Here is a 211,542-nt window from a genome sequence, read left to right on the forward strand (position 1 = left end):
ACTAAAAATAGAACCAGGAAAAAACCAAATGAGAAAGAAAAAAAAACCGTCCCAAAAACTTGTTTTGAGACGGCCTCATCCTTTTGTTGATAATTTAGTCGGGATGACAAGATTTGAACTTGCGACCCCTCGCCCCCCAGACGAGTACGCTACCAGACTGCGCCACATCCCGATCTTTGTGGATGCAAAAGTATATAAAGATTGAATCTTTCCAAAGATATTTTTTTCAAAATGAAATTTCTATGACAATAGTTTTACTCTATTTCATCTTCATTATTATTGATTGATTATATATTGTATATATGTATATGAAATGTAATTTTGTAATTCTAAAAAAAAAACTAAAAAATACACATATGTTTAAATCATTGAATATTCAGGAAAAGGGAAATGAGAATGTGGATCCAATTGATGGAGCTGAAAGAGTTAAGTGTCTAATTATTGGCTCTGGACCTGCTGGATATACTGCTGCAATTTATGCTGCTCGCGCAAACCTTAGTCCGGTTATGTACGAAGGCTTACAGCCAGGAGGACAGTTAACAACCACTACAGAAGTTGAAAATTACCCAGGGTATCCGGAAGGAGTTACCGGGCCTGTTATGATGGAAGACTTTAAAAAGCAAGCAGAGCGTTTTGGTACGGACGTTCGATTTGGCTATGCCACAAAAGTTGACTTTTCAGAAGAAATTCATAAAGTTTGGATCGATGGGAAAACGTTGATTGAAGCTGAGACCGTAATATTAGCCACAGGTGCTACTGCGAAATATTTGGGACTTGAAGATGAAAAAAAATATGCAGGAGGTGGTGTTTCAGCCTGTGCAACCTGTGATGGATTTTTCTATCGTGGAAAAGAAGTCGCTGTAGTTGGTGGCGGTGATACTGCTGCTGAAGAAGCTATATATTTGGCAGCACTGGCGAATAAAGTTTACTTGATTGTACGACGCGACGTTTTACGTGCCTCAAGGGTGATGGCTGAACGTGTAAAAAATGTTCCCAATATTGAAATTTTGTGGAAACATCAGACCAAAGGTTTATTTGGCGATGGAGTAGTGGAAGGAGCTACGCTTTGGAAGAATAAGGGGGAAGAAAATGAAGAGGAAGTTCAAATTAAAATTGACGGATTCTTTTTAGCAATTGGACACACGCCTAATTCTGATTTTGTAAAAGATTATTTAGAAACAGACGAAATAGGATATATTAAAACTGTTGTAGGTACTTCCAAAACAAATGTTCCCGGCGTTTTTGCTTGTGGAGATGTAATGGATTCAATTTATCGTCAGGCGATTACTGCTGCCGGTTCTGGTTGTAAAGCGGCAATGGATGCAGAAAGATATCTTTCTGAAAAACACTAATATTTTCAACTTTACTGATAAAAAAGAAAGCCACTCTGAATAATCAGAATGGCTTTCTTTTTTATGGTGTATTTTTTATTGTTTTATTGGGCCATGTCTGGAACTTCGGAATTTGCATAAGCTCCAGATTCCAAACGATCACGCACCTGTTTGAATGCTTCGATTGTCATTTTTACATCTTCCAGACTGTGCATTGCAGTAGGAATTAAACGTAAAATAATTTCTCCTTTAGGAATAACCGGGTAAACAACCACAGAACAGAAAATACCGAAATTCTCACGTAGGTCTACCACAACGTTGGTTGCTTCTCCAACTCCACCTTTCATATATACTGGAGTTACAGGAGAGTTTGTTCTTCCTAAATCAAAACCTGCTTCTTTAAGGCCAGACTGAAGGGCATTAACAATCGTCCACAGTTTTTCGCGCAATTCAGGTTTCGTTCTTAATAGCTCCAAACGCTTCATCGAGCCAACTACGATAGGCATTGGCAAAGACTTGGCAAAAGTTTGGGAGCGCATATTATAGCGAAGATAGTTACAGATGTCTGTTTCACAGGCAATGAATGCACCGATACCGGCCATTGCTTTTGCGAAAGTACAGAAGTGAAGGTCAACTTGATCCTGAACGCCAAAATGCTCAGGAGCACCAGCGCCAGTTGGACCCATCACACCAAAACCATGAGCATCATCAACCAACAAACGGAAATCAAATTCTTTTTTCAGGGCAACGATTTCATCCAATTTACCCAAATCACCAGACATTCCGAAAACACCTTCTGTAATAACCAAAACACCACCGCCTTGCTTTTCAGCTAATTTGGTAGCACGTCTAAGTTGAATCTTCAGGTTGTCAATGTCGTTATGAGGATAAACGTAACGTTTACCCATGTGTAAACGAACACCATCTAAAATACATGCGTGAGCTTCGCTGTCATAAACAATTACATCATGGCGGCCGCAAATAGCATCAATAATAGAAACCATTCCCTGGTAACCGAAGTTCAAAAGGAATGCATCAGGTTTTCCAACATAGTCCGCAAGTTGTCTTTCAAGTTCTTCATGGTTTGACGTTTGACCAGACATCATACGAGCACCCATTGGATAAGCAAGTCCCCAATCTGCAGCTGCTTTTGCATCAACTTCACGTACCTCAGGATGATTACCTAATCCAATATAGTTATTTAAACTCCAGGTTAGAACTTCCTTACCACGGAACATCATCCGGGCACTAATTTCTCCTTCGAGCTTAGGGAATGCAAAGTAGCCGTGTGCTCTTTCCATGTGTTTCCCTATGTCGCCTTTATCTTTACGAAATTTTTCAAAAATATCCACTTTGCGATGCTTTAAAATTAACAGTGCAAATGTAATTTTTTTTAAGAAGTCTACAAATTTGTTAAATTATATTAAACCGTGATGGACTAAGACATTTCTTGTGTAATTTGCCGGTCGGATTATTAAATGAAAAATGTATCTTTGCGCCATGCTTTTAAAAATGAAATATACAGGAATTATCGCCATGTTATTATTATTGTTGACTACTTCATGTAGTGACTACAATAAAATTATAAAAAGTACTGATTACGAATTCAAGTACAAGAAGGCGATAGAGTATTATGATGATGAGGAGTTTGTAAGGTCAGCAGGACTATTGAAGGAACTGGTAAATATTTACCGGGGAACCAGTAAAGCTGATGAAATTTATTATTACTATGCCAAGAGTCATTTTGGTATGAAGGATTATTTACTTGCTGGACATTGGTTCCGTTCATTGGTAAAAGAATTTCCAAAAAGTCAATACGTTGAAGAAAGTCAATTTATGATTGGCATCTGTTTTTACGAGGAATCACCAAAACCACGACTTGATCAGCAAGTTTCACAAAAAGCGATTGATGCATTTCAGTTATATATAAATCTTTATCCGAATAGTGATCGGGTTGAGGAAGCTAATCGTTTGATTATTGAATTACGCGATAAGTTAGTATATAAGTCGTTTTTAAGTGGAAAACTCTATTACGATCTTGAGAACTACAAAGCTGCTGTAATTGCATTGACAAATTCATTGAAGGATTTTCCGGATACCCGATATCGCGAAGACCTCATGTTTATGCTTCTTCGTGCTAAGTATTTGTTGGCAATCAAGAGTGTAGAAGAAAAAAAAGAGCAACGTTTAAGCGATGCTTTGGATGAATATTTTACCTTTGTCGATGAATTCCCTGAAAGTGAGTTTAGAAAAGATGCCGAAAAGTTTTACGAAACAACGGCTAAGTTGTTGAATTATAAAGAAGATACAAATTTATAACATATGGATTTTAAGAAGATCAAAGCTGAAAACACAACTATTCCACGTGATTTGACTGATTTGGAAGAGCAAACAGGAAATGTTTATGAAACTGTAATGATTTTAGCGAAACGCTCAAATCAAATTTCCTCAGAAATGAAAGAAGAGTTGAATCAAAAATTACAGGAATTTGCCTCATATTCAGATAACTTGGAAGAAGTTTTTGAGAATCGTGAGCAAATTGAGATCTCAAAATATTACGAGAGATTACCAAAACCAACTCTAATTGCTTACGAAGAGTTTAAGCAAAAGCAAATTTATCATCGTAATCCTGCAAAAGAAAACCGCAAGGGATTATAAAAAAATAAGCCTTTTATGAGGCTCGAAGGAAAACATATTATATTAGGTGTAACCGGAAGTATAGCTGCCTACAAGGCGGCTTATCTTTTAAGGGGGCTAGTCAAAGAAGGTGCCGATGTGCAAGTTGTAATGACTCCTGCTGCTAAAGAATTTATTACTCCGGTAACGATGTCTGCATTATCCGGGCGTCCGGTGATTTCTGAATTTTTTGCTGCCAATGATGGAACCTGGCATTCTCATGTTGATTTAGGGCAGTGGGCCGATTTAATGTTGGTAGCTCCAATCACTGCAGCGACAATTGCTAAAATGGCGACGGGTGTTTGTGATAATATGTTGATTACGACATATTTATCTGCAAAATGTCCGGTGATGATAGCTCCTGCAATGGATTTGGATATGTTTTGTCATCCTTCAACCTTGAAAAATATGGATACGCTCCGAACCTACGGTAATATTATTTTGGAACCGGGGGAAGGAGAGTTGGCCAGTGGGTTGCATGGAAAAGGGCGAATGCAGGAACCGGAGCAAATAGTTGAAGAGGTGATTGCCTTTTTCAACTCAAAAAAAAAACTGCTGAATAAAAAGGTTTTGGTTACTGCCGGACCTACCTACGAGAAAATTGATCCAGTACGATTTATAGGAAATTATTCTTCTGGCAAAATGGGTTTTGCCATTGCAGAAGAACTTGCTTCGCAAGGAGCTGACGTTGTTTTAGTGACAGGCCCTGTTCGTTTAATGACGAACCATCCTAATATTACAAGGGTAGACGTAGAATCGGCACTTGAAATGTTAAATGTATCGAAGGCTGAATTTCCCAACACGGATGCAGCAATAATGTGTGCAGCTGTGGCGGATTATCGACCAGCGACGCAAGCTGATCAAAAGATTAAGCGGGTAGAGAAAGATTTGTCTATACAGCTGGAGGCAACCGATGATATAGCTGCTTGTCTGGGGACAATGAAAAAAGAAGGTCAGTTATTGGTTGGCTTTGCGCTGGAAACTCAGAATGAGATGAATAATGCCGTTGCAAAACTCCAAAAGAAAAATCTTGATTTTATTGTACTAAATTCATTGCAGGACAAAGGCGCTGGATTTGGAGTTGATACCAATAAAATTACGATCCTTTCAAAAGACAATAAAGCTCAGAAATTTGAGTTAAAACAGAAGACAGAAGTTGCTGCCGATCTTGTTGGAAAGATTGTTGAAGAGTTCGCGAAAATGTAAAACTTCTGTATAATTTGATTATTTTTACTTCACAGGAAAGAATTCATTTTATGAAGAAGCTGAGCATAATCTCCTTATTTATAGTCACATTCGTTATTAGTGGTTTTTCGCAGGAATTGCGTTGTAATATCAGTATCTCCGCTCAAAAAATTCAAGGGGCAAACCGAAATATCTTTCGAACCATGCAGGCCGATTTGTATGAGTTCATGAATAATCGAAAGTGGACTAACCATGTTTATTCGATGGATGAACGGATTGAGTGTAACATATTTATCCGTTTAGACGAACAAATCTCTTCCGATGAATTTAGAGGAAGTATTCAGGTTCAGGTTAGACGTCCAGTATTTAATTCGTCTTTTGAAACTATTCTGTTGAATATTAAGGATAATGACTTTCAGGCCAGGTATATTGAGTATCAGACAATGGAGTTTAATGAAACTTCCAATCGTGATAACCTAACCAATATTATGGCCTATTATGCCTACATAATATTAGGAATTGATTACGATTCATTTTCGCCGGAAGGTGGAACTCAATTTTATCAAAAGGCTCAACAAATTGTGAATAATTCTCAAAATGCCAGGGAGAAGGGCTGGAAAGCCTATGAAAGTGAGCGTAATCGTTATTGGTTGGTTGAGAATCTGCTGAATAAGTCGTATGCACCATTTCGCAGTTGTATGTATCAGTATCATCGCCAGGGGATGGATGTGATGAGTACAAAGGTTGAAGAGGGCCGTTCTCAAATTGCAGAATCATTGAAATCGATTCAAAAAGTATTTAGAACCAGACCATCATTATATATTTTACAAGTATTTTTTGATGCAAAGACTGATGAGTTAGTCAATATCTTTTCAAAATCATATCCTGACGAGAAAAATCGTGTTTTAACCATTTTGAATGAGGTAGATCCTTCGAATGGAAGTAAGTACGAAAAGATTAGGGAGGCGGAAGCATTTTAATTAAAATAGACTTTTGTGCTGAAATCACTTCATATAAGAAATTATGCGCTTATCGACCAGTTGTCAATTGATTTTGAAACTGGTTTTAATATTCTGACCGGCGAAACCGGAGCTGGAAAATCGATTATATTAGGTGCATTGGGATTGATTCTCGGTCAGCGAGCTGATTTAAATTCGTTAAGGAGGAAAGAGAAGAAGTGTACTGTTGAAGGAATATTTTCAATTGCAGGTTATCAACTGGAACGATTTTTTCAGAAACATGATTTAGATTTTGATGAAATGACTATTCTTCGCAGGGAGATTGTACCCTCCGGAAAATCAAGAGCATTTATCAATGACACCCCTGTTACTTTGGATGTAATTCAACAATTGGCTTTGATGCTTATTGACATTCATTCGCAACATCAAAATCTGGAATTAAACAACCGGTCTTTTCAATTGAAATTGGTTGACCTGGTAGCTAAGAATACTGAAATCCTTAGAGAATATTCCAAATTATATAACGACTTTCAGCAAAATAAAATAAGTCTAAAAAACCTAAAGGAAGAAGCCGAGAAAGCAAAAGCTGATTTAGATTATTTCCAGTTTCAGTTTAATCAATTGGATGAAGCTAGATTGAATGTAGATGAACTGGAAAAGCTTGAGAGTGAGCAGGCAGCATTAGAACATGCCGAAGATATAAAACTTACTTTTGGGCAGCTTGCTGAAGAACTGGATGGTGGCGAATTGCCAATACTGTCAACCTTAAAAGAGCGATTGAATCAGCTATCTAAACTGACTGAATATCTCCCGGAGGCTAGAGAACTGCATGCCCGATTGGAGTCTTGTTATATAGAGTTGAAAGATATGTCTTCTGAAAGTGAAGCAATATCCGAGAAAACAGAACATGATCCTGGTCGAATTCAATTTGTTGCAGATAGGCTCGATTTGATATATTCACTTCAGCAAAAATTTAGGGTTTCTTCTGTTGGCGAATTGGTTCAGATTAAGGAAGAATTGGAAGGCAAGATTAATCAGGTAACATCTTTCGATGAAGAAATTGCGCGCTTAGAAAAGGTGATTGTTGATCTGGAAGCACAATTGAAAGAAAAGGCAGACATTCTAAATTCAAGAAGGAAATCAGTTGCCAAAAATATACAGGATAAAGTAGTTTCTATCCTGAATAAGTTAAATATGGCAAATGCTGAATTTTCCTTGCAATTTAATTCATTGGCTGATTTCGGATTATACGGGCGTGATGAAGTTCGCTTCTTATTTTCTGCTAACAAAAATTCAGTGGCGCAGGAAATTTCCAAAATAGCCTCAGGTGGCGAAATGTCTCGTTTAATGCTGGCATTGAAAACATTAATAAATGATAGTAAATCTTTGCCAACGATCATATTCGATGAAATAGATACTGGTATCTCAGGAGAAACTGCATTGAAAATGGGCGAAATATTGAAGGAATTATCTGAAAATATGCAAGTGATAAATATTACTCACCTGCCACAAATTGCAGGTAAGGGCGATCATCATTATCAGGTGTATAAATTCGACGAGAATAATGAAACGTATACTTCAATACGCAAATTAAATGATGAAGAGAGAGTTGAAGAACTTGCTCAAATGCTTAGTGGAGACCGTAAATCGGAAACTGCCAGGGGAACTGCCCGCGAGTTATTAGACTAATCGATTTTGATTATTTTCGTTCACTTTCTACTGTATATACAAAACTGTCTCCTCTGTAATATCCGTAGTTAAACTCAATCGGATTTTTATTTTCATCATAAACAAATCTTTTCCTGAATAAAACGGGTTCGTCCGGAGAAACGTTGAGCTTTTTGCATAGAAACGGCGTGGCTTTAATTGCACTTATTTCTTCGTAGGATAGCGTTGCTTTAACGTTATATTTCTCTTCTAGAATTTCGTACAGTGGTTTGCTGAAATCATCATTGCCCGATATTCCAATCGATGGATTAAAATAGGAGACGAAATAAACGAAGGGGAAATTTTCTTTACCACGCAATCGTTCCAGACTAAAAATTTTTGTGCCCGCCCCTAGTTCGAAAAAAGAAAGAACATCTCTTTCTGGTTCCACCCAGCTAATATGTAATTCAAAATTATGAACAGTCATTCCTAAAGCTTTCATTTCCTGGGAAAAACTCAACCAGTTTTTTGCTCTCCCAGAGATGCCTTTTGTTGCGACTTTGGTTCCAAAACCTTTTTTCCGGACAAGAAGTCCTTCATTAACCAATTTATTAAGTGAATGTCTTAAGGTGTTTCTGGATATTCCCATTTGTTTTGAAAGCTCAACTTCACTAGGCAAAAGTTTTCCGTTTTGGTATTCTTTCTCTGCGATTAATTCACGAAGGTATAATTCGGCTTGCGTGTGAAGTGGGGTAGTGCTTTTATGATCGATTTTAGGTTTCATGTGTGTTAAAGTCTAGAATTTTATTTGTTCCAATGCTAGAAGTACAAATATAGGTCAAAAGTATTTACATTGATTTGTTTGTATGAACAAATATAACCGTATAGACTATAAGGGAGTTTAAGGTGGAATTTTTCGTAAATTAATTTATGGAATAATTCTAAATTTCAAAATATTTATAATATGTATGAACATATATAGTAATTGTATGAACAAAAAATGATAAATTTGAATTTTATTAATGGGTTATATCTCGTTGGAACTAATTTAATCTAGTTTGTTTCGGTTGTTTACTAATTAAAAACCAAATTGTTATGCAAAAGCAAATCCTTTTAATTCTGATTTCTATTGTCTACTGTTCTGATGTTTTGGCTGGTCCGAATAACATTGCACCGAATGCAAAGGTGACTTCATCGACAATGTTAAATGAAAAATTTGCGTCAAAAAACATTGTGGATGGAATTATTGGTGTTGACGGAAAAGGAGAGTGGGCTTGTGAAGGAGTCTCTACAAGTTGGGGGTATATTCGATTTCCATGGGTACAGCTTGAGTGGGATAATACACAGGAAATAGATAAAATTGTGTTGTATGATCGTTCATCGAAGCAGGAACATATTGCTGGTGGTAAATTGCTATTTAGTGATGGAAGTATGCTATGGGTAAATCAAATACCTAATGATGGTACCGCAAGGGCCATTTCATTTGAACCTAAAAAAGTTGATTGGATTAAGTTCATTGTAACCGATGGAACCGGGAAGGATCTGGGTTTTTCCGAAATTGAGGTATTCCCGGCATTTAGCCAATACAAAGATTACGTTGCAACAGTTGATCCTTTTATCGAAACAAACCGGGGACGATACTTCTTTTTTGTGCCGGGAACACGGCCCTTTGGTATGGTTGGTACTGCGCCAATGACAAGAAATAAAAACCAGGGAGGAGGAGGTTACAATTACAATGAAACAGAAATCCTGGGCTTTCCTCAAATTCATACCTGGATGATTTCTGGAATTGAGGTAATGCCGGTAACTGGAACTGTTGATCCAACTTTAGGAGAACAAGCATGGAAATCAGCCTTTAGCCATGATGATGAAATTGCACAACCTGGATATCAGCGGGTGTTTTTGCGTGACCATAAAACCTGGGTGGAGTTGACATCTACTGAGCGTGTCACTTTTCATCGGTTTAAGTTTACAGAATCTATGAAGGCCAAGATTTTAATTAATCTGGGAGGGTATATTGGAAACTGTACCATGAAAGATGCGGAAGTAAAAAAAGTAAATGACTTTGAAATAGAAGGTACCTTTAATGCAACTGATCGTTTTTGGGGTGGACCAAAAGATGTCCAGATTTATTTCGTTGCACAATTCGATAAGCCTTTTGACTCGCTTGACGCGTGGCAAGGACAGAATAGATATGCAAAAATTGATGAGATCGCTGGTGATAGTGCCGGAATTGAAGCTTGTTATGATGTAAAGGCTGCTGATGAATTAAACTTAAAAATCGCAGTTTCATACACTAGTATTGATAATGCACGAAACAACCTACTTGCCGAATGTCCCGGTTGGGATTTTGATCAGGTTCGAAATGATTCTCGCAATATCTGGAATGATCAGTTGGGTAAAATCAAAGTAGAAGGTGGCACGGTTCAACAACAAATTAAGTTTTACACCGATCTCTGGCATGTGTTAATGGGACGCCAGAAAATTAATGATGTTAGCGGAGATTATCCTGATCGAACGCAGGGTAAAAGAGATGGTACATTTACGGATGCTGTGTTTAAAATTAAAACATTGCCTAAAGATGCGGATGGAAAGCTGAAGTTCAATATGTATAATACGGATGCATTGTGGTTAACCCAATGGAATTTAAACGTATTCTGGGGACTGGCCTGGCCCGAGTATTTAGATGAATTGTCGGCTTCAATGGTTCAATATGCAGAGAATGGATATTTACTTCCCAGAGGCCCATGTGGAGGGGGCTATTCCTATATTATGACCAGTTGCCCTGCAACTAATATAATTGTGAGTGCATACATGAAAGGGATGTTAACGAAAGTAGATGAAAAAACAGCATATAAGGTAATCAGGCAAAATCAGTTACCAGGTGGTATGTTAGGTGATAGTAAAGATATCGAGTTCTACACCGAAAATGGATTTTGGCCAGGGAATGCCGGTATTACTATTGAAGCTGTTTTTCAGGATTATGCTGCCTCTCAAATGGCGCAAAAAATGGGAAATAAGAAAGATTATCGATTTTTCAGCAAGCGCTCTGAAGGTTGGAAGAAGCTGTTCGATTCAGAACAAAAGTTACTCTTTCCAAAAGATCGGGATGGAAAATTTATGCATAAAGATCCATTGGCTGGTGCCGGTTGGGTGGAAGCAAATGCATGGCAGGCTACCTGGGCGGTATCTCATGATATTGAAGGTCTTGCCGCTTTAATGGGAGGTAATGACGTCCTCTCTGATAAATTGAACTATGCTTTTGAAATGGCTGAGCCGAGCGATTTTGTTTTTGCTTATAATGATGGATATGTAAGCTATGCAAATCAACCTGGATGTTCGAATGCTCATGTATTTAACTATGCAGCAAAGCCATGGTTAACACAATATTGGGTTCGAAAGGTAAATGAGCAGGCTTATGGTGGAATTACTCCTGATATTGGTTATGGTGGTCACGACGAAGATCAAGGACAGATGGGGGGTGTCAGTGGATTAATGTCTATTGGTTTGTTTAGTCTACAGGGAAATGTGAATCAAAATCCAGTTTATGAAATAACCAGCCCTGTTTTTGATAAGATCACTATTGAACTGGACAAGCGATATTATGATGGAGATTCATTTGTTATTCAGACGGAGAACAACTCTAAAGAGAATATGTATGTGCAGCAAGCCTATTTGAATGGCAATCCACTAAATACATTTTGGTTTAGCCACAAGGATTTTGCAAAAGGTGGAAATCTAAAATTAATTCTGGGAGATACCCCTAATAAGCAATGGGGAATTAAATAGAGGGTGATTGGTAACAGCAAAATAGTTTGAAATGAAATTACATAAATTAATAGCAGCAATATTTATTTTTGGTTTTATTGCCTGTCAGAATAAGCAGGTAAAGCAAGAAAAACAACTTTCGGTTGATCAGAGGTTGAATCAGCTATTTCAACGGGATTTTGGAGGAACAACAGGTGCCGATGGTACAATTTCAGTTTTAATGCCGGATGGCAGCTCTGTGTTCATGATGGGAGACAGTTTTTTAGGTGAGGTTATAGAGGGCAAGCGCGATTCAACGACAAAGATGATCAACAATACTTTTATTGTTGTCGATCCTGAAGTGAAAAGTTCTGAAACGTTATATCAGGGAGAATGTGATGATCCTGAGTCATTTGTAATACCCGAAAATGATCCGGGGCGTTTTTATTGGCCGGGACATGGTTTTGTTCAGGACAGTATTTTTCATTTTTTTATGTCTCGTTTTTGGATCAACGGAGCCGAAATGTGGGGTTTTAAATTTGTTAATACGGATTACTTTAAATATTCATGGCCCGATTTTGAATTGATTTCGGTTGAACCATTTGAGTATAGCTTAATAAATGGGGTGCATTGGGGACATGCCGTTCTGGATGATGGTGAGTATAAATATATCTATGGAAGCAAACCCGGAGAAGATAATATTTGCAATGCACATGTTTGCAGAACGAAGGTGTTAGCTCAAAAATCATTGGACCTTGAAAATGTTGAATTTTACGATGGTGAGCAATGGTCGAATGATCCTGAATCAACAAAGCCAATGTTGGGAACCAGCAGTAATATATCTGAGCAGTTTTCAGTTTTTAAGTATCAGGATAAATATGTTTTACTTTCTCAGCAGCGTGGAATAGGTGCTGGGGAGATATATACCTACATCGCAGATTCTCCTTTTGGTCCCTGGAGAAATAAGCAAATGGTGTATCGCACTACAGAAACTGAATCAGATAACGATATTATTACCTATAATGCAATGGCTCATCCACAATATATTGAAGATGGTAAGCTAGTTATTTGCTACAATGTCAATTCACTGAAAATTTCAAAGGTTTTTGAAGATGTAAATAATTACCGTCCAGTGTTTTTAAGAGTTGAATTAGCTCAGATAATGGGCGAGAAAAGTAAAGATTAGAACTTAGATAGATTAGAAAAAGAATATGGACACTAAAAGAAAAACAACACAGTTTTTAATGCCGGCTATAAAAGAAGGGGAATTACCTGAAGGTTATGATATTTATCCGAGCTATAAACTTGAACCGAATTTAATTTCAAACGATTTTAAAAAGCTTGCTGAGCGAATTAGAAATGAATCAAGAGTTATTGTGGATGGATACGTCGGTGTATTTTTTTATTCTTTCCGGGAGCAATTAGACAAGGCTTTAAATGAGTTGGGAGTGCAGGCAAATTGGATCAATATAGAAGAATCCTTTTTACCAGAGGACGAAATTGATCGCCGAATTTTGCCTTTCATGGGAGAGAAGGACTCAATATTTGGAACTCGGACAACGCTTAAACTAATTGATTTTTTCGATCGTGAAAAATTGTCCAAAATTAAGGCAGATGAAAAAGCAGATATAAATATCGTTTATGGTTCTGGTGCTGCGCTTTCAGCATGGGGTGGTTTCCTTATTTATATTGATCTTCCAAAGAATGAACTTCAATTTCGGGCAAGAGCTAAAAGCATTTGTAATCTGGGACTTAGTGAGCCTCTTGATATGAAGTTAATGTACAAACGATATTACTTTGTTGATTGGATTGTGTTAAACAGGCATAAAAAGGAAATTGTAGAGAACATTGATGCAATTGTTGATGGACAACATGTTGATGTTTTTAACTGGATGGATGGAGTTAAATTGCGAAAAGGGTTAAAATCAATGGGCAAAAACTTTTTTAGGGCTCGCCCATGGTTTGAACCCGGCGTTTGGGGTGGCCAGTGGATCAAAGAAAATATCAAGGGATTAAATTTGGAAGCTCAGAATTATGCCTGGTCATTTGAACTAATTACCCCGGAAAACGGGATTGTGTTCGAAAGCTCTAATTTGCTGCTAGAAGTGTCTTTCGACTTTTTAATGTATGAAAGTGGTGATGATGTAATGGGAGTTGACCGAGAGAAGTATGGAGACGAGTTCCCAATTCGATTTGATTTTCTTGATACTTTTGATGGTGGAAATTTATCTGTACAATGTCATCCACGGACAGAATATTGTAAATCACACTTTGGGGAAGATATTACACAGGAAGAAACTTACTATATACTTGATAGAAAAAATGATGCTTCGGTGTATCTTGGATTTCAGGAAGATATTGATCCTGCTAAATTTGAAACTGCACTTTGGAATAGTTTTAATACCAATACAGCGATTGATATTACGGAATTTGTTCAGGTTCATCCGGCTAAGAAACACGATTTGTTTCTAATTCCTCCAGGTACAATCCATGGTTCAGGAATTGATAATCTTGTCCTTGAAATTAGTACGACTCCCTATATTTTTACTTTCAAGATGTACGACTGGGTTCGTCCGGATTTAGATGGAAATCCTCGGCCATTGAACATTGACCATGGGATGAAAAATCTATATTTTGACAGGAAAGGAGAGAAAGCGAAGAAAGAGTTAATATCTCAACCTGTTTTAATGCAAACTGGAGCCGATTGGAAACAATATGAGTTGCCAACTCATGATAAACATACCTATCGGGTCCATCGGTATCATTTTAAATCTTCTGTGAAAATCCATACCAATGGAAAATTTCATGTTTTGAGCCTGGTCGAAGGAACCTCTATAAAAATTGAATCCGGAAATGGACAAAGCGAAATATTCCAGTATGCTGAAAGTTTCGTTGTACCGGCTGCTTCAAAGAGCTATACTTTGATAAATAATTCATCTGAAGAGGCAATGGTTGTTGTTGCTTTTATGAAATAGATACATCTCATATGAAAAAAAACTTTGCAATTGGCGTTGATGTTGGGGGAAGTCATATAAGTTCAGTATTGGTTGATATTGATCACGGCGTAATCCAACAAGAAAGTTTAGCTGTTGAAAAGGTGGATAATCAGGCATCAGCTCAAGCGATCATTGAAAATTGGGCGAAAGCCATTCGTAAAACCATGAATTCAGCTAGTGAATATAAACTTGCCGGTATTGGTTTTGCAATGCCAGGTCCTTTTGATTATCAAAATGGTATTTCATTGATAAAAGATGTGGCAAAGTATGATAATCTTTATGGCGTAAACGTTGGAAAGGAACTGAAAAAAATACTAACCCTGCCAGTTAGCATGCCTTTTCGTTATTTGAATGACGCAATTTCTTTTGCAGTAGGTGAGTGTTGGAATGGCCAGGCATCTACCTATAAAAATGTAATGGCTATCACGCTTGGAACAGGTTTTGGCTCCGCATTTTTGACCAATAGCATTCCGGTTGTAGAAGGAGATCGGGTTCCCGAAAAGGGCTATGTTTATCACATTCCCTATGAAGACAGTATTGCTGATGATTATTTTTCAACCCGTTGGTTTATTGCCGAATATAAAAAACAATCGGGGGAAACATGCTCTGGAGTGAAACAGCTGGCTGAGTTAGCTGCCAATGATTCAATTGCGAATAGCATATTTGAAAAGTTTGGCGAGAATTTAGCAAATTTTCTTATTCCGTTATTTGCGAAATTTCAGGTTGACTGTCTGGTTATTGGCGGTAATATTTCTGGCGCCTACTCTTTGTTTGGTAAAGAGTTTAATCGAATCTTAAAGGAGAAAAATATTCAGGTTGAAGTGGTAATCTCAGAATTAAAGGAATCGGCAGCTTTGGTCGGAAGTGCGCGACTTCTTGATGAAAATTTCTGGACAAAAGTGGAGTCATTGGTATCAAAAATTTAGTTTGCGTTTTTGCGATTTTCTGAGTTTGATATTTATAGAGTATTGTAAATATTTCTTAATGTCAGATAATTAAGCCTGTCATTTTCTTAAATTTGTACACTTCAACTTATTAAAATAAAAGCATGTACAATTTTGAGTTTAAAAATCCGGTGAAAATAATTTTTGGGAAAGGACAAATAAGTAAGTTGTCTAAAGCAATTCCCAGTGATAGAAAGATAATGCTTACCTACGGTGGAGGTAGTATTTTCAAAAATGGAGTTTATGATCAGGTTAAAAAAGCTACTGAAGGACTAAATATTGTTGAGTTTGGTGGAATAGAGCCAAATCCTCATTATGAAACCTTAATGAAAGCTGTAGAAATTATCAAAGCAGAAAAGATAGACTATTTATTGTCTGTAGGTGGAGGTTCTGTGCTAGATGGAACCAAATTTATTGCAGCAGCTGTTTTGTATGAAGGGGATGATCCTTGGGATATTTTGGCAAAAAGCGGAAAGGTTTTTGTGAAAAAAGCGCTACCAATTGGTGCGGTTTTAACGCTGCCTGCTACAGGATCAGAGATGAATGGAAATTCAGTAATCACCCGTGCTGAAACGCAGGAAAAGTTAGCTTTTGGTTCGCCTGCTGTAATGCCAAATTTTTCAGTTCTTGATCCGGAAGTTATTTTCTCATTGCCCGATCGTCAGTTGGCTAATGGTATTGTTGATGCGTTTGTGCATGTGATGGAGCAATATTTGACGTATCCGGTTAATTCTCCTATTCAGGATCGATTTGCGGAGGGTATTTTGCATACATTGATAGAAGAAGGTCCAAAAGTACTTGCTGATCGTACGGACTATGATGCAGCTGCAAATTTCATGTGGAGTGCAACCATGGCTTTAAATGGATTAATAGGGATGGGTGTGCCGCAAGACTGGGCAACACATATGATTGGACACGAACTTACCGCTTATCACGGAATTGATCATGCACAAACATTGGCGATTGTTTTGCCGGGAATGATGCATGTTCGCAGAAAAGAAAAGCAAGATAAAATTCTTCAATATGGCGAACGAATTTGGGGAATTAAAGAGGGGAGTGTTGATGAACGAATTGATCAAACTATCCAGAGCACGATCAAATTTTTTGAATCGGTTGGTATTAAAACAAAATTGCCAGATTATTCAGTTTCAGAAGAAACCATTGGTAAAATTACCAAGCGATTTGAAACTCGTGGTTCTAGACTGGGAGAAAAGCAGGATATTGGACCTGATTTGGTAAAAGAAATACTGGAAGACAGGTTATAAAATGAAAAAGCAACTAAGATTTTCTTAGTTGCTTTTTTCGAGTGAACCTGAAGGGACTCGAACCCCTAACCTCCTGATCCGTAGTCAGAATTTAGATATTTCTCAATAGTGCTTCAATATTTCTCAAGACCCTTTGTTTGTTGATAACTTAGTGAATACTAAAGTGTTCATAAATACACAAAATAAATCAATATTATTTAAATTTGTGTGTCAAATTGTGTTATATGTTTTAAATTTGATACACATGGGAGCAACGATATCTATTTTTCTAGACACACGAGAGGAAAAGTCAGATGGACTTTATCCGTTAAAAATAAGAGCTACCTACGATAGGAAAAGGCGTTATTTTGGTATTCCCAAAGAGAAGGTGAATACAAAACTTTCTGATTCCAAGCTGGAGCCTTATCGATATGACGGCAAAGGAAATTTCTCAATCAAGAAGGATCTGTATGAAAAGATCATGAGCCCAAAAGCCCGGATGACGTTCAAAGAGCTACAGATTGTTTTTAAAGGCATTGAACTGGACGCCCAAAAGAAAGCAGATAGCTTAACTCCATTTACTTTTGATGGTTTTAAAAACCAGCTGACAATTAGGCAAAGCAGACAAAATAAAGTGTTTTCTCAATTCGAGGAAATGATCCAACAATTGAAAGATGATGATAGAATTGGGACCGCTAATAGCTACACGGATGCTAAAAACTCTTTGAAAAAATTTGCTTCAGGTAAAGAGGTGCAATTTGAGTATTTCACGGTTGATCGATTATCTAAGTATCAAAGTTGGATGGAAAGGAAAGGCAACTCTGATACTACAACTGGCATGTATTTACGTGCCCTTCGTGCTTTATTTAATTCAGCTAAAAAAAACGGAATAACAAATCATTATCCATTTGGGGAGGGAGATAATAAATTTACCATTCCCAAAGGGGGAGGAAGAAAGATAGCGCTTGAACGGCAAGAACTAGAGGCAATCTTCAATTATTCCTTACCTGAAAAACATCCGTACAGCTTTTTCCTGGATTCATGGAAGTTGATGTATTTATTAGGTGGTCTTAATCCCATAGACTTATGCCTACTCAAAGAAAATAATATTCACAATGGATTTATATATTTCGTTCGTCAAAAAACGAAAAGAACTGCAAAAAGGAAAAAGGAAATCAATATCCCATATTCTGGAGCAGCAAAGGCAATAATAGAAAAGTGGAAATATGTAAATCCAGATGAACCGTTCATGTTGCCTGTTTTGAAGAAAGATATGACAGCTAGCCAGGTTAAGGAGCAAACCAAAAAATTTGTAAAATCCGTTAATACTGCGATGAAGCATATTGCACCCAAACTAGGTATCGAAAAAAGGATTACTACCTATGTGAGTCGCCACAGTATAGCCACCCAGCTTTTAAGGGCCGGGGCTCCGGTCAAAATGATAGGAGATCAGCTAGGACATCACGACACTAAAACAACCGAAGCCTATTTAGAAGGTTTTGAAGATGATCAAATAAAGGAAGTATACAAACAAGCCATAAAGTTCTAAGCTAATGCACACAGATGAAAAAAATAATCCAAATAAAATAGAACTTGAAGGTTCAGTTCTACACAAGTACCTCTATTCATGGGAAAGATCTTACTCGGAAGTTATTGATTTAAGATACATCCCCGACTACAATAATAAATTAATAGCTTTTGAAAACTTAGTAAAAGATGAAAAACTTGAGAGTAGTTATGATGAGATGTTTATAGTTTGGCATGAAATAGCCTATAATTGGTACTTTATTAATTGGGGAATCGAAACAGATAGAGGTAAAAAGAATAAAAAACTAAAAGAAGAATTAGAGCTTTTTAAAGAAATGCTTGACAGTGGTAAAAGGATTAAGCTTAATATGCTTGAATTTGAAACAAAAAATGGTCACATCAAATTTACAAGTGAGATTCTGTTAAGAAATTTTTTTTCTTTTTGTCAAAAAAATGAACTTTCAAAATTTATTAAAGCACTAGAATCAGTTACAGACGATGAGCCCGAAACATCTGCCAAATATAGGGCCGAATTCTTAAGAAATAGTTTGTGGCCTTTTTTCCTTTTTTTGAAAGATAAAACATTTTATAGAAATAGCTCAAATTCAGATGTATATCGTTTTATTTATAGGTTTTGTATTACAATTGGAATAGATTGGGGGTATATACAATTGACAAAAACAAATCCTCCAGAAGAATATCTTCGTAGGACGTTTCATAAGCTCGATTTATTTACTAGCTAACCTATTAGGTCGAAATAAGTGATATTTTTATAAAAAACGACCTAAAGTTAAATTGGCTTTTAAAGTGTGCCAGTGGTAGCTTTGTTGTTAAATACTAATCAAAATAATTGGTTATGCAACAAAATTATACAATAGATGAAGCGGCTGAATTCCTTCGAATACCGGTAGGTACATTGAGAAAGCACCGCCCTTCCATCGGAGGCAGTAAATTAGGCCGTCGATGGGTATTTACTAAGGAAGAGTTAACAAATTTCATGAAACTAAATCGATCCAAGCCCTTACAGGAGCTTCAACAATAACTAAATATACCGGCTTTTCAGGTCATGGGAATTATCTAACAACTATGGAAACTAAAATAATGACCAATGAAAAGCTTAAAAACTCACGATGTAATCGAGTCTCGGGATACTGGTGAATTAAACATTGTCCCGATCAGAACTCCTATTGAACCAGTACCATTTGGCGACATATTACGGTTTACCGGCAGTTATGCTGAATGTGAAAGGTATGTCCGGAAAGTATTAAAGAAGCGATATGCAAAAACAGCATGACAGGTTGGATTAGTATATATCGAGAAATTCAAGATCACTGGATCTGGCAAGATGAGAGGCATTTAAAATGGTGGCTCACAATACTGTTGAATGTCAATCATGAGGAGAAGAAATTTCCAGTTGGATGTGATCTTTTTACATGTAAGCCTGGGCAATCATTCAAATCTATAGAACAGTGGACAGCCATGTTTTCATGCTCTAAAAAGACAACAGTTAAGTTCTTTGAGCTACTTGAAAAAGAGAAGATGATAAAGCGTGAAATACTAGGGAGGGGAAACCGAAGGAAACACCTATTAACAGTACAAAACTGGGATAAATTTCAAAGGAAGGAAACCGAAAAGGAAACTGAAACAGTACCGAAAACTACACCGAAAGAGTACTCGAATATACCCCCTAACAATAATGATAATAATGGAAATAAGAATGATATTAAAATTATAGTCGAATATCTGAATAGTAAATCAGGGAAGAACTTCAAGCCTAGAACTAAAAAAACACAATCATTGATTCAGGCAAGGATTAACGAAGGATACTCAATTGACGATTTCAAGAGGGTAGTTGATAATAAATGCTCCCAATGGTTAAACAAAGAACATGACCAATACCTCAGGCCAGAAACTTTATTTGGACCAAAATTCGAGGGCTATTTTAATGAGAAGCAGATCAATGGAAATCATAAAACTCAATCAGATACTTTAGAAAACTGGAGAAAATGCACGAATTAAATCAAATATATGGGAAATTACCTCCTCAGGCAGTTGATGTTGAGGAAGCCGTTCTAGGAGCTTTAATGCTTGAGAGAGATGCTTTCGAGTTGGTTAATGGGATTATTTGCGAAGAATCTTTTTATAAAGATGAGCACCGGATTATATATCACTCAATCAAGCTACTCACAAATGAAAATAGCCCTATTGATTTGTTGATGGTGACTCAAAAGCTTAAGGATCTTGGTGAGTTAGATGCAGTAGGTGGACCTTTATATATCACGAAACTAACCGGTAGGGTTGCTTCAGCATCACACATAGAATTCCATGCCCGTATCATAGCGCAAAAATTCATGCAGCGAGAGCTTATCCGATTATCAACAGATGCAAATTCAAAAGCCTACGATGATACTATTGATGTCGATGATCTTATTTCAGAGATTAAACATAAAATAGATCAAATTGAGAATTTGTCCTCCATTGACACCGGATCCCTTCAGGACAAAGTGTTAATTGAAACCATCAAAGAAATTGAGAATGATTGCGCTTTGCAACAAAAAGGCCATTCTCCCGGAATATCTACAGGTTTTAGAACTCTAGATGATTTTATAGGTGGCTGGAGATCTGCAAACTTAATCATACTCGCTGCTCGTCCAGGTATCGGGAAAACTTCACTGGCTTTGTTTAGTGCGAAAATAGCAGCACTGAATAGTAAATGGGTCAACTTCTTTTCGTTCGAGATGAAAAAAACGGACCTTCAGAAAGCTATGATTTCAGGAGAATCAGGGGTTAGTAGAACAAAGATCCGTGATGGCTACCTAAATAATGATGACTGGACAAAAATTAACTCATCAATTGGACAAATTGAAAAACTCCCTATTATATGGAATGATAGAGCCGGGATGACGGTGAATCAAGTTAAAGGTATCATTAGAAAAAATAGAAAAGCTGGCAGGTGTGACCTTGTTGTCATTGATTACCTGCAGTTAATAGCCCCCACTGACAAAAAGGCCATAAGGGAGCAACAGGTTAGCGAGATAAGTAGGGTGCTTAAGGAAATCAGCCTCAATGAGAATATTCCAGTTATTTGCCTTTCTCAGCTTAACAGGGAGGCTGATGATGTTGAACCTAAACCTTCACATTTAAGAGAGTCTGGAGCCATTGAGCAGGATGCTGATGTTATCCTATTCCCATGGAGACCCGGATATAATGGTAAAAAGATGACATCAGGTGAATTGATCCCTGAAAGTGAAATCAAGTTGATAGTCGGAAAAAATAGACGTGGGAGACGTGGGAGCTTCATGATCTATTGTAATGATGAAATGACACAGTTTTCAGAGGAGAAATATGAGATTACTCAGACTGAGACGGGATATGATCCTGATCAACGAATTGAAGCAAGTAACGAACCATTTTAAAATACAGGTCATGGGAAAATTAGTAGACAATATGGAATTTGAAAAAGTTGAAATCACTCGAAAATTATTCAACCGGTGCTCTCTTAGGGAGCTCATGATTATTGAATCAATGATGGACCGGGGGGAATTTCGGAGAATAGCAATTAAAAAAGAAGAAAATGAACGAATCGGAATTCAGAAAGAAGCTCTTAACGATTTTGCTCCAAACGGGCGATTTAACGCAATCCCAGCTTAACGAAGCTATCAATAAGATCAGCTTTGTTTTGACCAGGTATCGGCAGATCAACAGTCTTGATATATGGTGGGGAAATAACGCGCTCAAAAAAGAGATCCTGTCAATCCTGAAGGATATGTCATCCAATATAACTAATGCCACTGAAAGGCAAATTACAGCTATATGGGAAGCCACTGAGGAAAAGAATGATAAGATAGTACTGGATGCTTTAATGGCTGCAGGTGTAGCTGTATCAGCGGGGAAACTCTATAAATACTTCAATCGTGTTCTCCCTTCAGAAATCGATCCACAAACAACAATTAAAATAGATGCTTCAATTATAAAGATGCTTGGAAAATCTCCCCGGAATGTTGAGGCTTTGGAGGTATTCAGAAAACGAAAGATTAAAGGACTTGAGTTGTCTGAAAGAGTTTGGAGAATTCAGGAAAAGCAGGTCCTTCCGTTAATTGAATCACAATTAGCTGTAGGAATTGAAGAAGGATCCTCAGCTGCAACGATCAGTAGAGATTTAAGGCAGTACCTCAATAATCCGGAATCATTATTTCGTAGGGTAAGAAATAAAAAAGGCTCACTAGTACTGAGTCAGGCCGCAAAGAATTATAACCCGGGACAGGGAGTCTATCGATCAGCGTATAAAAATGCTATCCGACTTTCAAGAGAAGAAGTGAATCAAGCTTTCAGGTTGGCAGATCATGAACGTTGGCAGAAACTTGACTTTATCAAGGGAATAGAGGTAGGCTTATCAGCTCAACACCCGGTTTATGATATCTGTGATCAAGCTGCAGGAATATATCCAAAAGATTTTCAATTCCCCGGCTGGCACCCTCAATGTTTATGTCATGCCACACCGGTACTGATGAAAAGAGAAGATTTCCGAAAACATCTAAAAGGAGAAAAGGTCGAGCTGGATCCGGTTAAAGAGCTGCCTCAAGGCTTTCAGGATTGGCTTAAAGGGAATGAAGAACGGATAAAAAGCTGGAAGGGCAAACCTTACTTCATTAAATACAATACGAAAATAGTTGAACAAATTATTAATTTCTAAAATATCAAAAATGGAAAAAATTTACATTAACGAACAAAAAATTGAGGAAATTCTAAAGAACTCAAAGCTTTCTCTTAAACCAATTGAGCGATTTTGCAAAGTGTTAAAGGAAGAGGGTATTGATCCGAACATTGAGCATCTTGAAGGATTCATCAAAGATGGTCCAGAATACATAAAAACTGAGCTTATAAAGGGAGCTAGAGAGGACATATCGAAAATGAAAATAAAGTCCGAGAAATTAAAAAAGGCCTTTCTTAATGAAGCTATTGCTATAGACAATCAAATGTATCATAACATCCATATCGAAATTACAGCTAGCTTAAGAAAATGTCACATTTGGATTGGGGATATTGACTTACATGGACAAAAACCGGTTCTAAATAAATCATATAAAGACCGGATAAATCAGCAATATACTGTAACGCTGGAATTAGCTGAGCAAAAGGAATTCTGGGAAGAACTTCAAAAGCTGAGTGAATCATACAACAGACTGGAAGTATTAGCTGAAAAGATGGGTATCGAGAGCTTAAACGAGCATTTTGACCCGAATTATTTTAGCTGGTTTAAAATTGAAACATCCGGGAAGTACACTCGATTACAACCCGATCCAAGTGGCTTTTTAAAATAAACTTTAATACAAATTATCATGAAATCATTAGTGCCAATACAACTCACAGAAATAAGGAGAAGACTTTCAGAATGTAGAGATACGGGAATGGATCTGGATCAAACTATTAATTATTTCGATTCCGATATGTCCGTTACTCCTTCGGAATTCAGTAAAGATGAACTGACAACTGAGGATTATAAAAAGATCATGAACGGGGAGGGATTAAAAGGTGCTCCTGGGGCAATCGATTTAGGAATATAGAATTAAGGGAAAGGTGTAGCCATGAAAAAAGTATCAGAATTAAACGCAAATGAAAAGAGGAATCTCTTAAAATGTTTTCAGCGAGGAATCATTTCTCCAAAAGAAATTGATGAGGATACTTTGGTGATTGAAAACGCTGAAGATTGGTTTGAAAGCATTGTTAGACAAATATCGGCTCGAAGAAATAACACTCAATGTGAAAAATTGATTGTGATTTATGATCCTCTGAGAGGTTATATTCAAGCTTGTGAGGATATAATCATGAATAACGTCAAGAAGAAACGAGCGAATCTTTTTGAAGGGGTTGCTCCTTTTAATGTGATCAACTTGGGGCCAGGAGAGGACCCAGAAAGTAAATCTCTGTAAACAACAGACAAAAAACAGGAGCAATGTCAAAATTCAAGAAAGGTGAATCCGGAAATCCGGGAGGGAGGCCAAAAGGATCTAAGAATAAAGCAACCGAAAACCTCAGGGATGTTATTTCAGGGGTTTTGAGTAAAGAGATGACACCTACAAAACTGAAAAATATTTTAACAAAACTGGAGCCAAAGGACAGGTTGAGCTATATGATTAAACTGGCTGACTTTGTACTTCCACGACTTAAACAAACAGATCTTAATCTTGAAATTGACAACCTTTCTGAAGAGCAATTGACGATTTTGATACAAAAGATTATAGGATAATCAAGGGGCTGATTAGTAGGGTTATAGTAGTTCTTGATACAAAAGAAATATTCTGAAAATTAAACAATAAGATAAAATTTGAATGAAAATGATTTTGCAATTGTTTAATAAACAGATAATTAGCTTTTTAATAAACACAATGTTAGCTATAAGACAATAACAAAACAAAAGGAGGAAAATAGATATGTCATCAATACATTTCGAATCAACTTACGATGATAGTAAACTTCTGGCAGGGATCCGGAGGTCAAATATGACTGTAGATCAATGGGCAAAGAACACCATGCGAAGGACTGCAGGAGTTGGTACTGCTTTCGGCAACATGAGTACCGGGATATTAGGATCTGCAGCTAAAATGGGAGTTGCCGGTGGAGTTATGGTTGCAGCTTTCAAGTTCAAACAGATAGCTCAGGAAGCTTACGATTTTGAGACAGCGTTTGGAATGGCCATGAGGGAAGTGCAGACTATCTCAGTAGCTGTTCAGGATGATATTGAGGGTATTTCCAAGAAGATCGTTGATCTTGCAGCAAACGGACCGGATGATGCTATCAAATTGGCTAAGGCTTATTACCAGATAGTATCTGCAGGTTACGATGGGGAGCAGGGATTAAAATTACTGGATATTGCCACTAAAGCAGCAACAGCCGGATTAACAGATACTACAACAGCCGCGGATGGTTTAACATCAATCATTAATGCATGGAAGCTGGAAGCTACTGAGGCTACAAAGGTGGCTGATGTGATGTTTAAAACCGTTGAGCGTGGTAAAACTACCTTTGGGGAATTGGCTTCAAATATTGCACAGGTAGCACCGCTGGCAGCAGCAAATGACATCTCCTATAATGAGATTTTTGCAGCTATTCAAACCCTGACCAAACAAGGTACATCAACAAGCGAAGCGATCACTCAGATCAGATCTTCCATTATTGGAATGAATGAAGCTTTAGGTGATGGCTGGCAAAAGACTATGACCTATCAGGAAGGACTTCAATCAGTAGTTGATATGGCTGGTGGCTCTCAGAATAAGCTCAAAGAATTATTGGGCCGTGTTGAAGGTGTAAATGCTGCTTTAGCTATCACTGGTAAAAATGCAAAGGGAGCTGCTGAAGATATGGAAGCCAACGCTACTGCATTAGGAGCTATGGAGACTGCCTATGGTCGAATGATGGAAGAGGCTGACAATAAGTGGGCAGTTGTCCATAATAAATGGAATAGGCAATTAAGAGAATTTGGAGTTTACCTGAAAGAAGCATCTACGGAGGTTGCAAATTTGCTTGATATACTCCTCACTGACAAGCAAGCAGATATTATTGATCCGGGAGCGCAAAAGATCGTTGATGGTGTGGTTAACAGCATCTCAAGTTTAACAGATAAGGATGCCAAACTAAGTGCTATTATTGGTAAGATAAATGAACTAAGGTCAAAACGGATTGATGAGTTAAATCCTACAATAACCGGATTAGAAGATCAACAGCCTGGATGGTTCAGAAGAAATGTAGAATCATTAAATGCTGGTTTAGGATTAGGATCTGCATTTACCCCCGGCAGGACAAAGCAGGCTGAACTAGGATTATACAATAACCAACTACAGATTACCAAGCAAGCCGAAGAAGAATTGTTAAAGCTCTACGGTGAAGTTTTCAAGGAAGCTGATAAGGCAAATGATAAAAAAAGAGAAACAGCTGAAGAGAAAGTTCGCACCCTGAAAGATATGATCAAGGAGTATGAGAATCTACAAAGTGAATTAGGAGCCGGGACTGTAGTTGATGATGTCAATATCCTTTCTGAAATGGAGGTAATTCGGAATGAGATCCGGGATTATTATGAAAAGATCCGGGAGATAAAAAAAGTTGATGCTCCTGAAGAACTAACAGCGATTAATCCTCAATTGGAATCTAATGAGATCGAGGACGTTCGTATTGAATCTGACAAAATCCTGAAGATTGATAAGCAACGTCGGCAGGTAGCACAAGAACAGGCTGATGCAATTAAAGAGCAAAATGATCGGCTAACCATGCAAGAAGTATTGTCAGAGGCAGCTCATGATATTTTCAGTGATACATCAGAAATTCTAGGAGCTTTAAGTTATGCCATTTCCGAGATCGATAGTGATTTAGGTGAGTCTGTTGGTAAGATGGCTGATTTAGCTTACAATGCTGCCAATCTAGCAGCAAATCTCTCTTCTGGAAATTTGGTAGGAGCTATAGCATCTGGAATAGGAATTCTTGGATCACTTTTCTCAGGTATGTCCGAATCAACAGAATCGCTTGCAGAGGCCCAACAAAGAGTAAATGAGAAAGCACTTGAACTTAACGACATCCTAAGAGAACAAATTAAACTATTGGTTGATGCTGGTCTAATTTCAATGAGTGAAGGTAGACAAAGAGATCTTACCACTTTGAAAGAAGAGTTGGAGCTAAATAAAAATGAGTTCGAAAAATACATTCATTTTATCCTTGTTGAAGGAGAACGGACTGGGGTATCTTTTAAAAAGATAATGGATACAGTCTATGGGAATGCGTGGGGAGCCCAGGAATTAAATGAAGCATTAAAGAATTTGGATTTACTTGGAGATAAGTTCCTTGAACTAACTGGGTATATTGGTTACAGCAACTATCCCTTATCAAACGCTTTTGCTTTCCCTTCTTTTGATGAAAATGAGTTCAATGAATCTGTCAATAAGCTTATTCAAACAGCTGCAGATTTAAGTGAATTACATGGTGCTGATTTAGGTTTTGATTCAAATGACATTGCAAATACGATAGTTGACGGGATTGAAGAGGGACTGAAACTGTCAGAAAGTGGACTTGGACAGTGGACTGATAAGTTCAAGTTGTTTTTATCTTCGGCAGGATATGAAGCATTGAAGGTTATACTTCAGGATCAATTCTTATCAGGATTTACCGAAAACTTCAAAAAAGCCATGAGTGATGGATCTCTTGAAGGTGACTTATACGGATCCGGAGGTCTCATCGATCAATTTAAGCAAGGTATAACTATCGCGAACGATTATTGGGCGAAGTTCAATGATGGGCTTGGTGAATTTTCCTTGGATCAATCTAGTCAATTAAGTCAATCTGGATTAGTTGGCTCGATTCGTAGGGACCTGACAGAAGAAACAGGTGGAGAACTTGCCGGGATTCTTCGTAAATCTTCTGATGATACCAGGCAAATTCGAGACTATACAGCTGATGCAGTGGCTCACATGGCAGCTATTGAAGCGAATACCCACAGGACAGCTGAAGGTGTAGAAAGCTCAGTTGTAGAGCTTCAAAATGCCGTGACAGAATTAAAATCTATTAATAGTAATACTTCACCATCACAAACGGGGAGGGATATGGGATTGTAAAAACCTAAAATCAATACAATGAAAAGAATCGAGAATTTAAGTAAAGAAGAAAAGATCCAGCTTTTAAAAGATCTGGCAGCCGGTAAGATCTCAGTAATTGACGGGGAAGTAATTAGAGAAGGAGTTGTTCTGATTGAGAAAGACGGGAAATACTACGTGAATGAATACCATGAAAGCAAGCATGGTGTAACTCATGATGAATTTTTAGAAAAATTTAGAGGTGAGACAGTTATAATTTTGCCTCACAACAGTAGATAAACCATTCAGGTCATGGAACCGGGGCAGATGTTAAAGTCTGCTCTTTTTATTAATCTGGTAGATAGATTGATTGGCAAAAGGGCGGGTGTTTACCTGCCCTTTAATTCTTTTAAAAGTTCTTCAATGTCCTCAATAGAATCAATGGCGTGCATTTCATCTCCAATGCGGACAGAACCGGTTATTTTGCGATCAGTGAACAATTCAGAGATTTCAACCTCAAGTGCATCAGCAATCTTTGAAAGTGTTTCTAACGTTGGATTCCCACTTATTTGTCTGGAAAGGGTTTCACGCGTAATATTTAGCTTTTTAGCTAAGCCTTGAACGGAAGTATTCTTCTTAGAACATAGCTCTTTAATTCGGAGTTTCATCTTTTTTATTTCAAAGGTAATCAATTTGATATTAAAATATCACATATGTTTATAAATATTCATTTTGATGTTAAAAATAAGTCATCAAAAATTTGATTTGTGTGATATTAAGATGTATGTTTGTCTTGAGTGAAATACATTTAAATATCACGTATTAATTTTAAAAATTTAGCTATGAAAGGAATAATTTATCAAGTAGACAGTGAGGATTTGAAAGAGGCCCTAAGGGATATATCAGAACAAGCCATTCTTGGAAGGTTCGAGGACAGGTTGGTTGGTGTGAATACCGTAGCCGATATCCATGGTATAAGCCGTGACACGGTTTTAAGACGGATGAATGACGGCTTTATTTATCCGATAAATGAACCTGGGAAACACTACAAATTTCCACTCTCAGAAGTTTTGAAAATGAATTTTAAAACGATGAGAAAGCAGCTTCAATTTGGGAAACCTAAAAATTACACCGATTAACCTCAAGTAATAACCGAATAAATCATGGAAGCAACAAAAAAAGAAACCATCAACGAGTTAATAGCTGGAATCTGGGAACAGAGTAAACATGCCCACGAGCAAGCTCAAAAAAGGTTGGATGCAGCTATTCGCATGAGTGAACAGATTGATCGTTGGGAGAGAACAAATAATCAATCTGCCATGGTAGTTAAAAACCACAGGTTGAAGGTCATTCACAAAGAAAGAAATATGATCCTGCCAAAGGGATTAACACCTCAATCAACACACCTTAGAATAGTCAGATAAACAAATTAATATCAACTAAATTTTTTTAATCATGGAAAAATCTAAAGTAAAAACAGCCACTGAAAAAATCAGCGATGGAACAATCAAAATTGAGAATGGGAAATTGATAGGTCTGGGACATGGTAATGACAGTATCAATATAAAGGCTCTGGATGATTTTCTTTTTAATTTCAGCAAAAATGAAGTAATCAGGACATTGAGCCATACGATTACCGGCATAGGTCGAACAATATCGTATTTGGCAATTGACCACTCGGAGTTACTTGACAGTCATGTTAACTTTATGCTCCCGGAAGAACATCATTTATACAAGCTTAATGAAATCCTTAACCTTTTTAACGAATAGAACCATGGAAAAAGTAATTATAAAAAGCAACGGGAGAGACATATCCTGTCAACTTACCAATGATGGACAATTAGTCATCGACAAACAAGATCCTATTGATCTTAAAGGTATGGTTTCTTTGCTGACTCTGTATGATTTCAATCAATACATTGAGTCTATAAATGAAATATTCTATTCATTATCACAACTAGGGGCAAAACTTATCGATACTCAAGATGAAAACCTTCTATGCTCTTTCCTAAGCCCAGACGATATATATGTGTTGAAAGCCCTGAAAGATTCCCTGAAAGAGATGAAGAATGAAGGTTAATCTCAAAATTTTAGGACTCAAAGTCGCAACCTTATATCCGGAGTTGGCGAATAAACTCACAGCTGAACCAAAGCTGGAAGATATTTCCCTGATTCCGGATATTCATAAAAATTACTTCGATAGTAAAGTTGATGTTGAAACAAGATATCAGTTTATTGCCGTAGTTTTGTTATTGTATGATCCCGACTCATTTGGAGGATGGACCAAGCTATTAAAGCGAGGGATTAGGCCGATAATAGCTTCAAGGTTTGGAATAGCCAACTGCAGCGTTTCACATGCGATTGAATCTGTGCGAAATTATTACAACGTTTACAAGGGTTTTAAGGACCAGGTCAATGAGAAGTACAAACAGGTCTTGAAACATTATAAATAACTGCAATATGGAATTATCTGAACACACACTAAGGCAAATGCTTTTGACCGCAGCCAAAATGGGAGCTCGGCAAGTTATAGATGAACTAGGCCTTAGCCCAAAACACTTCACTCAGAATCAGGCAGAAAGACGATATGGTAAGAAGAACATCGCTATGTGGCGAAGTGACAAAGATATCATTCCAGTTAAAATTGGGAACAGGATTTACTACGATAAATTAAGACTAGATCAGCTCTCCTCAATAAATAAATTAATTGAAAGGCATGGAGGGTGATTTAATCAAAATATCAGAATTACACAATAGGTTTCATATCCAAGAAAGATAAACGGATCCTATTTGATTATGTCCGGGAAGTTGTATTCCATGGAGTAGGGGAGCTGAATGATCAATTTATATCACACTTCTTAATGACTTCTCATCCGGATTATGGGAAACCTGATGAGAATGGTATCGTTACTATGATCTGTTGAATTTTTGGAGTCCATAAAAAAGGGGAAATGCAGAATTTGCAGAGCTATAAAAAAGGGAATCAATCCAGCATTGACTTTTAGATATATTTCACATAACTTTACTTTACAAAGTTTGACAGGAGTCTCTGGTCAGGGGTGGCGGAGACTATCACTTGATAGACCCTGCGCTCGCGGGGTTTCCTTTTGATCAATATATCTGATAATAAAAACGAATTTTATTAAACGGAACCAATAGATTATAAATAGTTTGAAAAACGTTTAGAATTTCGTAAACTTACATATTGAAAATTAACTAAGATTAGTTTTATTTTCAATTCTCAAAGTCACCCAAAATATGAAAAACATGGAAAATATTGCATTTGTTGGGGATGGTGGAATTATTTACCATATATATATTGATAAAATACTTTATTATTCAATTAATGATAGATCTGATAGTATTACATTTTGTTTTGCATCAAGCGAGATGTTAAATCTAAGGATATCGGAAAATAGAAAATCTATCGAGTTTTTAATGAAGGGTAAATAAAATATTTATCAGTTTTTAGAATAACCTAACAGATATCATAATTCTTTGATTGTTTGTAAAATTATTGTTATTAAATTGACTTTTTAAATATTAGTGTAATGTGCACATTATTAGATTGTTAGTTGTTTTGTTTTAAAATGTTAACATTATAAATTTGTCCATTTGTTTAAAATGGTATTATATTTGGTATCAAAATGAAGATTTTTGGCGTAAAAATACCTGAAGAGCCGACACTTGAAGAGATTGAACATTTGATAATAAAAATAAAAAAATTTCAAGGTAACGAATTGGAATTTAATGATATTGTCAAGTTGTGTAGCTTATTGGATATTGTTTTTGATCCGAAACTGAATAAAGGTGGATCATTGATGAAATTTAGGTCTATGGATTTAGTAAATGTTCCAGGATATACCCATGGTATTTTTAGTGTTCATGTCATTCATAAGGGTAAGTCAAAAAGAATGGTTTATAAAAGAAATTTTCCTGAAATACTAAAACATATAAATAAAGTCATACAAATAAAAAGATATAAAAGATGAAAAACCTAGAGTATTATAAAGGTCTTGATTACAAGATGATAATTGAAAAGCAGAGTTTTGAAGGGGAAACTTTTTTTGTTTGTTTCTCTGAAGAACTTGGCAGATACTCTTGTTTTGGACAGGGAGACAGTGTAGAAGAGGCTATTAAGAATTATCAAGTAGAAAAAGATTTTTTTATCGAAACACTGTGTGAGGAAGGATTAAAAGTTCCTGAACCAAGTAAAGAGCAAAGTGAGTTATTGAGTGGGGTATTTAACGTACGAACGGATCCAGCAACTCATACAAACTTGGCTCTTCAGGCTAAGAGAAATAATCTTTCTTTAAATCAGTATGTAAATAAACTTTTGCATGAGGGGAGTGCTTTAAGCTCAGTTACGGATATCCTAGTTCCAAAACTTCAAGAAATGACAAACATGATTGTTGCTCATGACTGTAGTGTAAAGGAGCAATTCAAAGAGTTTTGGTTAAATATTGGTCTCAAAAATATTAAATCTAAAATAAGTTCTGGCTGGAATGAGGAAATGGGAAATGAATTGGAATTTAGTGATATAGCGGCATAATTATGAGTAAATATAAAATGACACCTCAAGAATATCGTAAAATTCTTACAAAAGTTGAATTGGACGAAATAACTCTTGTGGAATTAAAGGCAAAATATTCTGAAGAATCTATTAAGGAGAATATTGGACTTAATATTAGAGAGACTTCAAAACATGAATTTAAGGATAGTAAATTGATGATATATATGCTTTTTACTTTCGTTGCAAAAAATAAAGATAGTGGGAAAGAGGTCATTCGCGTTAGTGTTAGATATAGAGTGGATTTTGATATTGATTTAGAATTTAAAGATGAAGTGAGTGTTGAATTTGTAAAGATATTGACGGATAATACTGTCAGCATTACGTTGTGGCCGTATTTTAGACAGGAATTACAAAGTGCAATGTCGAAAATGAATTTACCTCAGATCGTTCTGCCTTTTAAAAGAAAATAGAATCTATATTAATATTTAAAAAAGGGTGTTAAGGCACCCTTTTTTTATACATTAGTGTTTCAAGTTGTGTATCAAATAAAAAAGAGCTACAAATTTTGAATCTTTGTAACTCTTTGATTTACTGAGTGAACCTGAAGGGACTCGAACCCCTAACCTCCTGATCCGTAGTCAGGTGCTCTATCCAATTAAGCTACAGGTCCGTGATTGCTTTAAAGCGCTGCAAATATAATACTTTTCAGATATAATGATCAAGTAAAATGTGATTTTTTTCTTATCCGTATTTCTCCATTTTGTCGGCAATTGTTACATCTGCCTGAAATACAGTTTGAATCTTAATGTAAGTCATTAATTTTTCTGTGCCATTTTTTTCTAATTTTTCATGAACTTTCTTTATTAAAGCCATAATTTCATTAAATTCTCCTTCAATAACGGTTTCAAATGGGCACACTTTGTAGGGTAATCCGGAGGCGATTATTTCTTCAATGGCAAAATCTACCAGTTCGTAACTATTTCTACCTTCAGCTTGTGGTAAAACTTGTAGAGCTACATTTATTTTATTCTTCTTCATCCTGATCTTTCTTGTGATTTTCTATAAATGAGGTAATTTCTTCTGCTGTTAAAGCTTTTACGTTGGTAATGATTATATCATCATTTAAAAATCCACCATACTGATTGCATTCTTTAATAAATGAACTTAAAACATCGTGTAGATTTTGTTTTAATGGAAACAGAAATAAGCAGAGGGCAAATCCATTTTCAAAGTTTACTTCTTCCAGTTCCCCATCACATTTTTTTAAATAGAAAGCCAACTCACCTTTAACAATATTCTGCTGAGATTCTGAAAACTCTTCACTGAGATCATTCTTCATGACTGCAGCAAAATATCTAATTTTCTGATCTTTGCCTCCCAGTCCCGTCGAAATAAATACCTGCTGCTCGTCAAGCAAGGAACTTTGTAATAGCATCCTACTTTCCTGTAAGGCTAATACTGCCCAGGCACGCAGCTTTCCCCGTGCTTTCTTATGAAATGCTTCAATTGTTCGAAATGCTTCAACATCATCAACCCCGGCAAGCCAAACCAACAATTCCTTCTTCTCTTCTTTACTGGCATCTTTATTCGAAAGAATTTCTGAAGCAGTTTCTATAATATTGTCAGGTACATCTCCACTTCTGACTGCTTTGGCGGCATCAAAGTATTCCATTTGAAGTTCAACATCTATTTTTTCTTCTAAAATGCTAAAATTGTCAGGAAGCGAATCAATTGCCTTTTGAATTTTCTTTAAATTATTTTCATCCATCATAAATCGTTAATTCTACAAAGTTAAACGAATGATAAAACCCTCGATGGCTTTTCCTGTTTTTTTGGAAGTTTTTTTAAAAACTTAAATATCTTTGCTGCGTTATTTTTATTTAATTCAAATTAGCATAAAAGAAATCTTGTGTGAGGCTTTCTGAAATAAGAAATAATGAAACAGTCATCATAACCAAGGTGCTTGGGCACGGTTCGTTCAGAAAAAGGATTACTGAAATGGGATTTGTGAGGGGTAAAGAGGTGAAAGTAGTCAAAAATGCTCCATTCAAAGGTCCGATTGAATTTAAAATTCTGGATTATAATATTACTTTGCGACGTTCCGAGGCAACTTTAATAGAGGTTGTATCATTAAATGAAGCGAAATCAAAGGTTCATGCTAATTATGAAGGAGTCATTGATCAGGAAATATTAAAGCGCTCGGCTACTGAAAAAGGCAGGGAAATCAACATTGCTTTGGTAGGAAATCCCAATTGTGGTAAAACAACCTTATTTAATTTTTTATCTGGATCAAAAGAACATGTAGGAAATTATAGTGGAGTAACGATCGATGCAAAGAAAGCCAGTTTTAAAAAAAATGGCTATCGGTTTAATCTGATCGATTTACCCGGAACCTATTCATTAACGGCCTATTCGCCGGAAGAAATTTACGTTAGAAAATATATTTGGAAAGAGACACCAGACATTGTGATTAATGTGGTGGATTCTTCCAACTTAGAGCGAAACCTATTTTTAACCACTCAATTAATCGACATGGACATCAAAGTGATTTGTGCTTTGAATATGTACGATGAATTACTTAAGAATAGGGATCATTTTGATTACCAACGCTTGGGGAAAATGATTGGGATTCCAATTATACCAACCGTTAGCTCAAAGGGAAAAGGAATTGATGAATTATTGGAGAAGTCGATTGATGTATATGAAGATCGTGATCCAATAATGAGACATATTCACATCAATTATGGTGCGGAAATAGAGAAGTCAATATCCCGGATGCGTCCAATTATTAAAGAGAATCGTCCGATTATTGATAAAATATCGTCTCGTTTTCTCGCAATTAAATTGTTGGAAAAGGATAATGAGACTTTCTTCAATCTTTCAAAATATGCCAATTTTGATGAAATAAAGCGAATTACCACCGAAGAATGTCAACGAATTGAAAGTTTATACAACGAAGATAGTGAGACCATAATTACAGATGCGAAGTATGGTTTTATTGCTGGTGCATTGAAGGATACTTTTAAGCAAAATAGAAAGCCAGCTAAGTCTGATTCCGAGAGGATTGATCGATATTTGACACATCCACTTTTAGGAATGCCTATTTTTATGATCCTCATTTTTGGTGCATTTTATGCAACGTTTAAGTTGGGAAATTTTCCAATGGTTTGGATCGAAAACCTTGTTGCCTCGTTAAGTAGTTTTGTAGCGGGAATAATGCCTTCGGGAATGTTACGAGACTTATTGACGAATGGGATAATTGATGGCACCGGGAGTGTTCTGGTGTTTTTACCAAACATTCTTATTCTGTTCTTTTTTATCTCTCTGATGGAAGATTCCGGCTACATGGCAAGGGCTGCTTTCATTATGGATAAGGTGATGCACTTTTTTGGATTGCATGGTCGATCGTTTATTCCAATGGTAATGGGCTTTGGTTGCAATGTGCCTGCAATTATGGCTACACGGACTCTTCGCAGTCCTGGCGACCGTCTGCTTACGATGTTGATTATTCCTTTTATGTCCTGCAGTGCAAGATTGCCGGTATATGTTTTGTTTATATCTGCCTTTTTTCCGGACAACCCGGGCTTAGTGTTGGCAGGTATTTATTTTGCTGGAATTTTCCTGGCATTTATAACTGCTCAGATTTTCAATAAGACTATTTTTCGAAATAAGGAAACTCCATTTGTAATGGAATTGCCTCCTTATCGGGTCCCAACGTTAAAAAATATTATGGTTCACATGTGGGACAAAACCTATCAATATTTGAAGAAAATTGGAGGCGTGATTTTAATTGGTGTAATCATTATCTGGGCATTGGGATATTTCCCAAGAGAATCTGAACATTCGAAACAATTATCCGATCAAATTGAAATTCTTCAGGCGAATAATTCGGCAGATCAGGATTCGAAGATAAAACAACTTGAATTAGAAAAAGAGTCGGTAAGACTTCAAAATTCCTATTTGGGGCGTATTGGTGATTTTATAGCACCAGTAATGAAACCACTTGGGTTTGATTGGAAAATGAGTGTGAGTTTACTTGCCGGGCTTCCTGCAAAGGAAATTATTGTTAGTACTATGGGCGTTTTATACCAGGTTGATAATGATGATAGTGGGGCAGGACTCGCTCATAAATTAAAGCAAGAGACATATCTTCAAGGGAATGACAAAGGTAAACAGGTTATTTCAATTCCAGTGGCTTTGGCCTTTTTGGTTTTTGTATTGATTTATTTCCCTTGTATTGGAGTAATTGCGACCATTAAGAATGAATCAGGTAAACTATTTTGGGCCTTATTTGCTATGCTTTATACAACAGCATTGGCATGGGTACTTGCATTTTTAACTTTAACGGTGAGTAGCCAGTTTTTCTGATGAACAAATAATATAAGTTATCCATTCTATTTATATGATCCAGGAAATTCTTACATATATTATTGTTTTAGGAGCTTTTACAGCCGCCGGATATAAGATTTATCAAGCTTTACCAATTAATAAAAAGAAGGCTACAGACGGAAAATGCGGAAGTTGCACAACTGGGTGTGCTCTTAAAGATCTGAATGGTGCCCCTGAATGTCCTACAGAAGATCAGGTTAAATTTTATTTGTAAGTAAAATTATCCTTTCGTTATTTTCATTCTCCCATAATAAGACCAATATATAAATAGGAAAAGGATTGTGAATATTGCATTTGTTGCTGAAAATGCATTGCTATTTATCCAGATAGCTGGTAGAAATAGAATAATGATTTGTGAAAATGAGTAAACGAAAAGACCCGACCTTTTCCATTTTGATATTAAAATTACCCCATACAATGAGACTGCATAAAGTAATACAAAAAGCAGAAAATAAAATCTGCTGACGTTATTCATGCTCTTGATATTGGTAATACTTATAATGAATTCGCTGGTTTTAGCATAGAAAATAGTCCCTATACTATAACTGGCAATAGCAAGAATACTACCGATTATGCTCAGAATAATAGTCGCCGAAAGTAACAGTGGTTTATCTTGTAATCTCATACTCAATTTAATTAGTTTAAAGGTGCTTGTTTAAAGCTTGTTCAAAAATATCAGTTTTTTCTAATAAAAACTGCTTTTTAACACCTTTAAAAAATTGTACATTTGTGCTTTGATTTTAAAAATAAAAATTTCAAGATGAAGAGAGATCAACTTGTATTCGACATTATCGAAAAAGAACGCAAGCGCCAGTTGAGTGGCATTGAGCTAATTGCTTCTGAAAACTTTGTTAGCGAGCAAGTAATGCAAGCAATGGGTTCTGTAATGACCAACAAATACGCTGAAGGCTATCCGGGTAAAAGGTATTATGGAGGTTGTCAGTTTGTTGATATGACTGAGCAATTGGCTATCGATCGCATCAAAGAGCTGTTTGGTGCCGCTTATGCAAATGTGCAACCACATTCGGGAGCGCAGGCAAATGCAGCTGTTTTGAGTGTAATTTTAAACCCTGGTGATAAATTTCTAGGCTTGGATCTTTCTCACGGTGGCCACTTGTCTCATGGCTCTCCTGTAAATTCATCTGGGATTTTATATCAGCCAATTGCCTATCACGTATCAGAAGATACCGGACTGGTTGATTATGATGAGATGGAAGCATTGGCATTGGAACACAAACCAAAACTAATTATTGGTGGTGCTTCTGCTTATTCACGCGAATGGGATTATGCAAGAATGCGTGCCATCGCTGATAAAGTTGGTGCAATGTTTATGGTTGATATGGCTCACCCCGCAGGTTTAATTGCTGCAGGATTGCTTGAAAATCCAGTTAAATATGCACACATCGTTACTTCAACTACTCATAAAACACTTCGCGGACCTCGTGGTGGTATTATCTTAATGGGTGAAGATTTTGAGAATCCATTTGGATTTAAAACTCCTAAAGGTGTAACTAAGATGATGTCAGCAGTATTGGATTTTGCTGTATTCCCGGGACAACAAGGTGGACCACTTGAGCATGTGATTGCATCAAAAGCGATTGCATTTGGTGAAGCGTTGGATCCATCATACAAAACATATCAGGCACAGGTGCAAAAGAATGCGGCTGTAATGGCTCAGGCTTTTGTAGATAAAGGTTATAAGGTTATTTCAGGCGGTACTGATAATCATAGTATGTTAATTGACCTTCGCACTAAATTCCCTGAGTTGACTGGTAAAGTTGCTGAGAATACTCTAGTTCAGGCTGATATTACGATTAATAAGAACATGGTTCCATTTGATAGTCGTTCACCGTTTACAACTTCAGGTTTAAGAGTTGGTACTCCTGCCATTACTACTCGTGGTTTAAAAGAAGATCAAATGCCAGTTATTGTTGACTTGATTGACGAAGTACTTGCAAATGTGGAGAACGAAGCTGTAATTAGCAAGGTTCGCGGAAAAGTAAATGAATTGATGGAAGATTTGCCGTTATTTGCATGGTAAAACCTGTCTCTAAAATATAGAGAAAAGGCATCTTGTAAGATGCCTTTTCTTGTTTAATGCAAAAATTATGGAATGGTATTTCTATTTAGCACTTATCGGTGTTGGACTGGTTGCCGGTTTTATTAACACAGTAGCAGGAGGTGGTTCCATGCTTTCACTTCCATTATTGATGTTTTTGGGCTTGCCGGCAAATGTGGCAAACGGAACCAACAGGGTAGCCATTCTGCTACAAAATATAGTCGGTGCAAATACTTTCAGGCAAAAGAAAATTCTAAACCTTAAAACTGATTACCGGCTGACCGTTCCTGCAATTGTTGGAAGTATTTTTGGTGCTTTTATTGCCGTTGAGATTGATGAGCACCTTTTAAGGAAGATTATTGGTGGTTTAATGGTTGTAATGTTGCTGATCGTAGTATTAAAGCAAGAAGCATGGGTAAAAGACCAAGCAGGGAAAGTCCAGGCAAAACCAACGGTCTTGCAATACATTCTTTTCTTTTTTATCGGATTTTACGGTGGTTTTATTCAAATGGGAGTAGGATTCTTGCTCCTTGCCGGACTTGTTATGGGCTGTGGATTTGATTTGGTGAAAGCAAATGCGATAAAAATATTAATAGTTCTTTTTTACACCATATTTGCTCTGGCAATCTTTATTTATAACGATCAGGTGGACTGGATCTGCGGCTTACTGCTTGCAGCTGGAAATATGCTTGGCGCATGGTTGGGAGTGAATTTTACAGTGAAGGGTGGTGCCAGGTATGTTCGATATGTATTAATTCTGGCATTGATAATGGTGACAATAAAATTACTCGGTATAATTTAAAAAGCAGGAGCTCAAATGATAAACTCCTGCCTTTAAATGCTATTTATTTTATATTTTCTTCTACTTGATTAGTTTCAGGTTCCTCAGTTTCCTGAGGGTCAATCTGATTGAGGAAAACACGTGCAATTTTATTGATAGTTGATTCAATTTCTTCATTTTTTAAGTTTGTACACATACTAAGCACCAACTTTTGTTCCGGATAAACCATTAAAATTGAACTTCCGCCAGAAACAGAACCTAGCTGAATATATATTTTTCGGTCATACTCATCAGCAGTTACCCACCATCCAAATCCACGATTTGTTTTTATGTTAGTACTTAATCGATTCGGAGTGAAAAACAAACTAAGGCTTTCCTCATTGAAGAATCCTGGCTCAAGTATTGTTTGTCCTGCTTTATTTAAATCGTCAGATGTCGATAAGAATCCGATGGAGGGGGCTATACACCTTAAATCAGTTTTAGGAGCATTAACCAGACGAGCAATGTAATCCTGCGAGTAACAATCGCTTCTGTTCTCGATAATTAAAAATGGATTGTCTATAGTTGTTGATTTTAGCTGAAGTGTATCCAGTATAATTTCCTGCACCAATTTTTGATAGTATGTACCAGTTACTTGTTCCGCAAGCATTCCCAGTAGTCCAAAGCTATAATCAGATTTTTGAAAATAGGAGTTTGGTTTGTACACTAATGAATCATTCTCAAAATAACTTATATAGTCCTTAAGCGATTTTACTTCTTCGTTTTTTATCAATTGATCCGTTGCATTGTCATAAAAACCAGCTGAATTCACTCCTAAAAGATAAGGGCTGAAATCCCACTGTTTACGGGGATAATCCTTGATGTAATCATAAAATGAACCTTTTAAGTCAATTTTTCCTTGTTCCTGCAGTTTTGCAATGGTGAAAGCCGTGAACATTTGGGAGGTATTTCCAATTCGAAACTTTGTTTCTCTATTCACTGGAACTTTTAGCTCTTTGCTGGCGTAGCCAAAGCCTTGAGACCACACTAATTGGTTGTTGTGCGAAATAGAAATTGATGCCCCCGGAGAAAATGAGGTATACATATACGTTTTGATCAATTCAAAACTTTCCTTAATCGGTTTTTTGTAACTCTTATTCACAATGAGTTTCTTTTCATTTTTCCCTGACTGACACGAAGAAACTCCGATTAGTAACCCAGAAATAATTAGTAACTTAATAATCGAATAAAGTTTTTTCACCTCTATTGTCTTTTTCATTTTTAAAAAGATTTTGAGTAATAGTACTTGTAATATGGATAAAACTTGTTAATTTTTGAGGCTGAAAAATAATAAAATCAAATCAAAACCTGAACATGATCCAGCATAAACAGCTAATTACTTTGTTTTTGCTTTTTATCACTGGTTTGGCAGTTGGTCAAACAGATGATGAATTGATGTTTAAAGAGAAAGCACAAGAGTTTCTAAATCAAGTTTCTGACTCTTTTGAGCTTCCTTCTCCAAAAAGCGATGACGCTCAGAAATATTACTGGCCTTACCTAATGGCGAGACTCGAATTATTTGGAAATGACGATCAGATTGATGAAAAATACATAAAGATATTGAGCCAGGATTTGACAAATTATTATGGTTTGGTTGGATCAATTCGAGCTTTATATCGCTATCCAGACTGTTTTGTATTGCAGGAAAACATGCAAGTAATGGTCAAAAATGTATTTGAAGCTGTAGACGGAAGCAATGCATGGACCGGAGAGGGAACAGAAAGTCAGGTTTCAATGTATCGGACAAGCGGATTTTTATATGCTCAAAAGGCCTTGGCTTTTGGTAACTATTTTGGTGATTTAGCAGAACGATTAGCAGAAATGAAGACTTGGATACTTGACTGGTCTTCAAGAATCTATGAGGTTGGAAGTGGTGAGTTTAATTCCAGTAAATATGGCGTGTATAATTTATTAGGCTGGATTAATCTATACGATTATTCAGCAGATGAAGAAGTAAAGCTGGCTGCTCGTGCAGTCCTTGATTATTATGCTGCAGAAATGGCTCTTCATTACAGTTATGGGTTGGTTGGTGGAGCAGAATTAATGGGTACATCACCAGCAAGGCAAAAGGAAACTGCTCTTTATTTTTTAAACTGGCTTTGGTTTTCAACTGATTCTGAAGTTAATTTTTCTGGTAATAACTACATCCAATTACTATACGCTGCTACCAGTGCTTATCGACCACCAAAGGTATTAGTTGATTATGTCCGGCAAAAACCTGTAAATCCAGAGTGGTACTTAAATAGTAAGCCAGCATACTTGTTAGATCAGCCATCTTTTAATAAAGAGTATTATTATCGAACCAAGAACTACACTTTGGGTAGTTTAATAAGTACGTACGGTGGCTGGACTAAAATGGGCAGTGAGATTGTAAATTGGAAATTAATTGTGAATAATCAGGATACAATCTCGGAAGTTAGAGGAAATGGAGCTTTCTGGGGTAATTCTGATGGTCTTGGGAAAGATCCATGGACACAATGGGGGCAGTATGAAAATATATTAATTCAATTGACGAAGGTTCCAGTTACAGCCAAAGAATTGCATGAGGAAATTTCTAAAATGAGTGAAGGCTGGGATCGAAAATGGAAACGTGATTTCAAAAAGAGATTTCCTACCGATCGAACAAAGAATAGTCTTTTGAATAATCCAAAAAATCGAGAAATTGATAATATTTCTTATGTCTATTTCCCAAAGGATTTGAGAATAAAGGAAGAAAATGGTATATGGTTTATTGATTTCGGAGTTGTTTATATGTCGATTGTCGGAATTCCAGCCTATCAAAATACCAATTTAGCATCTAGTCGTAATCAGAATGTACTGTCAGTAAAAAATGATCCGGGGAAAGTATGTGGATTTGCTTTAGAATTGCATGATTCTGATGAATTTGAAAATTTTGAAGCCTATCAAAGTAAATTTATTCGGGAACACATAATGTATCTCGATCCAGAAACACAATTGCTTACATATGAGTCATTTGGAGGGGGGCATATAGAAATGTTATTTCAGGATGTTGGTTTCTTCCAGGAGCCAATAGTTAATTGGGGATATGGTATAGACGAACCAAAGGTTCTTCAACATTTAGCGCCATTTGAACAACCGCAATGGCCCGTGAAAGGGGGGACTGGAACGCTTCCTGTTTTTATAGCCGGGAATACTAGGTATAATTATGATGAGAGGTGGCCCGTTTTTTCCGGCCCGGTTATCAATCTTGATCATTCGATTTTGACAATTTCTTTTGGCGGAAATACATATCTGGTTGATTATTCAAATCAGGTTCCGGTATTTTCCGAAAACGAATAATTCCCAATCGGGAAAAACTTTATTAAATATGAATCGAAGGCTTGCTAAAATTCCGATAACTGTATTTTTTATCTCTGTAGGTGTTGTTTTCTTGTTTTCGTGTCAATCCGAGAAAAAACAAAAATCTCAAAGGCCAAATATCGTAATTATCCTGGCAGATGATATGGGTTACTCAGACATAGGCTGCTTTGGAGGAGAAATCGAAACTCCCAATATTGACCGAATGGCAGCTGAAGGCCTTCGTTTCACTCAGTTTTATAATGCTGCCCGCTGTTGTCCTACCCGGGCTTCTTTGTTGACCGGTTTGTATCCACATGAAGCAGGGATGGGAGGTATGGTTCATTCAGGTAGTAATTCAAAAGGACCTTATCAAGGTTATTTAAATGATGAATGTGTGACAATTGCTGAAGTACTAAAAGAAGCTGGTTATTATACTGCAGCTTCTGGTAAATGGCATGTTGGTGAGGAGCGTCCACATTGGCCTGTTGATCGTGGTTTTGATAACTACTTTGGATTAATTAGTGGCGCAGCCAATTATTTCGATATTAGCAAGACCAAAACGTCTAATGTGTCACGTCATTTTGCGATCGACAGTACTGAATATATTCCAAACTCGGATGATTTTTACATGACTAATGCCATAACGGAAAATGCGATAAAATATTTGAAAGTTGCTGAGGAAAAGGAACAACCATTTTTTATGTATTTAGCATATACTGCTCCTCACTGGCCGCTTCACGCCTTGCAGGAGGATATTGACCGGTTTCGGGGGAAGTTTATGAAAGGTTGGGATCAACTTCGAATTGAGCGCTATGACCGAATGGTGAAAATGGGAATCATTGAAAAAACTTGGGATGTGAGTGAGCGAGATCCGATGGTTAAAGCCTGGAATTCCCTAACCGAAGAAGAAAAAGATCGAATGGACTTATTGATGTCAATTTATGCAGCTCAGATATATAGGATGGATGTTGGAATAGGCAAAATATTTGATCAATTGGATGCGATGGGAGAAACCGATAATACACTTGTATTGTTTCTTTCTGATAATGGTGGATGTCATGAAGGAGGAATTTGGGGTGGTGATTTTTGGGGAAATTTTTGGGACGGAGATGCAAGACCTGGGTCAGGAGAATCTTATCATACTTATGGTCGATCTTGGGCAAATCTCAGCAACACGCCATTCCGGATGTTTAAGCATTGGGTTCATGAAGGAGGAATATCGACACCATTAATTGCCCACTGGCCTCTCGGTATATTTGATAGGGGAGGAATTACTTCTCAGCCGGGTCATATCATTGATATTATGGCTACTTGTTGTGATATTGCGAATGCAAATTACCCAAAAACATATAAGGGGAAAGTAATTAAAGCAATGCCTGGAAAAAGTTTGAGGCCTATTTTCGAAGGCGAAATAAGAGATCAGCATGATGCGATTTGTTGGGATCATGAGGGAAATAAGGCTATTCGGATGGGAGATTGGAAGCTAATCTCAAAGCACAAAGGAGAATGGGAACTATATAACCTTAACATTGACCGTACAGAGTTAAATAACCTTGTTGAAATTGAAAAAGATCGGGCAGAAGAATTGAAAAAATATTACTCTGAATGGGCAAACCGGATTGGTGTAAGAAAATAGAAAGATTGGTAGGAAAGTTTATGCAAAAAAAAAATCCCGCGAAAGCGAGATTTTTTCAGAGGTGATTTCTATTAGTTGTTTAAATCTTCAAATTCAACACTGGTGTAATCTTTGCCGGTCACTTCATCTTCTTTTTCGAATGTTTCAGTTTCTTCCGCCAACATTTCAGTGTCTTCTACAGGTTCATTGCTTTCAATAAAGTTTATCACTTCACTTAAGCCATCTGTGAACTTTTCAAAATCTTCTTTGTAAAGAAAGATCTTGTGTTTCTCAAAGTGGAACTTGCCATCCTGATCAAATTTCTTTTTACTTTCAGTGATCGTTAGGTAGTACTCATCCTTGCGGGTTGATTTTACATCAAAAAAATAGGTTCTTTTACCAGCCCTTACAGCTTTTGAATAAATCTCTTGCCTGAACTTGCTATCGACCTCATTCTTTTCATCATGTTTTTCAAAGCCATCCATCTTGCTCGTTTTTAGTTATTTCCATAGTTTCTTTTCCAAAAGTAAAAAAATATTTCGAAAAATATTAAAAAATGTTAATAAACACCTCTATGGTTTTGTTAAACTTATGTTCGTTTATCTTAACGACTTTGCCTTTATTTTAAAGGCCTTGTAAAAGTTAATTATTCAAATTATAGTATTTAAGCGCCTCTGGCATAATTTCCTGCAAAGCAGCAATTCTTTTAGAATCAACCGGATGAGTACTTAAGAATTCTGGTGGCTTAGATCCACCTTGTTGAGCCATTCTCTTCCAAAATTCAACAGCTTCGTTAGGGGCATAACCAGCCATTGCCATAAATATTAGTCCCATTTTATCTGCTTCATATTCATGAGTTCGTGAAAAGGGAAGCATTACACCAACTTGAGAACCAACTCCGTATGCAGTTGCGAATAGTGCCTGAGTTTCTTCTGGCTTGTCCTTAATTGCCTCTGATAGCGCCACTCCTCCAAGTTGAACAATTAATCCATGACTCATTCTTTCGTTACCATGTCTGGCAACTGCATGAGCAATTTCATGTCCCATAACAACAGCCATCCCTGCTTCATTTTGTGTAAGTGGTAATATGCCAGTATAGAAAACGACTTTTCCGCCAGGCATGCACCATGCATTGGGTACATCATTTTCCACCAAATTGAATTCCCATTTGAAGTTTTCAATGTAACTCTCAAATCCGTTGTTTTTTAAGTATAATTCAACAGCTGATGATACTTTACTTCCAACTTTTTTGAGCATGTTAAGTTGTTGCTGATTAGTTGATATCTTGTTTTCTTTCAGAAAATCATCGTAGCTAGTTAAACTCATTTTTACCATATCGGATTCGGGGAGTAGGTTTAGCTGATTTCTTCCAGTTAAGGGAACAGTACTGCAACTATTTAAAAAGGTTAAAGATCCCAAAAGGAGGATTGCAAATGCCAAATTTTTTATTGTCGGGGATTTCATAGGTATTTAATATAAAGTTGTAAAGTGAAATGTATTTTCAATTAATTGATCAATATACTTAGAACAGCTTTCAATTTTAATTGTTGTATGCTTGCCTCAATATTATGAGTGGAAAATTCACAGGCCGCCACAAATGTGTTCGGCAGTTTTATAATTCTTTCAATTTGGAAATGGTTTCAATTGGATTTTCTGATTGAAATACAAAGCTTCCGGCTACCAAAATATCGGCTCCTGCGTCAAATAGCTTTTTACCGGTTTCATAATTAACTCCGCCGTCTATTTCAATTTTGCAGTCTGATTTTTTAGCAGTTATCAATTCTTTGAGCTTGTGCACTTTGTTGTATGTGTTGTCAATAAAGGTTTGTCCGCCAAAGCCCGGATTAACAGACATTAATAATACCATATCAAGATCATTAATAATATCTTCTAGAAAGTGAATAGGTGAATGAGGATTTAAGCATACACTTGCTCTCATACCTTCATCCTTAATACTATGAATTGTTCGGTGTAAATGTTTGCATGCTTCTAAATGAACAGTTAATATGGATGCACCAGCTTTGGCGAATTCTTTAATGTATCGGTCCGGATCAATTATCATAAGATGAACGTCAAGTGGCTTCTGTGCAATTTTTGAAACTTGGGAAATTACAGGGATTCCAAATGAAATGTTAGGAACAAAAACTCCATCCATAACGTCGCAGTGTACATAATCTGCATCACTTTTATTAATCATTTCAATATCTGCTTTCAAATTTGTGAAATCTGCTGCTAATATTGAAGGGGCAATAAGTCTCTGATTACTCATATAAATAATTTTATCCCAAAAATATAGTTTTGGGGATTGAGTTCGAAGCGAAAATAGGATATTTTGTCTTTTATCTGCCTAAATAGGCTTTCAGTAGTCGATTGCGGTAATTATTTTTCAGCTTTTTAATTGATTTTTCTTTAATCTGGCGAACTCTTTCGCGAGTAAGACCAAAAACATCACCAATTTCTTCCAGTGTATGCTGTCTGTAGCCATTCAATCCAAAATAATATTTAATGATTTCAGATTCTCTTTCTCCTAGAGTTGAAAGCGTGCGCTCTATTTCCTTACGAAGTGAAGAATCAATTAAGCCATTGTCCGGGCTGGGAGATTCGTCATTCAGCAATACATCATACAAGCTATTACCATCTTCATCTTTCAACGGAGCATCCATAGATACATGATGGCTAGAAACCTTCATAGAATCTTCAACCATTTCAGTGGTCGTTTCCAATATTTTGGCAACTTCTTCCGGAGTGGGTTCCCGCTGGTATTCCTGCTCCAATTGAGAAAATGTGCGGTTGATTTTATTAATGGACCCTATTTTGTTTAAAGGAAGTCTTACAATTCGAGCTTGTTCAGCAAGCGCTTGTAAAATAGATTGCCGAATCCACCACACTGCATATGAAATAAATTTAAATCCTCGTGTTTCGTCAAATCTTTGAGCAGCTTTGATTAAACCTAAATTACCTTCATTAATTAAATCTGGTAAACTCAACCCTTGGTTTTGATATTGTTTGGAAACGGAAACTACGAAACGTAAATTAGCTTTAATAAGCTCTTCCAAGGCTTCACGATCACCTTTTTTTATACGTTTTGCAAGTTCAACCTCTTTGTCAGCACTTAATAAATCAACTTTGCCAATCTCATGAAGATACTTATCAAGTGATAATGTTTCCCGATTGGTAACCTGCTTTGTTATTTTTAGTTGTCTCATTGCTTAAATATTCCAAACTTAGCTTAATCCATTATACGCAAACAAACAAAAACTGATCTGGTTTTATCTTAATTCTTTGTGAAAATAGTTATAAATGTTTTGAATTTAGAAAAAGTATTTAGATTTTTCATGAACACTATCAAATTAATTGTAAACCATGCATTTTTCTTCATGAACAAACTAAAAAGGTAATTTATTGTTTATTTGTTTTGTAACAGTATTAGAAATGTTCTTATAAAAAAGAAATAATTTTGGGGATTATGGACATATTCGTTATTATTGCAAAATAATTCGTATTTGAACTCGAATCCATTTTTATTTCTTTATCCTATAACTTGTTTACTACACCAGATTTCCTGGGATTAATTAATTACCAAAAACTATGTATGATATTATCGAATTAAGCAGAAAGCTGGTTCCCGATCTTCGGGAAATTGCCAAAGAGCTTAAAATTAAAAAAGTTGAATCTTACAAAAAACAGGATTTGATTTATAAAATCTTGGATACCCAAGCAATTATTGCCTCAGAAAAGAAATCTGATCCATCAAAAGATAGAATTCAAAGACAAAAGCAAGATTCGAATAAACCTGTGGTTGAAAAGAAGAAATTTATTTCACCATTGGACCGTAAAGGATCTGATTCTGAGCAAAAAGATCGGAAAAGAAAACGGACCACTGTTGTAAAAGCAGGTGGTATTTTTGACAAAGCTCAGTCAAAAAACATAGGAGATAGAAAAGACGAAAAACCTCCTGTTAAGAAAATTGAATTAGAAAGTAAAAAGATTGATAAACCTGTTGAGGAAAAAAGGGTTAAAGTTGAAGTAAAACCAGCCCATCAAAATGTTCCTAAACAGGAAAAAGCTGCTCAAGCAACCCAACCAACTCAACCAACTCAACAATCCAATGTTGCGCACGATCATAAAAAAGATCAGCAGCCGAGGAAAGGGAAGTTCCAGAAATGGGATAATCAAGGTAAACATAAACAAGGAAACGGATCTGGAGAGAAACCTTATGAGTTTGAAGGAATCATTACAAATTCAGGTGTGTTGGAAATTATGCCTGATGGTTATGGGTTCTTAAGATCTTCGGATTATAATTATCTGAATTCACCTGACGATATTTATGTTTCTCAATCACAAATTAAACTGTTTGGATTGAAAACTGGTGATACAGTGGAAGGTACAATTCGACCTCCAAAAGAAGGTGAAAAATATTTTCCATTGATTAAAGTTCTTGAAATTAATGGACGTACACCAGATTATATCCGCGACCGTGTTCCTTTTGATCACTTGACTCCTTTATTTCCAAATGAGAAGTTTAATCTGACAGGAAAAGGACATGATAATATCTCAACGCGTGTTGTTGATTTGTTTGCGCCTATTGGGAAGGGACAACGTGGTTTAATTGTAGCCCAGCCTAAAACCGGTAAAACCATGTTGCTAAAGGAAATTGCAAATGCAATTGCAGCAAATAACCCAGAGGTTTATATGATTGTCTTGCTAATTGACGAACGTCCTGAGGAAGTAACCGATATGGCCAGAAGCGTTAACGCTGAGGTTATTTCATCTACTTTTGATGAACCTGCTGATCGCCATGTACGTGTTGCCGGAATGGTTCTTGAAAAAGCAAAACGACTGGTAGAATGTGGACACGATGTGGTAATTCTATTGGATTCAATTACTCGTTTAGCAAGGGCATATAATACAGTAGCTCCTGCATCTGGTAAAGTGCTTTCTGGTGGTGTTGATGCAAATGCATTGCATAAACCAAAGCGTTTCTTTGGTGCAGCACGTAACATTGAAGAAGGTGGTTCGTTGACAATTTTATCAACTGCGCTTACAGAAACAGGTTCTAAAATGGATGACGTTATCTTTGAAGAATTCAAAGGAACTGGTAACATGGAACTTCAACTTGACCGTAAACTTTCGAATAAACGTATCTTCCCAGCTGTGGATATTGTTTCTTCAAGTACGCGTCGTGAAGACTTGTTGATGTCCAAAGGAGTTATGGATAAGATTTGGATTCTGCGCAATTATCTTGCAGATATGAATTCGATTGAAGCAATGGATTTCATCAAGACAAGAATTATGAAAACTGATTCAATTGAAGAGTTCCTGATTTCTATGAATGATGGTTAATGAACTAAATCATTTCTAATATATATCTAGCCACTTTGGATTTCCAGGGTGGCTTTTTAATTACATAAAAATCATAAAAATTCCAGAATCTGTCCGGTTTTTAATTGCGAGATCTTAAATTGGTCATGAAAAGCTGCAAGGGCTGGTAGTTCTGTACAGTGAGATGGATGTAAATGCTGAATGTTTTCGTTGTGAAAATAATGAATCGTTTCTTTTGTCTGTCGGTTGTTGTGTTTTAAATGAAAGCCACCAATAACAGCGTGGATTTTATTGATGCCAGTCACTTTTTTGGCATACTCGCATATATTGCATATTCCAGAATGGGAGCAACCTGAAACTATTACGATGCTTTCTCCTAAAATGAATGCAAGGGCAGAATCGTCAGGTACAAAATCATCATCGCCATTTTCATTAATAAAAGGTGTGACTTGTGATTCAAAATCAGTTAATCTTGGAATTTCTCCTAAGTACCAGATATGATTTGAAATTTGGACAGGTATTTTTGAGGTTGTGAGAATAAATTGGTATTCTATTTCTTCTTTTAACATTGAAAGTCCTAATGGAGTCCTATCTGTCTTTCGATATCTTTTGATAAACGATTTTGGGTGTGTGAGAAGTGGCTTATTTTGAATATATTTTAGTCCATTTCCATGATCCCAGTGTCCGTGGCTAAGTACTATCTGGTCAACTTTCTCGAGAAGGTCAATGCCCATCTTTTCTGCATTTCTGACGAAAATGTTACTATGTCCGGCATCAAATAAAATAGAAATTTCTTCATGTTCAATGAAATAGGACAAGCCGTGTTCTGCGTAAAATTTTGATCCTGCGACATTCTCAGTAAGTACCGTTAACTTCATAATTGTATTTTGATTGAAGAAAATGCGAATATAATGAACAAATGGTTGTTATTAGTGTCAGCAAACGTCTTTTCTATTTTGTAAGGTTGATATTTGTCAATGACTAGTTGGTATGGTCGTTTTTTTATATTTTTAAGCTTGTTAAAAAGAGGACCAGATGTTTACTTTCGGCATTTTCAGTACACATATTCCATATTTAATTTTTCTTGGATTTTATCTGAGTTATTTTCTTTTTTCATATCATTCGGATACAAAAAAAGAGAATTTTGATGATTTTGTTTCCGAAGGAAAGCACATTTTGTGTGATACAAAAGTTAGCCAGAACACTGATTGCGCTTTTTATATAGATTTTCTTAAAGATCGAAAGGATAAAATTACAGTAGAAGTAATAGAGAATATTCCAGTATTTATACCAAATATTACAGTTATTCCGGGACCTGGAGGCCAGTTGAATTTTCTTTTGCCTTTAAAATTTGCTGGATTGGTTGTAAGTCGGCCACCTCCTTCGTATATTTAATTTTTGAGTTAACTGACCTTTATTTTTAAGAGTTTGAGAGAATTTATCACTCATTTTCTTAGTTCATAAAATTTTAATAGATGTATAATAAACTATTGCTTGCAGTTTGTCTGCTAATCATAGCACAAACAACTTTTGGAGAGGGAGAGGTAGCGGATTCAACCGTTTATAAAACATTAAATCTGGGTGAAATAACCATTAATTCAGCAAAATATAATAGCGATGTTTTTCGTCTGCCGGCTGCAGCGTCAAAATTATCAGCGAACGTTATTATTGAAAATAAAATTGAAAACCTGACCGATTTATCAGGAGTGGTGCCGAACTTTTTTATGCCTGATTATGGTTCGAAACTAACTTCACCCATTTACATACGTGGAGTTGGAACGAAAATTAATTCGCCATCAGTTGGTGTGTATGTTGATAATATTCCTTACCTGGATAAGTCAGCATTTAATTTTGATTTTCAGGATATTGAAAGTATTGATGTTTTGCGTGGTCCACAAGGTACGTTATATGGAAGAAATACCTTGGCAGGGCTTATTAACATTACTACCATGCAACCCAAGCCAGAGCGTTTAACATCCGTTTTAGTAGACTATGGCAGTTATAATCAACTGAAAACACAGATTTCACATAATCAGCCAATTACAGAGAAGCTAGGCATGATTGTTAATCTCGGAAGAACACATCACGATGGTTTTTTTACCAATGTATATTTGGATGAGTCAGCAGATGAGTTGGATAGTTATTCTGGGAGAATGAAATTGAATTACGATGCCTGCTCAGTCTTCAACACTCAATTAACATTACAATACGAAGACAGCAAACAGGCTGGTTATCCATATGGCTTATATGATTTGGATACCCAAGAATCGGAAGATGTGAACTACGATTATGCTAGTGGTTATGACCGAAAAATGTTTTCAAGTGGTTTGGCGATGAATGCAAACTTTGGATCTGTTTACATTAGCTCTGCAACCAGTTATCAAACAATCGATGATGTGCAGATTATAGACCAGGACTTTACTCCAGCAAGCTTGTATATGGTTGATCAGAATCAGAAGCAGCATATGTTTGCACAGGAAATTAATGTGAGTTCTGAAAAAGGGAAAGCCTATGAATGGTTGTTTGGTGGATTTACATTTAGTCAAAATTTTGACAAAGAAGTCTATTTGGAATATGGAACAGACGCTCCCCGTGTTTACAACTACACTAAAACATATGATAATTCTATATCCGGTTTTGCTTTTTATCACCAATCTGTTTTAAACCTGGGTAAATTTACATTCAATGGTGGTTTACGCTTTGATTACGAAAAGGCGACGTTGTTATATAATCATGAGGTAAACACGAATGGTGTTCCAAGTCATGGTGGAGATGCAGATTTAAATATGGATGAAACCAAGGTTTTGCCTAAATTTTCAATTAAATATGATATTACCGAAAATATTGCACCATATTTTACTTATACAACTGGGTACAATTCCGGTGGTTTTAATTCCACTTTTGAGCGGGATGAAGATCGTTCGTTCGATGCTGAGAACAGTTATAATTATGAAGGCGGAATTAAGCTTCATTGTCCTGTGAATAATATTTTTGCCAGTGTCAGTGCATTTTATATGGACTGGAGGAATCAACAAGTTTATCAACCTGTTCCAAGTGGTCGGGGATCTATGTTGAAGAATGCAGCAAAGTCGGAGAGTAAAGGTTTTGAAGCTGAAGTTAGATATAAACCCAACCCAAAATTGGAAGTTTGGGGAATGTATAGCTACAACAAGGCTGTCTACGTCAAATATCAAAGGGATGAGGATACTGATTACAGCGGAAACTATCTTCCTTTTGCGCCACGCTCCACATACAATTTGGGAGGTAAGAAAACATTTACTATTGACAGCAACCTAATTGATAAATTTAGTTTTCAATTGCAATATCAAGGTTTTGGAAAAACGTATTGGCACGATTCTAATAATGCATGGCAAGATACATATGGTTTGCTAAGTGGTAGAATGTCATTTCAGAAGAAGAATATAACATTAAGTTTGTGGTCGAAAAATATATTCGATACAGATTATAATGCTTATTATTTATCATCTGTTGGGAAGAATTTTGCACAGCCTGGTAAACCCGCCAGATTAGGAGTTGCTCTTAAAGTACGTTTTTAACAAATTGTATGCAGAAAAAGGAATTTGATAAGTATTTTACACTGCTGAGCCTATACCTGGCACAGTCCATTCCAATGAGTTTTTTCTCTACGGTGGTGCCGGTAATTATGCGAATGGAGAGCTATTCGCTGGAATCTATTGGATATATTCAATTGATAAAGTTGCCTTGGATTGCCAAATTTTTGTGGGCTCCAATAGTCGATAAAAGCTGTAAATCACCGAAGCACTACAAAAGGTGGATTTTGCTATCTGAATTGATTTATGCAATGGTGATTATTAGCATTGGCTTTTTCAATTTGCAAGCGGATTTTTCGACCATTATTGCATTGATGGTGATTGCCTTTACTGCATCAGCAACTCAGGATATTGCAACCGATGCTTTTGCCATTCTTTCTTTGCGAAAAAAGGAGCGAAGTTTGGGGAATAGCATGCAGTCAGCTGGTAGTTTCCTGGGAACACTGGTTGGAAGTGGCGTATTGCTTATCATTTACAGCTCGTTTGGCTGGACCTATTTATTATTTGGCTTAGCTGGTTTTGTGTTGGTGGCGTTAATTCCATTGACCTTGTACAAAAGCAAACCAAACAAAGAAATTAAACCGAATCCGAAGAAAGTCACTTTGTATGAGTTCGTTTTGTTTTTTAAGGAAGCTTCAACCATTCGGCATTTGCTGGTTCTCATTCTGTTTTATTCCGGATTGATCGGCATTTTGACTATGGTGAAACCTTACCTGGTTGATCTAGGGTACAGCATTAAAGAAATTGGGTTTATTTCCGGAATTTATGGTACAGCTTGCGGTGCTTTAATGGCTATTCCTGCAGGAATTATTATCCGGAAAATTGGTTTGGGAAAATCAGTCTATCTATTTGCTTTTTATAATTTGATTGCTGCATCTTTCTTTTTGTTCCTTACCTTTACAAACCATCCGTTGTACCTTATCTACGTTGCAGTTTGCCTGCTTTGGTCGGCATATGCCATGTCTTCGGTGTTTATTTATACACTGTCAATGGCTATTGTACGAAGTGGGAGAGAAGGCACCGATTTTACCATCCAGATCGTAATAACACATTTAAGTAGCTTGTTTATCGCGGTTTTTAGTGGAAAATTAGCTCACAAGTTCGAATACAGAGGGCTTTTCATTGTTGAACTGTTACTTTGTATTCTGGTTATAGTTTTACTGCCGGTTATTTTCAAAAAAGAAAAATACGTTGAAGGTGATCCGGCTCTTGATAATAATCAATAATTGATCGAAACGTGAAGATACCACAAGAATTAATAGAAAAATATAATGTTCCGGTTCCAAGGTATACCAGTTATCCACCGGCTAACTTTTTCACCGAGGATTTTGGAACTGAAGATTATTTAAAAGCTGTCACTGAATCCAATCAGAAGCAGCCTGAAAATATTTCGATATATATCCATATTCCATTTTGTACGCAACTTTGTTTGTACTGTGGTTGCAATACGCATATTACCAAAAATAAGGAGTTAATGGGACAGTATGTGTATGCATTGAAGAAAGAAATTCAGATGATCAGTCCTATGCTGGATAAAGGACGAAAGGTTTCCCAGGTTCACTGGGGAGGTGGAACGCCAAATGCTTTACCAGCTTCTTATATTGGTGAAATAATGGATTTAATCCATGCTAATTTCAACTTTATTGAGAATCCGGAAATCGCTGTTGAATGTAATCCTGCCTATTTGGATCAAACGTATATTGATCAATTGGTCTCTTTTGGATTTAACCGCATAAGCATGGGAGTGCAGGATTTTCAGGAAAAGGTATTAAATGCTGTTCATAGAGAAGTACCTTCAATCCCAATTTCGGAACTGGCAATAATGATCAGAAAACACAAAGGAGTAGCTGTTAACCTTGATTTTATTTATGGTTTGCCATTTCAAACTCCTGAATCTTTTGGAAAAAGCATTGATAAAGCACTTCAGATTAATCCTGATCGTCTGGTAACTTTTTCATATGCTCATGTCCCATGGGTGAAAAAAGCGCAACTTAAACTGGAAGAATACGGCTTGCCTGCTCCGGAAGAAAAAGTGAAAATGTTTGAAACAGCCTGGGCTAAGATGACTAGTGCCGGATATACAACAATTGGACTTGATCATTACGCTAAACCTGAAGATGATATGGCTCAGGCACTCCAGCAAAAGACCTTACACCGAAACTTCCAGGGGTACTGTACCCGCGAAACGACTGGTCAGGTATATGCTTTTGGAGTTACCGGAATCAGTCAGCTTGAAGAGGTATATTCGCAAAATGCACGAACAGTAAAAGAATACATTGAAAATATCGAGCAGGGAACTATTCAAATTGTCAAGGGGTATTCGATGACCGAAACGGACAAAATTACCCGAATGATCATTAATGAGATTATGTGTAATGAATATATGAATTGGCAGCAAATCGCCGATGCATTTAATTATTCCGTTGATGAGATTAAAGGTACTCTGGATTTTAATGAACGTAAACTGGATGGATTTGTAGAAGATGATTTATTAACTTACACAAAAAGTGAAATTACCATTTCTCCAATCGGACGTTTCTTCCTGCGCAACATTGCCGCAGTATTTGATGTTCGAGTGAAAGATGGTGATAAAAAATTCTCCAAATCAGTATAAATGAAAACAAAAGTCGGAATCATTGGTGCTGGTCTTACCGGTTTAACCACAGCTTATTATTTAAAGAAAAAAGGAATTGATGTTCAGCTTTTTGAGAAAGCAGATCGAGCAGGAGGTGTAATTGAGTCTGTGCAAAAGGATGGTTTTCTGTATGAGAAAGGTCCTAATTCGGGTGTACTTGGACAGCCGGAAGTAATGGCGTTGGTGGAAGATTTGGGAGATGCTGTTAAGTTGGAAATTGCTGATGCTTCTGCAAAATTTCGGTGGGTTTGGAAAGGTGATCGTTGGCATGCATTGCCTTCCGGCTTAATTGGTGGAGTAACAACCCCACTTTTTAAGTTTTCAGATAAACTTCGATTATTGGGAGAACCTTTTCGCAAGGCAGGAAACAATCCGAATGAAACATTGGCCGATTTGGTATTACGCAGGATGGGGAGGAGTTTTCTCAATTACGCAGTTGATCCATTTGTGTTGGGAATATACTCTGGAGATCCGAATCAGTTAATTCCCCGCTTTGCTTTGCCAAAATTGTACAATCTGGAGCAGAAATACGGTAGTTTCATTGGTGGATCAATTAAAAAAGCAAAAGAACCAAAATCGGATAGAGATAAAAAAGCAACACGGGAAATCTTCGCGTTTCAAGGGGGCTTGGGAAGTTTGATCGGCGCATTGATTAATGGAATTGGTAAAGAGCATATTCAATTAAATGCAAAGGATATAAAAGTTGAGAAGTCCTCATATGGGAAATACCTGGTTTCCTATACTAACGGGAAAAGTCAGGAATTTGATAAATTAGTTTTTACGGCTGGTGCTTATCAACTAAAAGAGATTTTTCCATTTATTGCTGAAGAATTAGCCGAAAAAGTGCAGGCAATGCAATTCGCCAAGGTAATTCATATCTCCCTCGGCTTTAAAAAGTGGGAGGGAATTGATCTGAAAGCTTTTGGCGGATTGGTCCCTTTTATTGAAAAACGCGACGTGCTTGGAGTGTTATTCATGTCGTCTATTTTTAAGGGGAGAGCGCCTGAAGGTGGTGCACTTTTGTCAACTTTTTTAGGCGGCATTCGGCGTCCGGAAATGGTTGATATTTCGGATGATGAAGTCAAGAAAGTTGTTGAGCGGGAAATGAAATCAATGATGGGATTAACAAAATGGGATCCTGATTTGTTGGTTATTAATCGTTATCAGCACGCTATTCCGCAATATGGAATTGAGTCGGAGGGAAAACTGAAAGCTATTCAAGAAATTGAGGCTCAGTTTCCGGGTTTAATCATTGCGGGTAATGTCAGGGATGGTATCGGCATGGCTGATCGTATTAAACAGGGAAAAACGTTGGCTGACAGCATTAATTAATTTGAATATGCAATACGAAAAGGTAGCAACTACCTATCGAAAACTACAACAGGAAATTTGTACCAAGCTGGAACAAGCAGATGGAAAGTCATCTTTTATTACAGATGAGTGGGAAACAGGAATTGGCTCAGGAGCCACTATGGTTTTTACGAATGGAGATGCCATTGAAAAAGCGGCAGTAAATTTCTCTGCAGTAAAAGGATCTGTTTCTGAAAATATGAGAAAATCACTAGATATTGAAAGTGGTGCTTCTTTTTCGGCGACCGGAATATCTTCCATTATTCACCCCCAAAATCCCCATGCTCCAATCACTCATATGAATGTGAGGTATTTTGAGTTGGACTCAGGAATTTCCTGGTTTGGAGGTGGTGTAGATTTAACGCCGCATTATGTGAATCTAAAAGAAGCATCCTGGTTTCATCAGCAACTAAAAGAAGTTTGCGATCCGTTAAAGCCAGGAATCTACGATAAGTATAAAGTTTGGGCCGATGACTATTTCTATTTGCCACATCGAAAAGAAACCAGAGGCGTTGGTGGTATATTCTTTGATCATGTAGCACCAGTAGATGAGAGGAGGTTTGATCAATTATTTGCTTTTACTCAGGAGCTTGCAAACGCGTATCCACGAATATATATTGAGTTGTTGAATAAAAACCGAAATAAAGATTTTACAGAAGCAGAAAAACAATGGCAGATGCTTCGGCGGGGAAGATATGTCGAATTTAATCTTTTGTATGACCGGGGAACAAAATTTGGCTTGGATTCCAGAGGAAGAACAGAATCCATCTTTTTAAGTATGCCGCCATTGGCTTCCTGGGAATATCAAAATGTACCGGAAGAGGGAACGAAAGAAGCCGAAACTTTAAGATGGCTAAAAAAAGACATAGATTGGCTGCATGTAATCGATTGACTTCATAACTTTACTTGAAATAAAAAACCAAATCATGGACAATTCAAAAAGAACCGCTGTTATTTTGGCAAATATTGGAACTCCTGACAAACCAGAAGTTGGTGCAGTTCGAAGATATCTTTTCGAATTTTTAAATGATAGGAGAGTAATTGATTTACCCTGGTTTTTTCAAAAGTTATTGGTCAATTTGATTATTGTTCCATTTAGAGCTCCCAAATCAACCAAAATATATAAAATGCTGTGGACGGATGAGGGGTCTCCATTATTAGTTAATGCAGAAAAAAATAGGCAAGATTTGCAGAAGTCGCTGGGTGATAAGTACGAGGTTTACATTGCGATGCGTTATCGAAAGCCATCCATAAATTCTGTTCTAAATGAAGTGAAGGAAAAGGGGTTTGGTAAGTTGGTGGTCATTCCAATGTTTCCACAATATGCATCGTCCACCACAGGAAGTATTGGGCAATATGTGGCTGAAAAAATTTCGAAGTGGTATGTTATTCCGGAATATCGTATGATCAGTCAATTTTATGATCATCCTCAATTTGTTAAGGCTTTTGCCGAACGGATTAATTCATATAATCCTTCAGAGTACGATCATATCATCTTTTCGTATCATGGTTTGCCGAATCGCCAAATAGATAAAACACACCCAAGTATAGATTCAACAAAATGCACCTGTGAGAAAGAACTTCCAAAACACGGTCATTTTTGCTACAAGGCAACCTGTTACGCTACCACACGTCTTTTGGCAGGTGCATTGGGCCTTTCGCCGAAAGATTATTCTGTAGCTTTTCAATCGCGATTAACACGCAATTGGCTGAATCCGTTTGCTGATGAAATGGTTGTTGAGAAAGCAAAGCAAGGCGTGAAAAAGCTTTTATTTGTGGCACCGGCATTTGTTGCAGATTGCCTTGAAACCACGGTTGAGATTGGCATTGAATACGAAGAGTTATTTAAAGAACATGGAGGAGAGAAATTGCAATTGGTAGAAAGCTTAAATGACCATCCGGCCTGGACAGAAACTTTGCGTCAGTTGATTCATTCCGTTTGATCTAATTTTGTCACTATACGTTTTGCTTCTTCAATCTGGTCGTATTTGCCCAAGTCCATCCAGACAGAAGTTTCGTCAATATAAGCTTTTATTGAATGTTTTTTTGCCAGTCGCAAATACAAATCAATAATCGAAAACTTTCCATTTTCTTCTATTAAATTCAATAGCTTTGGACTTAACACATGGATGCCACTAAATGCAAATTTTGCTGCGTTCTCAATTTCTGTTGGCCGACTAACTTTTTGCTCACCTGTTTTTGTGTTCTCCCATCCACATAATAATCCATCAGTATTGAAAAGTAAATATCTGGAACTTTGTCTCTTTCGAACCACAAGAGTTGCCAGCGCATTGCTTTTTTTGTGATAGTTAATTAATTCCTGAAAATTGAGATCAGATAAAATGTCAACATTCATTACTAAAATAACGTCTGTATCCTGAAGCAGAGCTTTTGCTTTCAATAATCCACCTCCAGTATCCAATAACTCATTGCGCTCATCAGATATTGAAATGGAGATATTCGGTATCGAAAGGTTTTGTACAAAATTGATAATATCATCTGCAAAATGATGGACATTAATTATAATGTCTTCGAAGCCACTGCTTTTAAGCTTCAGTATACATCTTTCCAGCAATGTTTTATCATTTATCTTAACAAGAGCTTTGGGAGTATTATTTGTTATTGGTTGTAGACGGGTGCCAAGACCAGCCGCAAAAATCATGGCTTTCATAGGAATCAATTTTTAGCAAAAATAAATTATTTAACGATGATAAATAATTTTAGAGCAATTAAACGTTTTTAATTTGACTAGGTCTAAAAGACTAAATTTCAAAATTGAAAACGATGAAACTTACAGGAATTTTATTATTTGTATTACTGGTTGTTAGTCAAATTAGCTATGCACAATCAGAGCAAGGTCAACGAATGAGTCAAGAACAGCGTAATGAAATGATGGCTAAAAATCTTGGTCTGGATGACGCTCAAAAGGCTAAGTTTGAAAAAATTAATGCAAAGTATCAAGAAAAGACTTCTGGTTTTCGTGAAAAAATGAGGTCAGCGACTGACGAAGAACGTCGTGAACTTTTTGCAGAGATGAGAGAAATTAGAAATGCTCAAAACAAAGAAATTAAAGAAATTCTGACTGATGAGCAAAAACAAAAGTTTGATCAAATGCAAAAAGAAAGGGAGCAAAGGTGGCAAAATCGTGGTAATGGAGAACGAAGAGGGGGAAATCCAAGAAACGGTGATGTTAGACCTGGGAAATAAATTTTTATATGTAGAGGCTGCACTGCAAGGTGTCAGCCTCTTTTTTTATTCATTCTATTATTTTGGTCCAATTAATTCAAAAAAGTTTCCATCCGGATCTTGTATCAATACAAAAAGTCTTTGTTCATCGAGTTTGATTGGAGTCTCTCCCAGCAATTCAATATTGTACTTCTTAATACGTTCTAAAAAAGGAGTCATCGATTTTACCAGAATGGTAGTGTATTGCATTCCGGTGTCATCAGACATGTATTTTTGTTTTGGATGATTCGCCTTTTTTCCAAAGCTCATAACTTTCCATTCCTGCGCATCATCGCTATCTTCAAGCTTCAGAACAGTTACGTCAAAAGGAATTCCGTTACTTAATCCACTACGTTTCGCAAATTCTGCATCAACACTAAATCCAGGCCTTTTAACCATTCCAAGAACATTCATATAAAAGTCGAGTGCAGCATCCATATCTTCAACAACCACGCCCACCTGGATCGTGTTTTTTGCAAAATATTGAGATAAATCCTGGGCAATTGTGGTGTTTGCGCAAACTGATAGAAAACCAGCAAATAAAAAAATATAAATTGATTTCATTAGTAGAATTTTTTGGTTTCAGGCAAGATATTAAATATCCAACTATTTATTCCTATAATAATGAATATTAATATATAGATTAAGTGATGGCTAAAAAAAAGGGCTTATCAACTGATAAACCCTCTTGGCTAATATAACGTATTTGAGTTATTTCAACGGAAAAATCGTTTTCTCCCTTAAGTATTCAATAACCTGTTCCGGATTATTCCCGTTATTTTCAGGTTTTAAAGTTAAAGCTGGATTTGTGGGAACATCAAAAGTAATATCCACACCTGGTACATATTTTACGTTTTCATTTTGGTATAGCTCTGGTCTATTCTTTTTACAATATTCCAGATCAGCATCCATATAAAATAAATGGAACCTATTTTGTCCAATAATCTCGGCTACCTGATTTCTAATATCGGCATCCGGAGAAATGAATGAGCAAATTGTGATAATTCCCTGATCATTTAATAGTCGACAAACTTCAGCTACTCTACGTAGATGCTCTGCTCTATCGGTTGGAGAATAATCCAATTCCTTTGAAAGGCCGGAACGAACAGAACTGCCATCTAGCAAAACAACTGTTGCTCCCATTTCAAATAATTGTTTTTCAAGGCTAAACGCCATTTCGTTTTTACCCGATCCATGAAGTCCATTTACCCAGAGTGTTGCTCCTTTTTGATTGTAGCGACTTTGATACGCTTCATCACTAATTAATCCAAGTCCTGCTTTTATTTGATCGCGATCTTTGTCGCTTATTCTGGACGGAAGTTGATCAGAGCCTAAACGGTCAATAATCATCCCCACAGCAACTGTATTATGAGATACAGGATCAATCAATACAAAAGAACCGGTATTTTTATTCTTCTTATAAGGATCGAAAAACAATGGTTTATTCGTTGTGAAAACCACTCGTCCAATTTCATTCAATTCAAAATAATCAATTTCAGATTTTTGAAGAGTGTTTACATCAACCTTATATCGAATTTTATCAATTCTAGCCTTGGTGTTATTATTCGCATGTTTAATGAGAAAATGGGTACTTGGATCCATCGGTTTTTCATCCATCCATACAAGCATGGATTCAAAATGACGCTCCATCCGAGGCTGATTGTCTGGATAAACAATCATATCTCCCCTTGAAATGTCAATTTCATCTTCCAAGGTAATGGTAACCGATTGTGGTGGAAATGCTTCGTCCAACTCACCATCATAAGTGGTAATACTTTTAATGGTGGATGTCTTTTTCGAAGGAAGTACCATAATTTTTTCACCTTTTCTGACAATTCCGGAGGCGACTTTGGTAGAGAATCCGCGGAAATCACGATCTGGGCGAAGTACATACTGAACAGGATAACGCATATCATCGAAATTTCTGTCAGAGCTGATGTGTACCGTTTCCAAAAATTCCAACATTGATTTTCCTGTATACCAAGGCATTTTATCGGTCTTTTCAACCACATTGTCTCCTTTTAACGCAGAAATTGGAATGAAATTAACGTCTGGAATATCCAATTGTGCAACAAAGTTTTTATAGTCTACACAAATGTCATCAAACACTTTCTGATCAAAATCAACCAGATCCATTTTGTTTACAGCCAGTACCACGTGTTTAATGCCTAGCAATGAAACTAAGAATGTATGCCTTCGGGTTTGCGTGATCACACCTTTACTCGCATCAATCAAAATAATGGCAAGGTTTGCAGTTGAAGCACCAGTAACCATGTTGCGCGTATATTGCTCGTGTCCCGGAGTATCTGCAATAATGAATTTACGCTTGTTTGTGGAGAAGTAACGATAGGCTACATCAATAGTGATACCTTGTTCGCGTTCGGCTTTTAATCCGTCTAGAAGTAGGGCATAGTCAATATCATCTCCGGCATGGCCAACACGTTTGCTATCTCTTTTCAAAGCAGCAAGTTGGTCTTCATACAGACGTTTACTGTCAAAAAGTAAACGGCCAATAAGTGTCGATTTTCCATCGTCTACTGATCCTGCTGTTAATAAGCGGAGCAAATCCTTTTTTTCATCCTGGTCAAGAAATGCTTTTATATCCATTTGTAAAGTGTATTCAGTTAAAAATTAAATTGAAAGCCTTAATTTGTTGGACTAAAAATATCCTTCTCGTTTCTTTTGTTCCATACTGGCTTCCTGATCAAAGTCAATGACTCGGGTTGTACGTTCAGAAACAGTTACTGTCATCATTTCTTCCACGATTTTCTCAATGGTGTCAGCCTCCGAATCAATTGCACCAGTAAGTGGGTAGCAACCTAATGTGCGAAAACGAACTTTGCGCATCTTTGCTTTTTCTGCCAATTCTTTAGGCATACGCTCATCGTCAACCATAATTAAGTTTCCATCGACATCAACAACAGGACGTTCCTTTGAATAATAAAGAGGAACAATTGGTATATTTTCTAATCTGATGTATTGCCAAATATCTAATTCTGTCCAGTTTGAAATAGGGAATACACGAATAGATTCACCCTTATGTACTTTGGCATTAAAAATGTCCCAAAGTTCAGGACGTTGATTTTTTGGATCCCATTGGTGAAATTTGTCACGAAAAGAGAAAATTCGTTCTTTGGCTCTGGATTTTTCTTCATCTCTTCGAGCACCGCCAAAAGCCGCATCAAATTTATATTTATTCAGCCCCTCAAGAAGTGCTTGAGTTTTCATAACGTCGGTATGAACTTTACTACCATGAGAAAAAGGACCTACTCCCGATTCGAAACCTTCCTTGTTGTAATGAACGATGAGATCCCAACCTTTTTCCTTGGCATAATTATCTCTGAATTCGACCATTTCTTTGAATTTCCATTTCGAGTCAATGTGCATCAATGGAAATGGTACTTTCCCCGGGTAAAAGGCTTTTTCAGCCAATCTTACCATAACAGAAGAATCTTTTCCAATAGAATACAACATGACTGGATTTTCAAACTCAGCAGCCACTTCTCGAATAATTTGAATGGCTTCAGCCTCCAATTCTCGTAAATGAGTCAGATTATATTGATTCATGATATTGAATTTTCAATGCAGAATTTAAGCACCCTTGTAAAAAATATTTGGATGCAAAAATAGTTTATTCTGGCAAAATCCCGTAGGTATTAATTCTTATTCTTAAAATTAAAACGGCCAGATTAGTGGAATGAGGATGACAGATATGATGAAAGCCAGTATGTTAAGAGGCAATCCGGCCTTTGTGTAATCACTAAATTTATAATTTCCAAGCCCTTGAACTAATAGGTTGGTTTGATATCCAATAGGTGTCGCAAAACTGGCTGACGCAGCAATACAAATCGCTATGAAAAATGGTTTTGGATCAACACCCATCTGGTTTGCAGCGGAATACGCAATTGGAAATATCAACGCTGCAGCTGCATTATTGGTTATTATTTCGGTGAAAATAGTTGTTATTAAATAAATGGTGATTAATACACCAATAGGGCCAAAGGATTTAGAAAAATTGATAGCAGTAGTCGCAATACTGTCAGCAGCGCCTGAGTTTTGCAAAGCTTTACTTAAACCAAAAGCACAGGCAATTGTAATTAGAACATCCCATGAAATCGCTTTAGTATACTTTCTGTTCGGCAGGATATTTATCCAAGTCATTAAAACAGCTACAATTGAAGCAAAATAGAACATGTCCAATTGGTTGCCTCCAACTTCTGGCAGGTAACGTCCAAAAGTGGCTCCAATTATCATTAACAAAACCAATAAAAGTGCGAACAGACGTTGCCCACGGTAGCGTGGTGGTGGAATTTCTCCAATGAATGAGGTTAAGTAAAATATTTTTGATTCTCCCCAGTTTTTGATGAAATTTTCGTTGGTTAAAAGCATGATACTATCGCCAGCTTTCATTCTAATTGAGCCAACGTTTGTAGAAATTGTTTCTCCATTTCGATGAACAGCAAGAACTTCTGCCTGGTAGTGGTTTAAAAAGTCAAATTCGTCAATTGTTTGATTTATACCAGGGAAGCGAGGGGCTATTACTGCTTCAATTTGTTTGATGTCGGTACTTTTATAAAACTTTCCAAAACCTTTCAATGCTTTAAATTCGAGTTTTCTGCGATTGATTAAATTTTCGAGGTTTTCACTTTTTACCGCAATAACAAGTTTGTCATCATTTTCGAGATTGAAACGACCTTTGCGAGTATCAATAATATCACCATTTCTTTCTATTGAAATCACAATTACATCCTTTAGCTGATGTGTTCTGCCGTTTACAATTTCTACTTCTGCCAATGAACTGTTTGGTGGAAGCGTCGCATCGAGAAAATATTCTTTATAATCTTGTCTGTTTCGTTTATTGTTATTCTTTTTTCGAGGTAAGAGTTTATGGCCAATAAACATCAGATATACAAAGCCAGCTAATGCAATCCAAATTCCAACTTTTCCTAACTCAAACATGTAAAGTCCCTGCAACCCATTTTCAAGCATGAGACCGTGAACAACCAAATTTGTTGATGTGCCAATAAGCGTGCAAATTCCACCCAGTATTGTAGCGTAGGAGAGAGGAATTAAAAATTTCTGTGGAGAAAGATTCATCTTTTCAGCCCAATTGCGAACCATCGGAGCAAAAATGATCACCACGGGAGTATTATTTAGAAATGCTGAAATTACCGATACCGGAATTAAAATCTTTGCCAGTATTATAGGCATTTTCCCTCTTCTTTTTGGTAGAAATGCTCTGGCAACTATATTCAAAGCCCCGGTCTGTCGAACACCTTCACTGACCAAAAACAGAACAGCAACGGTTAACATTCCCTTATTCGAAAAACCGGCAAGACTTTCTTGCGTATTAATAACACCAGAAGCCATTAAAACAACTAATGCAGAGAATAGGAGCATTCCTGGTCGCATCCAATCGTTGACTAAAGCAACGATCATTAAAACGATAACTCCAATAACAAAGTAACCTTCAAAAGTCATTTAGCTAGGTTTTAAGAGCAAAAATAGTTTTTCTAAATTAAAAATACATGGAATGAAATACTTATTTCATGTCCCTATTATTTTATAGCAAACTGATAATATGGGTGTGCAAATTATAAATTTTAAGCGAATGAATTAGATTTTCTGCTTCCAATAAAGTTTCAACCTTTTAGGTGAAATTTAATGCTGTTAATTTTGAGTGCGTTAGGAGAAAATTAAGGGATTTTGTTATTTTTTGTTTTGATGTTTAGGTTTAAAAACATATTTTTGCAGCGCCTTTAACCAAAAAGGCAAGTATGAGGATGACTCAGTAGCTCAGCTGGTAGAGCACATCCCTTTTAAGGATGGGGTCCTGGGTTCGAGCCCCAGCTGAGTCACCAAATCGGAAAACAATCCGAATTTAGAGCGCATAAATCATTGATTTATGCGCTTTTTCATTTTTTGTAAGTATTAAATGTGCACCAAAACGGATCAATTTAAATTGTTGGGGGAATAGAAAAAATATATGAGTTTTGTGGTTTCAAACAAGTAGAAATAAAACCTGACCAGACAGAACTTCACATAGAGCTCCTTAAACTGTTATTACCACCCGAGATGTTTGATTAATTTGATATAATAAACGTATTCTCTTCTTTACAGCGGATTGATGTTTTTCTTGATGAGAAATACAATAAACCGGAAAAACATAAAGCTGAGAAGCTGATTTCAAAAGGTTTTCATCAGGCTATAATCATTCAAGACTTTCCAATACGGGAAAGGATGGTATATCTAGATGTACGTTGCAGGCGATGGATATCGAAAGTACAGGCGAAATAATAAGCAGTGAACTGGATACAGTTGAAAAAGGGATGCGTTACACCAAAGGTTTCGCGGCTTTCTTTTAAGAGTTATTTGGACAACTACCCAGTTAGCAGCAAAAGCCTGGAAAAACATTACCATATCAATGGTGATCATTTCAGCCAGCAGTACAAGGAACATTTGAGTGATTACCATCAGTGGGACCAGAAAGACCATGCAGATACCTGGATGCTATTTCCATCGAATTTAGGGCCACGGTTAAGTACTGACGAAACCTCTTTATCAAACGGGGAACTTTACACAATCCTTACTAATAAGGCAGCTAAAGGTCAAAAAGGGGTACTGGTTGCCATGGTCAAAGGGACCAAATCAGAAACCGTTATCGACGTATTGTTGCAGATTCCAAAGAAGTTGTGGGATAAGGTAGAAGAAATTACACTAGACATGGCAGGTTCTATGAATCAAATTGTAAATCGTTGTTTTGGTAAAGCAACAAAGGTCATTGACCGTTTTCATGTACAGAAGCTGGCGTATGATGCCCTGCAGTAGATGCGCATCAAGCACCGGTGGGATGCTATCAATGAAGAAACCAACGCCATTGATAATGCCCGCTGGGAAAAGAAAGAGTATGTGCCCTCGCGCTTTGAAAACGGCGACATAAAAAAACAACTCCTTGCCCGTAGCAGGTACCTGCTTTTCAAATCCCCAAACAATTGGTCTGATAACCAAAAAGTAAGGGCAAAAATCCTGTTCGCACAATATCCTGATATGAAACAAGCCTTTAGCCATACTCATTCACTTCGGATGATTTTCTTCCATACAAAAGATAAAGGTGTGGTATTTACCAGGTTGGCAAGGTGGTATAATGATGTAACACAAGCTGGATTTAAATCATTCAATACAATCTCTACAACTATTTATACCCACTACAAAGAGATATTGAACTTCTTTGAAAATAGAAGCACCAATGCTTCTGCGGAATCTTTCAATGCTAAAATAAAAGCTTTCGGGGCTTCATTGAGAGGCGTGAGTGATATTACTTTCTTCTTATATCGAGTAGCAAAAATTTATTCTTGAAAAATATCTATCCACCACAATTATGAACTGATCCCGTTTTAGGTTTGACATGCATCTTGGGGTAGCGTTTTTAGGTGTACATATGTAATTCATTATTTTACTTCTAGAATAATTTTTGTTGATCATTTATATGTTTAAATGATGATTGTAAATCTCTTTTTTACTGAATGAAATAAAGATATGGGAGTAATGGTTTTAAATAAAAATTTCTGGGAAAATTGAGAATATCTATTACTTTTGGTGCTGCGATTAATCAAAACTTACTAAGTAAATTAATACTAACTAATTTTCTACAAACTTGAATTTAGGGGTTGAAGATACAGATAGTAGTTTAGTTGCTTCACTTCAAAAAGGGAATAAACGAGCTTTCAAAATACTCTTTGATAAATATGGGCAGCGTCTATATCAATTCTCATTAAAATACCTGAGAGATAAGGAAGATGCCGAAGATTTATTGAATGAAGTTTTTTTAAAAATATGGGAAAATAGGCTTTCTTTAAAGACAAATACATCGTTTCAAGCTTACTTATTCACCATTGCCTATAATAACATCCGCCAGCGATTTCTTAAGAAAAGTAGGGAAGAAAAGTATATTCAAATCTTTGCTACTGAGTATCTTTTTGATTCATCAAAAGGAGAAGACCAACTAGATTATCAGCTTTTCTTAAAAAAGCTCAGCAGTATTGTTGAGTTGTTGCCCAGCCGAAGGAAAGAAATATTCATCCTAAGTTACAAAGAAGAACTAGGAAACTCAGAGATAGCAGAAAAACTTGATTTAAGTGTCCAATTCGTCAAAAATCAATTATCCATTGCTCGAAAGTTTGTTGCAGCTAAAGTGAAAGAAGACAGTGATTTAGCTGGTGAATTATTGTTTTATTTGTTTCTTCGACAGAGCTCGTTGTAAATTTTTTCAAAAAAAATATATTTTAGAGAGGTACGTTTTGGAGGTCAGTTGATATTACTTATTAAATGACTCCAAAATAATGGGTATATACAGAAATCATATCGATAAAGTCTTTGGTCAAAAATTTAGTTTGCTTGACCAAAAGATGCTAGAAAAATATTTTCAAGATAAAGAGTTGAATGAGGGAACAAAGCGTGTTTTGAGAGACCAATGGGAGAAGTTTGAAAGTAATCCATCCGAACACACTAATTTAGACCACGTATTTTATAGACTCTATTATGGAATAAATTCGGGAAAAGATCAGCATTCGAGAAGAAAAACCTTGTACTGGAAAATTTCCCAAATTGCAGCAATCTTAATTATTGGTGTTTTATTTGCCGCGAGTTTGTATTTCTATAAAAGCGGATCAGTTGCCAACAGTACCCAAAAAGTTGAGTTTATATCGCATGGTGGTTTTCGAAACCAATTTAAACTTCCAGACGGAACAACCGGATGGCTTGGATATAGTTCTACACTAAAATATCATATTGACAGTAATAATCAACGTGTTGTTGATTTGGATGGACTTGCATATTTTGATGTGGCACATCAACAGAAATCCCCTTTTATTGTAAAAACTCCAACTGAATTAGATATTGAGGTTCTGGGGACAAAATTCAATGTTTCTTCATATTCCGAGGAAAAATCATGCGAAATTATATTGGAACAAGGAAGTGTCAGTCTTAATTTGAAAGATCAGGAGGTAGGTAAAATGATTCCAAATGATCGTGTAACCTACCAAGTAGGCTATAGTTCAGTAGAAAAATCAAGAGTTGAAGTTGATGATTATGTTGCATGGACATATGGAAAATTGGTGCTGAATGATGTGTCTCTTGAAGAAGCATGTAAAAAGCTAAGTCGATTTTATAATGTCGAGTTTGATTTGCAAACAGAAAATTCTAATAAACAAAAAATAAGATTATTACTTGAAGATGAAACTCTCGAAGATGCCCTAAATCTTCTCACAATGATTTCGTCTGTAACCTACCAAATTGAAGATAGAAAGATGCTTGATAATAAGAGTTACTCAAAAAAGAGAATAATTATAAAAAATGAATAGCCTATGATCTAAAAAAATCTATTAAAAAGCGGGAAAGCACTGCAATGCGATCCCGCAAATCAGTAAAGTCGAATGGAATTTTAACATTACTAATCCTCAAATTTATGAAAAAAAATCACAAGTTGAGAGCATTGTCTTACGATGCTTTTAAAAAAACATTTTTGGTTATGCGAATTGTTCTTTTCATATCCTTATTATGTATTATGCAATCTTTTGCGCTGGATTCATATACACAAAGTTCGAAAATTTCACTTTCAGTAAGTGAGATGAAACTTGAAGATATAATTGTGCAGATAGAAAGCGAAACAATGTATCGTTTTGCTTATAACAAAAATGAAATTGATGTTGACGAAAACTATTCCGTTGACATTAATAGAGCAGATATTAAAGAAGTTTTAAATCAGCTTTTTACGGATAAAGAAATAGATTTCAAAATTCTGGACCGGCAAATTGTGTTGTCGTCTACTAAAAGCACATTGATTTTTCAACAACAAAAATCAATATCAGGACAGGTTACTGATGCAGACGGCGCAGCTTTGCCTGGTGTGACTGTCGTAGTAAAAGGTACAACACAGGGAGTAATTACAGATTTCGATGGAAATTATTCTATCCAAAATATTCCGGAAGATGCTATTTTGCAATTCTCGTTTGTCGGAATGAAAACTCAGGAGATTTCTGTTGGCAATCAATCAGTAATAAATATTGTACTTCAGGAAGAAACTATCGGGTTAGATGAAGTGGTGGCAGTTGGTTATGGTGTACAAAAAAGAGCAAACGTTGTTGGTGCAGTAACATCAATTTCTGGTGAAAGTATCCATTCAATTCCTGCGGCAAATGTTACAAATGCACTTTCAGGTCGTTTACCTGGTGCTGTAATTATGCAGAATAGTGGTGAGCCAGGCCAGCAATCAGCCAGGATTTTAGTTCGCGGACGAACTTCATTAGGTGATAATACAAGTCCGCTTGTTGTTATTGACGGAATTCCCGGAAGGCAATTAGATGAGGTTGACCCAATGGATGTTGAAAGCGTATCTGTTTTGAAAGATGCATCTGCAGCCATTTATGGTTCTTCTGCAGCCAATGGTGTTATCTTAATTACTACAAAGAAGGGTAGTGAAAGTAAACCTCGTTTGAATTATCAGTTTTATCAGGGCTTTATGCAACCAACCATTATTCCTGAAACAACAGATTCTTATGAGTATGCAACCATGTTGAATGAATATGAGGTTCAAAATGGAAAAACAAGAACATTTAGTGATCGGGATATTGAATTGTATAAAAGTGGAGAAGATCCATGGGAACATCCAAATTCTGATTGGTATGGAGATTTGATTCGTGATTGGACAACTACAAGTAGACATGCTATATCATTTGATGGTGGTTATAAAAAAATGACCTATTACGTTTCTTTGGGTATTAAAAATGACGAATCAATTTACCAACAGGCATCTACAAAATATACACAATACAATGTGCGTACTAAAATTGATTTACCTATTACAGATTGGTTGAAGACAGGTTTTGCATTTGCCGGTTTTCAGGTTGAGAAAAGATACCCAATGCGGGGAGCTGGTGATATTGTAGGACAATCTACACGCCTCTTACCAACTCAATGGTCTTTCTGGCCTAATGGCAAACCTGGTCCAGATATTGAATATGGTGATAACCCGGTTGTGACTTCTACATTGGAAACAGGTTCGAGCGAAACATCAACCTACCGGGCACAAAATACTTTTACAGTATCCATTACTCCTCCATTTCTCAAAGGGTTGGCGATAAATGCTTTCTATAACTATGATGTAGACAACACCTTTATTGATCGTTTTAAAAAGCCATGGATTCTTTATTTCCCAAATTGGGAAGAAGCAACCAGAGATGCTTCGACCGGTTTCATTACAGATATGCCGCTTACCCCAACACCAAGAGGTATTTCTTCTCCGGAATTGGAAAATGAATATAGACGTGACATTAAACGGACATCGAATGTGAACTTCACTTATGAAAATACATTCGGTGATCATTCGATTTCATTATATGGCGGTTACGAACAGTATTGGACCAATTACAATGAATTTTCGGCACTACGTAAATATTACATTACGGACGTTGTAAGAACGCTGGATGCTGGTGCTGATCTTGAAAAGACAAATGAAGGAAATAGTTCTTTATATGCTAGAAAGTCCGTAATTGGACGTTTAAATTACTCATATAAGGAAAAATATCTGGCGGAGATTCTTTTTAGACGCGATGGTTCATTAAAATTTCCAAAGGATGGACGTTGGGGTAATTTCCCTGGATTAATGCTTGGTTGGCGAGCTTCTGAAGAAGATTTTTGGAAAAACAACTTACCTTTCATTAACTACTTTAAATTAAGGGTATCCTATGGATCCTTGGGTAGCGATCCGGTATCAATGTGGCAATACATTAATAAATACCAATTGGAAAATGGATTGGTAATGGGGGATCCAAAGATTCGTGAAACATCAGTCGTTCAACAAGGAGTTGCTAACCCATTTATAACATGGGAGAAACAGACCACTCGAAATTTAGGTTTTGATTCACAATTGTTAGATAATAAATTTCATCTGAATCTTGATGTCTTTTATAACAAACGATCAGATATCTTAGCTCCAAGGGACGCTTCAGTTCCTGCATTTACGGGTATTGCTCTTCCAGATGAGAATATTGCAGAAGTGGACAACCGTGGATTTGAAGTTGAACTCGGTTACCATAATACCTTCGCAAATGAATTAAGATTGGACGTAACGGGTAATTTGAACTGGAACCATAATGAAGTTGTATTTATGGATGAACCAGCTCGAAATGTACCATGGCAGGAGCGCACAGGTCATCCATATGGAGCTCTGTTGAGGTATAATGCCATTGGTGTATTTGCAGATCAGGCTGCAGTTGATGCATATCCTCATTGGGATGGTGCCCAGCCGGGAGATGTGATTTTTGAAGATGTAAGTGGAGATGGAACAATAGACAGCGATGATAAAATTCTTCTAGATTACTCTGATGCACCAGAAACTACATTTGCATTAAACCTATCACTTTCTTATAAAAATTTCTCATTAGTGACTCTTATTCAAGGTCAGGGAAAATATTATCGTTTTCATACACCAGATGATAGACGTGGTGCGGGAGGAAATTATTTCCAATGGAACTTTGATAACAGATGGACTCCTGAAAATACAGATACTAATATCGGACGTGCATGGGATCGTATGAACTTTTATTGGGCTGCTGGACAAAATAATAGTACTTATTGGTATTTCAACATGGCTTATGCCAGATTAAAAAATGTTGTTCTTACTTATGATATTCCGAGTAGAGTTTATCAAAAATTAGGTATATCTAAAGCTAGTGTTTCCTTGTCTGCAAATAATGCTGCTTTGTTATGGTCAGCTCAAAGACACTTTGATCCTGAACTTGGGGATCCTACAAGATATCCTCTTATGAGAACCTTTGCAGTTGGTGCAAATATTACGTTTTAATTACGAAACTTAAAAAGAATATAACATGAAAAAGATATATTATTTTATAATGACTGTCGGGGTGTTTTTCTTTGCTGCGACCTCATGTACCGATGTTCTCGACCAAAAACCTCTGGATTCATTTAACGAAGAATCAGTCTTTTCTGATTTGGTTCTTACGAAAGCCTATTTGGCCAACTGCTATGAAAAAATGGGCGGTGATGCAACAGGAGTTTTAGGTTTCAACAGGAAATCTCTTGGATGTATGACTGATCAGTTATACAGTACCAATAACCAAGGCGACATGCCGTTCACTCGCAGTTTGCTAAGTCCTGACCACCAGGGATATTTTGATAATAGTTATTTTGGTGTAACCAGATGGACTAAATTGTATCCATCGATCAAAAACGTAAATGTTTTCCTGGAAAATATAGATATTGTACCTGCTGAATTAGCATCTGAACAAGCTTTGGTTCAGCGAATGAAAGGGGAAGCCTATTTTATCAGGGCATTTAGTTATTCCCAGCTTTTACGTTGTTATGGTGGTGTAATTTTATTAGATAAGCCATTTACCCTGGATCAGGATTTCTTGTCCGTTCATCGATCATCGCTGGCGGAAACAAGAGACTTTATTTTGGCAGACCTAGATATGGCAATTTCTCTTTTGCCTAAAAAAGGTGATGACATGTATGAGCAAGGACGTGCCTCTCAAGGTGCAGCTGCGGCATTGAAATCAAGGGTTTTAACTTTTTGTGCCAGTAAATTATGTAATGGTGGTTATGAAGCCTCAAATCCATTGGTATCTTTTACTGAAGGAACTCGTGAAAGCCGTTTGCAGGCAGCAAGGGATGCGGCTAAAGCACTTCTGGACGGAACCTATGGTTCGTATGCATTAACAGGAACAACTGACGATCCTCCTGCTGTAATGACAGAAGAGATTATTCAAGAATATGCAGACAATTATGAGTCCTTGTTCTTACAAACAGGGGAATGGGATGAAGAGTCAATTTGGGGCTTGGAATATACCGATGAACCAGGTGTTGGACATCAGTGGAATAGAGATGCAGGTCCTAACGGATGGCACTGTTGGGGAGCTTTAGTTCCAACTGAAGATGGAGTAAGAAAATTTGAAATGGCCGATGGATCCAAATTTGTTTGGGATGCCTATGATCCGGGAGCTGGTGAAGTGGCTCGTGCATTTACTGCTGAAGAATTGGCTGCTGATCCTGCGAAAAGTCCGTATGGAATGCGTGAACCTCGTTTTTATGCCTGTGTGTTGTATCATGGTGCTGTTTTTCAACCTCGTCCAAGTGAGTTTGCAGAAGATGATCCAATTGGTAAAGTGGAAACAGGTCATTTCTATAACAATGACGGTACAGTTAGAAGATATGGGTTGGATACCAGACAAACTGATGTTGAGAGTTGGAATGGAACAAAAACTGGTTACTATGTGAGAAAATGGTTGGATCCGGATGTTGTAGGACAATATTTCTGGAATCAGAATGCATACATAGAATTCCGTTTTGCTGAAGTATTATTGGACTATGCCGAAGCTTGTATTGAACTAGGTGGTTCAGATCTTCAAAATGGTATCAATGCGCTGAATATGGTTCGGAACCGTGCAGGATTACCTGACCGTGTTACTTCTGATCAGGTTCAGGCCAGGGAATGGCTACAACACGAGAGAAGTATGGAGTATTATTCAGAACAAACGCACTGGTACGATATTCGTCGTTGGATGACTGTTCCTGAAAATATGGTAGATGTTCGTCATATGGAAATTAAGGAATATGACAATGGAGATATGGAATGGAAACTTAACATGAACACTACTGAAGATACCAGGACTTTTGTCGAAAAGAACTATTGGTTGCCAATCATTAGGTCTGAAATGAATAAAGCTCCGCAGTTGGAGCAAAATCCAAATTATTAATAATATATAAGTTTTGAGTTTTAGCGCCAGCAAATTGGTTGGCGCTAAAACTCTCAAATTGATCATAGTTTAGAAATGGGTGCTGCTTTTTGGAGAATAACAAAAGTATAATCTCAATATGCAAGTGTGGAATTTTTAAACAACAATTAAACTGTTCATTTACACAGAAATATACCTAATTTAACTAAATCTCAAATTAATGATGAAATTTAATAATCGTACTTATTCTATCGTTTTTGCGCTCGTTTTGTTTTTAGTGGTTTTTGGCTCGAATTGTTATAGCCAATCAACAATACCTCATCTAAAGAAAAGCGGGGATGCGATTCAACTAATTGTTGATGATCAACCATACTTAGTTCTTGGTGGCGAACTTCACAATTCGACTTCCTCTAACCTTGAATATATGGAGCCCAGATTAAAGATGTTTACTGATAATCATTTGAATACAGTACTTGCATCTGTTTGCTGGGATTTGGTTGAACCAGTTGAGGGGCAGTATGATTTTAGCTTAGTGGATGGGCTTATCAATGCTGCGAGACGTAATAATTTACGGGTAAGTATTTTATGGTTTGCCAGCTGGAAGAATGGAGTTTCTTCCTATGTGCCTTTATGGGTGAAAACAAATACTGAACGTTTCCCACGGGCAAAAAACAAAGATGGAAGGAGTCTTGACATTATTTCAACTTTTAGCGACGAATGCCGGGATGCAGATGCACGTGCCTTTGCAGCACTTATGAAACATATTCGTGAGATTGATGGAGAGGAACAGACCGTGATTATGGTTCAGGTGCAAAATGAAGTCGGTGTTTTAGGTGATTCACGAGACCGGAATGATATGGCCAATGAAGCATTTAATCAGGCAGTACCTAAAGATTTCATTAATTACCTTAAAAAGAATAAAGAAAAGTTAGTGCCCGGTTTTCTGAAGAAGTGGGAAGCTAAAGGTTGCAAAACTTCAGGTAATTGGGAGGAGATATTTGGTTCAAGCCAATCAACGGATGAGATTTTTATGGCCTGGAACTATGCCAAATATGTGAATAAAGTTACTGAAGCAGGTAAAGCAGAATATCCGCTGCCAATGTTTGTCAATGTTTGGTTGGCAGACTGGCGTCCAAGCGCTGAGATGACTCCTGGTGTTTATCCAAGTGGCGGGCCATTACCTTATATGATGGATGTTTGGAATGCAGGTGCTCCTGCAATTGATATTTTAGCACCTGATATATACAGCAACTTTGTAGAGCGTTGTGACTTGTATCATCGTTTTAATAATCCGTTGTTAATTCCGGAGATGGTTCGAACTGACCATACGATTGGTGCAATTTTCTATGCTCTTGGGCGACATGACGCAATTGGTTTTTCACCATTTGGAATGGAAAGTTTACCTGAGTTTACAGAGAAAATAGGTGAAGCATACCAGTTTATTTCCACTATTTCTCCTATTATTTTGGAGAACCAGGGAAAGGGAGTCACTGGAGGAGCCTTTCTCAGCAAAGATCATCCTAAGGAATCACTAATCGTAGGTGACTATAAAATTAATTTAAGTATTGCTCGTCACTATTCATTTCCAACGCCTGAATATCCATCTGGTATTTTTATTCAGGTTGGACCTGATGAATACCTGATAGGAGGGCGAGGCTTAAATGTTCAATTTAAACCGATTACTGAAGGGGACTATAATGTTGGTGTTGCCAGTGTTGAAGATGGGGAATATAAAGATGGACGTTGGGTTGCCGGACGAATACTAAATGGAGACGAGATTCTTTCTGGTCGCGGTGTACGCTTACGTGGAGATTATTACATGACAACTCTCGTTAAACTCTATAGATATAAGTAAATAATTTAATCAATATAAAGTACGATGTGAAAGGAAAAGCGAAGGTGTAAGTCCTTCGCTTTAAATAGCTTTCTGCATTTTTTTTTCAGTGCTTTTAGTGATGATGATATGAGTCATCCCAAGGTAATTCTTGTCTTAAAGTTTAAATTGATCAAAGTATAAATTAAGTTACTTAAATAAGATAAGAAGAAATCAGAACTGGTTTTATGAACCTCTGATCAACATTGAAGAATGGTAAGAGAAATGATTAATCAAAGAACAGCGAATCTTTAGTTGGATGTGAAAAGATTAAAACAAATTGAAATGAATGATATAAAGAGATTAAAATATTTTGCAAATGGTATGTGGCATGAATCTTCGACAGCCAAATACATGGACATTTGGAATCCCAGCACAGGTGAAAAAATTGCCGAAACACCTTGTTGTACGGAAGACGAAGTTAACATAGCCATCAAAGCAGCAACTGATGCATTCCCAATATGGTCCAATACTCCAGTTACCAAGCGGGTTCAAATTCTGTTCAAATATCGTGAGTTGATGGAGCAGCATCTCGATGAATTGGTTTACCTGGTGTGTCAGGAAAACGGAAAGGCTTGGGGCGAAGCGATGGGAGACGTTTTGAAAGCTCAGGAAATAGTAGAATTCGCTTGTGGGATGCCAAGTCTCATGATGGGAGAATCGTTGATGGATACTTCTTCCGGATTTGATACAAACTTGATTAAAGAGCCGGTTGGTGTTTTTGCAGGAATAGCACCCTTCAATTTTCCTGCAATGATCCCAATGGGCTGGATGATGCCGCTCTGTATTGCTACCGGTAATACCCTAGTTTTAAAAGCTTCGAGCATGACTCCGATGACCTCCATGAGGTGTGTTGAATTGATGCAGGAAGCTGGGTTGCCAGCAGGTGTTTTGAATATTCTGACCTGTAGTAGACACGAAGCTGAATTGTTTTTGAAGCATCCAGATGTGAAGGGAATCTCCTTTGTTGGATCAACTTCAGTGGGCAAACATATTTATTCAACTGCAGCGGCAAACGCCAAACGGGTTCAAGCTCTTTGTGAAGCTAAAAATCATGGGCTTGTATTGGAAGATGCTGAGCTTGAAAGAACAGCCCGTACAATCATCAATGCTGCATATGGATGCGCCGGTGAGCGGTGCATGGCTCTGCCTGTAATCGTTGCGCAAGAAAGCATAGCAGACGAACTCGTTGGGTTAATCTCAAAATTCGCACAAGAACTTAAGATCGGACCAGCTTACGATAAGACAACAGACCTGGGGCCTTTGGTAACAGAATCGCACAAGCAATTTGTGACTTCCTGGATCGAAAAAGGAATTGAAGAAGGAGCGACACTGGTGCTGGATGGCCGGAATACTACTGTTCCCGGTGCAGAGAACGGATTCTATCTTGGACCCACCATTTTTGATAAGGTGACACCTGAAATGAAGATTGGAGATGAAGAGATCTTTGGCCCTGTTCTTTGCATTAAGCGGGTTAAGAATTTCGAGGAAGGACTGAGCGTTATGAATGCTAGTAGATTTGCTAACGGCTCGGCTATTTTTACTCAAAATGGCTACTACAGCCGCGAATTCGCCAAACGTACTCATGCCGGAATGGTCGGTGTAAATGTTGGTATTCCAGTGCCATTAGGCGTGTTCCCATTTACTGGTCATAAAGAATCATTCTTCGGCGATTTACATATGATTGGCAAGGATGGAATCCGATTCTATACTGAAACTAAAGCTATCACAACTCGGTGGTTTGATGAAGAGGAATTGAAAAAGAAGAAGGTAAATACTTGGGACTAAATTATCCTTCATTTTAAAATGAATATAAAAATGAAACATACCGTTGAGGAGTTGAAGGCTATTGCCAATAGCCTGAGGCAAGAAATTATAAAAATGATAGGTTACGGGAAAGCCGGGCATTTTGGTGGATCCTGTTCTTTGGCAGAAATAGTCAGTGTGTTGTATTTTAATAAGATGAACCACGATCCCCTGAATCCTAAAATGCCAAACAGGGATCGGTTTCTTTTAAGTAAAGCACATTCCGCACCAGTTCAATACGCAGCTTTAGCAAAAGCCGGTTATTTTTCAATGGAAGAACTGGAAACTCTCAAGAGAATTGGTTCAAAATTGCAAGGTCATCCTGACATGCTAAAGTTACCTGGAATTGAGGCGAACACAGGGTCGCTGGGACAGGGACTATCTATTGCTGCAGGATTTGCAGCTGCTGCGAAGATTGATAATCTGAATTACAAAACCTACTGCATTATCGGAGATGGAGAAATGGCTGAAGGTCAGATTTGGGAAGCCGCAATGGCCGCTTCATGTTACAAACTGGACAATCTTGTTGCCATTTTAGATCGAAATGGTTTACAGGCTACCGGCTGTATTGCTGAGCGATTTAATACCGGGCCGGTTGTTCAGAAATGGGAATCATTTGGGTGGCATGTCATCGATTGTGACGGTCATGATATCGAACAACTAATCCATGTTTTTGAGGAAGCTGATACCGTAAAGGGACAACCTGTTATGGTGCTGGCAAATACAGTCAAGGGGAAAGGAATTTCTTTTGCAGAACATAACGTCGCATTTCACAATGGAATGATGACTCAGGAACAATATGCACAAGCTTTAGGTGAACTTGAACAAGTAGGAGGAAATCAGTTATGAGCAAACAAAGTCAAAGAAAAGCATATGGCGAAACACTTGTTGAACTCGGACACGAAAACGAGAAAATAGTTGTTTTGGAAGCCGACCTTGGAAAATCAACAATGAGCATTCTCTTTCAACAGGAATTTCCGGAGAGGTATTTTGAAATGGGAATTGCGGAACAGAATATGACTTCGTTTGCTGCGGGGCTTGCCCTTAGCGGAAAAATAGCGTTCACCAACTCATTTGCCGTTTTCTCAACAGGTCGGTCTTACGATCAAATCAGACAAAGCATCTGTACTGCAAAGCTTAATGTCAAAATTAATGGTTCAAGCGCTGGGTTATCTGACTTTGGCGATGGCGCCACGCACCAGGCAATTGAAGATATCTCAATAATGAGGTCGCTACCAAATATGAGTGTATTTGTACCCATGGATGCCACAGAGGCAAGAAAAATAGTGAGAGCTGCGGTGGAACATGACGGACCTGTTTATATCCGAATCAGCAGAAGCGATTTGGAAGACCATTTTCCGGAAGATGGAGAATTTAAGGTAGGCAAACCTTATGTCCTTCGTGAGGGTACAGATATCGTTATGTTTGCTTGTGGGATCATGGTTTCCAAAGCTCTTTCAGCTGCACAAATATTGGAAAAGGAAGGCATATCCGTAAAGGTCGTAAATGTCAGTTCATTAAAGCCACTCGATGAATCGGCAATCAGGAATTTGGCAAAAGGAGTAAAAGGAATAATTACAGCAGAAGAACATTCGGTTATTGGTGGCCTGACAAGTGCCATCACCTACATTCTGCGGGGGCAAGGAACACCCATCGAACCGGTTGCGGTTATGGACACATTCGGTCAATCCGGCTTCAATCACGACGAACTTCTCGAATATTATGGGCTAACCGACACCGCCATTGTGGATACAGTCCAACGCATTTTGAAACAACAGGTTGATGACCTTAAAATTATGGAGGATAATAAACTATGAGAATAGCTGTAGTTAACGAATTTAGCACGGTCGATAAAAATAAAGACGTTGTAGGTGCCTTAAACGAATTAGGATATGAGGTACTCAATGCAGGCATGAAAAATGCCGATGAACCGGTTTTGTCCTATTTGGAGACAAGTATTATCAGCGCTATTCTTATCGAATTGAAGGTCGTTGATCTGGTTGTTGGCGGATGTGGAACAGGGCAGGGATATTTTAATGCGGTGATGCAATTCCCGGGAGTATTCTGTGGACTTATTCTTGATCCGGTGGATGCATGGCTTTTTGCCCAAGTGAATGCGGGAAATGTCATTTCATTGTCTCTGAATAAAGGTTACGCGCTGGGAGGAAATATCAATATCAAATTCATTTTAGAGAAGCTGTTTAGTGTTGAAGCTGGTGCTGGATACCCAGAACACCGAAAACAACCTCAAAAAGAAGCACGTGAAGCTCTAGCCAGACTGTCTGAAAAAACTCATTTACCCTTTGATAAGATCATTGAAGGAATTGATGAATCAATTCTTAAAAAAGTACTGTTGTTCCCTGGTCTGTGGGAAATTATTGAAAATGCTCCGGATGAAAAATCCAGTGTAAAGGCAGCTTTGACTAAAAGGTACAACGAATTTCAACATTAAAGAAAAGATCAATGAAAACGAATAAAATTACAGTAGTTGTTGCCTTGGCATCAGTCTTTTTTATGGCGGGTTGCTTTGTGGTTCCTGGCGCCAGTTCCCTGGCACTAATGGAAAAACTGAATTTAGATAAGAGCGATTGGGGGACAGTTGTTGGAGTATTCCTCTATTCAGCGATGGTTGTTCAGTTTTTTATAGGAGCTATCACTGATAAAATCGGACACAAACCAACAGCTTTAGTTGGGTTTGCATTTGCCGGAATTTCCTGGACTTTAATTGCCATTGCACCTTCTTATGTGATGCTGATCGCTGGTGCGATCATGATGGGAATTGGCGCCATGTGCCTGAACACCGTAGGGAATACAATTATTCCACAGGTCCTGTTTGAGGGCAAAGATCCTTCAAGGGCAAGTAGTCTGGGGAATGCTTTTTTTGGGTTGGGATTGTTTTCGGTCCCATTGCTGATTAATTACTCTTCCTCCTATAGTGTGGGCTTGATGATCATGACTGGGGTCAGTCTGTTGATGCTTATTCCGGTATTTCTGTCCGATTTTCCAAAAGCTAACCTGAATTATAAATTTTCTGTGGGGTTTAGGCTGTTGGGACAACTTCCAGTATTGATTGCTGCTTTTGCCATGATGTGTTCTATTGGACTGGACAATGCTTTTAAACAATGGATACCGCAGGTTTTGACCTCGATGGGAACTCCTGCCAAAGAAGCCAGTTTAAGTATTTCTGTTTTTGGTCTTTCGATGATGAGTGGAAGATTTATATTCTCGACGGTCAAGAACATGACTGGCTGGAGCGCTAAAATACTGATTGTTGCCTCGGCTTGTTTTGCGGTTGTCTTTTATACGCTTACCATATTCAATTCATCAACCGCAGCCTACATTCTTTCTGCAATGGCAGGATTGGCAGCCGCGCCAATGTTTCCATCCATCGTTGGGATGACTTTCTCCAAATATGATCGGAAATACTATGGCTCCATCTTCGGAATGATTTTTTCTATCGGCCTGTTCTTTGCCGGAATGCTTATGCAGATCATTGGGAATATATCGAATAAAAGTACGATTCAGGCTGGTTTGAAAGTGCCAATCCTCGTCGCCATTGCATTGATTATTATTACAATAATCATGAATAAATCAAAAGCTAAGGAGATTGTCGAATAAAAAATATAATCATGAAGAAGATAAAATATGGCATGATAGGAGGTGGAATCGGAGCATTTATAGGTGATGCACACCGTCGTGCTGCCCGTTTGTGTAATGATTTTGAATTGGTTGGTGGAGTTTTTGACGTTGACTATGAGCGGAGTAAGGAATTTGCTTTGCAAGAAGATATTGCACTTGGTCGCTGCTATGAAAGTGTTGATCTGTTGATTGAAAAAGAACTTCAATTAGCGGAAGACCAACGGATGAAAGTAGTTACCATCGTAACCCCCAATACCTTACACTTTCCTTTTGCTAAAAAACTACTAAACAGCGGATTTCATGTGATTTGCGAAAAGCCGATGACCATTACTGTTGAAGAAGCGGTTGAACTGGAAAGTCTTGTAATTGAAAAACAATTGACTTTTGCACTTACTCATACCTACACAGGTTATCCAATGGTTCGTCAAATGCGGGATTTGATTAGTGAGGGGCACATTGGAATTGTTCAGCGAGTAGATGCACAATACTATCAAGGGTGGGTGAATAATATCATCCATAGTTCTGAGAATAGAATTGGAAAATTCTGGAAACTCGATTCCCGACAAACGGGGATCAGTGGCTGCCTGGGCGATATTGGAGTGCATGCTTTTAACCTGGCTGAATATGTAACCGGAAAACAAGTCAAAGAAGTTTTGTCCGATCTCAATACGCTAAAAGAAGAAATTGAATTGGATGTGGATGGAACGGTATTGCTCCGTTTTGGCGATAATTTGAAAGGTGTGATACGAGCCAGCCAGGTATGTGCTGGCGAGGAAAATAACTTATCAATTGGGGTTTATGGATCAAAAGGCAGTCTGACTTGGAGCCAGGAAAATCCGAATTTCCTGACGTTGAAAACTCTTACCGAGCCAATCCGGATTTATAAGCCGGCACACACCTATAATGGTGATTTTGCGGAACGAAGTCACACCATGAAAGCCGGGCATCCGGAAGGTTATTACGAAGCTTTAGCCAATATATATGTTGGGGTCAGAAAGAGCATCAAGGGAGAAGAAATCAATGCTGGCGAATACCCAACCGTACATGATGGAGTCCGTGGAATGAAGTTTATTCATGCTGTTGTAAACTCACATAAAACTGGTAATTCATGGATATCAATTAACCAATAAATCAACTAAACTTAATAAACCTAATGAGTACATATAACAATAAAATCAGAGAGTTCATTCAGCAGAGTGTAAGCGAGAAAAAGGTTGAAGGAAAACCAAATCCCTTTTGGACATCTCTAAAAAATACCGGAACAGAGCTTTGGTTGGATACCGGAGACATGGAAGAGGCAGAATTACATTGGTCAGCAGAAATGAGTGCGTTAACAACAAACAACACGCTATTAAATAATGAGATCCAAAAAGGTATTTACGATGATCTTATTTCTGAAGCCAGCAAATTAATTATTGATATTCCTGAAGAGAAGAAAGTGCAGGAAATAGCATTCATTTTAAATGCACTGCATGGGCTTCGATTGGTTACACGTTTTGGTGGTTATGTCAGTGTTGAATTGCATACAGATACTGCTCATGATATTGATGCAATTGTTGAGTATGGAAAAAGGTTTCATGAGATCTGCCCGGACAAATTTGTAGTCAAAGTACCTTATACTCCAGCCGGATTTATCGGTGCTCGAAAACTTAAAGAGGAAGGCGTGAAAATTAATTTCACACTTGAGTTTAGTGCACGCCAAAATGTGTTGGTGACTAAGCATGCCCGACCTGATTTCTTGAATGTATTTCTCAGTAGGATCGACGTGTATATTCATGAAAATAATTTAGTCAATGGCCTTAATGCCGGGGAAATGGCGGTGCTTTCCACTCAAAAGTGGATTAACAAATTGGAGAAGGAGAATCCCTGGTCTACAAAACTAATTGTAGCTAGTTTATTAAGCTATGAGCAGTTGGAAAGTCTTGCAGGTGCTGATATTTATACTATTCCAACAAAGGTTGCTGCCGAGGGAATTGCAAACCTGTCTGGCCAATTCAGTTCAAAAATCAATGAATTTTCTCCTGTAACTCTATCAGATTCCGCATTCGAGGCCGCAATTGGAAAATTTTGGGAAGTAGATAACAATGTGTTGATTTTTGGAAATCAGCTGGCATTAAATCCACCAATCTCTGACTCCGAGTTTGTTGAAAGAGCTCATGAAGCTGGCTGCCAGGATATGTTTCCCGTGCTTACTGCCGAAGAAGAGAAAACAATTAAGATAGATGGACGGATACCTAAGCATGCCAACTGGGAAGAGAAAATACGAGAGGGAGCAATTGCTCCGGACACGCTGTTAACATTAGCCGGTTTAGCTGTATTTACGGCTAGTCAGGAAGAGTTGGACGATAGGATAAAGCGAATAATTAACAAATAAAGATTGTAGGTGGATCGGATTTAAAATTTCAAGCATGAAAAGAATTTTGTTAATATTTTTTCTCGGATTGATTCTAGGAGCCCTTTTTATTTTGGGGGGAAGCAAGGCAATTACCACAACATCAACCAATGATTATTGTGTTTCCTGTCATATTCATCCAATGGCTGATGCTTCATGGAAAAAATCAGTTCATTATCAAACACCATCAGGATTCCACGTTAGTTGTGTCGATTGTCACCTTCCTCCCAAGGGCGAAGGGTATTTATGGGCAAAGGGCACTACCGGTATAAGAGACTTATGGAGCATGTGGACCAAAGATTCAGCTTCATTTGATTGGGAAGACCGGGGACGCTTAGAGGTCGCTCATGGATATGTGTATGAAAGCAGTTGCATTAAATGTCACGAAAATCTCTTTCCCTCTGAATTAACAAAGGATGGTGAGAATGCACATTTGTATTATACCCAAAATGATGATGCCAAAGACCTACATTGTATCAATTGCCACCTGAATGCGGGGCATTATATTGAAGGATATACTCATGGCAGTAATAAAACTTTTGGCAGTAAATCTGCTGCACCTAAAGAACTTTTTACTCAGCCTGCAAAGGTAATTGAGTTTACAGATTTCACAGAAAGGATTCCAAATTCATCTGTCTCGTTTAATATGAAAGCAATTCCAGGAGGCACTTTCCAAATGGGTAGTCCAGATGAAGAAGCGTATAGAAAAGAAGATGAAGGTCCAGTTGTTGACGTAGAGCTTAGCCCGTTTTTTATGGCTGAGATTGAAGTCACCTGGGATGAATATTTGGCATTTTATGCACAGACGGCTACTTCAGAACGTACTGCAGATATTCAGGAGAAAAGTGATGATGTAGATGCGATTAGCGGTGCAACCCCGCCCTATGGGCAGCCAGATCAAAATTGGGGTTTGGGGCAAAGGCCTGCTATTACCATGAGTTTTCATGCTGCCGAAACTTATTGCAAATGGTTGTCTCTGGTTACCGGTAAAAAGTATCGTTTACCTACTGAGGCCGAGTGGGAGTATGCGTGTAGGGCTGAGTCAACAGGACCCTATTTCTTTCCGGGCGATCCTCTAAAATTTGAACGGAAGGGAATAAAGGCCAGATTCTTGAAAAATGATACGACGACTATTAACACCTATACCATTTATAAAGAGAATAGTCTTTCAAAAACACAGCTTCCCGATAAAGTAAAACCAAATGCTTTTGGTCTAAAAAACATGGCTGGAAATGTTGCTGAATTTTGCTCAGACTGGTATGCTCCTGATGCCTATTCCATGTTAACAAATGGGGTAAAAGACCCCCAAGGTCCTGAATCGGGAACCGACCATGTTGTTCGAGGAGGTTCATTTCTTGATATGGCAGGTGCAGTGCGTAGTGCCTGTCGGGACTATACCAAAAATGTACAATGGCTGAGAACCGATCCACAGATGCCCAAAAGTATCTGGTGGTATTCGGATTGCTTTAATGTCGGATTCCGGGTGGTTTGTGAATTCGATGAAAATACGGGCAAAAATTGACCAAAATAAACTAATGAATATAAAATTAAACTACCATGAAAAAATCCAGTATTTCCAGACGCAACTTCCTTAATAATGCTGCAGCCGTTGGTGTGGCTGGAATTGTAGTCCCAACAATCATTACCAGTTGTTCAAAGAAAACAAAAAAGGAAGTTGCACTTCCTACGATGCTCGATCAAGCGCCGGACGGGCCTGTTTTAAAAGCGGGGTTGATTGGCTGTGGTGGACGTGGAACAGGTGCAATTATCCAATTTTTAAGTGCGGGTCCAAATCTTAAGGTTGTTGCTTTGGGGGATGTTTTTCCAGAGCGAATAGAAAAATGCCGAAAAAAGATTATGGATAAAAAGGGACAGGAAGTTCCATCCGAAAATTGCTTTGTTGGTTTTGATGCCTATCAAAAAGTAATTGACTCAGATGTGGATGTCGTCATTTTAACAACACCTCCTGTTTTCAGACCCGATCATCTTGCCGCGGCAGTGCAAGCTGGAAAACATGTCTTTGCTGAAAAGCCTGCTTGTGTTGATCCGGTAGGAGCAAGATCAGTTATGGCCTCAGCAAAAAAAGCAGAAGGCATGGGATTGTGCATTGCAGTTGGCTCACAAAGGCGACACCAGCGAGATTATGTTGCAACCTGGCAACAAGTGCAACAAGGATTGATTGGTGAAATTGTTGGTTCGAACTGCTATTGGAATACCGGGAAAAGCTGGTACATCAAAGACCCTGATCCAAGCTGGTCTGAGATGGAATATATGTTGCGTACTTGGACAAACTGGACATGGACAGGAGGTGACCATATTGTGGAACAACATGTCCATAATATTGATGTAATTAATTGGTTTACCGGAAAACATCCGATTAAAGCCAATGCTTTTGGTTCGCGTATTCGCCGGAAAATCGGTAATCAGTATGATAACTTCAGTGTTGATTTTGAATTTGAAAATGGAACTCATGAACATAGTATGTGCCGTCAGATAAATGGCTGCTCTAACAATGTTTCTGAATTTATTCAAGGCACGAAAGGATCTTCCAATTGTCAGAATACCATTTGGGATTTGGAAGGAAACGTTATTTGGAAATATGAATATCCATTGGATGCGCAAGGGAAACCTACCAGAACGGTTAGTGTAGATCCGTACCTTCAGGAACACATCGATTTAGTTACTGCAATTCGCACGAATAAGACAATCAATGAAGCGGAGGATTTAGCTATTTCGAGTCTGGTTGCTATTATGGGAAGGACTTCAGCATACACTGGAAAGCAAGTTACCTTCGAAGAAATGATGAACTCTGATCTGAAACTCGGGCCTAAGGTTTTTGAATTTGGGCCTGTTGATATTGACAAATCTGTTCCTCTAGCGGGCGAAGCTTATACACCGGAAGTAAGACGTCCAAGTTAATCTAAAATGTAATCAAAAATGGAAAATTCAAGAAGACATTTTCTGAAAAAAGCAGCGATAACAGGTTCTGTGATGATGTCTGCTTCTTCTTTGGCAAGTGCAGCAACAACATCAAAGACTAAAAAGGTTTCTGATGCTTCTGAACCTTTTAAGCTAAAATATGCCCCCATGTTTAACATGTTTACTGAACATGCAGGAAAAGACCCAATCGACCATATAAAATTTTGTCATGACATGGGTTTTAGAGCGATGTTAGACAATGGACTTGGAAGGCGACCAGTCGCAGAGCAGGTGAAAATTATCAATGAAATAAACAGGCTTGGAATGGAAATGGGGCCTTTTGTTGCCATTCCATCAAGTTTGGCGCCTAAAACTTTTATTTACAAAAAGCCGGAAATAAAGGAGTTACTTGTTAATGAAGTGAAAAAGGCTGTCGAGGTTTATGAGCGAACCGGGGTAAAGTGGGGACTAATTAGTATTGGCGACTATGATCTAAAAATGCATAGAGACTTTCAAACCGCCAATGTGATAGATAATCTGAGGTATTGTTGTGATGTGGTTGAAAAAGCAGGCTTGATTCTGGTGATGGAGCCATTGAACACTTATCATGATCATCCCGGAAGATTCCTTACCGGAATACCACAGGCGTATGCCATCTGCCGAGCGGTTAACAGACCAGTCTGCAAGATAATTGAAGACTTCTATCACCAACAGATAAACGAAGGGAACCTGATTCCAAACCTTGAAGCTGCATGGGATGAAATAGCGGCTTTTCATACAGGTGATAACCCTGGCAGAAATGAACCTACAACCGGAGAGATCAATTATAAAAGCATATTTAAATACTTATACAGTAGGAACTTTCAGGGCGTAATAGGGATGGAGCATGGAAAAAGTAATAAGACCAAGGAAGGAGAGGCCCGTGTGATACAGGCATATCGCGAATGTGATAGTTTTGAGATTTAGCATTCGCTTTTACCTGTAAATCCCGGATTAATTTAAGAAAAGGATGAAGGTATAGATGCGATAATTTTTTGTTGAATTTGTCCGGGAACTATTTCAAATCATATTCAAGTCGTCATTCAATAACTAAAAATATAAACTATGAGTACTTCAAATCGTCGAAAATTTATTGCAACTGCAAGTTTGGCTTCGCTATCAGTCGCAGGTGTAAAAGGCATGTCAACAAGCACTGACAATCCAATCCATAAAGGTGAGGAAATGCTGGACTTGACAGATTTTCCAGTTATAGATCATCATCACCACGAGTATTCACTGGATGCTATGAAAAGTCCAGATCCGGCTCGTTTCACATCTATGTTTTACCATGGTGAACGAAACGATGGTTATAAAGCTGATGGGCCATCAGGCATGAGTAAGGCTTTGAATACGCACATAGCAAATACAGGGGTAGTGCTTGCCACTGTCTCAGAGTTATCCAGATTATTTGGATGTGCAGATAATCTGGAGACTGTAGTTGCAGAGCGCTATCGTCGAATAATGGCAGATGCCGCCGGATATACAAAAATGCTATATTCGAAGGCCAAAATTGAAGCTATTGTTTTAGATGACAGGGAAGGAACTCCTCCTCTGATTCCAACCAAAATTTATCGTCTCGTTCCTAACGATAAAATATTTAAAGAGTGTTTAAAAACCTGCGATAACATTGAAACATTTCGCAAAACCTTTATTACCAAAATAGAAGAAAAACTATCGGATAAGGAATATATTGCTGTTAAAAGTCATGTTGGCGAACAAACCGGTTTGGATGTTGAAGAACTCTCTTTCTCAGCTTATCAGGCAGCTTACCAGTCAGCTCGTTTGGGAGATGTTGAGGCCTGGAAAAAAATTTACCGGTTATCGTTTATCGATTTAACACATTATTGTTGTGAAAAAGGAGTCCCTATTCACATTCATACAGGTACAACAGGAGATATGCGTTCGGTACTTCCAATAAATCAGACCCTTGATCCGCTGTTGCTGGCTCCTTATTTAAAACGGCCGGAACTGAGGCGCCTTAAAATTGTGTTACTACATGGGGGGCATCCGTGGGTGCAACATGCTGCATTAATGGCCTATAATTTTCCGAATGTTTATTTGGATCTAAGTTGGATGTTCCCATGGAATGTACTCGGATTAAAGAATTTATTTCATGATGTGCTTACGATAGCTCCGGTTTCGAAAATTTTTTACGGAGGTGGTTGTCATTCCGGACCCGAAACAGCCTATATGGGAGCAACAGTGCTTAAAAAAGTAGTTGGTGATGTGTTGTCAGAATTGGTAAAAGATCAGTTTCTAACGTTTGGCCAAGCCAATGAAATAGCCCATATGATTCTACACAAAAATGCGGAAACATATTACAATTTATAACAGTTTCTAACCCGAACAATAAACTAATCAATATGATCAAAAGAAGAGAATTTTTAAAAACCGCGAGTGTAGCTATTGGTGGAGCAACCTTATTGTCATCTTGCACTTTCGGTAGTCAGCAGCAGAAAACAGGGCTTGGGCTTTATACGGTTCGCGATGGAATGGTTAAAGATCCTGATGCCACGTTGGAAGCAGTTGCAAAAATGGGCTTTAACTGGATTGAAGCAGGAACGGATTCTGAATGCAGGTTTTACAACATTAAGCCTAAAGACTTCAAAAATAAAATTGAAAGTTTTGGCATGAAATTTATCAGTAGCCACAACACTCTTACTCCGGAAAATACAGACAGAATGCTTGACGGACTTGCTGAAGGTGGATTGAAGTATGCAGTGCTTCGGTCAATCCCGGAGGCTTGGGTTGAATCAATTGATGACTACAAAAAGACGGCGGATTTTTTCAATCAGACTGGAGAAAAATGTAAAAAATTAGGCATGAAATTCTGTTTTCACAACCACTGGACGGAGTTTGTGAAGGTTGATGGAGAAGTGCCTTACGATGTACTCTTGTCCCACACTGATCCTGATTTAGTTGCTTTTGAAATGGATCTTTGCTGGACTACAGAGGCTGGAGTAAATCCAGTCGAATATTTTAATCGATTTCCTGGCAGGTTCGAACTTTTCCATATGAAAGATATAACTGCTGATAAGCAAGTGGCTACTTTAGGTGAAGGGATAATTGATTTCAAACCAATTTTTGCCAGCATCGAAAAAGGTGGTCTCAAATATTTCTTCGTTGAACAGGATGTTTGTAAAACTCACACTCAACTGGAAAGTGCAAGGATAAGCAGGGACTTTCTTATTAATAATTTGTAATAGCATTATAGGTAGATTTTAATGCAAATTAATAGCTGTTCAAAATTGTAGTGTTGCAATTAACCTCATGCAAATGAAATTTTTAAGAAAGTATATTTCTGATGCAGAAAGATTTGGTCTTAGCTCGATTTTTACGGATTTAAAGGACTGGATCTTTATCGAAAAAATGACCCAAATTCTAAAATGATGAAAATAAATCGAAGAGAATTCATTGGCAAATCTGCAGGTGTAGCTACAATGGCAACAGCTTTAGCCTTTTCTCCTAAACCAATACGCTTAACCATGAATAAGAATAAAACGAATTTTAAATATTGTCTAAACACAAGTACAATCTCCGGTCAAAATCCAGGCTTGTTAAAATACATTGATATCGCGTCCAAGGCAGGCTATGACGGTATTGAGCTCTGGGTTAGGGATGTGAAGGGATATTTAAATCAAGGACACACAATAACGTCATTAAAAAAATATATTGATGAAAGAGGTATAACCGTTGAAAATGCGATTGGATTTGCCACATGGATGGTTGATGATGACGAGCAGCGAAAAGAAGCTTTTGAACTGATGAAGGAAGAAATGGAGCTCATGGCCCAGCTGGGGTGTAGGCGGATTGCTGCTTGCGCCAAAGGATTAAGTCCTGATGATAAACCGGATTTGATAAAATTGGGTGAACGTTACAAGGAGATGCTCGATCTCGGAAGACAAACAGGGGTGAAGCCAATTTTGGAATTCTGGGGGCATTCGGCATTTTCTACCCTGAGCCAGGCCATGATGGTTGGTGCTGTTGCTGATGATCCGGATGTGCAAATACTTGCTGATGTTTACCACATGCACCGGGGAGGATCCGGATTCGATGGACTTAAGATGCTGAATGGGAATGTTATCGAGATCTTCCATATGAATGACTTTGTCACGTCAATTCCAAGGGGACTTCAAACTGATAAGGATCGCGTATATCCGGGCGATGGAACAGCTCCAATGACTCAGATATTGTCAGATCTGTCAAATATGGGTGGAACAAAAGTTCTTTCTCTGGAGCTTTTTAATCAGGAATATTATAAACAGGATGCTTATTTGGTAGCCAAAACCGGGCTTGAGAAAATGAAGGAGCAAGTAGCTTTAATTCATTGATTTCAAATTCTCAGAGCGAGAATACTCATTGATAATTATAAAGAATAAACATATTCTAAAATTCAAAGAACTCAAATGTTACCAAAAATTAATCCAACAACGACATCCGCTTGGCGAAAACTGGAAGAATATTTTTTGACGTTTATGGGGACTCAGATGAAAGATATTTTTGCAAAAGATGCTGATCGGTTTCAAAAGTATTCATTGAGTTTTGAGGGCATCCTGGTTGACTTCTCAAAAAATATTATAGACGATAAAGTACGTGAGCTACTGGTTGAGTTGGCAGAGGAATGTGGCCTGAAAAGTGCCATTGAAAGCATGTATACTGGCGAAAATATAAATGCTACTGAAGACCGGCCGGTACTTCATGTTGCTTTGCGAAACAGGAGCAATGCTCCTGTAATAGTTGATGGCAAGGATGTTATGCCGGATGTAAATGCCACTCTCGCAAAAATGAAGGATTTTTCTGAAAAAATAATTTCAGGAGAATGGAAAGGATACACCGGAAAGGCCATTACGGATATCGTTAATATTGGCATTGGTGGCTGTGATCTTGGCCCGCTAATGGTTTACGAAGCACTAAAGAAGTATAAAAAAGAAAATATCACCGTGCATTTCGTCTCTAATGTCGATGGAACGCATCTTACAGAAACGTTAAAGCAAGTTGACGCAGAAACAACGCTTTTTATTGTTGAATCAAAGCCCTTTACAACTCAGGAAACGGTTACCAATGCCTATTCAGCAAGAGATTGGTTCCAAAACATTGCCAAAGACAGAACTTTTATGAAGCACCATTTTGTGGCGGTGCACGCAACGAATGGGCATCTATATTCCGAATTTGGAATTGATGAAGAAAACCGCTTTCTGTTTTGGGATTGGGTAGGAGGCAGATATTCGCTTTGGTCAGCAATCGGACTTCCAATTGCATGTGCGATAGGCTTTGAAAATTTTCAGGAAATGCTTGAAGGTGCCCATGCTGTGGATAATCATTTTCGAAATACTGAATTTGACAAAAATGTCCCTGTAATTTTAGCGCTTATCAGCATTTGGTACAATAATTTTTATGGAGCAGAGAGCGAAGCCATTTTGCCTTACGACCAGTATCTGCATCGTCTTCCCGCGTATTTACAGCAAGCATATATGGAAAGCAACGGGAAAAATGTTGACCGAAACGGGAGTCCGGTGGATTACCAAACTGGTTCAATTGTATGGGGCGAGCCCGGGACAAATGGTCAGCACTCTTTTTTCCAGCTAATTCATCAAGGGACGAAACTGGTCCCATGTGATTTTATTACCTCGGCCATATCTCATAATCCTTTGGGTGATCATCATTCCAAATTGTTGGCCAATTGTTTTGCCCAAACCGAAGCAATGATGATTGGAAAGACCAAAGAGAGGGTTATTTCAGAACTAAAATCCGAAGGATGCACAGATGATGAAATTGCTGCACTATTGCCTTTTAAGGTTTTTGCGGGCAACATACCAACGAATACTATTTTATTAAAAAGGTTGATTCCGTGGACTTTAGGTGCTATCATTGCAATGTATGAACACAAAATATTTGTACAGGGAATTATCTGGAATGTATACAGTTTTGATCAGTGGGGAGTGGAATTGGGCAAAGAGCTAGCCAATGGAATCTTGAAAGAACTCACTCCGGATGTTCCGGTTACAAGTCACGATGCCTCTACAAATGGATTAATCAATGCATGGAAAGAAATGAGATAACACTCGTTTTTAGTCATCAAATTTAGAATGATAAAGTTGAACTAATTGATATATAGATACAAATGAATTTAGTAGAACAGTTTTTAAAAGATCACAAGATATCAAGCGATTATATTGATATGCAATCGCTGGTTACAAGTTTTATAAAGGATATGGAAGCTGGACTTGAGGGAAAATCAAGTTCATTGATGATGATTCCAACCTTTATAGAAACCGATAAATCAGTCAAGGTAAACGAACCTGTTATTGCCGTAGATGCCGGTGGAACAAACCTGCGCATGGCAAAGGTTTATTTTGATGATGAATTAAGTCTGATAACAGAGGATCTTCAACAGAGCAAGATGCCGGCAGTTGATCGCGAACTATCGAAAAAAGAATTCTTCGACACATTTGCCAGCTATTTGGAGGATTTGAAATCGATTTCTGACAAAATTGGCTTCTGCTTTTCATATCCGACTGAAATCTATCCGAACAAGGATGGAAAGCTGATTGAATGGAGTAAGGAGGTTAAAGCACCAGAAGTTATTGGCGAGATGATTGGCGAAAATCTGTTGGCCGCAATGGATACACCCGATAAAAATCTGGTTCTTTTAAATGACACTGTTGCAACTCTTTTAGCTGGAAAAGCAGTTGGCGTAGCCAAGGAATATGATACTTATATTGGATTTATCCTAGGAACAGGAACCAATACCAGCTACATCGAATTAAATCAAAATATTTCCAAAACTCCCGGTCTGAATTTATCGGCAAGTCAAATAATCAACATTGAATCAGGAAATTTTGACAAGACCATTAGAACGGATATTGATCTTCTTTTTGATAGCCAAACAAAGAATCCGGGACGGTATACATTTGAAAAAATGTTTTCTGGTGGATATCTTGGTGGATTGTGCACTACGGCTTTAAAAATTGCTTCTCTCGAGGGTATTTTTTCTCATTCAGCGCAACTGTCTCTGGACGAGTTAGATGAGCTTTCATCAGAGGAAGTCAATAAGTTCATTTGTGGAATTGACCTGACAACGAATCGTTTGGCTGATATCCTGATAGGTGATGATGACCAAAAAGCGGCTACGCTAATTATTGAAGCACTTATTGAACGTGCTGCGAAATTGGTTGCAGCTAATTTGGCTGCCGTAATCTTAAAAACCGACCTTGCTAAAGGTGCAGATAAAACAGCGTTATTGACGATTGAAGGAACTACCTTTTATAAGCTGAAAAACCTTAAAAAGATGGTTGAAGTCTACCTTGATGATTTCCTTAAAGGAGAAAACAAACGCTACTATGAATTTGCCGAAGTTAAAAATTCAAGTTTGCTGGGCGCTGCAATTGCTGCAATCGTTAACTAGAACTGAATTTTTAATGGATTCGAAATTTGAATGCTAAGCAACCCAATTTCAGGAACTAGAGAAATGAAAAACAGTTATATTTCCAGACGAAGATTTCTTCAGCTTTCGGGAGCCGGTACTACGGGTATCGTATTTTCCGGTAGCATCTTGACCCGACAATCATACGCAAACGAATCAGCTTATGTGCTGGCTGAAACTACCTTCGGGAAAGTGCGGGGCGTTGAAAGCCGTGGCATAAAGATCTTTAAAGGTATTCCTTACGGAGGAAATACCGGCGGATTAAACCGTTTTATGCCTCCTGTTGATCCCCAAAGCTGGACCGGCGTTCGCGATGCGTTGGAATACGGTCACAGCGCACCTCAAAGTGCACATTGGCCCCCCAAAAAGGAGGGAAAAACTAAGTCAAAAGCTACTTCAAAAAGGGAAGCTGAGCCTCAAAAGGAAAAGCTTACAGGTCCGTCGATTTATAAAGCTTTGTCTGTGCCCGGCGGCAAGAATACAGGTGAAGGAGAAGATTGCCTGGTATTAAATGTTTGGACTTCTGCTATCAACGATGGTGGTAAAAGGCCGGTCATGCTTTGGTTGCACGGAGGTGGTTTTCGCGGTGGTTCCGGCTCAAATCCGGGATGGGATGGTACCAACCTTTGTCTTCGCGGCGATGTGGTGGTAATGACCATTAATCATCGTCTGAATGTGATGGGTTTTGCCAATCTGAGTGAATTCAGCTCCGACTTTTCGGCTTCCGGACAAGTTGGAATGCTGGATATTGTGCATGCTTTAAAGTGGGTCAAAAAGAATATAGAACAATTCGGTGGCGATCCTGATCGGGTGATGATATTTGGTCAGTCGGGTGGAGGGAGAAAGTGTGAAACATTACTTGCAATGCCTTCAGCAAAGGGATTGTTCCACAGGGCAGCTATTCATAGTGGAATCGCGTTGCATATTGTTGATAAAGAAGTTGCGCTGCGCAATGCGGAAATGTTGCTCAAGAAACTGAACCTTAAAAAAAGGAATATTCACAAAATACAACAGCTTCCGTTAAATCAGATTTTGATGGCACACTATGAAGTCAATAATGACATTGGCAATTCAGAACTGGATTATTACGGATTTGCACCTTCTGTAGATGGAACTATCATTCCGCAACATCCATTCTATCCAACTGCTTCCTCGGTGTCGCCTGATGTTCCCATTTTAGTTGGCTCTACCCGTACCGAATGGACAGGGCTTACTACAGATGCAAAATACTGGCATTTGGATAATGAAAGCCTGAAAGTAGAGGTTCAGAAAGTAATTGGACAACAGCCGGATGAAATGATTGACTTGTACCAAAAGCATAATCCCGGATTGTCACCGTCCGATATTTTCTTTTTGATAGCAAGTGATTTCAGCTATGGTGCCAAAACAATGAAAGTAGCTGAACGACGAGCTGCATTAGGCCGTGGTCCGGTATACCTGTTTTACTTTGCTTGGGAAAGCCCGGTGCAGGGAGGTATGCTAAAATCACCGCATAACATTGAATGGCCTTTCGCTTTTGATAACGCTGAGATTTGCTCCGCCCTGACAGGGGGTAGACCTGATGCAATGGCATTGGCTGATAAAGTCAGTGATGCCTGGATTGCTTTTGCAAAAACAGGAAACCCAAATACTTCAAAAATGCCCAAGTGGAACCAGTTTGAAAATGAGAACAGGGCAACCATGATTATTGACAATGAGAGTCGGTTGGTAAATGATCCTTTAAGGGAACAGCGCATTGCCATGTTTCGGGCTCTAAAAATTGAAAATTAAACTAAACCATTAATAATAAACCAAATTAAAAATGCTAATTGAAACTATTAAAAACAGCAAGAGGCTAGTCACTGGCAGACTAATGGTGATTGCCTTGTTACTTTTAACCACAAACTCCTGGTCGCAAGTTGGTCGGGAAGTCGCAGAAGATCAGTTGAATAACGGTCAACGATATACCGAAAGCTTTTGGAACGGTTGGAAATTTCTAAAGGGAATGAATCCTGATGGGGCAGAAAAAGCCTGGTTCAATGATCATGATTGGAGCCGGGTGACTATTCCCCATGATTATGCAATGGATGATCCTTATAGTTTGGAAAACACCATGTACGAAGATGGATACTCCAAGTATTCAACTCACAAGAAACCCGGTTCCCAAGGCTATCTACCACGGAAAATGGCATGGTACAGAAAGTATTTCAGGGTGCCGGAAGATATCAGTGATAAAAAAGTTTTTATTGAATTTGATGGTGTATTTCGTGATAGTTACACTTATTTGAATGACGAACTATTGGGCAATAACTATAGCGGCTACACCAGCTTTGTTTATGACATGACTCCACATATCAGGACTGGCGCGGAAAATGTATTGGCTGTAAAAGTGAATGGAGAACTTAATGAAGGTTGGTGGTATGAAGGCCGCGGAATTTACCGTCCTGTAAAAATGATTATTACTGATAGGTTACATGTTGCTCAATGGGGAACCTATGTTACTACGCCAAAAGTCACTACCGAAAATGCAACGGTTAATATTAAAACTGAAGTTGCCAATGAGTATGGTTCATCAGTGAATTGTACGCTTCAAAGCATTGTTTTGGATATGAACGACAATGTTGTGGCAACTGTGACCAGCAAAAAAAGTATTGGGAAAAATGCCACATTTGAATTCAATCAAAATGTGACTGTAAAATCACCCGAGTTGTGGTGCCCGGAGAATCCGTATCTGTACAAAGTGGTTACAAAAGTTATGCGTGACGGGAAACAGAAAGATGAATATACCACCAACTTTGGGATACGTACGTATTACTTCGATGCCAACAAAGGGTTCTTTCTGAATGGCAAACATTATAAACTTTACGGAGCATGTAATCACGACGATTATGCCGGCTTGGGGATGGCTGTTCCAAAACGTATTCAATACGAAAATATCAGGCAAATGGCTGACGGCGGTATTATCCTTTTGCGAGGAGCACACAATATGCGTGCAGCCGATGAACTTGATGCCTGTGATAAATATGGAGTAATGGTTTGGAACGAAACACGGTACTTCCGGAATACCGATTTTGATGAAGAGTCGCTGAAAACCTTGATTCGACGCGACAGAAATCACCCCAGTGTGATTCTTTGGAGTTTGGCCAACGAAGATCGGATTCAGGGAACCGACGAAGGTGTTGTAACTGGGAAAAGGCTGAAGAAAGTTGCCAATGCTGAAGATCCCACCCGTCCGGTAACCAGTGCAATTAACGTTTCTTGGGCCCTTGATGGTTCAAGAGGCAATCCCGATTACCAGTATCTTTGGGATTTGCATGGCTACAACTGGATTAACTGGGATAAAATTGATGCCGATCATAAAACTTATCCCGACCGCAAATTCTATATCAGTGAGTTCACTTTTGAAGATGGGATTGAATTTATTCAAAAGCGCGATTATGTTGCTGGTGGCTCGCCTTGGTCAGGTTTTGCCTACAAAGGTGAACACAGCTGGCCCGAACTCGCCTGTGAAGGCAAATTATGGAACATGGTGCACGAACCAACCATCCGTTTTTGGCGTGCAAAAGCAGAGTGGGGCTTCCAAATGAAAAAGTGGACAGTTCATGTTGAGCCAACTTCCGGTGGATGGAAAGGGTATGAAGGTGACCATGTAGCATTTATGGGATATACTAATTGTGAGAAAGTAGAAGTCTACCTGAATGATGAACTGAAAAAGACGATTGTAATGCGTACCCATGATGGAACCAATGAGTGGAGCGACTATAAGCTACTTTTCAAGAAAGATGTTGCGCTTAGTCATATTGAGCCATTTGTTTCCGGGAGTACATTGAAATTTGTTGGTAAAAACGGGGATGAGATTGTAGATACCCAGGTTTTCAAACCCATGTTAAAAGCAAGGAAAATTGTAGTTGAGCCCAAGCCAGGTAAAATTGGCATTGCCGGGGATGTTTCTGTGGTTACTATTACGATTCAGGATGAAAATGGAAATATTATTCCTGATGCTGATTTGTCAATAACGGTTGATGTTTCCGGAGATGGAAAACTCATCGGGTTGGGAAGTGCAGACTCTGATGCCAGTAAAAACGGAACAGAACCTGAAAAATTTGTTGATCATAAGCATACCTGGAAGGGAATGTTGAAAGCAATAATTCAATCAACAGATAAACCGGGGAAAATCACGATTTCAGCCAGTGGAGGTCGTTTAGAAAGTGGAAATGCAAGTATTCAAACCGTAGGAGCGGCGGTAAGTTTCATATCAACTGAAAACTAGTTTGTTTTGATTTGTTGATTTAGTTTTAGTTACAGAAAGAAGCTATTCATGCAAGTTATGACACTGGCTTCTTTCTTATTTAATTCATAATGATTGTTAATGTAAATTGTTGCATAGAGGATTGCAAAGCATAATTCTTTAGTTTTGATGCGTTAATTTAAAAAAAACTAAAATAGTACAACCTAAACCAAAAGATCATGCAAAGATTATTCTTATTTCTTTTAATATCAGTTTATAGTATTTCCTTGTATGCCAGTGGGAATGAGCAGGCTAATACGAAAACTACCATCCAATGGGAAAAAACGGCTGAAGGGATGAGCCGGGCTTTAATCGATCATTTCTGGGGTGCCAATTTTAAAGGATATGAAGATCGGTATTATTTCAACTACGGAAGTGATTTGTCGAATATGACCACAAACCATTACTGGCCACAGGCACACGCTATGGATGTTGTTGTGGATGCTTATATGCGCACATCTTCGCAGTACTACCTTGATTATTATCCACTGTGGTGGAAAGGTGCTCCCAAGTTTAACTTCTCAGGAAGAGATGAGGACAGATGGTGGAACGTATTTGTTGATGACATGGAATGGATTACCCTTGCCCAACTTCGTATGTTTGAATCTACCGGCAATGAGCAATACATTAACAAAGCCATGCAAATGTACAACGACTGGATTTGGCCACAATGGGGACCTGATGATGAAGCTCCATGGTATGGCGGTATTACCTGGAAAACGGATGTAAGCAAGTCGAAGAATGCTTGCTCAAACGGACCGGCAGCCATTATTGCTGCCCGTATTTATACGATGTATGATAAGGTGAAGAATCCTGGTGCTAAAACAAAACAGGCTTACCTCGATGAGGCTACTAAAATATATTCATGGCTGCGTAAAAACCTTTATGTAGAAGCAGAAGGTAAAGTTTACGATAATATGAACGGACGTGGTGGTCTGGGGAAAGCCATCTTTACCTACAACCAGGGAACCTTTATTGGTGCAGCTCACGAACTGTATAAAATAACCGGAGACAAACAATACCTGGAAGACGCAAAGAAAGCTTCCGATTATGTAATTGATCACATGTCAAACAACAAGGGGGTACTTTCCAATGCAACCTCCGGCGATGGTGGTCTGTTCCATGGCATTTTCTTCCGCTATTTTGTTCGCTTGATCAATGAACCGGACCTGGATGCTGCTTCACACGAAAAGTATTACAACTACATTACAAAGTGTGCTACCGTAATGGCAGAAAATGGTTTGAACAAAAAGACAATGTTATACGGTGGTGATTGGTGGAATGCACCCGGTGATAAAGATCCCGTAGCTTTAACTCCGATGTTATCAGGGTGCATGCTTATGGAGGCCATGTGTATTTTAAAACCTTTGAAGTAGAAGGTGCCTGTTACGAGGCACAATTTAAACAGAATCCAAATATTTGTAATAAACTAACGAAATAATTAAAATGACTTACGTTGCTGATGAAAACCGGTACGGCGAAATGCTGTACAACAAATGTGGGAAATGGGGATTGAAATTGCCTGCTATCTCTTTAGGGCTCTGGCATAACTTTGGAGGTGTTGACGTATTTGAAAACAGCCGTGCCATGTGTCGCAGAGCTTTTGATCTGGGAATAACACATTTTGATTTGGCGAATAATTACGGCCCGCCAGCCGGGTCAGCTGAAGAAAACTTCGGTAAGATTATGAAACAAGACCTGGGAATTTATCGCGATGAACTCGTCATTTCATCCAAAGCAGGTTATTATATGTGGCCCGGACCTTACGGTGAATGGGGGAGTCGCAAAAACCTCTTGTCAAGTCTCGATCAAAGTTTAAAGCGAATGGATTTGGAGTATGTCGATATTTTTTATTCGCATCGTCCCGATTTCAATACGCCGCTTGAAGAAACGATGATGGCGCTCGATCAGGCTGTTCGTCAGGGAAAAGCATTGTATGTCGGTGTATCAAACTATCCGGCAGAAAGGGCTGCTGAGGCTGCAAAGATCCTGAAAGAATTGGGAACCCCCTGTCTAATTCATCAACCAAAATATTCTATGTTCGAACGCTGGGTGGAAGATGGTTTGCTGGATGTGCTGGAGCAGGAAGGCATTGGATGTATTCCGTTTTCACCGCTGGCGCAGGGGCTTCTTACTGACAAGTATCTGGATGGAATACCGGAAGGATCAAGAGCCGCTAAATCATGGGGTTTTCTGAAACCGGAAATGGTTGGACCAGCCATTGAAAAGGTGAAAAAGTTAAATGAGATAGCGATTAAGAGAGAACAAACTTTGGCGCAGATGGCATTGGTTTGGTTACTCAAAGACCCGCGGATAACATCTGTTTTAATTGGAGCAAGTTCTGTTAAACAGTTGGAAAACAATGTATTTGCTTTGAAAAACGTGAAGTTTTCAGAAACAGAGTTAGAACAAATCAAAAACATTCTTTCTGACAATTAGAAAGATGTAAATGAAACTGTTTGGCTATGGCTAAATTACGAATAATTCAACGCCTGATTTTCAGATAAGTTGATGTTAGATGTTACACTTTTAGAATTGAAAATTAGGGGTGAAATATTTAATTATGGATACTATCATACACGAATAAAAGCATGCACATATTTTTAACATTGGGGTAATTTACTACTTTTACAATCCTTCAGACTTAATTTGTGCTTAAAAGTGGCGGTAAAGGGAAATATAACACCTGAATTAATAGACCGTTTGCGTAACGGAGATATATTGGCGTTTGATTATATCTATGAACAATATAGTCACAAGTTATTTTCATTCATTTTTAAGATTTTGAAAGATGAAGCAGAATCTGACGATATTGTTCAGGAAGTATTTGTAAAGATTTGGGAGTCTAAAGATAAAATTGGAGATTTTCAATTGTTAAACTCCTATATCTTTACAATTGCATATAACTTTTCTATTAGTCTAATCCGAAAAAAAATTAGTAGTAATGGATATCTTGAACATTTAAAAAAAGCCTCCGTATTACAAAATGCTCCAACAGCGGTTAGCCAGATCGAATTTAATGAGCTAAGTAGTCAAGTCGAAAGTCTGATTTCAAAATTACCTGAAAGACAAAAGCAAGTTTATCATTTGCACCGTGAAAAAGGCATGACTTATCTTGAAATTGCTGAGGAATTAGGAATTTCAAAAAATACGGTAGAAAATCACATGGTAAAAGCATTGAAGTTTCTTCGTGGTAACATTGACACCTCTTTATTGGTTAATGCTCTGTTCGTTTACATGTTTTTATAATTTGCGGTATTTAACTTTTCCATTTGACTTTTTAGCGTATCAACGTCACGAATCTTAAGTGATTTAGAAATAAATGCATTTTTTTTTGAAAGTGATGTAGTGGTATTGCCTATCTTAAACGTATCACATATACAATAAACGAAAAATGAAGAAAGATATATTCAAAAAATACTTGAATGAAGAATGCAGTATTGGTGAATTTGAACAATTTATTGAATGTGTAAAAGAAGAAGAAATTAGTCGCTCTGATTTGTCTGATATTCAGGAGGTGTGGGAGGAATTTGATCCTGATATTAAACGCATTAATAAAGAAAAATACAATGCATTATTGGACAAAATCCATCATAAAATCAACTTAAGTCAAAATGAAGTTCGGTTAAGGACTCAAAAATTATCTTCAAAAAAACGATTATTATTCCTTTTTAATCGTGCGGCTGCAATTTTGTTTATTCCGGTTTTAACTTTATTACTCTACACAACTTTCTCTGGATCTGGATTATTTATGAAAAAAATGAATAATCTTGAAGTGCAGGCTCCTGCCGGTTCTCGCATAAAGGTCGATTTAAGTGATGGTACGGTGGTTTGGTTAAATCATGGAGGCAAGTTAAAGTATCCGTATAGGTTTGGTCGAAAGAACCGCAAAGTACAGCTCGAAGGTGAAGCTTATTTTGAAGTTGCTCATAATTCGTTCAACCCATTTATAGTAGAGACAAATCGAGTGAATATTAAAGCAACCGGAACGGAATTTAATGTGAGTGCATATTCAAGTGATAAACTGGTCGAAACAACATTAGTTGAAGGAACTGTGATCCTTTACGAGAAAAAGAATAATCGTCAAATTAAAGTTTTGTCACCTGGTGAATGCTTAAAATTTGACGCTTCTAAAAACGCCTATCTTCTCGAAACCGGAAATACAAAAAAATATACAGCGTGGAAAGATGGCATGTTGGTGTTTAAAAATGATGCAATTACAGAGGTGGCTAAAAAACTAGCCCGATGGTACAATATCGATGTTGAAATAACCAACGAAAGGGTAAAAGAATTTACCTATACAGCCACATTTACAACAGAGACTTTGTCTCAGGTGCTTGAATTATTGACATTGGCAACACCCGTCAGTTATGAACTTACGCCGAGTGAAAAGCTATTGAATGGAACGTTCTCTAAGCAAAAAGTTCAAATAGGATTTAAGAAACATTAAACCACTATACAGCTAATTTTAACTTAAAACAAAAACGTGTATTGCCTATGAGATGAGATTAAAATGAAAAAAAGCAGGAAAATGTCCTACCATCTTCCTGCCAGAGATTCAAAAAACGTCAAAAAATTCTTTTGACAATTTTAAACCATAATCAAAACAAAAGTATGAAAAAAAATGTATGGGATCATGCTCTTGGAATTAGATTTTCAAGAGCCATAAAATTTTTATTAATAATGAAACTGACACTATTTATTTTTCTGTTTTCATTTTTTGGAGCGGTCGCTTCTGTAACCTATTCCCAGACCACTAAACTTTCTTTAGACTTGAAAGACAAAACCATTAAGGAGGTACTCGGAGTGATTGAAAATCAGAGTGAATTTTTCTTCTTATATTCTGAGAAAGTTATCGACGTTAGCAGGAAAGTGAATATAGAAGTGGAAGCTAGTTCCCTTGAGAAAATTTTGGCTGAAATATTTCAAGGAGAGAATGTTAATTATACCGTTAAGGGCCGGCAAATTGTCTTAACTTCTGATGATGCTGATAATTTATACGATGCTATGTTATTTACACAACAAGCTTCTGTTTCCGGAAAAGTTACTGATTCAGCTGGACTTCCTTTACCAGGGGTAACTGTGGTGATTGTTGGAACGATGAAAGGTACTATTACCAATGGTGAAGGTACATATACAATCCCCGGTCTTTCAACAACTGATGTTTTGCAGTTTTCATTTGTGGGCATGAGAACGCAGGAAATTACTGTTGGCACGAACACAACTATTGATGTTCAGATGGTTGAAGATGCCATTGGAATCGAAGAAGTCGTAGCTATTGGTTACGGTGTGCAAAAGAAAGTAAGTTTAACCGGTGCTGTTGATGCTGTAGATACAGAAGAAGCAATAAAGGGCCGTCCTATTACTAATGTAACTCAGGCATTACAAGGAAATTCTCCCGGACTTGTTATCCAACAAAGAAGATACAACCCACAAGGTGGAAGTTTTGCTATTAATGTTAGGGGAACAACCACTACTGGAAATAATGACCCGTTAATTGTTATTGACGGAATTATTGGGGGTAATCTTAATACTCTTAATCCCAGTGATATTGAGAGCGTATCCGTTCTAAAAGATGCCGGATCTTCGGCTATATATGGTTCTCGTTCAGCGAATGGTGTTATTTTGATCACCACCAAGAAAGGGAAAGCTGGTGCTAATCCAACAATAACCTATAATGGTATGTATGGTATGCAGGTACCTCAAATTTTATTTCACCCGGTAAGTGCTTATGATAATGCGCTGGATAAGAACATGTCACTAGCCAATTCTGGGAGGCCACCTCAATACTCTGAAGCTCAACTTGCAGAAATTAAAGCAAACGGTGATGGTGACTGGCGGCAAGAAACATTAATGCATAACGCACCACAAACAAACCATAATTTAAGCATTAGTGGTGGTACTGAGCATAGTACATACTTAATGTCATTTGGATATATGGACCAGCAAGCTTTTTTGGAAAAAAGTCAGGTTATTGATCGTCCTTGGGGAAATCAACGATATAATTTCCGTTTAAATCAAACAATAACTTACGGCAAGTTTAGTTCTGGGTGGAAATTATCGTATGCTAAAATAACTTATAATGAGCCATATAACTGGGTGTTTGGTGACGCAATACGTGCTCCCCTTACTGATAGCTTTCAGGACGAGGAAGGACGCTACATTACCGGATTTGTTTCTTCCAACCAATTAGCTCAGTTGCGCTTAGGAGGATTTAAAACTTCTAACGATGATGAAGTGAATGGTAGTATATCTGCAGGATTTGATATTACACCAGAAATAAATGTTAAAGCAGTATTTGGAGGTACTGTAACATCAAATAATCGCAAGGAAAGAGAAATTCAGATAAATTATTTTCCTTCAGGAAGTTCCAATACAGGTAGGAGCACTCTGGACTGGAATCGAAAAGTACTTTTTACGAATACTAACCTGGTTGCTACGTACATGAAGAGCTTTGGAGAACATGATTTAAGTATTTTGATTGGTGCCGCAAATGAATCTTATATACGAGAAGGCAGTCAGGTACGGAAAAGATATACGGATCCTCTTTTAGGTGTTCCAACTACCGGAACAATTGTAGACGAGGGAAGTACAAGGAACTACGTAAATGATTCGAGGGAAAGTAGCCTAAACTCCTTTTTTGGAAGGGCATCTTACTCTTATGCCAATAAGTATTTTATTGATGCTACTTTTAGGGCTGATGCATCATCAAATTTTCCTAAAAGCGGACGTTGGGGATATTTCCCTTCAATTGGCGGGTCATGGCGTATGACCGAAGAAGCTTTTATGAGCGATTTTAAAGACCGGGTTGGTAGTTTGAAATTGAGGGCTAATTATGGTATTTTAGGTAACCAAAGTGTGAATCCTTACCAATTTCAGTCTACATATAGTACCAATACCAATGTTTATGCTTTTAACAATCAGGTAACTGCAGGCGCTACCCGTAACTTAGCCAATGAAAACCTTACCTGGGAAAAATCGGCAACATTTGATGTTGGTGTAGATGCTACATTGTTAGGAGGAAAGTTGAATGTTACGTTGGATTACTTTAGTCAAATTACAAGTGATATTCTTGCTCCTAGGGAAGATGTTCCTTTAATTTTTGGATCTGGGTTCCCTACGTATAATGTTTCGAAAGTACAAAACAGAGGATGGGAAGCTAAAGTAACATACGCTTCAAAAGGCACAAAATTTTCACATAACGTCACATTTAGTATTTCTGATGCTTTAAGTAAATTGTTGGAATATAGCTTCGGTCAAACTGAAAACGTGTTCCAACGTGAGGAATTTGAATTTGTTCGCCGTGTAGGTTATCCGATTACTGTTTATCAGGCGTATAAGACTAACGGTTTATACCAAACACAGGAAGAAGTAAACACCTATCCTAAATTCGAAAGCGCTGAAGTTACTTTAGGTGACTGGAAATTTGTTGACAAAAATAAGGATGGTAAAATTGATACCAATGATAAATTTATTTTAGGGAACCCTTTTCCAAGATATGTATTTGGCTTTAACTACAATGTAACTTATAAGAACTTTGATTTAGGCGTTTTTGTGCAAGGCGTTTTGAAACGTGATCAACTAATCAGAGGTGAGTTAATAGAGCCTTATCACTTTAGCGACTATGGTGGTACTGTGTACGACAGTTCAAGCGATTTCTGGACTCCTGAAAATACCGATGCAAAATATCCTCGCTTAGCTGAACGCGGTAGTGCTTCAAATAATAATAACTTCCGTACTGGGTCTGATATGTACTTATTTAGTGGCGCATATGCACGGCTAAAGAATATCCAGTTAGGATATTCTTTCGAAACGAATGGCTTGCTAAGCAAAGCGAACATTCAAAAAATGAGATTGTATTTTACAGCCCAGAATGTACTGACCATATCACCTTTGAAGTTTGCAGATCCTGAAATGACAGAATTCAATAATAATTATGACAATTCTTCAGGTGCAAATAGTCCAAGGGAATATCCTACACCTGCTTTTTATGGTATGGGTTTAGACATTACTTTTTAACAATTAAAATTTAGTTATTATGATATTAAGAATTTTGAATAAAACAACTCTAATCATAGTATTCTTATTGGTTGTTGTAGTAGGCTGTAAAGAGCTTGACTTGGAACCTTTAGATAAGTACGTTGATTCGAATTTCTGGCAGGTTGATGCCAATGCATTTAATGCCCTGTCTACCTGCTATCAGCAACAAATAAGTGGAGGACAAAATAGATCCAGCAGCCCTTCACAGGCTTACTTCTATAATGAATGTCTTTCTGATAATGCTTATTGTCCATTGGATGTAAACGTGGGTACTCCTTCACAAATTTCAAGTGGAGTTGATGCGAATTTCAATCCGGGGATCAACAGGGTGAAATACGAGTGGGGAAGCTATTATGTAAATATAAGGTCATGTAATTTATTTCTAGAAAATATCGACAATAATACGACAATTGCTTCCAATGTTATCGAACGCATGAAGGGTGAAGCAAGATATATCCGGGCACACGCATTTTTTAGATTGGTCAATTTATGGGGAGATGTTCCTTTAATTACAAAAGTACAAACTCCAGAGGAAGCAAAAACAACAGATCGAACAGTAAAGGCCGATGTCGTCGATTTTATTATTGATGAGTTGGATGCTGCAGCAGCTGTTTTGCCTAGTAGAGATCAACAAGCGGAAGTTGATCGTGGACGTATTACAAAAGGTGCAGCTAAAGCTATGAAAGCACGAGTATTGCTATACAACGAAAGATGGTCAGAATGTGCAGCTGTTTGTGAAGATTTAATGAATAATCCGGGAGTAAATGGTACTTATTCTTTACAGGCAAATTTCCCTGACATCTTTTCTGCTACAAATAAATATAACTCGGAAGTGATATCTGATTTGGGGTACCAGGCAGGTGTGCGTACCTGGAATGACTGGTCAGAATTCGGTCCGTTTTATGTTGGGCCTAACTCAAAGGGAGCCGATTTTGTTAACAATGTTCCTACTCAGGACTTGGTGGAAAGTTATCTAACATTGGATGGTATGGGAATATTTGAATCAGGATCAGGTTACCAGGAAGATGATGATCCATACTCAAACAGAGATCCACGCCTAACTTATACAATTGTCTATCACGGTTATGAGTGGACCAACAATGAAGGAACACAAATAATTTATATCAAGCCAGGAACTGATCCAGGAGATGGACAAAATGAAGTGGGTAAAACTCCTAGTTCACCTACAGGATATTTTTGGAGAAAATATTTTGATCCAACAGCCCCGGCAGGCTCTTTTGATTATGGTGAAAATATCATCATTCAACGATGGGCCGAAGTTCTGTTAATGTACGCTGAGGCAAAAACAATGATGAATGAAATGGATGCAGCAGTTTGGGATGTAACAATTAAGAAACTTCGTGAAAGAAGCGGGTTTACTAATCCTTTAGCCTTAAATTATCCAGGCAATACTTCTATGTCGATGATTGATCAGGTTCGTAATGAACGAAGAAGCGAATTGGCTTTTGAATCCGTGAGATATGACGATATCAGAAGATGGAAAATTGCAGAGGTTGTTATGAATCACCCTGTTGGTGATGAGGTGCGTGGTGCTAAATATGCTGAAAATAATACGACCTTCCTAAAAACTGTTGTAAGAAGGTTCGATCCGGCTAAGCATTATTTGTGGCCAATTCCAACTGAAACACTTCAGACAAATGACGTGATTCAACAAAACCCAAATTGGGACTAGAGTGAACATATAATCCAAGAGCCAGTTTGGGGCTCTTGGATTATGCTTTTTAATATTGTTGGAAACGATGAAATACATTAAAATATAAGGAGATAAAGTAAATCAACTACTAAAATTTGAAACTTACCTAAACCAATTGATCTAATGGATAACTATGCATTGAAATTTGAGACCAGGTTTGCATACCTAATTTGGATTCTGCATAAGAGTGAATACATATCTTTCTATTTCTTCCAAAGGTTCGCCAATCAAAAAGTATTAAAAATATCAACTCCTTCTACAACTTCAAATGCTACTAACTACTTATCTTTTTCATCGAAAAAGATAGATCTGCTGAATGGTCTATTCGAAAAAATCAGGATGAAAATAGCCGTTGCTAATAGTGCGAAACACTTCTAGTTCAGAAATTTTTAAAAGAATAATGCAATTAGATATGAAAAAAAAATATGTAAGAAATTCAATAGCATTCTGCTTCGTTATTGGGATATTTTATGTGGCTGCCATCAGTTGCAAACTGTCAGGATCTCAAGTAGTCAGTAAGCGTCCGGTTGATTATGTCAATCCTCTTATTGGCACAGCTCCAATGGAGGATGTTGAACATCTTGGAAATAATCCGGTGCCAGACGAAGAACTTTATTACGGATGTGTAAATCCGGGAGCGATGGTGCCAAACCCAAATGGAAAAGTATGCGCCGGACCAGTTAGTGGTTTTGATGGCTTACGTTATCACGTGCGTGGTTCAGGCTATCGTTTTACTGATGAAACAATCATGGGTTTCACTAATATGAACGGAGAATACCATGACGATAATAAGCTTCTTTTTATGCCAACGGTTGGGGCAATTAAGACGATTCCAGGAAGCCGTGAAAACCCATTTATTGGTTATCGGTCAGCAAAAGATGTGGAGAAGGAAAAAGCATCTCCCGGATACTATACCGTTGTCCTAACCACATATAATGTTAAGGTTGAACTTACGGCAACAAAAAGTTGTGGTTTTCAGAAATATACTTTTCCAAAATCAGAACAAGCCAATGTTTTAATTGATTTGGCTAATTCTCAGCCTTATGCAAAACATGCCTCTGTTAGCATTGTAAATAGCCATACGATTCAGGGGGTTCAGGAATATAGTAAAGATACTGTATTTAATATACCTGGAGGGGAACGAATGTTCTTTTATGCTGTTTTTAGCAAAGTTTTTAAAGAATTTGGTACTTGGGAGAATCGAGTAGTTTCACCGGGTTCGAAATCAGCGGAAGGATTACCGCTAGGAGCGTATGTAACTTTTAATACAAAAGCAGGAGAAGAAATTTTAGTAAAGGTTGGAACTTCAACTGAAAGTGTTGAAGATGCTGCAAATAAGCTGTCCGAGGAAATTCCTGATATGGATTTTGATGCAATTAGGCAACAGGCGGATGATGAATGGAGTGAAATTCTTAATAAAGTGGTTGTAGAAGGCGGTTCCGAAGCAGAGCGCATTAATTTTTATACCGCAGTATATCGAAAAAATGGCTATGGAAGAGGAGGAATTCTTCCCCAGTTTGAATCAACAGAATATTCTCGTAACCGGATTATTCGCGGAAGTTGGGGGGGAGGTTACTGGGGCCCAGGTGCAGTTGGCAGAGTAGTAGGTGCTTGTAAAAATGGTACTGGAAACTATGATATTAAGGCTGCCTACGAGAAATTTAAAAATGATGCAATCAACGGGGAACAGGCTGACGCCATTGCTTATCGAAAATATGGTTACATCCCTTCTAATTCTGGGGTTCATGACTATGTAAATCGGTCACTTGGGTTGGCTTATGAAGATTATGCAATGGCAGAATTAGCTAAAATTATGGGTAACAAAGAGGATTATCTGTTCTTTTTAAAAAGATCAAAAGGGTATAAAAAAATGTTTAATTCATCAACGGGGTTCTTTACTCCCCAAAATCCAGGTGGATCGTGGATTTTGCCATTAAACCCATTTGATTTTCATGCAGAAGACATTTACAGGGAAGGTAATGCCTGGAATTACTTATGGTTTAATATTGGCGATATCCCTGGCCTCATCGAGTTGTTGGGAGGAAAGGAAGTTTGTATTACCAAGCTAGATACTTTCTTTTCAAAATCCTTGCCCACGGATGCAATTCCATTACGCGACTGTACTGGCCTAATCGGATTGTATTGTCATGGTAACGAGCAATACCGGCACATCCCATATCTGTACAATTATCTTGGTGAACCCTGGAAAACTCAGGAGATTGTTCGTCTGATTCAGACAGAACTCTACAGACCTATTCCTGCAGGAATGTGTGGCATGGATGACTATGGGAATTTGGAAGGTTGGTATGCTACAAGTGTGCTGGGATTTAATGTTGCAGACAGAGCTTCAGGGTATTATGAGATAGGGAGTCCGGTCTTTCCTAAAGCTACCATTGCATTGAATGACGGAATCTTTACTATTGAGGCTCATAATGTTTCAAATACCAACAAGTATATTCAGTCTGCAACCTTGAATGGAAAGCCTTTAAATGTTTCAAGATTCAAACAAAGCGAGATTATTTCGGGGGGGAGTTTGATTTTTGAAATGGAGGCAACTCCTAATAAAGAATGGGGTATTGTAATGAATGCATCTGCTCCAATGATATAAGTTCAATTGTATATGTGGTTTTCTTGTGGTTTCGATTTTAATCGGGTAGTAGTAATTAAAAAATAAAAAACTATGAAAAATAAATTAGTCCTGGCTCTTGCTTTTTCTTTATTATTCTTCCAGGCATTAACAGTTTCAGCCAAGAAAATAACAACAGAATCTCCAAATAAGGAGATAACACTTAGTGTCGATCTTTCAAATCATATAGCATTTAGTATTGATTATAAGCATCAAAGCCTTTTGAAAGAGGGAGTTATTTCAATGGAACTCCTAAATGAAACTTTAGGAGAGAATCCTAAACTTCTTAGGTCAGAAAAGGGAGGCATTGATGAAATCGTTTGTCCGGTTGTACCGTTAAAAAATAGTGCAATTAGGAATAACTACAATGTGTTGACCCTATACTTTCAAAAGGATTATCAGTTGGAATTCAGGGTTTTTGATAATGGTGTCAGTTATCGCTTTATCACGACGAAACAAGGAGATATCACTGTCGTAGATGAGCATTCCAATTACTTATTTGATGACAATTATAGGGGATACATTTCAAAAACGGAACGTACCTTTAGTAATTACGAACACGTTTTTACCCCCATATGGTTGCAAGATTTTAATAAAGAAGATTTAGCTGTTCTTCCATTGTTCGTAGATGAACAAAAGGCTAAAATTTTAATTGCTGAGGCAGATTTGCATGATTACCCTGCCATGTTTATTAATGGCGATGATGGCAATGCAATTAAAGGTTGGTTTCCCAGATATCCAGAGGAGACAGGGCCAGTAATCGACCATCAGTATGATAATATAAGAGTAGATATTTTCAAAGAAGGCGACTATATCGCAAAAACAACAGGTAACAGAACTTTCCCGTGGCGTGTATTTGCAATTGGAGAGCAAGATAAAGATATTGTGACCAATGACTTGGTGTATTTACTGTCAATGCCATCTGAATCTTCAAATTTTGATTGGATAAAACCGGGACAAGTAGCTTGGGATTGGTGGAATGGTTACAATGTTACAGGTGTTGATTTTAAAGTGGGTATGAATACTGAAACCTACAAGTTCTACATTGATTTTGCTTCTGAATATGGCTTAAAATATGCTATGTTGGACGGAGGTTGGTCTTACAGTGCAATGGAAATAACCAGACAAAAACCAGAAATGGACTTAGAAGAGTTGGTTGAGTACGGTAAGCAAAAAAATGTCAAATTATTCTTATGGGCTTCATGGTTGGCAGTGGAAAACACGCCATCATTTCTTGACTATGCTAAGAAATTAGGAGTAGCTGGAGTTAAAATCGATTTTATGGACAGAAGCGACCAATGGATGATGAATTTTTATGAACGAACAGCTAAAAAAGCATTTAAAAATGGCTTGTTAGTTGATTTCCACGGTTCAATATCTCCTAAAGGACTGAGGCGGACATATCCAAATATTGTAGCATATGAAGGTGTTTGTGGAATGGAACAAAATTTAGGCGGTGGTTTTGACACACCAAATAATCACGTAATGTTGCCTTTTACCCGTAATGTTGTAGGACCAATGGATTATACTCCGGGAGCTATGCAAACTGTTCATCAAAAATATTGGCATGCTCACTGGATTAGCCCAATGAGTATTAGTACACGAGTACATCAACTTGCATTATACGTTGTCTTTGAGAGTGGCTTGCAAATGCTGTCGGACAGTCCGATACATTACCGTAAAGAAAATGAATGTGCTCAATTTATCGCGGATGTGCCAAACACATGGGACGAAACAGTTGTCCTGGATGGTAAAATAGGCGAATACATAATTATAGCAAAAAGAAAAGGAGACGATTGGTTTGTTGGAGGCATTACCAACGATAAAGAGAGAGAAATTGATATTGACTTTTCTTTTCTAAAGAAAAACACAAATTTCTTAATGACCATGTTTACTGATGGGGTGAATTCCGATAGAAACGCTATGGATTACAAAAAGGAAACCCAAAGGATAGAATCCAATGATAAGATGTCGGCTAAAATGAATAGCGATGGTGGTTTTGCTGCAAAACTGACTATTCAATAAATATGATTTGAGGCAAGCTGATGAGCTTTTTAAACCGGTCATTGAGTCGTGGCGAATTATGGGATGGCTATTTCTTAATAAAGACTTGCAAAGGGCTTATTAACGGTCAAGCACAACAAAGATTTAAAATGAATTTTAGGAAATAAATACATAACTAAATAATACTGAAGCTAAATCAATTAATCATGAGAATTATAAAAACCTGTTTCTTTTTTGCTGTGTTATTGACGGTTTCGTCAACTTTATTTTTTTGCAAAGGGCCAGTTAAAACCAATGACCAACTGGCTCAATCCACTCCTTGTATGGATGTGCTTCACCTTTTCACTGCGCCCGGTGTACCGGAATTGGGCCCTGCTGAAGAGTTTGTTCAATTCGTTAGCCGGGTTGACACAACAGCGCCGGCAAATTTGCCTGGAAATGGTTTGGCTCAGCATCCGATGCTTTATGTTGGAGAAAACTGCAACATCATGTTCCTGATTAAGGATGGCAAGGTGATTTGGACTTATTCCATTGGCGAAGGCCCTGAATTTGACGATATTTGGATGTATTCCAACGGAAACATTCTCTTTACCCGTATGTCGTATGTTGCATTAATCACACCAGACAAAAAAGAACTCTGGCGTTACGATTGCAATAATTCAAAAGGAATGGAGCACACCGAAATTCACGCTTGTCAGCCCATCGGAATGGATAAGGTCATGTTTGTTGAAAGTGGTTTGCCACCCAAACTGAAAGTTATCAACATCAAAACAGGTGAGGTAGAAGTTGATCAGGTTCTCCCTTCCAACCAACCACCTACAGTTGGTGATATCCATCCACAGTGCCGACGTGCACGATATACTGCTGACGGAACCTATCTCATTCCTTTTCTCAATATGGGATGGGTGATTGAATACGATAAAGATTTTAAGGAAGTGTGGAAATACAAAAGCAATAAACCCTGGGCTGCTATTCGCCTTAAAAATGGGAATACGCTGATCACAGATGAAATGGATGCTGCAACACGTGAAGTAAATAAACAAGGTGAAGTCGTTTGGGAATTTAACTGTCAAACCGATCTACCGGCAGAATACCAGTTTAAATCGGCCCCTCAAACCTGTACCAGGCTAGCAAATGGCAATACCATTTTTGCATCGCGCGGCGCGGGAGGACAAGGTACTCAACTTATTGAAGTTACACCAGACAAAAAAGTAGTTTGGGTATTGCAGGATTGGACAAAAGTTGGTGACGCTACGGCAGTACAAATTTTGGATGATCCAGGTATTCCGGAGATCCCAGGGCAATCAGAACATTAATAAAGTATAAAAAATATCAGGGAAAAATCTAGGATAGAAATGATGAGTAAAGATCGTACAGTTGGAAAGATAAGAAAGGCACTTTTTCTTTTGTTGTCTATTTTCTTTTTATCAAGCATCTTTAGGGACAGCAATGCCGCCCCTAAAGATATAAATAATGTATTTAACGTTCGCACTTATGGTGCAGTGGGAGATGGCAAGAATTTGGATAGCCCGGCAATTAACAAGGCCATTAAAGCGGCATCCGAGGCGGGAGGTGGAACTGTTTTGGTTCCGGCAGGGACTTATTTGAGTGGCTCTATCCGTTTGCAAAGCAACATCAACCTGCTCATCGATGTGGGTGCTACCATTTTAGGCGCTCCCCAAGAAATGAATGTATATGACGAAACTGAGCCTTTTGAGGGGCAGGCATACCAGGATGGAGGCCATACTTATTTTCATAACAGTTTAATTTGGGGCGAGAACCTCAACAATGTATTTATTACAGGAAACGGTATGATCCATGGTGGCGGACTGACAAAAGATAGCGGTCCGCTCGATCGTTTGTGCGATTACAACAATTGGAGGGATCCCAATCCCGACAGGAAATTTATTCCAATACGTTTGGGCAATAAAGCCATTGCGCTGAAGCTTTGCAAAAACGTGCTGATTCGTGATATTACCATTGCACATGGTGGTCACTTTGCAATTCTTGTAACCGGTTGCGATAATATGACCATAGACAATGTTACCATGGATACCAACCGCGATGGAATTGACATTGACTGTTGCCGGAATACCATGGTTTCCAACTGCCGTATTAATGCGCCCGGAGACGATGGACTTTGCATCAAAAGTAGTTTCGCCCTTAGTGAAGCACGCATTACCGAAAACCTCACTATTACCAACTGCCAGGTTGCCGGTTTCAAAGAAGGTACTTTACTCGATGGCACCATGCAAACTGATGGATGGGGACAGGGACGACTTAAATTTGGAACTGAGTCAAGTGGAGGCTATCGAAATTGCGTCGTGTCAAACTGTACTTTTCGCAATTGCTGGGGACTTGCACTCGAAGAAGTGGATGGCGGAATTCTTGAAAACATTACCATTACCAATATTACGATGATGAACATCACCCATTATCCGATTTACATAACTACTGGGAAACGCAACCGTACAGGTAAACTCACCGATGTTAGCCGCATGAAAAATGTGCTGATTTCAAATGTAATTGCCACTGGCATTACCAGCCGGAGTGGTGTTCAGATTACCGGTTTGCCGGAGCTGCCTATTGATGGTTTAAGGATGGAAAACATTCGTTTGGTTTTTGAGGGTGGTGGGACTGAAGACCAAGCTGGTATTATACCGAATGAACTGGGAACCGGATATCCTGAACCTACTGCCACCATGCCTGCCTATGGTTTTTTTGTGAGACATGTTAAAAATCTGGAATTGGCGGACATTACGACAAGGTTTGAAAAAGATGACCGACGACCTGCTACTATGTTTTTGGATGTTCATGGATTGGAGATTGACAACTTCAAGCCACAGTTGGCTGATGGAGTTAAAGCGGCTGTTTTTGGCGCAGATGTCAGCGATGTCACGATCCGCAATTCACCCGCGATTGAACAGGAATAAGCCTATGCATTGCTTAATCTAATGAATCAAAAAAAAGTATGAAAAAGGAAAATCAAATACTTAGTAAGCTCTTGTATCTTATTGATAAACTAAAGCCAATCTGGTCAAAAGTTTGGTTTTGGGGAATAGGCCTTGTTGCTACCATTTGGTTTTTAGTCCGTGTGATTCCCAAGCCAAGCCGGGCAACTTACCCCTGCCAGCGGGCAGCTTTCCCTATTGCATCGGCATTTGTTATTGGGATTCTGGGAGTGCGCGAATCACTGGTTAAACGTTTTCCGAGGCAAGGGCGATTTCTGTTGTCGAGACAGGCAGTGCTTGTACTGATAACAGCAGTTGTTTTAACAGCCAGTTTTGAAATAGGCGTTTCTGGATTCCCTGAATTTGTTCCAAGGCCGGCTTGGGTGCCAACCGATTCAGTTAATTCCCCGATGGGCGAAGCCAAAGGCATTTTCCCGGGACGGGTGACCTGGATTCGCGATTCTTTAGCGACCAGATGGAATTCGGAATTTGGTGAAGGTCATTGGTGGGAAGATAAATATACAGATCAGGAACGGGTTTGTGCCATGATGAACAAAAGCCTGCTGGCCCTGACAGGAACGGCAACTGCACCGGAGGCATGGGGCAAGATTTTTACCTTTCACAACAAAAGCCACAACAAAGGGAACAAAGGCTACCAGAACGGCCAGACGATCGCAGTTAAGATTAATTGTAACAATGCCTATGAAGGCTATGGCGATGTAGACAACCAGATTGACGCTTCAAAACAAACAGTATTAGGCATCCTTCGCCAGTTGGTCAATGAAGCCAAAATAGATCAAAAGGATATCTTGGTTTACGAAGCCATTCGTGTGATTTCGGATCACATCTACAAACCCTGCCATGAGGAGTTTCCCGAAGTAAGGTGGATGGATTCAAAAGGAGATGGTACAAATGGCCGGTTGCCGGTAGTTTGGCGCGAAAATACGATTGAGTATTCAGGAAAAACAAATTGTGGAGCAGGAATCCCTCAGCTGGTGTATGAGGCTGATTACATCGTAAATATGACTCTGGTAAAAGGTCACCCTTCGGTGGGGATAACCTTAACGGCCAAAAATCATTATGGTACTATCAATGAGCGTGAACATTCCTTTAAACCGAACGAGTATCACCCGTTTGTAGATTTAATTGCCAGCAAATATCTGGGAGGAAAAACGGTTCTTTATATGCTGGATGGTTTGTATGGTATTCGCGATGTGAATGACCCGGTAACCAGAGAATATGCGGGGTGGTATCACTTGTTCGGAGGCGATTGGCTAAGCAGTATTTTTATGTCACTAGATCCACTTGCGATCGATGCGGTTGGTTACGACTTTTTACGCGCCGAATTTGGCGACAGGTTGGGACGTGGCAGAGGAGCCCCAACCGATATCTATATGCACGAGGCTGCCCTTGCTGATAATCCACCATCAGGTTTTTTGTATAAGCAAGATGGAGAAAGACTGCAAAGCCTTGGGGTACATGAACACTGGAACAATTCGGAGGAAAAGCAATATACACACAATTTGAAGGAAGATGGCAAGGGGGTTGAACTTTTTACAGTTAGATGATGAATTTTCCCTACATAGAATTAGAACATATAAAATCGAAAAAAAAATATACGGTTTTAGAGAAAGCTCAAGATAGAAATACCTTATCGTGTAAGCTGTTCAGTTGGACAAAATTCAATTTGAAAATTCATAAAACAATAGTTTTTAACGATGTCTGTGAAGTTGTCAATGATCTTGTTGAGGCACAGTATCATGCTATGTACAACGTTTTAAAGCTCGATTAAACAAAGATAGTATGTGTTAATATTTATAAACTCAATTACTAACTAAACCACCAATGATCATGAAAATAAACCATCAAAAAGAAATTAAGCTCTGGATTATTCTTGTAGCTATTTTGCTAAGTGTTACTTCCGCTTTCTCACAGCCTTTGTGGGAAACAATGAAAAATGAGAAAGATGTCCTAAAACTTTCAGTCTGGTTTCGCGCTCAGGATGTTGACCAATATCTTGCTAATAAGGATGGATTAAACAGCGCGATTAGCTGGTGTAAGAAATATGGCATTACAAAAGTGTACCTCGAAGCTTATGGCCGGGGTTTGTATGCAAACCGGGAAACCCTGCTGAATTCTAAAGAACGGTTTTTGAACGAAGGATTTGAAGTTGCTAGTGGGGCAACAACCGAATATGGGCCTGACGAATTCGACATATTCCACTGTTACACCCACAAAAGGCACCAGGAAGAGCTTCAGCGAATCTCCGAATACGCTGCTTCCCTGTTTGATGAAGTTATTCTTGATGATTGGTATTTTACCAATTGTGAATGTGCTGATTGCATCCATGCGCGAGGCGATCAAAGCTGGTCAAAATACTACACCGACCTGATGCTTAAAATGAGTGAAGAACGGGTGTTGAAACCTGCACGTGCCGTCAATCCAAATGTGAAAATGATAATTAAATATCCCCAGTGGAACGACGAATACCACACGCGGGGTTACGATGTTGTTCGCGAATCCAAAGTCTTTGATGGCATTTGGGTGGGTACTGAAGGCCGTCAGTTCGATTACGAAAAAAGCGAAGGATATGAGATTGGCTATAACGCCTATTTTAACATGCGGTGGCTTGCAAACTTCGGCAGTATTGGTGGTGCGTGGTTTGATACCGGTAGAGCTCGCACAAAAATCCCCACTTACCTTGAACAAGCCCGGCATACCATTTTGGGTGAAGGAGACGAAGTGATTCTTTGGTGCTACGGTGGACACCTTGAAGCAACGCCTAAAATCGAGGCACTCAGTGAAGAACTTCCCGGACTTATAAAATTGGCGAATTTGGTTCAGGGAAAACCTATTAAAGGTGTTCAGCTTTTGAAACCCGGCAACAGTGATTCGTTCGAAGAAACCTGGGTGTGTAGTTTTTTGGGCGAACTTGGAATTCCGTTTGTTCCTGTTAGTGATGTTGACGAAGAGGCTATGGCGGTTGTTTTCCCGGTTCAGTCGCTGAAAGATCCCGGGTTTATTCGCAAATTTCAGCATGTTGCCGATCGCGGAACTCCCATTCTGGTGACCGATGGACTTGCCAAAAGAATGACAGCCAATCCTGCCTACCTGAATAATGTGAATGTGAAGACACTTCCTGTAAAAGGTTCTCCGAAGGCGCTTTTGAATATGACCCGTGAGGAAATAAAAACTTACCGCGATCACTTGTTGGCACCATTCGGCATGAAGTTCGATGCACCTGCAAGAGTGGAACTTTACTTGTTTGGTGAGAATATGTTTGTAGTTGAAAATATCAATGACGAAGCGGTAGACGTAACACTTGAGTTACCAAAAGTATCAACAGTAAACAAAGCATTGATTCTTCCCGAAAGCGGTAGCAGTGCAGAAGTTTCGCTAAGTGGTAAAACGGTGAAGATGACTATTTCAGCGCACACACTGGTTGCTGTCGGGGTCAAATAAACGCTTCATGAGATCAATTAAACCAACAAAAGTATCAACATCTAAAAGTAGTTCAAATGTCAAATCTAAATCATAGAAATAAATATAAATCAGTCATCTGTATTGGAGCAGTTCTGATCTTTCTTTGCACTGCGTTTTCCGGTTCCGCACAATCCGGCAAACCTCGTCCAGTTGATTACGTCAATCCATTGATTGGCACAGCGCCCATGCTGGATCCTGATCATATCGGAAATAATCCGGCACCCAATGAAGATCTGTATTACGGGTGTGTAAATCCGGGAGCAAAAGTGCCCGATCCGAATGGTTATTTAATGCTTGGCCCGGTAAGTGGCTTTGACGGCTGTTGTTACCACGTGCGTGGATCGGGCTATCGGTACGATGATGGTTCGATTATGGGATTCACTCATTTCAACGCACAGTACAGCAGCAACAATTACCTGCTTTTTATGCCTACCGTAGGCGAAATCAGGACAAATCCGGGTACCCGCCAGAATCCGTTTCTGGGATATCGTTCGCTGAAGAACGACAATTCCGAAGAAGCATCGCCAGGTTATTATTCGATATTTCTTTCGACATACGGCATTGAAGCGGAACTGACAGCCACTGAAAATTGCGGCTATCATCGCTATACTTTCCCTGAAACCGAAGAGGCAAATGTACTGATTGACCTGTCGAATAGTCGGCCAACACCAGCTGAAGCATCGGTTAAAATCATTGATAAACGTACCATCGAAGGATTTCAGCAAATTGGTGGCCGGCGTGCAACGAAAATTTATTTTCATGCCGAATTCAATAAAGATTTTAATAGCTCAGGAACGTGGAATACCAACATTGATTTCCCTGAATCTTTGTCGGCAAATAAAAATCCTTTTGGTGCTCACGTCACCTTTGATACTTTTGATGGTGAAGAGGTTCTTGTAAAAGTTGGTACCTCAACAAAAAGTCAGGAAGATGCCAAAAGTAACCTGAAAAACGAGATCGGTAACAAAGACTTTGACACCATTCACGAAGAAGCCGTAGCCAAATGGGAAAAAGTTTTGAGTTATATTACTGTTGAAGGAGGAACCGAAGACGACCGCAAAAATTTTTATTCCTGTATGTACCGCCTGACTGAAGGCCCGGCTTATGCCGGAAACTGGCAGGGAGGCTCGTTTTGCACCCCCTGGACTGTGCGGGTTTTTATGCGTGGCTGGGATTGGTACAATGAACGCTTGAAAAACAGGGCAAACAATAATTTAGGTACCCGCTGGGAATGGAGCGGCGAATTTTGGGGAATTGGTGGAGCCTGGGCGCCATTGGGAATGTACAACCGTGGTTTTGATGATTTCGATATGGAATCGATTTATGCAAAAATGAAGGAAGAGGCCATGACCGGAGGTGGTGCGATCGGCGATGCTTACCGCAAATACGGATATGTGTCCTTTGGTGTTGTGAATAACTGTATCAATCATTGTCTGGGCTTAGCTTATTCCGATCATGTTGTAGCCGAATACGCAAAGTTCCTTGGTAAAAAGGCCGATTATAAATACTTCTCCCAGCGTTCAAAAAACTACAAGAATGTATACAACGAGTCGGTTGGCTTTTTTATGCCTCGCTATGCCGATGGTTCTTGGCTTTTGATCGACCCTTATGATGTTCATGCTGAAAGTATCTATCGTGAAGGCAACGCCTGGAATTACCTGTTTTACGTGATGGGCGATATCCCCGGGCTTGTTGACCTGATGGGAGGTAAAGATGCTTTTGCGGCGCGTCTGGATGAAATGTTCAATACGCCACAACCCAAAGATGCTTACCCTTTGCGCGATGTCACCGGATTTTATGGCCTGTATTCACACGGGAATGAGGTCTATCGCCATATTCCATTCCTGTACAATTATGCAGACCAACCGTGGAAGACTCAGGAAATCGTTCGGAAAATACAAAAGGAGCTTCATCGTCCAACTCCTGATGGAATGTGTGGGATGGAGGATTATGGACAGTTGTCCGGCTGGTTGGTATCCAGTGCTATGGGATTCTATCATGTGGATTTTTTAACCGGAGAATGCGATATCTGTAGTCCGTTATTTTCTAAAGTGACCATTAATATGGATGGACCTACTCCTGGAAAATTTGTCATCGAAGCGAAGAATTTATCAGAAGAGAATATTTATATTCAGTCAGCTATTTTGAACGGGAAACCGTTGAATGTGCCAAAGTTCCATCACTCTGACATTATCGCAGGTGGGAGCCTGGTTTTTGAAATGGGACCGAAACCAAATTATAGTTGGGGAACAAGAAAAACATTGAAAAGATAAGAAAACGTTTGAAGTTGAAGTCGTGGGGGAAAGATGGGTTTATACTCATTTAAATAACTTGTATGGAAAAATATTTAGTATAGCGAGAACTTTAAAATACACTATCATATGTCAAAACAAATAACAGCGAAGCAAGTCATAAGTCGAATGCAAAATCAGCTTGCTGATACCTGGCAGGGCTCGCCGGAGGATGTATTTAATGCGGGTGATCCCAATACATTCGTAACTGGTATTGCAACTTCATTTACACCTTCTATTGAAGTACTTGAAAAGGCAATTGCAGACGGCAAAAATCTGATTATAACACAGCAACCTGCCTATTATTTAGAAACTGAGGATTATCTGAAAGATGATCCTGCATATATCTATAAAAAGAATCTCATAGAGGCCAATGGTCTTGTTTTATATCGGTTTTATGACAATTGGAATTCGATGGAAGTGGATGGCCAGTTGTTAGGATTAGCAAAAGCGCTTGACTGGGATCAATATCATATTTATGATTCGATTGATGGTGGTGAAGAATATAATCGAAAGAACAAATACTTCATGTTGCCGGAAACTGCGCTTCGGGATAAGGTTATTGAAATTAAAGAAAAGTTGAATATTCAGGGGATTCGGGTGGAAGGAGATCCCGGAACGAAAATTCGAAAAGCAGCTTTATCCCATGGGATGTTTAAAATTTCGGAGCTACAGGAGTTTTTAAGTGATCCTGAGGTTGATTTAATTGTAATTGCAGAAGCAATTGAGTGGGAGAGTTGTGAATATTTCAGGGACTTTTTAAGCTGGAAAGGCAATGATAAAGCAATGATATTAATTGGTCGTGATGCATCAGAAGATCCAGGTTACGGAGAAGTGGCGTCTTGGTTAAAATCATTTATCCCTGAGGTTTCGATTGATTGGATACCAGCCAAAGAACCGTTCTGGGTACCTTAGTGCAAATGCCAATTATTGTATAAGTTATTAATAGCGTGAAAATTTGATTTCTATGAAAAATAAAAATATCTCCAGACGTAAATTCATTAATCTTTCAGGTTCGGGTATGCTTGCTGGTGTAGGCGCAGTTTCCGGGGCAGGTGTTCTTCTTCCTCAATTTGGCTGCTCTCCAAAAAGTAAAATTACAGCTGGTGAAGTAGTCGATCGAATTAAAAAGGAAGTGGCAATTCCCTGGAGGGAGGTAACTGTTGATACGATAAAAGGAGCTGGAACTCTGGATATTGTTGTTACCGGAATTACAACTTCATTCATGGCTACCCTGGATGTATTAAAAAAATCAGTTAAAGCCGGAAATAATTTTATTCTGGCGCATGAGCCTACATTTTGGACAAATCTGGATTTAGGAGAAGGATTGGAAGATGATCCATTGTATGCATATAAACAAGAATATATAAAGGAGAATGGTTTATTTGTCCATCGTTTTCACGATCATTGGCATGCTCGACGGCCTGACGGAATTAACGAAGGTTGGATGAAAGTAATGGGCTGGGATACTTACAAATATGACGAAGCAAATAAGATTTATGAACTGCCTGAAGAAATTACACTATTGGATTATGCGAAGGATGTAAAACGTCGGCTGAGAAGTGATAGTGTTCGTGTTGTTGGCGATCCTAAATTGATAGTGAAAACTGTTGGGAGAGGCTCAAATAAAGTGCTGCGAGGTGGGGCCCCGATTGCTGACGTTGTTATTCATTACGAGCCGGATAGAGAAAATAACAATGTTGAATGGGAACGGGATATTGTTGCTTCCGGGCAGAAAAAAGGCTTTATCATCGTTTCGCATAACCGGCGAGAAGAAGATGGGATGGACAACTGTGCCAGATGGCTACGAACGTTTATCTCGGAAGTGCCGGTCGATTTTATTCCATCAGGTGATCCATTTTGGAGAACAACTTAAAATAAAAAAATATTTACCTAAAAAATAGAAGATGAAAAAAACAAATTTTGTTCTGTTAGTTCTTTTAATGCTGGTTTTTCCGGGATTACTTTCTGCAAAAAAGAAAGCTGGTGATAATGACGAGTGTTATAAAAAGGAAATGTTGTCGCTGCAAAAAGCGATACAAAAAGACTTTTTCGACCCGGTATCCGGATATTATTATGTAGTACTGGATTCATCAAAAAGAGAAGTTAAAGATGGCTATTTGCGCGAGTATACTTACCTGTGGTCTCTTTGTGCGATGTTTCAGGCTACTAATGAAATAGAAAAATTAGATAAAAAAGCCAAGCTGATGGGGCCAATGATTAAGAATATAGATAATTATTACGATCCTGCTCCTCCAAAACCAGGCTATTCAGACTATATCATGAATCTGAAACCAGGTGAGCGATATTTTGATGATAATCAATGGATTGGAATTACAGCACTGGATGGGTACGCCAGAACAAAAAATAAATCTTATCTGAAACTAGGGAAGTTAGTGTATGACTTCATGATGACTGGTTATGATAATGTTTTGGGTGGTGGAATTTATTGGAAAGACACCTCCAAAAGTTCAAAGAATACATGCTCAAACGGACCTGGTGTTTTGGTGGCACTTCAAATGTATCAGGCAACAAATGAACAAAGTTATTTAGATACAGCATTGTTGATTTTTAACTGGACAAATGAAAAGTTGAAAACTCCTACGGGATTGTATTATGACAATATCCGGACGAAAGATGGAAGTATTGGTAAAGCAACTTTTTCATATAATACTGGAACTATGCTTGAATCCTATGTATATCTCTATGAGATAACCGGAGATGAAAAATACCTGGATGAAGCGAATAAAATTGCTGATAGCTCTTTGGATTTCTTTTATGGAGGTGAAAAATTTAGAGATGGCTATTGGTTTAATGCTGTTTTATTGCGAGCGTATCAGCATCTATTGAAATACAATAAGGATATGAAGTATATCCAGGGATTCAAAAAATGTTTGGATGCAGCAATAAAAAATGATAAGAACGAGAAAGGTTTGTTTACAGGACGAGATGGCATTCAAAATCTAGTTGAACATGGCGGAATGTTGGAGATATTGGCCCGTTTTGCATGGATAGAAAGTCATTATGATATTACAAATTGCGATTTTTAATATTTAGTTGATTCGGTAAAATGACGGACGGAAGAACGGATTTTATCTCATCTCGGAATAATTGATATTCGACTGTCTGTCATTTTTTTTTAAATTCTTATGCCGTGTATAGAGTTAGTTTGAATATACAATGTTAAATTGGCTCCAATTTATTAATAATGAATAATATCCTCTCAATATGAAAAAAATGTATTTCTCAATGTCGTTCTACCTGATTCTAGTATTTAGTCTGAATTCTTTTGCTGTGCCAAAAAACTCTGAATCGTCAGGTTTTGCCGAAAATGAAGTTAAGAGTAAGAAGCCAACTATTACAAAAAACTTATTTGGTAGTACTGATGGGCAAGATGTATATGAATACACGCTTACGAATAGGCACGGAATGATGGTGAAAGTTATAAATTATGGTGGAACCATTTCTGACATTATCACTCCTGATAAAAATGGAGAAATGGCAAGTGTTGTCCTTGGATTTGATACACTTGAAGAATACAAGGGAGGTAAAAATGCGCTGATGGGAGCAACGGTCGGTCGTGTCGCTAACCGTATTTCTAATGCTAAATTTACTCTTGATGGAAAGGAATATAAACTAAGTTCCTTTATTCATGGCGGAGTAGGTGGCTTTCATAGACGGGTGTGGAATATTGAGGAAGTCCCAGGGAAAAGCGTTGTGGCTTTAAAAATGACCTATTTCAGTAAAGATGGAGAAGAAGGTTTCCCGGGAAATTTGAATGTAACGATAACTTATTCATTGACCAATAAAAATGAACTAAAGATTGATTACACAGCAACTACGGATAAAGCCACTCCGTTGGTTCTTACCAATCATACTTATTTTAATCTTTCCGGTGGAAAGGAAGCAAATGTCTTGGATACCGAATTAAGCATTTTGGCTGGTCAATACCTGGAGGCAGCTGATCAAAACATCCCAACTGGAAATATCTTTGATGTAAAGGATACGCCATTTGATTTTACAGAAAAACATCCGATTGGTAAGCAAATAGCCGATATAAAGAATGCTTCCGGATATGATCTCACTTACGTTTTGAGAAACCAATCCGGTAAATTAGCCAAGGCAGCTAGTGCTTATGAGCCAGGAAGTGGGAGAGCTATGGAAGTTTACACAACTGAGCCCGGTGTTGTTTTTTACACCAGCAATCACTTAAATGAACGAATTACCGGGCGAGGAGGTAAACCCTTTGCAAAATATGGTGCTTTCTGTCTGGAAACACAACATTACCCGGATTCACCAAACAAACCGAATTTTCCCAATACGATATTAAAGCCAGGAGAAACCTTCAAATCTCAAACGATATATAAATTTTCAGTAAAAGAATGATAATGTAAAATATACCTAAACTAATTAATACCAACTAACCAAAAACATCATGAAATTTAAAAATCTATTCTTTGCCATTGTTGCCATATTAGGCTTGAATATCCAATGTCAAACGCCAGTAAGCGAGAAAACTCCAGTGGATTATGTGAATCCATACATTGGAACCATCAATCCTAAAACAAGAGGTTTAACCCCAGTGATCAAAGTTCCCGGTGGTTCTGTAGGCTTGTTTCCCTCGTTTAATCCAGAAGTTCAGGATTCCTACCTGTCAGATAAGTTATTTGGATTTCCGACTGATTTTGCCAACATCATGATCAATACAGGTGAAGTAAAAATTGGTGCAAAAGAAAATGCTTCAACATTCGATCATGATTTGGAAACCGCGACACCCTACTACTATCAGGTGTTGCTGGAAGACCCAAATATCAATACTGAGTATACTCTCACCGACCATACGCTTTTGTTTAGGTTTACTTTGCCTGAAAATACTACTTCAAATTTATTGTTGAATTTGAGAGGAAATGCAGCTGTTGAAATCAAGGATAATAATACATTGGAAGGCACTGCCTCATATCGTCGAAGAAATCGTTCCACCTATCCAAGCAACGATGTTACCTATTACTTTACTGCTAAGTTGAATAAACCATTAGCTGCTAGCGGAAGTTGGAAAAATGAATCAATTTCATCCGGGGCAAAATCGGTATCTGGTGAACGTGCCGGGATGTATATTAGCTATGCTACGAAGGAACGTGAAGTTTTGGAAGTTCAAATCGGTATTTCAACTAAAAGCCAGGATGAAGCTCAAAGTTTTCTAAAGGAGGAAGTGGGTTCAAAGTCTTTTGATCAAGTGAAAGACCAGGCAAAGGAGCTGTGGAATGATGAACTTGGATTGATCAAAATTAAAGGTGGAACAGAAAAACAGCGAACTGTTTTTTACAGTTCACTTTATCGCACGCGCTCTACTTATATGGGTAATGTTTGGGATACGTATCGGTGTGCTTATCCATTACAAGGTATCATTCATCCGGAAGATAATGTAAAAGCGATTCAGGATTTTGTGAGCGCATACGAAGAAACCGGCTGGCTTCCTAGTTCCGGGGCAATGATTGGTCACCATTCAACAGCCGTCATCGCGGATTCGTATCTAAAAGGCTTACGTGGTTTTGATGTGGAAAGAGCATATGAAGGCCTGAAGAAAAACCATTTGGAAGCGACTATGATTCCATGGAAAGATGCGGGGTATGTGACAGAACTTGAACAATGCTATTTCGACAACGGTTTTTTCCCGGCTTTAACTGTTCGCAAAGATGCAAAAGAAGATGGTGCGGTTAAAGTGATGACTGATCGGGAACTTTATCAAAAGGCTTATGTGAAAATGCCTTATCAAATTACCTGGCTACCTGAAGTTGGAGTGGATGAGTGGGTGAAAGAAGTTGACCCTTGGCACAGACGACAATCAGTTTCAGTAACGCTGGAACATTGTTATGATGATTGGTGTCTGGCCCAGTTTGCTAAAGCTTTGGGAAAAGATGATGATTATCAATTATTCATGAAAAGGGCTCATAACTATCAGAATCTGTTTAATAAAGAAGCCGGATTTATGTGGCCAAAAACAGCAGACGGTGAATGGGTAAAACCATTTGATCCAAAGCTTTCTGGTGGTTTTGCCGGAGAAGGTTATTTCGCCGAAGGTAATTCATGGACTTACACCTGGCATGTACAGCACGATGTTCAGGGATTGATTAACCTGATGGGGGGAAGAGACCAATTTGTTGATAAATTGAATGCGCTTTTTATTGAAGGACGGTCGTACGATAAGCTTGCTTTTTTAGGTCAAATGCCTGATATGACTGGTTTGGTTGGCCAGTTCTGTATGGGTAACGAACCTTCGTTTCATATTCCTTACTTGTATAATTATGCCGGACAGCCTTGGATGACACAGAACAAAGTAAGAATGTTAATGGATCTTTGGTTTGATGCAACTCCTTTTGGATTGTGCGGTGATGAAGATGGTGGATCAATGACCAGTTGGTATGCCTTCAGCGCTATGGGGTTTTATCCCCAATGCCCCGGCCAGCCTGTTTATGATATTGGTAGCCCCGTATTTGAGGAGACGACAATTAATGTTGGAGGAGGAAAAACATTCGTTGTAGAAGCTAAAAATGTTTCTGCTCAAAACAAATACATTCAGTCGGCAACCCTTAATGGCAAAGCTCTTGATAAAGTATGGTTTTCTCATTCAGACATTATTAATGGAGGAAAACTTATTCTTGAAATGGGTAATCGTCCAAACAAAGAATGGGGAAGTTCTCCGAACGCGGCTGCACCTTCCATGTCTTCTTCGTTAGGGAGCTAATTATAACTGCTTGATTGCCGGTGCATATTATTAAAATAAGATAATCAATAATGAAAAAAGTTTTTGCTTTTACCAATTTACGATCCATACTGTTAGCTGCATTTTCTTTGTTGGCAGGTTCGGTCTGTAGTACCGATTTATACGTTTATTTTGGCTCGCATGGCAAAGGAGAAGGGTATGGATTTTCACTTGCTCATTTTGATACGGAAACGGGTATTCTTTCCACTCCAGAATTTTTGTTAGAGGCAGTTGCACCGGCATATTTTCTAATTCATCCTGATGGGAAGCGGCTTTACACATGTAACTCCGCTCCCGGCAGTGATGTTAGTGCATACACAATAGACCCTTCATCGGCAAAACTCACGCTATTAAATACAAAGCCAAGTTTTGGTGGTGATCCGAGTTACGTTTGTTTGGATGCTACAGGTAACTTTTTGATGGTTGCTAACTATGATGGGAAGAGTATCGCAGTTTATGCCTTGCAACCAGATGGCAGCATTGGAGAGCGTACTGCATTTTTTGAACATTCGGGAACGAGTATTAATCTGGAACGCCAGACACAAGCCAGACCTCATTGTATCCTTGTCGATCCAACAAACAAATTTGTTTTGGTGCCGGATTTAGGAGTGGATAAACTGTTTGTATATCGGTTTGATGCTCAAACCGGGAAACTTGAGCCAAACGATGTTCAATATGCAAAGGTGGCTCCCGGCTCAGGACCTCGTCATGTCATCTTTGATGAAAAAGGCGAGTTTGCTTATTTGATAAATGAAATGGGAAGCACCATCATTCGCTATAGCTGGGATGCATCTGAAGGAGTGTTGTCTGAGTTGGAAACGATTTCAACATTACCTAAAGATTTTTACGGAATAAGCACATGCGCTGAAATCCTGCTTCATCCAAGCGGAAAGTTTATATACGCTACGAATCGTGGAGATAATAGTGTTGCTGTATTTTCAGTAGATGAAGAATCTGGAAGTTTGAGTTTAATACAACACATATCTACTCAAGGCAAAACACCTCGTAATTGCGAAATTGATCCAACTGGTAAATGGTTATTGGTTACGAATCAGGATAGTAACAATGCGGTTGTTTTCAGAATCGATCCGAAAAACGGATTATTGAAGCAAAATGGATCACCAGTGCCAGTAAGATCACCCTTTTGCGAACGATTTTTAGTTGTGAAGTAAACGGGATACCGTTTGCTAAAGAATAGATTTTTTTAAATAACTAAAATAAACCAACAAATAAAGCCTACTAATCATGAAAAGAAGAATCTTTATCAAAGATGTTTCCTTAGCCGGAGCAGCGGTAACGTTACCGGCATTTGCAATTAATTGTTCTCTTCCTCAAAAAGAAAGTAAGACGATCCCAGCGGTGCATCTTACTCAGCAGGATTTTGTTTCAACTTTTCCCTGGGGAATTCGGGGAGATCGTGTTAGAATTCTACAACAGGAAGTCGAGAATGAACTGCTGGACACTGAAACCCTGGCAGCCTTTGCTTTTATGCTGGGATTAAAAAATGCGTCCTCACGTTTGGATGAAGCCTGGAAACTCATGCTGAATTCACAGAACCATGACGTTCACGTATGTTTGGCCGACGAAACTGGCATTGAATGGTGTAAGCAATCCCAAAAGTTAGCAACTGAAATCAGGGACGGTCTGTTAAAATTTCTCGCAGGAAAGATCAATTCTTCTTCTGTTGCAATTAATACATTGCCATGGAGTCGGAATTTGGGTGAGGATAACGACGAAGTTCCCGGATTTGGTTATGCTGTATTAAATAATTCCGGTAAAAGTGAGAACAAGGAAACATTGCCTTGGAATAATTGGTTTGAAACAGATTCTTTCAAAATTCGAGTTTCGAAAGATGGGTGTTTAGAAACCCTGATTGGCAATAGATTAAGCAATCCGGCTTCAATTGGGTATATGACATTGTATAGTGGTGGTTCACAATTTGATACCCGAACGGATAAGCCTAAAAAAATAAAAAACTGGCTTAGCAAAGACAAAAGTACAGCATTTGCAGAAATTGAAGGCGAGATAAACGGTTTATCATACGTGCATAAAATAGTTGCAAATGGTCAGTACATAGACTATGAAACAACAATTGATTATGGTGACGGCAGTTATTTTGGACCGGAACCGGCAGATATTGAGGAGAATCCTCATCGTGTGCATTATTATCAGCATGAAAGAAAACTCTGCATCAACTGTGATATTTCGGAAGCAAGTTCAAACATTTTACAAAATACACCTTACCTGACATGGCCGGCAGATAAATCGAAATCAATCGAAAGTTTGAATTATTTGGCGATGGAATCTGATAAGGGAAACATTGCGCATTTTAATATTGGTCAGTCTGGTTATGGGTATGAGGAAGAGAATTCATGTATAAAACATGTTATTTCATTTGCTCCCAAAAGATACGTTTATGGTAATGGTAAACAGATTTTGAAGGGCAAAGAAACCTATCGCAATCGTTTTATTCCTTATTCCGGCGATTGGCGAACAGCGCGCATAACATTGCTTTCAAATGAATACCAACGTCCAGTAATCGAGCTTCAATCGAAAAAGATTCAATCTGATTTGCCTGAGAAAGCCAGCTTTCTTAATATAAATTCAAATACAACCATTGCTACCGCACTGTTTGAGCGTGGAGGAAAAATATATGTACGCTTGTGGGAATGGGCCGGACAAAAAGATGAGGTTTCTATTCAGTTTGGTGATTCAAATGCAAGTTTAATCGAATGCTCCCATAATTTAGTTCAGTCGGAAAAATTGGCAACTCAATTTAATATGCGCCCCTGGGAAATTAAAACGATTGAACTCGACGGTGCAATGATTCTTTTGGGAGATCGTAGTGAATGCAGTGTCGCACAATCATTGAATGCAGAGCCAGAGGGTTGGTCACTTCCAAACTATTTTACAGCAACTTTGCCTGGGAAAGCAAGTTCAAGTAAAATTTCTGATGATAATAAGGTGGTTTATTTTTCTTCCGGTTATCACGATGGTTTTGTAAAGCCAATTGAAAGACATACCAAAACAATGGCGATAGAAATGGATCGCATCAGTTCCGGAAAATATCCAAATTACGCAAGTACCTGGGAAATTGGAGGTAGTTGCTGGGTACAGATGAATAAGAATGAACCGGAGTACCTGGAAAAGCTAAAACCGTTCTTAAAAGATGGAAGTATTGAAATTGTAGGTGGCACGTGGTGCGAACCGCTTAATTTGATAGTGAATGGTGAATCAATTATGCGACAATTTTTGTACGGTACCGAAGCAATTGAAAAGAATTTAGATACAAAGGTTACTATTTATAGTAATCAGGAACATGGAACTTTTGCCCAGATGCCTCAAATATTGAAATCATTTGGAATAAAAGCAGCTGTTAACAGAACTCAGTGGGCTCCTTATGGATATGAATCAGGACTCGACACTGAGATTGCAGAATGGGTAGGTGTTGATGGATCCTCAATTTATGTGATTCCTCGTTATAACAGTATGGATTATCTAACACTTGGTCCTAATAATGGTCAAGAATTGCAATATGGAAGTGTAACAGGACACAACCGGTTTTGGCGCACGGAAGCAAAATTTAAAGAATTGCTCGAAAGTGCGCAGGAAAAAGGAGTTCAAAAACCGTTGATGACGATGCTTGAAGATATTTGGGCTGAAGAATGGCGTTCGACTGACGAAGAGATGGATTTCTACCTTTCATTGCCTTATGTGAAGTTTATTAGTATTGGAAAATATTTATCACTTTTTGGAATTGAATTAGACGAAAATAAATAAAATAAAAATGAGAACAGTTTCTTTTTTTACTAAAACCTTGTTGATTGCTTTGACTACAGTTATTGTAGCTTGCAGTTCAAAATCAAATTCGCAACATAACAATAATAAATTAACCAGCTATGTTAATCCTCTGTTGGGTACAGCAACGCTTTGGGAACCCAAAGACTTAGGGTATGTCCGCAAATCAAAAAACCGCACCTGGGGTGCGGAAGTATTCCCTGGCTCATCGGTTCCGAACGCTATGGTGCAATTAAGCCCGGTGACCCAATTTCGCAGTGGTGCCGGGTATCAATACGAAGACAGTGTAATCTATGGATTTTCGCACACCTGCAAAGGGCACTGGAATTTGCTGCATTTGCCGATCCTGCCTGTAACAGGAACAGTAACTGCAACCGACTATCGCTCTACTTTTAGCCACGATAATGAAACGGCGCGGCCTGGTTACTATCAAGTGTACTTGAACAGATACAACATTAATGCGGAACTAACCTCCACTCTGCGTTGTGCTTTTCATAAATATACTTTTCAGGAAAACGATGAAAAGGAATTGCTCGTGAATGTAAAACGCTCCAACAATGGCGTAAGGGAATGGAATATTCAAAAAATTGATGACCACACCTTCACCGGTATGCAAAGTGGAGAAGGGACAATATATTACTACGCGATATCGAATTACCCGATTGACGACATTGAACAGGTGAAGGAAAATGAAAGCGATGAAGTGAGCATAGTGCATTTTGCCGACAGCAAGGGCCGTGAACCGTTGGAAGTGAAAATAGGTTTCTCTTTTGTAAGTGTAAAGAATGCAAAGATGAACCTGGATGCCGAAATGGTGGACAAAAGTTTTGTGCAGGTACAAGATGAAGCAGACACCACTTGGGAGAAATTGCTTGGCAAAATTACCGTAGAAGGTGGCACCGAGCGAGAGAAGGGGTTGTTTTACTCCTGTTTATATCGTTCGTTCTTGTGGCCGACTTTACGCAGCGATGTCAATTATGAATATACCGATGAGCTTGGTCAGGTGGTAAACAACGGCTTTAATAAATATACCGATCCTTCTTTCTGGGATGATTATCGTAACAAGTTAATTTTGCTGGGTATGATTTCGCCGGATGTAACCCTTGATGTAATAAAATCAATTATCGACAAGGGTGAGAAACGAGGCGGTTATATGCCTACTTTTTTCCATGGCGACCATGCATCAGCATTTGTATCCGGCAGCTATCTACGTGGAATAAAGGACTTCGATCTAAACCGTGCTTACCAGTTGTTACTGAAGAACGCTTTTGTTCCCGGAAGAGGTGGTAGACCTTATTTGGATGAATATTTGAAAAGGGGCTGGATTGCAGAGAAGGATACTGTGAACGTGCCTTTCTGGGACGAATATAAAGGAGCTGTGACTAAAACACTGGAATATGCATACGACGACTATGCAATAGCGCTGATCTCAAAAGAACTTGGTGATATGGAGAACTACAAAGAATTAATGGAACGTTCGGATAACTATAAGAAAGTGTTCGATCCGTCCACCGGTTTTTTACGCGGTCGCATTGATGATGGCAGTTGGATTGAAGATTTCGATCCGTATTATCCGTATTATCAATATATGTATAGAGAAGCTAATGCATGGAATGCATTGTTCTTTGCTCCTCACGACCCACAAGGAATGATTGAGCTTTATCCCGATAGCAAGGCTGTGGAGGATAAATTAGACTCACTTTTCTCTGAACCTTACGGAAACTATGAAGTAGCTAACCTTACAGGGTTTATCGGTAACTATTGTCATGGTAATCAGCCTGGTCATAGCATTCCGTATACATATTACTTCATTGATAAACAGGAAAAATCACAGGTTGTCCTTGACAGCATTATGAACCATTATTATGACATGGGAGCCGATAAACTGGCGTACGCAGGTATGGACGATGCTGGCGAAATGTCTGCATGGTATGTATTCAATGCTATGGGCATTTACACTTATTCACCAGCTGATCCTGAGTATATCGTTTCCGTTCCACTGTTTGATAAAGTGACCTTTAATCTGCATGGCAAGCCATTTACAATTACCAAAAAAGGTTCAGGGAGGAAAATAAAAAGTATCACTTATGATGATCAATCAATAGAAAACTATTTTGTTTCGCATAGCCAATTGTTGGAGGGGAAGGAATTGATTATAGAAACTGAATAAATTATACAACAGCAAATGAAATAATATCAGATTAGAAACTTGATATCTAGTCACTTTTGCAATAATTTAGTAAGTAATTCAATCTAACCCAATTAAAAAAAATCAATAAAATGAGAAAACGTTTGTACCTTCTTGTGGTCTCAGGAATTTTGCCTTTTTTATTGTTTGCACAGCAAATAGATAAAAGAGAAAAATACGATATCTCTAAAGATAAAGTATTGTATACTATTGGTTATGCTCACCTCGATACGGAATGGAATTGGGAATTTCCAACAACTATTAATGAATACATTAAGAATACGATGGAGGATAACTTTAAACTCCTTGAAAAGTACCCTGACTATGTATTTAATTTTACAGGCTCCCGTCGGTATAATATGATGAAGGAGTATTATCCGGAATCCTATAAAAAAGTATGTGATTACATCAAGCAAGGACGATGGTTTGTTTCTGGATCTTCGGTTGATGAAGGGGAGGTAAATATATCATCTTCAGAATCAGTTATTCGTCAGGTTCTTTATGGAAATCAATTTTTTAAGCGTGAATTTAGTAAAGTGAGCTATGACTATATGCTTCCCGATTGCTTTGGATTCGTGGCTACAATGCCTTCCGTGTGGAAGCATGCAGGCTTACTCGGCTTTTCAACTCAAAAGTTAACTTGGGGGTCTGCAAACGGGCTGCCTTTTAATGTTGGTGTGTGGGAAGGTCCGGATGGAGAAGGATTGCTGGCTGCATTGAATGCAACGAGCTATGGAAGTAGTATTGAGGAACGATTGGATAAAAACAAGGAATGGACAGATCGAATGGAGTCTAACATTAATAAATACGGGATCTCTTTTGATTTTCGTTATTATGGAACAGGCGATATTGGTGGTGCCCCAAGAGAAGAATCAGTTATCAATGCAGTTAGTAGCATTCGGCATGACGATAGCAACTTTAAAGTTGTGCTAACATCTTCGGATCAGATGTTCCGGGATATTACTCCTGAATTACAAGCAAAATTACCAACTTTTAAGGGCGATTTATTGCTGACTGAACATAGTTCCGGATCACAAACTTCGCAAGCGTTTATGAAACGTGCAAACCGCAAGAATGAGGAGCTTGCCAGATCTGCAGAACAGTTGGCTTCAATAGCTGATTGGATGGGGGGAGCAACTTATCCTATGGCGAAAATTAACAATTCATGGGATTTGGTTTTAGGAAGTCAGTTTCATGATATTCTTCCGGGAACAAGTACGACTCTGGCATATGAATATGCGTGGAATGATGAATTCATTGCAATGAATGGTTTTTCTGAGGTTATTAAGAATTCGGTAAGTGCAATTTCACATCAGTTGAATACGCAGGTTGAAGGAAAAGCTTTGATCGTTTACAATCCGGTTGCTATTGAACGAGAAGACGTTGTGACTGCTGAACTTAGTTTTGCAAAAACACCTAAGAATATTATAGTTTTTGACAAGGAGGGAAATAAGGTTTCATCACAAATTATTTCAATTAAAGGAAATAAGGTTAAGTTTATTTTTATAGCAAAACTTCCATCAGCTGGCTTGTCTGTTTATGATGTTCGCGTTACTGATAATGATGAAAATCAGTCATCATTGGTAGTTGAGGGACAAACACTTGAGAATGATTATTTTAAGGTAACTGTTGATGATAACGGCGATATTTCAAGTATTTACGATAAAAAAGCAGCAAGAGAAGTGCTTTCAGAACCAGCATCTCTTCAATTTCAAAAAGAGACTCCTCAGTCATGGCCAGCGTGGAACATGGATTGGCAAGATCGCAAAAATCCGCCGATTGATTTCATGAACAAAGATGTAAGTGTGAAAATTGTTGAGCAAGGTCCGGTTCGGGTTGCTCTTGAAATTACTAAAAAAGGTCAGAACTCAGAAATTACACAGATCGTTAGTTTAGCTGCTGGCGAAGCTGGTAAGCGAATTAAGGTTAATAATAAGATTGATTGGCAGTCGAAGGAAGTTTGCTTGAAAGCTGCATTTCCAACTACAGTTTCCAACGAGTTTGCAACTTATGGCTTGAATACTGCAGCTATTCAGCGCACAACAAATAACGAAGTGAAATTTGAGGTTCCAAGTCGTCAATGGTTTGATTTGACTGACAGGCCTAACAATTACGGAGTATCAATTCTTGAAGATTGTAAATATGGTTCAGACAAGCCGGACGATAGTACGTTGCGGCTTACTTTGATGTATACACCACGAGCAAACTCGTATGTGTATCAAGGTTCTCAGGACTGGGGAATTCACGATTTTAAGTATGCCATTTATCCCCATGTTGGTGATTGGGTTTATGCGAATACCCCATGGCAGGGGAGTTTTGTGAATGATCCACTTATTGGATTTGAAACCTCAAAGCATGATGGCTCACTAGGTAAAGAGTTTTCACTGGTAAAACTGAATACGAACAAAGTTGGTTTAATGGCTTTCAAAAAGGCAGAAGAAAGTGATTATTTCATTGTTCGGTTTAATGAACTTTTTGGAAAATATGCAGATGATGTTAGCGTGAGCTTTCCTGGTAAAGTTATAGATGCTTATGAAGTTAATGGTCAGGAAAATAAAATTGGAGAGGCCAGTATCAAAAATGGCCAATTGAATTTTGATATGAGCCATTTTTCTATGAAAAGTTTTGCTGTTAAGCTTGAAAAATCAAGTCTGGAGACCTCATTGCCAGAACAAAGAAGTATTGACTTGCCATTTAATCAGGATGCTATCAGTTTTGATGGAAACAGAGCAGACGGTAATATGGTGGATAGTCTTTCTCTTTCTGCTGAATTGCTTCCGCCGATGGTTGCCAGTGAAGATATCAGTTTTAAAATTGGAAGTAGCGATGATGGTGTGAATAATGTTGTTGCTGCCCAGGGACAGAAAATTCAGTTGCCAAAAGGTGATTTCAATAAATTGTATATTCTTGCTGCTGCTACGGAAGATACGGAAGGTACATTTAAAATTGGAAGTCAAAAAAGTAACTTGAGTGTTCAAGATTGGACAGGATGGGTTGGTCAGCATTATAGCCGTAAACTTTACATGAATAATTTGAAAGTTTCGGAAATTACAAACGCTTATTCTAAACGCGACAATATTGCTTGGTATGCTTCTCATCGCCATTCTCCTGGTGCAAATGATGCTTATCAATACAGCTATCTTTATAAGTATGAGCTGACTCTTCCCAAAGGAGCAAAATCAATTACGCTTCCATCGAATAGTAAGATTAAAGTATTCGCAATTACGGTTGCAAATAAAGTTAATGAGGATGTAATGCCGGTTCAGAAACTATATGATGATTTTAAGGGTAATAAACCAGCAGAACTGCGTGTAAAGGAATACATCACACCCGATTTGAAGTCGATAAAGTTTATTCAAAAACCACTTTTCTATGGTGAGGATTTGGATGAGAGAATGCTAAATAATCCACGATTTAAAGCATACTTAAGAAGGTTAGGGATGGATACCGTTGTTGTGAAAACGCCTCCGTCAAAAACCGATTATGCAGATATCTCTTCTGGTAACAAAGTTAGCGCAACTTATTATGCCACAGGTAAATCAAATGATGGGAAAGAATTTCAGAGTGTAGATTTTGATGTGTCTCAAGTTCTGAACTCTGAATCAGGAAGTTTGTCAGATTCCGTCTGGTTTGATAACGGAGAAGGAAGATTTGTTTTTGATTTGCAGAAATCCGTTTCGATAGACAAGATTAACCTTTATGTTGATCGTTTTCGAGATCGGGGAAATCAAATATTCAGTATGTGGATTTCAGATAAATCTGCTGATATAGCTGGTGATCCAAAAGAAAATGGATGGGAATATGTTGGTGTTTATGTTTCCAGAGGTGGACGAAGAGGATTCGCAACATCGATGGAATTTGAAGAAGAACTGAAAGGTCGTTACTTAATGTTTTTGACAGATGGGGGATGGCATGGTAACGATTACCTGAATCAGATGGATATTTACGTCAAATAGGAATTCAATTAGGTTGAACGATATTAAGCATATTAGAACGGATGTCTCGAAAATCATTTTGGGACATCCTTTAATTATCAGGTATTCACAAGGTTTTCTGCCTGATAAACAATTCAATAATTACAATTTTAAGCATAATCAAACTATTGTCGTTCTGCAGTTTGTTAATGACAGTCGGCAATTAATACAAAACTTATGAAAAAACAATTTTACGTAACCCTGTCATTCGGAATCTTCCTGTTCTTTGCTATTTGTGCTTGCACTAATCAGGCAAAAAATAAATCTGAAAAAGGAGGAGACGAGCTCAAAACGTTACCTCGTAGTACAGCAGAAGCTGAAAATGTTGATCTTGGAAATGTTGCCAAGTTTGTGGATGCAATGAAAGAAAGTGGACTTGAATTGCACAGCCTGATGGTACTACGTCATGGGAATGTAGCATTTGAAGACTGGTATGGAAATAATGCTGCTGACAAACTTCATGTCATGAATTCAGTGAGCAAAACGTATACATCCATGGCTTTCGGATTCGCAGTGCAGGAAAATCTGTTGAATGTGTCCGATAAAGTAATTTCGTTTTTCCCAGATAAGCTACCTTCTGAAATTTCTCCTGAGTTAGAAAGATTGGAGATTCGTCATTTGTTAACGATGTCAGCTGGTCAGGATCTAACCTTGGTGAATAAAGTGAGGAGTGAAGGAAGTACCGATTGGGTTAAATCAATGCTTGCTGTTCCATTTATAGCGGAGCCAGGAACAAAGTTTGAATATAGTAGCATGGCAACTTTTATGGTTTCTGCAATTATTCAAAAGGTAACTGGCGAAAAAGTCATTGACTATCTAACTCCCCGACTTTTTGAGCCGTTGGGAATTACAGGAGCCAAGTGGGACGAAAGTCCACAGGGAATAAATGTTGGAGGTTCCGGTTTATTTGTAAAAACAGAAGACATGGCTAAATTAGGGCAGTTTATACTACAGAAAGGAATGTGGAATGGCAAGCAATTATTGGCAGCATCTTATATTGAAGAAGCATCAACTGCTAAAATTACAAAGTTACCGAAAGACGCAGACAAGGAAACCAGGGAAAGATTATTGGCTACCGACGACTGGATGCAGGGATATGGATACCAGATGTGGAGGTGCCGTCACAATGCGTTTCGTGCAGATGGGGCAGGAGGCCAGTTTATTATCATGGTACCTGAAAAGGATGCAGTTTTGGTTGCAACCTCCAAGGTGCAGGATATGCAAGCTGAGCTAAACTTGATTTGGGATTACTTGCTTCCGGCTTTGAAGTAGGTAATTAGAAATTACTCCATTTATAACCCCATAAATGGTTCAAATTAATAGGCGAATTATTTTAGTGAATTTATGTGTTTAACCCAAGTGATAACCATTTATTTAAGAGGTTATTACAAATTACTATATAAAATATGAAGTTCTTTTTTACAATCGTTTTGGCTATTCTATTTATTAATTCGAATGCACAAAATACAGACTTTAAATTGCGTTCAAAAGTGACAAATGCGATGTTAAGCATGCAACGTGCTTCCTGGGAACAAGGTGTCGCTGCTCAGGCTTTTTTAGAGTTAGGTGACGAGGAAATGACTTATTTGATGGCCAAAGAAGCTGTACTTCGTCAAACAAAAGAAGGGCGGTTGAGCGTGCTTTATTCAGATGGTGGAAGTCTGGATCCTGCTTGTTCGGGTGAAGCTGTGTGGGTCGCCTACCAAAAGTCAGGAGATACAGATCTGAAATTAGCGGCTGAAAAAATGCTTGCATTCTTAAAGGAAAAGGCTCCACGTAACGATGAGGGTATTTTATATCATCAAATGAATGGCCGTGAATTTTGGTCGGATGCAATGTATATGGCTCCTCCGTTTTTGGCGGCAATGGGAGAATATAGTGAAGCGGTAAAACAAATTGAAGGTTTCCGAAAGTATTTATGCAGTCCTGACAAACATTTGTTTGCTCATCGTTGGAGCGATAAGGAAAGCAGGTTGGTTGATGCTCATTTATGGGGTGGCGGAAATGGTTGGGCGGCGGCATGCTACAGTCGGGTGATTCTTGCATTACCTGCATCAATGGAAATGGAGAAACAGAAACTAATTTCCTATCACAAAGAGCTGTTGGATGCTTGTATTTCGTACATGCGAAACGATGGGCTTTTTCATGATTTCATTGATGAACCTGAAAGCTTTGTTGAGACTAATCTTGGACAAATGTTGGCCTATTCGATTTATAAAGGTATAAAAGGCGGATGGTTAGATCATTCCTACAAAAAAGCAGCTGACAAAATGAGAAAGGCAGCAATCTCTAAAGTGGATAATAATGGAATTGTTACTGATGCTTGCGGCGCTCCATGGTTCAATAGTCCGGGTCGTTCTACCGAAGCACAAGCTTTCTTCTTACTGATGGAAGCAGCCTATGATGATCTTGAAAATAAGTAAGCAACAGAGTTATTCGTCCAAATACTGCATTTTCTTAACGAGAATATGTTTTCCAGCATTAAATTGGTATGTCCACAAAAGATGCCATTTCGGACTTAATAGTAATAGTTCAAACTGGAAAATTATCAATAATGCTGGCTTTTCACTGAGAAGCCTTGCAAACTCATTGTAAAACAAACAAGTCATTTACTAATTAAACTAAGCGCAAACCAATGAAAAATCTAAAGAAACTTAGCTACATCAAAATCCTCACTTTTATTATCATATCAACTTTCAATACTGAATTATGTGCTCAGAGCACCAACACAGCTTTACCTGGAACCAATTTGTCGAAGTTCGATTTCTTTTACGCCGGAGAAGCCAAAGTACAAGATATGTACATTGTTAAAAACGGTAGTGTCGTCTGGGAACACAAAGGACCAAAGGACAAAGGAGAAATTAGCGATGCCGTACTAATGAGTAATGGAAATGTATTATTTGCACATCAACGCGGAATTACACTTATTTCGGCCGATCAGAAAGTTTTATGGAGCTACGATACTCCGGAGGGGTGCGAAACCCATACTGCACAGCCGATTGGGAAAAAATATGTGGTGTTTTTGCAGAATGGCGATCCTGCAAAAGTGTTTGTTGTAAATGTAAAAAACGGCAAAACGGTTAAAAGTTTTGATGTTGCTGTAGAAAATCCTAAAAATGTACATGGTCATTTTCGCCATGCCCGACTAACACCTCGTGGTACTTATTTGATTTCGCACATGGAAATGGGTAAAGTCGTTGAATACGATACAGATGGAAATGTGTTGTTTTCGATGGATGCGCCTGGAATTTGGTCGGCAGAACCACTTGAAAACGATAATATTTTACTTTGTGGAAGCGACCGTTGGATTCGTGAGGTAGACCGAGAAGGTAACGTAATTTGGGACATCCGATTAAATGACTATCCTGAATACAACTTAACATCACCGCAAGTTGCTGTTCGGCGAGCCAATGGAAACACCATTATTAATAACTGGTTTAACCAATGGAGTGGGGAAGTCGATAAAAATAATCCGCCTTATCAAGCCATTGAAGTAACGCCTGATAAAAAGGTAGTTTGGGCATTAAAGTCGTGGGAAGCACCCGATCTTGGTCCCTCTACAATTATTCAGGTTCTTAACGAAAAAGGAATTTCTGAAAAGGTAAGATTTGGTGAGTTTAAGTAGGGAATTATCTCTTTATTGTTGAACGTGAAAATTGAAGGTTAGAAATATGAAAGAAGAAACTTCAACTACCAAAAAGAAGCTTTTTGGTATATTTAATAAGCTAATATTGATAGCAGTTGGATTCGGTGCATTGGTTTGGTTTTTAATTCGCGTAATTCCAAAACCCAGCCGTGCAACTTACCCTTGTCAACGCGCAGCATTTCCGCTAGCCAGTGCTTTTGTAATTTGGTTGACTGGTTTAATAGGAAGTTTAGCAGGAATCAAATATTTAGGAAAAAGACTGGGTAACTATCGCTGGGTTGCTATTGGAAGTTCTGCGATGGTTGTTGTCGTTTTGTGCGTGTGGTTACAAATTATTCCGTCTAGTATTTTAGATTCTTTCGCGCTAGGTTCGGGTGATGGATATCAGCCTGCTGTCGGTTTCAATTGGATACCAGGCCCATCGAATCAACCGATTGGTGATGCAAAGGGGGTCTATCCGGGCCGGGTTGTGATGACCCGAAATCCGGAAGCTACAAAATGGGCAGGAAGATGGAACGTGAATGAAGACCAGTGGTGGCTGGATGAAAATACCGATACTGAAAAAGTCGCAGAAATGTTATCCGTGACTTTACAGAAACTTACCGGAACAAAAAAAGACAAAAAAGCCTGGGACAAAATTTTTAAATATTACAATGAAAATAGTCGGGGTTTGACAAAAAGGGGATACGAACCGGGTGAAGTTGTCGCCGTAAAAATTAACTTAAATAACAGTGGCGTTTCAAAAGTTGATAACCAATCGGATGCATCGCCACAAATGGTTTTGGCGATGATTCGCCAATTGGTGAATGAAGCAGGTATTCCACAAAAAGATATTTTTATTTACGATGCCCGCAGACAAATTTATCCGTATATGTTGACCACAATATGGAGGGAATTTAAAGATGTTCGATTTTTGCAGTGGGGCGAGGCTCAGGATGCTCAGCCTGTTAATCCGGCATACGGTGATCATACCGGAATAGAAGCAGTCGACTGGGTGGAAGGCATTAGTTATTCGGCAGGCAAGTTTAATGAGGCGAAATTGATTCCCCGACAGGTAAAAGAAGCAACCTATCTTGTGAATTTTGCAATGCTTAAGTTGCATTCATATCCTTACAATTATATGGAAGATGGTGATGAAGGTCAAACTGCTGTTACCATGTCTGCAAAAAATCATGCGGGCTCCATTAAAGGAACTCCTGAATTGCACGATTACCTGGATACAAAGAAATTGGGAACTAAAAATGCCTACTCGCCTTTGGTTGATCTGGCTACATCGCCAAATCTGGGAGCCAAAACAATTTTGTACTTACTTGATGGATTATATTGTGGACGAAAATGGCGAACATACCCCTTGCATTTTCCCAATCCACCATTCAATAATAAGGTTGAGCCTTACGAAAATCCGGAGTGGCCGGCATGTTTATTGGCTTCATTTGACTGTGTTGCGCTTCAGTCCGTTGGTCTGGATATTATGTACGCACAAAGTAAAAACAATAATGAAACTGCTTACCACGATGTGCCACGAATTTTAGTTCGCGATAATGCGGATGATTTTCTGCGAGAAATGGCAGATCCGGATCATGCACCTTCGGGAACACGATACATTCAGGGAGGCAAGCCAATTGAGAGTTTAGGGGTTTTTGAACACTGGGATGATGATCTTACGATGAGATATTCGCGTAACCTGGATCCAAAAAATGGAAGAGGAATTGAATTTTTGTATTTTCCTCTTGGGGAAAACTAACAAACAAATCGGTAATTTCAGATTTTAATAATACCGGATTCCTTTAAATTCAGAATCAACTCTGCTCTAAGTACGATCATTTATTCTTGATGAATAATGAATTTTGCAGCGCAAATATTAATCTTGGAGCCTGATTTTTTTACATATTTACGTTACAAATAAAAAGGAAACCAACAACCAATATCTAAGATGCTGCTGTTTGATGATTTGAATGGTAGTATTTTTTGTATTGATATTTAAAAAGATTAAAGATGAAAAATTTAAAAGCGACTGTTTTTTTATTACTGTTTTTGTGTCTGTATAGTTTCTCTAATGCGCAGGATTGGCCAAATTTTAATCGTTACAGAAAAGATAATGCTGAACTCGGGCTGCCTAAAAAAGGCGAAACCAGAGTTGTGTTTATGGGGAACTCAATTACTGATTTTTGGATTAGCAATTTTCCTGAATATTTTTCTGAGAATGATTATATCGATCGTGGAATTAGTGGACAAACCACTCCGCAGATGCTTGTTCGGTTTCGTGCTGATGTAATTAACCTAAAACCTGCTGTGGTAACAATATTAGCGGGCACAAATGATATTGCTGGAAATACTGGTCCTTCAACATTGGAAATGATTGCAGATAATATTTTTTCTATGGCGGAACTTGCGAAAGCTAACGGCATAAAAGTCATTTTATGTTCTGTTTTGCCTGCTTTTGATTATCCATGGAAACCTGGTTTGGAACCAGCTCCGAAAATTGTAGAGCTCAATAAAATGATTAAGAAATATGCAGAGAAAAATGATTGTATTTATCTGGATTACTTCTCTGCGATGGTTGATGATCGTTTGGGAATGAAAGCTGAATATTCGGGTGATGGGGTTCATCCAAATAAAGAAGGCTATCAGGTAATGATGCCACTTTGTGATGCGGCGATAAAAAAAGCATTAAAAAAATAACAAATATTGACAGGCTTTGAATCTAGAATTTAAAGCCTGTTTCTTTTAACACACACACAATGAAAAATTATGCATATTTAATGGTATTGGTCTTATCTATTTTTTTTGGGGCCTGTCAGTCTGATCAGCATATTCCATTAGAAGTATCCAAGCTTTTTTCAAATCACATGGTTTTGCAGCAACTGCAAGACGTTAATTTTTGGGGAACGAATGCTCCTGGGCAGGAAGTGCATCTTTCTGCCAGTTGGGGAACACAAGCTTCTGCGGTGGCTGATGAAAATGGCAAATGGAAAATTACGGTTGAAACACCTTCTGCTGGTGGACCATATACCATTCAAATTGAATCAGAAAAACAATTGACAACTATTGAAGATGTGCTAATTGGAGAGGTTTGGGTGGCTTCAGGACAATCGAATATGGATTTGCCTTTAAAAGGATGGCCACCGCAAGATACCGTATGTAATTCTGCTCAGGAAATTGCACATGCTGACTTTCCTGAGATTCGATTCTTTAAAGTACCTTTTAACATCGCAACCACACCACAGGATTCTGTTGATGGAAAGTGGGAGAGAACCTCTCCCGAAACAGCAGGGGATTTTAGCGTAACAGCCTATTTTTATGCTAAAAAGCTTTATCAGGAACTTCACGTACCAATTGGGATTATTCAATCATCTATAGGAGGAACACCGGCAGAAGCATGGACAAGCAAAGAATCTTTGAAAAAGATGGGTGATTTTGATGAAAATATAGATGGACTTGAAGAATTACAATCATCAATTACCGAATGGAATAATAAATGGCCTGTAACTCAAGTGCCAAGATCTGATGATGATTGGAGCAATATTCAGTGGTCAGACATGGACGCCACTAGTTCTGATTTTGACGATATCAATTGGGAATCAATGCATCTTCCCGGAAGATTTGATCGTCTTCAGTCTGGCGAATTTGACGGGGCGATTTGGCTGAGAACTACATTCAATATTCAGGATGTGGAAACTGATTATATGCTTCGTATTGGTTCCATTGACGATATGGACGAGACTTTTGTGAATGGACAAAAAGTTGGTGGAATTATGGAAAATGGAAACGCGAACACTCCACGTGAAATGATGGTGCCTGCGAAAATTCTAAAAGCAGGAATTAATACTTTGGCTATTCGTGCCATTGACACTGGAGGCCCAGGATTTATTAATGGACCGATTATCTTATCAAGCAGTAATGGTGAGGAGATTTCATTGGAGGGCGAATGGAAATCAAAACTGGTTGCAGAAAATATTAGTGGTAATTTTTTCAAGTATGGACTTGAGGCTGATATTTCTGCGCGACCAAATGTTACGAAGCTAAATAGTAATTCACCTACTGTGCTCTTTAATGCCATGATTCATCCTCTAATTTCGTATTCTATCAAAGGAGTTATTTGGTATCAAGGAGAATCGAATGTCGGACGCGCCGATCAGTATAAAACGCTATTTCCCTTGATGATTGATGATTGGAGGCAGCAATGGAATCAAGAACTGCCGTTTTACTTTGTGCAAATTGCTCCTTATTTGTATCAGGCATCGAACCAAAAAGGTCAGTCTCCAAAGCTTCGAAATGCACAGCGTTATGCGTTAAAGCTTCCCAAAACTGGCATGGCAGTGACCCTGGATATTGGGAAACTTAGCACTGCTCATCCTGCATATAAGAAAGAGGTTGGTGATCGTTTGGCAAGATTTGCTTTGGCGAATGAATATGGACAGGAATTGACCACCTCTGGTCCATTGTTTAAGAATATTGAAGTTTCAGGTAATAAGTTGTTGGTTGAGTTCGAGTCAAAATCAATTGGGAGTGGATTAGTTGCAGGAGAAACAGGTCTTACTGGTTTTGAAATTGCAGGTGCGGATAAGAAATTCGTGCCAGCCAATGCAAAAATATTGGGCGACAAGATTCAGCTGTCTAGTCATTCTGTTTCAACTCCGGTTTATGTACGATATGCCTGGAGTGATGGGGCTGCAGCTACTTTATTCAACAAAGAAGGACTACCTGCAGGAACTTTTACTTCAGAAGAGTGAAATAGATAAATTGACTCTATTTTTAGATGGAAGAATCTCAGCATTTTTATGATGCTGAGATTTTTTGACTCAGAATCCTAAATTAAATCCTCAAGATTATGAGTTTAATTGAGTATTTACTTGTTAGCGTATTACTGTTTAGTTGTTCGAATAGCCGTGTTGATTATACCGAATTAATTGACTATGATCTTGGTTTTGAGAATCGTGACCCATATAGGGCAAGGTGGAGTTGTGTTAAAAGCAATGTAATAGCGGGAGGAGATTCGACAGATATTGTAGAAGGCAAAAGCTCATTTGTTATGATTAGAAGAAAACATGATGAGCCTTTTAATGCCTGTTTTTACCAAACTATTATATTGCCAATTAGTCCAAAACAAATACAAGTTTCGATTTATTCGAAAACATCGGATGTTGAAAAAGCCTGGCTTAAGCTTTTTGGTTTAAACGAATGTAATAAAATAACATCAAGAGATTCAATATGCCTGCTTAGTAGCAATAAATGGAAGAAATCGACACTAAAGGTTGATGGTTTTAATACTAAGCGAGCTTATCTTGAAATTAGCGCAGGATCAACAAAGAAACACGCAATAGATGTAGATACAATAATTAAAAGGATGAAATCTGGAAAAGGAATGTCCGAAAAAGCGATTTCAGTTGACAATATAAGTATAGCTCTGGATGACAAAGATATAAGTCAATATGATTGCTTTGATAGTGAGACCCTTGAAATTTCAGAAAACGTAAGCAATGATTATGTATCATTTGCTACAAATCCGATAGTAGATCTGGTGAATCTAGATGATTTTAAAGATCATTCAATAATCGCTTTTGGTGAATCTGTTCATGGTAGTAGAGAAATACAGGAAACAACTTTAAAAACTATTTCTGAATTAGTAAAAAGGAATAATTGTAAACTTATTTTATTCGAATTTCCTTTTGATCTTGGATTAAGGATAAATGAGTTTATTTATGGAGAAACAGAAGAAGATATAAGTAAATTATTACTGTTTAATAATCTGGATATTCCATCATTTGTTAAATTTTTTAATTGGCTAAGGACATACAATCATAGCCAGGATAATAAAGTAACGGTGATGGGTATAGACGAGAATAAAGGGTTTAAAATTGAAGACGATCTAAACGTATTTATAAATAATGCATATCCGCGGGATAGTTCTATGTATAAACTGAGTCTTCTTATCAAAAACAAAGAATTTGAGGAGGCTCTCTTGCTTGTTCAAACACGTCTTGCTGCTAATTTTAATGATTGTAAACTAAAATGTATTTTAAATGCAATAAAATTAAGAACCACAACGACAGCATTCTTTCCATACCATGAAGATGAACGAGAATTGATATTATTTCAAAATTCAAAGTTTGCTATTGACGCATTTACAAGTGGTACTGAAAAGACTGCCATTTTTGCTCATCTTGGTCATGTCAGTAAATTGCATAATCTGGCAAATAGGATTTATGCGAAAAACATGGGGCATTATTTGTTTCAAACATATTCTAATAATTATTTCTCGGTCGCTATTTCTGTTGGAAATGGCACAATTACAAGCTTTGGTGAAAATGGTTTTGAGTTTAATTGTAAGTTAATAACGCCACCAAGATTGAGTCTCGAAAGTTTATGTTTAAGATCAGGTGTAGATTATTTCTATACACGTAATGAAAATTTATACTCGATAAGTTCTGAACGATTTATTGGAGCATTCTACTCCGAAAATCAATTTTATTCTTACTCAAATTGTGGCAGCTTTGATGGGGTAATATTTATAAGAAATAGCACTGGAAACAGACTTCCAAACGACTGGCCTATATCAAAAGTTGAGATTCAAGAATTTGCAAAAATGAATATGAAACAAATTAGGTAATATTTAAAACAATTACATATAAACCCATCGTGTTAATTTATTGACGGGCTCACATATCTTATCCCTTTATGAATTGACAGGTTTGAATAAATTGAGAATATAATTGCAGTTACTAATTTTTCAACTAAGAATATTTGTCTTAGTATTGCTGTTCTCTAAAGCGCGTCTCACAACAATGCTCTTTTGGAAAAATATCTAAATGAAATGCTATTTGAATAGAAATGTTTGTAGCCTTTTGGATTTCAATTTTCTTCAAATAGAATATTGCGTTTGCAGCATAGAGCATTTGTTTGTGAAAGATAAATGAAAAGTTCCCCTGATTCCAGTAAAGATTTAATTTTTATTAACCCCGATTTCTAGAGGTACCCCCTTTCTTGTTAGTTGTTTTTATGCCTTGAATTGTGCGATGTGTTTTACAGCATGATTTTGCTGTGTCCACAAAATACTCCAAACAGGACTTAATGGTCGAAAGCACAATCTCAGAAAACTTCAGAAACTAGAAAACAAGAATTGAAACACGATAATCAATTCCGTGGAATTGATATGTAATTAACTTAATGTAAACAAAAATTATGATGAAAAAATGAATCAAAATGAAGGGAATTTTGAGATTATTCCCATTTGTCGTTTTACTGCTTTTTGTAAGCAGAATAAGTATTCGATTTACTCATTAACCTAACAAATTTATGGAAAAAGAAAGACGCTTTTCCGATGTGGTAGTACAGCGGACAAGTAAATTAGTTCGAATGATGAAAACAACTGCACTGTTAATTTTACTAATGGCGGTGCAGCTTTCAGCAAATTCAAACAACAAGAATTCCTTGGGCAATGACAGTCCAACGGAGGTATTTGCAAATCAAAATGCTGAAAAAACTGTTAGAGGTACTGTAACTGATGTTGATGGTCAGCCAGTTCCCGGTGTGACAATTGCAGTGGAAGGAACAACAAAAGGTGTAATTACTGATTTTGACGGTAATTATACAATTGACGTTGAACCGGATAACACCCTGGTATTTTCATTTGTAGGGTATGTTACACAGTCTGTTAGAGTTGGACAGCGACAGATTATCAACATTGAATTGGTGGAAGATACTCAAGAATTGGATGATGTTACAGTTGTTGCTTTTGCCAAACAGAAAAAGAGCAGTGTTATCGCTTCTATTTCAACCGTTAAGCCATCTGAGTTGAAAGTTCCCTCAAGTAACCTTACAACCGCGTTGGCAGGTCGTATGTCTGGTATCATATCTTATCAGAGAAGTGGTGAGCCAGGACAGGATAATGCACAGTTCTTCGTGCGTGGTGTAACTACGATGGGGTACAAAAAAGACCCATTGATCCTGATTGATGGAATGGAATTAACATCAGCAGACCTTGCCCGCCTTCAGCCAGATGATATTGCTAGTTTCTCGATTATGAAGGATGCTACCGCAACTGCTCTATATGGTGCCAGAGGTGCAAACGGTGTTATTTATGTGACAACAAAAGAAGGGGTTGAAGGATCGATTTCCGTAAATGCCCGTTACGAAATGTCAATATCTGGAAATACCAGAGATTTGGACTTGGCAGATCCAATTACTTATATGCTGATGCACAATGAGGCGGTACGAACCAGGAATCCATTGGAACCACTACCTTATTCACAGGAAAAGATTGCAAATACTATTGATGGAGTTGATCCTGTGCTGTATCCGACTACCGACTGGTACAATTTGATGTTTAAAAATCATACCACCAACCATCGTTTTAATGTCAATATGAGTGGTGGTGGAAAGGTTGCCCGTTATTATATTGCTGCGACAATGAACCAGGATAACGGTATCATGAAAGTGGATCACAGGAACAACTTTAACAGTAACATTGATCTGAAGAAATACCAGTTACGTACCAATTTGAATTTGAACTTGACTAAAACGACAAAAGGTAAGTTTATCTTCAATACAAGCTTGGACTCCTACTCAGGACCAATTAATGGAGGTGGTGACGTGTTTAATAATGTAATGCGCACCAATCCGGTATATTTTGCACCTTATTATGAGCCAGATGCAAAGAATGAATTTACAAATCATATCCTTTTTGGAAACTATAGAAACCAGTATAGTGCACTTGGATTGAACTATTATAATCCGTATGCAGATATTCAAAGAGGTTACAAAGAGTCCAGTACCGCAAGAATCCTGACACAAATTGAACTTGAACAGGATTTAAGTATGATAACAGAAGGATTGAAGGTGAAAGCAATTGGATACGGTAATATCTATTCATTTTTCGATGTTTCACGTGCGTATCGTCCATATTACTACAGTCCTTTGGTTAATCCTGAAACAGGAGAGTACACATTGTCAGCCTTAAATCCTGAAACTGGTACTGAATATTTGGATTACGTACCTGGATCGAAGGATGTTAGCACCACCTATTATGCTGAGGGATCTGCTTCCTATAACCGGGTATTCAATGACGTACACGGAGTAAGTGGGTTGTTAGTTTTTACAATGCGAAGTGAATTGAAAGGTAACGAAACAACTTTACAACAATCACTACCTTATCGTAATATGGGATTGGCCGGACGTTTTACCTATGCTTATAACGATACCTATTTTGTAGAGGCTAACTTCGGTTATAACGGATCAGAGCGTTTTGCAAAGAACAATCGATTCGGATTCTTCCCATCAGCAGGTTTAGGTTATTTGGTTTCCAATGAACCCTATTTTGAAAGCTTAAAGAAAACAATTACGAAATTGAAGTTAAAAGCTACGTATGGTTTGGTTGGTAACGATGCTATCGGTGGAGCAGACGACCGTTTCTTTTACTTGTCTCAGGTGAATATGACAAGCGGAGCTAGAGGGGCTCAGTTTGGTAAGTTTTTTGATTATGGCAAATCAGGTGTATCCATATCTAGATATGCAAATGATCAGATTACCTGGGAAACTTCGTATAAACTAAATGTTGGTGCTGAAATTGGACTGTATGACAAATGGGAAGTTCAGGTGGATGTATTCCATGAAAACAGGACAAATATTTTAATGGATCGCATACAGCTGGCATCTATGGGATTGCAGGCTGGTGTGAGAGCAAATATTGGTGAAGCAGAAAGTAAAGGTATAGATGCATCGCTCGATTATAACCAAACATTTGGTCAGAATTGGTGGATTCAGGCACGTGCTAACTTTACATATGCAGTGAGTGAAATGACAACATTGGAAGAACCAGATTATTCTGATACACCTTGGTTATCACGAGTAGGCCAATCCATCAGTCAAAATTATGGTTATATTGCCGAGCATTTGTTTGTTGATGAGGCAGAAGTGAGCAATTCTCCGGAACAATCATTTGGAATGTATGCGGCAGGAGATATTAAATATCGCGATGTAAATGGTGATGGTCGTATTTCAGGTCTGGATATGGTTCCAATTGGGAATCCAACTTCGCCAGAAATTGTTTATGGATTCGGATTTTCTGCCGGCTTTAAATCAATTGATTTTTCAGCCTTCTTCCAGGGATTGGCTAATGAATCATTCTGGATTGATACCGGTAATTCTGCGCCTTTCATTAATACCATTTCTGGTGGTGGACTTGGGAATAACCAACTGTTGCAAGTTTGGGCTGACAGTTACTGGTCTGAAGCCAATCCTGATATCTACGCACGCTGGCCGCGCTTGTCAAATTCTTATGTGGCGAATAATATGCAAACTAGTACCTGGTTTATGCAAGACGGTTCATTCCTTCGATTAAAATCAATGGAACTTGGGTTTACGCTGCCATCGAGCTTATCAAAAAAGATGTCTTTGACTAAATGTCGGTTTTATGCCAGTGGTACCAACTTGTTAACATTTAGCAAATTCAAATTGTGGGATCCCGAGATGGGTGGTAATGGATTAGGTTATCCGGTTCAACGAGTGTTCAACCTAGGTGTTTTAGTTGAATTTTAACTAAGAAAATAAATATGAAAATTATAAATTATATAATAGCATTATTGATCGCCGGTACAATCATTTCCTGCGACTCTTATTTGGATGTAGTGCCCGATAATGTGGCAACCATCGAAAATGCTTTTTCAGATAAATATAATGCTGAAAAATATCTTTTTACATGTTACTCTTATTTACCCGATTTTGCAAGTAGATATTCTAACCCGGCAATTGCAGGTGGTGATGATATCTGGTTTTCAGAATATCATAAGGATGCTTCACCGGTGCAACTGGCAAAAGGATTTCAGAATATCACCAATGTGAGGTTTAATGCATGGAATGGAGGACTTTTTGTTGGTATTAGGGACTGTAATACATTCCTGGAGAAAGTAGGAACAGTTCGGGACATGCAACAATATGAAAAAAGACAGTGGTCTGCTGAAGCTAAATTCTTAAAAGCCTATTATCACTATTACTTAATTCGCATGTATGGACCGATTCCGATTATTCGCGATAGTAAGGCAGTTTCATCAGGAACTGAGGCGATTAAAGTAAGCCGTGAGCCAGTTGATTCCTGTTTTGCGTATGTAGTAGATTTGTTGGATGAAGCAATTGCTGATCTTCCAGAAACATTGATGAATCCATTGACAAGTCTGGGGCGTATAACAAAACCAATTGCGATGGCTGTAAAAGCTGAGGTATTGATGACTGCTGCCAGTCCGCTTTTTAATGGTAACCAGGTGCATTCAACTTTAGCTAATAAGGATGGTCAATTGCTGTTCAATCCAACATTTGATGAGACAAAGTGGGAAAAGGCAGCGGCTGCGTGTAAAGATGCAATTGATATGGCTGAAGCAAATCAAATTAGCTTATATCAAAAATCAGATTTTGTCACTAGCTTTACAATGAGTGATACAACGAAACACATTGCAGCGTTACGTAGTGCTGTTACTGAACGTTGGAATAAAGAGCTAATATGGGGGTCTACACAAAGTACTTCTTTTTCAATTCAATATGATGCCAGCCCTCGTTGGTATGCCTATATTTCGAATCCAGCAGGATCAAATATGTCACCTACCTTAAAAGTGGCTGAAGAATTTTATTCTGAAAATGGTGTCCCAATTAATGAGGACAAAACATGGGCGTATGATGACCGGTACAAGTTAAAGACCGCAGGACAGGAAGACTGGTTATTTGTAGAGCCGAATGAGCAAACGGTTGGTCTTAATTTTGACCGTGAATTACGCTATTATTCAAGTATCAGTTTTGACAGAGGTGCCTGGTTTGGTAACGGTTCACCACAAAATCCGGAAGAACCATGGTATATTAGAAATCGTAGAGGAGAATTTGCATCTATTTTTGAAATTGCCAATTTCTCGATTACCGGATTATATCCTAAGAAACTGGTTAATATTGAGAACGAAGTTCGTGACGGACAAAATTATTACGCTGAAGATTACGCCTTTCCGATTATTCGTTTAGCTGACCTGTATTTGTATTATGCAGAAGCATTAAATGAAGTTAAAGCTTCTCCTGATGCTGAAGTGTATGAATACATAGATAAAGTACGGGAACGTGCGGGTTTGAACGGCGTTGTTGAAAGTTGGAGTGCATATTCAACAATACCTAATAAACCGACTACAAAAACTGGAATGCGTGATATTATTCAAAGAGAACGTTTAATTGAGTTGGCTTTTGAAGGACATCGTTTCTGGGACTTACGTCGCTGGATGTTGGCAAAAAGATATTTGAATGCCCCAGTTTTAGGTTTCAATGTTCAGAAGAATGATCCAAAGGAATATTACCACGTCCTTACTCTTTATAACCAAACATTTACTGAACGGGATTATTTTTGGCCAATTGCTGAATATGAAACCGTCAGGAATCCAAATTTGGTTCAAAACATTGGTTGGTAACAATCTTGAAAATGAAACTCAAAATAAAGAAGATGAAGAAAATATATTTCATAATAGCTATACTGAATATGGTTCTTTTTATAGGGTGCGACGAAAACGTACTTGAGCCAATTTCAGATGACAATATGGCTCCGGGAAAAGTGGAAGTTGTTCAGGTTACCCCGCTTAATGGAGGCTTCGAAGTAGAATATACCCTTCCTGGTGATAAGGATTTAATGTACGTAAAGGCAGAATATGATTTGGCAGGTGGCGTAACAGGGGAAGTGAAAGTGTCTTATTTCGACAACAAACTTACTGTACTTGGCTTTGGAGATACTTCCGAACGAACTGTAAAATTATATGCAATTGATAGAGCAGAGAATCAATCAGAAGCTGTAGAGTTTACAGCGTCTCCACTAACACCTCCGGTACGACTAATTCAAGACTCACTTCGAATTATTAGTGATTTCGGTGGAGCTAAATTCACATGGGTTAACAGGACAGCTGCTCCAATTGCGATTGAAATTTTTGCAGAAGACTCAATTACTCATGAGTTGGTAAAAGTTAACACCGTTTATACTTCTCAGGTTAAATCTAAGTTTTCCATTCGTAATATGGAATCAGTTCCAACTAAATTTGGAGCAGTTGTAAGGGACCGCTGGGATAATGTATCTGATACCATTTATCCGATAGGTGGAGTACTTACTCCTCTGTATGAAGAGAGGCTGGACAAAACAAAAATGCGAAAGATAATATTGGACAGCGATACCAGGTGGGATGCATGGGGATTCAGATATGAAAACCTTTACGATGATGATTTTAACAGTACTGGTCATACACAGGGAGACCATCCATGGCCACAAATTTTCACTGTTGATTTGGGGGTTAAAGCTGCATTGAGTCGATTTAGAGTGTATCAGCGTGGACCCAATGATCAGGGGTGGTTTTTTGCTCATGGAAATCCAAAGACATATGATGTTTATGGAGCCGCTGAATTACCTGCTGATCCTAATGATTTATCTCAATGGCAAAAACTAAGACCACTATGTGTTTCGGTTAAACCATCTGGACTTACTGAAAATACAGATGAAGACATTCAGCATGGTTTAAATGGAGATGAATATGATTTTGACCAGGTGGAAAATCCGTCGGAAATCAGATATTTTCGTTTTGTAGTTTGGGAAACCTGGGATGGTGCAGGCTACGTCGATTTTAATGAGTTGACCTGGTGGGGAAATATTATTGAAGAATATAATTAAAATGACTATGATGAAAAAAATATCATTCTATAGATTCCTTCTGATTACCTTAGTTATTGCTGGAATTTATTCATGTAAAGATCAGATGGATCTTCACCAGGAATATGTAAAAGATGGTGAGATTATTTATCTGTCTAAATTTGATTCTATTGTTTCCTACTCTGGTGAAAATAGAGTGCAAATTTCCGGCTACTTAAAAAACGCATATAATGTTGAAAATATAGTTGTCTATTGGAATAATAGAGAGGATTCTTTAATTTTTGATTATTCTAAAACAGATTATATTGACTCTTTGAATTTGATTATTCCTGATTTGGAGGAAAAGTCATTTATATTTGAGGTTTGTACATACAATGGAGATGGTAATCGATCAATTGTAGTGCCGATTGCCGGAACTGCATATGGCGAAAATTATAGTAGTTTTCTAACACCAAGAAGAAATAATAGCTTTAGTTTTGAAAATGATGAGTTGAGTTCTCTTTGGTTAAGTCCAAACGACTTGGAGGTTGGAACTTTGATTAAGTATACGACTAATGACGATGAGGAACAAACACTAGTGATAGCACCAGAAGAATCGTCAATAGTTCTAGATAATCGTCAGCCTGGTACACCTGTTTCTTATCAGTCAATGTATATTCCAGAAATAGCAGCAATAGATACTTTCTATACCGATTGGGTAACTATGCAAGTATCATATGATGGTAAGGTCGATAAATCAGGATGGATCATTACTGGATTTTCAACTGAAGAACCTGCAGAAGGTGCACCAAACGGATTGGCTACCGCTGCGATAGATGGAGATATAAATACTTTCTGGCACTCTCAATGGAATGGAGGTAATCCAGGTTATCCCCATTGGTTTAGTGTTGACATGGGCGAGGAAGTCGAAATCTCCGCTATTGAGGTATTCAGAAGGCAAGGTAATGGCGGCGGTCAAACTAAGCACCAATTCTTGTATAGTACGAATGGCACGGACTGGGTTGATTACGGAACATTTGATATGAATAAAGATACAAATGATGGTCAGAGATTTAGTAATGAATCGAATCCAACTGCGAGATATATTAAATATGTTGCACTTGAAGGTGGCAATTTTTATGCGTTTCTTGGTGAGCTGAACGTATATACCCCTATGGATTAGTTTGTTAAATGATAAGAATTATAGGTGGAGTTTAGAACTCCACCTATTTTTTTTTATAAAAGACAAATACTAATATATATATTGTGTATTTTCAGACAAGTGTAATATTTTTAGGTTTTAGCCACGAAAAAGAAACTGGTTTAGGTAGGAGTGAAATAGCGAATTGGTAGGGCAAGATTTAATCCATATTTTTAATACAATTTTTATAAAATTAGCATATTGACAAAAGATAGCGAAATATGGGAAAAATTTAAGATTGGAGATAAGACTGCCTTATCTTACATTTACTTTCAGAATTTTGAATTAATGTTTCAATACGGCATTAAATTCAAAGATGATCCTGATTTTATAAAAGATTGTATTCAGGATGTATTTTTCAAGTTGATAAAGGCTGGTCCGAATTTGAGCCAAACAGAAAATATTCGATATTATTTATTTCGGGCCCTGAAAAATAATATTTATAAAGAGCTTAATAAGAGAAAGAAACTTCAGCTTGTTGAATTTGAGCAGTTGGCTTTTGAAGGTCAATTTCTTATTGAAGATGAACTATCTGAAAAAGAAAATGCCTCCAGTAAAGAGAAGGCATTATTAAAAGCATTGAAAAGTTTAAGTAGTCGGCAACGTGAAATAATCTTTTTACGTTATGAGAGTGGGCTGGATTATGACCAAATATGCGATATTATGGATCTTAAAAAGGATTCAGCTCGTAAGTTGGTGTATCGAGCTATTAAATTAATGAGAGATAATATTGATGATCAGCTTCAGATCCCGATTTATTTATTTTTCAATTTTTCCAGCAAATATGTTTTTTAGCATGAATTATTAGTGTCTACAAAATGAAGAAAATAGGACTTAATTTATAAAAGAGAGATAGGTGGATAGAAAATACTTAAAATATACCGTTGAAGATTTCACGCAGGATATTAAATTTATAAACTGGGTAACGAAAGGTACAGGGCAGAAGGAATGGAATGATTTTATTCAGAAAAATCCTGATTGTGAAAAAAATATACAAACTGCCAAAAAAATTGTTTTGGCTTTGCGGTATACAAAGAAAGATATGAAGCAAGATGATATACTGACGGTGTATCAAAATATCGAAACGTTTTATAATCTTAACAATAAGTCGAAAAGTCGCTTGAAACTTCGAAAATTCATGCAATATGCTGCATTATTTATTCTTGTTTTATCGATAGGAGCAGCAATTCCAATAATCTATTATGCAAAGAATCAGGTTCACTTCTCGGAAACGCAATTTACCTATAAAGAAGACACGAATGCAAGATTGATAACATCGGGAGGTAAAGAGATATTATTTAGAGGGGAGCACTCTGATTTGGAGTTAAGTTCATCTGGGAATGAATTGAAAATTGATCAGGATAGCATTGTCAGATTGGATTCCGATTTAAATCAAATGGCAGAATTGGTTGTGCCTTATGGAAAAAGATCAAACATTGAATTATCTGATGGCACAAAAGTGTGGCTTAATGCTGGTTCTAAACTTATTTTCCCTCAAAAATTTTCAGGAAAATACAGAAAAGTTTACTTGAAAGGGGAAGGATATTTTGAAGTGACAAAAAACAAAGACTTTCCATTTATAGTAAATGCCAATCAGTTGGACGTTAAAGTTTACGGTACAAAATTCAATGTAAATAATTTTGATTCAGATGTTAATCTGGAAGTTGTTCTGGTAGAGGGCGAAGTTGGTCTTAAAGAGAATAGTCTGATCAATTTGCTCAATAAAGAAATAAAGCTTGCCCCGAATCAAAGAGCAGTATTTAATAAGAACAACAATCTAACAAAAGTTGAATCGAATGTTAATGTAGATTATTACACCTCTTGGACGCAAGGCATACTTGAGTTCAATAGACAAAGTATTTTGTTTGTGTTTGATAAGCTTTCAAGGTACTACAATGTGGAATTTGTGACTGAGGGAAAAGTCGAGTTGAGCAAAAAAATTAGTGGAAAATTGGATCTTAAAGATTCGCTGGAGACTGTGATGAATGTTATTTCAGATGCAGCTCCCATAAGCTTTAAAATACAGAAAGACCAAATATTTGTATACAGTAATATAAAAACATTGCCTATGCAATAAAAGAAATCCGGGAAATGCGGTCAACATTCCCCGGACACACACACAATAAACGTCAAATAAATTTCAACGCTTACTTAACACTTCAAATTTATAAAAAAAGGTGTGAATTCGCGCTAATAGCTCGGAGACTTATGAAATTTATTGAAAGAAATGAAGTTATTGTGGGTATTTTTTATTGTAGGATCACTTGCTATCTCATTGAATTCATATTCTCAGCAGACAAGTTTGAGCTTTAAATTCAATGATGTATCGGTCAAAGATATATTTTATCAGATCGAGGAAAATAGTGAATTCGTTTTCTTTTACAACGAAGACAATATAGATGTTAATCGTAAATTAAGTCTTAATGTTAAAAATGAAACTGTTGAAAATATATTAAATCAAGTACTTAAGGGAACCAATAATTCTTTCAAGATTTACGACAGGCAGATCGTGATCTTGGGACCAGTGATGGAAGAAGTTCCTTCAATTTTTAAATTGGGAGTTGATCAAACTCAAAAAATACCGATGTCTGGATTGGTATTTGGAGCAGATGGAAATCCTGTTCCTGGGGTTACAGTTGTTATAAAGGGGACTACTATTGGTTCCATTACAGATATAGATGGGAGATATAATTTAAATGAAGTACCGACAGATGCAATACTGCTGTTTTCTTTTGTTGGTATGAAGCCACAGGAAGTTGAAGTTGACGGTAAAAGTATATTGAATGTAGTCATGCAGGAAGAAGCACAAGGAGTGAACGAAGTTGTAGTTGTAGGGTATGGTGTTCAAAAGAGATTGACCACTATTGGCTCTCAATCTAGTATTACTTCAAAGGACTTGAATTCGCAACCTGTATCTAACATTTCAAATGCTATATCTGGACGAATCGCAGGGATTGTTGCTGTTCAACGAAGTGGAGAACCTGGTTATGATGAATCGGAAATTTATATTCGTGGTATTTCAACTTTTACCAATAATAATCCTTTAATTCTGGTCGATGGGATAGAGCGTAAATTTGGAAATATAGATGCCGAAGATATTGAAAGCTTTACGATTCTCAAGGATGCATCTGCGACTGCTGTATATGGAGTAAGGGGAGCAAATGGAGTAATTCTTATCGAGACGAAAAAGGGAGAAGTTGGTAAGCCTAAAATTAATATTCAAGCAAATACAGGAATAACTCAATTTACTAGAACACCCCACTTTGCTGATGGTGTTACTTACCTTGAAATGGCTAATGAAGCCTATAAAAATAGTTATCCAAATAGAGAGATTCCATTGTATTCTACAGAACGAGTTTTGAAAACAGCCGATGGTTCAGATCCTGATTTGTATCCAAATGTAAATTGGATCGATGAAATATTCAGTGAATTTGGTCATAATAACCGAATTAATATGAATGTGAGTGGTGGTACCGATATCGCAAAATATTATTTGTCTTTAGGGTATTATGATGAAACTGGTTTATTTAAAACGGAGAAAACGTCAACATACAACACATCAATAAGATACAGGCGATACAATTTTACAAGTAATCTGAGTTTAAAAATTCTAAAAAATACTCAGCTCGATTTCGGGGCGTCCGGTTGGATATCCAACGGAAACTATCCTGGAACCAGATCGGTTGATATTTGGAATGCTGCTTTTGTTTCACCTCCTACATTAAATCCACCTGTTTACTCGAATGGATATGTTGCTCATAACAGAACTGGTGATGTTGGGAACCCGAAAGATTTACTAGCATACAGTGGCTATATCAATGAGATGAGAAACCAGATTTGGTCCAATATTAGATTATCACAGAATTTAGATGGGCTTATTCAAGGTTTATCGCTCTACGGAATGTTTTCATTCGATAATTATAACAGTCATAATATTTCCAGAACAAAAACAGTAGATACTTATTTTGCTACAGCAAGAGACGAGGACGGGGAATTGATATTTGAACAAACCAGAATCGGATCAAATTACTTAGGATATAGTCGTTCAAATGGTGGGAATCGCCAGTTTTATGCTGAGGCTGCTATAAACTACGAAAATTCGTTTGGCAAGAATGAAATAAGCGGCATGTTATTATATAATCAAAGTGAAAAGAACGATGCATTTGCCGGAGATTTTATCAATTCAATACCTGCTCGTTTTCAGGGGATAGCAGCCAGGGGAACCTATGCATATGAGAATAAATATTTGGGTGAAGTTAATTTAGGCTATAATGGTTCGGAAACATTCAGTGCCGGAAATCGCTTTGGATTTTTTCCTTCATTTGGACTAGGCTGGGTAACCTCTAGTGAGAGATTTTTCAGGTCATTATCAAAATCAATCCAATTTTTTAAAATAAGAGCATCATACGGTATCGTTGGAAATAGTAACATCGGTGGGCGTCGGTTTGCCTATCTTTCAACTGTCGATCCTGTATCTGGTTATTCTTTTGGAAATAATACAACAGTTAGTTACAATGGACTGGATATTGGTGATTATTCCGTGGATGTTACCTGGGAGAAAGCAAAGAAGCTCAATCTGGGAGTCGATATGCGCACATGGGAAAATGATTTATCTCTTTCGATTGATTTATTTAAGGAAATCAGGTCCGGAATTTTTTTACAGCGAGGTGATTTGCCAGCTTATGCAGGAGTTCGAAACACACCATGGGGAAATTTGGGGGAGGTGCATAATCATGGGATTGATGCGACTTTAGCTTTTCATAAAAAGTTAAATCAGAATCTAAATATTGATTTTCGGGGTAATTTCACATGGAATCGTGCAATTGTTGTTGAAAATGCAAATGCTCCCTGGCCATATCCCTGGCAACAAAGAATTGGAAGAAAACTGGGACAGCGGTTTGGCAAAATAGCAATCGGTCTATTTGTAAGTGAAGAAGAAATTGCGAACAGTGCAGTTCAAACCGGAGATATTCAACCTGGCGATATCAAGTACAAAGATTTAAATGGAGATGGTAAAATTGATAGCTACGATGAAGGCCCGATAGGATATGGTTCTTTACCGGAAATGGTATTCGGGTTCGGTCCCTCTGTTAATTACAAAGGATTTGCTGTTGGAGCTTGGTTTAAAGGAATCGGAAATGTAGACATTTCCCTAAATGGAGAGGGGCTTCAACCTTTTCGTCTGGAAGGATTAAGAGGTAATCTTTTTAGTAACATTACGGATCGGTGGACTCCCGAAAACCAAAATCCTCGCCCAACCTATCCCCGTCTGACATATCCTTCAACTTCAAATTCAAACTATGATAATAGTAGTTGGTGGATTAAAAACGGCGCATTTGTTAGACTGCAAAATATAGAGTTAAGCTATACTTTCCCGAAAGATGGCTGGACAAAAAAAGTTGGATTTTCGAATTTTAGAATTTATGCTATCGGTTATAATGTCGCGACATTTAGTGACTTTAAGATGTGGGATGTTGAACTTGGTGATGGAAAGGGTGCACAATACCCACTGGTGAAGACATATAATTTTGGTTTTGATTTTCAATTTTAAACGGAAATGAATCAATCGGTTGTGAAATATAAGTTTCTGATTTGCCTAAGTGTATTAATTATCGCTTTGTACGGATGTGATGACTATTTGGACGAGATTCCCGATGATCGTCTTACGATTGAAGAGGTCTTCCAGAAAAAAAATACATCGGAAGAGTATTTGGCGAATATTTATAACTATATCCGAGATGAATCAGATCAATGGAATGGGAATCCATGGACAGGCAGTGTTGACGAAGTTGATGTGGCTTGGGCTAAGCATGACATCTATCAAATAACAATTGGTAACTGGAATGCTACAAGTGCTCCATTTACCTTTTGGTCTCATTTTTATAATGGAATTAGATCTGCTACATATTTTATCAATCACATTGATGCAAATGATGAATTACTGAGGGTAGGTGGACAGCATCTTGTCGATCAATACAAAGCTGAAGCACGTTTCTTAAGGGCTTATTTTTATTTTATGCTGATGCGTCAATATGGTCCTGTTGTTCTTATTGGAAACGACATATTGGCTGCCGATATTCCCGTCGCTGATTTGATGCTTCCTAGAAGTTCATTTAATGAATGCGTAGATTATGTCGTTGGTCAATTGGATTCAGCAGCTGTGCAACTTCCAATTGTTCCCGCTCAGGATCAGGATTATGGGCGTGCTACCAAGGGGGCTGCACTTGCTATTAAATCGAGATTGTTGTTGTATGCGGCTAGTCCACTTTACAATGGAAACTCGTCATTATCAAGTTTTCGAAACTTGGAAAATGAACCATTGATATCATTGTTTTACGATAGGGAAAAATGGAAGCGAGCAGCAGATGCAGCAAAAGAAGTAATTGATTTGGATGTTTATCAACTTTATAAAGATCCTGGTGGTGATCTCATTAAAACACAAAGAGACATTTTGCTTACACCATGGAACCAGGAATGTATTTTTGCCAGAAAAAGCAATAATCAGGCAGCCTGGGATGTGCATTGCTCCATTCGGAGAGCCGGAGGATGGAGTGGTGTTGGCGCTACTCAGGAAATGGTTGATGCTTACTTTATGAAAGATGGGAAATCAATATATGAATCCCCTTTATACTCAGAAAGTGGTTTTACAAATAATATTTCAAATATGTATGTGGATCGGGAGCCTAGATTTTATGCTTCTATAATATACAACGGACAAAAATATAAGGGTGGATCTATTGTTTCCGATTCTGTAACAGTTGATTTTACGTATAGTGGCGTAGATGGTAAGCAGGTTGGTGGTGAAGATTATACGCATACTGGTTACCTTGTTTATAAGAATGTGTCTTCGGAAACAAACCGGCTAGCTGGGCAATATAAAAGCAGACCATTGGTTCTGATTCGATTGGGTGAGGTTTACTTGAATTACGCTGAAGCATTAGCTGAGTATGGCGGAAGCGCGGCTGAGACAGAAGCTTTAAGTTATCTTAATTTAATTAGAGAACGTGCAGGAATACCTCAATATGGAGTTGGCGTTGGGGCGTTGCCTGTTGTTTCCGGAGCAGAATTAATTGAGAAAATCAGAATGGAGCGCAGAGTTGAATTAGCGTTTGAAACTCATCGGTGGTTTGATATGAGACGGTGGAAAGTTGCCAAAGAAAACATGGGTGAGATGCATGGAATGAGAATTGATAAAAATGGTGAGGAATTTTATCAGCGTGTTGTTGCTTCAACACATGTGTGGAAAGATGAATATTACTGGTGGCCGATTCCACAGTATGAGATGGATCGAGCTAATTTAATCGTTCAAAATCCGGGATGGTAAAATTAGGGTAGAAGTAAGATTAAACTATTATGACATGAATCTGAAGTCAATATATCTCTATCTTTTTTTTGTAAGCTTATGCTTTTTAAGCGTGAGCTGTAAGGATAATATTGAAATTCCAGGAGGTGATCCAGATGAATATAGTAGGATTTATATGTCAGCTGCTGTGGGGAAATTAAATGTTGTAACTCTTCAGATGATTGATTCGGTTCAGTTGATTTCTTATGGTGCAAGTTTTGGTGGCTATGGTTATCCGTCGAATGATATTCAAGTTCAATTTAGTGTTGACAAAAATTTAGTGGATACATATAATTTGAAAAATGAAACGAACTACCCGATATTACCTGCTGAAAGTTATGAATTGAGTCACATAGTAGCAGTGATACCAGCTGGTGAAGTTTCAACAATTCCATTACATATTGAGATTAATCCTCAATCCGGTCTTGAATTATTTAAAACATATTTGTTACCGGTAAGTATCCGTGAAACAGATTCGGAGTACATAATAAATGAGGACCTTAAGACTACCTATTTTCTGATTCAAGCTGTACTTGAATTTGAAAATTTCCCAAAATACGATCGTTCCCATTGGAGTGTTTTAGGAGTATCGTCTGAGGAACCAAATGAGGGACCTTTAAATGGAGGTGTTGGAATGTCAGCATTCGATAATAATATTTATTCCTTTTGGCATACAAAGTGGTTTGGTGGCTTTGCTACTCCCCCTCATTGGATTGCTATTGATATGGGAGAAGTACAAAAAGTACACGGACTATCAATTATTGGAAGGCAATCAAATCAATCCGGGAAACCAAAAGATATACTTATATCGGTTAGTCATGATGGTGAGCAATGGATCGACATTCATAATATACAACTTGCAAATGTTAAAACAGAACAGCAATTTTTTGTTAGTGATATGCAAGATGCCAGATTTATTAAACTAACAGTTCTGTCGACATATGGTGATGTAAAATACGTCCATTTGGCAGAATTGTATGTGTTTTAAAAGATATTGATTAGAAGATGAATACAAAGAATAATTTAGCTTAAACACTAATTAAATAAGAATATTTACTTGTGAATATCAATGTGGCGTAAGCGATATTCTCTGGAAAATAATTGCAATAATTTTATTAAACTTAATTTATGGCACACACACACAAATTATTTTTGATGTTATTCCTTTTGATTAGTTCCTGTTCAATTTTTACAGGAAATAGTCAAATGATTCCTGATGATCCTTTATATATCTACAATAAGTACAGTGGTCAAGTACTTGGAGTAGGTGAAAATGTATTGGCAAACTGGGAAAAGATTGATGATACAGATGAAGCGGTTGAGTATACCGGGGGATGGGGAACTTTCCAGGGAAATCCAGGATTTCAGGGAACGGAACACTTTTCTACTACACAGGGGGCTTCAGCAAAATTTACTTTTACAGGAGTAAAAGCACGCTATTATGGCTTTTTAAGGGGAGATTTGGATAAAGCAGAGGTTCGGGTCGATGGTAATTTTGTAACCAAAGTAGCATGTTATGAAGGAACTGAGTTTGATGCTTTGTTATACGAAACTGAACTGCTTCCATATGGCGAGCATACGCTTGAAATACTTTCTACAGGCGATCAGGCTACCGATTATGAAATTATTATTGATGCTTTTGAATTTGCACAAAGTGATGAATCTATTCTCGCAGTGGAGCAAAGTTCTTTTACTGGAGGACAAAGTCAGAAATGGGAACTAGTGGATAAGGGAGATTCTTATTTTCAGCTCATTAATATGAAAAATGGAAAAGCAATTACTGCTGGCTCTTCACAAAATGACAAAGTAGTGCAACTTGCTCATCCTGATAATTCAGATAGTCAACTTTGGAAAAAAAGTGATGAGAATCCTTATTTTAATGGACTGATTAATAAATCAAGTTCACTTTATCTTGATTTGCAGGATCTGTCGTTTGGTGATGGTGTAATTTGCGAACAAGCTGCGAATAGTGGTTCCACAAGTCAACAATGGGGAGTTTGGAACGTAAATTCAAGGATTGAAGCTGTTGTGCCAGAGTATCAGTATATCTATAAAATTGTGAATATTAACGGACAGGCTATTGATAATAATGGTTCATTGGATAACAATGGCACTTTTGACTTGAAGTCTGATAATGCTGCTGATAATTTCAACCAGCAATGGATGCTTACTGAAACTGGTCAGGGATATTATACACTGACAAACAGAAAAAGCAATAAGAATATGGATAATTCGGCTGGTTCAACAGCTGATGGCAATAAGATGGTTCAATGGAGTGCCAATTCCGGGAATGAAAATCAGCGATGGAAGCTAACTTACTACGGAAGTTTTTACACCTTGACCAATGAGGCAAGCGGTAAAAACCTTGATTGGAGAAAAGTATCAAGTGATGGATACTTGTGTCAGTATACAGCCAATCCGGAGAGTGAATATCAGCAGTGGAAAATCGAATTGGTGGGAGAGAGAGAACATCATGATTGGGAAGATGAATCCATTTTTGCAATAAACAAAGAGCCTGGACACGTAACGTATATACCATTTACATCAATTAATGAATTAAAGAGCGATCCGACTTGGGAAAGACCATGGGAGACACCAAATTCTTCGAGCTTTTTGTTGTTGAATGGAGATTGGAAATTTAATTCGGTAAAGCAACCTTCTGAGCGTCCGGTTGATTTTTATAAAACTGATTTTGATGTTTCCGGATGGAGCGAAATTCCTGTCCCATCAAATTGGGAATTGCAAGGATATGGTACTCCAATCTACACAAATATTACGTATCCGCATGCTAACATGCCTCCTTATATTGTGTCGCAGTCTGGTTATACAAATGCTACAGAACCCAATCCGGTTGGGTCATACCGTCGTACTTTTAACTTGCCTGCTAATTGGGCTGAAAAAGAGGTTTTTCTACATTTTGATGGTGTTTATAGTGCAATGTATGTTTGGATTAACGGGCAAAAAGTTGGTTACAGCCAAGGGGCAAATAATGCTGCAGAATTTAATATTACAGAATATCTGCATGCTGGCGAAAATACAATTGCCTGCGAAGTCTATCGCTGGAGTGATGGTAGTTACCTGGAAGATCAGGACATGTTCCGTTTAAGCGGTATTCATCGCGATGTGTTCATTTATGCTACACCCAAGGTGCGTATTCGCGACTATTTCACCGAGTCAGAATTTGATGGTGATGATTTTAGTTCTGCACTATTTAAAGTGAAAGCATCCATTCAGAATCATGAGACGTCAACATCAGCAGCAACTAAAATGGAATTTATTCTTTTGGATGAAAATGGAACAGAAGTGCTTTCAACTTCAAAATCGATTGATGCAATTCCAGCAGGTGAGGAAGCGACAGTAACAATGAGTGAAACTATTAGCAATCCGAAATTGTGGACTGCTGAAACTCCAAATTTGTATTCAGCAATTGTTGTTTTAAAAGATAATCAGGATAATACACTTGAAGTGTTATCATCGAAATTTGGTTTCAGGAAAATTGAAATTAAAAACAAACATGTATATATAAACAACACTGCTGTATTTTTTAAAGGCGTTAACCGTCACGATACGCATCCAATTTTTGGTAAGGCAATTCCTGTAGAATCCATGATTCAGGATATTGAATTAATGAAGCAAAATAACATCAATACCATCCGTACCTGCCACTATCCGAATGATCCGAAAATGTATGCACTTTATGATTATTATGGATTGTATATAATGGATGAAGCAGATATCGAATGTCATGGAAATCAGTCGTTAAGCGATAATCCAGATTGGCTGCCTGCATTTGTCGACAGAATGGTTCGCATGGTGGAGAGAGACAAAAACCATCCCTCTGTCATTTTCTGGTCAATGGGTAATGAAAGTGGAAGCGGAAGAAACTTTTTCGAAGTGAATAAAGCGGCAAAAGCAATTGATCCGGTGCGTCCGATTCACTACGAAGGAAAGAACAATGCAGCAGATTTTGATTCGCAAATGTATCCTGACTTGGTTGATGCAGCTAGAAATGATGCATCTAATACTTCCAGACCATATTTCTTTTGCGAATATGCTCATGCGATGGGAAATGCTCCAGGAAACCTTAAGGAATATTGGGATTTGATTGAAAGTTCGAATCGCATAATTGGTGGTTGTATCTGGGATTGGGTGGACCAAGGATTGATAAAATACGGTGAGGATCCAACAAAATATTATTTTGGAAGCGATTTTGGCGATACACCAAATGATTACGATTTCTGTTTGAATGGTGTTGTTACGCCTGATCGCAAGGTTACAGCCAAGTTGTTGGAAGTGAAAAAGGTTTATCAATATATAAAAATAAAGGCCGCCAATATTTCTGAGAAAGAAATTACTATTCAAAACAAATATGGCTTTATCAATCTGGATCAGTTTGAACTGAATTGGGAACTTGTAAAGGACGGTTTAGCAATTGAAACTGGTTCCATGGAACTGCCAGGCGTGGCAGCTGGTGCAGATTTAAATCTGACAATTCCTTATTCATCAGATCTATCAGATACAGGTGAATATTTTCTGAATTTCTCAGTTGAAATGAAAGAAGAAACATCGTGGTCACCTGCTGAGCATATAGTTGCAACAGAACAAATTCGATTAACTGATAGAATTGAGCCAGTTGCAGTTACAACTGCTTCTGTAGGTCAGTTAGTTGTTTCAGAACAACCATCGGCTTATTTGATTGAAGGCGGTGATTTCAGTGTAACGTTTGACAAGAGTAATGGAGCTTTATCTTCTTTAATTTATGCAGGTAAAGAGATGATCTTTAATGGCGAAGGCCCTGAATTTAGTTACTTCAGAAAAATCAATAACGATAAGAATTCAAACAGGGTGTTAACGGAGTCAATAATTTCAAAGCAATCGTTATCTGTTTCTCCTTCTTCCGATTCAAAAAAGGTAACTGTTGTTGCCAAAATGAATGCAACGAATAGCCTGGGTATATTCCCATATACTTTAAGCTATTCAATTTATGGAAATGGTGTTATTGACGTGGATGTGAAAATTACAAATACTGCAAATACAGGAGATATGCCCCGTATTGGACTGCAAATGGCATTGTCAACCGACCTGGAAAGTGTTGAATGGTATGGCCGCGGTCCAATGGAGAACTATGCTGACCGAAAAGCTGCTGCTTATTTTGGCCAATACTCGAATACGGTCGATGGAATGCTTGAGCATTACGTTCGGTCACAAAGTAGCGGGAATAGGGAGGATGTTCGATGGTTAAATCTTTCAAACCAATCAGGAGAAGGGGTAAAGATTACTTCAAAAGGAAAGTTAAACTTCAACGCCCTGCATTTCACCAATCGCGATTTGTGGGATGCTGTTCATGATTTTGCTTTGGACGGAGTTAAACGAGACGAGGTAATCGTATGTCTTGACTACATGCAAAAAGGCTTGGGAAATGCCAGCTGTGGTCCGGATGTGCTTTCTGAGTACAAAGTGCCGGGGGATATCGATTATAATTATTCGTTCAGAGTTGAAAGTCTGAAAAGTCTTGCGACAGATATCTCTCAAATAAAAAAAAAAGAAGAAATGAAAGTCTTCCCAAATCCGGCAGATGATACTTTAAATGTTTCATTCTATAGTGAAGGTCACCCGAATGCTATCTTGAAAATTTGCTCATTGAATGGTAGTGAACTGAGAAGAATTCAGTGCGTAAAAGGGACAAATCAGGTACAGTTGCCGGTTGGTGATTTGAGCAGTGGAACATATTTATATGTCGTGGAAATGAAAAATTCCAGGCATCAAGGAAAATTCATCAAGTTATAAATCCCATTTTAAAATATTTACTAGTACATCGGAAGAAGTAATTCTTTATTTCTTTCGGTGTATTTATAAAATGGCTTACATGATATTACAAATCAGACAGAAGGGATTTATTTTACAACAGATCAGAATAAGCAGAACGCGAGGAAAATTGTCAAGTAAAAGGAAGTGATCCATGACTGAATAATCACTCATGAATATGAAAGATAGATCAATCGTTAATAAGATACATTTTTATAAAACCACTTAAACAACTAATTAATTTTTAACATGCAGAAAATTCGATTTTTATTTTTAGGCGCGCTAGCTATTTTTCTGGTGGCGACAAAGCCCGGTCAATCGCAGGAAATTAATGAAGATATTTTATACAAAATTGTTAGTCCTTCGGGCTTGGTAATTGATAATCTGAATACTGAGCAAAATGCCAGTCATATTTATCTCGGAAAAGATGTAAAAAAGAGTAAAGGGCAATACTGGCGTATTGTTTCCGCAGGGAACCGATATTTGATTTACTGTCCTTTCAATTTGAAATCAATGGATGTGGTTGAAGGAGAAGACGAAAAATATCCGGTAAACCTTTGGGGATATAGCAGAGGAAATAGAAATCAGCATTGGTATTTGCAAGAGTTGTCCAATGGTACTTTCTCTATTGCTCATGCTAATTCTGGGATGCTTCTAGTTCCTTCTGAAGGCGACCAGAATGGAAAGATGATTTATATATCATCAAAACAAAAGGCTGTATGGAAATTGGTTCCTACTTCGATGAAACTACCTCCTGAAAACTTTACAGGAAAAGATAATTGGGAGAACGAACAGATTTTTGCTGTGAATAAGGAAGAGGGGCACAATACTTATATTCCATATCCCAATGTGGCGAGTTTGAAGGCAGATAAGTATTTTAATTTTCCATGGGAAGTTCCCACATCTGAATATTATCAATCATTGAATGGTGATTGGAAATTCCATTGGGTAAAACAACCTTCGGAGCGTCCAACTGATTTTTACAAGACAAACTATGATGTGTCTTCATGGAACGAGATTCCAGTTCCGTCAAACTGGGAGATGCATGGTTATGGAACTCCAATTTATACGAATATTACATACCCGTTTCTAAATAAGCCATCGTTAATTCGACCACAAAAAGGATATACAAACGAAAAGGAGCCAAACCCGGTTGGATCATACCGTCGGAATTTCAATATTCCTGAAGGCTGGGATGGGAAAGAGGTATTTCTTCATTTTGATGGCGTTTATAGCGGCCTTTCAGTTTGGGTAAATGGAAAGAAAGTTGGGTATAGTCAGGGAGCCAACAACGATGCGGAATTCAATATTACCGACTTCGTAAAAACAGGAGAGAACATGATTGCTGCTGAAGTTATTCGCTGGAGTGACGGCAGCTACCTCGAAGATCAGGATATGTTTCGATTGAGTGGTATTCACCGCGATGTATTTCTTTATGCAACGCCAAAACTACATGTTCGCGATTATCATTTGAAAAATGAATTTACAAACGATAATTATGAGTCAGCTCTCTTTAAAGTTGATGCTTCAGTGAAAAATCTGGGAAGTAAAATAAATAAAGCAAATACACTGGAAGTTACTTTACTTGATCCTGCCGGTAACGAGGTTGTTACGCTTGAGCAAAAAGTAAATGATCTTAACAAAGAAGAAAAGGTCTTTCAGTTGCAGGCACAAGTTGAGAATCCAATGCTGTGGTCGGCTGAAAATCCAAACTTATATTCGGTAATCGTCTCATTGAAAGATGAAAATGGGGCGGAAACAGAGGCGATGTCTTCAAAATTTGGCTTCCGAAATGTTGAAATAAAGAACAAACGTCTTTATATCAATAACGAGCAAGTATTCTTAAAGGGAACAAACCGCCATGATACCGATCCCGTTTATGGACGTGCTATTCCGGTTGAAACGATGTTGAAAGATGTATTGATGATGAAACAACACAATATCAATACGGTAAGGACAAGTCACTATCCAAACAGCTCAAAAATGTATGCCATGTACGATTATTATGGTTTGTACATTGTTGATGAAGCCGATTTGGAATGTCACGGAAATTCAAGTTTAAGTGATAAAATGAGCTGGCAAGCTGCCTATATTGATCGTATTACTAGAGCTGTTGAACGGGATAAAAACCACCCTTCAGTTATTATTTGGTCGTTGGGTAATGAAAGTGGTGCTGGTCGGAATATGGTAGCTATGTACAAAAGGGCAAAGGAGCTGGATCCATCGCGCCCTGTGCATTACGAAGGGCAAAATGATGCTGTTGATGTTGATTCGCATATGTATCCCGGCTTAGATAATATGGCCAGTTTCGACCAACGAGATACCGATAAACCTTACTTTTTATGTGAGTATGCGCATGCGATGGGTAATGCTCCTGGAAATATGGCAGAGTATTGGGATTATATTGAAAATAAATCACAGCGAATGATTGGTGGCTGCGTTTGGGATTGGGTAGATCAGGCCATTTATAAATATGGAGAACCTAAAGATCATTACTACTACGGTGGTGATTTTGGTGATGTGCCAAATGACGAAGACTTTTGTTGTAATGGATTGACAACTCCTGATCGCCGGGTGACTGCCAAATTATTGGAAGCGAAAAAAGTGTATCAATACATCAAATTCAGAGATTTAGCTTTAAGATCTGGGAAGATCGAGATTTTGAACCGTTATGACTTTACCAACTTAAATGCATTCACTTTTAAATGGGAAATTCTAAAAAATGGTATTGCTGTTGAATCGGGTGTGTTGGATAATTTTGACTTGGCGCCAAATCAAAAAGCAATTGTCAAAGTCCCATATAAAACCCGGATTGATAACGAAAATGAGTACTTCCTGAATGTGTATGTGGAATTAAACTCAGATACACGTTGGGCGAAAGCTGGTCATGAAGTCGCTAAAGAGCAATTTGCCATAAATACCCGCACAAAAATTGAAACGATTGATCTTGCAAAATTAGAAACAATTGATGCAAAACTTAAGGGAGATGATTTGGTAATGAAGACGACTGAATTTAAAGCTGTTTTTGATACGAAATCCGGTATTTTTACTTCATTGGAATATGATGGAAACGAACTTATTTATAATGGTAATGGCTTAAATTTAAATTGGTACAGAAGTGTAAGCAATGATAAGTTTACCGATCAACGCTATTATGAAACAACGAATAATGAGCCTTTATTGACTTGGAAAACGGATGCCAGTGGTAAATTTGTTACCATGCTGGTAAATACCACCGCTACAATTCATTCGAAACAAGATATTAGCATTCCTTATATGGTGAAATATGTAGTGTATGCAAATGGAACCATTGATGTGGATGCCAGCTTTACAAAACCTGATAATGGTTCGATTGTGAGACGTTTAGGATTGCAAATGCAACTGCCACAGGGTTTTGAGAATATTGAATGGTACGGTAATGGTCCTCACGAAAATTATATTGACCGAATTCAATCTGCATTTACCGGATTATACCAAACAACAGTTACCGAGATGGAGGCCGAACATTACGTGCGTTCACAAAGTATGGGAAACCGGGAAGAAATTAGATGGGTTACAATTACCAACGACAAGAATGTGGGTTTGAAAGTTATTTCGAAAGATTATTTAAGTTTCAGTGCATTGCATTTAACCGACCAGGATATCTGGACTGCAAAACACGATTTTGCGTTGGATGGTGTTCGAAAACCAGAAGTTTACCTTAATTTGGATTGTATGCAACAAGGGCTGGGAAATGCTTCATGCGGACCTCGACCATTGTTGAAATATATGATTCCTGAAAATGCCCCAATTGGGTACTCATTCCGAATTGAATTCGTGAAAAATAAATGAAACTAATTATGTGTGAATATCAAAATATGGTTAATAACTATATTTTGTAAATCTTAATTAAACGAAAGAAGTTAATTTCTAACTTCTTTCGTTCTTGAGTATCGTAAGGGCGAAATGTCTAAAAATTACGGTCGCTTTATTTAAACCAACTTAATTTATAATTTACAATGAGCAGAAGAATGATCTTTGTGATTGCCGCTGTGATAATGGTTGTCGGATACCAAGCGCAAGCACAAAAAAATGAGCCTCTTAACTATGTAACCACAATCGTGGGAACGGATTCGGATTATTTATTATCCAATGGAAATACTTATCCCGCAATTGCCATGCCTTGGGGTATGAATTTCTGGATGCCTCAAACCGGAAAAATGGGAGAAGGCTGGGCTTACACTTATTCATCAGATCGTATTCGCGGATTTAAACAGACGCACCAGCCGAGTCCGTGGATCAACGATTATGGCCAGTTTTCAATATTGCCGGTTACCGGTAAATTAGAGTTCGATGAGGAAAAACGCGCCTGTTGGTTTACGCACAAAACAGAAGTTACCAAACCTCACTATTACAAGGTTTATCTTTCGGATTATGACGTTACAACCGAAATAACTCCTACAGAAAGGGCTGCTATGTTTCGTTTTACTTTTCCTGAAAGTGAAATGTCATACATCCTGGTTGATGCCTTTGACAGAGGTTCTTACGTGAAAATTATTCCCGAAGAACAAAAAATAATTGGTTATACCACCAAAAACAGTGGGGGAGTACCAGATAATTTTAAGAACTATTTTGTGATCGAATTTGATAAGGAATTTACTTACACCGCAGTTGTAAGCAACAACGAAATCAACACGAACGAGCTTGAAACAGAAGTTGAACATGCCGGTGGTGTTATCGGTTTTTCAACCAAACGAGACGAAGTTGTTCACGCCCGGGTTGCCTCTTCATTTATCAGTCTCGATCAGGCCTACCTGAATTTAAAAGAGTTGAAACCTAGTTTCGATGAAACAAAAGAAGCCGGTGCGAAAGTCTGGAATGACGTATTAAGCCGGGTGGAAGTCGATGGTGATAACATCGATCATTTAAGAACTTTTTATTCGTGTTTGTATCGCACATTACTGTTTCCCCGCAAGTTTTACGAAATCAATGAAAAAGGAGAAACGGTTCATTACAGTCCTTTTAACGGAGAGGTTTTGCCCGGTTATTTATTCACCGACATGGGATTCTGGGATACATACCGAAGTTTAATTCCTTTTGTAAACCTGGTTTATCCATCGATGGGTGAAAAAATTCAAGCCGGTCTGTACAATTCCTATCTCGAAAGTGGCTTTTATCCGGAGTGGGCAAGTCCGGGACATCGCGATTGTATGGTCGGAAACGGTTCTGCATCGGTTATCGCAGATGCTTTTATGAAAGGATTGATAAAAGAGGATGCTGAAAAAATGTATGAAGGAATGTTGTATGGAGCAAATCACGTTCACCCAACCGTTGGTTCGTCGGGTCGTCTGGGAGTTGAGTATTACAACACTTTGGGGTATGTTCCTTACGATGTAAATATTCGCGACAATGCCTCACGTACGCTGGAATATGCTTACGATGACTGGTGTATTTATCAGATGGGAAAAAAATTGAACCGTCCGCAGGAAGAACTTGATGTGTACCTGAAACGCTGTTACAACTATAAAAATCAGTTTAATAAGAAATTTAACCTGATGAGTGGGCGCAAAAAAGATGGCTCGTTTCCTGAAAACTTTAAGCCTGTAAGCTGGTGGGATGCCTTCACAGAAGGAAACAGCTGGCATTATTCGTGGTCGGTTTTTCATGATATCCAGGGATTGATCAACCTGATGGGTGATGAAGAGACCTTTGTTTCGATGCTGGATTCTGTGTTTGTTATGCCTCCAACTTTTGGTGGTGGCGATACAAAAGGAAACCTAGTACACGAAATGCGCGAGATGCAGGTGATTGATATGGGGCAATATGCGCATGGAAATCAACCTATCCAGCACATGATTTACCTGTATAATTACGCCGGAACTCCATGGAAAACACAATATTGGATTCGCGAAGCGATGGAACGTTTGTATCAGCCAACACCCGATGGTTATTGTGGTGATGAAGACAACGGACAAACATCTGCCTGGTATGTTCTGTCATCGTTAGGATTTTATAGTGTATGTCCGGGTGCAAATCAGTATGTTATTGGATCTCCATTGTTTAAGTCCGCTAAAATTAATCTGGAAAACGGTAAAGCAATTACCATTAATGCCGAAAACAACGGTGCAGATAACGTTTATATTGAAGCCTTGAAAGTAAACGGTAAAGATTATAGCAAAAACTATTTTACTCAGGAAGATTTGGTCAAAGGGGCAACAATTAATTTCGAAATGTCAAATAACCCAAACATGGAAAGAGGTACAGACAAATCTGATTACCCTTACTCATTAACAAATGAATAACAAGACTGATCTATAAAAATCATAGAAATGAAAAAAGTAAAATTATTATATCAAATTTTATTATGCTTAACGCTGTCGTTTAACGCAGTAATGGCACAAAGCAAAAATGATGAAAACAAAGCCAAAGATTTCGATACCAGTTGGATTTCGAACGAAAAAGTGTTTGCTGTTAACAAGGAGGAAGGACACACTACCTTTTTCCCTTATGCTACCGCAGCAGACATGAAGGCAGATGTTAACTACGATGTGCCGTGGCTAACACCCACTAAGGCAATGACTATCGACCTGAACGGTACCTGGAAATTTAAATGGGTAAAAGGTACCAAAGAAGGTCCCGGTGCTAGTGAATTTCAGGCGGCCGATTATAATGACAGTCAATGGAACGACATCAGGGTACCCATGAACTGGGAAATGGACAGCCGCTACAACAAACCTACCTACAACAACACCGGTTATCCGTTTATAAACGAGCCGCCTTATGCACGCGAAGGGCACGTTGAACACGGTATTGTCGATCACAATGCCACAGGTTTCTATCGCCGCTCTTTTGATCTGCCTGCCAATTGGAACGACAAGCGCGTATTCATCCATTTCGGTGGAGTGTATAGTGGTGCGGTAGTTTATGTAAACGGGAAATTTGTGGGTTACTCGCAAGGGGCAAATAACGATGCCGAGTTTGATATTACCGACTACGCAAAACAAGGCACAAACCAGCTATCGGTGCGTGTATTTCGCTGGACTGATGGTTCATACCTAGAGGGGCAGGATCAATGGCGTTTAAGTGGTATTCACCGCGATGTGTACCTGGTTGCTACTCCAAAAACTTTTGTTCGCGACCATTATATCACTGTTGAAAACCAAAGCGAAGACGGAACAAGCGGACTACTAAACGTAGCTCTGGATATTGATAATCGCGATAATGAAAAAACAAGCAAAACCTTTAAACTGGAATTATTGGACGCTAGAGGCAAACTTGTTGCTTCAAAAGAACAGACTGTTACGGTTTCTGAGGCCTCAGCAAAGGTGAATCTTACTACCGAAACATTGAGCGGGCTTAGTCCCTGGAATACCGAAAATCCTTACCTCTACACAATTGTTATTTGCCAAATGGCTAACGGCAAAGAAGAAATGGTATTCTCAACCAAATATGGGTTTCGTAATATTAAAATGGTTGATAATGGCGATAACCATTATTTCACCATCAACGGTAAACGCATTTTCTTTAAGGGAACAAACATACACGATTCTCATCCGCTTTACGGCCGTTATGTAGATGTTGAAACCATGTTGAAAGACATCACCCTGATGAAGCAGGCAAATATTAACACTGTCCGCACCAGTCACTATCCGCGTCAGGCAAAAATGTACGATATGTTTGATGCCTATGGCCTGTATGTTATGGATGAAGGAGATCTTGAATGTCACGGTAACAACAGTTTAACAAGAAATCCGGATTGGCGCGATGCTTTTGTTGACCGTGATGTAAGAATGGTACTTCGCGACCGCAATCACCCAAGTGTTATCTTCTGGTCGTTGGGTAACGAGAATGGACACGGGAATAACCTGGATGAGGCCTATAAAGTGCTTAAAACACTGGACGATCGATATATTCACTGTCATGGTAACGGAAGTAGTTCTGATATGCATTCCGAAATGTACACCAGCGTTGATGGCGCAAAGAGTTTAGCAAATGGAAGAGACGGGAAACCGTTTTTCATTTGCGAGTATGCACATGCCATGGGACAAGCTGTGGGTAACCTGGTTGATTATTGGCAGGTCATCGAAAGCAGTAACGGTATCGTTGGTGCTTGTGTTTGGGATTGGGTTGATCAATCGATATACGATCCTGCTAGAATTAAAGAAGGAAAGTTAGTTGACGAAAACGGTTTTCATGCATGGGGATCGGGTTATGACTACGATGATTTTGTAATCAATAATCCCGGCCGTTATAATGATCACGCTTTTCAGGGTAACTTCCTGAATAATGGTATTGTAACGCCTGATCGTGCCTGGACAGCCAAACTGACTGAAATAAAAAAGGTATATCAATACGTTGAGTTCTCTGGATTAACAGTAGACAATAAGCAGGTAACCATCAAAAACAAATATCCGTTCAACAACCTGGCGGATATGTTTTACCTGACGTACGAGGTACGTAAAGACGGTCGTTTAATTGAAGACGGTGAGGTGAAAAAAGTGGATATCCCATCGGGAGAATCGCGTATCATAAACCTGCCAATCAAAAAAATTGCTAACGGCGGTTCTGAATACACCGTAATTGTAGGACTTTGTTTAAAAGAAGCAACAGCGTGGGCAAAGGCCGGCTATCAACTGGCCGATGAGCAATTTGTTGTAACGAAACGTGGTGATCTGCCAGCCATCAGTGCCAAAGGAAACCTTAGCGTTACCGGCAATAAAGTTGCTGGAGATAATTTTGTTGTAGAGTTTGACGAGAATGGCGCATTGAAAAGTTACATTTTCAGCGGACAGGAGCTGATTGCCGGTGCACCCGAATACAACGACTTCCGTCGCATTGACAACGATACAGAAGGTAAACAATATGAGAAAAACAACGGAGACGGCGGCGACCATAAATATGATTATGGAGCTACGGGTATCACCGGTCATAACATCACAGCCAAACTCAGCAAACAGGGCAATAATGCCATTATTTCAATGGCAGCTACCGGTTGGAAAGCCAATTATACCGTTAATTACACTATCTATCCTAATGGTACAATCGATATGAAAGTAACGTTCGATCCTCAACGCAGAGGCCTTCGTCGCCTTGGTTTGGGAATGCAGTTTGCCGAAGGTTTTGAAGGCGTAGAATACTACGCAAAAGGTCCGTGGTCGAACTACAAAGACCGTCAGACAGGATCATACCTGGGACGCTATACCACTACCGTTGATGATATGGTTGAACAGTATGTTCATCCGCAATCGTATGGCGACCGCCAAGACTTACGCGAACTTATTCTTACCAATAAAGATGCTAAGGTAAACCTGCGTGTTCAGACTCAGGGAATGGTTTCCTTCTCACTTAGTCATTACGATGAATTGGAATGGAACCATCATGTTCAATACGAGCGTTTACATTGGGCCGACCTTACCCGCAATGGAAAAGTGTTTGCTCATTTCGACTATTGGCAACGTGGTATTGGTAACAACAGTTGTTTCTCCGACTCTTGTCTGCCACACTACGAAGTTCCTTATCCGGGCAATGATCAGGGAGGTGACTTCACCTACACCTTGCGTTTATCGCCAGAAAAGTTAAAGTAATTGAAAGAAGGAGGCTGTCATTACAACAGCCTCCTTCTTGTTGGTATTGGACTAATACTGAAAGAATGAGTCATTATTGAAATGGGGTAAAATGTACATCGTTCGGCATTCTTGTGGTTTGTATAATATTAGAGAAGGTGATGAACAATGATTAAGCGTGAATTTTTTTCATCCATAGGTTTCTACGATGAATACCTTGGAGCGAATTAGTAAGATATTGGTTCACCTTCGTTTAAATCAGCAAAAACTTTTTTACTAAAGTACGCTTCCTGAAATATGCCCATAACTTCCAATATCTCTTTCAAGTCTGACGTGATGGAATAGATCAAAATCAAAAATTCAGTGCTTAAAACCCCTGCAAAAAATGTCAGTGTATTTATAATATTGCGTTTTATTATGCAAATGTTTAGTTTTACAAATGCGAATGAAATCTAGTTGAAGAAAGTTATTCTGGTCAAATAATTGATGGCTATTATTGATTCGCAAGCATTTTTTGCACCAAGCACAAGAAACTTAATTAACACACACTTTAAACACTTTAACAATGCACATTAATATTCATTATTCTCGACAAACGTTTTCAACTCGCACATTTCTCTCTTTTTTCCATCAAAGGTTTGAGGGTATAAACTTCACAATTGTTAATATTTAACTCTGGTCGATTTATTTTTAGACTGATTCTATTCCAATAAAAATCCGTAGAGAGTAGTGACGCAATTTTGCGAATTTGGATATAAAATAGTCAAGTAATTCTTTAGAAACGAATAGCACTATACGAGTTATATATATAAATTACTAAACCTAAATTTAATAAACACATGAACAGATTTTGTAGATTTCTAATAGCAGGATTCATGTTGCTTGCTTTTGGCTGTGCTCAGCCAGAAATTCATCTTACGAGTTACGTAAACCCACTGATCGGAACGACTGTTCTGACTGACTCTGCTGACCTTGGTTATAATCCGCCTTGGCGAACCTGGAATGGCCTTTTAGGACCAGCGGCAACTGTACCATTTGGAATGGTGCAGGTAATTCCGGTTACAACTTACGGAAGTGGTAGCGGTTACGAATATGAAGTGAATACAATCAAAGCAATCGCACAAACAAGCGGAACGCAGTGGGGAAGACTTAATATCCCAATTATGCCACTTGAAGGTAATGATTTTACTGCTGATGATTTTGCTTCGAGCTTTAGCCATTCAAACGAAGAGGCGCATCCCGGATATTATCAGGTTCTGCTGGAGCGGTATAATATTAACGCCGAGCTTACAGCCACTCCTAGGTGTGCGTATCATAAATATACTTATCTCGGCGGGAAGGATAAAAAACTTGCTTTCGACCTTGTGCATGCAGGAGGTGGCAGCAGTAGTTGGGAAATCGACCAGGCTGGTGAGAACGTTGTTACCGGGAAACAGGGTGGACTCCATTTTTACGCCGTAGTAAGCGAAAAGATCAAAAGCATTGATATTTACGAACGTAATCCCAATCAGCCCGACATTCCGCCCAGTGGACAAGGCGCTGGTGGTCAGCGAAAGCTTACAGGTAATATTGATATCCCTATTTTAAGTTTCGAAAATTCAGACTCGCCGTTGGAGGTTAAAATAGGTATTTCGAGTGTAAGCGCTGAAAATGCAAAACTCAACTACGAAAAAGAAATAGCCGACAAAAATTTCGATGAAGTTTACAAAGCTGCCGATGAGAGTTGGGAAAAACTCCTGAATAAAATAAGGGTAACCGGTGGAACAGACAAGCAGAAAGAGATGTTCTATTCGTGCCTATACAGGCAGTTTTGGGAATCGAACGTCACCAGCGATGTTAATGGTGAACTAGCTGTTTGGGAAAGAAAAAGGAGAACTCCTGGCGGATCTCCGGCGTCAGCACGAAAGGTAATAAAACCGGGGTTCGAAACGTATACAAGCCCTAATTTCTGGGATACTTATCGTACTAAACTCGTCCTCCTCAACATGCTCTTGCCTGATGTAAGTAGTGATATTATTAAATCCATAATCCTCAGTGGCGAGAATTCAGGATTCCTGCCTACTTCGTTTCACGGCGATTTTGCTTCAACTTTTATCACCGGGTCTTATCTGCGTGGCGTAAGGGATTATGATGTGCAGAAAGCCTATCAGCTAATGCTTAACAACGCCAATACTCCAACCGGAGACGGTGTAAGGGGGGCGAGACCACACAATGCTAAGTATTTGGAACTTGGTTTCGTGCCGGAAGAAAATATTCAGAATCCTGTAACCGAAACTGTATCAACTGCAGGAACTACTAAAACACTCGAATCTGCGTATTCGGATTATTCAATTGCACTGTTGGCCAAAGAGCTTGGTGATACGGATACCTACAAAACGATGATGGGAAGAAGTAAGAACTACAAGAATGTGTTCGATGCCCAAACTGGATTTATGAGAGGCCGTCTTGCTGATGGTACATGGGTAACACCATTTGATCCACTTTATCCATATTATGAATTTATGTACCGCGAAGCAAATGCATGGCAGTCTACATTTTTTGTGCCGCATGATACCGAGGGACTTATCGGCTTGTTTAAGAGCCCTGAAGAATTTGAGTTGAAAGTGGATTCACTCTTCTCAATTCCTTGGGGAGGATATGCTATCGATAATGTTTCATGTTTCATCGGACAGTTTTGTATGGGTAATCAGCCCGACTTCAATTATCCATACCTTTATTACTTCTTAAATAAACCGGAAAAATCACAGGCTATTCTGGATAAACTCTTGGCAGATTACTTTGGAATGGGACCAGAAGGACTTGCATTGCCAGGAATGGATGATCAAGGATCTCTGACTGGATGGTATGTTTTTAACGCGTTGGGTATATTCCCATACTCACCTGCAGATCCTGAATACATTGTGTCTGTGCCAATTTTTGACAAAATTGAGATGGAGATTGGTGACGGCCAGATCTTCACAATCGTAAAACAAGGTAATGGTAAAAATATTGATAAAATTACCATTGGTGAAGAACCGCTCAAGGGATGGTTTGTAGATTATGACGACATGCTCAAGGGTAAAGAACTAAATATTTATACGAAATAGACTTAACATTTCAAGGTCTACGATTAATGAAAAGCACTTAATTTGAAAGTTAAGTGCTTTTTGCATTTTTAAGTAATTTTGTTTTTATGAAATACAAATGTGTAATTTTTGATTGTGATGGAGTATTAGTTGATAGTGAACGGATATCGGCCAAAGTTTTTCAAAAGATGATTTCAGAGCTGGGATGTAATCTAAGGTTTGAAACTATTTTGGACCAAATCACAGGTGCTTCGATGAAAGAGAATCTGAATTTTTTCACAGAAATCGTTGGAAAGAAATTACCTGACAATTTTGAATCAGAATTTAGGAGACGATCGTATGAGGCTTTTGGAACAGAATTGCAGGCTATTGAGGGTGTTCGTGAAATATTAAAAAATATAACAGTCCCAGTTGCTGTGGCTTCCAGTGGGCCGGCTGAAAAGATTAGAAGGAATCTTACGACCACAAATCTTATTCAATGGTTTGATGGTGCCATTTATAGCTGTTACGATATTGGAAGCTGGAAACCCGAGCCTGATATTTACTTATATGTGGCAGAACAAATGGGATTTAAACCAAACGATTGTGCCGTAATAGAAGATAGCATTACTGGAGTTAAAGCCGCTTTGAACGGAGGCTTTAAAGTCTACGCTTATGCAAATGATTCAAACAAAATGGAACTTCAAGAATTAGGGGCAACTGTATTTTTTAGAATGTCAGAACTTGATGATCTGTTGAAATAGAAAGTCGATTGGAGCAAGAAGCTGATTTTTTTTTCAATTTAAATGTTTGGGAGCATATAGTTTTAGTTAACAGTTTCATAGGTTTAGATTTTATTTTGACAAGTGTTAAATGAAATCACGAACAACCATAACTGAAATTGCCCGGGAGTTAAATGTTTCTCCATCTACAGTGTCCCGGGCATTAAATAATCATCCTGCAATTAGCGCAAAAACCCGTGATGCTGTTATTGAACTGGCCCGAAAGCTCAATTATCAGCCTAATTTATTGGCATTGAATCTGCTAAATAAGCGGACAAATACTATTGGCGTTATTGTTCCTGAAATTACCAGCCATTTCTTTTCTTCGATTATAAGTGGAATTCAGGATTTGCTAAATCCATTGGGAGTAAATATGATTATTGGACAATCCAATGAATCGTATGAAGAGGAAATGTCTATTGTTCGCACATTTACTTCTATTCAGGTGGATGGTTTTCTGATTTCACCTTCTTCTGAAACAAAAAACTTTGATCATCTTAAGATCCTGAAAGAAAGCAATATCCCATTGGTAATTTTTGATCGTGATTGTGAAGAAATTGAAGTGGATAAAGTTTTTGTTGATGAGTATCAGGGGGCATACCAAGCTGTTGAGTATTTAATTAATTCTGGATGTCGAAGAATTGCTCATATTGCCGGACCTTCGATCTTGTCAACTGCAAAGCACCGGCTTGAAGCGTATAAGAACGCATTGAAAACGTATGGAATTCCAGTTCGAGATGAATATATTGTGGAAACCAATGGATTTGCTCCCGAGCACGGAATTGATTTAACTAAAAAATTGCTTGCACTTCCAAAACGTCCTGATGCGATATTTGCAATTAACGATGGCGTTGCTATTGGTGCAATGTATGTAATAAAAGAAGCGGGCATTGTGATACCCGATGAAATTTCTGTTATCGGATTTGACGATGATCCCCATTCCTGCTATTTTAAACCTTCTTTATCCACCGTTTGGCAACCAACGTATGAATTAGGAATGTTGTCGGCAAGAATCCTAATGAAACGTATTCAGACGGATAATGATATTTCCAAAATTCGGGTGGAAAAACTCTTTCCCGAATTGATAATCAGAGGGTCGTCAAGGTAGAAAATGGTATTCATATATTTTCTGTTTTTTATATTTCTATAGCTGATTTATGCAAACCTTTGCATAAACATTTTTGGTGTTTTTCTTGGAATCAATCTAAATAAAGAACTAAATTTCATTCGGATTTCAGTTCTAACTTATTGTATATCATATAATGATTGTCTCTACCAAGGAAATATTCAAAAACAGTTATGGCAAATATGGAATTGCTGCAGTAAACGTTTGGTGCATGGAGCAAATCCATGCTTTATTTCGTGCAGCTCAGAAAGCAGATGCACCATTTATTGTTCAAACAACTCCTGTGGCAAGAAATTATGCGAGCTCTGAAATGTTGTTGTCGATGATCTCTGCAGCATCTAAAATTTATCCCAGTGCTGTTTTTGCAATTCACCTTGATCACGGAAATATGGAACATGCAGTGGCTTGTATTCATTCTGGTGGATATAATTCTGTTATGATTGATGCTTCGCATGAAACCTTTGCAGACAATGTTTCGCATACAAAAGAGATTGTGCGATTTGCTCATGACAAGAATATTACGGTTGAAGCAGAGCTAGGCGTACTTAGCGGTGTTGAAGATGATTTAACTGTTGATGAGAAGCACAAAAAATACACTCAACCCGAAGAAGTTGAAGATTTTGTGGCTCAAACAGGATGCGACAGTTTGGCAATTGCTATAGGGACCAGCCATGGAGCTTATAAATTTTCAGGAGGGCAGGGGCTTCAGTTTGATATTTTGGAGGAAATACAAAACCGGTTGCCCGGATTTCCATTGGTTTTACATGGAGGATCAGCTGTGAATCTCGATGAAATTCAACGAATCAATGCAGCTGGAGGACAACTTGGTGTGGATGCAAAAGGAGTTTCTACTGAAGAATTGCAAAAAGCGATAGAATATGGCGTTTGTAAAATAAATATCGCTACAGATGCTCGTTTAATTTGGGCTCGTGTGCATCGCGAATTTTTCAAGCATTCGCCAGCTCAGTTTGATCCGGTTGTTCCTGGACGAACATATATGAAGGAGCTGGAGGATTTTAATCTCGAAAAATTTGAACTACTAAAGGCAATAGGAAAAGCAAGTGAATTAAAATAATTTGATCATGATACGAGATAAGAAATATCCACTTTTAGCCAAACCCGTTTCTCAATCAGGAATATACCAGAGTGTCTTGAAAGAGGAAACGAACTGGCAGTATCTGAATTTTCAGGCCCGCTTAATGAAGAAGGGTGAGAAATGGATTGATAATACTGGTAAAAATGAATACGCGATCATCCTATTGGGTGGAAATTACTCAGTGAAAACTGAGAAAGGAAATTGGGAAACCGTCAATGGACGAAAAGATGTTTTTAGTGGGATCGCTCATTCATTGTATCTGCCACGCAACACTCAATTTGAATTGACAGCTGAAAGTGATATGCTGGATATCGCTTATGGATGGTGCGAAACTAATGAAGATCATCCGGCATATTTTAAGCGTCCGGAAGAAGCTGCCATCGAAATAAGGGGAGGAGATAATGCAACAAGGCAAATAAACAGCTTATTGCAACCTGGATTTGATTGTCATCGCCTGGTCTGTGTTGAAGTTTACACTCCTTCCGGAAACTGGAGCTCTTTTCCTGCACATAAGCATGACAATCGGAAAGTTGATGACAGCGGAAATGTGATTGAAGCATGCCTTGAAGAAACCTATTTCTACAAAATTGACAAGCCACAAGGTTATGCAATTCAGCAGATATACAATGATGACCGCAGTCTGGATGAAATTGCAGTAGCTCGAAATAACGATGTTGTCCTTGTTCCGGAAGGTTATCATCCGGTAGCTGCAGGACATGGTTACAATGTGTACTATTTAAACTTCCTGACAGGAAGTGACCAGTCGCTTGCCAATACGGATGATCCGGATCATAAATGGATTTATAATTCATGGAAAGGCTTAGATCCAAGAGTTCCACTTGTAACTGCCGAAATGAATAACAAATAAACGAAATAACTAAGATGACGAACCAGGAAAAAACATACGACGTAATTACTTATGGCCGATCTTCGATTGATTTGTATTCACAAAAAGTGGGAAGCAGATTTGAAGATATACCGGGATTTCATGCTTTTGTAGGAGGATCGCCTTTAAATATTGCCGTCGGCTGCAGTCGCCTTGGATTGAAAGCTTCGTTACTTTCGGGAGTCGGGCGTGATAAAGTGGGAGATTTCATCCTTAACTTTTTGGAAAATGAAAAAGTTGCTACCGAGAATGTCCGTGTCATTGAAGGGACCAGAAGTTCTGCTGTTATTTTGGGAATAGAACCGCCTGATCGGTTCCCGTTAGTTTATTATCGTGACAATTGCGCTGACTCTCAAATAAATATTGATCAGGTATTAAAAGCTGGCATTGAGCAATCCAGATTACTAGAGGTTTCCGGCACAGCTTTAAATATCGAACCAACCCGGAGTGCTGCTTTTTTGGCTGCAGAAATTGCACAAAAGAATGAAATTCCAGTGATGCTTGATCTCGATTTTAGAGCTGATCAGTGGCACGATATTCGTGCTTTTGGAGTTACTGTCAGAGCTTTTATGCGAAATGTAAACATTGTTTTAGGTACAGAGGAAGAAATTCTTGCCGCGTATCTTTCGGATGAATCGCAACTAAGCATCAGCCATCAACAGATCTCTGCACCAGAAATTAAAGGAGACCTAAATGAAGCGATAGCCGGGATCTTGAAGCTAGGTGTTGATGCATTGATTGTGAAAACCGGATCACGAGGAGCCATCATTTATCTTCCAGATGGTAAAGTTGAGCCCGTTCCTGGATTCCCTGTAGAAGTTGTTAATATTTTGGGGGCTGGCGATGCTTTTGCTGCCGGTTTCATTTATGGATTCCTGAAAGGTTGGGGTTTATATAAATGCTGTCGGATGGGAAATGCATGTGGAGCCCACGTTGTAACACAGTTGGGGTGCGCAAACTTTACTCCATTTGAAAAAGAGATTTTAGCATTCATAGAATCAAAAGGAGGCTTTTAATATTTCAAATCATACCGAATCAGAACTTTTTGTAATCCACAAATTCTAATCTTATGAAAACGAAAAGACTTACTGTTGCTCAGGCTACCATCGAATTTCTAAAGAACCAGTATTCTGAAAGAGATGGAGTTGAGCAAGCATTTTTTGCCGGGTGCTTTGGAATATTTGGACATGGCAACCTCGCTGGATTTGGGCAAGCTCTTCAGCAGAATCCGGATTTCAGATATTATTTGGTGAGAAATGAACAAGCTGCAGTACACACCGCCGTTGGTTATGCTAAAATGAAGAACCGGTTGTCAACTTTTGTTTGTACATCCTCAATTGGGCCTGGCGCTACAAATATGATAACAGCTGCAGCTGGTGCAACTATAAATCGTATTCCGGTGCTGCTGATGCCCGGTGATTTGTTTGCAAAACGACAGGTAGCACCAGTCTTGCAACAATTGGAATCTGCTATTTCACAAGATATTTCAGTTAATGATTGCTTTAAACCTGTTTCAAAATACTGGGATCGCATCAATCGTCCGGAACAATTAATAACAGCTCTTCCTGAAGTAATGAGAGTGTTAACATCTCCAGCTGATGCTGGTGCTGTTACGCTATGTGTTCCTCAGGATGTACAGGCTGAAGCGTGTGATTTTCCAATTAGCTTATTTGAGAAACGAGTGTGGCATGTAGCCAGATCACGGGCAGATATTAATGCTATAAAACGAGCAGTAGAATGGATTCGTTCGTCAAAGAAACCTATGATAATAGCTGGCGGAGGAGTCATATATAGTGAAGCAGAGTCCAGCCTGAAAGATTTTGTGCATCAAACAGGAATCCCAGTTGGTGAGACATTCGCAGGCAAGGGATCATTACCTTATGATGATGCTCATAACCTTGGTGCGACAGGTGCAACAGGCACAGAAGGAGCAAATGCAATTAGTAACGAGGCTGATCTGGTTATTGGGATTGGAACGCGATACAGTGATTTTACAACCGCTTCAAAAACTGCTTTTCAAAATGAAAAGGTACGGTTCATTAATATAAATATTACTGAATTTGATTCTCACAAGCATAGTGCATTGGCACTGACTGGAGATGCCAAGGCGATTTTAGAAGAGCTGATTGAGAAAGTTGGGGATTACAAAGTTGATCAGGCCTATCGTCAAAGAGTTGCGGATTTTAATAAAAGCTGGGATGAAAAAGTAAGATTGGCTTATCAGGCTGATGAAAGAGCAGTACCTAGTCAAGCTGAAGTTATTGGGGCAGTTAATAATTTTTCGAAGCCGGAAGATGTCGTGTTATGTGCTGCCGGAAGCGCTCCTGGCGATTTGCATAAATTGTGGCGTACCCGAAATTCAAAAGGCTTTCATCTCGAATACGGCTATTCATGCATGGGATATGAAATTTCAGGTGGACTAGGTGCAAAAATGGCATTCCCTGAACGTGAAATTTACATTATTCTAGGTGATGGCGGTTATTTAATGATGCCATCTGAGATTGTAACTTCTTTGCAAGAAGGGTATAAATTAACCATTATTCTAATTGAAAACGGCGGATTTGCCAGTATTGGCGGCCTATCAAAATCGATAGGAAGCGAGGGGTTCGGTACAAAATACACGTATCGAAATTCAGAGACAGGCTTGATAGAAGGGGACCCATTGCCTGTTGATTTTGCAAAAAATGCTGAAAGTCTGGGAGCAAAAGTTTATTCTGCAAAAGATATTGATTCTTTTAATACGGCTTTAGCAAATTCTAAGAATGAGAATAAAACCACTTTAATACACATAAAGACCGTACCCGAAAGAAAAATGGCAGGCTACGGGTATGCATGGTGGGATGTTCCAATCGCTGAAGTTTCTAATTCAGAATCAGTCCAAAAAGCGTATGAAAACTATGTACTTCAAAAGAAAAATCAGAAATACTTTTTGTAGATGCTGAAAACTAGAAGAATACAAACTTAGAACCTAACTACGCATGCTAACTATACTCACATTTTTAGGATTTACAGCTTTTGTTGCATTTTACACCTGGTTTAAACTTCGAAAGGAAAAACTGGATTCTTCAGACGGCTACTTTTTAGGTGGTAGAAGCCTAACGGGAATTGTTATTGCAGGATCCATGTTGCTTACCAATATCTCAACCGAGCATCTAATTGGAATGAATGGTTCCACTTATAAGAATGGATTTATTGTAATTTCCTGGGAAGTTACTTCTGCACTTGCCTTGGTAATTGCAGCTATATTTTTCATTCCGAGATATTTGAAGCTTGGTTTGACAACTATTCCAGAATATCTAGAGAAAAGATTTGATGGGCTTACACGTAGTTTGGTAGCTCTGTTTCTTGTGATTTCTTTTGTGGTGACTCTATTGCCCATCGTATTGTATACCGGGGCAATCAATCTTGAAAGTATATTTGATGTTTCTGAAGTTTTGGGGATTACACGTTCGGAGGGATTATGGCTTACTGTTGTTAGTATTGGTGTGATTGGTTCTGTTTACGCAATCTTTGGAGGATTGAAAGCGGTTGCTTTTTCAGATACTATCAATGGTTTTGGCTTACTTGCCGGAGGTATTCTGGTTCCCCTTATTGCTTTAATAAGTATCGGTGGTGGCAACCCAATTGAAGGACTTATAAAAGTATATGAGAACGCTCCCGAAAAATTTAACGTGATTGGGGAAAGAGATTCAGTAATGCCTTTTGGTGTACTCTTTACAGGTTTGATTATTAATCAGCTGTACTTCTGGGGGATGAACCAAACCATCATACAACGGGCGTTGGGAGCACGAAACCTGAAAGAAGCACAGAAAGGACTTTTGTTTACTGGTGTTTTGAAGATTCTGGTTCCATTAATTATTGTACTTCCTGGGGTGATTGGATTCTATTATTTTGGTGATTCCATGTATGATAATCAGGACCTGATTTATCCGGCGCTGATCAAGAAAGTTTTACCACTCAGTCTTACAGGATTCTTTGCAGCAGTAGTAATGGGTGCTGTTTTAAGTACCTTCAATAGTGTGTTAAACAGTGCGGCAACCATATTTAGTATTGATGTTTATAAAAGGATGATTAATAAGGATGCTTCCGAGAAAAGATTAGTTTGGATTGGTAGGGCACTATCGTCAGTTCTTGCTATTACGGCTATTATTGCGGCTCCTATGGTTGCAAGAGCGCCGGAAGGTTTGTATCAATTACTTCAGCAACTAAATGGGATATTTTTCATTCCAATCGCATCTATCATGTTAGCTGGCTTTTATATGGAAAAGATTTCTGCTGTTGGCGCAAAGGTTGCCTTATTATTTGGATTGTTCTATTACATCATTACCACATTCATCCTTAAAATAGATATACACTTTATTCATAACTGGGGAATTGAATTTGTGTTGAATGTAGCCCTCATGTTTGTTGTTTCGTATTTCTATCCGCGTAAGAATTATTCAATCCGAACGGCTCCGCTAAATATGGAAATGATTCCATGGAAATATACACGACACCTCTCAATAATATTAGTTGTGATAACTATAATGATTTACATTTTGCTTGGGCAAAATTAGAATAGAAGTAAAATTAATTTTTCAGAAGATATGGAAGTTTTAAAGAATTACATTAATGGAAGTTGGGTTTCAAGTAAAGAAACAGGAACAATTGCTGTTGTGAATCCTGCTAACCAGGAAGTGCTAGCCAAAGTTCCTTATGGGGACAAAACCCTATTAGACGTTGAAGGGGCTGTTTCTGCTGCCTCTGCAGCCTTTAAAGTGTGGCGTGCTACCCCGGTGATGAAGCGAGTTCAACCGCTCTATAAATTGAAACAGTTACTGGAAGATAAACTGGACGAAATAGCGCGGTTAATTACATTGGAATGTGGTAAAAGTTTTATTGAATCAAAAGCTGAAATTCAGCGAGCCATTGAAAATGTAGAAACAGCATGTGCAACTCCGGTTCTAATTCAAAGTGAATTCTCCGAAGATATCGCCTCAGGTATTGATGAGTTTATGATTCGTCAGCCAGTAGGAGTTAGTGCTTGCATTTCTCCTTTCAATTTTCCGGGCATGATTCCATTTTGGTTTTTGCCCTATGCGATTGCATGCGGAAATAGCTTCATCCTTAAACCTTCAGAGAAGGTGCCTTTGACAATGATGAAGGCTTTTGAATTAATCGATCAGCTTGATATTCCTGAAGGACTAATTAACCTCGTCCATGGTGGAAAATCTTGCGTAGATGCACTTCTTGATCATCCAGAGGTTAAAGCAATAAGTTTTGTAGGATCCACCAACGTTGCCAGATATATTTATCAAAGAGGGGCTGCTAATGGGAAACGAGTGCAGGCTCAGGGAGGGGCAAAAAATCCCGTAATCGTTATGCCCGATGCAGATATTGAAATGGCGGCTAAAATAGTTGCAGACAGTGTTTATGGCTGCGCAGGGCAGCGCTGTTTGGCAGCTTCAAATATTATTACAGTAGCAGATCAAAAAGGAATAATTACAGAAGCGCTGGTAGAAGCCGCTAAAAGCAAAACTACTGGTTTCGGATTGGATGAAGACATTGAGATGGGACCTGTGATTACGCCTGAAAGTAAAAGACGAGTTGAGACTTTAATTGCTAGAGGAGTAAGTGAAGGTGCCAATTTGCTGTTGGATGGACGAAATGCAAAAATTAGCGGATATGAGTTGGGGAATTTTGTAAAACCTACTATTCTCGAAAATGTAGCTCTAGATGGTGAAGTGGTCAATACGGAGATATTTGGACCGGTAATGAGCTTATTGCATATGCAAACCATCGATGAAGCAATCGATTTTGTGAATAGTAATTCCTATGGAAACATGGCTTGTCTCTTCACTTCAAGTGGTTTAAATGCGCGTACTTTTCGCAATAAAGCAAATGCCGGAAATATTGGTGTTAATATTGGTGTTGCTGCTCCTATGGCACAGTTCCCGTTTAGTGGATGGAATAGCAGTTTCTTTGGCGATTTGCATGCACAAGGACGTCATGCAATCGAATTCTATACTCAGACAAAAGTGGTGATTGAACGCTGGCCGAAGGAATGGTCTCGCAAGTTTTAAACTCGAATTATTAAAAAGCAAAATCAACATTTAATCAAAATAATAACATGATAAAAATAGCCAATGCACCTTGTTCCTGGGGTGCCCTTGAATTTGAACTGGAAGGAAAATCGCTGGGATATGAGCAGGTTCTTTTAGAAATGGTTGAGACTGGTTATGAAGGTACCGAATTGGGCGATTGGGGGTTTATGCCTACTACTCCAGACGAATTGAAGCAAGCTTTAACGGCGAAAAATTTACAGCTGTTAGGTGCATTTGTTCCTGTTGCACTGGCAAAGGAAGAAGCTCATGATAATGGGGTAGATCTTGCATTGAAAACCGCGGCCCTGATGTTTGAGGCTGGCTACGAAAATGCTTTTATTGTTTTGGCGGATGAAAACGGATCGGTAGAAGAGCGAACCAACAATGCTGGCAGAATTACACCGGATATGGGATTATCTGAAGCAGAGTGGAACGTATTTGCCGCAGGAGCCGAAAAAGTAGCGAAAGCCGTCAAGGGAAAATATGGTTTACGCACCGTTTTTCATCACCATTGTGGTGGGTATGTGGAAACGCCGCAGGAAGTTGATATTTTATTGAAACTTACTAATCCTGAACTTTTGGGATTGTGCCTGGACATGGGGCATTATGCTTTTGGAGGGGGAGATCCTGTTGCTGCAATGAAAAAATATCAGGATCGGATTTGGCATGTTCACTTCAAAGATTATGATCCCAAAATAGGAAAGGAAGCCGCTATTAATAAATACAACTATTTTAAATCGGTTGAGTTGGGTGTCTTTTGCGAATTAGGTAAAGGAAATGTTGATTTTAAATCCATCGTAAATATCTTAAATAAAAAAGGGTATGATGGTTGGATTGTAGTGGAGCAGGATGTTCTTCCAGGAATGGGGTCACCAAAGAAGTGTGCTGATAATAACCGACAGTATATAAAATCATTAGGACTTTAATAGATTAATCAGAATCATCATGAAAAAAATAAATGTAGCTGTTGCCGGTTTAGGCCGGATTGGCAAAATTCATTTGAAAAATTTGTGCCGAAATTTCTCTGACGTTCAAGTTGTTGCGGTTATGGATTTATTAGATGAATCGAAAACCATTGCTGACCAATTTAATATTCCTGTTTTTGTAAAAGATTTCGATCAATTGCTTGCGGTGCCGGAGCTTGATGCAGTTGTAATTTGCTCGCCAACCGACACACATGCTGATTATGTGGTAAAAGCAGCGAACGCAGGAAAGCAAATATTCTGTGAAAAACCCCTTGATCTTTCACTTGATCGGGTAAAGCAAGTATTGGAGACAGTAAAGGGTGCCGGAGTAAAATTAATGCTTGGTTTCAATCGTCGCTTTGATCCGGAGTTTAAAAAAATTAGACAATTAGTGTTGGACGATGCCGTTGGGGATGTTCAAATTGTTAAAATCACTAGTCGGGATCCGGGGCCACCACCAGTTTCTTATGTGAAGGTTTCTGGAGGGATGTTTTTAGATATGACGATTCATGATTTTGATATGGCTCGCTACATTTCGGGGAAAGCAGTTAAAGAGGTTTATGCGAAAGGCGCAGTAATGGTTGATCCCGAAATTGGAAAAGTTGGGGATGTTGATACAGCCATTATTACTTTAACTTTTGAAGATGGATCAATGGCGGTAATTGACAATTGTCGCAAAGCCGTTTATGGTTACGATCAGCGTTTAGAAGTTTTTGGAAGTAAGGGAATGGCTCAAGCCGAAAATAACTTTCCAAATAATCATAAATTATATACAAAAGACGGCATTTCTGGCGACTTACCATTGAATTTCTTTCTGGAGAGATATGATGCATCTTATAATCAGGAAATGGCCGAATTTATTGATGCATTAGTTTCAGGAGGAGAGGTGCCGGTTGATGGAAATGATGGCTTACTATCCATTGCAATTGGATTGGCAGCCAAAAAATCGATGGTAGAAAATAGACCTGTTACGTTGACTGAGATTTTGTAAAGCAGCTGATTTAATGTTTTTATTGGCATTGGAATTAATTAAATTTATATGTACCATGCTCCCAAGTAATGTTTGAAAACGATTCTCAATTATTGGAAAGACTTAAGAATAGCGACGAAATTGCATTCAAAGTTATTTACAACAAATACTTTCCACGGTTGTATTATTATGTTTTGGAATTTATTCCACTGAAGGATATTGCCGAAAATATATTGCAGGATACGTTTTTTACATTGTGGAATAAGCGATTGGAGTTGAAAGACAACTCCAATTTAAGTGCCTATTTATTTACCGTGGTGAAAAATAATTGTCTGTATCGATTGAGAGATCAACGTTACAGACAAAAGCTTTTTAAATCGACATCAATCAACAGAGATGAATTGGAACTTAATATGGAAGTTCTAGATTCAATGGATACCTCCACATTTACAATTCAGGAAATACAACGCATCATTGAGATAACTTTGGCAGAACTTCCTCCTCAAAATAGAAATGTATTTATAATGAGTCGATTTAAAAATAAGAAGAACAGGGAAATTGCTGAAGAACTCAATATCTCTGTTAAAGTAGTAGAGAAACATATTTCTAAAAGCTTGAAAGTTTTTAGAATTGCTCTGAAAGATTATCTCCCTTTTGTAGCCTATTTGCTAATACAGTAGAAAGGACTAAAATTAATAACTGGCTTCCAGATGAAAGGAAAGTTTAATTAGAGGGGGGGGGGTAAATAAGGTCTCGTGCATTGTTCTTTTAAAAGCAATAAATGGAACCATCCGAAAATATTACCAAACTAGTAACAGGTAATTCTGACTCTAAAGCCTCAGAAGGCAAAACTGATTTGAAAAACGATCAGGATAGCAGAGAACAATACAAAAAAATCAAGCTCTTATGGGCACTTATTTCGTCTTCAAATTCAGTTCCTGACTACCATCTTGAAAAATCATTCAAGGCGCTTCAAAAGAGAATTAAATTCTCTGAAATTAGACGATCACTTTACAGTTATTCCAGGTATGCAGCAATAATTTTATTAGTTGTTGGAATAACTTCGGTTGTGCTCAACTTAACGGGCAACTTATCTTTTAACAATAAGAGCGAATTGATCTATACAGAGGTTATTGCTGATTTTGGACAGGTCTCCAAAGTGGTCCTTCCGGATAAATCAATCGTGTTGTTAAATTCAGGAAGCTCATTGAAGTATAATAATGAATATTCCATAGATAATCGGAACCTGATACTTAATGGGCAGGCATTCTTTGATATTCAGAAAAATAAAAAATTACCAGTCGTCTTAAACGCAAAAGATGTAGAGGTTAAAGTGTTAGGAACAAAATTCTATGTAAATGCGTATCCTGAAGAGAATCAGGTCGATATATTCCTTGAAAGCGGGAACGTGGAGTTGAGGGTGCATAAAAGGGAACATGATAAATATCTAATGGTTCCAGGGCAAATTGCCATTTATGATCTAATAAACGACAGTATGAAGATTTCTGATGGTAATATGAATGAATTTACTTCATGGAAAGATGGAAAATTGGTTTTCAAGGATGAACCACTTGATCGCGTTTTAAGAATCCTCGAACGAAAATTTAATGTTGAATTCATTCGAAATACCCCGAAAATCAGCAAGTCCTCATTTACTGCAACTTTCAGAAATGAAAGTCTTGTTGAGATCCTTAACTATATAAGTTACTCCTGTAAAATCGACTATAAGATTGATGAACCCTTAACAAATACTAAACAAATTGTAGTACTAAACTAAATAGTTTTAACCCCGAGAAAAATGACGCCTATGATGTAAAAATTGACTTATTAAAAAATAAAGGAGATGTACCACCACCTCCTTTAAAGTTTATTCATGCAACGAGTCTCGCAAACTTATGCACAAAACAATTTGAATTATGAATCCAAATCGCGATAAATTTATGAAAAAAAACAATTATTCATTGATTTCTATAGTGAGAATATTATGGAAATCAGATTTATGTCGAATTATGAGAGCATTTATTTTTATAATGTTATTAAGTATTTCGCAAGTGATTGCCATCAATACCTATTCTCAGAGTACAAGACTAAATCTCTCTTTTGAGAATGTTTCAATTAAGAACATTCTTGAAGAAATTGAAGATCAATCCGAGTTTTATTTTATTTATGATTCATCTGTTATCGATGTCGATAAGAAGGTGAGTGTTAATTCTGAGAATGAGTCTATTTCAGAGATTCTGGATCAAATTTTTGAAGGTACGAATGTAACTTATCAAATTAATGATCGAATGGTCGCAATCTCTGTTGAAAGTGAATCAAATGATGTGCAACAAGTTCTAAGTATTTCAGGACTTGTAACCGATGAGAATGGAGCTCCATTACCGGGAGTGACCGTTTTATTAAAAGGAACAACCATCGGTGTTATTACTAATCTTGATGGTGAGTATTCAATCAATGAAGTTCCTCAGGATGGGGTATTGATATTTTCTTTCGTTGGAATGCAGGATCAGGAAATTCCAGTGAATGGACAACGCTCTATTAATGTAGTAATGGTTGAGGAAACTATCGGATTGGAGGAAGTTGTTGCTATTGGATATGGAAATCAACAAAAGAAAGATATTACAGGAGCGGTATCTTCCGTAAAAGCTGGGGATTTCAATAAAGGAGTCGTTAATTCTCCTGCCCAACTGTTACAGGGTAAGGTTTCGGGTGTAAATATAACTTCTTCAAGTGGTGCACCGGGTAGTGGTCAACGAATTATTATTCGTGGGCAGGGAACAATTCGACAAGGTTCAGGACCTTTATTTGTAATTGATGGATTTCCTGTTGGTTTGGCTGGTACCGGCTCTGGAAGCAGCCCTTTGAATTTTATCAATCCGGAGGATATTGAGACTATCGATGTTTTAAAAGATGCCTCGGCAACCGCTATTTATGGTTCGCGCGGTGCAAATGGTGTAATCCTTATCACAACCAAAAAAGGGAAATCGGGAACTACAAGTTTATCCATCACCTCAAATGTTGGAATTTCAAAAATCGCAAAGAAAATACCAGTGTTTGATGCTGATGAATTTCGTAAACAGGTAGTTGCAGTAGGTGGTATTTTGGAAGACCGGAATGGCAACACTGACTGGCAAGATGAATTAACAAGATCTGCTATTACCCAAGATCAAAATCTGGTAATGTCAGGAGGTACGGATAAGTTCACTTATCGGGCTTCGTTAGGGTATCTGGATCAGGAAGGTATCGTTATTAATACCGGAATTAAAAGATATAGCGGAAGAGTAAACGCCTCTCAGAAATTGTTGGATGGCAGGTTGAATATTGACTTTAACCTTAATTCAACAATAGAAACCGGAGAGAATGCACATATGGGAACTGTCGTTTCAAATATGCTAAGTTTCAATCCAACATATCCAGCGTATGATGCAAATGGAGAACCTACAAAATTTCAGGATTTAATTAATCCGCTTGATCAGGCTGAGTTGTTTACGGATTTTAATGAAACTCGTAAAATGATCGTCAATATTGCACCATCATTCGAAATTATTGATGGATTAGTCTATAAGCTAAATATTGGCTATGAGAATCGATCAAGTGAGACAGATAACCAGGAAATGCCAAGTATAGATCCATATGTTCAGGGTTATTTACAACAGAGTTTCTATAATGGAACCAATATTCTGGTTGAAAACTATTTAACTTATACATTAGATCTTGATGACCACAATATCACTTTACTAGGTGGTTATTCATATCAAAAGGACAAAGCACGATCAAGAAGCTGGAATATCACTCAGTTTGAAGCAAATGATATTGAACCTCGTTACAATCCAGGGAATGGACAAATTTTGGATCTGGCAACAAACAGACCTAGTGGTTGGGCTCAAATTAATGAGTTGCAGTCATATTTTGGTAGAGCAACATACAACTACAAAGGTAAATACATGGTTACCGGAACTGTAAGGGTTGACGGCTCTTCCAAATTCGGGGGAAATAATAAATACGGTACATTCCCATCTTTTGCTGCAGGCTGGAGAGTTTCAGAAGAACCATTTATGGAATCATCACCATTTACAAACCTGAAATTAAGAGCTGGCTGGGGACAAACAGGTAATCAGGAAATTCCACCTAAAATTACAAAGGAATCATATCAGTCATCAAACAGTGGTAGTTACAGTTATCCATTGTCTGAATCTGGGCCTTATCCGGTTGGAACAGTTTATACCAGGCTGGCAAATCCGGATATTCAATGGGAAGTTTCCACGCAAACAAATATTGGAGTAGACTTTGGACTTTTGGATGGAGCACTTTCGGGAACCGTGGATTATTTCCATAAAGTTTCAACCAATATTCTTGTTGAAGTACCATCATTTGATCCGGTTTCTCCAGCGCCTACTTATTGGACGAATGTTGATGGTATGAATATCATTAATAAAGGATTGGAAGTTGCCTTGGATTATCAACACCGGAATGCAAATGGATTTTCCTATTCAGTAGGAGCTAATGCAACATTTATTGACAATGTGGTTGAAGATTCTCCATTCACAGTTTTAACAACAGGAGCTGCTTCCGGATCAGGCCAAACCGGTGCTACGATTAATGGAATGATTAGCGGTTATCCTATTGGTTCATTTTACATGAACAAGTTTACCGGAATTGGATCTGATGGTCTTTCAACCTATGAAGGTCCGATGGTTGCAGGTGGCGATGATCGCTACGTTGTTGGAAGTGCATTGCCCGATGTGATGTATAACTTTTACGCAACGATGAGTTATAAGAAATTTGATTTGAATATTAATTTTAATGGTGTGTCTGGCAATGAGATTTATAACCATACTGCCATGAATAAGTTTTACAAAGGTCAGTTGGCAACTTCAAACAATGTCGTGGCAAAGGCCATTGAGTTTCCGGAAGAAGCCATTACCAACGCTGCAATTGTATCAACACGTTATTTGGAAGATGGATCTTTTCTTCGTTTAAATAATATGACTTTAGGCTACACTTTTAATACGTATGCCATGGGGATTGGAAACTGGGCAAAAGTACTGCGCTTAACGCTTACTGGTCAGAATCTATTTGTGATAACTGATTATTCAGGATTTGATCCGGAAGTTAATCAGGATAAATCCCAAGGTGGAATACAATCGTTTGGAATAGATGATAATGGGTATCCAAAATCCAGAACATTTGTTGTTGGACTAAACGTAACCTTTTAATTAATTTAAAATGAAGAATCAAATGAAAAATAAGATAAATATAGCCTTCTTAGCGTTTATCATGCTATTTAGCTGGAGTTGTACTGACCTTGGAGAGCAGGTTTTAGATGAGTCTCTTACAGGTAGTGTATCCGAAGATGAGGTTGTAACAAGTGTAGTTGCACCAGCATACTCGAATCTTTCAACATTGTTCTTGCATACGCACTTATTTTGCCTTCAGGAAATTTCTTCTGATGAAGGAATCCTGCCTGCTCGTGGTGGAAAAGACTGGTATGATGGTGGAGTTTTTTATGAATTGCACAGACATGAGTGCCTGGCAGAAAATGCAAAGATCAGGGATACCTGGAATGATCTTACTCTGATGCTTTCAAGATGTACCAGTGCAATAGGCACCCTAACTCCTATGGTGGAAAGTGACGCAACTGCCAGAACATTTTTAGCTGAAGTTAGAGGCCTTCGCGCGTATTATAACATGTTAATGCTGGATTTATGGGGAATTGCATTTGAAAAAGATGACCCTAATGAACTTTCAGTTATTTTGCGTGGAAACGATGCTGTTGAATACATCAGAACTGAACTTGAAGCTATCGTTGGGGACTTAAAAACGGATGTTGGCCCTGGACGATTAACTCAAGGTGGAGCTTATGCTCTTTTAACCAGACTGCATATGAATGCAGCGGTTTGGCGTGATCCTTATTCAACAAATTTCGATTTCACGGATGCCGACATGGATAAAGTAATTGAGTACAGCACAAAGGTGATAAATGATTATGACTACGTAATGTCACCTGAGTATTTTGCTTGTTTCGACAATGACAATCATACGAATAAAGAACTGATTTTTGCCATTGATCAGCGACCGGATTTGAGTAGTTCTCACAACCGAATGTGTTATTGGTCAATGTCTGGTAGTTTCTATGGTAACCCATTGTATCCTGATGGAGATGGTACTGATGGCGGCGCAATTACTCAGGAGTTTTATGAAAGTTGGGTAGAAGCTTATGGTGATGTTGATCCGGCGGATGCAGACTGCAGATTCTTTTGGGAACGCTTAATTGTTCCGGAAGATTCAACAATAGCAGCTGAAGATTTCAAGTTGAACAGGGGTATATACCGTGGTTTACAAATCGGATTGCAAAATGCAGGGCACAAACAACCATTTTTTGTTGATGAAGAAGGTGAATATAAGTTAGGACCGGTAAAAGATGTTAGGAGAGCTGCTGCGGATGCCTATGTTGATTATATTTTGGAAGTTGACTTTACCGCCGAAGGTAGTGACTATAACAGAGGCTATCGGGTTGAGAAATACGAATGGAGTTCAGTATCCACAAATGGAACGAATAAAGGTGAACACGATCTTGTGATTGTGCGTTTGGCTGATATGTATATGTTGCGTGCAGAAGCAAAACTTCATAAAGGTGATGCTTCCGGAGCACTTGCAGATGTGAATTTTGTGAGAGCTTCGAGAACAGCGAGGCCAGAAGTAACACCAGCTCCTTTGACATCGTTGAATTTAGATATTCTTTTTCGCGAGAGAGGATTTGAATTTTACTGGGAACATCAAAGAAGAACAGACATGATTCGATTTGGAAAATACGAAGACCCACTGATTGAGAAGACAAACAGTGATGTTAAAATGCGTCTTTTCCCTATTCCTCAAACAGCTATTGATGGTACTTCAATTGTTGAAGGTTACCTTGTTCAAAATGATGGGTATTAACTTGCAATGCCCGGATTATAATATGCTAATGAGTGTCCGGGGAAGTATATTTTCCCCGGATTTTCTTTTTAGAGCAGTCTTAAAACCAATAATGCCTAAAAACCTAATGTAATGAGGAATTTATCAAACTGGGGCTTCCTTTTCTTATTATGGATATTAATTGCATATGGATGTAAAGATGAGACACCAACACAATTAAAAATTGCAGCATATAATGTCGAGTATAGTAAGAATGCATCAGCTGCTGAAATAGGAGAAGCTCTGAAACCATTCAATTTTGATGTGGTTTGCTTTTCAGAAGCACCTGGGGGAGATTGGACTAAAAAGGTAGGAGAAGCAATGGGCCTGAGTTATTCTGTTGTTGGGAAATATTCAACAGCTGGTCATGTTGATAAATACAAAACAATTTTAAGTCGTACTCAATTATATGGATTGGAAGAAGTTCTAATGGCAGATACACTGCATTCTGTCACAAAGGCAAAAACAAAAATTAATAATGCTGAATTTGGCATTTATGCGGTGCACTTCCCATTTGGATGGCGTGATCAGGCTCATATAGACGAAACTACGAACAAAATATCCACGTTTATTGAATATGTTGAGAAGAGTCAACCAGACGAAATATCGGTTATAGCAGGCGATTTTAATTTCATTCCTTCAAATGCAGACACAGCCAATTTATATCATGAAATGTTTAAAGAAATTGGAATGGATGTGTCGTGGACTGAATTAGGGGTTGATTGTACAAAACGAAATACATATGATGCACTAAATCCTGCGGATCAGGGGAGTGGTGAGGTTATTGATCATGTTATTTACAATACAACAAAACTTCGTGCACTTGATGGCGAAATAATTGAAATGAATAAACCTTTATCGGATCATAAACCTGTATGGACTCTTTTGGAGGTAAAGTAATTTGAGGTTTAATTCTGAAGTTCCTATTTGATCGAAAAAGAAACAATAAATATGACAAGAATACGGATATTGATGCTTCTTTTTATTGTTATCGTTCTGCAGTCTTGCAGTTACGATCTTACTAAAAATGAAACAGATTTACAGATTGCTTTTATGGCAGATGTGCATCTTCAGGACATTTATGGTAAGCTTTCTGATTCTGATTATAAGGGCGTTTATAATGCAGAAACAGGCTTATACACATTGGCACGCACCATGGGGGCTCAGTTGCATTCAACCCGCCTGTTTAATGAAAATTACTTTGCTTTTTTAGCAGCATTGGATGATGTTGTAAAAAGAGACGTTAAATATGTTGTTTTGCCTGGCGATTTTAGTGATGACGGGCAACCTCTTAATGTTCGTGGATTAAAGAGAATTCTTGATGAATATTCTAGTGAATATGGAATTCACTTTATCGTCACGACAGGAAACCATGATCCTGTTCGCCCTTTTTCGTTAGAGGCAGGTAAAAATGATTTTTTGGGAAAAGGAGGTAAAGAACAGGCTATTATGAGTCAGGAGGGATTGTTTACTCCAAAAGATAAAACTGATTTGCAAGCAATTGTAACATCAGATATACGAAACATGGGCTATTCTGAAGTTATTGATATGCTTGGTGAATATGGGTTTTATCCTCAAAAAAATAATTTGTATTGGGAGACACCTTTTACCAATTACACCTATGAAGAATATCAATACGAAAAAGCAATAAACCAATCATCATTGCAAAACCGAATTTTCACCATGCCGCCAAACGATATTCACGTGCCAGACGTGAGTTATTTGGTTGAACCAATAGATGGTGTTTGGTTTTTAGCGATTGATGCAAATGTCTATCTTCCTATAAATGGATCAGAAGATGATCCAATGAATCCATTGAGTTTTGAGGGTGCAAGTATTGGCTATAACAACGTGATGACTCATAAAAAGCATTTGTTGAAATGGATTGAAAAAATAACAAGTAGGGCTGAACGGATGGGTAAAACGTTGATTGTCTTTAGTCATTATCCGATGATTGATTTCAATGATGATGCTTCGGCCTATTTGAGCGAATTGCTAGGAAAAAATAAAATGCAACTTCAACGAGTACCTTGTGAAGATGTTGCTCAGGCTTTTGCAGACGCAGGTATAAAGCTCCACTTTGGCGGTCATATGCACATCAATGATACTGGAATTAGACATACAAAAAAAGAGAACTTTTTGGTGAATGTGCAAATTCCGTCATTAGCTGCATATGTCCCTGCATACAAATTGTTGACTGTTAAAAACATGAATCAAATGGAGGTGCAGACGATTGTTTTAGATTCTGTTCCGCGTTTTAATGAACTTTTTCCATTGTACAGAATGGAATATGAGTATTTAGAAAAGTCTGCAGGGCAAAGGGTCTGGGATCAGCAAATTCTTCAGGCAAAAAGCTATAAAGAATTTACCCTTTGGCACTTGAAAGAATTGGTCAGGCTGCGTTTCTTGCCAAATGATTGGGCGGAAGATTTTAAGGACTATATATTGTACTCAACTGGGAAAGAATTATTGATGCAAACTAATTCATCAATTCTTGATAGTGTTGACATTCGTAATTCTGAGTTTGAAAATTGGACTGGATTTGATCTAATATATGATTTTTATCGACTTCGAAATGCTGATCAATTAGCATTTAGCGACATTGGTGAAGATCGAATAAAAGAATATAAGTTATTGACTCAAATCTGGGCTGAAAATTCTAATGATCTGGAATTAAACAATCAACTAAAGTTATTTGGTCTGACATTTCAACATTTTTTGAATGGAGCGCCTTCAGATCACTTTGTTGTTGATTATTCAGGGGGAGAAGTTGTCGAATTAAACGAAGACAGGTAACTTAAAAGTTTAAATGGCATGAGTAAATGACGACGCTGTATACGTATTAATTTATGTGTTATTCTTTGAATGAATTGATCTGTCCTGGAAAAACTTAAAATCTAACTTATGATTTCGAAATTTGTGTTTAATTTCTTTTTACTAACGTGCTTTTTTATTCAGACGAGTGTTGCACAGTATTCAACATTAAATGCTCATTCTCACAATGATTATGAGCAATTAAGTCCATTTACCCTGGCATATGAAAATCATTTTGGTTCCATTGAAGCGGATATTTGGGAAGTAAATGGAGATCTTTATGTGGCTCATGATCGGGATAAGATAAATCCTGAAAGAAGTTTAGATGGTTTATATATTGAGCCAATCGTTGAGAAATTTAAGGCAAATAATGGAAAAGCTTGGGCCGACCATGAAGGTTCATTTCAACTGTTGATTGACTTGAAAAATGAGTTTAAACCAACTTTAGCTTTACTAGTCGAGAAATTAGCGGAATACCCAGAGGTGTTTGATCCTTCTGTAAATAAAAATGCCGTTAAAATAGTCATCAGTGGAAACCGTCCGGAGCCTGATGAATTTAAGTTATACCCATCCTTTATATTTTTTGATGGAGAATTCTCTAAAACCTATACCAAGGATCAGCAAAAACGAATTCCATTATTTAGTGATAATTTTAAAAAATATTCGCAGTGGAATGGGAAGGGGACAATACCTGATTCAGACATGGAGAAATTATCCCAGGCAATTGATTCAGTGCATGGCCTTGGCCTAAAAATACGGTTTTGGAATGCACCTGATTTTCCCAATTCATGGGAGACATTTACTCAACTGAAAGTTGATTATATCAATACTGATCACATTGCGAAATTAGCTGATTATTTAAATCAAAACTAAACAACTAGATATGAACTCCAGACGCGATTTTTTTCGAAAATCAGCTTTGCTGGCAGGAGCTGCTGCATTGCCAACCTCTCAAACATTAGCTGATGATCCCGTTAAAACGGTTGCAACCACTACAGGTGATTTACCTTTCAAAAATACGTACGTCAAGAACTTATTTGTTACTGAGAATGAATATCGAAACAAATCTGCAGAAATCACAAAGTCACCAGGCTATCAGGCTGCAAGGGAACTTTTGCCGGTTCCAAAATGGGAAGGAAACCAGCTTGCAATTGATATGTACTGGAAGACATGGGAGATAGCTTTTCGCAATATTAAAGATCCGGAGGAAAAATCTGGCTTTATTAGCTCATATCTTGACACGGCGTATAACGGGAACATCTTTATGTGGGATTCGAATTTTATCACCATGTTTGCCCGTTATGGAAGTAGAGTCTATCCGTTTCAGAAAACATTGGATAATTTCTATGCGAAACAGCATCCGGATGGTTTTATTTGTCGCGAAATATGGGGAGATACCGGAATGGATTGTTTTGAGCGGTTCGACCCGACAAGCACAGGGCCAAACCTGATTCCCTGGAGTGAAATAGAATATTTCAAGCATTTTGCAGATTGGGAACGGATTCATAAAGTATTTCCGGTCTTATGCGGTTACTATCAGTGGTTAAAACTTAATCGCACCTGGAAAGATGGATCATATTGGTCGAGTGGATGGGGGACTGGAATGGATAATCAACCAAGGGTTTTAAGGGACTATAATCCCATTTTCTCACATGGGCATATGACATGGCTGGATACTTGCCTTCAGCAATTATTTATTGGGAAAACACTTGTTGATTTAGGTTTTTATGTGGAACGTTGGCAGGAAATTGAAGGTATTGAGGATGAAACAAAATCATTGAAAAAGTATATTAAAGAAAATTTGTGGGATCCGAAATCAAACTTTTTATACGACAAATATGCAGACGGTAGTCTTGGAACGCTGAAGGGGATTGGTGCATTCTGGACGCTGTGGACTGATGTTTTGGATGCTGATGAACTTGAATCATTTGTTGCACATTTGAAAAATGAAAATACCTTTTACAGGAAGCATCCAATTCCATCGATACCGGCAGATCATGAGAAATACCAACCAGATGGAAGATATTGGCAAGGCGGTGTTTGGGCTCCAACAAATTACATGATTATCTCAGGTCTGAAAAACAAAGGATTTAGGGATTTAGCTTTTGACTTAGCAATAAAACATCATCAACAAGTTGCTACAGTATTTAAGAATACAGGAACTTTTTGGGAATATTATGCTCCCGAATCAACCGAACCAGGTTTGCTGGCAAGGCCAGACTTTATTGGCTGGACAGGCCTTGTCCCAGTTTCAATACTTTTTGAATTAATTTTTGGAATACAAGCAAATGCTTTGAAAAACACACTTGACTGGGATGTTCAATTAACTGATGAACATGGTATTGACCGATATCCAATTGGTGAGGAAGGTTTGCTTTCGTTAAAATGCAATTCCCGAAGTTCAGTTAATCAAAAACCATCTATTGAGATCAACTCAAATATTGCCTTAAAGTTCAATTTGAAATGGGGAAATGGAGAGGAAACGTTTAACCTAAAACCTGGTGACAATAAAATAAACTAGTCTAAATACTAAATCAAAATTAATGAAAACTAAAATCTATTCTTTGCTTGTTATAGCTTTTGCAATAATCATTTCTTCCTGTACTGAAAATAAGCCAACAGTGCTAAAAGTGATGACATACAATATTCGGTATGATAATCCAGACGACCTGCAAAACAATTGGAAATACCGGAAAGACTTTGCCGCCAATATGATTCATTTTTATGATGTTGATATTTTTGGCACCCAAGAAGTGCTTAAAAATCAGTTGGATGATCTGCTGGATCGATTGCCGGAATATACTTCTTTGGGAGTTGGAAGATTTGATGGAAAAACGGAAGGTGAGTATAGTGCAATCTTTTATAAAACGGATAAATATGAGGTATTGGATGACGGTCATTTTTGGTTGAGTGAAACTCCTGAAGTTGCCGGTTCAATGGGCTGGGATGCAGCTTGTGAGCGGATTGTTACCTGGGGAATTTTTAAGGAGATAGAAACTGGGAATCGTTTTGCCTTTGTAAATACACATTTTGATCACCGTGGAAGGAAGGCACGAAAAGAAAGTGCTTTGATGCTTAATAAAGAAGTATCAAGAATTGTTGCCGAGGATTTACCTGTAATTGTTACGGGTGATTTTAATGCAATTGAGACTTCGGAGCCAATCCAAACAATACTGGAAGATGGAATTTTATTAGATACCCGAAAATTGGCTCCGATTGTATACGGACCTTCCTGGACTAGCCATAGCTTTGGTCAGATACCATTCGAAAAAAGAAATATTATTGATTACATCTTTGTGACTAAAGATTTTTCAGTTGAAAAATATGCTTCTATTTCAGATCGCTTGGATTCAACTTATTTGTCCGATCATAATCCGGTTTATGTCGAAGCAATTTTAAATAAATAGTGTTTTAGAATGAAATATTATTCCTGTTTATTAGCCATTGTCTTTTCTATTGTCTTGATTGAAGCGTTAGCACAAGAGTATTCGAATGCTTATGGCAAGGTGATAGAATATAAAAATGAGCAACCGTATGAAACGGTATTCGTTCAGCCTGTGAAAAATAACAAGGTAAAGAATGTAATACTTATGATTGGTGATGGAATGGGGCTTACTCAGGTTTCTACTGCGTGGGTGGCTAATCATGGAAGATTAAACATTGATAATTTTACTCATGTTGGTTTATCTCGTACTACTGCTGCGAACCGATTAATTACCGACTCTGGAGCTTCTGGTACAGCAATGGCCACTGGCCAAAAAGCAAACTATCATTCAATTGGTGTTGATGTTGACGGAAATCCACTTGCTTCAATTACTGATTTGGCAATTGCTAAAAATCTTTCAACAGGTATCGTGGTGACCTGTGGAATAACGGATGCGACTCCTGCTACTTTTTGCGCAAACAACGAAGACAGGGAAATGGAAGAAGATATTGCGTTGAATTACCTCACATGCGGAGTTGATTTCATTTTTGGAGGAGGACGCAATCAATTCATACATCGGCAAGATAATCGTAATCTGATGGATGAGATGAAAAATATGGGCTATCAGGTTGAATCGTTCTGGGATAAGGTCAGTTCAATTCAAAAAGGAAAGGTATTTGCCTTGTTGGAAGATGGACAATTGCCTCTTTATCCTGAAAGAGGGGACGTATTTAAAGATGCTTGCATGAAAGCCATATCAATTCTTGACCAAAATAAGAATGGTTTTTTTGCTCTGCTTGAGGGCTCCAGAATTGATGATTGCGGCCATTGGAATGATATTCCAAAACTAATGAATGAGATGATTGATTTTGACCAAACAATTGGTAAAGTATTAGAGTGGGCCGAAGATGATGGTAATACCTTGGTAGTGGTTTTAGCTGATCATGAAACTGGTGGACTTACCTTGTTGGACGGGGATATTTCTGATGGTTTGATTAAAATAAGTTATTCAACGGGAGGCCATTCGGGGATTTTAGTGCCGGTGTATGCCTATGGGCCTAAATCTGAAATGTTTGATGGAATGTATGAAAACACCGAAGTATTCGAAAGAATAGTGAAGATTTTGAAACTTAAATAAGCTACAATGAAAAACAGAATAATAACTATTGCAGTCACTCTATTGTTGATTTTCTCAGTACAAGGATTTGCGCAGAATAGTAATTCACTAAAGTTTAATAAAGATCATACTTTTAAAATAGCTCAATTTACTGATCTGCATTGGGAAAATACTTCACCCGGTATTCAAAAAACTATTCAAACTATCAAGACGGTTCTGTCCGAAGAAAAGCCAGATTTGGCGATACTTACAGGTGATATTGTAACTGCTGTTCCTGCTGAAGATGGTTGGAGAGCATTGAGTCAAATATTTGCAGAATTTCAGGTGTCATGGGCGGTCACTCTTGGAAATCATGATGGGGAACCTGATATAACGCGTGAACAGATTTTTGATTTGCTTGAAGAGCAACCCTATTTTATTGGGAGTAAAGGTCCTGAATTATACGGTTGTGGAAATTATGCACTTCCTGTTAAAAGCTCAACTGATGATGCAACTGCCGCAGTTATTTATTGCATGGATTCGAATGACTACGTGCGAGATCGTAATCTTGGGGGCTATGATTGGATACATTTTGATCAAATAGAATGGTTTCGAAATGTGAGCGATGAATACACCAAATCAAATAATAATTTTCCATTGCCATCTTTGGCTTTCTTTCATATTCCGCTTGTTGAATTTAACAATGTAGTTGGCAAAGAAAGAACCTTGGGTTTAAAAAAAGAGGGAGTGGCTTCTGCTGAAATTAACTCTGGCATTTTTGCTTCATTTATTGAGAAAAGGAATATTATGGGTGTATTTGTAGGGCACGATCACAATAATAATTATATTGGTATTGAGCACGATATTGCTCTTGCATTTGGACAGGTTACCGGTGCAGATGCTTATGGTGAACTTGAACGGGGAAGTAGAATTATTGAGATGCGAGAAGGCGAATACAGCTTCAATACGTGGATTCGAACAGAATCTGGCGTACAGTTTAAGTACAATTATCCCTCGGGTCTCTCGGCAAACGAAACAGACTTAGAGTTTTTGCCAGCCACCCAAAAGGCAAACTTGAAAAATGGTATTCGGTTTAAATATTTCGAAGGTCCATTTGAAACTGTAGATCAGTTGTCGTCCACAAATCCGGTTGATAGTGGGGTTTTAGATGATATTTCTATTGAGTCGGCGACTTCTGCTGATTCTTTTGGATTTGAATTTTCTGGTTGGATTATGATTCCAAAGAGTGCATTATATCGCTTTTATACATACTCTGATGATGGATCAAAGCTTTTTATAGATGGAGTTGAAGTTGTAAATAATGATGGTTCTCATAGTGCTAAAAGGGAAGACGGGAAGATTGCTCTTGAGGACGGATTCCACAATTTCAAGGTACTTTATATGGAAGATCATGCGGGAAATATATTGGATGTTGGTATTTCCAGTATCAATATTCGGGAATGTAAAATACCAAAAGAGTTTTTGTATACAGAATAAATTTGAGTTTTATCCAGCAAAAAGAGGCCGTCTCAAAACAAGTTTTTGGGACGGTTTTTTTTTCTTTCTCATTTGGTTTTTTCCTGGTTCTATTT

The 211,542-nt window shown here is 38.1% G+C and carries 153 protein-coding genes, 3 tRNA genes and 1 pseudogene; 139 read left to right on the top strand and 18 right to left on the bottom strand.

Annotated features, from left to right (window positions below; translation table 11 throughout):
- Positions 1-98: 98 nt before the first annotated feature.
- Positions 99-172 (bottom strand) — tRNA-Pro (locus tag ACUNWD_RS09865).
- A gap of 184 nt (positions 173-356) precedes the next feature.
- On the opposite strand from ACUNWD_RS09865, the gene trxB reads away from it, so the two are divergent.
- A complete protein-coding gene (gene trxB, locus ACUNWD_RS09870) occupies positions 357-1,352 on the top strand; it encodes a thioredoxin-disulfide reductase (RefSeq protein ID WP_445587637.1) in 996 nt (331 codons plus the stop codon).
- 83 nt (positions 1,353-1,435) lie between these two features.
- Here the strand turns inward: trxB and ACUNWD_RS09875 are convergent, their stop codons facing one another.
- The gene (locus ACUNWD_RS09875; protein ID WP_445587638.1) at positions 1,436-2,683 is read right to left on the bottom strand and encodes an aminotransferase class I/II-fold pyridoxal phosphate-dependent enzyme; all 1,248 of its coding nucleotides are present in this window, start codon (positions 2,681-2,683) and stop codon (positions 1,436-1,438) included.
- Between the two features lie 160 nt (positions 2,684-2,843).
- Between ACUNWD_RS09875 and ACUNWD_RS09880 the strand changes: the two genes are divergently transcribed.
- The 5 genes from ACUNWD_RS09880 to recN are packed head-to-tail and all read left to right on the top strand — an operon-like array spanning position 2,844 to position 7,840.
- Positions 2,844-3,650 carry an outer membrane protein assembly factor BamD gene (locus ACUNWD_RS09880; protein ID WP_445587639.1) on the top strand — a complete coding sequence of 269 codons (807 nt, stop codon included), beginning with the start codon at positions 2,844-2,846 and terminating at the stop codon, positions 3,648-3,650.
- A 3-nt stretch (positions 3,651-3,653) separates the two neighbouring features.
- Positions 3,654-3,989: a DNA-directed RNA polymerase subunit omega gene (locus tag ACUNWD_RS09885; RefSeq protein WP_445587640.1), complete on the top strand. Its 336-nt coding sequence runs from the start codon at positions 3,654-3,656 to the stop codon at positions 3,987-3,989.
- A gap of 15 nt (positions 3,990-4,004) precedes the next feature.
- Positions 4,005-5,213 (top strand): bifunctional phosphopantothenoylcysteine decarboxylase/phosphopantothenate--cysteine ligase CoaBC, encoded by a 1,209-nt coding sequence (gene coaBC / locus ACUNWD_RS09890; RefSeq protein WP_445587641.1) that lies wholly within the window; start codon positions 4,005-4,007, stop codon positions 5,211-5,213.
- Positions 5,214-5,263: 50 nt separating this feature from the next.
- Complete coding sequence (gene porD, locus ACUNWD_RS09895; RefSeq protein ID WP_445587642.1) at positions 5,264-6,172, top strand: type IX secretion system protein PorD; 909 nt, start codon at positions 5,264-5,266, stop codon at positions 6,170-6,172.
- Positions 6,173-6,187: 15 nt separating this feature from the next.
- Entirely contained in the window at positions 6,188-7,840 is a 1,653-nt protein-coding gene (gene recN, locus ACUNWD_RS09900; protein ID WP_445587643.1) for a DNA repair protein RecN, read from the top strand.
- Positions 7,841-7,850: 10 nt separating this feature from the next.
- Here recN and ACUNWD_RS09905 read toward each other — a convergent pair whose 3' ends face one another.
- Positions 7,851-8,582: a GntR family transcriptional regulator gene (locus ACUNWD_RS09905; RefSeq protein WP_445587644.1), complete on the bottom strand. Its 732-nt coding sequence runs from the start codon at positions 8,580-8,582 to the stop codon at positions 7,851-7,853.
- Between the two features lie 311 nt (positions 8,583-8,893).
- On the opposite strand from ACUNWD_RS09905, the gene ACUNWD_RS09910 reads away from it, so the two are divergent.
- The 19 genes from ACUNWD_RS09910 to ACUNWD_RS10000 all read left to right on the top strand — a co-directional run bounded on the left by ACUNWD_RS09910 (position 8,894) and on the right by ACUNWD_RS10000 (position 28,110).
- Complete coding sequence (locus ACUNWD_RS09910; protein WP_445587645.1) at positions 8,894-11,587, top strand: GH92 family glycosyl hydrolase; 2,694 nt, start codon at positions 8,894-8,896, stop codon at positions 11,585-11,587.
- Positions 11,588-11,618: 31 nt separating this feature from the next.
- Positions 11,619-12,731 (top strand): hypothetical protein, encoded by a 1,113-nt coding sequence (locus tag ACUNWD_RS09915; protein WP_445587646.1) that lies wholly within the window; start codon positions 11,619-11,621, stop codon positions 12,729-12,731.
- Positions 12,732-12,756: 25 nt separating this feature from the next.
- The gene (locus ACUNWD_RS09920) at positions 12,757-14,520 is read left to right on the top strand and encodes a class I mannose-6-phosphate isomerase (RefSeq protein WP_445587647.1); all 1,764 of its coding nucleotides are present in this window, start codon (positions 12,757-12,759) and stop codon (positions 14,518-14,520) included.
- Positions 14,521-14,531: 11 nt separating this feature from the next.
- Positions 14,532-15,467, top strand: a complete 936-nt coding sequence (locus tag ACUNWD_RS09925) for an ROK family protein (RefSeq protein WP_445587648.1) — start codon at positions 14,532-14,534, stop codon at positions 15,465-15,467.
- A gap of 122 nt (positions 15,468-15,589) precedes the next feature.
- Complete coding sequence (locus tag ACUNWD_RS09930) at positions 15,590-16,750, top strand: iron-containing alcohol dehydrogenase (RefSeq protein ID WP_445587649.1); 1,161 nt, start codon at positions 15,590-15,592, stop codon at positions 16,748-16,750.
- A 244-nt stretch (positions 16,751-16,994) separates the two neighbouring features.
- A complete protein-coding gene (locus tag ACUNWD_RS09935) occupies positions 16,995-18,278 on the top strand; it encodes a tyrosine-type recombinase/integrase (protein ID WP_445587650.1) in 1,284 nt (427 codons plus the stop codon).
- Positions 18,279-18,282: 4 nt separating this feature from the next.
- Positions 18,283-18,999 (top strand): hypothetical protein, encoded by a 717-nt coding sequence (locus ACUNWD_RS09940; protein ID WP_445587651.1) that lies wholly within the window; start codon positions 18,283-18,285, stop codon positions 18,997-18,999.
- 113 nt (positions 19,000-19,112) lie between these two features.
- The gene (locus ACUNWD_RS09945) at positions 19,113-19,298 is read left to right on the top strand and encodes a helix-turn-helix domain-containing protein (protein ID WP_445587652.1); all 186 of its coding nucleotides are present in this window, start codon (positions 19,113-19,115) and stop codon (positions 19,296-19,298) included.
- Positions 19,299-19,364: 66 nt separating this feature from the next.
- Positions 19,365-19,550: a hypothetical protein gene (locus ACUNWD_RS09950; protein WP_445587653.1), complete on the top strand. Its 186-nt coding sequence runs from the start codon at positions 19,365-19,367 to the stop codon at positions 19,548-19,550.
- A complete protein-coding gene (locus ACUNWD_RS09955) occupies positions 19,547-20,275 on the top strand; it encodes a conserved phage C-terminal domain-containing protein (protein WP_445587654.1) in 729 nt (242 codons plus the stop codon). Before ACUNWD_RS09950 ends, ACUNWD_RS09955 begins: the two co-directional genes overlap by 4 nt.
- Positions 20,263-21,672 carry a replicative DNA helicase gene (locus tag ACUNWD_RS09960; protein WP_445587655.1) on the top strand — a complete coding sequence of 470 codons (1,410 nt, stop codon included), beginning with the start codon at positions 20,263-20,265 and terminating at the stop codon, positions 21,670-21,672. Before ACUNWD_RS09955 ends, ACUNWD_RS09960 begins: the two co-directional genes overlap by 13 nt.
- 10 nt (positions 21,673-21,682) lie before the next feature.
- Positions 21,683-21,907, top strand: a complete 225-nt coding sequence (locus ACUNWD_RS09965; protein WP_445587656.1) for a hypothetical protein — start codon at positions 21,683-21,685, stop codon at positions 21,905-21,907.
- The gene (locus ACUNWD_RS09970) at positions 21,831-22,949 is read left to right on the top strand and encodes a hypothetical protein (protein ID WP_445587657.1); all 1,119 of its coding nucleotides are present in this window, start codon (positions 21,831-21,833) and stop codon (positions 22,947-22,949) included. The genes ACUNWD_RS09965 and ACUNWD_RS09970 overlap by 77 nt, the downstream gene beginning before the upstream one ends.
- Before the next feature lie 10 nt (positions 22,950-22,959).
- Complete coding sequence (locus ACUNWD_RS09975) at positions 22,960-23,577, top strand: hypothetical protein (RefSeq protein ID WP_445587658.1); 618 nt, start codon at positions 22,960-22,962, stop codon at positions 23,575-23,577.
- Positions 23,578-23,595: 18 nt separating this feature from the next.
- Complete coding sequence (locus tag ACUNWD_RS09980; protein WP_445587659.1) at positions 23,596-23,820, top strand: hypothetical protein; 225 nt, start codon at positions 23,596-23,598, stop codon at positions 23,818-23,820.
- Positions 23,821-23,841: 21 nt separating this feature from the next.
- The gene (locus tag ACUNWD_RS09985; protein WP_445587660.1) at positions 23,842-24,186 is read left to right on the top strand and encodes a hypothetical protein; all 345 of its coding nucleotides are present in this window, start codon (positions 23,842-23,844) and stop codon (positions 24,184-24,186) included.
- A 23-nt stretch (positions 24,187-24,209) separates the two neighbouring features.
- On the top strand, positions 24,210-24,503 hold the full coding sequence (locus ACUNWD_RS09990) for a DUF5681 domain-containing protein (protein WP_445587661.1): 294 nt from the start codon (positions 24,210-24,212) through the stop codon (positions 24,501-24,503).
- Between the two features lie 184 nt (positions 24,504-24,687).
- The gene (locus ACUNWD_RS09995; protein ID WP_445587662.1) at positions 24,688-27,852 is read left to right on the top strand and encodes a phage tail tape measure protein; all 3,165 of its coding nucleotides are present in this window, start codon (positions 24,688-24,690) and stop codon (positions 27,850-27,852) included.
- A gap of 18 nt (positions 27,853-27,870) precedes the next feature.
- Positions 27,871-28,110, top strand: coding sequence for a hypothetical protein (locus tag ACUNWD_RS10000; protein ID WP_445587663.1), 240 nt, complete (start codon positions 27,871-27,873; stop codon positions 28,108-28,110).
- An 89-nt stretch (positions 28,111-28,199) separates the two neighbouring features.
- Here the strand turns inward: ACUNWD_RS10000 and ACUNWD_RS10005 are convergent, their stop codons facing one another.
- The gene (locus ACUNWD_RS10005; protein WP_445587664.1) at positions 28,200-28,478 is read right to left on the bottom strand and encodes a helix-turn-helix transcriptional regulator; all 279 of its coding nucleotides are present in this window, start codon (positions 28,476-28,478) and stop codon (positions 28,200-28,202) included.
- 174 nt (positions 28,479-28,652) lie between these two features.
- Here ACUNWD_RS10005 and ACUNWD_RS10010 point away from each other — a divergent pair, with 174 nt between their 5' ends.
- The 10 genes from ACUNWD_RS10010 to ACUNWD_RS10055 all read left to right on the top strand — a co-directional run bounded on the left by ACUNWD_RS10010 (position 28,653) and on the right by ACUNWD_RS10055 (position 32,793).
- A complete protein-coding gene (locus ACUNWD_RS10010) occupies positions 28,653-28,949 on the top strand; it encodes a hypothetical protein (RefSeq protein ID WP_445587665.1) in 297 nt (98 codons plus the stop codon).
- 24 nt (positions 28,950-28,973) lie between these two features.
- Positions 28,974-29,234, top strand: a complete 261-nt coding sequence (locus tag ACUNWD_RS10015; protein ID WP_445587666.1) for a hypothetical protein — start codon at positions 28,974-28,976, stop codon at positions 29,232-29,234.
- Positions 29,235-29,265: 31 nt separating this feature from the next.
- Entirely contained in the window at positions 29,266-29,580 is a 315-nt protein-coding gene (locus ACUNWD_RS10020; RefSeq protein ID WP_445587667.1) for a hypothetical protein, read from the top strand.
- A gap of 4 nt (positions 29,581-29,584) precedes the next feature.
- Positions 29,585-29,890 (top strand): hypothetical protein, encoded by a 306-nt coding sequence (locus ACUNWD_RS10025; RefSeq protein WP_445587668.1) that lies wholly within the window; start codon positions 29,585-29,587, stop codon positions 29,888-29,890.
- Positions 29,880-30,263: a hypothetical protein gene (locus tag ACUNWD_RS10030; RefSeq protein WP_445587669.1), complete on the top strand. Its 384-nt coding sequence runs from the start codon at positions 29,880-29,882 to the stop codon at positions 30,261-30,263. Before ACUNWD_RS10025 ends, ACUNWD_RS10030 begins: the two co-directional genes overlap by 11 nt.
- 58 nt (positions 30,264-30,321) lie before the next feature.
- Positions 30,322-30,537 (top strand): hypothetical protein, encoded by a 216-nt coding sequence (locus tag ACUNWD_RS10035; protein WP_445587670.1) that lies wholly within the window; start codon positions 30,322-30,324, stop codon positions 30,535-30,537.
- A gap of 540 nt (positions 30,538-31,077) precedes the next feature.
- Positions 31,078-31,263 carry a hypothetical protein gene (locus tag ACUNWD_RS10040; protein WP_445587671.1) on the top strand — a complete coding sequence of 62 codons (186 nt, stop codon included), beginning with the start codon at positions 31,078-31,080 and terminating at the stop codon, positions 31,261-31,263.
- A 194-nt stretch (positions 31,264-31,457) separates the two neighbouring features.
- Entirely contained in the window at positions 31,458-31,802 is a 345-nt protein-coding gene (locus ACUNWD_RS10045) for a hypothetical protein (RefSeq protein WP_445587672.1), read from the top strand.
- A complete protein-coding gene (locus ACUNWD_RS10050; protein ID WP_445587673.1) occupies positions 31,799-32,362 on the top strand; it encodes a toxin-antitoxin system HicB family antitoxin in 564 nt (187 codons plus the stop codon). Before ACUNWD_RS10045 ends, ACUNWD_RS10050 begins: the two co-directional genes overlap by 4 nt.
- A gap of 2 nt (positions 32,363-32,364) precedes the next feature.
- The gene (locus ACUNWD_RS10055) at positions 32,365-32,793 is read left to right on the top strand and encodes a hypothetical protein (RefSeq protein WP_445587674.1); all 429 of its coding nucleotides are present in this window, start codon (positions 32,365-32,367) and stop codon (positions 32,791-32,793) included.
- Between the two features lie 126 nt (positions 32,794-32,919).
- Here the strand turns inward: ACUNWD_RS10055 and ACUNWD_RS10060 are convergent.
- From ACUNWD_RS10060 to ACUNWD_RS10070, 3 genes are all read right to left on the bottom strand, one after another.
- Positions 32,920-32,993, bottom strand: a tRNA-Arg gene (locus tag ACUNWD_RS10060).
- Positions 32,994-33,064: 71 nt separating this feature from the next.
- Positions 33,065-33,361 carry a thiamine-binding protein gene (locus tag ACUNWD_RS10065; protein WP_445587675.1) on the bottom strand — a complete coding sequence of 99 codons (297 nt, stop codon included), beginning with the start codon at positions 33,359-33,361 and terminating at the stop codon, positions 33,065-33,067.
- Complete coding sequence (locus tag ACUNWD_RS10070) at positions 33,348-34,094, bottom strand: hypothetical protein (RefSeq protein WP_445587676.1); 747 nt, start codon at positions 34,092-34,094, stop codon at positions 33,348-33,350. Before ACUNWD_RS10070 ends, ACUNWD_RS10065 begins: the two co-directional genes overlap by 14 nt.
- Positions 34,095-34,234: 140 nt before the next feature.
- Here ACUNWD_RS10070 and feoB point away from each other — a divergent pair, with 140 nt between their 5' ends.
- The 4 genes from feoB to ACUNWD_RS10090 all read left to right on the top strand — a co-directional run bounded on the left by feoB (position 34,235) and on the right by ACUNWD_RS10090 (position 39,573).
- Positions 34,235-36,691 carry a ferrous iron transport protein B gene (feoB, locus tag ACUNWD_RS10075; protein ID WP_445587677.1) on the top strand — a complete coding sequence of 819 codons (2,457 nt, stop codon included), beginning with the start codon at positions 34,235-34,237 and terminating at the stop codon, positions 36,689-36,691.
- 34 nt (positions 36,692-36,725) lie between these two features.
- A complete protein-coding gene (locus tag ACUNWD_RS10080) occupies positions 36,726-36,926 on the top strand; it encodes a FeoB-associated Cys-rich membrane protein (RefSeq protein ID WP_445587678.1) in 201 nt (66 codons plus the stop codon).
- Positions 36,927-37,472: 546 nt separating this feature from the next.
- Positions 37,473-38,753: a serine hydroxymethyltransferase gene (glyA, locus tag ACUNWD_RS10085; RefSeq protein WP_445587679.1), complete on the top strand. Its 1,281-nt coding sequence runs from the start codon at positions 37,473-37,475 to the stop codon at positions 38,751-38,753.
- A 67-nt stretch (positions 38,754-38,820) separates the two neighbouring features.
- Positions 38,821-39,573, top strand: a complete 753-nt coding sequence (locus tag ACUNWD_RS10090; protein ID WP_445587680.1) for a sulfite exporter TauE/SafE family protein — start codon at positions 38,821-38,823, stop codon at positions 39,571-39,573.
- 43 nt (positions 39,574-39,616) lie between these two features.
- Here ACUNWD_RS10090 and ACUNWD_RS10095 read toward each other — a convergent pair whose 3' ends face one another.
- Positions 39,617-40,810, bottom strand: a complete 1,194-nt coding sequence (locus ACUNWD_RS10095; protein WP_445587681.1) for a serine hydrolase domain-containing protein — start codon at positions 40,808-40,810, stop codon at positions 39,617-39,619.
- A 95-nt stretch (positions 40,811-40,905) separates the two neighbouring features.
- Between ACUNWD_RS10095 and ACUNWD_RS10100 the strand changes: the two genes are divergently transcribed.
- Both ACUNWD_RS10100 and ACUNWD_RS10105 read left to right on the top strand, forming a co-directional pair.
- Positions 40,906-42,891: a hypothetical protein gene (locus ACUNWD_RS10100; protein WP_445587682.1), complete on the top strand. Its 1,986-nt coding sequence runs from the start codon at positions 40,906-40,908 to the stop codon at positions 42,889-42,891.
- A 28-nt stretch (positions 42,892-42,919) separates the two neighbouring features.
- Positions 42,920-44,527: an arylsulfatase gene (locus ACUNWD_RS10105; protein WP_445587683.1), complete on the top strand. Its 1,608-nt coding sequence runs from the start codon at positions 42,920-42,922 to the stop codon at positions 44,525-44,527.
- Positions 44,528-44,598: 71 nt separating this feature from the next.
- Here the strand turns inward: ACUNWD_RS10105 and ACUNWD_RS10110 are convergent, their stop codons facing one another.
- The 4 genes from ACUNWD_RS10110 to ACUNWD_RS10125 form a co-directional block, all read right to left on the bottom strand.
- Positions 44,599-44,991, bottom strand: a complete 393-nt coding sequence (locus tag ACUNWD_RS10110) for a DUF3276 family protein (RefSeq protein ID WP_445587684.1) — start codon at positions 44,989-44,991, stop codon at positions 44,599-44,601.
- A gap of 157 nt (positions 44,992-45,148) precedes the next feature.
- Complete coding sequence (locus ACUNWD_RS10115) at positions 45,149-45,832, bottom strand: M48 family metallopeptidase (protein ID WP_445587685.1); 684 nt, start codon at positions 45,830-45,832, stop codon at positions 45,149-45,151.
- A gap of 286 nt (positions 45,833-46,118) precedes the next feature.
- Positions 46,119-46,775: a ribulose-phosphate 3-epimerase gene (rpe, locus tag ACUNWD_RS10120; protein WP_445587686.1), complete on the bottom strand. Its 657-nt coding sequence runs from the start codon at positions 46,773-46,775 to the stop codon at positions 46,119-46,121.
- A gap of 70 nt (positions 46,776-46,845) precedes the next feature.
- Positions 46,846-47,712, bottom strand: coding sequence for a sigma-70 family RNA polymerase sigma factor (locus tag ACUNWD_RS10125; RefSeq protein ID WP_445587687.1), 867 nt, complete (start codon positions 47,710-47,712; stop codon positions 46,846-46,848).
- 382 nt (positions 47,713-48,094) lie between these two features.
- On the opposite strand from ACUNWD_RS10125, the gene rho reads away from it, so the two are divergent.
- On the top strand, positions 48,095-49,849 hold the full coding sequence (rho, locus tag ACUNWD_RS10130; protein ID WP_445587688.1) for a transcription termination factor Rho: 1,755 nt from the start codon (positions 48,095-48,097) through the stop codon (positions 49,847-49,849).
- 71 nt (positions 49,850-49,920) lie between these two features.
- Here the strand turns inward: rho and ACUNWD_RS10135 are convergent, their stop codons facing one another.
- Positions 49,921-50,706: an MBL fold metallo-hydrolase gene (locus tag ACUNWD_RS10135; protein WP_445587689.1), complete on the bottom strand. Its 786-nt coding sequence runs from the start codon at positions 50,704-50,706 to the stop codon at positions 49,921-49,923.
- Between the two features lie 157 nt (positions 50,707-50,863).
- Between ACUNWD_RS10135 and ACUNWD_RS10140 the strand changes: the two genes are divergently transcribed.
- The 7 genes from ACUNWD_RS10140 (at position 50,864) to hemH (ending at position 59,328) form a co-directional block, all read left to right on the top strand.
- A complete protein-coding gene (locus ACUNWD_RS10140; protein ID WP_445587690.1) occupies positions 50,864-51,223 on the top strand; it encodes a hypothetical protein in 360 nt (119 codons plus the stop codon).
- Between the two features lie 80 nt (positions 51,224-51,303).
- Positions 51,304-53,385 (top strand): TonB-dependent receptor, encoded by a 2,082-nt coding sequence (locus ACUNWD_RS10145; protein ID WP_445587691.1) that lies wholly within the window; start codon positions 51,304-51,306, stop codon positions 53,383-53,385.
- An 8-nt stretch (positions 53,386-53,393) separates the two neighbouring features.
- On the top strand, positions 53,394-54,626 hold the full coding sequence (locus ACUNWD_RS10150) for an MFS transporter (RefSeq protein ID WP_445587692.1): 1,233 nt from the start codon (positions 53,394-53,396) through the stop codon (positions 54,624-54,626).
- Positions 54,627-54,637: 11 nt separating this feature from the next.
- Positions 54,638-56,014 (top strand): oxygen-independent coproporphyrinogen III oxidase, encoded by a 1,377-nt coding sequence (hemN, locus tag ACUNWD_RS10155; protein WP_445587693.1) that lies wholly within the window; start codon positions 54,638-54,640, stop codon positions 56,012-56,014.
- Positions 56,015-57,367 carry a protoporphyrinogen oxidase gene (gene hemG, locus ACUNWD_RS10160; protein ID WP_445587694.1) on the top strand — a complete coding sequence of 451 codons (1,353 nt, stop codon included), beginning with the start codon at positions 56,015-56,017 and terminating at the stop codon, positions 57,365-57,367.
- A 7-nt stretch (positions 57,368-57,374) separates the two neighbouring features.
- A complete protein-coding gene (hemF, locus tag ACUNWD_RS10165; RefSeq protein ID WP_445587695.1) occupies positions 57,375-58,277 on the top strand; it encodes an oxygen-dependent coproporphyrinogen oxidase in 903 nt (300 codons plus the stop codon).
- 34 nt (positions 58,278-58,311) lie between these two features.
- The gene (gene hemH / locus ACUNWD_RS10170; protein ID WP_445587696.1) at positions 58,312-59,328 is read left to right on the top strand and encodes a ferrochelatase; all 1,017 of its coding nucleotides are present in this window, start codon (positions 58,312-58,314) and stop codon (positions 59,326-59,328) included.
- On the opposite strand, the gene ACUNWD_RS10175 is transcribed toward hemH, so the two are convergent.
- Positions 59,316-60,056, bottom strand: coding sequence for a nucleotidyltransferase family protein (locus ACUNWD_RS10175; RefSeq protein WP_445587697.1), 741 nt, complete (start codon positions 60,054-60,056; stop codon positions 59,316-59,318). The genes hemH and ACUNWD_RS10175 overlap by 13 nt on opposite strands.
- 113 nt (positions 60,057-60,169) lie before the next feature.
- Between ACUNWD_RS10175 and ACUNWD_RS10180 the strand changes: the two genes are divergently transcribed.
- Positions 60,170-60,592, top strand: coding sequence for a Spy/CpxP family protein refolding chaperone (locus tag ACUNWD_RS10180; protein ID WP_445587698.1), 423 nt, complete (start codon positions 60,170-60,172; stop codon positions 60,590-60,592).
- Positions 60,593-60,649: 57 nt separating this feature from the next.
- On the opposite strand, the gene ACUNWD_RS10185 is transcribed toward ACUNWD_RS10180, so the two are convergent.
- The 4 genes from ACUNWD_RS10185 to ACUNWD_RS10200 all read right to left on the bottom strand — a co-directional run bounded on the left by ACUNWD_RS10185 (position 60,650) and on the right by ACUNWD_RS10200 (position 66,091).
- Positions 60,650-61,174, bottom strand: a complete 525-nt coding sequence (locus ACUNWD_RS10185) for a VOC family protein (RefSeq protein ID WP_445587699.1) — start codon at positions 61,172-61,174, stop codon at positions 60,650-60,652.
- A gap of 147 nt (positions 61,175-61,321) precedes the next feature.
- Positions 61,322-63,217 carry a sulfate adenylyltransferase subunit CysN gene (gene cysN, locus ACUNWD_RS10190; protein WP_445587700.1) on the bottom strand — a complete coding sequence of 632 codons (1,896 nt, stop codon included), beginning with the start codon at positions 63,215-63,217 and terminating at the stop codon, positions 61,322-61,324.
- A gap of 51 nt (positions 63,218-63,268) precedes the next feature.
- Positions 63,269-64,177: a sulfate adenylyltransferase subunit CysD gene (cysD, locus tag ACUNWD_RS10195; protein WP_445587701.1), complete on the bottom strand. Its 909-nt coding sequence runs from the start codon at positions 64,175-64,177 to the stop codon at positions 63,269-63,271.
- A gap of 108 nt (positions 64,178-64,285) precedes the next feature.
- The gene (locus ACUNWD_RS10200; RefSeq protein ID WP_445587702.1) at positions 64,286-66,091 is read right to left on the bottom strand and encodes an SLC13 family permease; all 1,806 of its coding nucleotides are present in this window, start codon (positions 66,089-66,091) and stop codon (positions 64,286-64,288) included.
- 304 nt (positions 66,092-66,395) lie between these two features.
- On the opposite strand from ACUNWD_RS10200, the gene ACUNWD_RS10205 reads away from it, so the two are divergent.
- The 89 genes and pseudogenes from ACUNWD_RS10205 (at position 66,396) to ACUNWD_RS10645 (ending at position 211,447) form a co-directional block, all read left to right on the top strand.
- Positions 66,396-66,471, top strand: a tRNA-Lys gene (locus tag ACUNWD_RS10205).
- A gap of 235 nt (positions 66,472-66,706) precedes the next feature.
- Positions 66,707-66,907, top strand: a complete 201-nt coding sequence (locus tag ACUNWD_RS10210) for an ISAon1 family transposase N-terminal region protein (protein ID WP_445587789.1) — start codon at positions 66,707-66,709, stop codon at positions 66,905-66,907.
- A 210-nt stretch (positions 66,908-67,117) separates the two neighbouring features.
- Positions 67,118-67,966, top strand: a pseudogene (locus tag ACUNWD_RS10215) (ISAon1 family transposase).
- Positions 67,967-68,264: 298 nt separating this feature from the next.
- Positions 68,265-68,870: an RNA polymerase sigma factor gene (locus ACUNWD_RS10220; RefSeq protein ID WP_445587703.1), complete on the top strand. Its 606-nt coding sequence runs from the start codon at positions 68,265-68,267 to the stop codon at positions 68,868-68,870.
- Between the two features lie 145 nt (positions 68,871-69,015).
- On the top strand, positions 69,016-69,969 hold the full coding sequence (locus tag ACUNWD_RS10225) for a FecR family protein (RefSeq protein WP_445587704.1): 954 nt from the start codon (positions 69,016-69,018) through the stop codon (positions 69,967-69,969).
- 104 nt (positions 69,970-70,073) lie between these two features.
- Positions 70,074-73,469 carry a TonB-dependent receptor gene (locus ACUNWD_RS10230; RefSeq protein ID WP_445587705.1) on the top strand — a complete coding sequence of 1,132 codons (3,396 nt, stop codon included), beginning with the start codon at positions 70,074-70,076 and terminating at the stop codon, positions 73,467-73,469.
- Positions 73,470-73,494: 25 nt separating this feature from the next.
- Positions 73,495-75,381 (top strand): RagB/SusD family nutrient uptake outer membrane protein, encoded by a 1,887-nt coding sequence (locus ACUNWD_RS10235; protein ID WP_445587706.1) that lies wholly within the window; start codon positions 73,495-73,497, stop codon positions 75,379-75,381.
- A gap of 199 nt (positions 75,382-75,580) precedes the next feature.
- Entirely contained in the window at positions 75,581-77,215 is a 1,635-nt protein-coding gene (locus ACUNWD_RS10240) for a GH35 family beta-galactosidase (RefSeq protein ID WP_445587707.1), read from the top strand.
- Between the two features lie 303 nt (positions 77,216-77,518).
- Positions 77,519-79,021, top strand: a complete 1,503-nt coding sequence (locus ACUNWD_RS10245; protein WP_445587708.1) for a CoA-acylating methylmalonate-semialdehyde dehydrogenase — start codon at positions 77,519-77,521, stop codon at positions 79,019-79,021.
- 30 nt (positions 79,022-79,051) lie between these two features.
- Entirely contained in the window at positions 79,052-79,888 is an 837-nt protein-coding gene (locus ACUNWD_RS10250; protein WP_445587709.1) for a transketolase, read from the top strand.
- Positions 79,885-80,856, top strand: coding sequence for a transketolase family protein (locus ACUNWD_RS10255; RefSeq protein WP_445587710.1), 972 nt, complete (start codon positions 79,885-79,887; stop codon positions 80,854-80,856). The genes ACUNWD_RS10250 and ACUNWD_RS10255 overlap by 4 nt, the downstream gene beginning before the upstream one ends.
- Positions 80,853-81,491 (top strand): RpiB/LacA/LacB family sugar-phosphate isomerase, encoded by a 639-nt coding sequence (locus ACUNWD_RS10260; protein WP_445587711.1) that lies wholly within the window; start codon positions 80,853-80,855, stop codon positions 81,489-81,491. The genes ACUNWD_RS10255 and ACUNWD_RS10260 overlap by 4 nt, the downstream gene beginning before the upstream one ends.
- Positions 81,492-81,502: 11 nt before the next feature.
- The gene (locus tag ACUNWD_RS10265) at positions 81,503-82,657 is read left to right on the top strand and encodes an MFS transporter (protein WP_445587712.1); all 1,155 of its coding nucleotides are present in this window, start codon (positions 81,503-81,505) and stop codon (positions 82,655-82,657) included.
- Between the two features lie 11 nt (positions 82,658-82,668).
- Entirely contained in the window at positions 82,669-83,808 is a 1,140-nt protein-coding gene (locus tag ACUNWD_RS10270; protein ID WP_445587713.1) for a Gfo/Idh/MocA family protein, read from the top strand.
- Positions 83,809-83,831: 23 nt separating this feature from the next.
- Positions 83,832-85,052: a transaldolase family protein gene (locus tag ACUNWD_RS10275; RefSeq protein ID WP_445587714.1), complete on the top strand. Its 1,221-nt coding sequence runs from the start codon at positions 83,832-83,834 to the stop codon at positions 85,050-85,052.
- A 34-nt stretch (positions 85,053-85,086) separates the two neighbouring features.
- On the top strand, positions 85,087-86,592 hold the full coding sequence (locus ACUNWD_RS10280; RefSeq protein WP_445587715.1) for an SUMF1/EgtB/PvdO family nonheme iron enzyme: 1,506 nt from the start codon (positions 85,087-85,089) through the stop codon (positions 86,590-86,592).
- Positions 86,593-86,627: 35 nt separating this feature from the next.
- Positions 86,628-87,989: a Gfo/Idh/MocA family protein gene (locus ACUNWD_RS10285; RefSeq protein WP_445587716.1), complete on the top strand. Its 1,362-nt coding sequence runs from the start codon at positions 86,628-86,630 to the stop codon at positions 87,987-87,989.
- Between the two features lie 18 nt (positions 87,990-88,007).
- Positions 88,008-88,955: a hydroxypyruvate isomerase family protein gene (locus tag ACUNWD_RS10290; RefSeq protein WP_445587717.1), complete on the top strand. Its 948-nt coding sequence runs from the start codon at positions 88,008-88,010 to the stop codon at positions 88,953-88,955.
- Positions 88,956-89,093: 138 nt separating this feature from the next.
- On the top strand, positions 89,094-90,359 hold the full coding sequence (locus tag ACUNWD_RS10295) for an amidohydrolase family protein (protein ID WP_445587718.1): 1,266 nt from the start codon (positions 89,094-89,096) through the stop codon (positions 90,357-90,359).
- 32 nt (positions 90,360-90,391) lie between these two features.
- Complete coding sequence (locus ACUNWD_RS10300; protein ID WP_445587719.1) at positions 90,392-91,231, top strand: sugar phosphate isomerase/epimerase family protein; 840 nt, start codon at positions 90,392-90,394, stop codon at positions 91,229-91,231.
- A 186-nt stretch (positions 91,232-91,417) separates the two neighbouring features.
- Positions 91,418-92,359: a sugar phosphate isomerase/epimerase family protein gene (locus ACUNWD_RS10305; RefSeq protein WP_445587720.1), complete on the top strand. Its 942-nt coding sequence runs from the start codon at positions 91,418-91,420 to the stop codon at positions 92,357-92,359.
- 75 nt (positions 92,360-92,434) lie between these two features.
- On the top strand, positions 92,435-94,087 hold the full coding sequence (gene pgi, locus ACUNWD_RS10310) for a glucose-6-phosphate isomerase (protein WP_445587721.1): 1,653 nt from the start codon (positions 92,435-92,437) through the stop codon (positions 94,085-94,087).
- 62 nt (positions 94,088-94,149) lie between these two features.
- Positions 94,150-95,433: a hexokinase family protein gene (locus tag ACUNWD_RS10315; RefSeq protein WP_445587722.1), complete on the top strand. Its 1,284-nt coding sequence runs from the start codon at positions 94,150-94,152 to the stop codon at positions 95,431-95,433.
- Between the two features lie 63 nt (positions 95,434-95,496).
- Positions 95,497-97,221 carry a carboxylesterase/lipase family protein gene (locus tag ACUNWD_RS10320; RefSeq protein ID WP_445587723.1) on the top strand — a complete coding sequence of 575 codons (1,725 nt, stop codon included), beginning with the start codon at positions 95,497-95,499 and terminating at the stop codon, positions 97,219-97,221.
- Positions 97,222-97,252: 31 nt separating this feature from the next.
- Positions 97,253-99,700, top strand: a complete 2,448-nt coding sequence (locus tag ACUNWD_RS10325; protein WP_445587724.1) for a sugar-binding domain-containing protein — start codon at positions 97,253-97,255, stop codon at positions 99,698-99,700.
- A gap of 197 nt (positions 99,701-99,897) precedes the next feature.
- A complete protein-coding gene (locus ACUNWD_RS10330; protein ID WP_445587725.1) occupies positions 99,898-101,094 on the top strand; it encodes a glycoside hydrolase family 76 protein in 1,197 nt (398 codons plus the stop codon).
- A 70-nt stretch (positions 101,095-101,164) separates the two neighbouring features.
- Entirely contained in the window at positions 101,165-102,157 is a 993-nt protein-coding gene (gene mgrA, locus ACUNWD_RS10335; protein ID WP_445587726.1) for an L-glyceraldehyde 3-phosphate reductase, read from the top strand.
- A 222-nt stretch (positions 102,158-102,379) separates the two neighbouring features.
- Complete coding sequence (locus ACUNWD_RS10340) at positions 102,380-102,967, top strand: RNA polymerase sigma factor (protein WP_445587727.1); 588 nt, start codon at positions 102,380-102,382, stop codon at positions 102,965-102,967.
- A gap of 145 nt (positions 102,968-103,112) precedes the next feature.
- On the top strand, positions 103,113-104,168 hold the full coding sequence (locus ACUNWD_RS10345; protein ID WP_445587728.1) for a FecR family protein: 1,056 nt from the start codon (positions 103,113-103,115) through the stop codon (positions 104,166-104,168).
- A 233-nt stretch (positions 104,169-104,401) separates the two neighbouring features.
- The gene (locus ACUNWD_RS10350; RefSeq protein WP_445587729.1) at positions 104,402-107,737 is read left to right on the top strand and encodes a TonB-dependent receptor; all 3,336 of its coding nucleotides are present in this window, start codon (positions 104,402-104,404) and stop codon (positions 107,735-107,737) included.
- A gap of 19 nt (positions 107,738-107,756) precedes the next feature.
- Complete coding sequence (locus ACUNWD_RS10355) at positions 107,757-109,451, top strand: RagB/SusD family nutrient uptake outer membrane protein (protein ID WP_445587730.1); 1,695 nt, start codon at positions 107,757-107,759, stop codon at positions 109,449-109,451.
- A 433-nt stretch (positions 109,452-109,884) separates the two neighbouring features.
- A complete protein-coding gene (locus ACUNWD_RS10360) occupies positions 109,885-112,080 on the top strand; it encodes a GH92 family glycosyl hydrolase (RefSeq protein ID WP_445587731.1) in 2,196 nt (731 codons plus the stop codon).
- Positions 112,081-112,152: 72 nt separating this feature from the next.
- Positions 112,153-114,123: a glycoside hydrolase family 97 protein gene (locus ACUNWD_RS10365; protein ID WP_445587732.1), complete on the top strand. Its 1,971-nt coding sequence runs from the start codon at positions 112,153-112,155 to the stop codon at positions 114,121-114,123.
- 185 nt (positions 114,124-114,308) lie between these two features.
- Entirely contained in the window at positions 114,309-115,418 is a 1,110-nt protein-coding gene (locus ACUNWD_RS10370; protein ID WP_445587733.1) for a beta-propeller domain-containing protein, read from the top strand.
- A gap of 39 nt (positions 115,419-115,457) precedes the next feature.
- Positions 115,458-117,035: a rhamnogalacturonidase gene (locus ACUNWD_RS10375; protein ID WP_445587734.1), complete on the top strand. Its 1,578-nt coding sequence runs from the start codon at positions 115,458-115,460 to the stop codon at positions 117,033-117,035.
- Positions 117,036-117,073: 38 nt separating this feature from the next.
- Entirely contained in the window at positions 117,074-118,621 is a 1,548-nt protein-coding gene (locus ACUNWD_RS10380; RefSeq protein ID WP_445587735.1) for a DUF362 domain-containing protein, read from the top strand.
- Positions 118,622-118,904: 283 nt separating this feature from the next.
- Positions 118,905-120,515 carry a hypothetical protein gene (locus tag ACUNWD_RS10385; protein WP_445587736.1) on the top strand — a complete coding sequence of 537 codons (1,611 nt, stop codon included), beginning with the start codon at positions 118,905-118,907 and terminating at the stop codon, positions 120,513-120,515.
- 56 nt (positions 120,516-120,571) lie between these two features.
- Positions 120,572-122,809 (top strand): GH92 family glycosyl hydrolase, encoded by a 2,238-nt coding sequence (locus ACUNWD_RS10390; RefSeq protein WP_445587737.1) that lies wholly within the window; start codon positions 120,572-120,574, stop codon positions 122,807-122,809.
- 108 nt (positions 122,810-122,917) lie between these two features.
- Positions 122,918-123,742: a Nif3-like dinuclear metal center hexameric protein gene (locus tag ACUNWD_RS10395; protein WP_445587738.1), complete on the top strand. Its 825-nt coding sequence runs from the start codon at positions 122,918-122,920 to the stop codon at positions 123,740-123,742.
- A gap of 52 nt (positions 123,743-123,794) precedes the next feature.
- On the top strand, positions 123,795-124,703 hold the full coding sequence (locus tag ACUNWD_RS10400) for a Nif3-like dinuclear metal center hexameric protein (protein WP_445587739.1): 909 nt from the start codon (positions 123,795-123,797) through the stop codon (positions 124,701-124,703).
- A gap of 31 nt (positions 124,704-124,734) precedes the next feature.
- The gene (locus ACUNWD_RS10405; RefSeq protein ID WP_445587740.1) at positions 124,735-125,877 is read left to right on the top strand and encodes a glycoside hydrolase family 76 protein; all 1,143 of its coding nucleotides are present in this window, start codon (positions 124,735-124,737) and stop codon (positions 125,875-125,877) included.
- Positions 125,878-126,055: 178 nt separating this feature from the next.
- Positions 126,056-127,213 carry an aldose epimerase family protein gene (locus tag ACUNWD_RS10410; RefSeq protein WP_445587741.1) on the top strand — a complete coding sequence of 386 codons (1,158 nt, stop codon included), beginning with the start codon at positions 126,056-126,058 and terminating at the stop codon, positions 127,211-127,213.
- Between the two features lie 49 nt (positions 127,214-127,262).
- The gene (locus ACUNWD_RS10415) at positions 127,263-129,569 is read left to right on the top strand and encodes a GH92 family glycosyl hydrolase (protein ID WP_445587742.1); all 2,307 of its coding nucleotides are present in this window, start codon (positions 127,263-127,265) and stop codon (positions 129,567-129,569) included.
- A 50-nt stretch (positions 129,570-129,619) separates the two neighbouring features.
- Positions 129,620-130,759, top strand: coding sequence for a lactonase family protein (locus tag ACUNWD_RS10420; RefSeq protein WP_445587743.1), 1,140 nt, complete (start codon positions 129,620-129,622; stop codon positions 130,757-130,759).
- Between the two features lie 73 nt (positions 130,760-130,832).
- The gene (locus ACUNWD_RS10425) at positions 130,833-133,367 is read left to right on the top strand and encodes a glycoside hydrolase family 38 N-terminal domain-containing protein (RefSeq protein ID WP_445587744.1); all 2,535 of its coding nucleotides are present in this window, start codon (positions 130,833-130,835) and stop codon (positions 133,365-133,367) included.
- A 7-nt stretch (positions 133,368-133,374) separates the two neighbouring features.
- Complete coding sequence (locus ACUNWD_RS10430; RefSeq protein WP_445587745.1) at positions 133,375-135,555, top strand: GH92 family glycosyl hydrolase; 2,181 nt, start codon at positions 133,375-133,377, stop codon at positions 135,553-135,555.
- A 110-nt stretch (positions 135,556-135,665) separates the two neighbouring features.
- A complete protein-coding gene (locus tag ACUNWD_RS10435) occupies positions 135,666-139,529 on the top strand; it encodes an alpha-mannosidase (protein ID WP_445587746.1) in 3,864 nt (1,287 codons plus the stop codon).
- Between the two features lie 195 nt (positions 139,530-139,724).
- The gene (locus ACUNWD_RS10440; RefSeq protein WP_445587747.1) at positions 139,725-140,819 is read left to right on the top strand and encodes a serine hydrolase domain-containing protein; all 1,095 of its coding nucleotides are present in this window, start codon (positions 139,725-139,727) and stop codon (positions 140,817-140,819) included.
- Positions 140,820-140,953: 134 nt separating this feature from the next.
- Positions 140,954-141,970, top strand: a complete 1,017-nt coding sequence (locus tag ACUNWD_RS10445; protein WP_445587748.1) for a glycoside hydrolase family 88 protein — start codon at positions 140,954-140,956, stop codon at positions 141,968-141,970.
- Between the two features lie 212 nt (positions 141,971-142,182).
- Positions 142,183-143,172, top strand: coding sequence for a beta-propeller domain-containing protein (locus ACUNWD_RS10450; RefSeq protein ID WP_445587749.1), 990 nt, complete (start codon positions 142,183-142,185; stop codon positions 143,170-143,172).
- A gap of 46 nt (positions 143,173-143,218) precedes the next feature.
- Positions 143,219-144,937 (top strand): DUF362 domain-containing protein, encoded by a 1,719-nt coding sequence (locus ACUNWD_RS10455; protein WP_445587750.1) that lies wholly within the window; start codon positions 143,219-143,221, stop codon positions 144,935-144,937.
- A 251-nt stretch (positions 144,938-145,188) separates the two neighbouring features.
- Positions 145,189-145,875, top strand: a complete 687-nt coding sequence (locus ACUNWD_RS10460; protein ID WP_445587751.1) for an SGNH/GDSL hydrolase family protein — start codon at positions 145,189-145,191, stop codon at positions 145,873-145,875.
- Positions 145,876-145,934: 59 nt separating this feature from the next.
- The gene (locus tag ACUNWD_RS10465; protein WP_445587752.1) at positions 145,935-147,926 is read left to right on the top strand and encodes a sialate O-acetylesterase; all 1,992 of its coding nucleotides are present in this window, start codon (positions 145,935-145,937) and stop codon (positions 147,924-147,926) included.
- Positions 147,927-148,024: 98 nt separating this feature from the next.
- On the top strand, positions 148,025-149,803 hold the full coding sequence (locus tag ACUNWD_RS10470; protein WP_445587753.1) for an erythromycin esterase family protein: 1,779 nt from the start codon (positions 148,025-148,027) through the stop codon (positions 149,801-149,803).
- A gap of 686 nt (positions 149,804-150,489) precedes the next feature.
- Entirely contained in the window at positions 150,490-153,729 is a 3,240-nt protein-coding gene (locus tag ACUNWD_RS10475) for a SusC/RagA family TonB-linked outer membrane protein (RefSeq protein WP_445587754.1), read from the top strand.
- 14 nt (positions 153,730-153,743) lie between these two features.
- Positions 153,744-155,624, top strand: a complete 1,881-nt coding sequence (locus ACUNWD_RS10480) for a RagB/SusD family nutrient uptake outer membrane protein (RefSeq protein WP_445587755.1) — start codon at positions 153,744-153,746, stop codon at positions 155,622-155,624.
- A 32-nt stretch (positions 155,625-155,656) separates the two neighbouring features.
- The gene (locus ACUNWD_RS10485; RefSeq protein WP_445587756.1) at positions 155,657-156,862 is read left to right on the top strand and encodes a DUF4959 domain-containing protein; all 1,206 of its coding nucleotides are present in this window, start codon (positions 155,657-155,659) and stop codon (positions 156,860-156,862) included.
- 10 nt (positions 156,863-156,872) lie between these two features.
- The gene (locus tag ACUNWD_RS10490; RefSeq protein WP_445587757.1) at positions 156,873-158,003 is read left to right on the top strand and encodes a DUF4998 domain-containing protein; all 1,131 of its coding nucleotides are present in this window, start codon (positions 156,873-156,875) and stop codon (positions 158,001-158,003) included.
- Positions 158,004-158,222: 219 nt separating this feature from the next.
- The gene (locus tag ACUNWD_RS10495) at positions 158,223-158,816 is read left to right on the top strand and encodes an RNA polymerase sigma factor (protein WP_445587758.1); all 594 of its coding nucleotides are present in this window, start codon (positions 158,223-158,225) and stop codon (positions 158,814-158,816) included.
- A 61-nt stretch (positions 158,817-158,877) separates the two neighbouring features.
- The gene (locus ACUNWD_RS10500) at positions 158,878-160,098 is read left to right on the top strand and encodes a FecR family protein (protein ID WP_445587759.1); all 1,221 of its coding nucleotides are present in this window, start codon (positions 158,878-158,880) and stop codon (positions 160,096-160,098) included.
- A 150-nt stretch (positions 160,099-160,248) separates the two neighbouring features.
- On the top strand, positions 160,249-163,572 hold the full coding sequence (locus ACUNWD_RS10505; RefSeq protein WP_445587760.1) for a TonB-dependent receptor: 3,324 nt from the start codon (positions 160,249-160,251) through the stop codon (positions 163,570-163,572).
- Positions 163,573-163,578: 6 nt separating this feature from the next.
- The gene (locus ACUNWD_RS10510) at positions 163,579-165,345 is read left to right on the top strand and encodes a RagB/SusD family nutrient uptake outer membrane protein (protein ID WP_445587761.1); all 1,767 of its coding nucleotides are present in this window, start codon (positions 163,579-163,581) and stop codon (positions 165,343-165,345) included.
- A 34-nt stretch (positions 165,346-165,379) separates the two neighbouring features.
- The gene (locus ACUNWD_RS10515; protein ID WP_445587762.1) at positions 165,380-166,351 is read left to right on the top strand and encodes a BT_3987 domain-containing protein; all 972 of its coding nucleotides are present in this window, start codon (positions 165,380-165,382) and stop codon (positions 166,349-166,351) included.
- Between the two features lie 140 nt (positions 166,352-166,491).
- Entirely contained in the window at positions 166,492-171,150 is a 4,659-nt protein-coding gene (locus ACUNWD_RS10520; protein ID WP_445587763.1) for a glycoside hydrolase family 2 TIM barrel-domain containing protein, read from the top strand.
- Between the two features lie 267 nt (positions 171,151-171,417).
- Positions 171,418-174,999 carry a glycoside hydrolase family 2 TIM barrel-domain containing protein gene (locus ACUNWD_RS10525; protein ID WP_445587764.1) on the top strand — a complete coding sequence of 1,194 codons (3,582 nt, stop codon included), beginning with the start codon at positions 171,418-171,420 and terminating at the stop codon, positions 174,997-174,999.
- 167 nt (positions 175,000-175,166) lie between these two features.
- A complete protein-coding gene (locus ACUNWD_RS10530) occupies positions 175,167-177,449 on the top strand; it encodes a GH92 family glycosyl hydrolase (protein WP_445587765.1) in 2,283 nt (760 codons plus the stop codon).
- A gap of 27 nt (positions 177,450-177,476) precedes the next feature.
- Positions 177,477-180,731 (top strand): glycoside hydrolase family 2 TIM barrel-domain containing protein, encoded by a 3,255-nt coding sequence (locus ACUNWD_RS10535; protein ID WP_445587766.1) that lies wholly within the window; start codon positions 177,477-177,479, stop codon positions 180,729-180,731.
- Positions 180,732-181,549: 818 nt separating this feature from the next.
- The gene (locus ACUNWD_RS10540; protein ID WP_445587767.1) at positions 181,550-183,796 is read left to right on the top strand and encodes a GH92 family glycosyl hydrolase; all 2,247 of its coding nucleotides are present in this window, start codon (positions 181,550-181,552) and stop codon (positions 183,794-183,796) included.
- Between the two features lie 86 nt (positions 183,797-183,882).
- The gene (locus ACUNWD_RS10545) at positions 183,883-184,518 is read left to right on the top strand and encodes an HAD family hydrolase (protein WP_445587768.1); all 636 of its coding nucleotides are present in this window, start codon (positions 183,883-183,885) and stop codon (positions 184,516-184,518) included.
- 109 nt (positions 184,519-184,627) lie between these two features.
- Positions 184,628-185,644, top strand: coding sequence for a LacI family DNA-binding transcriptional regulator (locus ACUNWD_RS10550; protein WP_445587769.1), 1,017 nt, complete (start codon positions 184,628-184,630; stop codon positions 185,642-185,644).
- Positions 185,645-185,798: 154 nt separating this feature from the next.
- Complete coding sequence (locus tag ACUNWD_RS10555; protein ID WP_445587770.1) at positions 185,799-186,737, top strand: class II fructose-bisphosphate aldolase; 939 nt, start codon at positions 185,799-185,801, stop codon at positions 186,735-186,737.
- Between the two features lie 7 nt (positions 186,738-186,744).
- Entirely contained in the window at positions 186,745-187,626 is an 882-nt protein-coding gene (gene iolB, locus ACUNWD_RS10560; protein WP_445587771.1) for a 5-deoxy-glucuronate isomerase, read from the top strand.
- Between the two features lie 14 nt (positions 187,627-187,640).
- Entirely contained in the window at positions 187,641-188,660 is a 1,020-nt protein-coding gene (gene iolC, locus ACUNWD_RS10565; RefSeq protein WP_445587772.1) for a 5-dehydro-2-deoxygluconokinase, read from the top strand.
- Positions 188,661-188,713: 53 nt separating this feature from the next.
- Entirely contained in the window at positions 188,714-190,579 is a 1,866-nt protein-coding gene (gene iolD, locus ACUNWD_RS10570) for a 3D-(3,5/4)-trihydroxycyclohexane-1,2-dione acylhydrolase (decyclizing) (protein WP_445587773.1), read from the top strand.
- Between the two features lie 43 nt (positions 190,580-190,622).
- Complete coding sequence (locus ACUNWD_RS10575) at positions 190,623-192,200, top strand: solute:sodium symporter family transporter (RefSeq protein ID WP_445587774.1); 1,578 nt, start codon at positions 190,623-190,625, stop codon at positions 192,198-192,200.
- Between the two features lie 30 nt (positions 192,201-192,230).
- Positions 192,231-193,706 carry a CoA-acylating methylmalonate-semialdehyde dehydrogenase gene (locus ACUNWD_RS10580; RefSeq protein ID WP_445587775.1) on the top strand — a complete coding sequence of 492 codons (1,476 nt, stop codon included), beginning with the start codon at positions 192,231-192,233 and terminating at the stop codon, positions 193,704-193,706.
- 47 nt (positions 193,707-193,753) lie between these two features.
- Positions 193,754-194,653 carry a sugar phosphate isomerase/epimerase family protein gene (locus ACUNWD_RS10585; protein ID WP_445587776.1) on the top strand — a complete coding sequence of 300 codons (900 nt, stop codon included), beginning with the start codon at positions 193,754-193,756 and terminating at the stop codon, positions 194,651-194,653.
- A gap of 19 nt (positions 194,654-194,672) precedes the next feature.
- Positions 194,673-195,683 (top strand): inositol 2-dehydrogenase, encoded by a 1,011-nt coding sequence (gene iolG, locus ACUNWD_RS10590; RefSeq protein WP_445587777.1) that lies wholly within the window; start codon positions 194,673-194,675, stop codon positions 195,681-195,683.
- A gap of 68 nt (positions 195,684-195,751) precedes the next feature.
- On the top strand, positions 195,752-196,342 hold the full coding sequence (locus ACUNWD_RS10595; protein WP_445587778.1) for an RNA polymerase sigma-70 factor: 591 nt from the start codon (positions 195,752-195,754) through the stop codon (positions 196,340-196,342).
- Positions 196,343-196,443: 101 nt separating this feature from the next.
- Positions 196,444-197,439: a FecR family protein gene (locus ACUNWD_RS10600; RefSeq protein WP_445587779.1), complete on the top strand. Its 996-nt coding sequence runs from the start codon at positions 196,444-196,446 to the stop codon at positions 197,437-197,439.
- A gap of 232 nt (positions 197,440-197,671) precedes the next feature.
- Positions 197,672-200,878 carry a TonB-dependent receptor gene (locus tag ACUNWD_RS10605; RefSeq protein WP_445587780.1) on the top strand — a complete coding sequence of 1,069 codons (3,207 nt, stop codon included), beginning with the start codon at positions 197,672-197,674 and terminating at the stop codon, positions 200,876-200,878.
- Between the two features lie 22 nt (positions 200,879-200,900).
- Positions 200,901-202,598, top strand: a complete 1,698-nt coding sequence (locus tag ACUNWD_RS10610) for a RagB/SusD family nutrient uptake outer membrane protein (RefSeq protein ID WP_445587781.1) — start codon at positions 200,901-200,903, stop codon at positions 202,596-202,598.
- A gap of 111 nt (positions 202,599-202,709) precedes the next feature.
- Complete coding sequence (locus ACUNWD_RS10615; protein ID WP_445587782.1) at positions 202,710-203,516, top strand: endonuclease/exonuclease/phosphatase family protein; 807 nt, start codon at positions 202,710-202,712, stop codon at positions 203,514-203,516.
- A 51-nt stretch (positions 203,517-203,567) separates the two neighbouring features.
- Positions 203,568-205,412 carry a metallophosphoesterase gene (locus ACUNWD_RS10620; protein ID WP_445587783.1) on the top strand — a complete coding sequence of 615 codons (1,845 nt, stop codon included), beginning with the start codon at positions 203,568-203,570 and terminating at the stop codon, positions 205,410-205,412.
- Between the two features lie 108 nt (positions 205,413-205,520).
- Positions 205,521-206,303 (top strand): phosphatidylinositol-specific phospholipase C/glycerophosphodiester phosphodiesterase family protein, encoded by a 783-nt coding sequence (locus ACUNWD_RS10625; RefSeq protein ID WP_445587784.1) that lies wholly within the window; start codon positions 205,521-205,523, stop codon positions 206,301-206,303.
- Between the two features lie 10 nt (positions 206,304-206,313).
- Entirely contained in the window at positions 206,314-207,951 is a 1,638-nt protein-coding gene (locus ACUNWD_RS10630; RefSeq protein WP_445587785.1) for an MGH1-like glycoside hydrolase domain-containing protein, read from the top strand.
- A gap of 22 nt (positions 207,952-207,973) precedes the next feature.
- Complete coding sequence (locus ACUNWD_RS10635) at positions 207,974-208,837, top strand: endonuclease/exonuclease/phosphatase family protein (RefSeq protein WP_445587786.1); 864 nt, start codon at positions 207,974-207,976, stop codon at positions 208,835-208,837.
- Between the two features lie 9 nt (positions 208,838-208,846).
- On the top strand, positions 208,847-209,992 hold the full coding sequence (locus ACUNWD_RS10640) for an alkaline phosphatase (RefSeq protein ID WP_445587787.1): 1,146 nt from the start codon (positions 208,847-208,849) through the stop codon (positions 209,990-209,992).
- 6 nt (positions 209,993-209,998) lie between these two features.
- Entirely contained in the window at positions 209,999-211,447 is a 1,449-nt protein-coding gene (locus ACUNWD_RS10645) for a PA14 domain-containing protein (protein ID WP_445587788.1), read from the top strand.
- Positions 211,448-211,542 lie beyond the last annotated feature (95 nt).

This window comes from Sunxiuqinia sp. A32 (assembly GCF_052690465.1).

What these genes read in the sequence shown, in the direction of transcription:
- trxB (WP_445587637.1), top strand. Translation starts at nt 357, where the DNA reads ATGTTTAAATCATTGAATATTCAGGAAAAGGGAAATGAGAATGTGGAT.
- ACUNWD_RS09880 (WP_445587639.1), top strand. Translation starts at nt 2,844, where the DNA reads ATGAAATATACAGGAATTATCGCCATGTTATTATTATTGTTGACTACT.
- ACUNWD_RS09885 (WP_445587640.1), top strand. Translation starts at nt 3,654, where the DNA reads ATGGATTTTAAGAAGATCAAAGCTGAAAACACAACTATTCCACGTGAT.
- coaBC (WP_445587641.1), top strand. Translation starts at nt 4,005, where the DNA reads ATGAGGCTCGAAGGAAAACATATTATATTAGGTGTAACCGGAAGTATA.
- porD (WP_445587642.1), top strand. Translation starts at nt 5,264, where the DNA reads ATGAAGAAGCTGAGCATAATCTCCTTATTTATAGTCACATTCGTTATT.
- ACUNWD_RS09905 (WP_445587644.1), bottom strand. Translation starts at nt 8,582, where the DNA reads ATGAAACCTAAAATCGATCATAAAAGCACTACCCCACTTCACACGCAA.
- ACUNWD_RS09910 (WP_445587645.1), top strand. Translation starts at nt 8,894, where the DNA reads ATGCAAAAGCAAATCCTTTTAATTCTGATTTCTATTGTCTACTGTTCT.
- ACUNWD_RS09915 (WP_445587646.1), top strand. Translation starts at nt 11,619, where the DNA reads ATGAAATTACATAAATTAATAGCAGCAATATTTATTTTTGGTTTTATT.
- ACUNWD_RS09920 (WP_445587647.1), top strand. Translation starts at nt 12,757, where the DNA reads ATGGACACTAAAAGAAAAACAACACAGTTTTTAATGCCGGCTATAAAA.
- ACUNWD_RS09925 (WP_445587648.1), top strand. Translation starts at nt 14,532, where the DNA reads ATGAAAAAAAACTTTGCAATTGGCGTTGATGTTGGGGGAAGTCATATA.
- ACUNWD_RS09930 (WP_445587649.1), top strand. Translation starts at nt 15,590, where the DNA reads ATGTACAATTTTGAGTTTAAAAATCCGGTGAAAATAATTTTTGGGAAA.
- ACUNWD_RS09935 (WP_445587650.1), top strand. Translation starts at nt 16,995, where the DNA reads ATGGGAGCAACGATATCTATTTTTCTAGACACACGAGAGGAAAAGTCA.
- ACUNWD_RS09940 (WP_445587651.1), top strand. Translation starts at nt 18,283, where the DNA reads ATGCACACAGATGAAAAAAATAATCCAAATAAAATAGAACTTGAAGGT.
- ACUNWD_RS09945 (WP_445587652.1), top strand. Translation starts at nt 19,113, where the DNA reads ATGCAACAAAATTATACAATAGATGAAGCGGCTGAATTCCTTCGAATA.
- ACUNWD_RS09950 (WP_445587653.1), top strand. Translation starts at nt 19,365, where the DNA reads ATGAAAAGCTTAAAAACTCACGATGTAATCGAGTCTCGGGATACTGGT.
- ACUNWD_RS09955 (WP_445587654.1), top strand. Translation starts at nt 19,547, where the DNA reads ATGACAGGTTGGATTAGTATATATCGAGAAATTCAAGATCACTGGATC.
- ACUNWD_RS09960 (WP_445587655.1), top strand. Translation starts at nt 20,263, where the DNA reads ATGCACGAATTAAATCAAATATATGGGAAATTACCTCCTCAGGCAGTT.
- ACUNWD_RS09965 (WP_445587656.1), top strand. Translation starts at nt 21,683, where the DNA reads ATGGGAAAATTAGTAGACAATATGGAATTTGAAAAAGTTGAAATCACT.
- ACUNWD_RS09970 (WP_445587657.1), top strand. Translation starts at nt 21,831, where the DNA reads ATGAACGAATCGGAATTCAGAAAGAAGCTCTTAACGATTTTGCTCCAA.
- ACUNWD_RS09975 (WP_445587658.1), top strand. Translation starts at nt 22,960, where the DNA reads ATGGAAAAAATTTACATTAACGAACAAAAAATTGAGGAAATTCTAAAG.
- ACUNWD_RS09980 (WP_445587659.1), top strand. Translation starts at nt 23,596, where the DNA reads ATGAAATCATTAGTGCCAATACAACTCACAGAAATAAGGAGAAGACTT.
- ACUNWD_RS09985 (WP_445587660.1), top strand. Translation starts at nt 23,842, where the DNA reads ATGAAAAAAGTATCAGAATTAAACGCAAATGAAAAGAGGAATCTCTTA.
- ACUNWD_RS09990 (WP_445587661.1), top strand. Translation starts at nt 24,210, where the DNA reads ATGTCAAAATTCAAGAAAGGTGAATCCGGAAATCCGGGAGGGAGGCCA.
- ACUNWD_RS09995 (WP_445587662.1), top strand. Translation starts at nt 24,688, where the DNA reads ATGTCATCAATACATTTCGAATCAACTTACGATGATAGTAAACTTCTG.
- ACUNWD_RS10000 (WP_445587663.1), top strand. Translation starts at nt 27,871, where the DNA reads ATGAAAAGAATCGAGAATTTAAGTAAAGAAGAAAAGATCCAGCTTTTA.
- ACUNWD_RS10005 (WP_445587664.1), bottom strand. Translation starts at nt 28,478, where the DNA reads ATGAAACTCCGAATTAAAGAGCTATGTTCTAAGAAGAATACTTCCGTT.
- ACUNWD_RS10010 (WP_445587665.1), top strand. Translation starts at nt 28,653, where the DNA reads ATGAAAGGAATAATTTATCAAGTAGACAGTGAGGATTTGAAAGAGGCC.
- ACUNWD_RS10015 (WP_445587666.1), top strand. Translation starts at nt 28,974, where the DNA reads ATGGAAGCAACAAAAAAAGAAACCATCAACGAGTTAATAGCTGGAATC.
- ACUNWD_RS10020 (WP_445587667.1), top strand. Translation starts at nt 29,266, where the DNA reads ATGGAAAAATCTAAAGTAAAAACAGCCACTGAAAAAATCAGCGATGGA.
- ACUNWD_RS10025 (WP_445587668.1), top strand. Translation starts at nt 29,585, where the DNA reads ATGGAAAAAGTAATTATAAAAAGCAACGGGAGAGACATATCCTGTCAA.
- ACUNWD_RS10030 (WP_445587669.1), top strand. Translation starts at nt 29,880, where the DNA reads ATGAAGGTTAATCTCAAAATTTTAGGACTCAAAGTCGCAACCTTATAT.
- ACUNWD_RS10035 (WP_445587670.1), top strand. Translation starts at nt 30,322, where the DNA reads ATGGGAGCTCGGCAAGTTATAGATGAACTAGGCCTTAGCCCAAAACAC.
- ACUNWD_RS10040 (WP_445587671.1), top strand. Translation starts at nt 31,078, where the DNA reads ATGGAAAATATTGCATTTGTTGGGGATGGTGGAATTATTTACCATATA.
- ACUNWD_RS10045 (WP_445587672.1), top strand. Translation starts at nt 31,458, where the DNA reads ATGAAGATTTTTGGCGTAAAAATACCTGAAGAGCCGACACTTGAAGAG.
- ACUNWD_RS10050 (WP_445587673.1), top strand. Translation starts at nt 31,799, where the DNA reads ATGAAAAACCTAGAGTATTATAAAGGTCTTGATTACAAGATGATAATT.
- ACUNWD_RS10055 (WP_445587674.1), top strand. Translation starts at nt 32,365, where the DNA reads ATGAGTAAATATAAAATGACACCTCAAGAATATCGTAAAATTCTTACA.
- ACUNWD_RS10065 (WP_445587675.1), bottom strand. Translation starts at nt 33,361, where the DNA reads ATGAAGAAGAATAAAATAAATGTAGCTCTACAAGTTTTACCACAAGCT.
- ACUNWD_RS10070 (WP_445587676.1), bottom strand. Translation starts at nt 34,094, where the DNA reads ATGATGGATGAAAATAATTTAAAGAAAATTCAAAAGGCAATTGATTCG.
- ACUNWD_RS10080 (WP_445587678.1), top strand. Translation starts at nt 36,726, where the DNA reads ATGATCCAGGAAATTCTTACATATATTATTGTTTTAGGAGCTTTTACA.
- glyA (WP_445587679.1), top strand. Translation starts at nt 37,473, where the DNA reads ATGAAGAGAGATCAACTTGTATTCGACATTATCGAAAAAGAACGCAAG.
- ACUNWD_RS10090 (WP_445587680.1), top strand. Translation starts at nt 38,821, where the DNA reads ATGGAATGGTATTTCTATTTAGCACTTATCGGTGTTGGACTGGTTGCC.
- ACUNWD_RS10095 (WP_445587681.1), bottom strand. Translation starts at nt 40,810, where the DNA reads ATGAAAAAGACAATAGAGGTGAAAAAACTTTATTCGATTATTAAGTTA.
- ACUNWD_RS10100 (WP_445587682.1), top strand. Translation starts at nt 40,906, where the DNA reads ATGATCCAGCATAAACAGCTAATTACTTTGTTTTTGCTTTTTATCACT.
- ACUNWD_RS10105 (WP_445587683.1), top strand. Translation starts at nt 42,920, where the DNA reads ATGAATCGAAGGCTTGCTAAAATTCCGATAACTGTATTTTTTATCTCT.
- ACUNWD_RS10110 (WP_445587684.1), bottom strand. Translation starts at nt 44,991, where the DNA reads ATGGATGGCTTTGAAAAACATGATGAAAAGAATGAGGTCGATAGCAAG.
- ACUNWD_RS10115 (WP_445587685.1), bottom strand. Translation starts at nt 45,832, where the DNA reads ATGAGTTTAACTAGCTACGATGATTTTCTGAAAGAAAACAAGATATCA.
- rpe (WP_445587686.1), bottom strand. Translation starts at nt 46,775, where the DNA reads ATGAGTAATCAGAGACTTATTGCCCCTTCAATATTAGCAGCAGATTTC.
- ACUNWD_RS10125 (WP_445587687.1), bottom strand. Translation starts at nt 47,712, where the DNA reads ATGAGACAACTAAAAATAACAAAGCAGGTTACCAATCGGGAAACATTA.
- rho (WP_445587688.1), top strand. Translation starts at nt 48,095, where the DNA reads ATGTATGATATTATCGAATTAAGCAGAAAGCTGGTTCCCGATCTTCGG.
- ACUNWD_RS10135 (WP_445587689.1), bottom strand. Translation starts at nt 50,706, where the DNA reads ATGAAGTTAACGGTACTTACTGAGAATGTCGCAGGATCAAAATTTTAC.
- ACUNWD_RS10140 (WP_445587690.1), top strand. Translation starts at nt 50,864, where the DNA reads ATGTTTACTTTCGGCATTTTCAGTACACATATTCCATATTTAATTTTT.
- ACUNWD_RS10145 (WP_445587691.1), top strand. Translation starts at nt 51,304, where the DNA reads ATGTATAATAAACTATTGCTTGCAGTTTGTCTGCTAATCATAGCACAA.
- ACUNWD_RS10150 (WP_445587692.1), top strand. Translation starts at nt 53,394, where the DNA reads ATGCAGAAAAAGGAATTTGATAAGTATTTTACACTGCTGAGCCTATAC.
- hemG (WP_445587694.1), top strand. Translation starts at nt 56,015, where the DNA reads ATGAAAACAAAAGTCGGAATCATTGGTGCTGGTCTTACCGGTTTAACC.
- hemF (WP_445587695.1), top strand. Translation starts at nt 57,375, where the DNA reads ATGCAATACGAAAAGGTAGCAACTACCTATCGAAAACTACAACAGGAA.
- hemH (WP_445587696.1), top strand. Translation starts at nt 58,312, where the DNA reads ATGGACAATTCAAAAAGAACCGCTGTTATTTTGGCAAATATTGGAACT.
- ACUNWD_RS10175 (WP_445587697.1), bottom strand. Translation starts at nt 60,056, where the DNA reads ATGAAAGCCATGATTTTTGCGGCTGGTCTTGGCACCCGTCTACAACCA.
- ACUNWD_RS10180 (WP_445587698.1), top strand. Translation starts at nt 60,170, where the DNA reads ATGAAACTTACAGGAATTTTATTATTTGTATTACTGGTTGTTAGTCAA.
- ACUNWD_RS10185 (WP_445587699.1), bottom strand. Translation starts at nt 61,174, where the DNA reads ATGAAATCAATTTATATTTTTTTATTTGCTGGTTTTCTATCAGTTTGC.
- cysN (WP_445587700.1), bottom strand. Translation starts at nt 63,217, where the DNA reads ATGGATATAAAAGCATTTCTTGACCAGGATGAAAAAAAGGATTTGCTC.
- cysD (WP_445587701.1), bottom strand. Translation starts at nt 64,177, where the DNA reads ATGAATCAATATAATCTGACTCATTTACGAGAATTGGAGGCTGAAGCC.
- ACUNWD_RS10200 (WP_445587702.1), bottom strand. Translation starts at nt 66,091, where the DNA reads ATGACTTTTGAAGGTTACTTTGTTATTGGAGTTATCGTTTTAATGATC.
- ACUNWD_RS10225 (WP_445587704.1), top strand. Translation starts at nt 69,016, where the DNA reads ATGCTAGAAAAATATTTTCAAGATAAAGAGTTGAATGAGGGAACAAAG.
- ACUNWD_RS10230 (WP_445587705.1), top strand. Translation starts at nt 70,074, where the DNA reads ATGAAAAAAAATCACAAGTTGAGAGCATTGTCTTACGATGCTTTTAAA.
- ACUNWD_RS10235 (WP_445587706.1), top strand. Translation starts at nt 73,495, where the DNA reads ATGAAAAAGATATATTATTTTATAATGACTGTCGGGGTGTTTTTCTTT.
- ACUNWD_RS10240 (WP_445587707.1), top strand. Translation starts at nt 75,581, where the DNA reads ATGATGAAATTTAATAATCGTACTTATTCTATCGTTTTTGCGCTCGTT.
- ACUNWD_RS10245 (WP_445587708.1), top strand. Translation starts at nt 77,519, where the DNA reads ATGAATGATATAAAGAGATTAAAATATTTTGCAAATGGTATGTGGCAT.
- ACUNWD_RS10250 (WP_445587709.1), top strand. Translation starts at nt 79,052, where the DNA reads ATGAAACATACCGTTGAGGAGTTGAAGGCTATTGCCAATAGCCTGAGG.
- ACUNWD_RS10255 (WP_445587710.1), top strand. Translation starts at nt 79,885, where the DNA reads ATGAGCAAACAAAGTCAAAGAAAAGCATATGGCGAAACACTTGTTGAA.
- ACUNWD_RS10260 (WP_445587711.1), top strand. Translation starts at nt 80,853, where the DNA reads ATGAGAATAGCTGTAGTTAACGAATTTAGCACGGTCGATAAAAATAAA.
- ACUNWD_RS10265 (WP_445587712.1), top strand. Translation starts at nt 81,503, where the DNA reads ATGAAAACGAATAAAATTACAGTAGTTGTTGCCTTGGCATCAGTCTTT.
- ACUNWD_RS10270 (WP_445587713.1), top strand. Translation starts at nt 82,669, where the DNA reads ATGAAGAAGATAAAATATGGCATGATAGGAGGTGGAATCGGAGCATTT.
- ACUNWD_RS10275 (WP_445587714.1), top strand. Translation starts at nt 83,832, where the DNA reads ATGAGTACATATAACAATAAAATCAGAGAGTTCATTCAGCAGAGTGTA.
- ACUNWD_RS10280 (WP_445587715.1), top strand. Translation starts at nt 85,087, where the DNA reads ATGAAAAGAATTTTGTTAATATTTTTTCTCGGATTGATTCTAGGAGCC.
- ACUNWD_RS10285 (WP_445587716.1), top strand. Translation starts at nt 86,628, where the DNA reads ATGAAAAAATCCAGTATTTCCAGACGCAACTTCCTTAATAATGCTGCA.
- ACUNWD_RS10290 (WP_445587717.1), top strand. Translation starts at nt 88,008, where the DNA reads ATGGAAAATTCAAGAAGACATTTTCTGAAAAAAGCAGCGATAACAGGT.
- ACUNWD_RS10295 (WP_445587718.1), top strand. Translation starts at nt 89,094, where the DNA reads ATGAGTACTTCAAATCGTCGAAAATTTATTGCAACTGCAAGTTTGGCT.
- ACUNWD_RS10300 (WP_445587719.1), top strand. Translation starts at nt 90,392, where the DNA reads ATGATCAAAAGAAGAGAATTTTTAAAAACCGCGAGTGTAGCTATTGGT.
- ACUNWD_RS10305 (WP_445587720.1), top strand. Translation starts at nt 91,418, where the DNA reads ATGAAAATAAATCGAAGAGAATTCATTGGCAAATCTGCAGGTGTAGCT.
- pgi (WP_445587721.1), top strand. Translation starts at nt 92,435, where the DNA reads ATGTTACCAAAAATTAATCCAACAACGACATCCGCTTGGCGAAAACTG.
- ACUNWD_RS10315 (WP_445587722.1), top strand. Translation starts at nt 94,150, where the DNA reads ATGAATTTAGTAGAACAGTTTTTAAAAGATCACAAGATATCAAGCGAT.
- ACUNWD_RS10320 (WP_445587723.1), top strand. Translation starts at nt 95,497, where the DNA reads ATGAAAAACAGTTATATTTCCAGACGAAGATTTCTTCAGCTTTCGGGA.
- ACUNWD_RS10325 (WP_445587724.1), top strand. Translation starts at nt 97,253, where the DNA reads ATGCTAATTGAAACTATTAAAAACAGCAAGAGGCTAGTCACTGGCAGA.
- ACUNWD_RS10330 (WP_445587725.1), top strand. Translation starts at nt 99,898, where the DNA reads ATGCAAAGATTATTCTTATTTCTTTTAATATCAGTTTATAGTATTTCC.
- mgrA (WP_445587726.1), top strand. Translation starts at nt 101,165, where the DNA reads ATGACTTACGTTGCTGATGAAAACCGGTACGGCGAAATGCTGTACAAC.
- ACUNWD_RS10345 (WP_445587728.1), top strand. Translation starts at nt 103,113, where the DNA reads ATGAAGAAAGATATATTCAAAAAATACTTGAATGAAGAATGCAGTATT.
- ACUNWD_RS10350 (WP_445587729.1), top strand. Translation starts at nt 104,402, where the DNA reads ATGAAACTGACACTATTTATTTTTCTGTTTTCATTTTTTGGAGCGGTC.
- ACUNWD_RS10355 (WP_445587730.1), top strand. Translation starts at nt 107,757, where the DNA reads ATGATATTAAGAATTTTGAATAAAACAACTCTAATCATAGTATTCTTA.
- ACUNWD_RS10360 (WP_445587731.1), top strand. Translation starts at nt 109,885, where the DNA reads ATGAAAAAAAAATATGTAAGAAATTCAATAGCATTCTGCTTCGTTATT.
- ACUNWD_RS10365 (WP_445587732.1), top strand. Translation starts at nt 112,153, where the DNA reads ATGAAAAATAAATTAGTCCTGGCTCTTGCTTTTTCTTTATTATTCTTC.
- ACUNWD_RS10370 (WP_445587733.1), top strand. Translation starts at nt 114,309, where the DNA reads ATGAGAATTATAAAAACCTGTTTCTTTTTTGCTGTGTTATTGACGGTT.
- ACUNWD_RS10375 (WP_445587734.1), top strand. Translation starts at nt 115,458, where the DNA reads ATGATGAGTAAAGATCGTACAGTTGGAAAGATAAGAAAGGCACTTTTT.
- ACUNWD_RS10380 (WP_445587735.1), top strand. Translation starts at nt 117,074, where the DNA reads ATGAAAAAGGAAAATCAAATACTTAGTAAGCTCTTGTATCTTATTGAT.
- ACUNWD_RS10385 (WP_445587736.1), top strand. Translation starts at nt 118,905, where the DNA reads ATGAAAATAAACCATCAAAAAGAAATTAAGCTCTGGATTATTCTTGTA.
- ACUNWD_RS10390 (WP_445587737.1), top strand. Translation starts at nt 120,572, where the DNA reads ATGTCAAATCTAAATCATAGAAATAAATATAAATCAGTCATCTGTATT.
- ACUNWD_RS10395 (WP_445587738.1), top strand. Translation starts at nt 122,918, where the DNA reads ATGTCAAAACAAATAACAGCGAAGCAAGTCATAAGTCGAATGCAAAAT.
- ACUNWD_RS10400 (WP_445587739.1), top strand. Translation starts at nt 123,795, where the DNA reads ATGAAAAATAAAAATATCTCCAGACGTAAATTCATTAATCTTTCAGGT.
- ACUNWD_RS10405 (WP_445587740.1), top strand. Translation starts at nt 124,735, where the DNA reads ATGAAAAAAACAAATTTTGTTCTGTTAGTTCTTTTAATGCTGGTTTTT.
- ACUNWD_RS10410 (WP_445587741.1), top strand. Translation starts at nt 126,056, where the DNA reads ATGAAAAAAATGTATTTCTCAATGTCGTTCTACCTGATTCTAGTATTT.
- ACUNWD_RS10415 (WP_445587742.1), top strand. Translation starts at nt 127,263, where the DNA reads ATGAAATTTAAAAATCTATTCTTTGCCATTGTTGCCATATTAGGCTTG.
- ACUNWD_RS10420 (WP_445587743.1), top strand. Translation starts at nt 129,620, where the DNA reads ATGAAAAAAGTTTTTGCTTTTACCAATTTACGATCCATACTGTTAGCT.
- ACUNWD_RS10425 (WP_445587744.1), top strand. Translation starts at nt 130,833, where the DNA reads ATGAAAAGAAGAATCTTTATCAAAGATGTTTCCTTAGCCGGAGCAGCG.
- ACUNWD_RS10430 (WP_445587745.1), top strand. Translation starts at nt 133,375, where the DNA reads ATGAGAACAGTTTCTTTTTTTACTAAAACCTTGTTGATTGCTTTGACT.
- ACUNWD_RS10435 (WP_445587746.1), top strand. Translation starts at nt 135,666, where the DNA reads ATGAGAAAACGTTTGTACCTTCTTGTGGTCTCAGGAATTTTGCCTTTT.
- ACUNWD_RS10440 (WP_445587747.1), top strand. Translation starts at nt 139,725, where the DNA reads ATGAAAAAACAATTTTACGTAACCCTGTCATTCGGAATCTTCCTGTTC.
- ACUNWD_RS10445 (WP_445587748.1), top strand. Translation starts at nt 140,954, where the DNA reads ATGAAGTTCTTTTTTACAATCGTTTTGGCTATTCTATTTATTAATTCG.
- ACUNWD_RS10450 (WP_445587749.1), top strand. Translation starts at nt 142,183, where the DNA reads ATGAAAAATCTAAAGAAACTTAGCTACATCAAAATCCTCACTTTTATT.
- ACUNWD_RS10455 (WP_445587750.1), top strand. Translation starts at nt 143,219, where the DNA reads ATGAAAGAAGAAACTTCAACTACCAAAAAGAAGCTTTTTGGTATATTT.
- ACUNWD_RS10460 (WP_445587751.1), top strand. Translation starts at nt 145,189, where the DNA reads ATGAAAAATTTAAAAGCGACTGTTTTTTTATTACTGTTTTTGTGTCTG.
- ACUNWD_RS10465 (WP_445587752.1), top strand. Translation starts at nt 145,935, where the DNA reads ATGAAAAATTATGCATATTTAATGGTATTGGTCTTATCTATTTTTTTT.
- ACUNWD_RS10470 (WP_445587753.1), top strand. Translation starts at nt 148,025, where the DNA reads ATGAGTTTAATTGAGTATTTACTTGTTAGCGTATTACTGTTTAGTTGT.
- ACUNWD_RS10475 (WP_445587754.1), top strand. Translation starts at nt 150,490, where the DNA reads ATGGAAAAAGAAAGACGCTTTTCCGATGTGGTAGTACAGCGGACAAGT.
- ACUNWD_RS10480 (WP_445587755.1), top strand. Translation starts at nt 153,744, where the DNA reads ATGAAAATTATAAATTATATAATAGCATTATTGATCGCCGGTACAATC.
- ACUNWD_RS10485 (WP_445587756.1), top strand. Translation starts at nt 155,657, where the DNA reads ATGAAGAAAATATATTTCATAATAGCTATACTGAATATGGTTCTTTTT.
- ACUNWD_RS10490 (WP_445587757.1), top strand. Translation starts at nt 156,873, where the DNA reads ATGAAAAAAATATCATTCTATAGATTCCTTCTGATTACCTTAGTTATT.
- ACUNWD_RS10505 (WP_445587760.1), top strand. Translation starts at nt 160,249, where the DNA reads ATGAAGTTATTGTGGGTATTTTTTATTGTAGGATCACTTGCTATCTCA.
- ACUNWD_RS10510 (WP_445587761.1), top strand. Translation starts at nt 163,579, where the DNA reads ATGAATCAATCGGTTGTGAAATATAAGTTTCTGATTTGCCTAAGTGTA.
- ACUNWD_RS10515 (WP_445587762.1), top strand. Translation starts at nt 165,380, where the DNA reads ATGAATCTGAAGTCAATATATCTCTATCTTTTTTTTGTAAGCTTATGC.
- ACUNWD_RS10520 (WP_445587763.1), top strand. Translation starts at nt 166,492, where the DNA reads ATGGCACACACACACAAATTATTTTTGATGTTATTCCTTTTGATTAGT.
- ACUNWD_RS10525 (WP_445587764.1), top strand. Translation starts at nt 171,418, where the DNA reads ATGCAGAAAATTCGATTTTTATTTTTAGGCGCGCTAGCTATTTTTCTG.
- ACUNWD_RS10530 (WP_445587765.1), top strand. Translation starts at nt 175,167, where the DNA reads ATGAGCAGAAGAATGATCTTTGTGATTGCCGCTGTGATAATGGTTGTC.
- ACUNWD_RS10535 (WP_445587766.1), top strand. Translation starts at nt 177,477, where the DNA reads ATGAAAAAAGTAAAATTATTATATCAAATTTTATTATGCTTAACGCTG.
- ACUNWD_RS10540 (WP_445587767.1), top strand. Translation starts at nt 181,550, where the DNA reads ATGAACAGATTTTGTAGATTTCTAATAGCAGGATTCATGTTGCTTGCT.
- ACUNWD_RS10545 (WP_445587768.1), top strand. Translation starts at nt 183,883, where the DNA reads ATGAAATACAAATGTGTAATTTTTGATTGTGATGGAGTATTAGTTGAT.
- ACUNWD_RS10550 (WP_445587769.1), top strand. Translation starts at nt 184,628, where the DNA reads ATGAAATCACGAACAACCATAACTGAAATTGCCCGGGAGTTAAATGTT.
- ACUNWD_RS10555 (WP_445587770.1), top strand. Translation starts at nt 185,799, where the DNA reads ATGATTGTCTCTACCAAGGAAATATTCAAAAACAGTTATGGCAAATAT.
- iolB (WP_445587771.1), top strand. Translation starts at nt 186,745, where the DNA reads ATGATACGAGATAAGAAATATCCACTTTTAGCCAAACCCGTTTCTCAA.
- iolC (WP_445587772.1), top strand. Translation starts at nt 187,641, where the DNA reads ATGACGAACCAGGAAAAAACATACGACGTAATTACTTATGGCCGATCT.
- iolD (WP_445587773.1), top strand. Translation starts at nt 188,714, where the DNA reads ATGAAAACGAAAAGACTTACTGTTGCTCAGGCTACCATCGAATTTCTA.
- ACUNWD_RS10575 (WP_445587774.1), top strand. Translation starts at nt 190,623, where the DNA reads ATGCTAACTATACTCACATTTTTAGGATTTACAGCTTTTGTTGCATTT.
- ACUNWD_RS10580 (WP_445587775.1), top strand. Translation starts at nt 192,231, where the DNA reads ATGGAAGTTTTAAAGAATTACATTAATGGAAGTTGGGTTTCAAGTAAA.
- ACUNWD_RS10585 (WP_445587776.1), top strand. Translation starts at nt 193,754, where the DNA reads ATGATAAAAATAGCCAATGCACCTTGTTCCTGGGGTGCCCTTGAATTT.
- iolG (WP_445587777.1), top strand. Translation starts at nt 194,673, where the DNA reads ATGAAAAAAATAAATGTAGCTGTTGCCGGTTTAGGCCGGATTGGCAAA.
- ACUNWD_RS10595 (WP_445587778.1), top strand. Translation starts at nt 195,752, where the DNA reads ATGTTTGAAAACGATTCTCAATTATTGGAAAGACTTAAGAATAGCGAC.
- ACUNWD_RS10600 (WP_445587779.1), top strand. Translation starts at nt 196,444, where the DNA reads ATGGAACCATCCGAAAATATTACCAAACTAGTAACAGGTAATTCTGAC.
- ACUNWD_RS10605 (WP_445587780.1), top strand. Translation starts at nt 197,672, where the DNA reads ATGAGAGCATTTATTTTTATAATGTTATTAAGTATTTCGCAAGTGATT.
- ACUNWD_RS10610 (WP_445587781.1), top strand. Translation starts at nt 200,901, where the DNA reads ATGAAAAATAAGATAAATATAGCCTTCTTAGCGTTTATCATGCTATTT.
- ACUNWD_RS10615 (WP_445587782.1), top strand. Translation starts at nt 202,710, where the DNA reads ATGAGGAATTTATCAAACTGGGGCTTCCTTTTCTTATTATGGATATTA.
- ACUNWD_RS10620 (WP_445587783.1), top strand. Translation starts at nt 203,568, where the DNA reads ATGACAAGAATACGGATATTGATGCTTCTTTTTATTGTTATCGTTCTG.
- ACUNWD_RS10625 (WP_445587784.1), top strand. Translation starts at nt 205,521, where the DNA reads ATGATTTCGAAATTTGTGTTTAATTTCTTTTTACTAACGTGCTTTTTT.
- ACUNWD_RS10630 (WP_445587785.1), top strand. Translation starts at nt 206,314, where the DNA reads ATGAACTCCAGACGCGATTTTTTTCGAAAATCAGCTTTGCTGGCAGGA.
- ACUNWD_RS10635 (WP_445587786.1), top strand. Translation starts at nt 207,974, where the DNA reads ATGAAAACTAAAATCTATTCTTTGCTTGTTATAGCTTTTGCAATAATC.
- ACUNWD_RS10640 (WP_445587787.1), top strand. Translation starts at nt 208,847, where the DNA reads ATGAAATATTATTCCTGTTTATTAGCCATTGTCTTTTCTATTGTCTTG.
- ACUNWD_RS10645 (WP_445587788.1), top strand. Translation starts at nt 209,999, where the DNA reads ATGAAAAACAGAATAATAACTATTGCAGTCACTCTATTGTTGATTTTC.